Source organism: Streptomyces sp. NPDC101194, from assembly GCF_044767885.1.
Taxonomy (GTDB): domain Bacteria; phylum Actinomycetota; class Actinomycetes; order Streptomycetales; family Streptomycetaceae; genus Streptomyces.
This window is the reverse complement of the sequence record NZ_JBIWOS010000002.1, coordinates 542835-726883: the sequence shown is the minus strand read 5'-3', so window position 1 is coordinate 726883 and position 184049 is coordinate 542835. Positions and strand designations below refer to the sequence as shown.

The window sequence follows — 184049 nt, the reverse complement described above, 5'->3', positions numbered from 1 at the left end:
AAAACCCCCCGCGGGACCCACACACCCGCTTGTCGCCCCCATTGTGCCGGGGGGGGGGCGCGGCGCGCCCCCCCACCCATTGCGGGCGGGGGGGGGGGGGGGGGGCCCCCCCCCCCCCCCCGGGGCCGCTCGCGCATGCGCGGTACCGGCGCGGCGCCGCTTCTCGGCTCACCGGAAGGACTCCGGTGTCCGGTACCGGCGCGAACGGCTCGGGCAGGGTCAGCCGCGAGCAGGAGCGCCCGGCAGCAGGCTTCGCGGCGCCGCGGGGCCGCCTGCTCGGGCGCTTTGAGCCGCAGGTCAGGCGATACGCTCCCGCACCACGGGGGTGGCCGTGAACTCCGTGCCCTCCGGCGCGATGTCGTACGAGGAGGGCAGTGCCTTCAGCGCGTAGTCGAACTTCTCGGGGGTGTCGGTGTGCAGCGTCAGCAGCGGCTGTCCGGCCGTGACCGTGTCACCGGGCTTGGCGTGCAGCTCGACGCCCGCCCCCGCCTGCACCGGGTCCTCCTTGCGGGCCCGGCCCGCACCGAGGCGCCAGGCGGCGACGCCGATGTCGTACGCGTCCAGGCGGGTCAGCACGCCGGTGGACGGGGCCGTCACGACGTGCTGCTCACGGGCGACCGGGAGCGCGGCGTCCGGGTCGCCGCCCTGGGCGGAGATCATCCGGCGCCAGACGTCCATCGCGGAGCCGTCGGTGAGGGCCTTCTCCGGGTCGGCGTCCTTGAGCCCGGCCGCGTCCAGCATCTCGCGGGCGAGGGCCAGGGTGAGGTCGACGACGTCCCTGGGACCGCCGCCGGCCAGCACCTCCACGGACTCGCGCACCTCCAGGGCGTTGCCCGCGGTCAGGCCGAGCGGGGTGGCCATGTCGGTGAGCAGCGCGACCGTGCGCACTCCGCTGTCGGTGCCCAGCGCGACCATGGTGGAGGCCAGTTCGCGGGCGTCCTCGATGGTCTTCATGAAGGCGCCCGAGCCGACCTTGACGTCCAGGACGAGTGCGCCGGTGCCCTCGGCGATCTTCTTGGACATGATCGAGCTGGCGATCAGCGGAATGGCCTCGACGGTGCCGGTGACATCGCGGAGCGCGTACAGCTTCTTGTCGGCGGGGGCGAGCCCGTCGCCGGCGGCGCAGATCACGGCGCCGGTGGTGTCCAGGACGCTCAGCATCTCCTCGTTGGTGAGGTGGGCGCGCCAGCCGGGGATGGACTCCAGCTTGTCGAGCGTGCCGCCGGTGTGGCCCAGGCCCCGTCCGCTGAGCTGCGGCACGGCGGCGCCGCACGCGGCGACCAGCGGGGCGAGCGGCAGGGTGATCTTGTCGCCGACGCCGCCGGTGGAGTGCTTGTCGGTGGTGGGCCGGGAGAGCGACGCGAAGTCCATGCGCTCACCGGAGGCGATCATCGCGGCGGTCCAGCGGGCGATCTCGGTGCGGTTCATGCCGTTCAGCAGGATCGCCATGGCCAGCGCGGACATCTGCTCATCGGCGACCTCACCGCGGGTGTACGCGTCGATGACCCAGTCGATCTGCTCGGGGGTCAGCTCGCCTCGGTCCCGCTTGGTGCGGATGACGGAGATGGCGTCCATGTCCTGGGAGTCCTTCCGGCCGGTACGTACGCAAGAGTCCTGGATGACTCTACGCGCATAGAGGGTGGAGAGAGGGGTGGCCCTCCCGACGGGCGGGAGGGCCACGGTGGTTCGGCTGCGGATGTCCGCCGGTCCGGTCGGCCCGGACGCTCGGGACGGGCCGTCCGGACCGGTCGGCACGGCTACTTCAGATGGCCCGGCCCGAACGCCTGCGGCAGCATCTCGTCGAGCGTGCGCAGTCCGTCCGGCGTCTCCAGGATCAGCTCCGGCCCGCCGAACTCGTACAGCAACTGCCTGCACCTGCCGCACGGCACGAGGATCTCGCCCGCCCCGTCCACGCAGGTGAAGTGGGTCAGCCGCCCGCCGCCCGTGGCGTGCAGCTGGGAGACCAGGCCGCACTCGGCGCACAGCCCGATGCCGTACGAGGCGTTCTCGACGTTGCAGCCGGACACCGTACGTCCGTCGTCGACGCGTGCCGCCGCACCGACCGGATAGTGCGAGTAGGGGACGTACGCACGCGTCATGACCGACCGCGCGGCGCTCCGCAGCGCCGCCCAGTCGACCTCCGCGCCGGCCGTCACTTGCCCTGGCCCTTCCGGTAGCGCATGCCGTCCGCCTTCGGCATCCGCAGACGTTGCGCGGAGAGCGAGAGGACGAGCAGCGTCACGATGTACGGGGTCGCGCTCACGAACTCGGTGGGCACCGTGTCCGTGGCGAGGTACCAGACCAGGACCGCGGCGGCGACGACCGCGCTGACAACGCCCTGGACGAAGCTCTTGCGGTGGAGCTTCCAGGCCGCGAGCACGGCCAGCATGACCACGAGCAGCAGGAGCAGCGCGTGGACGGACTCGCCGCCGTTGCGCAGCTGGAGCGCGTCGGCGAAGCCGAACAGGCCGGCGCCCATGGCCAGTCCGCCGGGCCGCCAGTTGCCGAAGATCATCGCGGCGAGACCGATGTATCCGCGCCCGCCGGTCTGTCCCTCGTTGTAGATGTGCGAGGTCACGAGCGAGAGGAAGGCACCGCCGAGACCGGCCATGCCGCCGGAGACGATCACCGCGATGTACTTGTAGCGGTAGACGTTGACGCCGAGCGATTCGGCGGCGACCGGGTTCTCGCCGCAGGAACGCAGCCGCAGACCGAACGAGGTCTTCCAGAGCACGAAGAACGTGAGGGCGAAGAGGACCACGGCCAGGATCGTCAGCAGCGACACATTGGTGACCAGGCCGCCGATGACGCCGGCCAGGTCGGAGACGAAGAACCAGTGATGCTTCTCGATGGAGTGCAGCCAGTCGGAGAGGCCCGGGATCGTCACCGAGGTGATGTCGTCGGCCGGCGGGGACTGCTTCGGACTGCCGCCCTTGGCCGCCGCCTCGCCCGAGTTGAACCAGAGCTTGGCGAGGTAGGTGGTGAAGCCGAGCGCCAGGATGTTGATGGCGATACCGGAGATGATGTGGTCGACGCCGAAGGTGACGGTCGCGACGGCGTGCAGCAGCCCGCCGAGCATGCCGCCGATGACGCCGGCCAGCACACCGAGCCACGGGTTGGTCTGCCAGCCGGCCCAGGCGCCGAAGAACGTGCCCAGGATCATCATGCCTTCGAGCCCGATGTTGACCACACCGGCCCGCTCGGCCCAGAGGCCGCCGAGACCGGCGAGCCCGATCGGCACGGCCATCGCGAGTGCCGCGCTGATCTGTCCGGCCGAGGTGACGTCCGCGGCGCCGGTGACGGCGCGTACGGCGGACAGCGCGAGCAGCACGCCCGCGACGATCAGCAGTACGACGGGGAAGGAGAGGCGGGTGCGGCCGCCCTTGCCGCCGGAGACCTTGGGGGCCGCGGGGGGCGGAGTGGAAGTCGCCGTGACGGTCACGCCGACACCTCCTGCTGGTCGGAGTTACGGGCGGCCTGTGCGGCTAGTTCCGCGCCGACCTTGCTCTGCTGGCGCTTGAGTCCGTAGCGGCGGACGACTTCGTAGGCGATGACGACGCACAGGACGATGACGCCCTGGATCACGCCGACGATCTCCTTGTCGTACCCCTCGAATTCGAGCTTGCCGGTACCGCGCTCCAGGAATCCCCAGAGCAGCGCGCCGAGCGCGATGCCGACGGGGTGGTTGCGGCCGAGGAGGGCGATGGCGATACCGGTGAAGCCGATGCCGACCGGGAAGTCGCCGCTGTACTCGTAGCTGTCGTTGAGCAGGGTCGGCATACCGATCAGACCGGCCACGGCGCCGGAGATCAGCATCGAGGTGACGACCATCTTCTTCACGTCGACACCGCTGGCCTCCGCCGCGGAGCCGGACTGGCCGACGGTGCGCAGGTCGAAGCCGAACCGCGTGCGCGAGAGCGCGAACCAGTAGGCGATGCCCGCGACGACCGCGACCACGATGAAGCCCCAGACGGGCGACGGGGTGGTCGGGAACTCGAAGAAGTGCGCCGACTCCGGAAGCGGCTTGGTGGAGATCTTCGTGCCGGCCTTGTCCAGGTGACCGAGGCGGCCCTGCTGGAGCAGATAGCCGATGACCGCCGTCGCGATGGCGTTCAGCATGATCGTCGAAACGACCTCGCTGACGCCCCGGGTGACCTTGAGGACACCGGCGATACCGGCCCACATGGCACCGACGATCATCGCGGTGAGGATGATCAGCGGGATCTGCAGGGCGCCGGGCAGGGTCAGCGCGCCGCCCACCGCCGCGGCGAAGAACGCCGCGAGGCGGTACTGGCCGTCCACGCCGATGTTGAAGAGGTTCATCCGGAAGCCGACGGCCACCGCGAGACCCGCGAGGTAGTACGTCGTCGCCTTGTTCAGGATGTAGACCTGGCTGTCCGACTTCAGTCCGTAGTCGAACATGATACCGAAGGCGCTGAACGGCTCCTTGCCGGTGGCGGCCAGCACAAGTGCGGTCACCAGGAAGGCGACCACGATCGCGAGTACGGGGGCCGCGATCCCCAGGAGCAGCCGCTCCTTGTCGATCTTCTTCATCGGTCCTCTCCCCCGTCCCGGGGGTCGGTGTCGGTGCTGTCGGCACCCGGGGCGTCCGGTGCTTCGGCCCCCTCCGGTGCTTCTGTTGCGTCCGGTGCTTCGAGGTGTCCGGTGGCCGCGCCGGTCATCGCCGAGCCGAGCTCCTCCGGGGTGATGGTCGCCGGGTCGGCGTCCGCGACCAGCCGGCCGCGGTACATCACGCGCAGGGTGTCGGAGAGTCCGATCAGCTCGTCCAGGTCGGCGGAGATCAGCAGGACCGCCAGCCCCTCGCGGCGCGCCTCGCGGATCTGGTCCCAGATCTGCGCCTGGGCGCCGACGTCCACGCCCCGGGTGGGGTGCGCGGCGATCAGGAGCTTCGGGGCGTGGCTCATCTCACGGCCGACGATCAGCTTCTGCTGGTTGCCGCCGGAGAGGGAGGCCGCGGTGACCTCGATACCGGGGGTGCGGACGTCGTACTCGCGCACGATCCGCTCGGTGTCGGCGCGGGCGCCCTTGAGGTCGAGGAACGCGCCCTTGCTGTTGGGGCGTTCGGTGACATGGCCCAGGATGCGGTTCTCCCAGAGCGGGGCCTCCAGCAGCAGTCCGTGCCGGTGGCGGTCCTCGGGGATGACACCCATGCCGTTCTCGCGGCGCTTGCGGGTCGGCGTGCGGGAGATGTCGGCGCCGTCCAGGGTGAGCACACCTTCGTCGAGCTGGCGCATGCCCATGATGGCGTCGACCAGCTCGGACTGGCCGTTGCCCTCGACACCGGCGATGCCGAGGACCTCGCCCTTGTGGATGGTGAAGCCGATGCCGTCGAGCACCGAACGCACCACACCGTCCGGGTCCGTGGCGCTCAGCCGCAGTCCCTCGACGGTCAGCATCGGAGTGTCGGTGACGGTCGACTCGCGGGTCTCCGGGGACGGGAGCTCGCTGCCGACCATCAGCTCGGCGAGCTGCTTGGTCGTGGTGCTCTTCGGGTCGGCGGTGCCCACCGTCGTGCCGCGCCGGATGACGGTGATCTCGTCGGCGACCGACAGCACCTCGCCCAGCTTGTGCGAGATGAAGATGACGGTCAGGCCCTCGGCCTTGAGCTCGCGCAGGTTGTCGAAGAGCGCGTCGACCTCCTGCGGTACGAGGACGGCGGTGGGCTCGTCGAGGATGAGGGTGCGGGCGCCGCGGTAGAGGACCTTGAGGATCTCCACGCGCTGCCGGTCGGCGACCCCGAGGTCCTCGACCATGGCGTCCGGGCGGACACCGAGACCGTAGGCGTCGGAGATCTCCTTGATCTTGGCGCGGGCCCGGTCGCCGATCCCGTACAGCTTCTCGGAGCCGAGGACGACGTTCTCCAGGACGGTGAGGTAGTCGGCGAGCATGAAGTGCTGGTGCACCATGCCGATACCGCGGTCGATGGCGTCGCCGGGGTTGTGGAACGAGACCTGCTCGCCGTCCACCGCGATGGTGCCCTCGTCCGGCTTCTGCATGCCGTACAGGATCTTCATCAGAGTGGACTTGCCTGCACCGTTCTCGCCGACGAGAGCGTGGACGGTGCCGCGGCGCACGGTGATGTCGATGTCGTGGTTGGCCACGACCCCGGGGAACCGCTTGGTGATGCCGCGGAGCTCCACGGCATGGGGACTGCTGGACGCGTTGATGGCGCACTCTCCTTGGCAGGAGCGGAGGGCGGAGGCGGTGGGACGGAGGCGGTGAAGCGGTGGGACGGAGGCGGCGGAACGGTGAAAGGTACCGCGCCCGGCGGATGCTACGCGCGTAGCGCCACCGAATCGTTGGCCACCCGATGACAGGTGGCGGACAGTGTGTGCACGGCTACGGCACGTCGGCCGGACCCGTACGTGAAATCGGGGCCCGAGTGAAGCCGAAGCGGCTCACCCGGGCCCCGATCGACAGAGGATCAGGTCGTGGTCTTGACCGTGATGGAACCGTCGACGATCTTCTTCTTCGCCTCGTCGAGCTTGGCCTGGATGTCCTTCAGGTGGTCACCCGTGGTGGTCAGGCTGACGCCGCCCTTGGCCAGGGAGTACGTCTGCGTGCCGGTCACCGGCTTGCCGTCCTTGACGGACTTGATCAGGTCGTAGACACCGCCGTCGACGTTCTTGACGACGGACGTCATGATCGTGTCCTTGTACTTCGCCAGCGACGGGTCGAGGGCCTGGTCGGAGTCGACGCCGATGGACCAGGCGCCCTTCTTGCCCGCGACGGCCTCGATCGAACCGGCACCCGAGCCGCCCGCGGCGGCGAATATGACGTCCGCGCCCTTGTCGAGCATGCCCTTGGCGGCGGCGGCACCCTTGTCGGGGCTGCCGAAGCCGGAGAGGTCCGAACCGGTGGACAGGTACTGGATCTGCACCTTGGCCTTCGGGTTGGTGTCCATGACACCCTGCTGGAAGCCCGCGGCGAACTTCTTGATCAGCGGGAGGTCGACGCCACCGATGAAGCCGACCTGGCCGTCCTTCGACTTCAGCGCGGCCGCGACACCGGCGAGGTAGGAACCCTGCTCCTCGGTGAAGACGATGCTGTCGACGTTCTTCACGTCGGAGACCGAGTCGACCAGACCGAAGTTGACCTTCGGGTACTTGGCCGCGATCTTGTCGACCGCGTCCTTGTACGCGAAACCGATCGCGATGACCGGGTTGTAGCCGCCCTCGGCGAGCGACTCCAGCCGCTGCTCACGGTCGGCCGGGGTCTCACCGGTCTTGGCGGTGAGCTCCTTCGTCGCGGCACCCAGCTCGGACTTGGCCTTGTCCAGACCACGCGCCGCGGAGTCGTTGAACGAGTTGTCGCCACGGCCGCCCACGTCGTAGGCCATGCCGATCTTCATCTTGCCCTTGTCGGAGCCGGAGCTCTCGGTGGACGACTCGCCGCACGCGGTGGCGGTGAGCGCGAGGGCCGCGGTGACAGCACACGCGGCAGTGATCTTGGATACCCGGCGCAAGGGAAGGCTCCTTCAAACCTGACCGAAGCGCCTCTTCCGGCGCTGGTTTCGCGGCGATCGTAACGCGCGTAGATGTCAGATAAAGCCCTGTACGGAAGCCGTTATCGGATCGTCGCGAACGAGAGGTGACGTGTCCGGTCACGGATGGTTGCCGTCGAGCAACGCGCAGGCAGTGAAGAGCTCCACCGCCACCGTGATCGCCTCCTCGTCCGCGTCGAAATCGCCACGATGCAGGTCGAGACGGGCGGTGTCGCCGGGCGTGCGGACCCCGAGCCGGGCCATGGCCCCAGGGACCTGTTCCAGGTACCAGGAGAAGTCCTCGCCGCCGAGGCTCTGCTCGGTGTCCTCGATCGCATACGAACCGCGCCGCGCGGTCATCGCCCCCGCGAGCAGATCGATCACGGCGGCGTCGTTCACCACGGGCGGGACGCCCCGGACGTAGTCGATCACCGTCTTGGCGCCGTGCATCCCGGCCACCTCGTCGATCGCCGCGTGCACCAGGTCGGGCGCCTCGCGCCAGGCCGCCAGGTCCAGGCAGCGCACCGTGCCGGAGAGTTCGGCGTGCTGCGGGATCACGTTGCAGGCGTGCCCGGACTCCAGCCGCCCCCAGGTGACGGCGAGACCGGCCCGCGCGTCGACCCGGCGGGCCAGCAGTGCGGGCACCTCGGTGGCGACCTTGGCGGCGGCGGTGACCAGGTCGGTGGTCAGATGCGGTCGGGCGGTGTGCCCGCCGGGGCCGTCGAGGCTGACCTCCAGCCGGTCGCAGGCCGAGGTGATGGCCCCGACCCGCAGCCCGATCCGCCCCACGTCCACCTTCGGATCGCAGTGCACCCCGATGATCCGCCCGACGCCCTCCAGCGCCCCGGACGCGATCGCGTCGGGCGCACCGCCGGGCAGCACCTCCTCGGCCGGCTGGAAGATCAGCCGCACGGGGTTCGGCAGCAGCCCCTGCCGGTCGAGCCCGGCGAGCACGAGCCCGGCGCCGAGGACCGCGGTGGTGTGGATGTCGTGCCCGCAGGCGTGCGCCCGGTCGGGGACGGTGGAGCGGTACGGGACACCCGCCTTGGTGTCGGGGATGGGCAGGGCGTCGATGTCCGCGCGCAGGGCGAGCACGGGCCGCGTGTCGCCTTCCCGGCCGCCCACGTCGCACAGGAGTCCGGTCCCGGTGTCGAGTACCCGCGGTTCCAGCCCCGCCTTCTCCAGCCGGGCCTTGATGGCCGCGGTGGTACGGAACTCCTGGTTGCCCAGCTCGGGGTGCATGTGCAGGTCGCGCCGGAAGGCGATCAGTTCGGCACGCAAGGACTCTGACAGGGCGCCGGGCAGCGCCTCGTCCCCGGGCAGTCGGGCATCGGAATCACGGGACATCAACTGGTTCACCTGGTGAAGGGTAAGCCCGTTCCCTCGTCAACTGACCATGAAACAAGAAAAGTTCAGCCACATAGACGAATAAATGACTGCGTCGTGGCGTGTGAGGTGACGGCAGGGTGGGTAAACTCGCCCATTTCGCTCCCCGACCAGTCACTCCGGCCACCCCTGCCGCCCCGGTCACCCCGGTCACCCCGGCGGCCCGCCGCCCGCACGACATCCCGGAGGGGCTCCGTCAGTCGGACAGTCCCCGGCGTACCGGGAACAGCGCCAGCCCGATGCACAGGGCTCCGGCCGGCAGCAGATCCAGGCTCACGGCCATCAGCACGGTCCCGGCCAGCACGGCCACGGGAGCCCACGCCCGGACCAGGTCCCGGCGGAAGAACGCGAGCAGGGTGACGAGGCCCAGCAGCCCGAACCAGAACAGCATCGGCACCACCGTGTAGACCAACGGCACCACCCCGGGGACGTCCTGCACCCGCCCGAACAGCTCGCCCATGGCCTGCTCGTCCGCCGCGACGAACCCGACCACCAGGTCGATCGCCGCCTGGACGGCCACCGCCGCCGCCCCGACCAGCCCGGCCCAGGCCGCCGTCCCGACGGCGACCCGCCTGCCGCCGCTCACCCCGGCGAGCGCCCGCAGCCCCCGGAACACCGGCACGAACGCGACCACCGCGGCCAGGAACAGCAGATGGGCCAGCGTCCACCACACCCCGGGCCCGTAATCGCCGACGGCCCGCCCGACCAGCCGCACCACCCCGTACCCCGCCATCAGGGCGGGTCCCGCGAGGAGGGCCGTCGTGACCGTCACCCCGGCCGTCCCGCCCTGTCGCTCCGTCGCCGTCCGCATCGTCGTCATGCGCTGATGCTCGCGCCCGGCCGACCCTGCCCGCCATCGGGGCTTTCCCCCAACAAACCCTGGGTGTAAGCCACTTACGGGTCAGGGTATCCATGACGCCCCGCCGAGGTTTGCGTACCGGCATCGGCATCGGCCGCCACTCCCCGACAGGCAGGAGCCGACCGCCATCGACGCACGCCCCGGGATCACGGAGTGAACTTAGTCCAGTGGTTGGTCCACCCGTTGATCCGTCCCTGCGAGGCAGCCGTGGAAGCAGCTCGTCAGTACAACGTCCATGAGGCCAAGACCCACCTCTCGCGCATCCTGGAGCAGGTGGCCACAGGCGAGGAAGTGGTGATCTCCAAAGCGGGAGAGCCGGTGGCCAAGGTCGTGCCGCTCCGCGCCCGGGTGAAACGGACCGGGCGCGGCTCGCTCCGGGGACAGATCCATATCGGGGAAGACTTCGACGACCTGCCGGCCGACCTGGCCGACGCCTTAGGGATGCGCTGGTGAAGATGCTGCTCGACACACACGTCGTCCTGTGGTGGCTCGACGACTCCGCCGAGCTCACCGACGAGATCAAGCACCTGCTGGACACGGAGCCCTCGGTCTTCGTCAGTGCGGTCACCCCGTGGGAGATCGCGATCAAGCAGTCCCCAGGAAAGCTCGAAGGCCCCGAGGACCTGGCCGAACGGGTACGGGACAGCCAGGTCACCCCGCTTCCGATCACCGCGGGACACAGCGTGCGGGCGGGCAGGCTGCCCGCCCATCACCAAGATCCCTTCGACCGGACACTGATCGCACAGGCCCAGACCGAGGGAATGACGATCCTGACCCGCGACAACTGGATCCCCTCCTACGACGTGCAGGTCATGCCCGTCTGACGACCGGTCCTCGGTCCGTATCACGCCTCCGTGATCGCCGTCGCCCGCCAGGGCGCCAGCCGTTGGACGTCGCGGGCCGTCTCCGTCACTCCGGACAGGAACCCCTGCGCGCGCGGCGACGCCGTGTCGCGGAGCCATTCCGGGGCGATGTCGCAGACCGCGACCTTGACGTCCGTGCCGACCAGAGCGAGGGGCAGGGTGTGGACGACCGTGGAGGGGAAGCTCAGGACCGTACGGCCGATGGGGCCGCGGCGTGCGATGAGTTCCAGGGGGAGGTCGGGGCGGACGATCTCCAGGCCGGTGGCGGCCTCCAGTGCGTGGAGCTTCTCGGTGGACTCGCGGCGGTGGGCGAAGTAACGGGTGGCCCCGTGGGTGCGGGCCAGGGCCGCGACGGCCTCCAGGTACTGGGCCTGGTCGACCACGCCCGTCTCGACCAGCGAGGTGCCGACCAGGTCGGCTCCCTTGGTGAGCAGCGGCGGGCCGAAGCGGGCCCGGGTCCAGGCGAAGGTGTTGGGGGTGACGGTGACGCCGGACGGAGCCTCGACCGGCATCGCCGTGAAGACCTCGACCGTACGGGTGGCGGACGGGGTGAAGCGGCTGCGGGCGCGGGCCGTGACCGGGGCCAGGACCAGTTCGCGCGGGCCCGAACTGCCCTTGCGGTGCCAGCGCACCAGGCGTTCGCCGCGCGTCAGTTGGGCGACGAACTCCATGGTGGCCGTGCCGTCGTCGACCACGGTGAGGTGCCGGGCACGCACCATGGTGAGCAGCAGCTGGACGTAGCGGGAGAACGGGTCGCCTATCACGATGCGCTCCGCCCTGCGCAGCAGTCCGGCCAGGGAACGCAGGGTCTTCAGGGGCGCGCCGGCCCCGCCGCGCGCCTCCTGCCAGCGGACGTTGACGCCCTCGTCGCGGGCCAGCTCCGCCATCCGGCGCAGCTGACCGCGCGACATCGGGTCGACCGGGGGGAGGACGACGACCGTGATGTCCGCAAGGACCTGGTCGTCGCCTCCCTCTGTGCAGGCCCACTCCAGGACGTTCAGGAGCTGGACCGGGCTCTCGACGAAGGCGAGGTTCACCGGTCGGCCCGTCAGACCGCGACCGGCTCGGCGACCGGGGCCGCCTCGGCGCTCTCGGCGACGACGCCCGCGACGCGGCGGAGCTTCTTCATCGGGCCGAGCTCGGACTCGTACACCTTCTTGACGCCGTCGCCGAGCGAGGCCTCGATGGTGCGGATGTCACGGACGAGGCGGGTGAGGCCCTGCGGCTCGACGGAGGCGGCCTGGTCGGAGCCCCACATGGCGCGGTCCAGGGTGATGTGGCGCTCGACGAACGCGGCGCCCAGGGCGACGGCCGCGAGGGTCGTCTGCAGGCCGGTCTCGTGGCCGCTGTAGCCGATCGGGACGTTGGGGTACTCCTGCTGCAGGGTGTTGATGACCCGCAGGTTCAGCTCCTCGGCCTTGGCCGGGTAGGTCGAAGTGGCGTGGCAGAGCAGGATGTTGTCGCTGCCGAGGACCTCGACCGCGTGGCGGATCTGGCGCGGGGTCGACATGCCGGTGGAGAGGATGATCGTGCGGCCGGTCGCCCGCAGGGCGCGCAGCAGCTCGTCGTCGGTGAGGGAGGCCGAGGCCACCTTGTGCGCGGGGACGTCGAACTTCTCCAGGAAGGCGACGGCCTCGGTGTCCCACGGGGAGGCGAACCAGTCGATGCCGCGCTCGGCGCAGTGCTCGGAGATGGCCCGGTACTCGGCCTCGCCGAACTCGACGCGGTGACGGTAGTCGATGTACGTCATCCGGCCCCAGGGGGTGTCGCGCTCGATGTCCCACTGGTCGCGCGGGGTGCAGATCTCCGGGGTGCGCTTCTGGAACTTGACGGCGTCGCAGCCGGCCTCGGCGGCCACGTCGATCAGCGCGAGGGCGTTGTCGAGGTCGCCGTTGTGGTTGATGCCGATCTCGCCGGTGACGTAGACGGGGTTGCCGGGGCCGGCGGTGCGGGTGCCGAGGGTGCGCAGACGGGAGGTGCTCATGAGGTGCGTTCCTTACTTGGGGGAGGTGCTGGGGGACTTGGGGGTGCTCGGGGGACTTGGGGGGGTTACTCGGGCGACTTCGTGAGGGTGGGGCCCAGCAGCCAGGCTGCGATCTCGCGGATGGCGCCGAAGCCGCCGGGGGTGGTCGTGACGGCGCGGGCGGCGGCCCGTACCGAGTCATGGGCGCTCGCGACCGCGACCGGCCAGCCGGCGAGTGCGAAGCACGGCAGGTCGTTGACGTCGTTGCCCACGTAGAGGACACGTTCCGGAGCGATGGACTGTTCGTCGCACCACTGCTTGAGTGCCAGGTCCTTGCGGTCGATGCCGTGCAGGACCGGGATGCGGAGCTTGTGGGCGCGGGCGGCGACGACCGGGTTCTGTTCCGTGGAGAGGATCAGCAGCGGCATTCCGGTCTTGCGCAGGGCCGCGATGCCCAGGCCGTCGCCGCGGTGGACCGCGACGGTCTCGCGTCCGTCGGCGTCGATGAGGACCCGGTCGTCGGTCTGTGTGCCGTCGAAGTCGAGGACGACCGCGTCGACGTCGTCGAGGGTGGGCAGCGGCGAGGGGTCCAGGAGCGGGGCGAGGGCGCGGGCACGGGCCAGGTCGTGCGGGTCGTCGATCTCCAGGACCCGTGCCGCGTCGGTGCGCACCAGGGCGGTGTGACCGAAGAAGCGGTGGCGGTGGGTACGGAAGCCCGCGGCGTTCATGGCGTACGCGGTGCCGGTCTCCAGCAGGTCCTCGGGGCGGTCCTGGCGCATCTGCCGGACGGACTTGTCGTGGTTGACGCCGTGATTGTCCTCTTCGAGCGCGCTGCCGTCGCGCCAGAGGAAGCCGTGGAAGGGGGCGACCGTGACCGCCGTGTCGGCGCCGTCGTGGGCGACCGCCGCGGCGACACCGTCGATGTCCTCCCGCACGACGAACGGGCTGGTGCACTGGACCAGCAGCACCACGTCGGCCGTCCGGTCGCTCATCGCCTCGTACGCGTCCAGGGCGTGCAGCACCGCGTCCTCGCTGCTCGACCTGTCCCCGGCGATGGCCGCGGGGCGCTGCACGATGTGCACCCGCTCCTGGGCGCCCGGCGCGTCGCCCGCGGCACGGGCCGCGTCGGCGATGGCCGCGTCGTCCGTCGTCACGACGACGTCCGTGACCTCGCGGGAGGCCAGACAGGCGCGGACGGCGCGGGCGACCAGCGGTACGCCGCCCACCTGGGCGAGGTTCTTGGCCGGTACGCCCTTGGATCCGCCACGGGCGGGGATCACGGCGAGCACGGTCGGGGTCGGGGTCATCTCTGCTCCTGAAGTGGTGTTCACAGCTCGCCCATCCGTCGGATCACCGGGGCGACCCGCTGGACGCCCTGCCGGTACGCGCCGCGCGCCGCTTCCCGTACCGCGTCGCGGACCGCGCCGCGCATCCCGCCGGTCTCGCGCGGCCGGTCGGTGCCGGGCAGCGGGTGGCCGTCGGGCGCCAGGTGGTGGCGGGCGAGGATGCCGGGCAGGTAGCCGGGCGCGGTGGCGGGCGTGTAGTACGGGGCGAGGTCGGGCAGCCGGCCTGCGGCGAGCAGGGCGTCGACGCGGACGCGGGCGCGGTCGTAGGCCGTGGCGTAGCTGCCGTCGGCGGCGACGCCCTGGCCGGCCAGCCATGCGGGGTCGGGCTCCGGGCTGTGGCCGCCGTCCAGGTGGTCCCAGGAGGCGAGCAGGCCGGAACCGATGAAGTGGTGGTTGCCGAGGGCCTCACGGACGCCGAGGTCGGTGAGGACCGCGGTGGGGATGCGCCGGTGCAGGGCCTCCAGCGCGGCGGTCGAGGAGACCGTGACCAGCAGATCGGTGCGGTCCAGGACCTCGCCCATGTGCCCGTACACCAGGCGGAGGTTGGGCGGCAGTCCACCGGGCAGCTTCTCCGCGAGCCGCTGGTACGGGAGTTCCTCGATGTGTGTGGTGTGCTCGCCGGGCTTGGAGCGCAGCTTCAGCAGCACCTCGCGGTCCGGGTGCAGCCTGGCGTGCTCGACGAGCCTGCGCAGCAGATACGTGCGGTCGGCGCGGGAGGCCGGCACGGAGGGCTGGGCGGCGAAGACGACCGTGTCGCGGCCCTCCCGCGGGCGGTACGGCTCGCCGCCGAGGAACGGCAGTGCGGCCTCCGTGACGGCCGAGGCGTCGGCGCCCACCCCCTCGTACACCGCGCGGAACCGCTCCGCGTCGTGGCGGGAGTTGGCGAGGACGACGTCCGCGCCGTGCCGCAGCAGCAGTCCGTCGGCGAGCTTCTCGTAGACGACGCCGACATAGCCGGTGACGACGACGGGCCTGGCCGGCAGCCGCAGCGCGGCGAGTCCGTGCAGCATCGCCTGGACGGCTCCGCCGACGAGGGCGAGGACGACGACGTCGTATCCCTCGTCCCGCACGGCGTGCAGGAACTCGACGGCCGTCACCTCACGCACCCGTTCGGCGCCGATCCCGACGTCGCCGACCTCGGCGAGCTGGCGCGGGGTCGGGGTGGCCCGGCCGCGCAGCAGGAGCCCGGTGATCTCGACGCGCTGCGCCGACCCCTCGGACCCGCCGGTGGTGAGACGGCGCGCGGTGAGCGCGCCCCATTTCCACCGGGTGTCGGAGTCGGCGAGCACGGCTACCCGGAGGGCGGTCGTCTTATCGGTACGTGGGGGCACGTCCCAGAACTTAGGAAGGCATTTCGATTCGCGGCCCAACGTGACGGCAACAGCTGGTTAACAGCCCGCCGACGCTTGGCGAATCACCTCCACAAAGGGGACGCAATCGCCCACGAATGAATCCGGTTCATCATTCCGACATTCGCCGTTCACCCGGTGTCCCTCCTGGGGCCAAGGCAAATGACGGGCTCCCGCCTAGCGTGAGACGGGTGGTTAAGCTCTCGGTCATCGTGCCGTTCTACAACGTGCAGACATACGCCCCCGACACCTTGAGAAGTCTGCGGGCCAACGCCCGCGAGGACTTCGAATTCATCCTCGTCGACGACTGTTCGACCGACGGGACCGCGGACATACTGCGCCGCGCCGAGGACGAGATTCCGGGGGTGGTCGTGCGCAGACATGAGCAGAACGGCGGACTGGCCACCGCCCGTAACACCGGCCTGGACGCGGCGCGCGGCGAGTACGTCACCTTCCTCGACGGCGACGACTGGCTGGCACCCGGGTACTACGCCGACATCCTGGCCCGGACTCAGGCGCTGGGCTGCGATTTCGTCCGCACCGACCATGTCCAGGTCGAGGGCAGGAACCGTACGGTGCACCGCGTCCCGCACGGCAGGCGCGGCGAGGTCCTGGACCCGCGGGACGCGATCCTGCCCGCCGAGCGGACCACCTCGGTCGACTATCCGTACGCCTGGGCGGGGCTGTACCACCGGCGTCTCCTGGACCGCGGACTGCTGCATTTCACGGACGGTCTGCGCACCGCGGAGGACCGTCCGTGGATCTGGCGGCTGCACCGTGAGGCAGATTCCTTCGCGGTGCTCGGACTTATCGGAATCTTTTACCGGCGCGGGGTCGCCTCTTCGCTCACCCAGATCGGTGACGTACGCCAGCTCGATTTCATTCGCTCGTTCGACCAGGTCATTCAGGAAACGGCCGAGGACCGCGACGCACAGGCGCTGCTGCCGAAAGCGGTCCGTACCTATTGCGCGATCATTTCTCACCACATGAGCTCGATCGAAAGGTTCGAACCCGCGGTGGCCCGCACACTGAAGTCGATGAGTGGAGCCGCACTGCGGCGCATGCCGCAGCAGGTGCTCGACGAGGCCCTCGACTCGATGGACGTGCAGCGCGCCACGCTGCTGCGCAGGCTGCGGCGCCGTCCGGCCGCCGCGGGTGCCAAGGAGGTGGCGGCCGCGTGAACGGCGCCCGGTCCCGCACCACGCAGATCTTCTTCGCGTCCACCCTCTACGGCACCGCCACGCTCGCCGCCGCCCTCGACGCCGGCTGCTTCCCGGACGCGGACCGCCGCATCCTGCTCGTCTCGAACAACGCGGCCGTTCCGGAGACGACGCCCGCCGTCGACGCGATGCCCGGGTTCGACGCGCTGCGCGGCCGTTTCGACGACGTCGTGTCGTGGAACACGACGATCGCGCCCTTCCACCCCGGCGGCTGGGCGCCGCGCCCCGACGACGTACCCCTGTGGGAGCGGCATCTGCGCCTGGCCTGGGGGCTGGGCGACGACGACATCGAGCTGGCGGTCGAGTCGATCCAGGTCAACCCGGCGATGGCCGTCACCCAGATCTTCACCGGCGCACCGGTCGACGTCTACGCGGACGGGCTGATGAGCTACGGCCCCACCCGCAACAAGATCGACCCCCTGGTCGGTACGCGGGTGCGCCGGCTGCTCCATCTCGACCTGGTGCCCGGCCTGAAGCCGCTGCTGCTCACGGAGTTCGGGGTGCCGCCGCAGATCGTGCCCACCGATGTGTTCCTCAAGGTGCTCGGTGAGCTCGCGGACGCGCCCGGGGTCCGCGACGGCCTGCCGTCCGTGGAGGCCCCCGCCCTGCTGCTCGGCCAGTACCTCTCCGCGCTCGGCCTGATCAGCGCCGCCGAGGAGGAGGACCTGCATCTGCGGATGATGCGCGGCGCGGTGGCGCTCGGTCACACCCGTCTGGTCTTCAAACCGCACCCCACGGCCCCGGCGCAGTGGTCGCGCGCGATGGGCGCGGAGGCCGAGAAGCTCGGCGCCGAGCTGACGGTGCTGGACGCGGGGGTGCTCACCGCCCCGGTCCTCGCCGAGGTGCTCTATCAGCGGATGCGGCCCGCGCTCGTCGTCGGCTGCTTCTCGACCGCGCTGCTCACCGCGTCGGCGTTCTACGGGCTGCCGGTGGCCCGGGTCGGCACCGGGATGCTGCTGGAGCGGCTCGCCCCGTACGAGAACAGCAACCGCGTCCCGGTCACGCTCGTCGACGCGCTGGTGCCGGAGGTGACGGACCGGGCGGCCGTCGAGCGGGCGGAGGCCGCGGCCGACCCGGCGGACCTGACCGGGCTGGTCACCGCCGTGGGTTTCGCGATGCAGCCGAAGATCCATCCGGGGCTGCGACCGGCCGCCGAACGGTATCTGTCCGCGCACCTGGACGCGACGACATGGCGGTACTTCAAGCGCAAGCGGCTCACGTCGCTGGCGCTGCCGGGGGCGGTACCGGCGCAGCTCGCGTTCCTGCCGCGCAACGCGGTGGTGCGCAGGGTGGCACGGTCGGTGCGGCGGCGCGTGGTGCGGCAGTAGGCCTCGGCCGTCCCGGGCGCCGGACGGGATCGGAGTGAACCCGTCCGGCGCCCTCGGGCATTTTGGCGTCCGGGCCTCAGTCGCGCACGCCGCCCCGGATCACCCTCAGATCGGCCGCGTTCGCCTCGGTGACCTTCCACAGTTCCCGCTGCCGGCCGTGCACATCGGCGACGGTCGCGGCGTGGTCGTCCAGCAGTCCGGCCGCGCGCTCGGCGAGCCGGGCCCCGAGGTGCCGGTCGTGGACCGAGATCCCCCACTCCGGGCGCTCGATGTCGGCGAGGAAGTAGGCCATCTTCGGGTGCGAGATCAGGCTGATGATCGGCGTACCGCAGCCGAACGGGATCATGCCCGCGTGCCCGCGCATCCCGATGACCAGCTTCGTACGGGCGTAGGTGTCCCGGATCGCGTCGTTGTCGAAGTCGTACATCGGGATCACCGGCAGGGCGATCCCGTGCTCGCGCCGCAGGTCGAAGGCGATCCGCTCGTCGTCGAGCGAGTGCGCGACGCACTTCACCTCGGCCCGCTCGCCGAGCGCCCGCACCGCGGTGGCCATCTCGCCCAGGAAGTGCCCGTAGTCGTGGCCGAAGCGGAGCCCGGACCGGTCGTACGCGGCGTTGATCAGCACGGTGTCCTCGCGCCGCTCCGGGTCCGTCCAGCCGTCCACCAGTTGTCTGGTCACCGTCGTCGGGCAGGGCTGGAAGCGCACCTTGTCGTGGAGCGAGGCGGGCAGCAGCTCCCGGACCTTCTCGATGGAGCCGTGGTTGCGCAGCCCGAAGAACGAGGCGCGCTCCACCAGCTTGCGCAGCGAGGAGAGGAACCGGTCCCGGCCGTGGCCGTAGGCCTGGCCGTCGAAGGCGTTGAAGCCGACCGCGTACACCATGACGGGTACGTCGATCCGGTCGAGCAGTTCGTCCGGGACGTTCCACTGCCAGCCGCTGTTGCCGTTGGGAGCGGTGTCCGGGATGAAGAGGCCACCGCCGCCGATGACCAGTCCGCGCCGCTCGTTGACCCGCTCCAGCGCGGCCTCGTCGAAGAGCCGGTGGGCGTGGATCGAGTGCCAGCGCTGCGGGCCGGTGTCGGGGCCGAAGGCGAGCCGTACGCTCTCGGGCAGCAGCTTGTCCCCGGCATTGCCCTGACGGTCCATGTAGAAGGCGACATGGGCGAGTTGGCCGGATGCGGGGCCCTCCACGGGTGCGGGCGCGTCCGTGGCGCGCTGGTGCATCAGCCGGTTCGCGCGGTGCGTCGGGTCGACGCCGAGGCCCTTCAGGGCGTACTCGGCCGCGGCGCTGTCGTCACCGTGGATCCAGGCGATCTGGGCGAGGCGCCCGAAGGCGGTCGCGGCCCGGTTGGGCGCCGCGGTGGCGAGCAGGAGCCGGACCCGGGCCTCCTCGTAACGGGAGACGCTCATCAGGGCGTGGCCGAGCACCTCGTGCGGCCAGGCCTCGTCGACGGGTATCCGCACCCCGCCCAGCAGGTCGGCCGCCTCCTGGTACTCGCCGGCCGCTATGTGGGCGGCGGCGACCTTGCGGGCGGCCTCCGGCGAGCCGGTGCGCCGCACGTGCGGGGTGCCGTAGTGGACCAGCAGATCGTGGTGCTTGGCGCCGGGCAGCGCCAGGTACGCGGAGTGGAACTCGGCGTCGGACAGCTCGAATTCGTGCCAGCGGTCCTCGGCCTCGCGATACCCGGACTCGCCGCCCTGCCAGGGCTTGTGCCGCCCGGTGAAGTGCAGGACGGCGGTCGATTCGGGAACCGGCAGGTCTCCGGAGAGCCGCCGCTTGACGAAGTTGTAGCGGGCGTCGAGCTGCACGAAGTCACCGTCGAGCACGGCGTTGAGGATGCCCTGGTCGTGCTTGTCCAGCTCGTACGTCCCGGCCCGCCCGACCTCGTCGATCCTCGCGCAGAACGTGTCGCTCAGATACTCGCGCTGGATGACCAGCAGTCCGCTGTTGAGCTTGTGCTGCCCGTAGAAGAACTGCGGCACCGCGGCCAGTCCGTCGCGCAGCTTCAGCAGTTCGCCGAGGTCGCCGAGGACCACCATGTCGGTGTCGAGGGTGATGACGGTGTCGTAGTCGCGCACCCGGAAGATGTCGAGGATGAAGTATGCCTTGCGCACCAGGTAGTTGTCCTGGTCGCCCTTGGCGTACGAGTCGTAGTGCGCGGCGTCGACCCGGCGGAAGTCCACGCGCGGGTGCAGCGCCCGGATCTGCGCGACGGAAGCGGGTCGCAGTCCGTCGTGCAGGACGAGGAAGTCCTCGCAGACGTTCGGGTTGGAGAGCGCGAGGCTGCGCAGCAGGGCGAGGAACCCGGGCAGGTAGTTCTCGTCGACGAAGCTCGCGAAGGCGACCCGGCGCTTGCCGGTGAGCGCGTTCGCAGGGGCGGGCGACACGGGGGGTGCCGTGTCGGGAAGGGTCGTGGCGGGCGTCGTCATCGCAGTCGGATCCTCATGTCGGTGACGCTCTGGGCGTGTTCCATGACCCAGGCCTTCTCGCTGGTGTACTCGTGCACGGACGTGATGGGCATCCGCATGGCACCGGGCAGCCGGTAGGCGCCGCTCTCGTAGAAGTCGAAGCCGATCAGGTCGATCCGGCTGCTGACGTCGAGGTGGTCGAGGAGCCACAGCATGTTGAAACCGGTGGTGGGGATGGCGGGCCAGACGTCGGCGCCGACGCGCCCGATGTCCCGCAGCGGCCAGCGCAGCGACTCGTCGCCCAGATACTGCTGGGCACCCGGGACGAGGCGGTTGCGCAGGGAGTACTTCCAGTCGCCGGAGACCCCGCCGAAGACCAGCCGGGTGTGCACCTTCTGGTCCCAGTTGAACCCGTGCTTGTGGATGGTGGCGTGGATGTCGGTGCGCCGTCCGGTCGCCGCCGGGTCGATCCGGTACGAGTTGAAGCGGACGACCAGGTCGTAGCCGTCGATCTCGGCCCCCATCGAACTGCTGCCGACACGCTGGGAGTTGGCGATGAGGCAGATCGACTTGCCGGCGATCCGGTTGCGGAACTCGCCGACCGTGGTCCACTGGACGCCGCCGAAGGTCGGGTCCTCGACCGGGCCCCGCATGCGGCTTCTGCGCTGCTCGGCGTAGAGCGCCACGAGTCGGGTGAGTCCGGCCACGGCGTCCGGGTCCGTCCCGGCCGCCTCCATGGCCAGGTCGAGGTACTGGGACGTGGCGTCCTGGAGCTCGGTCACCGGGGCGCCGCCCTGCTCCTGCGCGAGCAGGGCGCCGATCAGCCGGGGCCGCGCCCCGTCCCAGTCGCCGCTCGCCTGGAGCGCGAGACCCTCGGCCCAGGACTCGGTGACGGGCCGGACGGCGAACGCCGCGGCCTCGGGGCAGTCGCGCTCCAGCCCGCGCAGCAGCTCGTACCGGCGGTCCTCGCCCAGCCGCAGGCCGACGACCTTGGCCGCGACACCGAAGCCGTCGTCGTCGGTGAATTCCAGGTAGCGCTCGTACGCCTCGATGGCGGCGGCCTCCGCCCCCATCGCCTCCAGCGTCCGGGCCCGCAGCCGCCAGCCGGCCCGCGAACGCCTGCGCTGGGTCAGGACGGTGTCCCCGATGAGCACCGCGAGCTTCAGCTCGTCCTCGTAACCGCAGTCCAGCGCCTTGTTGCCGACCGCGAGCAGCGGGTCGAGCAGCTCGTCCACGAGGGCCGCGGCGGTGCCCGTCCCGCTCTTCCCGGGGCGCCGGATCAGTGCGATCGCGGACGAGGCGGGCGCGGGCGGCGCGGTCTGTGCCGCGGCGTGCACGGCCAGCAGGTGCCGCAGCGCCTCGGCGAGCGCCGTGCGCCGCCGGTCGAGTCCCGCCACCAGCTTGGCGCTGTGCGCGGCGCAGGCCCGCAGACACACGTCCAGGTCGGTCGGGGTGACGGTGGCGAACTGCGACGTGACGCCCTCGGGCGGGGCCGCGTCACGTTGCCGTGGCCAACGGGTGCGGGCTTCTCTCATGGCGCTCCAAGCGTCTGGTGCCCGTGGGGGGAGGGGGCGTATCCGGGTGTGCGGTCACCGCAGCACGCCCGGGACGCACCCCGCCCGGTCGGAACGGGGCGGATGCTCCGCGCGCGTGTTCGGTTCCACGACACGCTAGGAAAGCTGTACGGACACCGGATGAACTCGCCCTGTCGGAACGGGAAACTGCGCACCGACCCCGCTGGTACGAGCCCTTCTCAGCGCACCCCGTACCGCACCTCGACGCCCGCGACGATCAGCCACAGACCGTCCTCGAAGCGTTCGTCGTAGCGGGTGAAGATCTCGGCACCGGCCGCGGCGGCGAGCGGGTACCGGGCCATCCGTTCCGCGCGCTCGCCGATGTCGAAGCCCTCCCGCCGCTCGTCCGGCATCGGCTGGACGCCCTGCTCCTCGGTGACGAAGCCCATGGTGTACGCGTAGGCGGTGGTACTCGCCCGGACCGCCTGCCGGAGCTCGAAACCCGCGTCGACCATGGTGCGCAGATGGTTTTCGAGACCGTCGGCGTGATCGGTGCCGGTGAATTTCGCGCCGCTGTAGACCTTCGCCCCGTCGCGGTAGCGCAGCAGGGCGGTGCGCAGCGCGCCGTTGTACGCGACGAGCTGGTCCTGCCAGCGCTCCGGGACCGGCCCCGGCAGGTCCTCGTCGAGCATCCGCCGGTACATCACCGTGGCCATCTCGTCGAGGAGCGCCTGCTTGTCCTTGAAGTGCCAGTAGAGCGCGGGCGCCTTGACGTCGAGCTCCCTGGCTATGGCGCGCAGCGTGAGCCCGTCGAGGCCCACCTCGTTCAGCAGCCGCAGCCCGGTGTCGGCCACCCGCGCCCGGTCGATCTTCGTTGTTCCCACCTTGACAATTTAACAGCGTTAAGCACACACTCCGTGCCATGCAATTTAACAGCGTTAAGGAAACGGACGTCCTGATCGTCGGCGCCGGTCCCTGCGGGCTGACCCTCGGCTGCGATCTGGCCCGCCGGGGCGTGCGCGCCCTGATCGTCGAGCGGGCGCCCGCACTCTTTCCCGGCTCGCGCGGAAAGGGCATCCAGCCACGCACCAGGGAGGTGCTGGACGACCTCGGGGTCGGTGACGCGGTGCGGGCGCACGGCGGCCCGGCCCCGATGGGGCTGGTGTGGCAGGACGGGCAGCGGCAGCAGGAGCACGACATGTTCCGCCGTGCGGCCCCCACGGAGGCCGAGCCGTACGGGGAGCCGTGGATGCTGCCGCAGTGGCGCACCCAGGAGATCCTGCTGGCCCGGCTGCGCGAGCTGGGCGGGGACGTCGCCTTCGGCACCGCGCTGACCGGGCTCGATCAGGACGCGGACGGCGTCACGGCCCGCCTGACGACGGGACCGGTCCGGGCGTCCTACCTGGTCGCGGCGGACGGCGGACGCAGCACGGTCCGGCGCACGCTGGGGATCACGATGACGGGTGAGTCCGTGGACCCCGCTCCGATGCTGGTCGCCGACGTACGGGTGGCCGAGGACGCGCTGGACCGGCTCAACTGGCATGTGATGAGCGGCGAGGCGGGCTTCCTCACCCTCTGCCCGTTGCCCGGCACGGCGGACTTCCAGCTGGTCGCCCAGTTCAGGACGGGCGAGCCCGACACGTCCGCGGAGGGGGTGCGCGCGCTGGTCGCGGCGCGCACGCATCTGACGGCCCGGGACATCACCGAGGTCCTGTGGTCCTCCGACTTCCGGCCGCGCGCCGCGCTGGCGGAGCGGTTTCGCGACGGCCGGGTCCTGCTGGCGGGCGACGCGGCGCATGTGCACTCGCCCGCGGGCGGCCAAGGTCTGAACACCAGCGTCCAGGACGCGTACAACCTGGGATGGAAGCTCGGCCAGGTGCTGCGGCACGGGGCACCCGCCGCTCTCCTCGGCAGTTACGAGGAGGAGCGCCGCCCGATCGCCGCCGACATGCTCGGCCTGTCCACCCGCATCCACCGGGGCGAGCAGGAACGCGACTCGGCGGTCCACCAGTTGGGCCTCGGCTACCGCGGGGGCCCGCTGTCGGTGGGCCGGGCCGGTGCCCTGCACTCCGGCGACCGCGCCCCGGACGGGCCGACGACAGGGGGGCGGCGCCTCTTCGACGTCTTCCGCGGTCCCCACTTCACGCTGCTGGCCGTCGGCACGGACACCGGACTGCCGGCGTTCGACGACGACCTGGTCCGTGTGCACCGGACCGATGCCTGCGAGGCCTACGGAAAGGGCCTGTTCCTGGTCCGCCCCGACGGCTACATCGGCTGGGCGGGCGAGAACGCGTCCGGGATCGCGGGGTATCTGTCCCCGCTGGGGGCTTCCGTTCGAATCGGCCCGGCGTGATCCGGACGAAGGCCCCCCGGCCTCGCCCCGGTCACACGCTGCTGAGCGACAGCTTCGCCGCGAACCCCAGGAACAGCAGACCGGCCGCCGAAGTGGCCCCCGCCGACAACCGCTTGCGGCGGCGGAACGCGGCGGACAGCCGGGTGCCGCCGAATATCAGCATCGACAGATAGAGGAAGCTGGCGATCTGCAGCAACGTGCCCAGCACCAGGAAGGACAGCGCCGGGTAGGCGTAGCCGGGGTCGACGAACTGCACGAAGAACGAGATCAAGAACAGGATCGCCTTCGGGTTGAAGAGGCTCACCACCAGCGCCCGCCGGTACGGCCGCTCCATCGCCCCGGCGGTCTCGGCTCCGGCGCTCTCCTCGGTCAGCTCGGCCATCCGCCGGTGCCGATCGCGCCACATGGCCAGCGCGGTCCGCAGCATGCCGATCGCCAGCCAGGTCAGATAGCCCGCACCCGCGAACTTGACGACGGCGAACAGCACCGGTGTCGTCCGCAACAGCGACGAGGCCCCCAGCGCGGACAAGGTCATCAGCACGGTGTCCCCGGTCCACACCCCGGCCGCGGCCACATAGCCGGTCCGCACCCCGCGACGGGCGGCGACCGACAGCACGTACAGCGAATTGGGTCCTGGCAGAAGGACGATCAGCACCAGGCCGGCGAGATAGGTCGGAAGGTCGGTGACACCCAGCATGAGACGGAGTGTCGCACGTGGTTACGACACTCTGTTCGGGGGGTTCGGGAAGGCGTGGGATCCGTCCTCGTCGCCGTCGAGGAGGACGGCCCACGGAGAGCTTCGGTCGCCTCAGAACACGTCCGACGGCTCGTACGTCCCCCACACCCCTCGCAGCGCGTCACAGACCTCGCCCACCGTCGCCCGCGCCTTGAGCGCGGCCTTCATCGGATAAAGGACGTTGTCCGTGCCCTCGGCCGCCTTCCGCAGCTCCGCCAGCGCCGTGTCCACCGCGCCCTGGTCGCGTTCGGCGCGGAGCTTCGCCAGCCGGGCCGCCTGCTGGGCCTCGATCGCCGGGTCGACGCGCAGCGGCTCGTACGGCTCCTCCTCGTCGAGCTGGAAGCGGTTCACACCTACCACGACGCGCTCCGCGCTGTCGGTCTCCAGGGCGATGCGGTACGCGCTGCGCTCGATCTCGCTCTTCTGGAAGCCGCGCTCGATCGCGTGGACCGCGCCGCCCAGCTCCTCGACCTTGAGCATCAGTTCCAGGACCGCGGCTTCGACGTCGTCGGTCATCTTCTCGACCACGTACGAACCCGCGAACGGGTCGACGGTCGCGGTGACGTCCGTCTCGTACGCCAGGACCTGCTGGGTACGCAGGGCGAGCCGGGCGGACTTGTCGGTCGGGAGGGCGATCGCCTCGTCGAAGGAGTTGGTGTGCAGCGACTGCGTACCGCCGAGGACCGCGGCCAGCCCCTGGACGGCCACGCGCACCAGGTTGACCTCGGGCTGCTGGGCGGTGAGCTGGACGCCCGCGGTCTGGGTGTGGAAGCGCAGCATCAGGGACTTGGGGTTCTTCGCGCCGAACTCCTCCTTCATCACCCTCGCCCAGATCCGGCGTGCGGCACGGAACTTGGCGACCTCTTCGAGGATCGTCGTGCGGGCGACGAAGAAGAACGAGAGACGGGGAGCGAAGTCGTCGACGTCCATGCCGGCGGCGACGGCGGTACGGACGTACTCGATGCCGTCGGCGAGGGTGAACGCGATCTCCTGCGCGGGCGAGGCGCCGGCCTCCGCCATGTGGTAGCCGGAGATCGAGATGGTGTTCCACTTGGGGATCTCGGCCCGGCAGTACTTGAAGATGTCGGCGATCAGCCGGAGCGAGGGCCCCGGCGGAAAGATGTAGGTGCCGCGCGCGATGTACTCCTTGAGCACATCGTTCTGGATGGTTCCGGTGAGCTTCTCGGCCGGGACGCCCTGCTCCTCGCCGACCAGTTGGTAGAGCAGCAGGAGCAGCGCGGCCGGAGCGTTGATCGTCATGGACGTGGAGACCTTGTCCAGCGGAATCCCGCCGAACAGGACCCGCATGTCGTCGATCGAGTCGATCGCGACCCCGACCTTGCCGACCTCGCCGGACGCGATTGGCGCGTCGGAGTCGTAGCCCATCTGGGTGGGCAGGTCGAAGGCGACGGAGAGGCCCATCGTGCCGTTGGCGATCAGCTGCTTGTAGCGGGCGTTGGACTCCGTGGCCGTGCCGAACCCCGCGTACTGGCGCATCGTCCACGGCCGGCCGGTGTACATGGTCGGGTAGACGCCGCGCGTGAAGGGGTAGGCACCCGGCTCTCCCAGCTTGTCGTCGGGGTCCCACCCGTCGAGTGCGTCCGGCCCGTACACCGGCTCGATGGGCAGTCCCGACTCGGACTCGCGCGTCATCTGCTGTGCCTCCCGCTGAAGCTGCTCAGTAAAGCTACTTACTGGTAACCAAGGATTCCCGCGACGGACTGTAGCGGCGGGCGCGAGACCGGTGGAGGGCCATGGGCTGGGACCTTGCTCACAGCCCATGGCCCACGGTCCGTGCCGCCGCTCTCCCCATCATGCGCGGGCTTTGGCAACCGGGCAGAGCGGGAATCCGTCCCATGGGACACCGGAGAGACGCGAAGAATCAGGGGGCCGAGATGACAGGCAGCACCACCGCACGCGCGTCACGGAAGGGGACACCGGGCAGGAGCCGGGCCAGGAGCCGGAATCGGGCGGGGACCACGGCCATGGTGGGGCTCGCCCTTCTCGGCATGACGGCCGCGACCGCCGCGACCGCCGGCTGCGAGGTGCGGCCCGCCGACGGCGCGTCGGCGGCCCCGTCGTCCCCGCCCCGGGCGAAGGCGAGCGACGACGCCAAACCCGCCGCACGCCACTCGCCCTCACCCGACGCGTCGTCACCGTCCCCGCGGGCCGGGACGACACCGACGCCCACGCCTGACCCGCAGGGCACCACGCTGATGGCGAGCGGCTCCCAGGGCAAGCAGGTGCGGGAACTCCAGGCCCGGCTGAGGCAGATCGGCCACTTCGACCGCTCCCCCACCGGTTACTACGGCACGCTCACGGCCGCGGCCGTCCGCTCCTTCCAGGGCAAACGCGGCCTCTCCCGCACGGGCCGGACGGACACCGTCACCTGGCAGAAGCTGCTCGGCATGACGCACGAGCCGACGGCGGCCGAGCTGAATCCACCGACCACCGTGCCCGCCGCCGGGCCGGACAAGCGGTGCATGACGGGCCGGGTGCTCTGCATCAGCAAGAACACCCGGACGCTGTCGTGGATGATCGACGGACGCGTCGTCTCGTCGATGGACGTCCGCTTCGGCTCCCAGTACACGCCGACCCGTGAGGGCACCTTCTCCGTCTACTGGAAGTCACGGCACCACGTCTCGACGCTGTATCACACGGCCATGCCGTACGCGATGTTCTTCAGCGGCGGCCAGGCGGTCCACTACTCGGCGGACTTCGCGGCCCGCGGCTACAGCGGCGCCTCGCACGGCTGCGTCAACGTCCGGGACGAGGGCAGGATCGCCTCGCTCTTCGCGCAGGTGAAAACGGGCGACAAGGTCGTCGTCTTCGGATAGTCCGACCGGGCGGAGCCGTCCCGCGGAGCGGCGGACCGACAGGTGAGGAGGCGCGGGCGGGACCGGGGGAACGTGTCCCGCCCGCGCCGATGCGCTGAGCCGTAGGTACGGGGGGAACCCCGGCTCTGTGCGCTGCCGATGACCAGTCGGCTCAATCTGTACTGCGTCATGGCCTCGAAAAACGTCACACCCAGTGGTGGACGGCGGGACGAGGAACCCGCGCGGTGTCCTCAGCCGGGTGAACCGGTGCCGTCGTCGTCGGCCGTCGGCGCGGCGACCGGGTCCGGGACGGAGGGCGACGGCGACGGGGCGGTCGTGAACCGGATCGCCGGGAGCTTGGCGGCATTCCCGCCGTCCCCGTCCCCGTTCGCGTCCTCCTCCTCACCCTGCTCGTCACTGTCGCCGCCGCCGTTGCCGTTGTTGCTGCCGTTGCCGTTGTTGCTGCCGTTGCCGTTCCCGGCGCCGTTCTGGCCCTTCGTGTCCTTGGCGATCACGCGGTCGCAGAACCGGTCCAGGTTGTGGGCACCCTTCGCCAGCCCTTCGAGATACCGCTTGCGGTCCTCGTCCAGATTGCCGTTGCGGTAGTCGCGGCACGCCTTGAGCGCCGTGGCGTACCAGGTGCCCGAGGAGCCGTTGCCCCATCGCTCGGACTGCTTGCCGCTCTCGGCGCCGTTCGAGGATCCGCCGTCGGTGCCGTCGGACTTCCCGTTGTTGTCGCCCCTGCGGTCCTCGCCCTTGCCGGTCCTGCCGCCGTCCCGGTCACCGGCGGGGGCGGAGGGATCCCCCGGACGCGCGGAGTGCTCCGCCCCCGGGGAGGCGGGCGGCCCTGCGGACCGGCTGTCGTCGGTGGTGGGCCCCGCGCCGAGCTCGTTCGGCGTCGCCGCGGACGAGACGGAGGTCGCCGGTACGGGGGCGTGCCCGCCGAACGGGCCGGGGAGCATCCCGGTGCCCGCGGCCACGGCCACCCCGCCGAGCGCGAAGCCCGCGAAGGAGGCGGCCAGACCGAAGCGGACGGGGCGGCTCCAGCGCAGGGAGCGGCCGTGGTCGGGGCGCGCGGCCGAGGAGGTGCCCGGTGCGGTGCCGCCGGAGGCGGGCCGGATGCGCACCGGTCCGAGTACGCCGCTCCGGCCCGGCTCACCCGTCCGCTCGGCGTACTCCTTCACCTGCGGGTGCGCCGCCCCTGTCCGCGCGTGCGCGGGACGTGCCGCGGCGCGGAAGGCGGCCAGCGCCTCGGCCTCGCCCGGCAGTTCACCGGTGGCAGGACGGGCGGCCCGTGCTGCGGCGCCCAGTGCTGCCGCGAGCCTCTCCGCCTCCGTACACCCGTGACCGACGACCGGATCGACCGGTTCACCGCGGAGCAGTTTCTCCGCCGCGCCCTTGTCAAGCCATTCGTACCTCTCGTCGGCCATCACATGTCCTTCTGCGTCCACGGACGCGAATGCGTCACACCGGCCGGCGCCGCCGGACCGTTGGGTGCGGGGCGCGGGGCGGGCACGGCGCCGAGTTCAGCCGCCCGCGCCGCCGTGCTCCCGTCGGAGGCGGATCGATCCGCCGGATCGCCCGCGGGCGCACCGTCCCCGGCGACGCCCGCACCGCTGTCGGCACCTTCGTCGACCCCTCCGGGGCGGCCGTCGGCGTCGTCCGCTCCGTCCGTGCGCAACAGCTCGGCCAGCCGCTTGAGGCCCCGGTGCGCCGCGGTGCGTACCGCTCCGGGCCGCTTGCCCAGTGTCCGGGCCGCGCTCTTCGCGTCCAGGCCGACGACCACCCGCAGCACCACGGCCTCGGCCTGGTCCTGCGGCAGCTGGGCTATGAGCGACATCGTGCGGCCGGTGGCCAGGGCCTCCATCGCCTCGTCGGCGGTGTCGGAATCGGCCGGCCTCTCGGCCAGTTCGGACTCGTCGCCGCCGGTCGCGGGACGCCTGCCACGCATCCGCAGGTGGTCCAGGGCGCGGTTGCGGGCTATCCGCGCCGCCCAGCCGCGGAAGCGGTCGGCGTCGCCGCTGAACCGGTCGAGGTCGCGCGCTATCTGCAGCCACGACTCGGACGCCACGTCCTCGGCGTCCGGATCCCCCACCAGTGTCCGTATGTAGCCCAGCAGCCGTGGCTGCACAGCGCGGTACACAGTACGGAAGGCATCTTCGTCCCCGTCCTGCGCCGCGAGCACCGCGGCAGTGAGCTCCGCGTCGTCCCCCAGCACTCCCTCAACCCGCCCTGCTGTCCCGAATCGCAGCTGGTCATCACTGCCGCGCCACCCTGCGCGACTCAGCACGCTACGTCCTTCGCGGGGGCCACGTCCATGACTTGTACAACCCGCAACATCCCTCGGACGCGGCGCGGTGTGACAGAAAACGCAGCGACGGCGCTGAGAAGAGTACGGGGTCGTCCTACGGCCCCGGGGAAGACGACCGGGGCCTCTCCTGTGGGGGGTGGCGGCCCCGGTCGTCCTCGTTCTTCCCCGGCCCGACCCCTCGGCCTTCCGGGTTCGGCCGGTCCGGGATCTTGCCCGACACCGTTGCCCCGTCGGCCGGCCCAGCCGCGCCGGGGCCGGCGCCCGGGCTCCTGAGCGGCGTACGGCCGCCGGACGGCCCGGCCACCCGGGGTGATCCGAACGAGCGGCACTAACCCCGCCCGCGCGCCCGGCGCGAAACCGCCGCCCGCAGCACCCGCTGCCCCTCCGTCGATGTGTCGAACACCTGGCGCAGCCCGGCGCCCGCCCCCGTCGCGCCGGCGCTCTCCGCGAGCAGCTCCAGGATCCGGGTCTGCCGCCACACTTCCCCGGCCAGCAACGGACCGGCTCCTTCCACATCACCCTCGCGGCAGCCCCGTACCGCCCCGGCCCCGGCGGACGACGTCGTGTCCTGTCCGAGGTGGACCTCCAGGGCCAGCAGCGAACAGGCGCCCGCCCACTCCCGCAGACCCGGCTCCGCCCGGTCCGCGGGCGCCTCGCCCAACAGCTTCCGGATCTGCGGTGCCGCCCCTTCCGCGTCGGCCGCTGCGTCCAGCGCCGCGCGGGCCTCCGCCAGGCGTTCCGGCCAGAGCGCGCCGTTCGCACAGCCCGCCCGGAGCGGACGCAGCGGATCCGGGTCGGCTCCTTCGGCGGGCTGTGGCAGACAGCGGTCGAGGCAGGCGACCGCGCTCGTGGCGAGCCCCCGCTCATCGGCGGCGGCGATCAGTTCCAGCAGGCTCATCGGCGTCTCCCGTCGGCACTCCCCGTGCGTGCACGCACGGGGACGCGGCGCTTCCTGTTACCGCGTTCAGCGCCAACTGGCTCAAAATCGTCACCGTCAAGGCCGAATAGCATCGGTCGACCGGCACGCCCCCGGCCGGCTTCAGTGGGCCCGACCCGGCGCGGGCGGCACGCTGAGCGGATACACACCGAGGGCCGCCCGCTCCCCCTGCATCCGGGTCAGCTTGCGCACGAAGAGAACGGCGAGCACCGCGGCCACGAGGTCGAGGGCGTCGGTCGCCATCAGCAGGCCCGCCGCGTCCATGATTTCCTGCGGCTCCTCGGCCTTCCAGTACTGCTGGGACGTGTACCGGGAGACGACCAGCGAGCAGACCCACGCGCCCCACCACAGGTTCATCACGGTGGTCGGCACCGTGCGCCAACCGCCGTCGGGGTCGGTCTGCGCGCTCGCGGTCCAGATGCCGCCGGCGATCCGGCGCGGGAGCACCAGGTTGGCGATCGGTACGAACCAGGCGCCGACGGCCCAGCCGACCCCCATCGGCTGCGCGCTCGGGTCGAACACCTCGGCGTTGAGCCGCACCCGCCGGAACCAGATGATGAAGACGACCGCGGTGGCCACGGTCATGAGGACCTGCAGCACGCCCGCGCCCGCGTACAGGTCGTCCGCGAGAGTCGCCTCCGCCTCGTCGTACGTGGCGAAGCCGTCGTCCAGCCCCTCCCCGAGCACACGGCGGACGTTCAGCCCCGTCGCCACGGCGAACAGATCCGCCACGGCGACGGCGGCCAGCAGAACGACGACGGCCTTCGCGAGCCCGTCCGGCGAGCGCAGGTACTGCTGCGGGGCGACGAAGGCCGGGACCGGCGGCATCGGGGGCGGCCCGGCCGGACCGGCACAGAGCAGACAGCGCCCGTCCTCGGTGACCGGCGGTCTGAGACGGCAGGCGGAGCACAGCATGACGGTGGAACCCCCCAGGATTCTCGGTTCGGGTGCGGAGAATCGCGCGCCCCTCCCCCGGGGCGCGCGGCCTGCGAACGTATCCCCGGCCCATCACGCTGTCCACAGGTAATGCCGCCTGCCGCTCGCCCCGCCCCGCTCAGCCCGTCCTGTCGATCCGTGCGGCCAGCGCCCGGAACTGATCCCAGCTCAGCTTCGGCTTGCCCGGGTCCCACAGCTTCTGGGCCGTCGCCCGCAGCGGCAGCCGGATGCCCTGCGCCACCTGCGCCGCGGTCTGTGCCTGCGGGAGGTCGCCCCAGACCGCGAACCGGCCGCCGAGGATCTGACCGGAGTAACGCGCCGGGACCGGCTGGGTGCCGCGCAGGACGAGCGGGGTCCACTGCTCGTAGATCCGCTTGCCCGTGGGATAGACGAAGTTGTTGGGCTGGCCGAGTACGTAGTAGAGGAACTCGTCGTTGAGGTTGACCACCCGTCGGCCCTCGTTCAGATACTCCTCCGGCGGCCGGGCTCCGTACTCCTTGCCCGTCCAGTACTCGACCTCGATGTCCTTGTCGGCGTGGACGACGCCGTCGCGGAAGAAGCCGTCGTTCCATGCCTTGGGCTGCTTGCCGCGCGGGCGCACCACCGCCGCCCGGTCGTTGAGCCAGCCGGTGGCGAGGTCCTTGATACCGGCCTGCGGTCCGTACTTCTGCTGGGCGGCGCGTTGCAGCTGCGGGTACGAGGCGGCCGGGTCCCGCGCCATGAGAGCGAGGTACTCGTCGGCGCCGAGGTGCCAGTACCGGCCGCCGAACAGCTCGGTGAACTCGCCGAGGAGCTCGTCGACGAGCTTCGCCGCCCCCGGGTTCGAGATGTCGAGCGATCCGGGCGAGCGCACGCCCGAGACATTGCGCAGCTGGAGGTCGGGGTGCGCCCGCAGCACCGCGCCCAGATGGCCCGGCGAGTCGATCTCGGGGACGACCTGGATGTGCAGCCGGTCCGCGAGCCCGAGGATCTGCCGCACCTCCGCCTTGGTCAGGTGCTCCGGCGACACCACCTCGGGGTGGGTGTCGGACTGGATGCGGAACGCCTGGTCGTCGGAGAAGTGCAGGCCGAGCTGGTTGAGCTTGAGGTCGGCCATCTCGCGGAGCCGGTCCTCGATCCAGGCGACGCTGTAGTACTTGCGCGCGATGTCGAGGTTGAGGCCGCGCTGCGGCCGGTCGGGGCGGTCGCGCACCTCGCCCTCGGGCATGCTGCCGTCGGCGCGCACCGACTGTTTCAGGGTGCGGGTTCCGTAGAAGACACCGGCCTGGTCGGGTCCGCTGATCGTGACCCGTCCGTCATGGGTCCTCAGGGTGTACGACTCGGGGGTGCCCCGGCCCGGGGTGAGGGCCAGCTCCACGTCACCGGCGCGGGCGGGCACGCTGCCCCGGTAGTGGATCTTCAGCTCCTGGGCGAGCAGCTGCCCCTCGTCCGCGAGCGCTCCGCTGCCGCCGGCGATGACGACCCCGGCGGCGGGGCCGGGCCGCCAGCCGGGGCCGCGGGCGGCGATGTGCTCGCGCACGGCGGGGATGGTGCGGGGCGGCGTCGAGAGCGGGTAGCTCCGGGTCGGCGAGGGGGTGGCCGGGGAGCCGGAGGGGGTGCGGGCCCCCGACTGCCCCGCGAGGCCGCCGCCGGAGCCTTCCGGCCAGACGACGACGGCGATCGTCGCGGCGGCCGCCGCGGTGAGGGCCGCACCGGCCACGAGAGTGCCGCGTGAGGGCGACATCGGCAAGAAACCTCCGATATAGGTGAGAAACAGGACAGAAACAGCGAGACGGCCGGGCATTCTCCTCGGGAGACGATCCCTCAAGCGTTCCGGAACTCTCCCGTCCGGGTGAAGTTCGCGCATCCGTCGGACGACCGTTGCCCGGCTTCGCTAGCTTTGAGGCACATCCGTCTCTCCCTTCACCCTGTATCCGCCTGGTCTCACCCGTCCCGCCGCACCCAGGTTCACAGATGTCGTTGATTCGAGGAGCCCACGCTGTCCAGGTCCAGCGAGTCCCCCGCCGGCCTCCCGAAGCGACTGCGCCGACCGGCCACCCGGACGGCCGTACCCGTCCAGGATCCGGCGCCGCGCGACTCCGGTCCGGGCCGGGCCGGGGCCCGTGACCACGGCCTCGACCGCTTCAACACCGCACCGTCCGCCGAGGCCGAGGGCGCGCTGCTGGAGTGCTTCGCCAGCCGCCGCTGGGCGCGGCGGCTGGCCGCCCACCGCCCGTACCCCGACATCGACGCACTGCTCGCCGCCGCCGACGAGGCGGGTTACGACCTGCCCCCCGAGGACCTCGCCGAGGCGCTCGCCGCCGAGGTCTCCCCCGGGCTGCACGACACCGCGCCGCACTCCGCCCATCTCGCCCTGCGGGCCGCGCACGCCGCGTACGAGTGCCGCTTCGGCCATGTCTTCGTGATCTGCCTGGACGCGATCGAGCCCGCCGAACAGCCGGACCAGGTGCTCGCCGGAATCCGGGCCAGGCTGGGTCACGACCCCGACCAGGAGCGGGTCGTGACCGCGGAGGAGATGCGACGACTCGCCCGGGGCCGCATCATCGGCCTGATATCGGGTTCGTAACGGAATGGGCCGTTCGGCAGCGCCGGGCAGCCCGTTCCCGCCCGCTTCTAGCCCGTCCGTGCCTGTTTGATTGCCACTTTGATCACACCAGAGGCCCCCGCGCGAACGAACCGACAAAGCGTCGCTACGATGGCCGGGGCCGGTGGACCGTACCCGGCCGGGTCAGACCGACAGTCAAGCCGGCCGGCCCCAATCCCCGCTCCCGGAGGGTTCTTCCGTGCCGGCTGGAACGCTGTACCGCGGCCGGGAAGGCATGTGGTCCTGGGTGGCTCATCGAGTCACCGGTGTCCTCATTTTCTTCTTCCTGTTCGTACACGTCCTGGACACCGCTCTCGTCCGCGTCTCCCCCGAGGCCTATGACGACGTCGTGGCCACGTACAAGACGCCGATCGTCGCGCTCCTCGAATACGGCCTGGTGGCCGCCATTCTCTTCCACGCGCTGAACGGCCTCCGCATCGTCGCCGTGGACTTCTGGGCCAAGGGCCCGCGCTACCAGAAGCAGATGCTCTGGTCCGTCGTGGGGATCTGGGTCGTGCTCATGGTCGGGGCCCTGTACCCCGTCCTCGGCCACGCCGTACGCGAAGTCTTCGGGAGCTGAGGCCAATGTCCACCGAGTCCTCCGCCGCGATCGGGTCCGTCGAGGGCGTCAGCCTCTACGACGTCGACCACCCGGCCCCGGTCATCGAGCCGCCGCGCAAGCGGACCGGCAAGACCCCCAAGGCCTCGCGCACCAACTTCGAGATGTACGCCTGGCTCTTCATGCGCCTGTCGGGCATCGTCCTGGTCGTCCTGGTCATCGGTCACCTGCTGATCCAGCTGGTGCTGGACGGCGGCGTCTCCAAGATCGGCTTCGCCTTCGTGGCGGGCCGCTGGGCCTCGCCGTTCTGGCAGCTCTGGGACCTGGCGATGCTGTGGCTGGCCATGCTGCACGGCGCCAACGGCCTCCGTACGGTCATCAACGACTACGCCGAACGGGAGAACACCCGCTTCTGGCTGAAGATGCTGCTGTACACCGCCACGGTGTTCACCGTCCTGCTGGGCACGCTGGTGATCTTCACCTTCGACCCGAACATCCGCTAGGCGCCGGGCCAGAGGGACCAGAGGAAATCATGCAGATCCACAAGTACGACACCGTCATCGTCGGCGCCGGCGGCGCCGGTATGCGCGCGGCGATCGAGTCCACCAAGCGCAGCCGTACCGCCGTGCTCACGAAGCTGTACCCGACCCGCTCCCACACGGGCGCCGCGCAGGGCGGCATGGCCGCCGCGCTCGCCAACGTGGAGGAGGACAACTGGGAGTGGCACACCTTCGACACGATCAAGGGCGGCGACTACCTGGTCGACCAGGACGCCGCCGAGATCCTGGCGAAGGAGGCCATCGACTCCGTTCTCGACCTGGAGAAGATGGGCCTGCCGTTCAACCGCACGCCCGAGGGCCGTATCGACCAGCGTCGCTTCGGCGGCCACAGCCGTAACCACGGCGAGGCCCCGGTCCGCCGGTCCTGCTACGCCTCGGACCGCACCGGCCACATGATCCTCCAGACGCTGTACCAGAACTGCGTCAAGGAGGGTGTGGAGTTCTTCAACGAGTTCTACGTCCTGGACCTCCTGCTCCAGGAGGTCGACGGGGTCAAGAAGTCGGCCGGCGTCGTCGCGTACGAGCTGGCCACCGGCGAGATCCACGTCTTCCAGGCGAAGTCGATCATCTTCGCCTCCGGTGGCACCGGCAAGTTCTTCAAGGTGACGTCGAACGCGCACACCCTGACCGGTGACGGCCAGGCCGCCGCCTGGCGCCGCGGCCTGCCGCTGGAGGACATGGAGTTCTTCCAGTTCCACCCGACGGGCATCTGGCGCATGGGCATCCTGCTGACGGAGGGCGCCCGCGGTGAGGGCGGCATCCTCCGCAACAAGGACGGCGAGCGCTTCATGGAGAAGTACGCGCCGGTCATGAAGGACCTCGCGTCCCGTGACGTCGTGTCCCGCTCCATCTACACGGAGATCCGTGAGGGCCGCGGCTGCGGTCCCGAGGGCGACCACGTCTACCTCGACCTCACGCACCTGCCGCCGGAGCAGCTCGACGCCAAGCTCCCGGACATCACCGAGTTCGCGCGCACGTACCTCGGCATCGAGCCCTACACGGACCCGATCCCGATCCAGCCGACCGCGCACTACGCCATGGGCGGCATCCCGACCAACGTCGAGGGCGAGGTGCTGGCCGACAACACCACCGTCGTGCCCGGCCTGTACGCCGCCGGCGAGGTCGCGTGCGTCTCCGTGCACGGCGCCAACCGCCTGGGCACCAACTCGCTGCTCGACATCAACGTCTTCGGACGTCGCGCCGGCATCGGTGCCGCCGAGTACTCCGCGAAGCACGACTTCGTCGAGCTTCCGGAGAACCCGACGCAGCTGGTCGAGGACCAGATCGAGCGGCTGCGCAACTCGACGGGCAGCGAGCGGGTCGCCGCGATCCGCCTTGAGCTGCAGGAGTGCATGGACGCCAACGTGATGGTGTTCCGCACCGAGCAGACCATCAAGACGGCCGTCGAGAAGATCGCCGAGCTGCGCAAGCGCTACCTCAACGTGTCCATCCAGGACAAGGGCAAGCGGTTCAACACGGACCTTCTGGAGGCCATCGAGCTGGGCAACCTGCTCGACCTGGCCGAGGTCATGGCGACCTCCGCGCTGGCCCGCAAGGAGTCCCGCGGCGGTCACTACCGCGAGGACTACCCGAACCGCGACGACGTCAACTTCATGCGCCACACCATGGCGTACCGCGAGGTCTCGGCCGACGGCACCGAGTCGATCCGGCTCGACTACAAGCCGGTCGTCCAGACCCGCTACCAGCCGATGGAGCGTAAGTACTGATGGCAACCCCGACTCTGGACAAGGTCGAGGCGCAGTCCGCCGCCTCGCCGTACATCACGGCCACCTTCCGGATCCGCCGCTTCAACCCCGAGGTCTCCGACGAGGCCCAGTGGCAGGACTTCCAGATCGAGATCGACCCGAAGGAGCGTGTGCTCGACGCCCTTCACAAGATCAAGTGGGACATCGACGGCACGCTGACGTTCCGCCGCTCCTGCGCGCACGGCATCTGCGGCTCCGACGCGATGCGGATCAACGGCAAGAACAGGCTCGCCTGCAAGACGCTGATCAAGGACATCAACCCGGAGAAGCCGATCACGGTCGAGGCCATCAAGGGCCTCACGGTCCTCAAGGACCTCGTGGTCGACATGGAGCCGTTCTTCCAGGCGTACCGCGACGTCATGCCCTTCCTCATCACCAAGGGGAACGAGCCGACCCGCGAGCGTCTGCAGTCCGCCGAGGACCGCGAGCGCTTCGACGACACCACCAAGTGCATCCTGTGCGCCGCGTGCACGTCCTCGTGCCCGGTGTTCTGGAACGACGGCCAGTACTTCGGCCCGGCGGCCATCGTCAACGCGCACCGCTTCATCTTCGACTCGCGCGACGAGGGCGGCGAGCAGCGCCTGGAGATCCTCAACGACCGTGACGGTGTGTGGCGTTGCCGCACCACCTTCAACTGCACGGACGCCTGCCCGCGTGGCATCGAGGTCACCAAGGCGATCCAGGAGGTCAAGCGGGCGCTGATCACGCGTCGCTTCTGACCGCCACCGGCACACCGGTCGCATCCCGGGCCCCGTTTTCCGCACGAACACCGCGGGAAGCGGGGCCTCTTGCTGCGCCGCCCGGGTCCGGACGGTACCGTCGTGCGGGACCGGACACCGGTTCGCCGCCTCCGGCGCAGCAGGGCACGGGGCGCACAGGCTTGATCGAAAGCGGGGAACGTTGAGCGATCCGAATCCGTACGCGGACGACTCATACAAGTGGGGACCTCCCCAGCAGCCGGGCAATCCGCCCACCGTCGCGGACGGCCAGGGCCACGGGCAGTCCGCGCCGGCCTACGGCTACCCGCAACAGCTGCCCGACTCCGCGGCCCAGCCCGGTCCCGGCTACGGCTACCCTCCGGAGCAGGCGGGCGGGCCGACCATGCCCGGTTACGGCTATCCGCAGCAGCCGGGCATGCCTCCCGGCGGTGGCGGCGCTCCCATGCTGACGTTCGGTGACATCACCGTGATGAACGACCAGATCGTGACACCGGCCGGCACGATGCCGCTCAAGGGAGCGGTGTGGACGGCCACGGACCTGTCGCGCACCGAGGAGAAGATCCCGACGGTGGCGATCGTCCTCGCGATCGTCTTCGCGCTGCTGTGCCTGATCGGCCTGCTCTTCCTCCTGATGAAGGAGAAGAAGACGACCGGTTTCATCCAGGTCTCGGTCACCAGCGGTGGCAGGCACCACTCGACGATGATCCCGGCGATGGGCCCGGAGACCTTCCCGATGGTCATGGCACAGATCAACACCGCCCGCTCGATGAGCATCTGACGGGCAGGGTCCTCCGGCTCCCGACAGCCGGGAGCCGGAGGCCACGGTCGCAGGGGGGCGGCGGCCGGAAGGGGTCTGAGCACCGGTCGGCTCAGCGCCTGTCGGGTGGCCTCGGATCGGATGGCGGACGCGGTCCGGTGCGTGCGATTCCACGGCGGAGGAGGGAGTCGACGCGGAGCGTCGGCGACCGACGACAACGCGGGAAGCGTGCGTGCCGGGGCGTGGCCGCCCGGTCGGAGGTCACCCGACAGGCTCTCAGTCCCAGGCGGCGCCGCCCCGGTCCTCGGCGACCACCATGATGCGTCGCAGCATGTCGTTGAGCAGCGTGCGTTCGTCCTCGTCGAGGACGCCGAGCAGCCGGTACTCCTCGTGCCCGAGGACGTCCATCGCACCGAGCCAGGTCGAGCGGCCCTCGTCGGTGAGTTCCACGTCGACCCTTCGGCGGTCGGTGGTGGAGGGCGTGCGGCGGACGAAGCCGCGCCGTTCGAGCGCGTCCAGCCGGCCGGTGACGGAGGCGGGTGCGAGGTCGAGGTCGGCGGCGAGTTCGGAGGGCGCCGCCGTCCCGCCGCGTCCGGCCAGCTTGTGGAGCGTGTCGAACTCCTGACGGTCCAGATCGAAGTCGACCAGGGACTGTTCGCGCACCCGGCGCAGATGGACGGAGAGCTTCTTCATCCGGGTCACCGCGCCCTCGACATCGGGATCGAGGTCGGGAAGGACGGGCTTCCAGCGCTCCACATGTCCGTCGGTCCAGTCGCGTCGCTCCATGGGGAAAGCCTACGCCCGACCTCCAACTTCCCTTCGGAACAAGATATTTCGTTGACGAATATTTCGTCTCCGAAATACATTCTCGCGCATGCCGCATCCTCTGCGCACGCGCGCCTTCCGCCTGCTCTTCATCGGACGCACCCTCTCGCTCCTCGGCGACGCCGCCATCCCCACCGCCCTCTCCCTGGCCGTCTACCTGGCCACAGGCTCGACCGGGGCGCTCGCCCTGGTGCTGGGCTGCGCGATGGTCCCCAAGCTGCTCCTGCTGCCCCTGGGGGGTGTCGTCGGTGACCGCTTCAACGCCCGGACCGTCGCACTCACCACCGATCTCGTACGGTGCGCGACCCAGTTCTTCGTCGGCGCGGAGCTGCTCGGGGGCTCCCCCGCGCTCTGGCAGATCGCGGTCGCCGAGGCGATCGGCGGCGCCGCCGGGGCGTTCGCGATGCCGACCGTGTCCCCCCTGATCCGCGGCACCGTGCCGGAATCGGGACTGCTGCGCGCCAACTCGCTGATGGCGGTGGTCAACAGCGCGACCCGGCTCGGCGGTCCGGCCCTCGCCGGAGCCCTGATCCTGACCGCGGGGCCCGGCTGGGCCTTCGTCCTGGACGGCGCGAGCTTCGCGGTGAGCGCGGCGCTGCTGTCCGCCATGAGGGTCCGGCACGTACCCATTCCCCGACGCTCCCTGATCAGTGACCTCAAGGAGGGCTGGAGCGAGGTACGGGGCCGCGACTGGTACTGGACGAGCCTGATCGCCCACGCCGTCTGGAACGGCGCGGCGGCGGTCCTGATGACCGTGGGCCCGGCCCTCTTCGTCCACGAGCTGGGCGGCAAGGGCGTCTGGGTCGCCCTGCTCCAGACCGGCGCGGTCGGCCTGCTCATCGGCTCCCTGCTGGCCGGCCGCGCCCGCCCCCGCCGCCCGATCCTGGTCGCCAACCTGGGCCTCGCCACGTACGCCCTCCCGCTCGGCCTCCTCGCCGTCCACGCGCCCGCCGCCGCGACCATCGCCGCGTACGGCGTCGCCCTGGCGGGCCTCGGCTTCCTCAACCCGGTCTGGGAGACCACGGTCCAGTCCGCCGTGCCCGCGCAGGCCCTGGCCCGCGTGACCTCGTACGACTGGCTGCTCTCGCTCGGTGCGATGCCGCTCGGCTACACGCTCGCCCCGCTCGCCGCCTCGGCCTGGGGCGCCGAAGTACCGCTGGCCGTCGCCGCGGTGGCGGTCGGCGGGGCCTGTCTGGCGACGGCGGCGGTACCGGGCGTGCGACGCCTCGGGGCGCCCGGCAAAGCGGCGGAACCCGCCGCCGAGATGGCGACTTGAACATGTTCAAAGATGGGTCTACTGTCCATGACAACAGCTTTTGAACGCGTTCAAGGGAGGGTGGGGCATGGACCTCACTGTTGTCGCGTACGTCGTCTACCTGCTGATCAGCGTGGCGCTCACCGTCTGGGTCGCGCGCACACTCAGCCACAACGGCAAGGTGTTCCTCGCCGACGTACTGCATGGGAACGAGAAGCTCGCCGATGCCGTCAACCACCTGCTGGTGGTCGGCTTCTACCTGGTCAACCTGGGCTTCGTCACGCTCTATCTGAGGAACGACGACAAGGTCGCCGACGCCCGCGGGCTCTTCGAGGCACTCTCGGTGAAGCTCGGCGTCGTCCTGCTCGTCCTCGGTGTGCTGCACCTCGGCAATGTCTATGTGCTCAACAAGATCCGCCGTCGCGGTCTGATGGAGCGTGAGCAGGCCCCGCCCGTCGCGCCGCAGGGCTGGACGGGACCGGGCGACGGTCCGTGGGCCGCACCCGCCGCCAAGGCCTGAGCGCGCCATGACCGCCGAAGCGGTCGGGCAGCGGCTCCCCGTCCACGGCCTCACGGTGCTGTACGACGCGCGCTGCCCGCTCTGCCTCCATCTGCGCCAGTGGCTGATGAAGCAGCCCAGGCTCGTCCCGCTCGACCTCGTCCCGGTGGCCTCCGAGGAGGCGCGCCGCCGCTTTCCCGGGCTCGACCACGCCGGAACGCTCGACGAGATCACGGTGATCGGCGACGGGGGACAGATCTGGCGCGGGACGTCCGCCCTGATCGTCTGCCTCTGGGCACTGGCCGAACACCGGCCCAGGTCCCACTGGCTGGCCACCCCGGCGGGCCGCCCCTTCGCGCGGGCCACCGTGCTCGCCGCCGCGAAGTACCGTTCGCTGACCGCGCCACCGTGCGGCGACGGGGACGGCGTCTGCACCGCCGGCACCGTCCCCGGGCCCGAGGGCTGACCGGACGCCGATACCCTCAGGGTTGTGGTGAAGGAAGCGAAGGACGTGAAGGAAGTCAAGGCTCCCAAGAGCGAGCAGACCCGCACACTCATCCTCGAAACCGCGCTCCGGCTCTTCCAGGAACGCGGCTACGACAAGACGACGATGCGGGCCATCGCCCAGGAGGCCGGCGTCTCCGTCGGCAACGCCTACTACTACTTCACGAACAAGGAACACCTCGTCCAGGGCTTCTACGACCGGCTGGCCGCCGAGCACGAAGCGGCGGTGCGACCGGTCCTGGACGGTGACAAGGACCTCGCGGTGCGGATGCGCGGGGTCCTCGTCACGTGGCTGGACGTGGCGGAGCCGTACCACCGCTTCGCCGCCCAGTTCTTCAAGAACGCCGCCGACCCGGAGAGTCCGCTGAGCCCGTTCTCCGCGGATTCGGTCGCCGCCCGCGAGGCGGCGATCTCCATCCACCGGCGCTGCCTGGCCGGCTCCGACACCAAGGTCGACCCCGAACTGGCCGAACTGCTGCCGCAGTTGATGTGGCTGATACAGATGGGCCTGGTGCTGTACTGGGTGTACGACCGGACGGAGCACACCGAACGCAGCCGCCGTCTGGTCGAGCGCTCCGCGCCGATCGCCGCCCGCGCCATCGCGCTCTCCCGGTTCCGGGTGCTGCGCCCGCTGGTGCGACAGATTCACGAAGTGCTGGAGGAGTTCCTGCCCGGCGCCGCGAAGCGCCGGGCCTGAACGGACGGAGGGCGGCCGCCCGGCAGTGCCGGGACCGACCGCCCCCAAGTCCCTGTCGTCCGCGCCGGGACGGGCGCGACGGGCCTCAGATCCGCCGCAGCTCCCACAGCCGCCAGATGCCGGTGCCGTCCGAGAGGTACTGCGAACCGGAGACGTCGGTCTTGCTGATGACGTAGTCCTTCTTCTGCCACAGCGGCACGAGCGGCACGTCCTCGCCGACCAGTGCCTGGAGTTCCTTGAAGTCCGTCGAGGTACGGCCGCGGTCGCTGTACTGCAGCGTGGAGCTGATCAGCGAGTCCATCTTCTTGCTGGAGTAGCCGTTGTGGAGGCTGTTGTCGTGGCCGACCAGCGGCTGACTGAAGGTGTCGGGGTCCGGGTAGTCGGGGAGCCAGCCGACGGTGTACGCGTCGTACTTGCCGGCCGCGTACTCCTTCTGGAACTTCTGCCAGTCGACGGGCTTGACCGACACCTTGAACAGCCCGTCCGCCTCCAGCTGGCGGCGCAGCTCCTCGGTCTCCTTCTCGTAGGCCTCGTCGCCGCCGCGGTAGCCGAAGGTGATCGCCAGCGGCGTCTGCACACCGGCTTCCTGCATCAGCTTCTTGGCACGCGCGCGGTCGGGCGCGGGGTAGGCGTCGAAGAACGGCGTGCTGTGCCCGATGTAGCCCTGCGGGATCAGCGAGTAGAGCGGTTCGACCGTGCCCTTGTAGATGTCGGTCACCAGCGGCGCGCGGTCGACGATCGACGCGATGGCCTGCCGGACCTTCTTGTTCGCGAGCGGGGAGCCGTCGCGGACGTTGAAGACGAGATTGCGGATCTCGGCACTGTCCGCCTCCGTGACGCGCAGGTCGGGGTCGCCGGGGTTGAGTTCGGCGAGCGTGGCCGGCGGCAGCTGGCGGTGCGTCACATCGATCCGTCCGGCCTGCCAGGCAGCCAGCAGTGCGTCCGACTCCTTGAAGTAGCGCACGGTGACCGGGACACCGGTCCTCTTCAGCGCACCCTTGTACCGGGGGTTGGGAACCAGCTCGGCGCTGACGTCCGGCCGGTACGACTTCAGGAGGTACGGTCCCGAGCCGTCGACCGTGCTTCCGGTCCGGAGCTTGTTCGGCGGGTACGACTCACGGTCGACGATCGACCCGGCACCCGTGGCGAGCTTCTGCGGGAAGGTCGCGTCGCGCGAGGAGAGGTTGAAGGTGATGGTGCGGCCGTCGGCCACCACGTTCTTGAGGCTCGGGAACAGGACCCACGGACCGACATCCGTCTTGATCTTGATCATCCGCTCGATGGAGTACTTGACATCTGCAGCGGTGATCTTGCGGCCGTTGGAGAAGGACAGGTCGTCACGCAGCTTGCACTGGTACGTCTGGAGCTTCTGGCCGATGAACCCGCAGCTCTCGGCGGCGTCGGGCTCGGGGACGGTCGCCCCGGGCTTGAACGTCATCAGGGACTGGTAGATGTTGCTGTACATCGCCCAGGAACCGGCGTCGTACGCCCCCGCCGGGTCGAGCGAGGTCACCTCGTCCGTGGTACCGACCGCGATCGGGTCCTTGTTCACCTCGTCCGAGGGGAGCAGCTGCCAGGCTCCGACGCCTGCGATGACCAAAACCGCGAGAATCGCGAGAATCCGTACCCGGACCGACCGCATTGACGTGCTCTCCCTTACCAGCCCCACCTCGGCGTTGCGCTTCAGATCCGCACATCACCGCATGCTCGCGATCAGCCAATCACACGATTTTCACATCTGGAAGACCCAAACTGGGACTCATAGCCTTTTGTTCGGCACTTGAAACCTTCGCGTTCCCAGAGGGTCTGTAACCAGCCATCGACGGAGGGTCAGGCCTGACGGGAGGCGAGTTCCACGACGGTGATGTCGGAGGGCGCGCCGACCCGGACCGGCGGCCCCCAGGCTCCCGCGCCCCGCGAGACGTACAGCTGGGTGTCGCCGTAGCGGTCGAGGCCGGCGACCGTGGGATTGGCCAGTTCCGCGATGAGGTTGCCCGGCCAGAGCTGACCGCCGTGGGTGTGGCCGGAGAGCTGGAGATCCACGCCGTGGGCGACGGCCTCGTGGATGACGACGGGCTGGTGGGCGAGGAGGACGGCGGCCCGCGTCCGGTCCCGGTCGCCGAGCGCGGCCCCGAAATCGGGCCCCTGTCCCTCGCTCTCCCCGGCGACGTCGTTGACACCCGCGAGATCGAATCCGTCGATCTCGACCCGGGCGTTCTCCAGCGGGTGGAGTCCCAATTCCCTGACCTGATCGATCCATTGGGCGGCACCGGAGTAGTACTCGTGATTCCCGGTGACGAAGTAGCTTCCCCGCCGGGCGCTCAGCCGCGCGAGCGGCTCCGCGGCCGGACCGAGGTCCGCGACGGTTCCGTCGACGAGATCGCCCACGACGGCGACCAGATCCGGCTGGGTCCGGTTGATCGTGTCGACGATCCGCCGGGTGTGGGCGCGGCCGAGGATCGGGCCGAGATGGATGTCGCTGACGACGGCGATCCGGAAGCCGTGCGCGGAACGGGGCAGCTTGGCCAACGGCACGGTGATCCGCTCGACCCGCGGCCCGCGCAGCACGCCGTACGTGCCGTGGCCGACCGTGCCGAGCCCCGCGACGGCGGCGGCGCCCCCGACGGCCCGCGCGACGAACAGCCGCCGTGTGGGGTCGGCGGGGCGGGACGGGGCGGGGGTGGCGGGAGTGGCGGGAGTGGCAACGACGAGGGTGTCCGCGGTGACAGTGGCCCCGGCGGCCTCCGCGGTGGCGGCGGCGGCAGTTCCGGCGGACTCGGCGGTGCTGGTGGTCCCGGTGGTCCCGGATGCGGGCGCTTCCGTCGCCGTGGCCCGGTCCGGCCCGCTCGCACGGTGCGCGAGCAGTCGCCGCAGCACCGGCCGTACCACCTCGCCCACCAGCAGTGCGAGCGTCAGATAGAGCAGCGCGGCGAGCCACAGGTATCCCGGCCAGGCCAGCACCCGCTGGAGCCAGAAGGGCGCACCCGCGCGGCCGGAGACCAGGGCGCCGACGCTCAGCAGCGGCAGGACGTACGCGGCCACCGTGCCGACGGCGCGCAGGGCGCTGCCCTCGGTCGTCGTGTCACCGACGAAACGGCGCCAGAGGTAGCGGTGCACGCCGATGAGCAGCGCGAGCACCACGACCGCCGTCAGTGCGATTCCGGCCACTGCCACTCGCGTTCCCCCTGTCCGCCGTACGGCCTGTCACACATGTTCTCGACGCAGAGCCCTGACTCCACGGAACCCGATCACACCAACCGCCGTCCCCAGAAGAAAGGAAGCGATGGCGAGCAGCAGATGCACCCAGAAGTACGTGGTCGGGTCACCCGCGTCGTCGAAGGCGAGTCCGCTGCCGTCCTTCCACAGGTTCTTGACGAAAGTGATCCAGATGAACCAGCTCCACACCCCGAAGGCGAGCAGGAACCAGGAGACGGGGCGGCTGAGCTTCATGGATTCAGTATCTCCGCCGCGCTCCGGCAAAGTCGCCCGGGGTGGGCTGTCCCGGCGGTACGCACGGCGGGTCAGGCCGTCCGTGTCCCCATCCATATCTTCACCCTGTACGTTTCCGACCGTGCCTGCTCTGAAGAAGATCGCATTGACGGTCACCTCTGCCGCCTTGTTGTCCGCTTTGACCGTCGGTCCGGCATCGGCGGCCGGCAAGGACACCTCCGACAACCGGCCGAAGCCACCCGCCGGCATGTCCCGGGTCGGCGGCGAGCTGCTGGGCCGGACGGGCACGCAGGTCAAGCTGGGGGCAGGCGCCCCGGTACTGCCCAAGGAGCTCACGGGCAGGTCCTGGATCGTCGCGGACGCGGAGAGCGGCCAGGTGCTCGCCTCGCACAACGCGCACTGGCGGCTGCCCCCCGCCTCCACCCTGAAGATGCTCTTCGCGGACACCGTGATGCCCTCGCTCCAGCCGAAGACCCGGACGTACACGGTGCAGGACGAGGACCTCGCCGGTCTGGGCGAGGGCAGCAGTCTCGTCGGCGTCAAGGAGCACCTCAGCTACACGGTCCACGACCTGTGGCTCGGGGTGTTCCTGCGCTCGGGCAACGACGCGGTGCACGTGCTGTCCGCGATGTACGGCGGCGTCCCCAAAACCGTCGCCGCCATGCAGGCCCACGCCGAGGAGTTGCAGGCACTCGACACGAACGTGGTGTCGCCCGACGGATACGACGCGCCCGATCAGGTATCCAGTGCGTACGACCTGACGCTGTTCGCCCGCAGCGGCCTGCAGAAGGCGGACTTCCGGGAGTACTGCTCGACGGCCGAGGCCGAGTTCCCGGGCGCGAAGAAGAAGAACGGGAAGCGCGAGAGCTTCGGGATCCAGAACACCAACCGGCTGCTCACCGGTGCGGACGGCGTCGCCCCGTACAAGGGCATCGCCGGCGTCAAGAACGGCTACACCACGCACGCGGGCAACACCTTCACCGGTGTCGCCGAACGCGATGGACGGGTGCTGCTGGTCACCGTCATGAACCCGTCGTCCGAGAAGCCCCACGCCGTCTACAAGGAGGCCGCCAGCCTCCTCGACTGGGGGTTCGACGCGAGCGGCAAGGTGACCCCGGTCGGCGAACTGGTCCCGCCGAAGTCCGCCGACACCGGGGACGGGAGCGGAACCGGAACCGGCAAGGGCCCCACGTCGGACACCGGGGAGAACGAAGGCAGGAACGGCTCCTCGCACGCCCCCGCAGCCGCGGGCGGGGGCGGCGGGGGCATGGGGATCGCGCTGGGCATCGCAGGAGGTGTCGTGGTGCTGCTGGCCGGCGGCGCGTTCCTGATCAACCGGCGCTGGCCGCTGCCGGACCTGGTGCGCCGCCTCCCTCGCCGCTGACGGGCGCGGAGTCCTTCCCGGTGCCCCTGCCGCTCCGCGTCGCCGTCCAGGCGGCGCAGAACAGCAGCAGTCTCGCGGTGAAGTTGATCCACAGCAGCAGCGCGACCGGCACCCCGAAGGCGCCGTACATGCTCTTCGAGGCGACGCTCCTCATGTAGCTGCCGAGCAGCAGCTTGAGCAGTTCGAAGCCGACCGCGCCGATCACCGCGGCGACCAGCAGCCTGCGCCGCGGCGGCTCGACCCCCGGCAGCAGCGTCAGCAGATAGAGCAGCAGCAGGAAGTCGGCGAGGGCCGCCACGACCAGGGCGGCCACCTGCAGCACCACACCGCCCGCACCGCGGTCCGAGATGCCCAGCAGACCGGCGGTCCAGCCGACGGCGACGGAGCCGGCCGAGGAGACGGCGAGCGTCGCGAGCGCCGCCCCGCCGAGGCCGAGGAGCAGCCCGACGTCCTTGAGTTTGCGGATGACCGGATTGCCCAGGTCCACGTCGTCCATGTCCCACACCGCGCGCAGACAGCCCCGCATCGCACCGATCCAGCCGACGCCGGTGAAGAGCAGAAACGCACCGGCGACGAGCCCGACCGTGCCCGCGTGCGCCACCAGGTTGCCGATGCCGAGCTGGTCGGAGATGCCCGGCACCTGCTCGGAGATCTGGTGCTCGATCCGGTGGAGCTGCTCGGCGGAGAGCAGCGAGGCACCGACCGCCGCGCCGATCGCGATCAGCGGGAAGAGTGCCAGGAAGCTGATGAAGGTGATCGCGGCGGCGAGCCTGCTCCAGTGGACGCGTTCCAGCGTCTCGTACGAGCGCCAGGTGTGCGTCGTCATCAGCCGCGAGACGATCGGCCCGATGACAGGGAGTTTTTTCAGCCAGTCCATGACGTACGACTACCCTCCCGGCCACGGAAAACCGGCTTCCCTTCACTGCCGTACGAGCCGACATCTCCTCAATCACCCATACCGGTGAGTGTTGTAACAAATCCCTCGAAAGGGTTTTCTCGGGCGATACGGTCACCACCATGTCTGTCGACACCGTGTCCCTGACCGGCTGGGGCCGCACCGCCCCGACGACCGCGCTGCGCTTCCGCCCCCGGACGTACGAGGAGGCGGCGGCCACCGTGCGCGGCTGCGGACCCCGCGGGTCCATCGCCCGGGGCCTCGGCCGGGCCCACGGCGACGCCGCGCAGAACGCCGGCGGTTCCGTCCTCGACATGACCGCGCTGAACCGGATCCGCACCATCGACGCCGGGTCCGGCCTGGTGGTCTGCGACGCCGGGGTCAGCCTGCACCGACTGATGGAGGTGCTGCTGCCGCTCGGCTGGTTCGTCCCCGTCACACCGGCCACGCGCTATGTCACCGTGGGCGGCGCGATCGGCGCCGACATCCACGGCCACAACCACCACTTCTCCGGCTCCTTCTCCCGGCACGTCCAGGAGCTGGAGCTGCTGAGCGCCGACGGCGGGATCCGTACGGTCCGGCCCGGCACCGGTCTCTTCGACGCGACCACGGGCGGACTGGGGCTGACGGGGGTGATCCTCTCGGCCACGCTCCGGCTGCACCGCGTCACCAGCTCCTGGATGTCGGTCGACACCGAACGGACCGTCGACCTGGACGACCTGCTGGCCAGGCTCTCCGCCGGGGACCACCGCTACCGCTACTCGGCCGCCTGGATCGATCTCCTCGCCCGCGGCCGGGCGACGGGGCGCTCCGTACTCACCCGCGGGGAGCACCTGCCCCAGTACGCGCTCCCCGCGCGCGCCCGGCGCGCACCGCTCGCGTTCCGCCCGGGACAGCGGCCCGCCGTACCCGCGCTCGTACCCCAGGGCCTGCTCGGCCGCACCTCCGTCGCCCTCTTCAACGAGCTCCGGTACCGCACCGCCCCCACGTACCGCATCGGCGAACTCCAGAGACTCTCCGCCTTCTTCCACCCCCTGGACGGCCCGCCGCACTGGAACCGCGTCCATGGCCGCGGCGGGTTCGTGCGGTACCAGTTCGTCGTCGGGCACGGACAGGAGGAGGCGCTGAGCCGGATCGTGCGCCGGATCTCCCAGCGGCGCTGTCCTTCGCTCCTCGCCGTGCTCAAACGGTTCGGCGGGGGCGACCCGGGCTGGCTGTCGTTCCCGATGCCCGGCTGGACACTCGCCCTCGACCTGCCCGCCGCCCTGCCCGGCCTGGCCGGGTTCCTGGACTCGCTGGACGAGGAGGTGGCGGGGGCCGGCGGCCGGGTCTGTCTGGCGAAGGACTCCCGACTGCGTCCGGAGATGCTGGCCGCGATGTATCCGCGACTGACCGAATTCCGTTCCCTGCGCGCCGAGTTGGACCCGAGTGGGGCGTTCCGCTCGGACCTGTCGCGCCGCCTGTCGCTCTGACCGTCGGCCACCACCGCCGCACCGCGCCGCGCCGGCTTCCGCCTTCTCGCCCTCTCGTCCGCTCGCCCTCTCGTCCGCTCGTCCGCTCGTCCGCTCGTCCGCTCGTCCGCAAGGAGTGTTTCCGTGAAGGACGCCTTCGGTGCCCCGCAGTCCCTGCTCGTCCTCGGCGGCACGTCGAAGATCGCTCTCGCCACCGCGCGCCGGCTGATCGCCGGCCGTACCCGCACGGTCCGGCTGGCCGGCCGCCCCTCCCCCGCCCTCGACCGGGCCGCCGCCGAGCTGCGCGCACGCGGTGCGGACGTCCGTACGGTCGACTTCGACGCCCTCGATTCCGAGTCCCACGAGACCGTCCTCGGGAAGATCTTCGCCGAGGGCGACATCGACGTGGTGCTTCTCGCCTTCGGCATCGCGGGGGACCAGGAGCGCGACGAGGAGGAGCCGCTCTCCGCGGTCCGGGTCACCCGGACCAACTACACCGGGGCGGTCTCCGCCGGGCTGGTGTGCGCCGGCGCGCTGCAGGCGCAGGGGCACGGTTCACTGGTGGTGCTGTCCTCGGTGGCGGGCGAGCGCGTCCGACGCGCCGATTTCATCTACGGGTCCAGCAAGGCGGGCCTGGACGCGTTCGCGCAGGGGCTCGGGGACGCGCTGCACGGCACGGGGGTGCATGTGATGGTCGTACGCCCCGGCGCCGTACGTCCAGAAGCGGCGGCCGGGGCCGCGGCGCCGCCCCTCACCGCGGCACGGTTCGCCGAGGCGCCGCTGGAGGCCCCGCCCCTCACGACGACCCCGGACGCGGTCGCGGCGGCGATCGTGACGGGGCTGCGGCGGCGCTCGGAGACGGTGTGGGTGCCGGGGTCGCTCCGGGTGGTGATGTCGGCACTGCGGCACGTGCCGCGCCCGCTGTTCCGGCGCCTGCCGGTCTGAGCGGGGGAAACGGGCACCGGGGCCTCGGGGGTGAGGCCTCAGGGGTGCAGCGAGGGCTCGTCCACGGAGGAGCCGCCCTGCGCGGGCACGGCGGGCGCGCCGCCCCCGGCGCCGAACGGGAACTCGTTGATCTTTCGCCAGACGCTGTCCGGACCCTGCTCGTACAGCGCGAAGGAGTCGCAGGTCCAGGCGGCCTCGTAGTCGCCGAGTTCCTCGTACGCCCGGTCCATCGCCGACTCGGCGATGCCGTGCGCCACGGTCACATGCGGGTGGTACGGGAACTGGAGCTCGCGCACCAGGGGCCCGGAGGCGTCCCTGATCCGCTTCTGCAGCCACGAGCAGGCAGAGGCCCCCTCGACGACCTGGACGAAGACGACCGGCGAGAGGGGACGGAAGGTCCCCGTGCCGGACAGCCGCATCGGGAACGCGCGGCCGCCGGTGGCGACCTGGGCGAGATGCGCCTCGATCGCGGGCAGAACGGCCGCCTCGGCCTCGGTCGGCGGAAGGAGGGTGACGTGGGTGGGAATGCCGTACGCGGCAGGATCCCCGAAGCTCGCGCGCCGCTCCTGGAGCAGGCTGCCGTAGGGCTCCGGGACCGCGATCGAAACGCCGAGCGTTACGGTCCCCACATCGTTCTCCTCATCCTCGATGATGGATGGTCGATTTTCGGCCATCCACCGGGTCGACATCCCATCGCCAGTGTGACGCCTGCGGTCGCGAAACCGCCAGGGTCCTTGGACTCAGTGCTTCGCGGGCAGAAAGCCCATCCGGTCGTACGTCCGGGCCAGGGTCTCGGCCGCCACGGCACGGGCCTTCTCCGCGCCCTTGGCCAGAATCGAGTCCAGCGTCTCCGGGTCGTCCAGGTATTCCTGGGTGCGGGTGCGGAACGGTGTGACGAACTCGACCATGACCTCGGCGAGGTCGGTCTTGAGCGCACCGTAGCCCTTGCCCTCGTACTTCTGCTCCAGATCCGCGATCGCGGTGTCGGTCAGCGTCGAGTAGATGGACAGCAGGTTGCTGACACCGGGCTTCTCGGCCCGGTCGAAGCGGATGACCGTGTCGGTGTCGGTGACCGCGCTCTTGACCTTCTTGGCGGTGGCCTTCGGCTCGTCGAGGAGGTTGATCAGGCCCTTCGGAGTGGCCGCCGACTTGCTCATCTTCGCCGACGGGTCCTGAAGGTCGTAGATCTTCGCCGTCTCCTTGAGGATGTACGGGTCCGGCACGGTGAACGTGTCGCCGTAGCCGGCGTTGAACCGCTCGGCGAGGTTACGGGTCAGCTCCAGGTGCTGGCGCTGGTCCTCGCCGACCGGGACCTGGTCGGCCTGGTACAGCAGGATGTCGGCGACCATCAGCATCGGGTACGTGAAGAGACCGACCGTGGTGCGGTCGGCACCCTGCTTGGCGGACTTGTCCTTGAACTGCGTCATGCGGGACGCCTCGCCGAAGCCGGTGAGGCAGTTCATGATCCAGCCGAGCTGGGCGTGTTCCGGGACGTGGCTCTGAACGAAGAGCGTGCAGCGCTCCGGGTCGAGGCCGGCGGCGAGGAGCTGGGCGACGGCGAGCCGGGTGTTCGCGCGCAGCTCGGCGGGGTCCTGCGGAATGGTGATCGCGTGCAGGTCCACGACCATGTAGAAGGCGTCGTGGGATTCCTGCAGCGCCACCCACTGGCGGACCGCGCCGAGGTAGTTGCCGAGGTGGAACGAGCCTGCGGTGGGCTGGATTCCGGAGAGCACGCGGGGGCGTTCAGAGGCCATGGGGCCATTGTCTCAGGTACGGAACCGATCTCCGGCAGCCGGTACGGAAGGTGTGTGGCCCCGGGGCGCACACCGTCGCGAATGAGACGAGGAACACACCCCGGTCCGTCGGCGGACGGGCGCGCCGTGAATCGAAGGTTTCCTCACCGGGGTTCCGACCGACGATACAAAGTGGGCACCACCCCCCGCCCACGCCGCACGACGAACGGAGATCCCGTGTCGACCACGGAAAATGCCATCGCCTCCGCCGAGGCGCACAGCGCGCACAACTACCATCCGCTGCCCGTCGTCGTCGCCTCGGCGGACGGAGCCTGGATGACCGATGTCGAGGGCCGCCGCTACCTCGACATGCTCGCCGGATACTCGGCGCTCAACTTCGGTCACGGCAACCGACGGCTGCTCGACGCGGCCAGGGCTCAGCTGGAGCGGGTGACGCTCACCTCTCGGGCCTTCTACCACGACCGGTTCGCCGACTTCTGCACCCGGCTCGCCGATCTGTGCGGCATGGAGTCGGTGCTGCCGATGAACACCGGCGCCGAGGCCGTGGAGACCGCGGTCAAGACCGCCCGCAAGTGGGGCTACCGGGTGAAGGGTGTCCCGGACGGCATGGCGAAGATCATCGTCGCCGCGAACAACTTCCACGGCCGGACGACGACGATCATCAGCTTCTCCACGGACCATGAGGCGCGGGAGGACTTCGGTCCGTACACGCCGGGGTTCGAGATCGTGCCGTACGGGGATCTGAACGCGCTCGCGGAGGCGATGACCGAGAACACCGTGGCGGTGCTGCTGGAACCGATCCAGGGCGAGGCCGGGGTGCTGGTGCCGCCGCCCGGCTACCTCCCCCGGGTGCGTGAGCTCACCCGTGAGCGGAACGTGCTGTTCATCGCGGACGAGATCCAGTCGGGCCTGGGGCGGACGGGGAAGACCTTCGCCTGCGAGCACGAGGGCGTCGTACCGGACATGTACGTGCTCGGCAAGGCGCTGGGCGGCGGCGTGGTGCCGGTGTCGGCGGTGGTCTCCTCGCAGGACGTGCTCGGGGTGTACCGGCCCGGCGAGCACGGCTCGACGTTCGGCGGGAATCCCCTTGCCTGCGCGGTCGCGCTGGAGGTCATCGCGATGCTCCGGACCGGCGAATTCCAGCAGCGGGCGACCGAATTGGGCGAGCACCTCCATCAGGAGCTGGGGCTGCTGGTGGGCGGGGGCGCGGTGGAGGAGGTACGCGGCCGGGGGCTGTGGGCCGGCGTCGACATCGCCCCGAGCCACGGGACCGGCCGGGAGATCTCCGAGAAGCTGATGGACCGCCGGGTGCTGGTCAAGGACACCCATGGTTCGACGATCCGGATCGCCCCACCGCTGGTGATCAGCAAGGAGGACCTGGACTGGGGGCTGGAGCAGCTCCGCGGCGTCCTGCGCGGCTGAGCTCCCGTCGCCGGCGGCCGCCGGACCGGTGTCAGAGGATGACGTGGGGCAGGAAGCGGGCGTACTCGTCCGTGACCGGCCCCGCCGATTCGCGGATGCCGAGCCCGGCAGCCTCGTCCTCGACGACCCACGCCCCCAGCACCACCCGGTTGCCGTCGAAGTCCGGCAGCGGCGCCAGCTCCTGGTAGCAGCACGGCTCGTCCCGCAGCACCGCGGGGCTTCCCGGCTCGTGGATGGTGACCCCCGCCCCCTCCCGGCCGAGCAGCGGTTTGGCGACATAGCCGGGGCCGTCGCCACGGCCCGCGCCCGGACCCGCCGCCGCCAGTTCGCGGGGACCGTCCAGGTACGAGGCGAGCAGATTCGGATGGCCCGGGTAGAGCTCCCAGAGGATCGCCAGGAGCGCCTTGTTGGAGAGGAGCATCTTCCAGGCGGGCTCGATCCAGCAGGTGGTGCCGGTGCCGCCGCCGTTGTCGAGGGTGTCCAGCACGTGCGGACCGAACCGGTCGGTCGCCAGCCACTCCCACGGGTACAGCTTGAAGCAGCTGCGGATGAAGCGGAGCCGCTCGTCCACGAAACGCCCGGCCAGCCGGTCCCAGCCGATCCGTTCGACGGAGAGCGCCTCCGTGTCGAGGCCGGCCTGTTCCGCGGTCTCCCGCAGATAGGCGACCGTCATCAGGTCCTCGCCGATCTCGTCGCCCTCGGAGTGCGCGAAGTGCACCGGTCCGGCGGGCAGCAGCGCGGCCTGCCGGCGCCACGCCCCGACGAGGCGTTCATGCAGGGAGTTCCACTGGTCGGCGCCCGGGAAGCGGTCCTCCATCCAGAACCACTGCGCGCCGGCGGCCTCCACCAGAGAGGTGGGGGTGTCCGCGTTGTACTCCAGCATCTTCGCCGGGCCGGTTCCGTCGTAGCACAGGTCGAACCTGCCGTACAGGGACGGCAGTTCGTCGCGACGGTGCCAGGAATCGGCGACCAGCGAGGCCAACCGGTCGTCGGTGATGCCGAGTTCGGCGAGGCGGCCCCGCTCCACCATGTGTGCGGCGGCGGCCAGGCACATCGCGTGCAGTTCCTCGACGACCTCCTCCAGCGCCTCCACCTCGGGCAGTGAGAAGACGTAGTAGGCGCTCTCGTCCCAGTACGGGCGCAGGGAGCCGTCCGGGTGACGGGTGAGCGGGTAGACGACTCCCTGGCTCTCCACCGTCTGCTGCCAGCCGGGGCGCGGCTGCGCGGTACGTCGCTCCATGGCGGTTCAGCCGCCTCCGGTGCCCGAGCAGCCGAAGCCACCGCGTTGGACGGCCGCCTTGTCGAAGCTGCCGCCCTCCACCTTGCCGTTCCTGCTCTCGCCGCCGTAGTAGTACGAACCGCCGCCGCTACCGCTGCCACTACCGCTCTTGCACTTGTAGTTGGGCAGTTGCTTGTGGGTCAGCGGGTCGACGCACCGCTTGTCCGGTTCCGAGCCGCATGAGGTGATCACCGCCGCGAGCATCCCCATCCCGCCGAGCACCACCGTGCTCGACCTCAGCTTGCGCGTGACCTTCTTCCCATCGGCCATGTCTCCGCCTCCCCCGACGTGTGAATCAAGCCAATAAGGCCGTTCGTCTCAGACTAGAGCGCGGCCGATCGCGGCGAGAAGGGGGTTCCGTGTCACCGGTGACGGACCGTCCGCGTGCCGCGCACGAGCGGAAGGCGGGCATGTTCCGGTCAGTTCAGTAATGTGGCCGCCGGAACGGACTGGAGGGGGACTGGTGACGTTCGACAACGATTGGGCACAGCTCAAGTCGGAGGTGCAGGAGCGCCATTCGGCAGCCATGCGGCTCAACACCGCCGGGGCCACGTCCACCGGCGGCGGAGGCGAAGCCGATCTGGTGGTGCATCAGGACGACCTGGGCGCGGTGGGCAACGAGGCATTCCGGATCCACGGCGAGTTACGGAAGCGCTCCGACATCGCAGGTGCGGGAATGAACAAGAGCGGCGCAGGGACGACCGCCCAGGCCGCTGCGGAGCTGCAGGCACAGAACTTCAGTGCCGGTTCGGAGTTGTACACGACACTCGAAGTCTGGACTTCGCAGGTCAACACCGTCCTGCAGATGTGCGCACACATCTCCAACCACTTGGACTACTCGAAAAAGGCGCATGCCAAGGACGACGAGGAAATCGCAGCCAGCCTACGCCGGAGAGACGGGTCGGCGGTTCCGGTCTCGGAACTGATGAAGTACGCGAAGTGAGCGCGGGAGCGGGGAAACGATGAGCGCACTCACCTATACGGATCTGATGGAAGCGGACCTGAAGAAGCTGAGTACGGCCGCCGACGACTGGAAGCTGACCGCGGACCGTCTGGGGACATTGAAGACTGACGCCACCAGCACCCTTCTGCAGATGTCGGACAAGGCGCACTGGGCGGGCGTGAACGCTGCGGTCACCAAGGAGTTCGTTCGCAAAGCGGTCAAGGAGATCTCGGACCTGTACAGGGAGGCCGCGAGCATCGCCGCTGTCCTCGAAGATGCGCAGACTGAACTCACGCATATCCAGAAGCAGGCCAGGGAGCTGACTGCGGAGGCTCGTAAAGGAAATCCGGACCGGCAGGGGGAGCCCGATCCAGGTCTCTTGGTGGTGGACGGCCCCAACGGCACAGTGAAGGTCATGGAGCCGATCTGTGAGGCCGAAGGGACTTCGCAGCGGACGAAGGACCTGGTGCAATGGTACGCAGATACCCTCACGGGGCTCGTGGCCCATGCGTCGGAGGTCGACGCGGCCGTGACCCGCGCCCTGAAGAAGAGCCACGGCGGTGATCCGCACAACGCGGGGCACGCGACCTACACCTCGCTGGACGAGGACCAATTGCCACGTGCCACGAGGCTGGCCTCGCTCGGTGATGACGCCAACGACGTGCAACGTGCTGAACTACGCCGTCTTTGGACATCGTTGAGCCCGCAGGCCCGTGCGGAGTTGTGGAGCAACCACAAGGACGACCTTCTGGCCGCCGGACTACTCTCCCCGACGGTCAAGCAAATCGCCCCCGACCGCGGATCCGGCCCCTACGGGGTCGAGAAGCCAGGAGCGGAGGAACGGCGGACTCGCGAGAAGATGAACCTGATCGCCGAGGCGGCCGACTGGAAGGGCGACAGCGATGCTGCTCGGCACATGGCGCATTACCTGGGGAACAGCGGAACAGACATGGAACTGCCCGTGGACAAGATGATGTCCGACGTTCCCGACTTCCGCGACCACATCGAGGATTCCATCAGGGAACACCAGGACGATTGGCGTGAGCAAGCGCTCGAGGAGTTCAGGAAGAATGGCGGCCGGCCGGTCTCCATACCCGTGGAGACGGCCAACAGGGACTTCTCCTTCCAGAAGGACGTGAACAACAACTGGTTCTACGCGGTCGGCTCGACCAGGTCGAACGTGACCGGGGTGATTACGGTCGTGCCGGACGCGAACGGCGAGCCCAAGGTGGGTCTCGACTATCAGGCGAACGCCTGGGACCGCTACAACTGGGACGAGAGCAAGGGAGTAACCATCAACGCTCCGGTGATGGGCGACATGTCGATCCCCGACGGTCAGATGGCCCGTCTCCACACCACGGGCATCGCCCGCGAATTCGACATGGCGGGCAGCAGTTCCAGCAAGCACTACGACCTGGGCGGATCGTCCTCGAACCACGGCCCGTTGCCGGAACCGGACCAGCCCGGACGTGAGGGCGGCCGCACAGACCCCGGCCGCGAACAGCAGGAAGCGCGATAGGGATTCAACCGGTGAACGATTCCAACAAGAGTTCTACCGACGGGCGGTCCCGGCGTCGTCGACGGCTGCCGGTCGTCATCGCGCTGGTGTTCGCCGCCTGCGCCGCCGTCGTGATCGGCGTGTTCGCCCGGGCCGCCGACGACGTGGAGTCGGACCTGTCGGACCAGGAGATGAACTGCTGCTGGGAAAAGGGAGCCACCCCGGCCTGGATGAGCGAGCAGATGGGTGTGCGTGTCCCGGAGGCGGCATCGGACCGGCGTGCGGGTTACAAGGCGGGGCAGCGCTTCGACACCGGACTCCTGTCCTTCGTGCTGCCCAGCGAGGAGGCGGCGGCGTACACGGGCCGTCTTGTCCCGGAGGGCACCAGGATGATCAAGAACTTCCACCCGAAGGAGAAGGATTACCGTCCCGCCGCCGCCTTCTCCCGTCTCGGGCTGGCAGAGCCGGAGACACTCGTGCAGGGGCTGCGACACGTCAGCCTGTGCCCCGATGGCCTCGACTCCCCCGAAGGCAAGCACCTTCGGCGTTGCATCGACCTGTTCGCGCACGAATTCACGCCCGGCACCACTCGGATCTATGTCCGGTCGACCATCGAACCGGCCCTGACACCGCCTCCCGCGAGCCCCGGTACGTAGAAGTCCGGTCAGTGGACGTGCCGCAACACGCTGCCCTCACCGGAGTTCCCGAACCGCACGGGCTCGCCGCGCTCCTGCCCCTGTCCGGCGGACCGGAGGACCCCAGTGTGGGGCGTGGTCGTCACTCCGGCCGGTCCGGCCGTTCATCGGCTCGAAGGGCCGTCGCCGAGAGCGGACGCGGGTGCGTCGAGCGCCCCCAGTAGAGTCCCTTCGTGCTCTTCGGGATGATCTGCGCGCTCGGCGCCGCCGTCTGCTTCGGTACGGCCTCCGTCCTCCAGGCCGTCGCCTCGCGCGCCGCCGCCGCGCCGGGGTCGGACGCGGGGGTCGATCCGGCGCTGCTGCTGCGCGCCCTGCGGCAGTGGCGCTACCTCGCCGGACTCGCCCTCGACGGCTGCGGTTTCGTCCTCCAGATCATCGCCCTGCGGTCCCTGCCGATCTACGCGGTGGGCGCCGCCCTCGCCGCGAGCCTCGCCGTGACGGCGGTGGTCGCCGCGCGGCTGCTCAAGGTGCGGCTGAGCGCGGTCGAATGGACCGCGGTCGGTGTCGTCTGTGCGGGCCTGGCCATGCTGGCCCTCTCCTCCGGCGGTGAGGGGCACGGCACCGGCCCGGCGGCGCTGCCCTGGTGGATGCTGGGGATCTCCCTGGGCATCCTGCTGATCGGCGCGGCGGCCGGACGGCTCCCGGAACGGCCGCGGGCGCTGGTCCTGGGGCTGGGCGCGGGCTGCGGTTTCGGGGTGGTCGAGGTCACCGTCCGACTGATCGACGACGTGTCCCCGTCGGCGCTGCTCACCAACCCGGCCGTGTACGCGCTGCTGCTGGGCGGCGGTTCGGCTTTCCTGCTGCTCACCTCGGCGCTGACGCGCGGTTCGGTGACGACGGCGACGGCCGGCATGGTGCTGGGCGAGACGATCGGCCCGGCGCTGGTCGGCGTCTTCTGGCTCGGGGACCGTACCCGCGAGGGCCTCGTCTGGCTGGCGGTCGCCGGCTTCGTGGTGGCGGTGGCGGGCGCACTGGCCCTGGCCCGGTTCGGCGAGGCGCCGAAGGACACCCCCGAGGCGGTCTGAGCCCGCGCGCACCGTCCACGACCGGCGCGCACCGCTCCGGGAGGGCGGCTGCCGCGGCGGCGTCATCGTCACAGAGGACCCCGGCTGCGCCGACGCGCTCGACGCCGCCCACGCCATCGGGCCGGGTCGACTGCTCAACAGGGGTCGGGGTCGGTGCCGCCTCCATGGCGGCGGAGGTAGGCCAGGACGGCGCGGACCCGGCGGTGCCCGCTGTCGCCGACCGACAGACCGAGTTTGAGGAAGACGCTGCCGATGTGTTTGTGGACGGCGTTGTCGGTGATGAAAAGCCGCTGGGCGATGGTGGCGTTGTCGTGCCCTTCGGCCATCAGAGCCAGGACCTCGCGTTCGCGCGGGGTGAGGGCGTCGACGGGATCGCCGCGGACGACGAGGAGCTGGGCGACGACCTCGGGATCCATGGCGGTGCCGCCGGCTGCCACGCGGCGCAGTGCGTCGGTGAACTCCGCGATGCGGCTCACCCGGTCCTTGAGCAGATAGCCGATGCCGCCGCGGGTGTCGGAGAGGAGGCGGCCGGCGTATTCCTGCTCGACGTACTGGGACAGGACCAGGACGGGTAGTCCGGGGCGGTCGCGGCGGGCCCGGAGGGCGGCGCGGATACCCTCGTCGCGGAAGGTCGGGGGCAGTCGCACGTCGACGATGGTGACGTCCGGGCGGTGGGTCTCGACGGCGGCAAGGAAGCCGGGGGCGTCGTCCGTGATCGCGGCGACCTCGAAGCCCTGGGAGCCCAGCAGGAGTTCGAGTCCGGAGGACAGCAGGACATTGTCCTCGACGATGACTACACGCACGGCAGCTCCACGGTGATGCTGGTCGGCCCGCCCGGCGGGCTGCTGATCTTCATGGTGCCGTCCAGGGCGGCGGCGCGGCGGCCGATTCCGTCCAGGCCGGTGCCTCGGGATGCGTCCGCCCCGCCGGTCCCGTCGTCGGTGATCTCTGCGGACAGCGTCGCGCCGCTGCGAGTGACGTGGACGGCGGCCTCGGTGGCCCGGCTGTGCCGGGCGATGTTCGCCAGCGCCTCGGTGACGGAGAAGTAGGCGACCGCTTCGACCGCGGCAGGCACCTCACCGAGCTCGCCGATGTCGATGCGGGTCGGCACGCCGGCCCTGTCGGCCAGGGTGCTGAGCGCGCCGACGAGGCCCTGGTCGGCCAGGACCGGAGGGTAGATGGTGCGGATGACCGAACGCAGCTCGGTCATGGCCTCCTCGGTCTCGGCTCGGGCCTGCCGTACGAGCGCGGCGCCCGCGTCCGGGTCCTGGGGAAGGCTCTCCCCGGCCACGGCGAGCCGCATGGCGATGGCCACCAGCCGGGCCTGGGTGCCGTCGTGCAGGTCGCGTTCGATCCGGCGGAGTTCCGCGCCGTGCGCCTGCAGGACGTCCGTGCGCGTCCGCGTCAGTTCGGTGACGCGCGCCGCCAGTTGTTCCGCGGGAGACGGCGCCAGGACTGCCAGGCAGCACCGCGCGTGCGCCCGAGCGAGCGGCGGCAGAGCGACGGTCGCCAGCGCCGTGAGAAGCAGGAAGTCCGCGAGACCGATCGTCAGCGCGGGGACCCAGCCGTCGATACGGACACCGAGCAGCGGTAGCCGTGGCGGATCCGACGCGGGAAACGCCCACCACCCCACGGTGATGACAAGGATGAGGAGCTGGTTACCCAGGCACAGCAGGGCGAGTATGCCCACGGGCAGGCCGGTGGCCACCTGGGTCACGAGCCACACGAGGTCGCGGCGGAGGGCGCGCGGGCGCGGCCCCACCGGTCGGCCCAGCAGCGCCCCGGCGTGCCGGCGGTGGCGCTCCGCCCAGGGAGCTGCCAGCGACGGTACGCACAGCAGTGGTGCCGCCACGAGCGTCACCAGCGCGGTCAGCAGGGTGCCGAGCAGGTAGCGTCCGCTGCGCCCGGCCCGGACCGGCCATGCGCGAACCTCGCCGATCACACCGTGCACCGGCTCGCCTTCGTCCGTCGTACGAGACCGGGAGCGGCCCTCGGACGCGCCACGGTACGTGCCGGGCGGCCCTGCGGCACTACAGCCACCTGTAGGTTCCCATCGGCCGCCTGTGGTAGCGACACACGATTCGACGGCTACCTAGCGTGGCGTTCATGAGATTCACAGCCCCGGCCTCCGCGCCGCAGCACCACCCGTCCCAGCAGCGCCGCCGCCGGATCGGCCGAGGGTGGCTGGCCGCAGCCGCGGTCGCACTCGGCACAGCGGGTGCGGCCATGGCCGTCCAGTCCTCGGGCGGCGCGGCCGCGACGTCCGCGCCCGGCTACCGGCAGGACGACCTGCGCCTGGACACCGAGGGCATCCAGGCGCTGGGGATCACCGGCGTCCAGGCCCGGGTGACCACCGCCTCCGGCCGGGATCTGGTCGCCACCAGCGGCGTCGCCGTGGCGGGCACGAACCGCCCGGTGCCCCGCGACGGCTACTTCCGGATAGCCAGCACCGGCAAGGCACTCATGGCCACGGTGATCCTGCAGTTGGTCGACGAGGGCAAGCTGTCACTGGACGACACGGTGAACCGCTGGCTGCCCGGTGTGATCGACGGCAAGGGCAACGACGGACGGAAGATCACCGTGCGCCGGCTCCTGCAGAACACCAGCGGCCTCCACGACGACCTTCCCGGCTTCGACACCCCGCAGGTGTACTACCGGCACCGCTACGACACCTACACCGCCGAACGGATCGTCGCCCGGGCGATGAAGCACCACCCGGACTTCCGGCCCGGCACCGGCTGGAGCTACTCCAACACCGGCTACGTCGTCCTCGGCATGATCGCCGACAAGGCCACTGGCCGCCCGTGGCAGGAGGAGGTCGAGAGCCGGATCCTGAAACCGCTCGGCATGAACCACACCTATCTGTCGGGCACCGTGTCCACCCTTCGTCGCCCGCACGCCGATGGCTATCAGGTCTTCGCCTCCGGCGAACGGACCGACGTCACCGAACAGATCGTCCCCGACCTCGGCGGCTATGTCTCCACCACGGCGGACGTCAACCGTTTCTTCCAGGGGCTGCTGGGCGGCAAGCTGCTGTCCGAGGCGCGCATGGCCGAGATGCGGGACACCGTCCCGGTCGACAAGCGGATCGAGGCATTCTGGCCCGGCGGACGTTACGGCCTCGGCTTGGTCAACCGCCCCCTGACCTGCGGCGGCAGCTACTGGAGCCACGAAGGGGGAGAAGCCGGCTACATCACTCTCAACGGCGCCACCGACGACGGCGGCCGCACCGTCACCGTCGCCATGTCCACCAGCTTCAACGACCTCGATGAGACGCTCCGGCAGCACAAGGCCGCCAGCGACCTCGTCGACCGCGCGCTGTGCGACACCTCCGGCAGGAGACGGGGAAAGTAACCGTCCGGGGCGTTCGTGCCGGCTCCGTGCCCCCACGAGCCGCTCCCTGCGGGGACACCGGCCGGCACGGGCGGTCGTTCAAGAGCCCGTGCGGCTCTCGGCTTCCGCGGTGGGGGGTGCGGGCACGGGTTGCCGCAGCGAGGCCGAGGCGGGCATCCACGGGACCGGGAGGCACGAGCACCCCCGTGGAGCGGTACTCGTTACGCACCAGTGCACACGACGAAGCCTCAGGAAAGGACCCGGACCAGGGCTTCCAGCGCCCCCGCCCAGGCGCTGTCGGTCGGTGTTCCGTAACCGATGACCAGCGCGTCGCGCCCCGGCGGTGCCTCCGGGTGCCGGAAGCGTGAGAACCCCTCCAGCGCCAGCCCCTGCCATGCCGCCGACCGCATCACCGACGCCTCGCTGCCCTCCGGGAGTTCGAGCACGGCGTGCAGCCCGGCGGCGATACCGCTGACCCGCACGCCCGGCGCCCGCTCCGCCAGCACCTCGACGAGCTGGTCGCGACGGCGCCGGTAGCGCAGCCGCATCGCACGCACATGGCGGTCGTACGCACCCGACGCGATGAACTCCGCGAGCGTCAGCTGTTCCAGCGCGCTCGACGACCAGTCGCTCAGCCCCTTCGCCTCGGCCACCTCCTCCACCAGGCTCTCCGGCAGCACCATCCACCCCAGCCGCAGTCCCGGCGCCAGCGACTTGCTCGTCGTCCCCAGGTGCACGACGCGTTCGGGGTCCAGGCCCTGGAGCGCGCCGACCGGCTGCCGGTCGTAGCGGAACTCGCCGTCGTAGTCGTCCTCCAGGATCAGCCCGCCCGTACGGCGCGCCCAGTCGACCGCCGCGGCCCGCCGGTCGGGATGGAGCGGCACCCCCGTCGGGAACTGGTGCGCGGGCGTCATCAGGACCGCGCCCGCCCCGCGCAGCCCGGACAGCTCATCGGTCCTGGCACCGAGTCCGTCGACCGACAGGCAGGGCATGCGCAGCCCGGCGTCCGCGAGCAGCTTCCAGTGCACGTCCAATCCCCACGATTCGACGGCCACCTCTCGCACCCGTCTCTTGCGCAACACCGTCCCCATCAGTTTCAGCGCCTGCACGAAGCCGGCGCAGATCACGATCCGCTCCGGCTCCGCGTACACGCCGCGGGCGCGGGCCAGATACTCGGCGAGTACGGTGCGCAGTTCGATGCGCCCGCGCGGATCCCCGTATCCGAAGGCGTCGTTGGGCGCGGCGGTCAGGGCGCGGCGGGCCGCCTTGAGCCAGTCGGCACGCGGGAACGTCGAGAGGTCGGGCGACCCGGCGCGCAGGTTGTGGGTGGGCGGGGCAGGCACCGGCCGGGACCGCGTCGTCCGCCTGGCCGCCGGGCGCGGGCGCGGTTCGGCCCGCCGCGCCACTGTGGTGCCCGAACCCTGCCGAGCGCTGAGCCAGCCCTCGGCCACCAGTTCCGCGTAGGCGTCGGCGACGGTGTTCCGGGCGATGCCGAGGTCCACGGCGAGGCTGCGGGAGGAGGGCAGCCGGGTCCCGGGCGCCAGCCGCCCCGTCCGTACGGCCTCGCGCAGGGCGTCCATGAGCCCGGTCCGCAGTCCCGTCGAGCCGGTCGTCTCCAGATGCAGGTCGGCACCGAAAGTGGCCCATGAATCCGTCATGGAAATGGACCATACCGCTGCGCCACCCACGCCGTAACGTCATACCCATGACAACGAACGAGCACAGCCACCCGACCTCCGGACTCAACCCCGAGCACACCCCTCGTCTGCGGCAGTGGGCCGAGCTGGCCCCCGATGTCTACAAGGCCATGGTCCGGTTGGACGCCGCCTCCCGTAAGGGCCTCGACCCGGTCGTCGGGGAGCTGGTGAAGATCCGCGCCTCGCAGCTCAACCGCTGTGCGTTCTGCATGGACATGCACACCAAGGACGCACTCGCGGCGGGGGAGTCCGTCGAGCGGATCGTCCAGCTCAGCGCTTGGGAGGAGTCCAAGCACTTCTACACGCCCAAGGAGATCGCGGCCATCGAGCTGACCGAGGCGGTGACCGTGCTGACCGACGGTTTCGTGCCGGACGAGGTGTGGGAGAAGGCCGCCGAGCACTTCGACGAGACCGAGCTCGCCCACCTCGTCGCCGCGATCACCACGATCAACGCGTGGAACCGGTTCGCCGTGACCACCCGCATGGTCCCCGGTCACTACAAGCCGGGCGACATCAAGCACTGACCCGGCGACGCCCACCGCGTCCCGCACCCCGCCCGCCCCTGCGTCGGAACACCTCCGGGAGCCCCGTGATGACCGCATCCGTTCTCCGTGCCCTGCACCACGACCGCGCCCCCGGCGATCCGCTGGTCCTCCCCGGTCCGTGGGACGCGGCGAGCGCCCGCGTCTTCGCCGAGGCGGGCTTCCCGGCGCTCGCCACACCCAGCGCCGGGATCGCGGCCTCGCTCGGCTACGAGGACGGGGCGACGCCCGCCGCCGAGATGTTCGCGGCCGTGGCCGGGATCGTGCGGGCCGTCCCGGCCGACGTCCCCGTCTCGGCGGACATCGAGGCGGGCTACGGGCTGGCACCGAAGGAGCTCGTGGAGCGGCTCCTGGACACCGGAGCCGTCGGCTGCAATCTGGAGGATTCCGCCGACGGCATCCTCGTCGACGCCCAGCGGCAGGCGGACCGCCTGGCCGAGGTACGGGCGGTCGCGGGCGACCGGCTCTTCGTCAACGCCCGCGTCGACACGTATGTGCACGGCGTCCCCGAGGGCACGGACCAGGAGGCGGAGACGGTCCGCCGCGCCCTGCTGTACGTGGCGGCGGGCGCGGACTGCGTCTACCCGATCGCGGCCCCGCCCGAGGCCCTGCCCCGGCTGGCCGCCGCCGTCCCGGCCCCGCTGAACGCCCTGGCCCGGCCGGACGGGCCGTCCCCGCGCGAGCTCGGCGGGCTGGGCGCCACCCGCATCACCTTCGGCCCGGGGCTGCAGCGCCGGGCCATGGCGGCCGTCCGCAAGATCGCCGACGAGTTGCGGAAGGTGTGAGCGGCCCGCCGGGACCGCACGGTCACGCCTGTCTGCCGCCGAACGCCGCCAGGGTCCGTTCCAGCATCGGCATGGCCCGCACCACGTTGCGGGAGCGGATCAGGGCGTCCCACGCGGGCTCGAACTTCTTCCAGCCGCCCGCGTACGCGAGATGCCGCAGCCGCTCGTGCGTCCCCGGCTGGGCGGCCGCGCCGCGCCAGATGTTGGACCAGCGGTAGAAGTCGCGGTACGCCCGCCAGTAACCGTCCTCCAGCTGACGCGGCGTCATCCCCTTGGGCCGGTAGACGACATGGCGGGTGTCGTAGAGGTCCCAGTCCCGGTGGACGATCCGGTCCTCCGCCGCCATCTGCTCCCACAGGCCGGTGGACGGGTACGGCGTCATGATGTGGAAGGTCGCCGTCTCGATGCCCTGTCCGACCGCCCACTCCACCGTGCGGTCGAAGACGTCCGGGCCGTCGTGGTCGAGTCCGAAGACGAAGCTGGCATTGACCATGACACCGGCGTCATGGAGCCGGCGGACGGCCGCCTCGTAGTCCTTGCCGATGTTCTGGTCCTTGCGCCGCTCGGCGAGGTTGGCGCTGTTGACGGTCTCGAACCCGACGAACAGGCTGCGCAGGCCCGCTTCCACGGCGCGCTCCAGCAGATCGGGCTGGAGTACGGACTTCACGGTCCCGGCCGCCTGCCAGAGCCGTCCCGTTCCGGCCATCCCGTCGAAGAGCGCCTCGGCGAAACGCCGGTTGCCGAGCAGATGGTCGTCGAGGAAGTACAGATGTCTGCCGGGCAGCCGCTCGATCTCGGCGAGCGCGTCGTCCACGGCCTGGGTGTAGAAGGACTTGCCGCCCGCGAAGAAGGCGTCCTTGTAGCAGAAGTCGCAGTGGTGCGGACAGCCGCGCGAGACGACGATCGAGTTGGGCACCAGATACAGATGCCGTTTGATCAGGTCCCTCCGCACGGGCGGCAGCCCGGCCAGGGTGCGCAGCTTCGAGTCGTACCTGCGGCCCGGCACCCCGTCCCGGAACTCCTTGAGGAACAGCGGCCAGGTGTCCTCCCCCGGCCCGGTGAAGATCGTGTCGGCGTGCGCCGAGGCCTCGTCCGGGAGCGAGGTCACGTGGAGGCCGCCCATGGCGACGTGGACGCCGCGGGCACGGAAGTGGTCGGCTATCTCGTAGCCGCGTCGGGCGGAGGTGATGTACGGCTGGACGACCAGCAGATCGGGACTGTCGAGCGCCTCGATGTCGACCCGCTCGACATGCTCGTCGAGGAGCGTCACCTCGTCGTCCGGGTCGAGGTACCCGGCGAGCGTCGCCAGGCCGAGCGGCGGGAAGAGCGAGTACTTGATGGGCCGGAACAGCGGGCTGGTCGCCTCGGTCAGTGCCGGAAGGATCATCGTCACGCGCATGACAGCCCAGACTCGGGCGGGTGCGCGGTCGGTTCCCGGCGACGGCGAGCCACGCACCTGCACAGCCGCCCCCGGCAGCGGCTGCTGACGGGGGCGGTGAGGTACGCCTCGCAGGGCGTACGGATCAGATCAGGCCGAGCTCGCGAACCGCGTCGCGCTCCTCGATGAGCTCCTGCACCGACGCGTCGATGCGCGTACGGGAGAACTCGTTGATGTCCAGACCCTGGACGATCTCGTACTTGCCGTCCTTCGTGGTGACCGGGAAGGACGAGATGATGCCCTCGGGCACGCCGTAGGAGCCGTCCGACGGGATACCCATGGAGGTCCAGTCGCCGGCGGCGGTGCCGTTGACCCAGGTGTGGACGTGGTCGATGGCGGCGTTGGCGGCGGAGGCGGCCGAGGACGCGCCACGGGCCTCGATGATGGCGGCGCCGCGCTTGGCGACGGTCGGGATGAAGGTGTCGGCCAGCCACGCCTCGTCGTTGACGAGCTCGGCGGCGTTCTTGCCGGCGATCTCCGCGTGGAAGACGTCCGGGTACTGGGTCGCCGAGTGGTTGCCCCAGATCGTCAGCTTCTTGATGTCGGAGACGGCGGCACCGGTCTTCGCGGCCAGCTGCGAGATCGCACGGTTGTGGTCGAGGCGGGTCATCGCGGTGAAACGCTCGGCCGGCACGTCCGGGGCGGCGGCCTGCGCGATGAGCGCGTTGGTGTTGGCCGGGTTGCCGACGACGAGGACCTTGATGTCGTCCGCGGCGTTGTCGTTGATGGCCTTGCCCTGCGGCTTGAAGATGCCGCCGTTGGCGGAGAGCAGGTCGCCGCGCTCCATGCCCTTCGTACGCGGGCGGGCGCCGACCAGGAGGGCGACGTTGGCGCCGTCGAACGCCTTGTTGGCGTCGTCGGTGATCTCGATGCCGCGCAGCAGCGGGAAGGCGCAGTCGTCGAGCTCCATCGCGGTGCCCTCGGCGGCCTTCAGGCCCTGCGGGATTTCCAGGAGACGCAGGTTGACCGGCACGTCCGGGCCGAGCAGGTGGCCGGAGGCGATGCGGAAGAGCAGCGCGTAGCCGATCTGGCCGGCTGCGCCGGTCACGGTGACATTCACGGGAGTGCGGGTCATGGCGATCTCCGTTAGACAGCTGGCGGTGGGGGTCCCTGCCCCTGGTGTCGGACATCCCTGAATCTTGATGTGAAGAGATATCCGGCGTTCAGGCTATCCGACCCGGAACCTCCCGGCGGCCCGGCCCCCTGTGGCACCGCACACAACCCGTCACACAGCGCTCACCCGGCCGTACCCGCTCACCCGGGAGGCGGTCGCTCGGTGGAGTGGGCGTTCGGAACTCAAAGCGCCCTCGCACACGCCCCCGACGCCGCCGACGCCTGCCGAGCACTCCGTTGCAGGACGATCACACCGTGGCGGAATGGTCACTTCCGTGCCACAGGCCCCGGGGCTCCCTTGAACCGCCCTTCGCCGTGAACCAGGCTGAGGCCAGGACGGGGGCAAGGCCGCTCAAGTCACCACGTTCCGGGGCAACTTCGCCCCGGCGGCCCCCCGCCCTCGGGTGTCCGTCCCTTCTCGGGGGAGGGGACGGACACCGTCCGCGAGCGGCCCGGCCGGACAGCAGGCAGGCAGGCAATCGAGCGAGCAGGCGGCCGTACGGACTCAGCGGATCGTGAAGTGGACCGCGTCCTCCAGGAACGGCATGTCCAGCCACGGCTTGGGCTGCGCCACCAGCGCGAGCATCACGATGAGGAAGCCGAGCACCCCGTACGTCACCAGGTCGGTGAAGCGGGAACGGACCGCCAGCATGCCCACCGACGGGACCACGAGCCGCAGCACGGCGCCCCCGATGAGGGCCGCCCCGATCAGGATCGTGCCGATCCTGAAGGCCTCGGCGAAGGGGTCGACCGCCACGATCAACAACCCGATCCCGGCCGTGCAGAGCACGGCGAGCAGCGGCCACTGCCGGGCCGGTGCGGGGGCGTCGCCGGACGCGGCACGGCCACCGCCCTCGGGGCGCGCGGTGTCGCGGGTGAACGAGGGGAACCTCCGCGAGGGACGCGCCCCCTCGCGCGGGGCGGCCTGCGGGCGGACACCCTCGCTCCGGTCCGAGCCGGTGCCGGAACCCGTGCCGGAGGCGGTGCCCGTCTCCGGCTCCGGCTCCGATCCAGAGTTCGAATCCGCACCGACCGCCGTGCCGGCGGTCACGTTCGCGTCGGCAGCCGCGTTCACGTCGGCGCCGGAGTCCGCACCGGCGCCCGCGGGGCCCCGAGTGGCCGCCGCCTCAGGGGCAGCATCCTCCGAAGCGGCGTTCTCACGGTTCGCAGCCCGATCCGGCACGGTCGCACCCGCGGCGGGCGCCTCCGCGCTCGGCGGCACCGGAGACTCCCGGTCCGCCTCAGCGGCCGGGTCGGCCGGACTCGTACCAGCACCCATGGGCTTCCTTCCGGATCGGGTCGGTCGGCTCAGGCCGCGGCGGCCGCGTCGCGCTCGGCCGCCTCGACCACGTTGACGAGCAGCTGGGCGCGGGTCATCGGGCCGACGCCGCCGGGGTTCGGGGAGATCCAGGCGGCGACCTCGGCCACGCCCGGGTGGACGTCCCCGACGATCTTGCCGTTCTCGTCCCGGCTGACGCCGACGTCGAGCACGGCCGCGCCCGGCTTCACGTCCTCGGGCTTGATGATGTGCGGAACACCGGCGGCGGCGACGATGATGTCGGCCTGCCTGAGCTGGGCGGAGAGGTCACGCGTGCCGGTGTGGCACTGGGTGACGGTGGCGTTCTCGGACTTGCGGGTCAGCAGCAGCGGGATCGAGCGGCCGATGGTGACACCGCGGCCGACGACCACGACATGCGCCCCGTTGATCTCCACGTCGTGGTGGCGGAGCAGCTGGACGACACCCTGCGGGGTGCAGGGCAGCGGACCCGTCTCGTTCAGCACCAGGCGGCCGAGGTTCATCGGGTGGAGGCCGTCGGCGTCCTTGGCCGGATCCATCAGCTCCAGGACGCGGTTGGTGTCGATCCCCTTGGGAAGGGGAAGCTGCACGATGTAACCCGTGCACGCGGGGTTGGCGTTGAGCTCCCGTACGACGTCCTCGATCTCCTCCTGGGTGGCGGTGTCGGGGAGTTCGCGCTGGATCGAGCCGATGCCGACCTGGGCGCAGTCGCGGTGCTTGCCGTTCACGTACCACCGGCTGCCCGGGTCGTCCCCGACCAGGAGGGTTCCCAGGCCAGGGGTGATGCCCTGCGCCTTGAGGGCCGCCACGCGGACGGTGAGATCGGACTTGATCGCGGCTGCGGTGGCCTTGCCATCGAGAATCTGGGCAGTCATGTCCCCATACTCGCGGATGACCCCGCCCGCATACCAATTCCGGGCGCCGACGATGGCCACCAGGTTGCGCTTGGACAACACATTCGGCAATCGGCTGGACAAAAAGCCGACGTCAAGACCACGATGAGCCGCGCAGTACCGCGGACAGTGTCGGGGGGACAGACCGTACTCATTGCGCATGTTTCCTCCGCCCGGACCGCGTCGTCCCCATTTTTTTGCAACGGAGGAATCTCGCCATGAGCTTCGGCGACCCGAACAACCCCTACGGCCAGCAGCAGGGCGGGCAGCCGGGTTACGGCTACCCGCAGCAGTCCCCGCAGGGCGGACAGCCGGGTTACGGCTACCCGCAGGCTCCCGCGGGCTACGGCTACCCCGGCGGCCCCGTCGAGATGCCGGGCGGCGTCAAGGCGGCCCGCATCATGCTCTACATCCTCGGCGGCTTCCAGGCCCTCGGTGCCGTGCTCGCCGTCGTCGCGGGCGCGTGGATCAGCAAGCAGCTCTCCGACACCTCGACCTACGGCAGCGACTCCGACAAGGCGGCCGGCATCGGCATGGGCGTCATGGTCGTCGTGGGCATCTTCATCCTCGCCTTCGCCCTCTGGGCGATCCTGACGGCCGCCAAGTTCACCACCGGCGGCAACGGCATCCGCATCTCCGCCATCGTGTACGGCTCGGTGACCACGCTGTTCAGCCTCATCAGCCTGCTGGGCGCGAACGTCTTCTCGCTCATCAGCGTCGCACTGGGCATCATGATCATCGTCTTCTGCGCCAAGCAGGACGGCGCCGCCTGGTTCCAGCGTCCGCGTCCCTGAGCCACGCCGCTCACCGGCCCGGCCGCATCCGGCCGGCCCACCCGCTCGGACGTGAGCGGGCGAGAAGGCCGTGGATCCGCACGTACGTGCGGATCCACGGCCTTCGCCCGTTTCGCCGGTCCGGGGAACGTGCCCCGTCGGCGAGCGGGCCCGGCACACCTGGCATGCCGCACGCGAAGGGCCGGAACTCCTCGGGGAGTTCCGGCCCTTCGCGCTGGGGAACCGTCAGTGGAAGAAGTGCCGCGTACCCGTGAAGTACATCGTCACGCCCGCCTTCTTCGCGGCCTCGACGACGAGCTCGTCCCGGACCGAACCCCCCGGCTGGGCCACGGCCTTGATACCGGCGGCGGTGAGGATCTCCAGCCCGTCCGGGAACGGGAAGAACGCGTCGGAGGCGGCGTACGCGCCCCTCGCCCGCTCCTCGCCCGCCCGCTCGACGGCCAGCTTCGCGGAGTCGACCCGGTTGACCTGCCCCATGCCGACCCCGACGGACGCGCCGTCCTTGGCAAGCAGGATCGCGTTGGACTTGACCGCGCGGCAGGCCTTCCACGCGAAGGCGAGCTCCTTCAGCTCATCCTCGGAGAGGGCCTCACCGGTGGCGAGGGTCCAGTTGGCCGGGTCGTCCCCGTCGGCCTGGAGCCGGTCGGTGACCTGGAGCAGCGCGCCGCCGTCGATGGGCTTGACCTCGACCGGGGCGGTCGGGGCGTCGGGGCAGCGCAGCACCCGGATGTTCTTCTTCCGGGCCAGGACCTCGACCGCGCCGTCCTCGTACGCCGGGGCGACGATGACCTCGGTGAAGATCTCCGCGACCTGCTCGGCCATCGCGACGGTCACCGGGCGGTTGACCGCGATGACACCGCCGAAGGCCGACAGCGGGTCGCAGGCGTGCGCGTTGCGGTGCGCCTCGGCGACGTCGTCGGCGATCGCGATGCCGCACGGGTTGGCGTGCTTGATGATCGCGACGCACGGCTCGGCGTGGTCGTACGCGGCCCGGCGCGCGGCGTCGGTGTCCGTGTAGTTGTTGTACGACATCTCCTTGCCGTGCAGCTGCTCCGCCTCGGCCAGGCCGCCGGCGCCCGAGGTGTAGAGCGCGGCGGGCTGGTGCGGGTTCTCGCCGTACCGCAGGACGTTCTTGCGGTCGTACGTCGCACCGAAGAAATCGGGGAAGCCCGAGTCGTCGGCGGCGGCGTAACCGTCCGCGAACCAGGAGGCCACGGCCACGTCGTACGCGGCGGTGTGCTGGAACGCCTCGGCGGCCAGGCGCTTGCGGGCGGTCAGGTCGAAGCCGCCCGCCCTGACGGCGGCGAGGACGTCGCCGTACCGCGCGGGGCTGGTGACGACGGCCACGGACGGGTGGTTCTTCGCGGCGGCGCGGACCATGGACGGACCGCCGATGTCGATCTGCTCCACGCACTCGTCGTCGGAGGCACCGGAGGCGACGGTCTCCTTGAACGGGTACAGGTTGACGACGACGAGGTCGAAGGGCTCGACTCCCAGCTCGGCGAGCTGCTCGCGGTGGGCGTCCAGGCGCAGGTCGGCGAGGATGCCGGCGTGGACGCGCGGGTGCAGCGTCTTGACGCGGCCGTCGAGGCACTCGGGGAAGCCGGTGAGCTCCTCGACCTTGGTGACCGGCACCCCGGCGGCGGCGATCCTCCCGGCGGTGGAGCCGGTGGAGACGAGCTCGACACCCGCCTCGTGCAGACCGCGGGCGAGGTCTTCGAGCCCTGTCTTGTCGTAGACACTGACCAGGGCGCGGCGGATGGGCTTATTCACCGACATGACCGAGATGAACCTTTCGTCCCTCAATGCGATAGCCGTCACGGGCGAGCCGCCCCACGGCCTCGACGAGCAGCTTGCGCTCGACTTCCTTGATGCGTTCATGGAGGGCGGCCTCGCCCTCCGCCGTGTCCGCTTCGGTCACCTCGACCACGCCCTGCGCGATGATCGGACCGGTGTCGACACCGTCGTCGACGAAGTGGACGGTGCACCCGGTGACCTTCACGCCGTACGCGAGTGCGTCACGCACCCCGTGGGCACCGGGAAAGCTGGGGAGCAGGGCGGGGTGGGTGTTGATGAACCGGCCGCCGAACCGGGCGAGGAACTCCTTGCCCACGATCTTCATGAACCCCGCGGACACCACGAGGTCCGGGTGGTGCTCGGCCGTGGCTGCCGCCAGCGCCGCGTCCCACTCCTCGCGGGTGGCGTGGTCCTTGACCCTGCACACGAAGGTCGGCAGCCCGGCGCGCTCCGCCCGTTCCAGGCCGACGATTCCGGAGCGGTCGGCGCCGACCGCGACGACCTGCGCGCCGAAGCCCTCGGGATCGTCACCGATGGCGTCGAGCAGGGCTTGGAGGTTCGTTCCTGAGCCGGACACCAGCACGACCAGGCGGGCCGGGGCGGCGGAGGGGGGCGGGGAGGCCACGGCTGGGCCCTTTCTCGCGTGGTGAAGCAGAGTGACGCTGATTTGTATGGTCGTACGAATGAACCGAACCCCTCGATACGGGGAACTCTACGAACGAGCCGACCGTCAGCAACGATACCGGCACCTCCGGGGCCCTCCGCGGGACGGGGGTGAGGGGCCGCGAGCCGATCACGGGCAGGCCATGGGGAGCGGCGAGGAGCGGCGAGGAAGCTCCGGGGAACCCCGGTGGCAGGTACCGGCCGCCCGGCGCAGTCGCTCCCAGCTTTCGGCCCCTCCTGGCCGGGAGGTAGCGTCAGGGGACAGGGAACCGTCCGCAGGGCGGAAATGACGAGATGGGGAAGACGTTCACCATATGCCGGACCGACGCCGCCGCACCGCCTTCCGCCACCCGCTGCCCGAGCCGGCCTCGCTACTGCTGCGGGAGCGCCGGTCTTCCACGGGCCCTGCCTCTTCCTCTGATTCCTCCGGCTCGTCGGGGTCCACGGGCCCCGCGGACGACAACCCGTTCGCCGCACCGCCGGCGAACCGGCCCGACCAGCCCTGGCAGCCCCGCCACCCCTCGAACGCCGGGAACGGCAACGGGGACGGGAGCGGCGACGGGGCGCCCGAGGGCGGCTCCTCGGACGAACGGCCGGTCTGGGGCAGCCAGTGGAGCAGTCGGCAGCCCGGCCGCCAGAGCGGCGGCTTCGGCGGTCGCCCCGGAGGCCAGGGCGGGCCGAACGGCCCGGGTGGCCCCGAGGGCACCCCGGGCGGACCGCGCTGGGACCCGACCGACCCCGCCCAGCGCCGCGCGCGCTACTCACTGCTCTGCGGCATGTGGGCCTTCTTCTTCGCGCTCTTCGACTTCCCGGAGATCGCCCTGCTGCTCGGCGCGCTCGCCCTGTACTGGTCGATCAGCGCGCTCCGGGCCAAGCCGAAGGGCGCGTCCGCACCGGGCGGCACCGCCGGAGCGGCCGGGCCGGCCGCTCCGTCCGGCGCACCGGCCGCCGGTCCCCTTCAGGGCTCCGGCTCCGGGCATGTTCCGGCGCGCCCCGCGCCCGGATCCGCGCCCGGCACCCCCGCTCCGGGCTACGGCAGGCAGCAGACCACGGCCGCGGTCAGCGGCCTGGTGACGGCACTGCTCGCGCTCTCGATCGTGGCGACGACGTTCACGGTGCAGCTGGTCTACCGCGACTACTACACCTGCGTGAACGATGCCCTGACCAAGTCCGGCCAGCTGGCCTGCAACGACCTGCTGCCGAAGCCTCTGGAACCCTTCTTCGGCGTCAAGAACTGACACCTGCCGGTGTCCGTCGGCCCCGCACGACACCTCAGGGATGTCCGGACGGCCCCGCCTCCCCGGGCCGGGCCGTCCGTTCGTGCCAGGGATCGCTCGGCAGGAAGTCGTACGACTCCGAGTCCTCGTCCTTCCCCGTCACGGGGGAAGCCGCCGCGGGGGACGCCGTCGCGGTGGACACTCCCCCGGAGGTGCGTACGGCCACCGGCGCCGCTCCCGGTCCGGGCAGCTGCCCCGGCACCTCCGCAGCTGCCCGGCCGGCGACCGGCTGCCCCGCCCCCTTCTCCTCCGCGCGCCGTCGCGAGCGCCACCCCCCGCCGCTCCCCCGCAGCCGCCAGGCGCGCAGCAGCAGTGCCCCGGGGACACCGAGCACCGCCGTCCACGCCAGGGCCGCCGCACCCGTCAGCCACCACACCGGGCCGAACACCGCCAGCGCCCCGGTGCCGAGCGGCCCTCCCGCGGCCCCGGCCAGCACCGCCGTGCCGACCCCGCACCCCAGCGCCGCCAGCCCGGCCGACAGTGCGGTCTCTCCCGGACTCCACGCCTCCTCCGGCCCGGCATCGGCCGGTGCGGCCCTTCGTACCGTGAACCAGGCGACCGTCGCCCCGGCCGCGACCGGCACCGCCACGGCTGCCCAGTTCAGGAGTGTCGCCGGGCCCTGGTCCGGCACCGCGGCGAGCAGCGGGAAGACGGGCCGTGCCGGACGCCCCGTGAAGGCGAGCGGGGTGACCGTGGACGCCGTGCCGAGGGCGAAGCCCGGCCCGAGCCCGTAGGCGGCGCCCCAGACCGCGGCGTTCGGCACCAGGACCAGCGCGAGCAGCAGCACCGAGACCCGGCCGGGCAGGTCGCCGGAGAGCCGCAGGAACGACTGCTGCGCCGGCTGCGCGTGCCAGACCAGCGACACCGCGACGAGCAGCGCACCGCCGCCGAGCAACATCGCCACCCCGGCCGCGGCCGACCGGGCGACCGTGCCGGCGCACTCCCTGAACCGGGAGCGCGCCAGCCCCTCGTGCAATCGCACCGGCGCCCAGGACGGCGGCGGACCGATGGGGCGTCCGGAAGCCGTCCAGATCCCGGCCGCCGCCGCTCCGGCCACCACAATGGCTGAAGGGAAGAACAGCGACGCCGGGTGCACGGACAGCGAACCGCCCCGCGCATAGAGCGCGACAGCTGCCCCGATCAGCAGATATCCGCTGATGATCATCGCGAACGCGCCTGCCGCCGAGGGCGCCTGACGCCCCTCGTCGACCACCAGGGCGTCCCGGGCCGCACGGTGCACCAGCAACACCGGCACCACGGCGAGCAGCAGCGGGACGAGGCCGACCGGAGCGGGGACTCCGCTGAGCGTGTCGGCCCTGATCAGCTCCGCACCATGGGCGAGCAGCCAGAGTCCCGCCGACGCGTGAAGAGCCTCACCGGGGCCGTCGTCGGGGGCCGGGGAGCTGATCCACAGCACCATGACGAGCACGGTGATCCCGCCCAGCCCCAGCCCGGCGGCCAGCGCTCCACGCAGGAAGACGAAGGCCAGAACGGCGGACCTGCTCTGCTCGGTCGGCAACGAGGGGCTGCGTTCGGTCACTTGGGTCACACCGCAATGCTGCCAACGACACGCACTTATTTCGCGTAACAGGCGAACACCCGCTGTGTCGCTCAATATGCGTTTATGTACTTTTTCACTCGGCGTAGCCCCTCGGGGGGTCGTTCATGACGCAGAGCTCGACCGATGCGACCACCGCACATCCGCTTCCCGCCCCCGAGGAGCGCCGCAGGCTGCGTGAGGCGACGTCTTTGAGTGAAGAGCAGGTCGCGACGGCGGTGGGCGTCACCCGGGCCACGGTCCGGGACCGGGAACGGGGCCGCACCACGCCCCGGGGACGCAGGCGCGAGGCGTTCGCCAGGCTGATCGGCGGCGGCCGGAGAGACTCCCGGGCCACGCCCGCGAGTACCTGGAACAAGCCCACCACCACGAGCACCCGGCCGAAGGGCGCCAGCGCACGGGCGGCCCGGCCGGTGACACCGACGACGGTCGAAGGACCGTCCGAGCCGGTGACGTCTCCTCCGTCGTTCCGTCCGCCGACCCCCGCCACCGGGAGCATCGCCATGGCCCCGACCGAGCCCGGCACCACCCCCGATCCGCCCGGCACGCCCGGCACGCCCGGCGCGTCCGGAACATCGGGCACGCCCGGCACGCCCGGCGCGGGCGACGGATCCGGGAGGCCGGCCGCACCTGCCGCCCATGTCGCACCCGAAACACCCGGCGCCGACGAATCGCCCGAGGCGGTCGAGGCGTCGGGGGCGGCTGCCGAGGCCTTCGACGCCCTGTACGCGCAGTGCGCCGTCGTCCTCCTGCACCAGACGTTTCTGCTGACCGGGCGCAGCGGCCTCGCCCGGGAGTCCGTCGCGCGGGCCTTCGCACTGGCCTGGGAACGCTGGCCCGAGGTCGCGGTGGACCGCGATCCGGTCGGCTGGGTGCGCGCCGCCGCCCACGAGTACGCGACATCGCCCTGGCACCGGCTGCGCCGCACGCACCGCCGCTTCGACCCGCCGCCCGCCGAACCCGGTGGGCGCGCGCTGCTCGACGCGCTTCTCTCCCTGCCGCCGTCGTACCGTCGGACCCTGCTGCTGTACGACGACGTCGGCCTGGACCTGCCGGAGACCGCCGCGGAGACGGAGGCCAGCACCCCGGCGGCGGCGAGCAGGCTGATGAACGCGCGGGCCGCGGTCGCCGAGCGGCTGCCCGAGATGGCGGAACACTCGTCGCCCGGCGAGCAGTCGGCGCTCCTGCATCAGCGGCTCGGCGCGCTCACCCCGACCCGGGACGCCGCCCCGCTCCCCTCACCCGACGTGATCCGTACGAACAGCGAGCGCAGGGCCCAGCTGTGGACCAGGGCAGCCGTGTCCTTCACCGGGCTGATCATCGGCCTGACGCTGTTCACTCTGGCGACGGCCCCGACGCGGTACGAGACCCCGGAGTCACCCGCGCAGGAGGTCGGCGGGGTGCCGCCACGCAGCGGCCCTCAGCAGCTCACGCCGCAGGACCTGCGGCTGCAGAGGCAATTGCTCGGCGAACTCGTCCAGGGTCCGGGCCGACTGGTCCCCCGAGCCGGCTGAACGCGGCAACCGAGGGGCGTCGGACAGCGGGAAACGCCGCGGGCCCGTATCCCTGTGCAGGGGTACGGGCCCGCGACGTCTGTGCGGTGACGCGATACCGCGGTGCTGCTCCGACGCGGTGAGGCGATCAGGCGCCGAGGATCTCGCGCGCCAGCTTGGCGGTCTCGGTCGGCGTCTTGCCGACCTTGACGCCGGCGGCCTCGAGGGCCTCCTTCTTCGCCTGCGCGGTGCCGGAGGAGCCGGAGACGATGGCGCCGGCGTGGCCCATGGTCTTGCCCTCGGGGGCGGTGAAGCCCGCGACGTAACCGACGACCGGCTTGGTGACGTTGGCCTTGATGAAGTCGGCCGCACGCTCCTCGGCGTCGCCGCCGATCTCACCGATCATGACGATCAGGTCGGTCTCGGGGTCGGCCTCGAACGCCGCGAGGGCGTCGATGTGCGTCGTGCCGATGACCGGGTCGCCACCGATGCCGACGGCGGAGGAGAAGCCGATGTCACGGAGCTCGTACATCATCTGGTAGGTCAGCGTGCCGGACTTGGACACGAGACCGATGCGGCCGGGCTTGGTGATGTCGCCCGGGATGATGCCGGCGTTGGACTGGCCGGGGGTGATCAGGCCGGGGCAGTTCGGGCCGATGATCCGGGTCTTGTTGCCCTTCGAGCCCGCGTACGCCCAGAAGGCGGCGGAGTCGTGGACGGCGATGCCCTCGGTGATCACGACGGCGAGCGGGATCTCGGCGTCGATCGCCTCGACGACGGCGGCCTTGGCGAAGGCCGGCGGCACGAAGAGAACCGACACGTTCGCGCCGGTCTTCTCCATCGCCTCGGCGACGGTCCCGAACACGGGTACCTCGGTGCCGTCGAAGTCGACGGTCGTGCCGGCCTTGCGCGGGTTCACGCCGCCGACGATGTTGGTGCCGTCACCGAGCATGAGCTTGGTGTGCTTCATGCCGGTGGCACCGGTCATCCCCTGGACGATGACCTTGCTGTCCTTGGTGAGGAAGATAGCCATGGTGTTGGAGTCCCTCGTCCTTACTTCGCAGCCGCGGCGAGCTCGGCGGCCTTGTCGGCCGCGCCGTCCATGGTGTCCACGCGCTGCACCAGCGGGTGGTTGGCGTCGGAAAGGATCTTGCGACCCAGCTCCGCGTTGTTGCCGTCGAGGCGCACGACCAGCGGCTTGGTGACCTCTTCGCCCTTGCTCTTGAGCAGCGCGAGAGCCTGGACGATGCCGTTGGCGACCTCGTCGCACGCGGTGATGCCGCCGAAGACGTTGACGAAGACGGACTTGACGTCCGGGTCGCCGAGGATGATCTCCAGGCCGTTCGCCATGACCTCGGCGGAGGCGCCGCCACCGATGTCGAGGAAGTTGGCGGGCTTCACGTTGCCGTGGTTCTCACCGGCGTACGCGACGACGTCCAGGGTCGACATGACCAGACCGGCACCGTTTCCGATGATGCCGACCTCGCCGTCGAGCTTGACGTAGTTGAGGTTCTTGGCCTTGGCGGCAGCCTCCAGCGGGTTGGCTGCGGCCTTGTCCTCGAGGGCCTCGTGCTCGGGCTGACGGAAGTCGGCGTTCTCGTCGAGAGACACCTTGCCGTCCAGCGCCAGGACGTCGCCGGAGGCGACCTTGGCGAGCGGGTTGACCTCGACGAGGAGCGCGTCCTCGGCGACGAAGGTGTCCCACAGCGTCACCATGACCTCGGCGACCTTCTCGGCCACCTCGGCCGGGAACTTCGCCTGGGCGACGATCTCGCGGGCCTTCTCGATCGTGACACCGGTGTTGGAGTCGACCGGGACCTTCGCGAGGGCCTCGGGGGTCTTCGCCGCGACCTCCTCGATGTCCATGCCGCCCTGCACCGAGGCCATGGCCAGGAAGGTGCGGTTGGTGCGGTCGAGGAGGTACGAGACGTAGTACTCCTCAAGAATCTCCGGCGCGGTCTCGGCGATCATCACCTTGTGGACCGTGTGGCCCTTGATGTCCATGCCGAGAATGTCGGTCGCGCGGGCGACCGCCTCGTCGGGGGTGGCGGCCAGCTTGACGCCGCCGGCCTTGCCGCGGCCGCCGACCTTCACCTGCGCCTTGACGACGGACTTGCCGCCCAGCCGCTCGGTCGCCTCGCGGGCTGCCTCAGGCGTGTCAATGACTTCACCGGCCAGCACCGGTACACCGTGCTTGGCGAAGAGGTCCCTCGCCTGGTACTCGAACAGGTCCACGCGCGTCCGTCCCTTTTCAGTGGTCTCGCGGTTCGTTTTCAGCGTGGGCGTGCCGCGAGGGGCAACGTGACTGTTCTGTCACCAGGAAGGCGCACACGGTGACCCGGGGTACGCGGCATGTCCATCTCGCAGGTTATCCCCGCGCTCCGCAGGACCCTAAATCGCAGAACACACCTGAGCGGTGATTACGGTCACAGATCCGGCCCGTGGCCGGGTCGCAGTGGACAGAAGGGCCTGGGCGCGATGTCCGCGGGCAAGTGCCCCGGGACCAGCCGGTCGGGTGGTTCCGGGGCGGCCCGTCCAGGCCGCTTGCTGGGACGGGAACGGTCCTGCGGCTCCCGTACGCCGGACCGGCCGATGGCGTCATGGAGCGTGCCGGTGGCCGTGTCCGCCACGCCGCCCGCCGCTGCCGCCTCGTGCCTGTCCGCGTCGGCCGGGCCGGCCGCCGGTACCGCCTCTCGTCACCGGAGGATCTCCTTGTCCGGTACGGGCAGCGGCCTCTTCTCGATGGCCGCCGCCATCACCTCGGGGAAGAGATCAGGGGTGCAAGCGAACGCGGGCGCGCCCAGGGACCCGAGGGCCGCCGCGTGGTCCCGGTCGTAGGCGGGCGCCCCCTCGTCGGACAGTGCGAGCAGCGTCACGAACTGCACGCCGGACGCCTTCATCGCGGCGACCCGCTTCAGCATCTCGTTGCGTATGCCTCCCTCGTAGAGGTCGCTGATGAGCACGACGACGGTGTCGGCGGGGCGGGTGATCCTCGACTGGCAGTGGGCGAGCGCCCGGTTGATGTCCGTCCCGCCGCCGAGTTGGGTGCCGAAGAGTACGTCGACGGGGTCGTCGAGCCGGTCGGTGAGGTCGACCACGGCCGTGTCGAAGACGACGAGCCTGGTGCGCAGGGTGCGCATGGAGGCGAGCACCGCGCCGAAGACGGAGGCGTAGACGACCGAGGCCGCCATCGACCCGGACTGGTCGATGCAGAGGATGACGTCCTTCTTCACGGACCGTGCGGCCCGTCCGTAGCCGATGAGCCGCTCGGGGACGACGGTGCCGTACTCGGGGAGGTAGTTCCTGAGGTTGGCCCGGATGGTGCGGTCCCAGTCGATGTCGTGGTGGCGCGGGCGTTCGATCCTGGCCGAACGGTCCAGGGCGCCGGTGAGTGCGGCCCGGGTACGGGTGGCCAGCCGCTTCTCCAGATCGTCGACGACCTTGCGCACGACCGCTCTCGCGGTCTCCTTCGTCGTCTCGGGCATGGCCTTGTTGAGCGAGAGGAGCGTCCCGACGAGGTGGACGTCCGCTTCGACGGCCTCCAGCATCTCCGGTTCGAGCAGCAGGGCGGAGAGCCCGAGCCGGTCGATCGCGTCACGCTGCATGACCTGGACCACGGAGCCGGGGAAGTAGGTACGGATGTCTCCGAGCCAGCGGGCCACCGAGGGGGCGGAGGCCCCGAGCCCCGCCGAGCGGCTGTTCCCGCCCCGGCCACCGGGAGCGGCCCCGCCGCCGTACAGCGCGGTGAGTGCGCCGTCCATCGCGGCGTCGCGTCCGGTGAGGGTGCGGCCGGTGCTCTCGGCGCTGTCGCCGCCCAGGACCAGCCGCCACCGGCGCAGCCGTTCGTCGTTCGCCGGGCCGGACGGCGAGCCGTGGGCCGGCTGCGGTGCGGTGCCGGCCGTGTCCGTGGTCATCCTGTCGCCCCCAGCATTTCCTTGGCGTTCTCGGCTCTCTCGTGCTTCTCGTCCCCCTCGCCGGGGTCGACGCCGCCCGGGTCCGGATCGGTACCGGGCCCCAGGCCGAGCATCAGGCGCAGCACCGGCACCACCGCATCGGCGCGGTCCGTGTCGAGTCCGGGGCCGAACCCGGGTGCCGTCGTCCCGGTACCGATGGCCGTCGGTCCCCCGGCGGCCGGCCCGCGCCGCACCAGTTCCCCCAGCGTGCGCCGTACGCCCGCCTCGTACGCCGAGAAGGTGCGGCGCAGCAGGGGCAGTACATCGGCGAAGGTGTCGGCGGGAACCCCGGTGAGCCAGGCGTCGATCAGGCCGAGCAGCCGCTCGTCGTGGACGAGGAGCATGCCGCCTCCGGCGGCCCCGCCGACGAACCCCTCGATCCAGGCGGCGGCCTCGGCCGGGGGTGTGCCGGGCGAGAGGGCCAGGCCCATCAGCCGTGCCGCGTCGTCCTCCGCGAGCCGTCCTTCGTCGAGCAGCAGCCGGGCCGCACGGCCCCGGATGACGCCCGCGACCGTGTCCCGGGCAGCGAGCCCGTGCAGTACGGCGGTCCAGCGCGCACGCAGCCCGGCCTCGTCGGCCTCCGCCCCGACGGCCCCCGTGAGCAGCCCGATCGCGGAGTGGACGCCGTCCACCCGGCGGCGCAGTTCGGCGGCGGCGTCGGCATCGAGTCCGGTGCACGCGGGCGGCAGTCCGACGCAGATCCGTTCGGCGAGCCCGGCCGCGACCCCGCCGAGCGCCGCCGTGTCCGTGGACCGCACATCGCCGTAGCGCAGGGTGCGGGCCAGCGCGGGAAGGGCGTCGGCGAGGTGACCGACGTCGGCGTCGAGCGCGGCGCGGTCGGCGAGGACCCTCATCACCACGGGGAGTGCGTCGGGCAGTTCCGCGAGGAGGCAGTGCTCGGCCAGTGCGGTGACCTCGGCGAGCGTGGTCGCCGAAGCGGCCTGGGACTCGGCCCTGGCGGTCGCGGCGGAGAGCACGGTGGTGCCCCACGTCCCGGCCTCCGCGACGCGTACGTACAGCTCGGGTTCCCAGCGCAGCCGCCAGCTCTCCCGGAACGTGCCGGTGCTCGCCCGGCCCGCGGCGGGTTCACCCCAGCCGACGGCGAGGATCCGCAGCCGGTGGAGCAGCCGGCTGCGGGCCGCGTCGGTGTCCTTGCGCAGGTCGAGCTCCAACTCCCGCTCCAGCGAATCCGGTTTGAGCCGGAGCGTGCGCTGCTGCCGGGTGAGGTCGCGCTGCAGGGGCACGGCGGGGGCGGTGTCCGGCACTTCGCCGAGTGTCTCGCCGACGATCAACCGGTCCCGCACGAGCGCGAGCGGCACATCGGAGCCTTCGCACATCACGGCCCTGATCGCGTCGGTCGTCTCGCCCAGACCGGCGAGCGGGCGGCCCCGCATGGCGGCGAGGGCCCCGGCGAGCCGGACGGCCTCGATGACATGGGCGGACGAGACGAACCGGTCCTCGTCACGAAGGAGCCCGGCGACCTTGGTCATCCACCGTTCGACCGGGCGGTCGGCGGCGTCGAAGAGGTGCCCGTACCAGCCGGGTGAGTCGATGCCCGCCCCGTATCCGCTGTGCCGGGCGAGCCGACGGTGCGACCAGGGGACCCAGGTCAGCTCGGTCCTGATCTTGGGCAGTCCCTTGAGCAGGGCCCGGTCGGCGGCGAGCGTGGTCCTCGCACCGAGCGCGGGAACGTGCCAGGCGCCGCAGACGACCGCGACGTCCTCACCGAACTCCTTCACCGCCTTGCGCAGTTGGAGGCGCATGTACGCCTCCCGGACGGCGTCACGGGGATGGCCGCCGTCCCCGTGCACCTCGCGCAGGGCAGTCATCGCCTCGGCGAGCGCGGCGAACGGTGCCCGCGGATCGCCGGCCGCGCCGTCCCGGGCGCGGTGTTCGACGACGTCCTCCCACCAGCGCTCCGGGTCGTCGTAACCGGCCGTCCCGGCCAGCACGCCGATGGGGTCGATCGGTGCGGGTGGGGGCGGGCCGCCCGTGCCCGCCGCCGGGTCCGCGCCCGTGTCCGTCGCCCTCCTCCCTCCCCCGTTCCCGTCCTCGTCCCCCTCTCCGTCGTGGCCCGCTCGGCGCTCCTCCTCCGTCATGGCCAGGGAGTTGGCGGCGGGCAGGTCGATGAAGCGGACCGGCACCTCGTGCGCCAGCGCCCAGCGGATCGCGACCCACTCGGGCGAGAACGCCGCCAGTGGCCAGAACGCCGCCCGCCCGGGGTCGTCCACGGCGTGGGCGAGGAGCGCGACCGGCGGCCGCATCCGCTCGTCGGCGGCCAGCGGCAGCAGTGCGTCCCCCTCCGGGGGCCCCTCGACGAGCACGACCCCGGGGCGGGCGGCTTCCAGGGCCGCACGGACGGCTCGGGCCGAACCGGGCCCGTGGTGCCGCACCCCCAGCAGCAGCGGTCCGGCGGGACGCGCGGCCGGGGTCATACGGACACCTCGCGGCAGGCGCGGTAGAAGTCCTTCCACCCGTCCCGCTCACGGACCACGGTCTCCAGGTACTCCTGCCAGACCACCCGGTCGGCCGCGGGGTCGCGGACGACCGCGCCGAGGATGCCCGCCGCCACGTCGCCGGGGCGCAGCACCCCGTCGCCGAAGTGCGCCGCCAGCGCGAGGCCGTTGGTGACGACGGAGATCGCCTCGGCCGTCGACAGCGTTCCGGAGGGGGACTTGAGTTTGGTGCGCCCGTCGGTGGTGACGCCGTCGCGCAGTTCACGGAAGACCGTGACGACACGTCGGATCTCGGTCATCCCGTCGGGTGCGGCCGGGAGGTCGAGCGAGCGCCCGATCTGATCGACGCGCCGGGACACGATGTCGACCTCCGCATCGGGGGTGGCCGGCAACGGGAGCACGACGGTGTTGAACCGGCGGCGCAAGGCGCTGGACAGCTCGTTGACCCCGCGGTCGCGGTCGTTGGCGGTGGCGATGACGTTGAATCCGCGGACCGCCTGGACCTCCTGCCCCAGTTCCGGGACGGGGAGGGTCTTCTCCGACAGGATCGTGATGAGCGAGTCCTGCACATCGGCGGGGATCCGGGTGAGCTCCTCGATCCGCGCGGTCATGCCTCCGGACATGGCGCGCATGAGCGGGCTGGGCACCAGAGCGTCCCGACTGGGCCCGTGGGCGAGCAGCTGCGCGTAGTTCCAGCCGTAGCGGACGGCCTCCTCCGGGGTGCCCGCCGTGCCCTGGACGAGCAGCGTCGAATCACCGCTGACGGCGGCGGCGAGATGCTCGGACATGCAGGTCTTGGCGGTGCCGGGAACGCCGAGGAGCAACAGGGCCCGGTCGGTGGCGAGCGTGGTCACGGCGACCTCGACGAGGCGGCGCGGACCGACGTACTTGGGTGTGATCACCGTGCCGTCGGGCAGGGTGCCGCCGAGCAGGTAGGTGGCGACGGCCCATGGCGAAAGCTGCCAACGGGGCGGCCGCGGGCGGTCGTCGGCCGCGGCGAGGGCCTTCAGCTCATGGGCGAAGGCGTCCTCGGCATGCGGTCGCAGCGCCTGCGCGGACACGACTGCGGTGGTTTCGGACACGGTCATGGGTCCCCCTCCAGATCGGTCGACCTGATGTGGTTCCCACCGTGCACCACGGCACTGACAATCGGCCCCGACCGCAGGTCAGGACCGATTCAGCCGCTGTGGGGCGGAGTTCAGCCCGCCACCGGCGAGACCGCGACGCAACCGCCCGTGGTGAGGAGGCCCTCGCCCTCGGCCTTCTTGATGACCTTGCCCTTGTACGTGATCGAGCAGGCGACCTCGGCCCCGTCCTCGTCCAGGGCGACCGGCATGACGGCGGGCGGCATGATTCCGCGCAGTGTGACGGTCTTCCGCCACGGCAGGGTGGGGGACTCGACCGTCTCGATCTTCGGCTCCATGGCCTTGCCCCCTCCCCCGTGGAACTGGATCTCGTCGACGCTCGTGCCGGTGACCTCGTAGGTGACCTCGTAGGTCTCGTCCACGGCCTTGTCCACCTGGTCGACGGCCTCGGAGCAGGCGCCGAGGCCCGCGGCGAGGCCGAGGACGACAACTGCGCAGACGGCAGTACGCACGGTGCCTACGTGACGGATGTTGCGGACGGCGTGGCTCATCGGTCGATCCCCCCGGATCCGAGTGTCGGAACTCGCAGCGAATCGCAAAGGAAAGGTCAAGTCAAGTTGTGCGCATGACGACGAATCAGCACGTCGGAAGGATTGTCAGTGCCGCGCTCTACCGTCGTTCCCATGCTGCTATCTCACGGGGGAGAACCCTTGCGCACGGCCGGCCCGGCAGCGCGCTGGACGGTGGAGCAGGTCCTGGCCCTGGCTCCTGACGAGGCGTCACGCAGGACGGGGAGCAAGCTCGGTTCGGCCGGTCCGTGGTCGGCCGCCGGGTGTGACGGTTCGGGCGCGGTGTGGGGGCTGTGCGGAGGGAGCGGGAGCAAGCCGTATCAGACGGTGGTCGACACCACCGGCCCCGCGTACACGTGCAGTTGCCCCAGCCGGAAGTTCCCGTGCAAGCACGCGTTGGGACTGCTGCTGGTCTGGGCGTCCGGCGAATCGGCCCTGCCCGCGGGCGAGGTCCCGGACTGGGCCGGTGAGTGGCTGACGGGCCGTCGCACACGCGCGGCGGAGAAGAGAGGGGAGAAGGCCGGGGCTGCGGCGGGCGGCACCCCGGCCTCCGGACCGGCCGATCCGGAGGCCGTCCGGCGGCGCGCCGAGCGCCGGGCCGAACGGATCACCGGCGGTGCGCAGGAGCTGGAGCAGCGGCTGGGGGATCTGCTGCGCGGCGGTCTGGCGGCGGCCGATCAGCCGGGGCACGGGCTGTGGGAGGAGACGGCCGCCCGCATGGTCGACGCCCAGGCTCCCGGTCTGGCCTCACGGGTGAGGGAGTTGGGTGCCGTCCCGGCGTCCGGACCGGGCTGGCCGGTGCGGCTGCTGGAGGAGTGCGCGCTGCTCCATCTGCTGGACAGCGCGTGGCTGCGCATCGACCGGCTGCCGGAGTCACTGGCGGCCACGGTCCGCACACGGGTGGGGCTGACCGCTCCCGCCGAGGGCCCGTCGGTCCGCGACCACTGGCTGGTCCTCGCCCAGTACGACGCCCCGGACGGCAAGCTCGTCACGCGCCGGATCTGGCTGTACGGGAGGGACTCGGGCCGCATGGCGTTCCTGCTCTCCTTCGGGGCGGCAGGGCGCTCCCCCGCTCTGGCACTGCCGGTGGGCGTCACGATCGACGCCGAGGTCACGCCCTGTCCGGGCGCCGGCCGGCTGCGGGCGGAGCTGGGTCGGCAGTTCGGTGTCCCGTCATCGGCCGGCTCGCCGCCGACAGGCGGCACGGTGGCGGCCGCGATCGGTGCGTACGGGGACGCGCTGCGGAACGATCCCTGGCTGGACTCCTGGCCGGTGACACTGCGCGAGGTCATACCCGTGCCGTCCGGGGACGGCTGGCAACTGGTGGACGCGTCGGGGGACGCGGCCCTGCCCCTCACCCCGGCGGCGCTGTCCAGGCCCGGCCTGTGGAAGCTCGTCGCACTCTCCGGCGGCTCCCCGGTCACGGTCTTCGGCGCATGCGGTCACCGGGGCTTCGACCCGTTCACGGCCTGGTCCACGGACGCGGATGCCGACGGCGCCGGTCCCGCGGCGACGTCCGAAACCGTGCCGCTCATCTGACATCGGATTCGAAGGGGGAACCATGCCTCGCACCACCACAGCCGCGCCACCGACCGTCACGGCCATGCCATGGGAGGAGCTCGTCACCGCGGCGCTGCTCGGCACCGACCGCCGCCCCCCGGAGGGAGGCGGCGGGCCGGTCGGACTGCTGGACGCGGCGGCGCTCCACACCGTACGGCGCCGGGCGGGGCTGCGGCCCGCCGCCGCGGCCGCCCGTCCCCGCCCGGCGCCCGCCGATCCCCGCCCGCCGCTGCCCCCGGCCGCCCGGCGCAGGCTGGCCCAACTCCTCACCAACCGTTCGGCATCGGGCGGCTCGGGCGGGCGGCGCGGCACGGCACCCGATCTCATGGAGCTGATCCCGCAGTGGCTGGCCACCGCCAACCGGTACGGCTACGGGGCACCGCCCGCACTGCTCCCGTCCCTGCTGGACGCGGCCAGGTCCCGCACCGATCTGCGGCCCGGGGCGCTGGCCTTCGCGGGGCCGCGCGGATTGTGGCTGGCCGGGCTGAACCCCGAGTGGAGATTCGCGCTGCGCGGGTCGCCCAGCGGCTCGTCGCTGCCCGACGTCACCGATCGGGAAGCGGTCTCCCGGCTCTGGCAGGAGGGCCTCTTCGCCGAGCGGGTCGCCCTGCTCGGGGCCGTACGCTCGCACGATCCGGCCGAGGCGCTCGCGCTGCTCGGCACCACATGGACGACCGAGCGCGCCGAGGACCGGCTGATGTTCCTCGATTCTCTGCGCACCGGACTGTCCGCGGTGGACGAGCCCTTCCTGGAACAGGCCCTCTCCGACCGCAGCCGTAATGTCCGCTCGACGGCCGCCGAACTGCTGTCCGCGCTGCCGGAGTCGGCGTTCGCCGGACGGATGGCGGCCCGCGCGATGTCCTGTGTGAGTCCGGACCTCACGGATGACGCCGCCTCCGTCGCCGTGGAGGCCCCGCACGAGTGCGACGCGGCGATGGAGCGCGACGGCGTGGTGGCGGTGCCGCCGTCCGGTCGGGGCGAACGGTCCTGGTGGTTGGGCCAGTTGGTGGAGGCCGCACCGCTCGCCACCTGGCCCGCGCGATTCGGTGGCTGTACCGCGCAGGAAGTGGTCGCCCTGCCGGTGGCCGACGGCTGGGCGGAGGAACTCCACGCGGCATGGTGCCGGGCGGCAGTGCGGCAGCGGGATCCGGAGTGGGCCCGCGCACTGCTCGGCTCCCCCTCCGTGCCGCCGTCGAACGGCCCCGGTACGGCGTCGCTCGCCGAGCGGTCGAAGCTCCTCGCGGTCCTTCCCGCGTCCGAACGGGGCACATGGGTGGCCGGCTTCATCGCGGCGCACGGGTTGTCCGAGGCGTTCCAGCTGCTCGGGGTCTGTCCCACGCCGTGGGCCGAGCCGCTCGGCCGCTCGGTCGTCGATGCCCTGGACATCGCCCGGGACGCGGGCAGCTACCCCTGGAGCTTCAGCGGGGTGATGGGCCTCGCCGAGCGCTGCCTGAACCCGGCCGAGGCGGACCGTCTCGAGATCCTCACCACCACCCCGGACGAACCGGAAGACGCCTCACCGGGCGCCAACGGCTACTGGTCGGAGGCGTTCCAACGCCTGGTCTCCACATTGCGGCTGCGCGCGGCGATGGACGTGGAGCTGATACCGGGCTGAGGAGGTCGAGGGACCACAGGTTTCGCTCGACCGGCTCCGGGTTCCACCCGACGGACTCCGGTTCGGTGGTCGCGGCGCCGGACGGTCCGAGCGCGGGCCGGGGGGCAGGGGCCTGCGCACGGCTGGGGAGGGCGGATCCGTCGGCCGGCCCCCGGGGCCGGGCACCACCCGACCGGAGGCCGGGGCAGCCGAAGACACCACCCCGGGCAGGCGGGCTTGAGCGGCCCGCTGCCTCGTGGCGGGAAGGGTCAGGCCTCCGCGGGGTGCCGCACGTTCGCGTTGACCCAGTCGACGATCGACGCCGTCGTCGCACCCGGGGTGAAGATCTCCGCGACGCCCTGGTCCTTCAGCGGCGCGATGTCCGCCTCCGGGATGATGCCGCCGCCGAAGACCTTGATGTCCTCCGCCTCGCGCTCCTTCAGCAGTTCGATCACCTTGGCGAAGAGCGTGTTGTGCGCGCCGGAGAGGATCGACAGGCCGATCGCGTCGGCGTCCTCCTGGATCGCGGTGTCCACGATCTGCTCCGGCGTCTGGTGGAGCCCGGTGTAGATGACCTCCATACCGGCGTCGCGCAGCGCCCGCGCGATCACCTTGGCTCCGCGATCATGGCCGTCGAGGCCCGGCTTGGCCACCACCACACGGATAGGACCGGTCACACCCATCACTGCCTCCACATGCGTCTCCCGTGCCTGAAGGGCCGGGGATGTGAACGAACGTTATCGACAGCATCCCGCAACCCGCCGTTTCGCGGTGGGCGGGGAGGGGGAAATCACACGTGGGACATGTTCGCCGGGCGCCGTTCCCGTTCCAGGCGGCACACCTGCCGTGCGGGACCGGCCGTCAGGGGAGCCGCTACGAGGTCACCGTACCGCCGCGCCGCCAGCCGCGCGGCACGGCGGTACGGCCCGTCGCCCCATCCGCGTCGGGACCGTCGGTGTCGGGACCGTCGGCCGAGCATTCGCCGGTCACCGCCGGTGGGCATCGGCCCGCGAACCGGCCCCGGCCGGATGGCCGCGCGTGTCGCCCGCACCTCCGCGACGGCACCCCATGAGGGCACACGGGGACGGGAACCGCCTCCCCGCCTGCCGGAGCAGGAGGTCGGCCATGAGGGTCCCGCCTTTCCTTCCCCTACCGCTGCGCCGGCCGTCCCTGTGCCGCACCCGGCTGTCGTCCGCGCTGCTCAAGGCCACCGCACTCGAGCTGGTGGTCCTCGCCGGGCACGTACTCCTGTACCCCGCCGGCATCGCAGGGGAACGGCGCCCGCCATCACGCCCGGCCGGACCGCCCGCCGCCACCGCACCCGCCGGGACGGCGGCCCTCCCGGCCGAGGGCGGCGAGCAGCCGCCCGTCGTACTCCTGCACGGCTTCATCGACAACCGTTCGGTCTTCGTCCTGCTCCGCCGCTCCCTCGCCCGGCACGGCCGACGCCACCTGGAGTCGCTCAACTACTCGCCGCTGACCTGCGACATCCGTACGGCGGCCGAGCTGCTCGGGCGGCACGTCGAGGAGATCTGCGCCCGCACCGGTCACCAGGAGGTCGACATCGTCGGGCACAGCCTCGGTGGCCTCATCGCCCGCTACTACGTGCAGCGGCTGGGCGGTGACCAACGGGTCCGCACCCTGGTCACCCTCGGGACACCGCACGGGGGCACGGCCGTCGCCCCGCTGGCGAGTGCCCACCCGATCGTGCGCCAGATGCGCGCGGGCTCCGCACCGATCGAGGAACTGCGCAGGCCGGCACCCGGCTGCCGTACCCGGTTCGTGAGCTTCTGGAGCGAACTGGACCGGGTGATCGTCCCGGCCGAGGCGGCCTGCATCGACCATCCGGATCTCGACGCGGTGAACGTACGCGTCAGCGGGATCGGCCATCTCGCGCTCCCCGTCCACCCGACCGTCGCCGGAGCGGTCCGGCAGGCCCTGGAGTCCCGCGAGTCACCGACCGAAGCCACCGGAGCGGCAGGAGTCACCGGAGCGGCCGGGGACACCGGAGCCGTTTCGGTGGCGTGATCCGCGTCCGTGCAGGCGGACGGCGCGCGCGTGCCGCCGGAGTCCGGGCAACGGACCGGTGGTCACAGCAGCCGTACCTCCGCATCGGGGAGCTTCGCCCACCAGTGGTGGTAGCGGCTGTAGACCGCGGCCTCGCGGTCGCCGAGGAGCGCGGTCAAGGAACGGGCCTCGGTGGCGAGTGCGTCCCAGGTGGCGGGCGACAGAGGGTGGAAGGCCGTGGCCTCGATCCCGCCGTCCACCGGGCGCCACACCCCGGCGACATGGCCGTCCACCAACAGGGTGGGAAGCACGTCGCCGTTCCTCCGGATCACCAGGGGGCGGTAGGCCGGGGGTATCACCCGGCTGCGGTCGGCGTAGGCCAGCAGAATGCTGTCCCACATCGCCATGAGCCGGGGCGGCGCGGGGGTGTCGGCGGGCGGCCGGGAGGCACCGGGGAGGTCGAACAACGTGACGCCGTCCGGCCCCCGGAGCTGCTCGACGGCGCCGTCCAGCGCACTGAGGGCCTGACGGACAAAAGCCCTCCGTACCAGGGCGAACTGCGCCACGTCCGCCACCGACGCGGGCCCGAACCCCGCCAGATAGCGCAGGATCAGGGTCCGCAGCGCCTGTGGCTCCACCGCTCGCCCCGTGGGGGCGGGCCCCGCCCCGGCAGCGACGAAGGACGGTCGGGGGCCGAACGACCACGGAGCGTCCGTCGGCGCGTGGTGCAGCGGCGCGTACGCCTTCAGCCCCCACCACGCCCCGTCCTTCTTCTCGGCGCCGATCCGCTCCTCGACCCATGCCTGCATCTGCGCCGAGGTGCGTGGGCGACGGGTGAAGGCCAGTAGCTCCGGAACCAGTTCGTCGGCGTCCGCGGGGGTCAGCCCCGTGGCGGCGAAACGGAAGCCGAGCCTGGAGGCGTACAGCGTGGGCTGCATCGCCGCGCGGAAGGCCGGGTAGTCCTCGGCGTGCACGGCGTGCAGGGTGATCCGCATCAGGGTCGCCTTGACCACCGAACGTCCGGTGAAACCGGCGTCGAGTTCGGCCGGAGCGAAGCCGGTGAGCCGGTTCCACAGCGCGAGGTACGGCGAGGCCGGGTGCTGCGCCTGGAGCGCGACCACGCGCCGCACCCCGTCGGCGACGCTCAGCGGCTCACGCTCCAGCAGCAGTTGGCGACTGAGGGTCGCCCGGTTGAGCTCGCGAACGGTCATCGTCACATCGCAGGATTCTGCCCCACGCCCCACGCCCCACGCCCCACCCGCCATCGGCGGTACCGCGCCCGCCCCGGTGCGGTCCGGGGCATCGACGGGTCGCCCGACGCTCCACGACCTCGCGGCCGCCGGCAAAGAACGGTGCGTGATCGCCGGATTCACGATCGCTCGGTCCGAGAGGAACCGACGGCGAAGTCGCCGCCGGCACACGCCCGGTCCGACGGCACGCGCCCGGTCCCATCGGCGCGATCGTCGCCCGGCAACGGTTTCTTGGCAGAGGTTTCACCGGCACAGGACAAACCGGGTGCGACCGCCCCGCGCCAACAGCACCGCCGGCCTCACAAATGGAACGCGTTTCGAACACAGAGCCAAGGCTGTGTGGACAGTCCGCCGAAAGACGGTCGATTGCCCGTTTCCTGAGCCGCCCGAACCCGCCGAAGATTGTCGGCGTCGCATACCGCCGGGTACAGTCGCGGCCACTGCTCCCCCCTGGGATCCCCCGCCGGACCCCAGACAAGGTCCTGCTGCCGAGGCGAGAGAGAAGTTGGTGGACGACCAGCCCCCCCACGCCGGGTTCGCCGGATACGACAGCCAGGCCACCGGCGGTTTCGACAACGATCCGCTCTTCGGCTCCCTTCCCGGCAGCCACGACGGCACGTACGGCGGCGGTTACGACACCGGGCAGACCACGCAGGCCGCCCAGGCCGGTTACAGCGGCCAATACGACTCCACGCAGTGGGGCACGGGCGCTCACCCGACCTCCTCGTACGACGCCTACGCCCCGTACGCGACGCAGTCCCAGCCGCAGTACGCCGCGGGTCCGGCGTACGACACCACGACCGCCTGGACGTCCGACGCCGACTACGGCACGGCAGGGACCACGGCCACCGCCACCTTCACCGCCTTCACCGACATCCCGGCACAGGGCGGCACCCCTGACTCCACGGGTCAGTGGGACACCAACGGCTGGTACGGGACCGGCCAGTGGGCGACGACGGGCACGGCCGCCTACGACACCGGCGCGTACGACGCCACGGCCTGGAACACCGGCGCCACGCCCGAGCACGAACAGCAAACCGTGCAAACCACGCAAACCGCAAAGGTGTTGCACGAGTCGCCGATGGCGCACGAGACATACGAAGCACAAGAGGCGCACACGGCGCACGGGGTGCAAGAAACGCACCGGTCCTACGAGCCCTACACCGATCAGGACTCCTTCGACTTCGCCGCGTACGAACCCCACAGCACCGCCGAGTTCAGCCTCCCGGAACCGGAAGCGGGCTTCGAACCGGACGGACACGGCACCGACGGACGCGGCTTCGACAGCCATGCCACCGACGGCCACGAAGCCGCGGCGGACGACGGCGACGACGACGACACGGAAGCCGCTGCCGCAGACACCGCGCCCGCCCCCCGCAGCGCCCTCGGCCGCCCCACGACACGCAACGGTGGCGGCGGCAGCCGCAGTCGGCGGCGTTCCCCCGCGAAGCGTTCCGCACTCCTGACCGTCGCCGTTCCCTCCGCCTGCGTGATGAGCGTGGCCGGTATCGCCGCGGCCTCCGTCAGCGGTCTGGGCGGCGAGGACAAGAAGGACGACAACACCACGACGATGGCGGCGGCCGACCCCGGTTCCGTCAAGCCGGCCGCGGCCAACAGCAAGCTGGACACCCAGCTCGCCAACCTCCGCGCCGACGCCAAGAACTTCGCCGACCGCGCCAGCCGTACCCAGGAACGCATCGACCTGAGGGAGCGGCAGGCCGCCGAGAAGAAGAAGCGCGAAGAAGAGGCGGCGCGCAAGGAGGCGCTGCGTCCCAAGTACGTCGTGCCGGTCGCGCGGCACGGCCTCAGCGCGTACTTCGGCCAGGCGGGCGTCAACTGGATGTCCGTACACACGGGCATCGACTTCCCCGTCTTCGAGGGCACGCCCGTGATGGCCGCGACCGACGGCACCGTGCGCACCCAGTGGAACAGTGCCTACGGGAACATGGCCATCGTCACCATGGCCGACGGGACCGAGACCTGGTACTGCCACCTGAGCAGCACCAAGATCCGCTCGGGCCCGGTCAAGGCCGGTGACGTCATCGCGTACTCGGGCGACACGGGGAACTCGACCGGCCCGCACCTGCACTTCGAGGTGCGGCCCGGTGGGGGCGCTGCCATAGACCCGCTCCCCTGGTTCCGCAGCCACGGCGTCGACCCGACCTGAGCCGCCCGCCGACCGACCCGCCGTCGCGCGGGTCACGGTCGGCGGCCGACGCGACGGCTCCGGCCGCCGCCCCGCCTACAGCTTCTCGACCGGTGCGTATCGCAGCAACAGCTTCTTCGGCCGCTCGTCCCCGAAGTCGACCGTCGCCTTCGCCTGGTCGCCGATCCCCTCGACCGCCGTCACCGTGCCCAGCCCGAACTGGTCGTGCGTGACCCGGTCCCCGACCACCAGCGTGATCGTCGGCTTGTCCGAGGTCCGCCGGGTCGCGAAACCCGAGGGTCCGGACCGCGAACGCGACGAGGACAGCGACGAAGTGATCCCCGACGTGGGCCCGGCCGGGGCCGCCATCGGACCGGTCCGCTTCCACTCCAGGTGCTGGTCCGGGATCTCCTCCAGGAACCGGGACGGCGGGTTGTACGAGGGCTGCCCCCAGGCACTGCGCATCGCCGCCCGGGTCAGGTAGAGCCGCTCGCGGGCACGGGTGATGCCGACGTACGCGAGCCGCCGCTCCTCCTCCAACTCCTTGACCTGGCCGAGCGCGCGCATGTGCGGGAAGACGCCGTCCTCCATGCCCGTCAGGAAGACCACCGGGAATTCGAGGCCCTTGGCGGTGTGCAGCGTCATCAGCGTGATGACGCCGGAGCCGTCCTCGTCCTCGTCGGGGATCTGGTCGGAGTCCGCGACGAGCGCGACCCGCTCCAGGAACTCGGCGAGCGTGCCCGCGCCCTCCTCGCCGGCCTCGCCGCGCTCCTGCTCGAATTCGAGGGCTACGGCGGCGAGTTCCTGGAGGTTCTCGATGCGGGTCTCGTCCTGCGGGTCGGTGGACGCCTGGAGCTCGGCGAGGTAACCGGTCCGCTCCAGCACGGCCTCCAGGACCACTGCCGGGCCCGCGCCGGACTCGACGATCGTGCGCAGCTCCTCCATCAGCGTGTTGAACCGCTTGACGGCGTTGGCCGACCGGGCCGCCATGCCGTACGCCTCGTCGACCCGTCGCAGCGCCTGCGGGAAGGTGATCTTCTCGCGCAGGGAGAGCGCGTCGATCATCGCCTCGGCACGGTCACCGATGCCGCGCTTGGGCACATTGAGGATGCGGCGCAGCGGGACGGTGTCCTCGGGGTTGGCGAGAACCCGGAGGTAGGCCAGGACGTCCCGGACCTCCTTGCGCTCGTAGAAGCGCACGCCGCCGACGACCTTGTAGGGCAGGCCGACGCGGATGAAGATCTCTTCGAAGACGCGGGACTGCGCGTTCGTACGGTAGAAGATCGCGACGTCACCGGCCTTGGCGTCGCCCGCGTCGGTCAGCCGGTCGATCTCCTCGGCAACGAACTGGGCCTCGTCGTGCTCGGTGTCGGCGACGTAGCCGGTGATCCGGGCGCCCGTGCCGGCGTTCGTCCAGAGGTTCTTGGGACGGCGGCTCTCGTTGCGCTCGATGACCGCGTTGGCGGCGGACAGGATCGTCTGCGTGGAGCGGTAGTTCTGCTCCAGCAGGATCGTCGTCGCGTTCGGGTAGTCCTCCTCGAACTGGAGGATGTTGCGGATGGTCGCACCGCGGAACGCGTAGATCGACTGGTCCGCGTCACCGACGACGCACAGCTCGGCGGGGGCGTCGTGCTCCCCGGCCGGGCCGACCAGTTCGCGTACGAGGGTGTACTGGGCGTGGTTGGTGTCCTGGTACTCGTCGACCAGGACGTGCCGGAAGCGGCGGCGGTAGTGCTCGGCGACGTCGGGGAACGCCTGCAGCAGATGGACCGTCGTCATGATGATGTCGTCGAAGTCCAGCGCGTTGGCCTCGCGCAGCCGGGACTGGTACATCGCGTAGGCCTGGGCGAGGGTCTTCTCGAAGCCGTCCGCGGCCTGGCCTGCGAAGGTCTCCTCGTCGATCAGTTCGTTCTTCAGGTTGGAGACCTTGGCCGTGAACGACTTCGGCGGGAAGCGCTTCGGGTCGAGGTCGAGATCACGGCAGACCAGGGCCATCAGCCGCTTGGAGTCGGCGGCGTCGTAGATCGAGAACGACGAGGTGAAGCCGAGCTTCTTCGACTCGCGGCGCAGGATGCGTACGCACGCGCTGTGGAAGGTCATGACCCACATGGCGTTGGCACGCGGTCCGACGAGCTGTTCGACGCGCTCCTTCATCTCGCCCGCGGCCTTGTTGGTGAAGGTGATCGCCAGGATCTGGCCGGGGTGCACCCCGCGCTCGGCGAGGAGGTGGGCGATCCGGTGGGTCAGCACCCGGGTCTTGCCGGAGCCCGCCCCGGCGACGATGAGCAGCGGGGAGCCGGCGTGGACCACCGCGGCGCGCTGTTCGGTGTTCAACCCGTCGAGCAGCGCCGCGGAGTCGACCACGGGGCGGTGCGCGCCGTCGCGGTAGTACGCGTCCCTGGGCGGCGGGGGCCCGTCGAAGACGCCCGCGAAGAGGTCCTCCGGCACCGCTTCGGGTGCGGAGTCCTCGGGGGGCGGCGGGGGCTCTTCCTCCGAGTGCTGGAGGCCGGCCAGGAAGCTGTCGTCAAAGAGGCTGCTCATCGCTTGTCGAGTCTAAGGGCTGTCCCGCAATCCCTGGCGGGTGCGCGACGACTGCTACGGACCTCGCCGCATTGTCGGAACGTCCGCATACATCCAGTATGCGGACGTCCCTCCGCCTTGCGATGCACCGCATCCGACGCCGCGCACCGGTCCACCAGGGATCACGGGACAACCCTTCAACCGCCGCACCGACGCGTGACTGCCGCTCGGCGAACCACACCCGGCCGCCGGGCACGCACGGAGAGCGGACGCCCACGCCGCGTAAGGAATATCCGCCCTCGGCCACCCTCGTCACCTCCGCCCCGCGGAGGTCACGAAAACGTATCGGGCATATCGAACATCGACCTTCACAGCAGCACCACGGGTTGGCTACCGTGCTCGACCGGGTGGCCCGTACCCCCTGAGGCGAACCACGCCGAGCGGGCGCCCGCGCCGAATCCGGGCCGTCCTCACGGACGTCCGGAGCCGGGGACCCAATACGCGTCACCGGGGTGAATCGGTCCACATCCCCCACTCGGACCGTAGGGCAGCCTTCCGTTCCGCCCGAACCCGACAGCTAACCCGGTAGGCGGTCCACGGAAGGAGATGCCGTCTTGGCATCGCATCGCAAACCGCGCGCCCGGGTGCGCACCACCACACCGGCCGTCGGCCTCACGACGGCCGCGCTGGCATCCGTGACCCTGCTCTCCACGCAGAGCGCCACGGCGGCCCCCGCTCCGAAGCCCAGCATCGAGGACGTCCAGAAGAAGGTCGACGACCTCTACCGGGAGGCGGGCGCCGCGACCCAGCGGTACAACCAGGCGAAGGAGGCCTCCGCCGCCCAGCGCACCGAGGTGGACGCGCTCCTGGACGACGTGGCGAAGCGCGCCGACAAACTCAACGACGCCCGCAGGACGCTCGGCGCCTACGCGGCCGCGCAGTACCGCACCGGGTCCCTCACGCCGAGCGCCACCTTCTTCCTGGCCGACGACCCGCAGTCGTACTTCGACCAGACCCAGCTGATGAACCGGATGACCGGTCAGCAGCAGAAGGCGGTCACGGACTTCCGCGCCCAGCAGGCGAAGGCCTCCAAGAAGCGCGCCGAAGCGGTGCGCAGCCTGGAGACGCTGACCACGACCCAGGCCACACTGCGCACCAGCAAGCAGAACGTCCAGCAGAAGCTGGGCGAGGCGCGGACGATGCTGTCGAAGCTGACCGCCGAGGAGAGGGAGCGGCTCGCGGCGCTGGAGCGCAAGAAGGAGGCGGAGGCCAAGCGCAAGGCGGAGGAACTGGCGCGGCAGCAGGCCGCCGCCAAGGCGGAGGCGGACCGCAAGGCCGAGGAGGCCGCGAAGGCGGCGGGATCCGGCAGCGGTACGGGCACGGGAACCGGCAGCGGTACGGGGACGGGAACCGGGACCGGCTCGGACAGCAGCGCCACCACCAAGGCGGAGAAGGTCCTCGCCTTCGCCAGGGCCCAGCTGGGCAAGCCGTACGTCTGGGGTGCGACGGGCCCGTCCTCGTACGACTGCTCAGGACTCACCCAGGCCGCGTGGAAGGCCGCGGGGGTCGACATCCCGCGCACCACGTGGGACCAGGTGAAGATCGGCACCAAGGTCGCCACGGCGGATCTGCGTCCGGGCGACCTCGTCTTCTTCTACGACGACATCAGCCACGTCGGCATCTACAAGGGCGACGGGATGATGATCCACGCGCCGAAACCGGGCGCGAACGTGCGCGAGGAGTCGATCTACTACATGCCGATCTACGGCAGCGTGCGGCCGGCCTAGACCCGCTGTCCCCCGCGGTCGGCGCGTGGGACGACCCACACGCCGGGCCGGGCACCGCCCCGGCCCGGCGCCGCGCCGGTCGCGATCCGCGGCCCTCGGACCGCGGCACCCGGAGTTCGGGACCCGGACCGCGGAACCCGGCTCTCGGACGCCGGGCCGCGGCCCTCGGACCCTCAGGTCCAGAGCGTGGCGATGAAGATGTTGGCGAGCGTCAGCCCGCCCACCGCCGCGAAGGCGCCCTTGTCGACCTTCTCCTCGTCCCGCTTGACGTAGACGAGCGCGAGGACGACGACCAGGAACAGCAGCTTGACCCCGATCTTTATGTTGTTCACGTGGTGGTCGTCGGCCTCGTTGAGCCCGACCAGCGCGACCCCGGTGACCAGCATCGTCAGCGCGCCGTGCAGCATCGCCGGGACGAACCGGGCCGTGCCCGCGCCCATCGCCTTCATCTGGGTCAGGAAACCGCCCAGCAGCGAGGCGATGCCGATGATGTGCAGGGCGACGAAGACATGAATGAGTACGTCCATGAGGCCGCAGCCTAGCCCCGCCCATATCACCACTCCGCAGGCAGGTGCGGCTTCCTGGCGCTTCACTCGTGTCTGCACCAATTGCCTGACTCTGTTGTCATTTTTCCGATCAGACACAGACAGCGCCGCGCCAAATTCGGGCAATAAGCGTCATTACGACTCTTCCCCGTGCCCCGGGTTTAGCGTCCCTGACCAGGTGACCGTCTTCACCGCCGCTCCGCCCCCGGACGGCACGCCGGTCGCCCCGCCGGGGATCCGGTGGCGGGCCGCCCGGCTGTGGGTGGCCCGCCACCGGATCGTCGGCGGGCCCGCCGGTAGTCCCCGTCGGGCAGTCGCCAGGAAGGACGCACGCCCCCGTGGCAGCGCATCGGAAACCCAAGCAGCGCCCGTACACCGGCTCTGCTGCCCGCACCGCGGCCACCCTCGCCTTGGCCGGGGCCGCCACCGCTGCCGCTCTGCCGGGCTCCGCACACGCCGATCCCCAGCGCACCCCCGCCCAGATCAGGTCGGAGGTGGACCGGCTGTACCGCGACGCGGAAGTCGCCACCGAGCAGTACAACGGCGCGAAGGAGAAGGCCACCGCCGCCGCCGAGGCCGTCGACGTCCTGCGCGACGAGGCCGCCCGCCGGACCGAGCGTCTCAACGCCTCGCGCGACGCGCTGGGTTCGCTCGCCGCCGCGCAGTACCGCACGAGCGGCCTCGACCCCGCTCTGCAGCTGGCGCTCTCCTCCGACCCCGACCAGTATCTGGAGCGCGCGTCGTACGTGGACCGGATCAGCGACCGCCAGGCCGCCGAGGTCGACACGGTGGAGCGGCAGGTCGCCAGGATCGCCCAGCTGCGCTCCCAGGCCCGGGGAAAGCTGGCCGCGCTGGCCTCGCGCCAGGCCGAGCTGAAGAAGCACAAGGCGACGGTCAGGAGCAAGCTGGCCGACGCGCAGCGGCTCCTCGCCACCCTGTCCCCCGCCGAACGCAGCGCCTACGAGGCCTCGGACGGCGCGCGTTCCGCCGGCCGTGCCGACCGGGGCATCGCGCGCGGCTCCGTCCTCGCCCCCAATGCCCGCGCCGCCGCAGCCGTCGCGTTCGCGTTCGGAGCACTCGGCAAACCGTACGTCTGGGGCGCGACCGGCCCGTCCTCGTTCGACTGCTCCGGGCTCACCCAGGCCGCCTGGCGGTCCGCCGGCGTCTCGCTGCCCCGGACCACGTACACCCAGATCAACGCCGGACAGCACGTCTCGCGCTCCGAACTGGCCCCGGGCGACCTGGTGTTCTTCTACTCCGGTGTCAGCCACGTCGGGCTCTACATCGGCAACGGCCGGATGATCCACGCCCCGCGCCCGGGGGCGCCGGTACGGATCGCGCCGATCGACCAAATGCCCTTCGCCGGAGCGACCCGGGTGGCATAGGCTCCCGACTCCGATCCGGATCGACCCGCCGTCGGGGCAACTCCCGCTGCCAAAACGGCTCGTCGTCGGAGCGGCCCGCCATCGATCAGCCGACCGGAGGACACCCCGCATGCCCATGGACGTCGAGGTCCAGATCCATGCCCGTACGCTCGCCCTGCGCTCCCCCGACCACCTCCGGGTCGGCCCCTTCACCGTGCGGTACAACCCCGGCTGGTCGCTCAAGTACGCCAATTACGCGATACCCGACCGGGACGCCGTACCGACGGCCGAGGACCTCGACGCACTGATCGCGGCGTTCCGCGAGCGTGACCGGTTGCCGCGGCTGGAGTTTCTGCCGGACTGGGCGCCCGCCGTCGAACCCGCGCTGCTCGCCGCCGGGTTCGGCGTCGAGGACCGGGCACCGATCATGGCCTGCGCCCCCACCGGTCTGCTGCCGCCGAAGCCGGTGGACTCCCTCGTGATCGCCGAACCGGTCACCGACGCGGACTTCGACGCCGCGGCACTCGTCCAGCACCACGGCTACGGCGGCACCGGCGAGCCCGAGGGCGGCGAGGCGGCCTGGCTGCGCGAGGCGGTCGGGGGCGGCGGGGTCGCGGCCCTCGCCACCGTCGACGGCGTCCCGGCGGGCGCGGGCGGCTGCTCGGTCCCGGTCGACGGTCTCAGCGAGCTGACCGGCCTCGCCGTCGCGGCCTCGTTCCGCCGTCGCGGCATCGGCGCCGCGCTGAGTGCCCACCTGACCGCGACCGCCTTCGAGCGGGGCTGCCGGGTGGTGTGGCTGGAGCCCGGCGACGCCGATGTGGAGCGGATCTACGCGGGCATCGGCTACCGCCGGATCGGCGAGAAACTGAACATCTCGCTCGACCCCGACGGCGCGGCCGGCTGACTCGGGCGGACCGGCGGCGCCGCCCCCATGTGCCGGTCCGTCTCAGACCAGCCGCCGTGCCGTCGCCCATCGGGTCAGCTCGTGCCGGTTCGACAGCTGGAGTTTGCGCAGCACCGCCGAGACGTGCGACTCGACCGTCTTCACCGAGATGAACAGCTGCTTGGCGATCTCCTTGTACGCATAGCCGCGGGCGATCAGCCGCAGCACCTCGCGCTCGCGCTGCGTCAGCCGGTCCAGGTCCTCGTCGACCGGCGGCGCGTCCGTGGAGGCGAAGGCGTCGAGGACGAAGCCGGCCAGCCGGGGCGAGAACACCGCGTCGCCCTCCTGGACCCGGAAGACCGAGTCGACCAGGTCGGTGCCGGTGATCGTCTTGGTGACATAGCCGCGGGCGCCGCCGCGGATGACGCCGATGACGTCCTCGGCGGCATCCGAGACGGACAGCGCCAGGAAACGGACCGGGTTCTCCACGGCTCCCATCAGCGGCGCGCAGCGGCGCAGCACCTCGACGCCGCCGCCGCCCGGCAGATGGACGTCGAGGAGGACGACCTCGGGGCGGGTCGCCGTGATGACGGTGACCGCCTGGTCGACGTCGGCGGCCTCGCCGACCACCTCGACGCCCGTCTCCTCGGTGCGGCCGATCTCGGCCTGGACGCCGGTGCGGAACATCCGGTGGTCGTCGACGAGCACGACCCGTACCCGGCGCTCCGGGCCCCCGGTCGCCTCAGTGGTCTTGGTCATCGCTCGCCCTCTCCATCTCCAGCTCGACCTCCGTGCCCCCGCCGGGCACCGAACGCAGCCGCGCCGTACCGCCGTTGCGCTGCATCCGGCCGATGATTGATTCTCGTACGCCCATTCTGTCCCCCGGGACGGAATCCGGATCGAATCCCGGGCCCCGGTCGCGCACCGAGACGAAGACCGTGCGGCCCTCGACCTCCGCGTAGACCTGCACGGCGCCGCCCTCGCCACCGTACTTGGCGGCATTGACCATCGCCTCGCGTGCGGCCTGCATCTGCGCGGCCAGCTTCTCGTCCAGCGGGCAGTCGCCGACGACGACGACCTCCAGCGGGACGCCGTGCTTGTCCTCGACCTCGGCGGCGGCGCGCTTGACCGCCTCGGCGAGGGTCTCGGGCTCGTCGTCCTCGTCCTTGCCGGTGCCCTCGGGGTTGTAGAGCCAGTTGCGCAGTTCGCGTTCCTGGGCGCGGGCCAGTCTGCGGACCTCGCCCGCGTCCTCGGCGTTGCGCTGGATCAGGGTGAGGGTGTGCAGCACCGAGTCATGGACGTGGGCGGCGACCTCGGCGCGCTCCTGGGCCCGGATGCGCATCGTGCGTTCCTCGGAGAGGTCCTGGGTCATGCGCACGAGGTAGGGGCCGGCCAGCAGCGCGATGCCGGTGAGGACGGCGATCGCGGCGGTCAGGACGTTGCCGAGCTGGGCCGCGGAGCCGCGTACCACCATGAAGACGGCCAGGCCCAGGCCGACCAGGGCGACCCCGGCGAGACCCCGGGCCAGATGCAGGACCCGGCGGCGGCTGCCGACCTCCATCCAGCGGGCGCGCCGGGCGTTGTCGGCCTGCCGCCACACCAGTACCGAACCGGCGCCGATCAGCAGCGTGGGCCAGATGTAGCGGTCGGCCTTGCTGCCCATGTCGACATTGCCGACGAAGATCATCGCGCCGAAGAACAGCGCGATGAGGGCGAAGACCTGGCCCTTGTCGGGTTTGCGGAGGCGGCGTCTGCCGTCCGGAGCGATCTCGAAGACGGAGCGCGGTGCCTCCACGCCCCCGACGCCGAGCGGGACGACGATCCAGAAGACGGCGTAGAGCAGCGCGCCGAGGCCGTCCGCGAAGAACAGACCGAGGAAGACGAACCGTACCCAGGCGACGGGCAGCCCGAGGTGCCCGGCGAGGCCGCGCGCGACACCGCCGAGCAGCCGTCCGTCGGCGCTGCGGTACAGCTTGCGCAGCGGCGGCTCCTCCGGGTCGGCGTTGAGGGAGCTCGTGGCTCGGGACGTGGCGGCTGGCATGCACCGATCGTCACATGTCCGAACGGGTGACGGCATCAGGGTCCGCCCCCGACGCGACCCTGAGAGCCCGGCCCGGGGGGCGTGGACCATGCCCCCCAGGGGTCCGTGGGGGCAATATCAGGGACCGGCCAGGGTCGGCGCGGGTCCCGGACGGGCGCTCGGCCCGTCACCATGGAGCCATGACCGTTCCCCAGGACGCCTCCCCCGGCGTCGCACCGACCCCCGAACCGAGGCCGCAGCTGCGGCGCAGCCCGCGGCACAAGGTCGTGGCCGGGGTGTGCGGTGGGCTCGGCCGGTACTGCGACGTCGATCCGGTGATCTTCCGGATCGTGCTCGGTGTGCTGTCGGTGACCGGCGGCATCGGACTGATCTTCTACGGCTTCGCCTGGCTGCTGATCCCGCTGGAGGGCGAGGACGAGAACGAGGCGCGCAGACTGCTGTCCGGCCGCGTCGAGGGCGCGTCGCTCATCGCGGTGCTGCTCGCGCTGATCGGCTGCGGGCTGTTCCTCTCCATGCTGGGCAACGGCGGCACGCTGGCGTTCTCCGCGATGCTGTCGCTCGCGGTCGTCGGATTCGCCGTCTGGACGCAGAACCGCAGGGCGGCGGCGCCCGAGGGTCCGGTGCATCCGGCGACCGCGCAGGCGGTGGCGGACGCGCCGCCCGAGGTGAAGGCCCCGCCGTCGCCGGGCAGCCCGTCGTGGTGGCGGGACCCCATCGTCAAGGACGGCACGTCGGGGCCGGTGGGCCCCGGCTATCTGTGGGGTCCGGCCGACATGACGCTCGACGGACGGGCGACCCGCCCGCGGGGAGCGAGTGCGGACGACCCGTTCCGCGCTCCGCGGCGGGAGCCCGGCACCACGGGTCCGACCTCGATCGGCGGCCTGGTCTTCCTGTTCGCGCTGATCGCGGGCGGCCTGGGCACGGGCCTGAGCTGGGACTCCCACCCGCTGGGCACGAGTCTGCAGTTCGGTCTGGCCGGCGCGCTGGCGGTGTTCGGGCTGGGGATGCTGGTCAGCGCGTTCCTCGGCCGGACCGGGTTCGGCACGGTGATGCTGTCGATGATCACGGCGGCCCTGCTGGCGGGCGCGTCCGCGCTGCCGAAGGACATCACCACCCAGTGGGTGCGCGAGGGCTGGCGTCCCGCCTCGGTGGCCGCGGTCCGACCGCACTACGAACTGGGCTCCGGGGTGGCGCGGCTGGACCTCACCGAGATCCAGGTCCCCCGGGGCGACACCGTCGTGACGCGGGTACGGGTCGCGGCGGGCCGCGCGGTCGTCGTCGTACCGAGGGCGGTGACGGTGAAGGTGGACGCGCGGGCGGGCCTGGGCGACGTGACGCTGCCGGTCAGCCGGCCGAGCGGCGCGCAGACGGGCCCGCAGGTCGATGTGCACGTCAGCCCGTCGCGGCGGGAGCACAGGACGCTTCCGTCGCCCCCGGGCAGCAAGCCGGCCGGCACGGTCGCACTCACTCTCGAAGTCGGCATCGGACAGGTGGAGGTCACCCGTGCTGCGTCATGAGATCCGTCCCGGACGGGCGGTTGCGGGCCTGGCCATGCTCGTCCTGGCGGCGGGATACGCGGCGGACGCGGCGGGGGCCTGGGACGCCCCGTGGGTCTTCTTCTTCCCGTTGTTCTTCGGCGGCCTCTGGCTGGCCGCCACCACGACCTGGGTGAACTACCGGATCCGTCGCCGTCGTGACGCGCGCAGGGCGTCCACGGAGAACGCCGCGGCCCCGCCGAGCAGCAGCGGCAGCCAGGCCATGAGGTAGGCCAGGTCGTTGCCGTAGTAGTACGGCTTGACCTGCCAGCTCACCGTCAGCCAGAGGCTCAACGAGATCAGCGCCCCGCCGAGCGCCGCGAGCCGCGCCCACAGACCGAGGAGGGTGCCGATGCCGACGAGGAGTTCACCGATGGCGATGGCGTACCCGAAGCCGCCGGGGTTCTTCAGAGCCAGGTCGACGAGGGCCGGGATCGCGGACGAGTCGCGTACCGCGTGCATCGTCTCGCCGATGGATCCGGCGCCGCTCGCGCGGAAGAAGGAACTGTCCGTCAGTTTGTCGAGCCCGGCGTAGACGAAGGTGACGCCCAGGAAGATCCGCAGCGGCAGCAGGGCGTGCTCCTGCGCCAGTTCCTTGAGCCCCCTCGGCTCGCCCAGCCCGCGTACGTTGGTGCCGTATCCCTGCATGTGGCTGCTCCGCCTTCCGTAGACCCGTCACCAGACCATACGTACGCGGTGCGCGTGCCGCCCACCCGGTGGGGCGGCCGGTCGGCCGGTCTGCGCCACCCGGCCGGGCCTCCTCGGCCGTCAGTCCGTCACATCGATCTCGACGCGGTTCGTCTCCACTCCGGCGGCGGTCACGACCTGCACCTCCACCAGACCCGGTTCCACCTCCACCGGTACCGGCACGGTGAGCACTCCGTCGGTCGGGTTGGCGAAGCCGCCGGTGACCGGGATCAGCGGCACATGCACATGGACCCGGCCGATCCGGACGACCATGCGGGCCAGCCGGTCCGGCGTCCCGGCACCGGGCGGCACGAAGCCCGCGCCCCGGATCTCGATGTCGTCACCGGTACGGATCGGCGCGTCCAGGTCCCCGGCCTCCCGGGCCCGGACCACCGAGAGCACCACAGGGCGCCCGCCCTCCCCGTACTTCCCGGCGAAGTACGCGACCGCCGAGACGGTGACCAGCAGCGCGAGCCCCCACGGCAGGTCGGGCAGCTGCTCGGGCCTGCGGGCCAGGCGGACCGCGGCGAACAGTACGGCGACGGTGCTCACCAGCACGTACTGCACATCCGTGAAGCTGCCCCGCCCGGAGTCGTCGGTGAGCAGATCGGCGGCGCGCGGCCGGTCGGCCCGCAGCTTCTGCAGCCGCCCCGACAGGGCGCGTACGGTCACCACCCGGCGTACGACCACGGCGACGGCGCACACCAGGGCCAGCACGGTCACCACCCCGGCGCCCCTGGCCAGATCCAGTCCCTCGATCAGTTCGTCGCGCTCGGCGTGGCCGGAGGCGCCCGCCAGCTGAAGGGCCAGCACGAGTACGGAGAAGACCGCGAGCAGCACCCAGGACGCGGCGACCGCCCGGGAGGTGGAGAGCCGGTTGTCCTCGCCGATCACCGGGGCGAGCAGGCCGCCGCGGGCCCGGTGGACATGGGCGGCACCGGTCAGCAGGCCCGCGGTGACGAGTCCGGCGACCAGTCCCGCCGTACGGGCGTTGGTCCAGCCCGCACCGATGGCGGTGGCGGTTTCGGCGACGACCAGGACGACGAAGCTCCCCCACACGGCGATCAGGGTGCGCCGCCACACCCGGTACAGCCAGGCGTCGCCCGCTTCCCGGCCCCGTTCGGCGACGGTCCTGGCCGACTGGGTCAGCTCGTCGGAGACCCACTGGCGGGTCGCGGAGGCGGACTGGGCGACCCCGGGCGGCAGCCCCTGACCGGCGGCGAATTCGTCCCGCTTGACCAGGAAGGCGGCCACCGCGCGCCGGTGACCCTCGCGCGCCCCGTGCGGGCAGTCGCCGCACGTGCAGCCGCCGCCGTGCGTGCCGCTCGCCCTCGCCTCGTCCAACGCCACGGAGAACGCCGCCCTTTCCTTTCCCGGTACAGCCAACTCAGCTGTTAATGCTGCGAATTGTGCCGTACAGGAGGGCTCCGGGCCGCATCGGGGCGGCCCGTCGGCGTGGATCGTCAGAATGTGCGACTGATCCGGCGCCACAGAGGCTGGTAGTTGATCCAGGCCACCAGATCGCTGCCGAGCTGCTCACGGGTGGCGACCGCGTCCCGGTGCTCGATCAGCACCGGCTTTCCGGCCGCCCGCGCCGCCAGCTGCACCTGGCAGGAGCGCTCCATCGTGATGAACCACCAGGCGGCGGCGTCCACCGAGTCGCCGACGGTCAGCAGTCCGTGGTTGCGCAGCACGATCGCCTTGTGCCCGCCCAGCGCGGCGGCGATCCGGCGCCCCTCCTCCTCGTCGACGACGACCCCGGTGTACGCGTCGTACAGCACATGATCCTCGTAGAAGGCGCAGGATTCCTGGGTGATGGGCTCGACGAGCTCGCCGAGCGCGGACAGGGCCCGGCCGTGCACGGAGTGGGTGTGCGCGACCGCGACGACGTCCGGGCGCGCCCGGTGCACCTGCGCGTGGACGGCGAAGGCCGCCTGGTTCACATGGCGCCGCCCCTCGACGACCTGCCCCTCCCCGTTGACCAGGATCAGTTCGTCCGGCACGAGCCCGTCGAACGGCACCCCGAAGGGGTTGACCCAGAAGCAGCTGGTGAACTCCGGGTCCCGCGCGGTGATGTGACCGGAGACCCCGTCCTCGTACCCGTACTCCCCGAACAGCCTGAGTGCCCCGACCAGCCGTTCCTTGCGGTACGCACGCTCCTCCTCCACGGACTCGTGGACGGGCGGCATCGCGAAGTGGAGCTGGTCCAGGGGTATGGGCGTGGGCTCGGGCATGGCGACTCCTCGGGGCTCCCAGGGCGTACGGGATCGGAAGTTACCGCCGGTTGCCGCAAGTGGCCAGGGGTGTCGGCGAACGATCCGCCGCGGGGTCGGAGGCGGGCTCCTTCAGGGGCGGCGACGGTTGATCGCGGTGAGGTCGACATCGATGGGGAAGGGGACGTCCAGCTTCAGCCTGCTGTGGTGGATGCCGGTGGCCACATAAGCCCCGAGCGCGGGATCGAGCTCGTAGACGTACACCACCGGGAGGCCCTCGTTCTGCTCCACCCGCCAGAAGTACCGGACGCCTGCGGCGGCGTATTTGCGGGGCTTGACCTCGCGGTCCCTGTCTTCCGACTCCTCCGAGACCACCTCCACGGCCAGAATGACGTCCTCCGGCCGCAGCCACGTGTCGTTCGGTCCGGTATCCGCTCCGAGCGGAACCACAAGCACGTCCGGCTCCGGCCGGTTCCGCTTGTTCAGCCTGATGCTGAATTCCCGGAAAACATCGAGATCGTCCGGAGCCTGATCGAGAAGTGCGTTTTCCAGCAGACGCATGGTTCGCATATGAAACTTTGTCTGCGGACTCATGAAAACGAGACTCCCGTCGATCAACTCCGTGCGCCTCGGCAGATTCGGCAGCCGGTCGAGGTCGTCAGCCGTCCAGCCACCGGGCGGCGGAACCGGATAGTTGTACTTCTCGTCCAACTCGAACTCGGGTGCGGCACTCATCATTGCTCCCATGGGAGTGAGTCTCGTCCAATAAGTCAGCCTACCCAGCTGGTACGACAATGCCGCCGCCCAAACGAATGAGCGACGGCATCAGCGTTGACCCTGCAATAAAGGTCACTCCCACTCGATGGTGCCCGGCGGCTTGCTCGTCACGTCGAGCACGACGCGGTTGACGTCGGCGACCTCGTTGGTGATGCGGGTGGAGATCCTGGCGAGGGTCTCGTACGGCAGGCGCGACCAGTCGGCCGTCATGGCGTCCTCGGAGGAGACCGGACGCAGCACGATCGGGTGGCCGTAGGTGCGGCCGTCGCCCTGGACACCGACCGAGCGGACATCGGCGAGCAGGACCACCGGGCACTGCCAGATGTCGCGGTCCAGACCGGCCGCGGTCAGCTCCTCGCGGGCGATGGCGTCGGCCTCGCGGAGCAGGTCGAGCCGCTCCTTGGTGACCTCGCCGACGATACGGATGCCGAGGCCGGGGCCGGGGAACGGCTGGCGCTGGACGATCTCGCCGGGCAGGCCGAGCTCCTGGCCGACCATCCGGACCTCGTCCTTGAACAGCTGGCGCAGCGGCTCGACGAGCTGGAACTCGATGTCGTCGGGGAGACCGCCGACGTTGTGGTGGGACTTGATGTTGGCGGTGCCGGTGCCGCCGCCGGACTCGACGACGTCCGGGTAGAGCGTGCCCTGGACGAGGAAGGCGACCTCCTCGCCGTCGGCGGCGCCCTCGGCGACGAGCTCAACCTGGGCCTGCTCGAAGACGCGGATGAACTCCCGGCCGATGATCTTCCGCTTCTGCTCGGGGTCGCTGACCCCGGCCAGCGCGTTCAGGAAGCGCTCCTCGGCGTCGACCACCTTCAGCTGGACGCCGGTGGAGGCCACGAAGTCCTTCTCGACCTGCTCGCTCTCGCCCTTGCGCATCAGACCGTGGTCTACGTACACGCAGGTCAGCTGCGAGCCGATGGCCTTCTGCACGAGGGCGGCGGCGACCGCGGAGTCGACTCCGCCGGACAGGGCGCAGATGGCGCGCTTGGTGCCGACCTGCTCGCGGATCAGCGCGATCTGCTCCTCGACCACATTGGTCGTGGTCCAGGTCGGCTCGATGCCGGCGCCGCGGTAGAGGAAGTGCTCCAGAACCTGCTGTCCGTGCGTGGAGTGCAGGACCTCGGGGTGGTACTGGACGCCGTAGAGCTTCTTCTCGTCGTTCTCGAAGGCCGCGACCGGTACGACGTCCGTGGACGCGGTGACCGTGAAGCCCTCGGGGGCGGCGGAGCAGGCGTCGCCGTGCGACATCCAGACCGACTGCTCGGCGGGGGTGCCTTCGAAGAGCGTGGAGCCGGACTTGGAGACGGTGAGCGGGGTACGGCCGTACTCACGGGCACCGTTGTCGTCGACGGTGCCGCCGAGCGTGGTGGCCATCAGCTGGAAGCCGTAGCACATGCCGAAGACCGGGACACCGGCCTCGAAGATCGCCCGGTCCAGGGAGGGCGCGCCCTCCGCGTACACCGAGGAGGGGCCGCCGGACAGGATGATCGCCCGGGGGTTCTTGGCCAGCATCTCGGCCACCGGCATCGTGGACGGGACGATCTCGCTGTAGACCCGGGCCTCACGGACGCGTCGGGCGATGAGCTGGGCGTACTGCGCCCCGAAGTCGACAACGAGGACCACGTCGGTGGCGATGTCGGGGGCGGCGGTGGGTGCTGCTGGCACGGGGCGGCCTTCCGGCGGTGAAGGGGGGTCGGTTTTGTCGATTCTACCGGGGTTGCGAAGGCGGGCGTCGTCACGTCCGGACGGGAGTGCGGGAAGCGCGGGCAGCGGGCCCGGGGCCTGCGGGTGTCTCAGCATCCGGGCCCCGAGTTGGTCCGCATGCGCGGCGGGGCCATACTGAAGACATGCGTCAGCACACGACCTTCGTCTTTACCTATGGCATCCGGCCCGCCGGCTGCCATGGTCGTGCTGCTTGATCCACTGACAAGCAACGTTCCAGGCGCCCCGGGCCGAAAGGCCCGGGGCGTTCTGTCGTTCCGGACCGGTCGGTTTCGGGGGGCCGCATCCCACGAGGAGTCACCGTCATGGCCAGCACCGCCCCCGCGAAGTCCGCCGCCACCGAGAAGACCGGCGCCGAGAAGACCGGCGCGCACACCGAGGAGGCCGCCGAGCTGATCGACGGCGCGAGGTCCCGCATCGACGCCCTCGACGACCGGATCATCGGGCTCGTCCAGGAGCGGATGGCCGTCTCGGCGGTCATCCAGGAGGCGCGGATCACCTCCGGCGGCCGACGGATCAACCTCTCCCGCGAGATGGAGATCCTCGGCCAGTACCGGGACGCGCTCGGGAAGCCCGGCACCTCCCTCGCCATGACGCTGCTGGAGCTCTGCCGCGGGCGGGCCTGAACGCCCCGCGGCCCGGGTGCGCGGGCGTATCCCAGTTCGGGCCGACTCTCACCCGTACGGCGCGTGACCGGGTCAGCCGCGGCTTCGTTGGTCCCGGTGTCCGTGCCAGCCAGGGGCGGCTTTGGAAGGAACCACGCGTGGCTCCGCTGGAGCGTGTGGCGTGCTGCAGGGCACGCCGTGGGACCGCGCCCCAGCGTGCGTGACCGGTCGGCAGGGGACAGCAGCCCGGTCACCCCAAGAACGGTCGGCTCCGGGGACGCCCGGAGCCGACCGTATCCGGGTGGATCGGCCCGCGTGGGGACGGGCGTCCGGCTCGGCGCCGACGCCGCACCCCGGTACTGACTCGCGCAGGGCCCCGGTGGACCGGTTCCCGGCCCACCGGGGCCCTTGCTCATGCCGCCTCCCGCACCTCCCACGCACCTCTCGCACCATGGGCCTCCTCCGTCCGGCCGCCTCTTGCGCCGTGCACCACGTGTGCGTGACGCGCCATGGCCGACCGACACACGAGGAGAGACGTGAGCGGTGTCACATAAATGTTCTGTGAGTATCCGGACAACCATTGCGCCGGGCCGCGGGTCAACCATGCGGAACCACTGGCCCCGCCTGTGACCCTCACGGCTGGCCCGTCCCGATATCCGTACTGCTCACAGCGGTACGCCGGACTCCTGAGGTCATCATGAAGCTTCGCCGCACCATGGCGCTCGCCGCCGCCACGGCCGTCATCGCGCCGGCCGCGATCCTGGCCGCGCCGGCCGCGTTCGCCGACACGACGGACAAGGCCACCGTCACCGAGAGCGCCACGCCCTCGCCGAGCGGCTCCGAGTCACCGGAGACCGGCGCGGACCCGTCGGCCTCCGAGTCCGCCACCGCGCCCGCCGAGGAGTCCGGCGAGCCCGGCCCGAGCAAGGCGGCCGAGGCCACCGGAAGCTCCTCTCCGGCCCCGGGCCTTGTAGCCGATACGTCCCCGAGCGCGTCCGCGTCCCCGTCGCCGTCCCCGTCCGATTCCGAGTCCGAGGATCCCGAGCCGACGGAGTGCGCCAAGTCCGACCTGGACATCTCCATCAACGGTTTGCCCGGCAAGATCGCCCGGGGCAGCGGCTGGCACACGTTCAAGATGAACGTCTACAACGCGTCGAAGTCCACCGTGAAGGAGATCGACTACTTCGCGGGCGCCTCCTCCGACAAGAACGGCGACGACCTCTTCAAGTCCGGGCACGTCAGTCTCCAGGCCCTCGACACGGACACCGGCAAGTGGGAGGAGCTCAGCGAGGACGGCCGCGCGGTCGGCTACGTCGGCCGGTCCGACGAGATCCGCGCGGGCTACGAGGTCGACATCCCGCTGCGCATCGACGTGAAGGCGAGCGCCCCCGTCGGCGCCGGCTTCACCCTCGGTGCCGGCCTCTACGTGGGCGACAAGGACTGCGCGGGCGTCAGCGACGTCGCGTACAAGTTCAAGATCGTGAACTCCGGCGAAGGCGGTTCGAAGCCGCAGACCGGTGGCAGCGCTCCGGTGCCGTCCACCAAGCCGGCCGACAACCCGACGGGCAAGGTGTCCGGCAGCCTGGCAAAGACCGGTTCGTCCTCCGCGATGCCGGTGCTCGCCGCCGCGGGCGGTGCGGCCGTAGTGCTCGGCGCGGGCGCGATGTTCATCGTGCGGCGCCGCAGGAACGGTGACGCGGCCGCGTAAGAGCCCGTCGGGTGGCCTTCGACCGTCCGGTCGGAGGCCGTCCGACCGGACCTGAGCGGCTCGGTCACCGTCGGCGTGGGGGGCTGCACTCGGAGGGGGGTGCAGCCCCTTTCCGCTGTCCCGGTCCGCCGCCGTCGGCGCTACGGCTTCTTCTTCGGCGGGACGGCCGGCAGCCCGAGGAAAGGCAGCCTCAGTGCGCCGAAGGCCTCCTTCGGCACCGTCGGCGCCTGCGGCTCGACCGCGGCCAGTCGTTCGTAGGCCTCGCCCTGTGCCGGTCGCGGGTCCGGCTCGCCCTTGTTGGGCCAGAAGGACATGGCGCGCTCGGCCTGAGCGGTGATGGTGAGCGACGGGTTGACGCCGAGGTTCGCGGAGACCGCCGAACCGTCCACCACCGAGATGCCGGGGTGTCCGTAGAGCCGGTGGTACGGGTCGATGACCCCTTCCTCGGCGCTCGCGCCGATGGGGCAGCCGCCGAGGAAGTGCGCGGTGAGCGGAGTGCCCATCAGCTCACCGATGTTCGAACCGGCGAAGCCGTTGATCTCCTCGGCGAGCAGCGTGGCGCTGCGCGTCGCCTCCTCGATCTGTGTGGGGTTGGGCGCGCCGTGCCCCTGCCGGGCGGTGAGGAGGCCCTTTCCGATGCCTGCGGATCTGCGGTACGTCGTCAGGGAGTTGTCCAGCGACTGCATGACGAGCCCGATGATGGTCCGCTCCGACCAGCGGCGGTTGGAGAGCGAGCGCACGGCGAGCGTCGGGTGCTTGGCCACGTTGCCGAGCCAGCCCAGCACCCGGCGTCCGCCGTACGGCACCTGGAGGATGGACAGCGCGCCCATGGCGTTGGAGCCCTTGCCGTAGCGGACCGGCTCGATGTGGGTGTTCGCGTCGGGGTGGATCGAGGAGGTGATCGCGACGCCCCGGGTGAAGTCGGCCTTCGCGGTGCCGTGCTTCTTGCGGTAGCGCCGGTCGCTGGTCTGCGAGCCGACGAGCGCCTCGGAGTTGGTACGGGTCAGCTCGCCGAGCCGGGCCGAGAGCCGGGGCAGCAGACCGCGGTCCTTCATGGTGTGCAGCAGGGTCTGCGTTCCGTACGTGCCCGCCGCGACCACCACCTGGCGGGCGCGCAGCCGGGTGGGCTTCGCCTTCCTGCGGCGGTCGGTGGGGACGGTGGTGACGTGGTAGCCACCCTCCGGATGGTCCGTGATCGCGACGACGGAGGTCATCGGGTGGATGACGGCTCCGGCCTTCTCGGCGAGGTGGAGGTAGTTCTCGTTGAGGGTGTTCTTCGCGCCGTGGCGGCAGCCCGTCATGCATTCGCCGCACTCGGTACAGGCCTTGCGGGCGGGGCCCGCGCCGCCGAAGTACGGGTCGGCGACCGTGCCGCCGGGCTTCGCCCTCGCCGTGCCGTCGGCGTCCTCGCCGTCGCCGAAGAAGACGCCGACCGGGGCGAGATGGAAGGTGTCGCCGACGCCCATGGCCTGCGCGGCCGCCTTCAGATGGACGTCGGAGGGGGTCGTCGTCGGGTTGAGCCGGACCCCGAGCATCCGCGTGGCCTGGTCGTAGTACGGCTTCAGCTCGTCCTGCCAGTCGGTGATGGACGCCCACTGCCGGTCCTCGAAGAACGGCGCTGGGGGTACGTACAGCGTGTTGGCGTAGTTGAGCGAGCCACCGCCGACCCCCGCGCCGGCCAGCACCATCACCTTGCCCAGTAGATGCACGCGCTGGATGCCGTAGAGCCCGAGGGCCGGGGCCCACAGGTAGTTCTTGAGATCCCAGGAGTTCTTGGGGAGGGTCCCGGGGGTGAAGCGGCGGCCCGCCTCCAGCACCCCGACCCGGTAGCCCTTCTCGGTCAGCCGCAGGGCCGACACCGCACCGCCGAAGCCCGAGCCGACGACCAGCACGTCGAAGTCGTACGCGGCGTCGTCGTCGGCCGGTTCCGGGGATACGGACCGATTCCGGGCAGGGCTGTCCTGGGGCATGGCTCTCCTCGGTACGAAAAGGACAGAAAGTGCTGCGGTGCCAGGGCCTCTCGTTCGGATCACGCCGGCCTCGCGTGCCCCGGCACCGGGCCCCGCTCCCTCGTCCGACCTGATCCGAACGGAAGACCCTGCGTCAGCGCAGGCGGAACGCCTTCATCGCCTTCAGGCTGCGGGTCATGAACGCCGCGTACTTCTCGTCGTCCATGCCGAAGGCCGGGGCGAGCGGGATCAGCCGCTGCTGGGCGACGGTCTGCGCCTCGGTGTACTTGAGGATGCCCTCGGAGCCGTGCCGCCGGCCGAGACCGGAGTCCTTCATGCCACCCATCGGGGACTGCACGCTGCCGTACGCCGGGGCGTACCCCTCGTTGATGTTGACCGTCCCGGTCCGCAGCCGCGCGGCGACCTGGTGGCCCCGCCTGGAGTTCCTGGTCCAGACGCTCGAATTCAGGCCGTACGGGGTGGCGTTGGCGAGGGCGACGACCTCGTCGTCGTCGGTGAAGCGGTAGAGGGAGACGACCGGGCCGAAGGTCTCCTCGTTGCAGACGGCCATCGGCGCCTCGACGCCGTCGAGGATGGTCGGCTCGTAGAAGAGCGGACCGATGTCGGGGCGGGCGACGCCGCCCGCGACGAGTGTGGCGCCCTTCTCGACGGCCTCCGCGACGTGCCGGGTGACCGTCTCCAGCTGGCGCTCTCCGACCAGGGAGCCCATGTCGGCCCCGTAGGCGAGGGAGTTGCCGAGCCGCATGGCCTTCGTACGGGCGGCGAAGCGGGCCACGAAGTCGTCGGCGACCGACTCGTGGACGTACAGCCGCTCGATGGAGATGCAGAGCTGGCCCGCGGAGGAGAAGCAGGCGCGGACGGCGCCCGCGACGGCCTTCTCCACGTCGGCGTCCTCCAGGACCAGCATGGCGTTCTTGCCGCCGAGCTCCAGCGAGACCCCGACGAGCCGGGCCGCCGCACCCTGCGCGACCTCGCGACCGGTGCGGGTGGAACCCGTGAACGAGACGTAGTCGGCGTGCTTGACGACCTCGGGGCCGACGACCGGTCCGTCGCCGAGGACCACCTGGAACACCTCGGCGGGCAGCCCGGCCTCGATCAGCAGGTCCCGGGCCCACAGCGCGGTCAGCGCGGTCTCGGTGTCGGGCTTCATCACGACGGCGTTACCGGAGACGAACGCGGGCAGCGCGTCACCGACGGACAGCTCCAGGGGGTAGTTCCACGGCGCGATCTGGCCGACCACGCCGCGCGGCTGACGCAGCTCGGTGACCTTCGTGAGCGTCGGCACGACTCCGGTGTGCCGCCTGGGCTTCAGGTACGAGACGGCGGCGCGCCCGTAGTGCCGGGCCACGACGGCGACGGCCTGCACCTCCTCGTGGGCGTGCAGTCGGGCCTTGCCGGTCTCCAGCTGGATGAGATCGAGCACCTCGGCCTGGCGATCCAGCACGAGGTCGTGGAAGCGGAGCAGGACGGCCGCCCTGACACGGACGGGGGTCGCGGCCCAGGCGGCCTGGGCGGCACGGGCCCGCTCGAAGGCCGTCGCCACGTCCTCGGGGGTGGACTCGGGCAGATCGGCCAGCTTCTCCCCGGTGAAGGGGGTGTGGTTGGCCGTGCGGCCGGAGCCGACGACGCCACGGGTCAGCCGGGCGATCACGTCGGGCGTCACCACGTCGGCGGCGGTGCGCACACCCGCGGGGGCGGCGGCCACGGGGTTGGTGCCGACCGGGGCGGAGGAGGTGGACGTGGAGGCCTGCGAGTCCGTCATGAGGGTGACAGTACGTCCAGCCGCACACTTTGGGTACCCGTGGGTAACGGGTTTTCACACTCCCCACAAACAAGCCAGTGATCACTGGCAACAAAGCCCCTGATCAGGACCCCTGTGGTCGTCGGCGTGATCCGGCGGGGTTCAGTCGGCGCCGCCGGGCGCCCGCCAGCCACGCAGCATCGTGTCGAACTGTTCGCGCGTGGTGTCCCAGTCCGCCGTCGGACCCGTCATGTACATCGCATACTCCGGGCCGCCGTCCTCCCCGAAGTACATCTGGTCGATCGCGTGACGCGGGCCCGGATGGTTCTTGGTCTCGGTCCAGGTGAACTCCCAGAGCGAGCCGGGCCGGTCGCGGTACGTGTTGGAATGCAGCGTCTTGCGCTCGTACTCGGGCAGCCGCTTGGCCAGCTGCTTCTCCAGATTCAGCATGTGCATGTACGAGTTCTCGAAGTCGGGCGCCGGGTCGACGCTGATCCGGATGTAGTGCACGCCGTTGTCCGGGGTGTAGTCGATCTGGTTGCCGTCCGCCTGGCGCACCCAGCCGTCGGGCACGACCAGGCTGAAGCCCTCGGGGTCGTTCACCCGCTTCCAGCCGTCGGGGACGCCCTTCTGCGACGTACGGGGCTTCGGCGCACGCGAAGTGCCGGGCTCGGAGGGCGTGACGGCCGCATGGGTACGCGTGACGTCCCTTCCGGCGGCGCTCTCCGCACGGTCCCGGTACTTCATCACGGCGAGCCCCGCGCCGCCGCCGACCAGCGCGGCGGCGGCGATGACCAGGACGGCGGTACGCCACCGGCCCCGGCTGCGCCGGGTCACCGGGGGCGACGCCGGGCCCGCGGTGGAACCGGCCGCCGGATCGGGCAGCCGGGCCGTGCCCGCCGCACCCGCCTCGGCCACGGCGTCCGGGCCCAGCGCGCGCAGGACCTCGTCGGGGACGCGCTGTGTCGGTACGTACGCCTGTGCGGCCCGCGGTTCACGGCCCTCCATGGCGTCCAGCAGCATCCGTTCCGCCTCCGCCGCCGACGGCCGGTCGTCGGGCTCCTTGCGGAGCAGCGCGGTGATCACGGGGGCGAGCGGGCCCGCCTTCCGGGGCGGCGGCGGTTCCTCCGTGACGACGGCCTGCATGGTGGAGATCGGAGACGTACGGCGGAACGGCGAGCGTCCCTCGACCGCGGTGTAGAGCGTGGCCCCGAGGGACCACAGGTCGGACGCGGGGCCGGGGTCGCCGCCACGCACCCGTTCCGGCGCCAGATAGTCGATGGAGCCGACCAGTTCACCGGTCCTGGTGATGGTCGAGTCGCCCTCTATCGCCGCGATCCCGAAGTCGGTGAGCAGCACCTGCCCGTCCCTGGCCAGAAGGACGTTGCCGGGCTTCACGTCCCGGTGCAGGACCCCCGCGCCGTGTGCCGCGCGCAGGGCGCCCAGCACATGGAGGCCGATCCTGGCGGCCTCGCGCGGCTCGATCTCGCCGGATTCCTTGGCCTCGTCGGCGAGTGACGGACCGTCGACGTACTGCATGACGATCCAGGGCCGGTTGTCGTACTCGATCACGTCGTGGACCGTGACCACACCCGGATGCGTGATCCGGGCCGCCGCGCGGGCCTCCTTCTGCGTGCGTGCGTGCAGCACGATCCGGTCGGCCTCGGCGACGTACAGCCCGGCGGTCAGCTCCTTGACCGCGACCGTGCGGTGCAGCACCTCGTCGTGGGCCCGCCATACCTTGCCCATGCCGCCGCGCCCGAGTACTTCGCCGAGCCGGTACCTTCCGGCCAGCACCAGTCCCGCGTCCGTGCCCTGTGATCGATCCACGTATCCCCGCCCCGTTCCTTCGGAGGCCAGATTACGGAGGGGGCCAGGGCCACGGAACCTCGCCTCTCCCACGAGACCGCACTGTGATGCTTGTCGCTCCGCCGTCGTTCGGCCGAGGCACCGGGACGATTCAGTGCGTCACACGGTAGGAGGCGATGGCTTGTTCGTAGATGTCCGAAACCTTGTCGCGCCGGTTCTCCGGGCCGATGACCTGGAGAATGTGGTAGCGGCCGCCGACGATCATCGCGAGGTTACGGGCGTACACCTCGCGCCCGGAGGCGTCCTGCCAGGTGAACTGGCCCTCGGCCATGGCCTGTCGGCCGACGTCGATCCGGCGCAGCCCGCTCGATCCCGACCAGCTGGAGTCGCGGAAGGGCTGCAGCTCCAGTTCCTTGTCCGCCTGGTAGACGAGGGGATCGTCACCGTTGGCCTTGACGGTGTCACGTCCGGGGACGATCAGCAGGCTGAAGCCGTCGCTGCCGTAACGGATCTGACGGTCCGCGTTGGCGGGGCTGCGCCGCCAGCTCTTGGGCGTCGCGATCTCGAACCCCTCCGGGTCCTTGCGCAGGGCGTAGCCCGGAGCGAGCGCGACGGCGGATCGGCTGGTCTGCGGCTGCTGGGCGCCGGGGGGCTGCGTGGACGACTGCCCGCCGGTCCCGCCGTCGCCGGGCTCCGGCGAGCCGGACGCCGACGACCCGGGGCCCGTGGAGCGGGCGCCGGAGTCGCTGTCCGCCTTCGGCATGAACACCATGGCGTACGCGATGGCCGCGACCAGGGCCAGCAGGATCAGCACGAGCAGCAGCCGCCCCAGCCGTCGTGGCGCCCGCCCCTCGCCCTGCCGGGGGCCGGGCGGCGGGGTGCGCAGCGCCTTGGGGCCCTTGGGCTCGCGCGGCGCTCTGGGCGCTCTCTCCGGTCCGGGCGCCTCGCGCCGGTCGGCCTTCTCCTTGGTGTGACGATGGCGGCCGTGGGCCGAGCCCTGGCCGAAACGGCCGCGGCGCCTGCGGACCAGCTCGCCCCGGCGGCGCACGATGGGAAGCCTGGCGCTGTCGACGGACGGCAGCGGTACGACGTCCAGGCCGGCCTCGGGCTCGGGCGCCGACCGCACGAGGGAACGCAGCCAGCCGCTCAGCTCCTCGAAGTCCGGCCGCTCGGTGGGGTCCTGGCGAAGCAGCGACTCGACGACGGGGCGCAGCGGACCGCACTCCTCGGCGAAGGCGGGCGGCTCCCCGCACACCATCTGGACCAGCTCCGCCGCGTTCTCCTCGGGGTACGGGGCGTGGCCCTGGACGGCGCGGTAGAGGAGCGCGCCCAGTGCCCAGAGGTCGGTGGCGGGGCCGATCGGCGGCGCCAGCTGCCAGTTCTCGTGAACGGGGCCCGCCTGCTCGGGCGCCCAGCGCTCGGTGACCGCACCGACGACGGCGATCCGGGTCTGCCGGGCCCGCTCGGCGGCAAGGGGCGTGGCGGGGCCGCGATAGCCGGGGCCCGAACTCCCGCCCCCGACGACGTCGTCCCAGTGGGCCGGCTGCTGCTGCGGGGAAGGGTGCGCCGGCAGCGCCGGGGAGTCGCCGCGGCGCCGGGCATCGGCGCGCAGGGCGTCCTCGCCCGAGCCTCCGGCGGGGACGGGACGCCCGGAGCCGGGGCCGTCGCTCCAGGTGCCCGTGAGATGCAGCCGACGGCCGGGGGCCTGGCCGTCGTCCCCGTAGCCGTCGTCGTCCTCGTCGTCGTACGGGTCCTCCTCGTACGGGTCGTCCCCGTGCGGAGCCTTGGTGTACGGGTCCTCGGCGTACGAGTCCTCATCGGCCCGGTTCCGGGAGCCGGTCGGCCGCGCGGTGCGCTGCACCGGGAGGCTGCCGGTGTCCTCCGCCTCGCCGTCCCCGGCCCCGCGCCGGTCCTCGCCGACCCGGGCCGCGGCGCGGGCGCCCGCGCGGTAGGCGGCGATGGCTCCGGCGCGCTCGGCCCGCGACCGCGCGACGCCCTCCGTTCCGGGGTCAGGCGCGGGCAGGGCGGGATCCACCGGCCGCCGCACGGCCTCCAGTTCACCCGGCCCACCGCTGTCGAGGGCGTCGCCGAACCGGGCGCCGGGGTACGCGTCATCGGAGGGCGTCTCGTCGTCGCCGTACGGGTCGCCGGGGGTGCGGCCCGTCTCGATCGCCGCCGGGCCACGCGAGGCCGGCACCTCGGCCGGGGGGACGGGCGGGGGCGAGGGGGGCAGCGGAGGCGGTACGTACGGCCCGGCGGGGCCCGTCGCGACCGCCGGGCGTCCGAAGGCGATCTCGTCCCCGTCGTCGGGCTGCGGCGTCGGCACGTACCCGCAGAGCGCCTCCTCCGCCGCACCGGTCGCCAGGCCGGTCAGCACGACGCGGCCGTCGTCGCAGACCAGCACCGTACGGACGGTGATGTTCCGGTGGGTCCAGCCATGGGCGTGCAGCACCCGCAGCGCCGTCAGCACGTCGGAGCCGATCTCGGCGGCCCGGAAGGGGTCGAGGGGACGCTCCGCGAGCAGGGCGGCGAGCGGACGGGCCACGACGAATTCGCTCACGATCCAGAGCGAGCCGGCCTCGGCGAACACGTCGAAGACCTGGTCGAGCCGGGGATGGTCGGGGACCTGGGCCGCCGCCTGCGCGGCCTCGATGGCGCGCCGGACCGCCGGGTCCGTGGGCCGTCGCACCGCGTGCCCCGTGACCCGCCGGGCCGTCGGCACCGGGCCGTCGGCGTCGAGCACCTCGGCGTCCACCACCTCGGGCAACGGCACCTGCCGGATCAGGACTTCCTGTCCGCTGTAGGTGTCGAACGCCCGGGTCTCGACCAGTTCGTACTCGTCGGACGGGGGCAGCGGAAGGCGGTAGCGGTCGGCAAGCACCCGACCCGCGTAGTCGTCCACGACGCCTCCCCAGAGCGCGCTGTCCCCCGGTCACGGAACCCGTACGAATCCATCAATTGCGCTCACTCACCACACAATTGATTCACCGTCCAGGCTGTGTACGGTCTTCAGGCTCTCACGATACGTGGCAAGCGCGGGACGCGCGCCGGGGTCGGTACATCCCGGCCCTTTCACCCATCGATCAGTCGGTGGGTGCGAAGGTGTCGAACGCGGTCCTGCGCAGTGTCCGGCACTCCTTGCCGTCCCACTCGCTCGACCTGCAGCTGATCATGATCGCGTAGCCGTGGGTGGCGTCGACCTTGAAGCCCCTGTTCAGCACCCGGACCCGCTGCCCCTGCTGGGTGCGCTCGAACTGCCAGTCGGCGACCGTCGGGTAGCCGTTGTACTGGACCTCTTTCACGCCGAGGTGGCGGTATCCGTTGCTGCTGGCCGCCACACCGCCCTTCGCGGCGTTCCAGGCCGCGGCTGCGTCGCCGCCGGGCGAATCGGTGTAGTCGACCTGGACGCGCGGGAAGCCCCCGTCGGCATTGAAGATGCCGCCGGAGTTGCGCCCCGACGTGTGGTCGAGCCGGAAGTCCTCGGGCATCGCGATGGTGAAGTGGAACTGCTTGTTCGTGACGGTTCCGTATCCGGCGGGCAGCGCGTCGCCCTTGGTGCCCTGGGCGTCCTCGGAGCCGTCCGACCCCTTGCCCGAGCCGTCGTCCTTGCCCTGGCCCTTGCCCTGATCGCCGCCCTGGTCCTGGGCCTTGCCGCTGCCGCTGTCCGTCTCCGTGGAGCCGCCCTTCGGCGAGGCCCCGGCCGAGGCGGACTTGTCGTCCTTGCCACCGGCGCCGCTCGTCTTGTCCTTCTCGCCGCTGTCGAGCGTGAGCGCGAGGACCGTGCCGATCACGGCGAGCACGATCACGGCCGCGACGATCGCCAGGGTGCGGCGCGGCACCACGTCGGTGAGGGACGCTCGGGGCGTGGTGGCGGACTGCGTGGCCCGGCGGGGCGGCGGCACGGCGGCGGAGGCCGCGCCCCCGGTCGTCGTGGCCGACGGCCGGGCAGGCTTCGCTGCGGCCGGGGCGCCACTTGCCGAGGCGGGCTCCGCGGACGGGGGCGGCGTGGTGGCCGGGGTCGCGGCCGGTGCCGCCTTCGCGCTGCGCACGGAGCGCAGCGCACCGCGCAGCCGGTCGCGTGTGCCCTCGCCCTGCTCACCGGAGTTCGGGGCCGTCTTGGCGCCGGACCCGGAGGCCTGACCGGGCAGCGTCATGATCTGGGTGGCGTCGGCAGGCGCGGGCACCACCGGGTCCGGCTTCTCGGGAGCGTGGATCACACCGTCGAGCAGGGCACGCGCGCCCGCTTCGTCGAGCCGCTGATCGGGGTCCTTGGCGAGCAGGCCGTAGATGACCTCCTTCAGCGGACCGGCGTTCTTCGGCGGATCGAGCGGCTCGGTCATCACGGCGGTCAGGGTGGCGATGGCCGACCCCTTGTCGTAGGGCGGGGACCCTTCGACGCTGGCGTAGAGCAGCCCGCCGAGCGACCACAGGTCGGCGGGCGGTCCCGGCTTGTGCCCCCGTGCGCGCTCCGGCGAGATGTACGACGGTGCGCCGACGAGCATGCCCGTCGAGGTGACGGACGGGTCGCCCTCGACCTGGGCGATGCCGAAGTCGGTCAGTACGACCCGGCCGTCCTCGGCGATCAGTACGTTGGACGGCTTCACGTCGCGGTGCAGGATGCCCTCGCGGTGCGCAGAGCGCAGCACGTCGAGGATGGCGAGGCCGACCTCGGCGGCGCGCCTGGGCGTCAGCACCCCGTCCTCACGGATGGCCTCGGCGAGGGACTTGCCCTCGATGAGTTCCATCACGATCCACGGCCGGTCGTCCTCGTCGACCACGTCGAAGACCGTCACGGCGCCGTTGTTGCGGATCCGGGCGATCGCCTTCGCCTCGCGCAGCGTGCGTGTGATGAGGCGTCGCTTCTCGTCCTCGTCGATGGCCGAGGGGAACCGCAGCTCCTTGACCGCGACCGTGCGGCCCAGCGTCTCGTCGACGGCACGCCAGACCGTGCCCATACCGCCCCGGCCGAGCACCTCCCCGAGCCGGTAACGCCCCGCAAGGAGACGTCCGTCCTTGTCCCGTTGGGGCTCCCGTGCCTGCTCCGCCTCCGACATGCGTCCCCTCTGCGATCAACCCGCCCTGGCAGAGCGTTCATTGTCCCTCACCCCGGGACCGGCCATGGTGCCGGGTCCGCCGGGCCCGTCATGATATGGGCCGGAGAAAGGGATTCCCTGCCATGCCGACACCCAGGGCGCTGCTCGCCGCCCCCTTGCTGCTGGCGCTGTTCGGCCTCGGAACAGCGACCCTGCCCAGCGAACCACATCTCACGCCCGCGGCCTCCTACCTTCCCCGGCTCGTCGCCGTGGGCGGCGCCCCCACGGCGGCGCTGCTGGCCGACCGCGCCTCCACCGCACCGTACGGCACCTACCGCTCGACGGGCCCCGGCATCCGCAGGGCGGACCGGTTCCGGGCCGGCAGCATCACCAAGACCTTCGTCGCCACCGTCGTGCTCCAACTCGCCCGGGAGGGACGGCTCCGGCTGTCGGATCCCGTCGAGCGTCTGCTGCCGGGGCTGATCCACGGCAACGGCAACGACGGCCGCCGGATCAGCCTGCGCGCCCTGCTCAGCCACACCAGCGGTCTCTACGACTACACCGCCGACGCCTCCGCCCACCCCGTCTCCGCCGCCGCGACGGTCCGCCTCGCCCTGACCCACCGCCCGACGAGCGCGCCGGGCCGCTACGCCTACTCCAACACCAATTACGTCGTGCTCGGACTCGTCGTCCGGCGCGTCACCGGACACGACTACGCCACCGAGATCCGCCGCCGCATCATCACCCCTCTCCGCCTCACCGGCACTTCTCTCCCCGGCGCCCGTACCTCGCTGCCCGCCCCGCACGGCCGCGGCTTCACCCGGGACCGGGCCGACGGCAGCCTCCACGACGTCACCGACCTCGACCCGCGCACGGCGGGCGCGGCCGGCGAGCTGGTCTCCACGCTCACCGACCTGAACCGCTTCTACGCGGCCCTGCTGGGCGGACGCCTCCTCGCGCCCGCCCAGCTGGCGACGCTGCTGAACACCGGTGCCACGCACGGCGTCTACGGTCTGGGCATCTATCCTCAGAAGCTCTCCTGCGGCACCACCGTCTGGGGTCACAACGGCCACATAGCGGGCAGTTACGTCCGTACCGCCACCACGCGCGACGGTCGGCACACCCTCACATTCCGCGTCGACACGGGCACCCTGAACGATGCGGACACACTGGAACCGGCGCTACTCGAAGCGGAGTTCTGCAGTCGCGCTGCCCGCGCCTGAGCCCCGGCCCCACGAGGCCGGCAGGGCCGGAACGGGCCCTGCCGGACGGGCGGCCCTACAGCGGCACGATGTCCGGAGCCCCGAGCCGCGCCGCGTCCGCCGTGAGGTCGTCCGGCTGGCGCTGCGACTCCCGCTCCGCCTGCACCCGCTTCTCGTAGTGCTCGACCTCCCGGTCCATCTGCCCGTCGTCCCAGCCCAGCACCGGCGCCATCAGCTTCGCGCAGAGCCTGGCGCTGAGCGTGCCCCGGTCGAAGGTCTCGATGGAGATCCGGGTCCGGCGGGTCAGCACGTCGTCGAGGTGGCGGGCCCCCTCGTGCGAGGCCGCGTAGACGATCTCGGCCTTCAGATAGTCGTCCGCCGACGGCAGCGGCTCGCCCAGCGTCGGATCGCCGACGATCAGATCGAGGAGCTCCTCGGTCATGGAGCCGTAACGGTTGAGCAGGTGCTCCACCCGGGCGACATGGAGCCCCGTCCGGGCCGCGATCCTCGCGCGGGCGTTCCACAGCGCCCGGTACCCCTCCGCTCCCAGCAGTGGAATGTCCTCGGTGACGCACTCCGCCACGCGCTGGTCGAGACCGTGCACCGCCTCGTCCACGGCGTCCTTCGCCATCACCCGGTACGTCGTGTACTTGCCGCCCGCCACGACCACGAGGCCCGGCAGCGGATGCGCCACCGTGTGCTCGCGCGAGAGCTTGCTGGTCGCATCCGACTCGCCGGCCAGCAGCGGCCGCAGGCCGGCGTAGACGCCCTGGACGTCGTCCCTGGTCAACGGCGTGGCCAGGACCGAGTTGACGTGTTCGAGCAGATAGTCGATATCGGCACTGGACGCCGCCGGATGCGCCTTGTCCAGGTCCCAGTCGGTGTCCGTGGTCCCGACGATCCAGTGCCGTCCCCACGGGATGACGAAGAGGACGGACTTCTCCGTACGCAGGATCAGACCGGTCGAGGAGTGGATGCGATCCTTCGGGACGACGAGGTGGATGCCCTTGGACGCCCGGACGTGGAAGAGTCCGCGCTCCCCGATCAGCGCCTGGGTGTCGTCCGTCCAGACCCCGGTCGCGTTGACCACCTGTTTGGCCCTGACCTCGTACTCCCCGCCCGCCTCGACGTCCTCCACCCGGGCACCGACGACCCGCTCGCCCTCCCGGAGGAAGCCGATGACCCGCGCCCGGTTCGCCACGTGCGCGCCGTATCCGGCGGCGGTGCGCACCAGGGTCGCCACGTAGCGGGCGTCGTCCATCTGCGCGTCGTAGTACTGCAACGCCCCGACCAGGGCGTCCTTCCGAAGCGCCGGGGCGACCCGCAGGGCGCGGCGGCGGGAGAGATGCCGGTGGACGGGCAGACCGCGGCCGTGCCCCGACGACACCGACATCGCGTCGTAGAGCGCCACGCCGGAGCCGGCGTAGAACCGCTCCCAGCCCTTGTGCTGCAGCGGGTAGAGGAACGGCACGGGCTTCACCAGGTGCGGGGCCAGCCGCTCCAGGAGCAGTCCGCGCTCCTTCAGCGCCTCCCGGACGAGCGCGAAGTCGAGCATCTCCAGATACCGCAGCCCGCCGTGGATCAGCTTGCTCGATCTGCTCGACGTGCCCGAGGCCCAGTCGCGCGCCTCGACCAGGCCGGTCGAGAGCCCCCTCGTCGCCGCGTCCAGCGCCGTACCGGCGCCGACCACGCCCGCCCCCACGACCAGCACGTCCAGTTCGCGCTCGGCCATCGCGGCGAGCGCCTCGGCACGCTCCGCGGGTCCCAGTGTCGCTGTCCTCACCGCTGCCTCCCGGGTAGATCGGGGTGGTCCGGCACGGGACGCGACCCGACCGAGCGGTCGGACGCCCCGCGCCCACCCCTCGATTCTGTCCGCCGTCCACGACTTCGGCCACCGCCTGTGGACAACACCGGGACGACAGGAGCCCGACAATGCGACATATAGGTCATATTTACGCCTAGTCTGACATTGCGCTGTCCTTTGCGGTTGCGCTTTCCGCTCTCTCGGTCCAAGGGAAGGACGGCCCATCCACATGCCCGCAGACCTCGCTGTCATCGGACTCGGCCACCTCGGCCTGCCTCTCGCCCAAGCCGCTGTCGCCGCCGGTGTCCAGACCGTCGGCTACGACACCGACCCCCGTGCCTACGCGGAGCTCTCCGCGGGCCACACCCCCGTCGAGGGATCGCTCACCGCCTCGGACGTCCGCCGGATGCTCTCGGGGGGTTTCCGGCCCACCACCGACCCGGCCGAACTGGGCCGGGTCCGTACCGCGGTGATCTGCGCGCCAACCCCGCTCGGCGCCGACCGCACCCTCGACCTCACCGCCGTCGGCGAGGCGACCCGCGCGCTCGCCGCCCGGCTCCGCCCGCACACCACCGTCCTGCTGGAATCGGCCGTCCGGCCCGGCACCACCGAGAGCTACGTGCTGCCCCTGCTCGAAGAGGGCTCGGGGCTGCGTGCCGGTCGCGACTTCCACCTCGCCTACTCCCCCAGCCGCCTCGACCCCGGCAACAGGACCCACGTCTACACCAACACCCCCAAGGTCATCGGCGGCCTCACCCCCGCGTGCACCGAGTCCGCCGCCGCCTTCTACGGCCGCCTCACCGACAAGGTCGTCCGGGCCCGCGGGCCGCGCGAGGCGGAGATGACGAAGGTCCTGGAGACCAACTTCCGGCACGTCAACATCGCCCTGGTCAATGAGATGGCGGTGCTCTGCCACGACCTCGGCGTCGACCTGTGGGACGTCATCAGGTGCGCCGAGACCAAGCCCTTCGGCTTCCAGCCGTTCCGTCCGGGCCCCGGTGTCGGCGGTCACGGCGTCCCCGTCGACCCGGGCTGCCTCCCGTACAACGGCCGCACCCCCGGGCACCCCCTGCGGATGGTCTCGCTCGCCCAGGAGATCAACGACCGGATGCCGCAGTACGTGATCCAGCGCTGCGCCACCCTCCTGAACGAGCACGGCAAGTCCGTCCGCGGTGCCCGGGTGCTGCTCCTCGGTGTCACCTACAAGCCCGACCTCGCCGACCAGGAGGCCTCCCCCGCCCAGGAGGTCGCGACCCGGCTGATGGACATGGGCGCCCAGATCGGCTACCACGACCCGCACGTCCTGGACTGGCGGGTACGTGACCTCCCGGTTCCGCGCGCCGACTCGCTGTACGAGGCGGCGTCGAGCGCCGATCTCACAGTGCTGCTCCAGCACCACCGTACGTACGATCTCCAGGGCCTCGCGGTGAAGGCCCAACTCCTCCTGGACACCCGGGGAGCGACCCCGGCGGGGGCCGCACACCGGCTGTAGGAACGGCTTTCCCGGGGATTTCGGTGGGCGATGTCACAGACGGCTGCTAGCCTGCGGCGTCACTTCTCGCACAGTCGTGCGCTTCTGTCCCAGGGGGATACCACCATGAGCCAGCCCGTGCCGCCGCCGAACCAGCCGCAGCAGCCGTACAACGCCCAGCCCGGCGGCGGCAACCCGTTCGCCGGCCAGCAGCCCGGCCAGCCCGCTGCCCCCACCGGCAACCCCTTCGCAGGCCAGCAGCCCGGCCCGTACGGCCAGCCCGGTCAGCCCGGCGGCGCGTTCGGCGGAGCGCCGTTCTCCCCGCCGGCCCCCGCCCGCGACAACCTGGGGCTCGGCCTGCTGACGGCGGTGGTCACGGCGCTCGTCGCGGCCTTCCTGTACGGCGTCATCGCGGGTTCGATCGAGCGCGAGATCGGCTACATCGCCATCGGCGTCGGGTTCCTCGTCGGCTTCGCGGCGAGCAAGGTCGGCGGACAGAACCCGGTGCTGCCCGTGGTCAGCGCCGTTCTGTCGGTGGGCGCCGTCTACCTCGGCCAGCTCGTGGGCATCTCGATCATCTTCTCCGACCTGGCCCACCAGTCCGCCTCCAGCCTCTTCTTCGACCACTTCGACGTGCTGACGAAGGCGTGGAGCGAGGCGGCGGACTTCAAGAGCTACCTCTTCCTGCTGCTCGGTGCCGTCGCCGCGTTCGGTGGCGCCAAGAAGGCCGCGTGACGCCTGCCGGTACACGGCGAGGAGGCCCGGACCGCTTCTGCGGTCCGGGCCTCCTGCGTACTGCCGGGCGTACTCAGCGGCGGTGCTGCGAGTCCGCCACGGTCACCTCGACGCGCTGGAACTCCTTGAGGTCGCTGTACCCCGTCGTCGCCATCGCCCGGCGCAGCGCGCCGAAGATGTTCATCGAGCCGTCGGGAGTGTGCGAAGGACCGGTGAGGACCTCCTCGGTCGTACCGACGGAGCCCAGGTCCACCAGCTTGCCGCGCGGCACGTCCTCGTGGACGGCCTCCATGCCCCAGTGCCGACCGCGGCCCGGCGCGTCCGTCGCGCGGGCCAGCGGGGAGCCCATCATCACGGCGTCCGCGCCGCAGGCGATGGCCTTGGGCAGGTCGCCGGACCAGCCGACGCCGCCGTCCGCGATCACGTGCACGTACCGGCCGCCGGACTCGTCCATGTAGTCGCGGCGGGCTCCGGCCACATCGGCGACCGCGGTCGCCATCGGGACCTGGATGCCGAAGACGTTGCGCGTGGTGTGCGCGGCGCCGCCGCCGAAGCCGACGAGGACACCGGCCGCACCGGTCCGCATCAGGTGCAGGGCGGCGGTGTACGTGGCGCAGCCCCCGACGATCACCGGGACGTCCAGCTCGTAGATGAACTGCTTGAGGTTGAGCGGCTCGGCCGCACCGGAGACGTGCTCGGCGGAGACCGTCGTACCGCGGATGACGAAGATGTCCACGCCCGCGTCGACGACGGCCTTGGAGAACTGAGCGGTGCGCTGCGGGGAGAGCGCGGCGGCGGTGACGACGCCGGAGTCGCGCACCTCCTTGATGCGCCGGCCGATCAGCTCCTCCTGGATGGGGGCGGAGTAGATCTCCTGGAGGCGGCGGGTCGCCGACTCGGCAGGCATCTCGGCGATCTCGTCGAGCAGCGGCTGCGGGTCGGCGTGCCGGGTCCACAGGCCCTCGAGGTTGAGGACACCGAGGCCGCCCAGCTCACCGATGCGGATCGCGGTCTGCGGGGAGACCACGGAGTCCATGGGAGCCGCCAGGAACGGCAGCTCGAAACGGTAGGCGTCGATCTGCCAGGCGATCGAGACCTCCTTCGGGTCGCGGGTACGGCGGCTCGGAACGACGGCGATGTCGTCGAATGCGTACGCCCGGCGGCCGCGCTTGCCGCGCCCGATCTCGATCTCAGTCACGATGGTGTGGCCTTTCCCTCTATGTCTGCGCTGTCCAGTATCCCCGACACACGGCTGAGGGGCGGTCCGGGGAACCCCGGGCCGCCCCTCGGCTGCGCTGGCGCGTTACTTCCTGCTGTAGTTCGGCGCTTCGACCGTCATCTGGATGTCGTGCGGGTGGCTCTCCTTGAGCCCCGCCGAGGTGATCCGGACGAACCGGCCGTTGGCCTGGAGCTCCGGGACGGTGCGCCCGCCGACGTAGAACATCGACTGGCGCAGGCCGCCGGTGAGCTGGTGGACGACCGCCGAGAGCGGGCCGCGGTAGGGGACCTGGCCCTCGATGCCCTCGGGGACCAGCTTCTCGTCGGAGGCGACACCCTCCTGGAAGTAGCGGTCCTTGGAGAAGGACTTGCGGTCGCCACGGGTCTGCATCGCGGCGAGCGAACCCATGCCGCGGTACGACTTGAACTGCTTGCCGTTGATGAAGAGCAGCTCGCCCGGGGACTCCTCGCAGCCCGCCAGCAGCGAGCCGAGCATCACGGTGTCCGCGCCGGCCACCAGGGCCTTGGCGATGTCGCCGGAGTACTGCAGACCGCCGTCGCCGATGACCGGGACACCGGCCGCCTTGGCGGCGAGCGAGGCCTCGTAGATGGCGGTGACCTGCGGGACGCCGATGCCGGCGACGACACGGGTGGTGCAGATGGAGCCGGGGCCGACACCGACCTTGATGCCGTCGGCACCGGCGTCGATCAGCGACTGGGCACCGTCACGGGTGGCGATGTTGCCGCCGATGACGTCGACGCCGGAGGCGTTCGACTTGATCTTGGCGACCATGTCGCCGACCAGCCGGGAGTGACCGTGGGCGGTGTCGACGACGATGAAGTCGACGCCCGCCTCGATGAGTGCCTGGGCCCGCTCGAAGGCGTCGCCCGCGACACCGACGGCCGCGCCGACCAGCAGCCGGCCCTCCTTGTCCTTCGCGGCGTTCGGGTACTTCTCGGCCTTGACGAAGTCCTTGACGGTGATGAGGCCCTTGAGGACCCCCGCGTCGTCGACCAGCGGAAGCTTCTCGATCTTGTGGCGGCGCAGCAGTTCCATGGCGTCCACGCCGGAGATGCCGACCTTGCCGGTGACCAGCGGCATCGGCGTCATGACCTCGCGCACCTGGCGCGTGCGGTCCGACTCGAAGGCCATGTCACGGTTGGTGACGATGCCGAGCAGCTTGCCCGCGGCGTCGGTGACCGGGACGCCGCTGATGCGGAACTTGGCGCACAGCTCGTCGGCGTCGCGCAGCGTCGCGTCCGGGTGCACCGTGATCGGGTCGGTCACCATGCCGGACTCGGAGCGCTTGACCAGGTCGACCTGGTTGGCCTGGTCGGCGATGGAGAGGTTGCGGTGCAGCACACCGGCGCCACCCTGCCGCGCCATGGCGATCGCCATGCGGGCCTCGGTGACCTTGTCCATCGCGGCGGAGAGCAGCGGGATGTTCACCCGCACGTTCTTGGAGATGTACGAGGAGGTGTCGATCTGGTCGGGCGCCATGTCGGACGCGCCGGGCAGCAGCAGCACGTCGTCGTATGTCAGCCCGAGCGTCGCGAATTTCTCGGGCACTCCGTCGACGTTTGCAGTCATGACACCTTCCCCAAATGGCCTTGATCGGTGCGGATGTCCATGCTAACGGCCTTCGGGGGTGTCTCATTCCACGAGCAAGATCACCTAGAGGTTCTGTAGCTTCGTACGGACGACGGCGGGAGCCGGCTCACTGCTCCGCGAGGGCCCGCAGCCTGCTCAGCGCCCGGTGCTGGGCGACCCGGACCGCACCCGGTGACATGCCGAGCATCTGTCCGGTCTCCTCGGCGGTCAGGCCGACCGCGACCCGCAGAACGAGCAGCTCACGCTGGTTGTCCGGGAGGTTGGCGAGAAGCTTCTTGGCCCAGGCGGCATCGCTGCTGAGCAGGGCGCGCTCCTCGGGTCCGAGCGAATCGTCGGGGCGCTCGGGCATCTCGTCGGAGGGCACGGCCGTCGAGCCCGGGTGGCGCATGGCGGCCCGCTGGAGATCGGCGACCTTGTGGCCCGCGATGGCGAAGACGAAGGCTTCGAAGGGTCTGCCGGTGTCCTTGTAGCGCGGCAGCGCCATCAGCACCGCGACACAGACCTCCTGCGCCAGGTCCTCCACGAAGTGGCGGGCATCACCGGGCAGCCGGTTCAGCCGGGACCTGCAGTAACGCAGCGCGAGGGGGTGGACATGGGCCAGCAGGTCATGCGTGGCCTGCGCGTCCCCCTCGACAGCACGGTGCACCAGTGCACCGATCACCGTCGTCTCGTCGTCGCGCATCGGACCATGGTGCCTCGGAGCCTCGTCTTCCGCTCCGCCGCGTCCGTAGTTGTGCACCGAAGCGTTATGAGCGGGTGCGCCGGAAGTCATGTCCTGCGCCCTCCCCTTCCGCTCGACCGAATCGTTCCCGAGGAACTCCACGTCTCAAGGATGCGGCATCGGCCGGGAAGCGTCACATGCCGTCGGCCCGGAGCGCACCACCGGTGGGGCGGAGCCCGCCCCGCGCACGTCGGCCACCCCACCCCGTCCGCCGGTGGGCGGACGGGGAACCGCACGGCTGCCGGCCGTGGCCGGACCTCAGCGGACCAGGCCCCAGCGGAAGCCGAGCGCGACGGCGTGCGCCCGGTCCGAGGCGCCGAGTTTCTTGAACAGACGCCTGGCGTGCGTCTTCACCGTGTCCTCGGAGAGGAAGAGCTCACGGCCGATCTCGGCGTTCGAGCGGCCGTGGCTCATCCCTTCGAGCACCTGGATCTCACGCGCGGTGAGCGTCGGCGCCGCACCCATCTCGGCCGACCGCAGCCGACGCGGGGCGAGCCGCCACGTCGGGTCGGCCAGCGCCTGGGTGACGGTGGCCCTCAGCTCCGCCCGGGAGGCGTCCTTGTGCAGATATCCGCGGGCCCCGGCGGCGACGGCGAGCGCGACACCGTCCAGGTCCTCGGCGACGGTCAGCATGATGATCCTGGCGCCGGGATCGGCGGAGAGCAGCCGCCGGACCGTCTCCACACCCCCCAGACCGGGCATGCGTACGTCCATCAGAATCAGATCCGAACGGTCGGCGCCCCAGCGGCGGAGGACTTCCTCGCCGTTGGCCGCCGTCGTCACACGCTCGACGCCGGGCACGGTCGCGACCGCGCGACGAAGCGCTTCTCGGGCAAGCGGGGAGTCGTCGCAGACGAGGACGGATGTCATGACCGTCCTCCGCAGCTGATGCGCGTCACCTTGAGCCTCCAGGCTGTTACAAGTCGTCACCTGAGCGGTTGACGCTCTCGGACACCTGCCCGATCGCTTTTTCTGTCAACCGCCTCCGCCCTCTCAACGATGGTCACTCGAAAGAGTTACGGGTCGGACGGCCGGGTTCGGCACTCTACGTGAGGAAGCGTGCACACAGGAGAGCGGCGCGGATCATCCAACAGTCAACCGAAACTCCACACCAAGATATGCCCCATTTAGCGGGTTTTCTTCCCTTTTGCTGGTGTCTGTGGCTAGATTCGCAATCAGTCATATTTACATCTACTTACACCGTAGATGTAAATGTCATGGACACGGTCACCAATGGACGACAACGACGATTCCGACGCAGCATGGTTTCGAGGGGACAAGCAATGGCAGATTTCTCCCGCCTTCCCGGACCCAACGCCGATCTGTGGGACTGGCAACTGTTGGCGGCCTGCCGCGGGGTCGACAGCTCGCTGTTCTTCCACCCGGAGGGTGAACGCGGGGCGGCACGGAGCGCCCGCGAGAACTCGGCAAAAGAGGTCTGTATGCGATGCCCGGTACGTGCCGAGTGCGCGGCCCACGCACTCGCGGTACGAGAGCCCTACGGAGTATGGGGCGGACTGACCGAGGACGAACGCGAGGAGCTCATGGGACGGGCCCGCAATCGACTGATCACGGCGGCGCCGTCGAGCGTTCCGTCCCCGTCGGGGCACGGTTGATCCCGCCCGCCCCGCCCAACAACTAGAAAAACGTTTCCGCATCTCACCCGGCCGCCGAGGGGGGCCGGGACACAGGCAGGCCCCTCAGCGTGCGGCGGCCAGGGACAGCCGGTCCAGGGTGGCCGCCACCGCCGGCACCTGGGCCAGGTCGGGCAGGGTCAGGGCGACGATCTCGCGCTCGATGGCCGGTTCCACCGTCACCGTGCTGGCCCCCTTGGGGCGCACCGACTCGATCGCCAGTTCCGGCAGTACGGCCACCCCCAGTCCGGCGCCGACGAGACCGACGACCGCCGGGTAGTCGTCGGTGGCGAAGTCGATCCGGGGCGTGAAGCCGGACTCCTCGCAGACCTCCACCAGCTGGCGGCGACAGCGCGGGCAACCCGCGATCCACGACTCCTCGGCCAGTTCGGCGATGCCCACCGCGGCCGAACCGGACAGCCGGTGCCCCTCGGGTACCAGGCCGATCAGCCGGTCGGTGAGCAGCGGGCGCACGACCAGGTCGTCCCACTCGGCGCCGGGGACGCCGTAGCGGAACGCCAGCGCGATGTCGCAGTCGCCCTCGCGCAGCATCTCGACCGAGCGCGGCGGCTCGGCCTCGACCAGGGAGACCCGGGTACCGGGGTGGGCCGCGCGCAGCGCCGCGAGGGCGCCGGGGACCAGGGTGGAGCTGCCGCTGGGGAAGGAGACCAGCCGGACCCGGCCCGCCCGCAGTCCGGCGATCGCGGCGACCTCCTCCTCGGCGGCGGTGAGCCCGGCGAGGATGCCGGAGGCGTGCCGGACCAGGGCCTCGCCCGCCTGGGTGAGCCGCATCTCGCGTCCCGTGCGGATCAGCAGGGTGGTCCCCGCGGAGGCCTCCAGCGCCTTCATCTGCTGGCTGACCGCGGGCTGGGTGCACCCCAGTTCACGGGCGGCGGCGGAGAACGAGCCGGTGGCGGCCACGGCGCGCAGGACACGGAGATGACGGGCTTCGATCACCCTTCAACCATAAGACACTCTTGGGTCGGATGTGAATTACTGCCGTGCGTCTTTGGGGCTGGAATGGATGCGGCCTCCCCCGCGACAGGGAGTGGGTCGGCGAGCGGCGTCATACGGCCTCGGCGGCGGGGCCGGGGAAGGAACCGACGCGCGGCGCCGTCGGCCGGCGCCAACGCCGCACGCCCGGTCGCGGGGCGTGCGGAAGTCCGTTCCCTGCCGGGAAGGCAGGCCGTTACCGTTCCCGGTATGAAGCCGATGAAGTTGCTCACCGTGAACGTGGGACGGCCCAGGACCGTCGACTACACCGACGCCCCCGGCGGCGCGACCGGGATCGACAAGCGGCCGGTCGACGGCCCGGTACGTGTCACCGATCCCGGCCCCAAGGGAACCGGCGGCAGCGGACTGGCCGGGGACGCCGTGTGCGATCTGCGTCATCACGGCGGCTCCGACCAAGCCGTGTACGCCTTCGCCCGTGAGGAACTCGACGCCTGGGAGCGGGAGCTCGGCCGGCCTCTGTCCAACGGCGCGTTCGGCGAGAACCTGACGACCAGCGGGCTGGACGTGAGCGGCGCGGAGATCGGCGAGCGCTGGCGGATCGGCCCGGAACTGGTGCTGGAGGTCGCGTCGAGCCGGATTCCGTGCCGTACGTTCGCCGCTCATCTCGACGAGCGGGGCTGGGTCAAGCGGTTCACGCGGGCGGCCGCCCCCGGCGCGTACCTGCGGGTCGTCGAGCCGGGCTCGATCCGCGCCGGGGACCCGGTCGAGATCGTGCACCGTCCCGGCCACGGCGTCACCGTGGACCTGGAGTTCCGGGCCACGACGACGCACCGCGAACTGCTCCCGGAGCTGCTCGCGGCGCGCGACGCGCTCCATCCCGAGACGCTGAGTGCCGCGCTGAAGTACGTGGAGCGGGAGGCGAAGGGCGCCTGATCGCGGAGGGTGCGCGGGCATCGGTGCCCGTCCGGCCGTGATCCGCCGGACAGGCACTAACGTGCCGCTCATGACGACTGCACTGATTACGGGCGCGACCGCAGGGATCGGAGCCGCCTTCGCGCGGCGGCTGGCGGCCGACGGGCACAACCTGGTGCTGGTGGCACGCGACACCGAGCGGCTGCGCGAGCAGGCGACGGAACTCCACGACCGGCACGGCATCGAGGCCGAGGTGCTCCGGGCCGACCTGTCCGAGGACAAGGGGATCGCCGCGGTCGAGGACCGCTTGACGGACCGCCACCACCCGGTCGACCTGCTGGTCAACAACGCCGGGTTCGGCCACAAGGGCCGCTATCTGGACGTGCCCATGGCCGATGAGCTGACCATGCTGAAGGTGCACTGCGAGGCGGTGCTGCGACTGACCTCGGCGGCCGCGGCCGGGATGCGGGAACGCGGGCGGGGCGGGGTCGTCAACGTGGCCTCGGTGGCGGCGTTCGTGCCGCGCGGGACGTACGGCGCGTCCAAGGCGTGGGTCGTGCAGTTCACCCAGGGCGCGGCGAAGGACCTGACGGACTCGGGGGTGCGGCTGATGGCGCTGTGCCCCGGTTTCGTGCGGACGGAGTTCCACCAGCGGGCCGGGATGGGGACCGGCAACATCCCCGGCTGGATGTGGCTCGACGCGGACAAGCTCGTGGCGGCGGCCCTGGTGGACCTGGCGCGCGGCAAGTCGCTCTCGGTGCCGGACCCGCGGTACAAGGCGTTGATGGGTCTCGTGAAGCTGACGCCGCGCGGCCTGCTCGGAGGGGTCACCTCCAAGACAGGCCGCAAGTACGGACCGCAGTGAGCGGGTTACCGGGTCGGCGGCTGCCGAGTGGGCTGTTACCTCACTCCGCGGCCCGCGTAGGCGCCGATGTTGGGGGCGCCGGGCTTCAGTTCGTTGCCGAAGTAGTCCTTGCCGCCGTTGTTCTCGATGACGGCTCCGGCGGCGAGGGCGGGCGAGCCCGCGCCGAGCCGGAAGTCCGTGCGGAGCTTCGGGTCGGCCGTGATGCCGCCGGGGTCGGGACGCGTCATGTCGATGCCGTAGAAGGCGTTGTGGTCGAAGGAGAGCCCGGCCGTCGGGTTCTTGAAGGCGTAGCCACCGGTGCCCTCGCTCACGAAGACGTTGTTCCGGATGGACAGTTCGTGCTGGGTGGTCGCCGGGCTGCCGGCGTCGTCCTGGACGAGGTGGCCGGGGATCTGCTCCTTGTTGTGGAACGTGTTGTTGTAGATCTCCGTGCCGAGGATCGGGCCCCAGCAGTTCTGGATCAGGCGGGCGCCGTCGTCGCGGCTGACGTTGTAACGGGCGACCGTGCCGATGGTCTTCGCGCCGCTGTACGGGCAGATCAGCAGGAAGCCGCCCTTGTTGTCGTGGCTGTAGTTGTACTGGAAGACCGTGTTCTGCGAGGCGCCGTCGGCGTCGAAGGACATGCCGTCGTGGGTGTTGCCGCCGCCCGAGACCTCGTTGTGCTCGACGGTCGTGTCGTCGGTGTTGAAGGTCCAGATGCCCGCGTTGGCGGAGGGCGAGCGGAGCTGGAAGCCGTCGACCCTGTTGTGGTCGACGCGGGCGCCGCTGGTGGTGTCGAGCTTCATGCCGTCGCCGGCCAGCGACTTCAGTGTGTTGTGGTGGATGCGGACTCCGATGCTGGGCGTCCACTCCCCCGGGTAGACGTTCGGGTCCTGCTGCTGGCCGACCAGATCGCGCTTGGAGAAGGTCGACTTGAAGTAGATGCCCTCGCGGTCGACGTCCTCGATGCGGTTGTGCCCGATGTCCAGGCCGTCGTACCAGCTGGCCTTCGTCCTGCCCTCGACCGCGATGTGGATCGCGCTGGAGCCGGACACCGTCTTGTAGTCGCCGCCGCGCACATCGTGGATGTAGAGGCCGGAGATGTCGAAGCCGCGGGCGACGCCGTAGTCGGTGAGGCGGAGGCGGACGCCGTTGCGCTCGCTGCCGGGGTTGTCGGCGTTGGTGATCTCCAGGTCCTTGAGGTGCACGTACTGCGTGTTGGAGAGCAGGACGACGTCGTGGGCGCCCGCTCCGTCGAGCCTGGCGCGCGCCGGGCCGTTGCCGTAGTCGGCGATGGTGAACGGGGCACGGGCGGAGCCGGTGCCCTCGGGGGCGAGGGTGCCGGTGCAGGTGGCGCCGCGCTTGAAGAGCAGCCGGTCGCCGGGTCCGTAGGTGTGCGCGTTGGCCTCGGCGAGCGTGGTCCAGGGGTGCTGCTTGCTGCCGGTGGCACCGGCCGGCGCGGCGGCACAGTCGACATGGAAGGTGCGACCGGTGGGCGCGGCCTGTGCGGCGCTCTGACCGGCGACGGTCAGCCCGGCGGCGGCCGTCAGGGCCGCGAGCGCCGTGGCGGTGACGCGATGTCTCACAATTCCTCCGTACGAACAGTCAGGGACGGGACGAGTCGGCATCGCCGGAATCCTGGACTCGGATTGATCGAACGTCAATGGATTGCGTTTGAATGATCGAAACTCCCATCGTTCGATCATGTTGCTCTAGGGTCGGAGAACGGCCCGGGCAACGGCCGGACCGGGGACCGGGCCACACACTGCGAGGGGACTGCTGCCGTGCGCGAAAGTGCTGCTGAACGACATGACCGCCTGCTGGGACTGGTACGGGAACGGGGCTCGGCCCGGGTCTCGGACCTGGCCTCGCAGCTGGGGGTCTCGCCCGTCACCGTGCGCCGGGACGTGGAGGAGCTGGCCGGCCGGGGGCTGCTCGACCGGGTCCACGGCTCGGTCTCCTGGCCGCAGGACGCCGCCCCCGCGTCCGCCGCGGGGCCCGGCGGCAGCGGCATGGTCCTCGGCATGCTCGCACCCTCGTCGACGTACTACTTCGCCGAGGTCATCCGCGGGGCCCACGAGGCTGCCGCCCGCGCCGGGGCCCGGCTGATCCTGCGGATCTCCGACTACCGGCCGCAGGAGGACCAGGCCCGCACCGAGGGCCTGCTCTCCGCCGGAGCCGAGGGCCTGCTGGTCGCTCCGGGCTGGCAGCACCCCGGCGATCCCGCGGCGTTCGGCGACTGGATCGCCTCGCTGCCGGTGCCGACCGTCCTGCTGGAGCGCAGGCCCACCGCGGGCTCCCCGCTGGACGGCCTGGACCGGGTCTGCTCGGACCACGCGCACGGGGTGCTGCTCGCCGTGCGCCACCTGGTGGATCTCGGGCACGGGGCGCCGCTGCTGATGGCCCGCGCGGACTCCCCGACCGCCGTCGCGGTGCGGTCCGGGTACGCGGAGGCCCTGGCCCTGCTCGGGCTGGACGCACCGCAGGGCGTGATCGAGTCCGTACCGGCGGAACTCGCCCCCGACGCCTTCGAGCAGGCGGTACAGGCGTTGCGCGAGGCGGTCCGCTCGGGCGTGGCGACGGCGGCGCTGATCCACAACGACGTGGACGCGATCCAGGTCGTGCAGCGCCTGGCCGAACTGGGCGTACGGGTGCCGGACGATCTGGCTCTGATCGCCTACGACGACGAGGTGGCCGCGCTGGCGGACACCCCGCTCACGGCGGTGGCGCCGCCCAAGCGCGACGTGGGACGCCACGCCACGGAACTGCTGGTCGAGCGGCTCGGCCAGGGCGCGGGCGCACCGCGGCGCCATCTGACGCTGCTGCCGCAGCTGCGGGTCCGGGACTCGTGCGGGGCGCCCCGCCCCTGAGGGCCGTGGGCCGCGCCCCACGGGCGCGGAGGGCGGCGGCGATCCCGGAACGAGCCCCGGGGCCGGCGTTCCCGCGGCGCTCGCGGACCGGTCACGCAGGGCATTCCACCCACTTCCGTACGCAACTTATCTGATCTTTTTTCGATCAATCGCTCTTTCGCTCTTGACTTCGGTCACGGCTGGTCCAAGGATCACGGCCAACGCCAATGTCGTCGCCTGTTCAGGAGCCTCGCTGTGAGCCGCAGTTCGAGCAGAACGTCCCTCGCCGTAGTCGGCGCCGCCACCGCCCTCGCCGTTCTCACGGCCTGTGGCGGCAGCGGCGACGGCGATGCCGCCGCCGGAAGCGACGGCAAGCCCGTCAGCATCACCTTCTGGGGCTGGGCCAAGGGGTCCAAGGAGGTCGTCGACGCGTTCAACGCCTCGCACAAGAACATCAAGGTGGTGTACGAGGAGATCCCGTCCGGCAACGCGGGCGGCTACGCCAAGATCTCCAACGCGGTGAAGGCGGGCAACGCGCCGGACCTGGTCTCCATCGAGTACCCGCAGCTCCCGGAGTACGTCAGCCAGGGCGCGCTCCAGGACATCGGCCAGTACTTCACCGAAGACATCCGGAAGAAGCTGCTGCCGCAGGCGGTCGAACTGACCACACTGGGCGGCAAGAACTGGGCCGTCCCGTTCGACGCCTCCCCGCAGTCCTTCTACTACCGCAAGGACCTGTTCGAGAAGTACGGCGTCGAGGTCCCCAAGACCTGGGCCGACTTCCGCAAGGCCGCCGAGAAGGTGAAGAAGGCCGACAAGAACGCCCGCATCGGCACCTTCTTCCCCGACGACCCGACCACGTTCCAGGCGATGGCCTGGCAGGCGGGCGCCCAGTGGTACAAGCCCGAGGGCGACACCTGGAAGGTCAGCACCGCCGACGCGGCCACCAACAAGGTCGCCGACTACTGGCAGGGCCTGCTCGACGACGACCTGATCCGCGCCAACGCCTCGTTCAGCCCCGAGTGGACCAACTCGCTCAAGAACGGCGGCACCGTCGGCTACCTCGGCGCCGCCTGGGGCGCGGGCGTCCTCAAGGGCACGCTGCCCGAGCAGAGCGGCAAGTGGGCCGTCGCCCCGATGCCCAGCTGGGACGGCAAGCCCGCCAGCGGCATGCTCGGCGGCTCCACCTTCGCGGTGACCAAGACCAGCAAGAAGGCCGAGGCCGCGGTCGAGTTCGCCACCTGGATGTCGACCACCGAGGAAGGCATCAAGGCCCGCATCGAGTCCGGCACTTCGAGCGCCTTCCCGGCCGCGTCCGCCCTGCGCCCGGTGGCCAAGAAGTCCTTCGACGCCGGATTCTACGGCGGCGAGGACATCTACCAGGTGTTCGAGGGCGCCGCGACGTCGATCGGCCAGAACTGGAACTGGGGCCCGACGACCGGCACCACGAACACCACCATGAAGGACCAGTTCGGCAAGGTCGCGAGCGGCGGCACCACCATCAAGGACGCCGTGAAGGCCGGGCACGACGCCACGGTCGCCGAGCTGAAGAAGCGCGGTCTGAAGGTCGAGGACGCAGGCTGATGAAGCGCGCCCGGACGACCAGAGCCGCCGCCATCCTGCTGGGGCCCTTCTTCGTACTGTTCACCGTGGCCATGGTGCTGCCGATCGGATACGCGGTCTGGCTCAGCCTGTTCACCGAGAAACAGTCCGGCCTGGGCTTCGGTGGCACCGAGACCGTCTTCAGCGGACTCGACAACTACACGGCGGCCCTGGGCGACCGGGCGTTCCGCGAGGGCTTCGGGGTACTCCTCGGATACTGCCTGTTCTACATTCCGCTGCTGCTCATCGGAGCCCTCGCCCTCGCCCTGCTGCTGGACTCCGCGCTGGCCCGTGCCCGCCGGTTCTTCCAGCTGGCGCTCTTCCTGCCGCACGCCGTGCCCGGCATCATCGCCGCGCTGATCTGGGTGTACCTCTACACACCGCAGCTCAGCCCGGTGGTCAGCGCCATGGAGTCCGGCGGGATCGGCTTCGACTTCTTCTCCCCCGAAGGCGCCCTTCCCTCCATCGTCAACATCGCCCTGTGGGAGTGGCTCGGCTACAACATGGTGATCTTCTACGCCGCGTTGCAGGCGATCGACCGCTCCGTGCTCGAAGCGGCGACGGTCGACGGGGCCGGTGCCTGGCGCGTCGCGCTCAGCATCAAGGTTCCGCTGATCCGCGCCTCGGTCGTGATGGTCGCGCTGTTCACGGTCATCGGCTCGCTCCAGCTCTTCACCGAGCCGCTGATCCTCAACAAGGGAACCGGCTCCGCCGTCACCTCCACCTGGACGCCGAACATGTACGCGTACACCGCGGCCTTCGAACGCAACGACTACGGTCTCGCCGCGGCAGCCTCCATCCTGCTGGCGCTCACGGCCGCGCTGCTGTCCTTCGTCGTCACCCGCTTCACCGGCCGGAAGGGCAAGAAAGCATGAACTCCCCCGCCTCCCGCGGCCGCTGGATGTCGAAGACCGCGGTCAACGGCTTCCTTGTGCTCGCCGTCGTCTACATGCTCTTCCCCCTCGTCTGGCTGGTCACCGCCGCCACGAAGGACACCGGCGGTCTGCTCGCGGGCAACGCGTTCTCCTTCGAGGGCTTCAACCTCGGCGAGAACCTGTCGAACCTGGCCTCCTACGGCGACGGGATCTACTTCCGCTGGTACCTCAACAGCCTTCTCTACGCGGGCGGCGGGGCGATCGTCTGCTCGCTGATCTGCGTCGCCGCGGGGTACGCCTTCGACAAGTACGAATTCCGGGGCAAGGAGAAGCTGTTCGGCCTCGTGCTGATGGGCGTGCTCGTCCCCACCACGGCGCTCGCCCTGCCGATGTATCTCCTGGCCTCCAAGACCGGCCTGGTCAACACCTACTGGTCCGTGCTGATCCCGGTGCTGGTCAACCCGTTCGGCGTGTATCTCGCCCGGGTGTTCAGCACCGGCTACATACCGAACGAGGCCCTGGAGGCCGCCCGTATCGACGGGGCCGGCGAGCTGCGCGTCTTCTGGTCCATCGGGCTGCGCATGGTCATGCCGGGCTTCGTGACCGTCTTCCTCTTCCAGTTCACCGCGATCTGGAACAACTTCTTCCTCCCCCTCGTGATGCTCTCGGACCGCAAGCTCTTCCCACTGAGCCTCGGTCTGTACTCCTGGAACACCAACACTCATGGCGAGCCGAGCTTCTATCCGCTCGTCGTCACCGGCTCGCTCCTCGCCGTCATCCCCCTGATCGTCGCCTTCGTCTCGCTGCAGCGGCACTGGAAGGCCGGTCTGACCGCCGGCAGCGTCAAGTGACCGCGCGAGCCCTGAGGAGTACGAGTTCCACCATGTCCCACGCCACCGACAACCGGCCGACGGCCCTGCTCGCGATGGGCCCCGGCGTCGCCGACCGCCTGCTCGCCGACCGCCATCGCGCCCGGCTGGCCGCCCTCACCCGCACCGACCCGTACCTCGTCGCCCACGACCTGGCCGACCCGACGCCCGAGGTGGCCGCCGCGCTGGCCGAGGCCGAGGTGCTGTTCACCTGCTGGGGCGCGACCCCGCTCACCGCCGAGGTGCTGTCGGCCGCGCCCCGGCTGCGCGCCGTGGTGCACGCGGCGGGTTCCGTGAAGCACCACATCACCGACGCCTGCTGGGAGCGCGGGCTCGCCGTCACCACGGCGGCCGGGGCCAACGCGCTGCCCGTCGCCGAATTCACCCTTGCCGCGATCCTCTTCGCGGGCAAGCGGGTCCTGCACTCCGCGGACCGCTACCGCACCCTGCGCGCCGACCACGACTGGCTCGCGGAACTCGACGGCTGGGGCAACTACCGCCGCACGGTCGGCATCATCGGCGCCTCCCGCATCGGCCGGCGCGTGATCGAACTGCTGCGCCCCTTCGATCTGGACGTCCTGCTGTACGACCCGTACGTGGACGGTCCGGAGGCGGCGCGGCTCGGTGTACGGCTCACCTCGCTCGACGAGCTGTGCGCGAGCAGTTCGGTCGTTTCGGTGCACGCGCCGCAGCTTCCTCAGACGCGTCATCTGATCGGCGCGGCTCAGCTGTCGGCCATGGCGACCGGGACGACGCTGATCAACACGGCGCGGGGTTCGCTGGTCGACGAGGAGGCGCTGCTGCCCGAGCTGACGGCCGGTCGGCTGCACGCGGTGCTGGATGTGACGGAACCCGAACTCCCGCCCGCGCACTCGCCGTTGTACGACCTGCCGAATGTACTGCTCACGCCGCACGTCGCGGGTTCGCTGGGCGGCGAACTGCACCGGATGGCCGACCAGGCGCTGGACGAGACGGAACGGTACGTACAGGGTCTGCCCTTCGCGGACCCGGTGCTGCCGGAGGCGCTGCCGCACTCGGCCTGACGCGGGCTCCGTCCCTGCCCGCACCTCCCCTGCGGCGTCCCCGGCCCGGGGCGCCGCACACACCGAGGCCCGGTACCCCGCGACGGGGTACCGGGCCTCGGTGCCTGTGGTGCTGCACGCCGGTGCCGTGACCGGCGACGGTCGACGGGGCGACCGTCGCCGGAAGGGGCGCTAGTGCGAGTGGCCGTGACCGTGGCCGTGACCGGCCTCGGCCTCTTCCTCGGCCGGCTTCTCGACGACCAGCGTCTCGGTCGTCAGCAGCAGCGACGCGATGGACGCGGCGTTCTCCAGCGCGGAGCGGGTGACCTTGACCGGGTCGATGACGCCGGCCTTCACCAGGTCGCCGTACTCGCCGGTCGCGGCGTTGAAGCCCTGGCCCTTGTCGAGCTCGGCGACCTTCGAGGTGATGACGTAACCCTCGAGGCCCGCGTTCTCGGCGATCCAGCGCAGCGGCTCGACCGCGGCGCGGCGCACGACCGCGACACCGGTGGCCTCGTCGCCCGTCTTGCCGAGGTTGCCGTCGAGGACCTTGACGGCGTGGACGATGGCGGAGCCACCACCGGAGACGATGCCCTCCTCGACCGCGGCGCGGGTCGCGGAGATGGCGTCCTCCAGACGGTGCTTCTTCTCCTTCAGCTCCACCTCGGTGGCGGCACCGACACGGATCACGCACACGCCGCCGGCCAGCTTCGCGAGGCGCTCCTGGAGCTTCTCGCGGTCCCAGTCGGAGTCCGTGGCCTCGATCTCGGCCTTGATCTGGTTGACCCGGCCCTTGACGTCGCCGGGCTCGCCGCCGCCGTCCACGATCGTCGTGTCGTCCTTGGAGACGGTGACGCGGCGGGCGGTGCCCAGCACGTCCAGACCGGCCTGGTCGAGCTTGAGGCCGACCTCCTCGGCGATGACGGTCGCACCGGTGAGGGTGGCGATGTCGCCGAGCATGGCCTTGCGGCGGTCACCGAAGCCCGGGGCCTTCACCGCGACGGCGTTGAAGGTGCCGCGGATCTTGTTGACGACGAGGGTCGACAGCGCCTCGCCCTCGACGTCCTCGGCGATGATCAGCAGCGGCTTGGAGCCACCGGCCTGGATGACCTTCTCCAGCAGCGGGAGCAGCTCCTGGATCGAGCCGATCTTGCCCTGGTGGATCAGGATGTACGGGTCGTCGAGGACGGCCTCCATGCGCTCCTGGTCGGTCACCATGTACGGGGACAGGTAGCCCTTGTCGAAGGCCATGCCCTCGGTGAAGTCGAGGTCCAGACCGAAGGTGTTGGACTCCTCGACGGTGATGACACCGTCCTTGCCGACCTTGTCCATCGCGTCCGCGATGAGCTCGCCGACCTGCGGGTCCTGCGCGGAGAGCGCGGCGACGGCGGCGATGTCGGTCTTGTCGTCGATCGGACGGGCGGTCGCGAGGAGCTCCTCGGACACGGCCTTGACCGCGGCGTCGATGCCCTTCTTCAGGGCGGCCGGGGAAGCACCCGCGGCGACGTTGCGCAGACCCTCGCGGACGAGCGCCTGGGCCAGCACGGTGGCGGTGGTCGTACCGTCACCCGCGACGTCGTTGGTCTTGGTCGCCACTTCCTTCACCAGCTGGGCGCCGAGGTTCTCGTACGGGTCGTCGAGCTCGACCTCGCGCGCGATGGTGACACCGTCGTTGGTGATGGTGGGAGCGCCGAACTTCTTGTCGATGACGACGTTGCGGCCCTTGGGGCCGATCGTCACCTTGACCGTGTCGGCAAGCTTGTTGACGCCGCGCTCAAGGGCGCGACGGGCGTCCTCGTCGAACTTCAGAATCTTCGCCATGGGAGCTGAGCTTTCCTCTCAAATGAACTGCGCCCCCGACCGCCCGGCTGGTTAGTTCGCAGGGGGCCAGGGGCGCAGAACAGAAGCAAACGTGGGTGAATTACTTCTCGATGATCGCGAGAACGTCGCGAGCCGAGAGGACGAGGTACTCCTCGCCGTTGTACTTCACCTCGGTGCCGCCGTACTTGCTGTACAGAACGACGTCGCCGGTCTTGACGTCGAGCGGAAGGCGCTCGCCGTTCTCGAAGCGGCCCGGGCCCACGGCCAGGACGACGCCCTCCTGGGGCTTCTCCTTGGCGGTGTCCGGAATGACCAGGCCGGAGGCCGTGGTCTGCTCGGCGTCGAGCGGCTGGACCACAATGCGGTCCTCGAGCGGCTTGATCGCAACCTTGGTGCTGGCGGTCGACACGATCCGGTCTCCCCCTTCGGAGATCTCACGGGGTTAAGAGTCTTTGGGTGGCGACCAGGTGGATCCGTCGTCGCGGGTGCCGGACCTGCCAGTCGCGCAGTACTGCTGGCACTCTCCAGTGGTGAGTGCCAGCACCGAGACTATGACCGGGATTAGCACTCGGTCAAGCGGAGTGCCAATTCAGCCAGTCGTGGCGTGCCGAGACCCCTGCCCGCCCCCGCAGCTCGCCACCCCCGCGCGGCGGACCGCACACCAGTCCGGGCAACGGTCCGGACACCTTGAGGACAACGCGGGGACGGACCGATCCGTTCCGTACGACCGTGATGGCGTGCCCGGATCTCCGTACGGCCCGCCGGCCCCGCCCTCGCCCCGCCCCTCGACCGCGCGGCACCACTCGCGCACCGTCAACGGCTGTCTCGACGTGCTGCTCGGTCTGCTGCTGGTGGCCCTGGAAGGGCTGATCTGCGCGGTCGCCGCCTACTCCCTGACGGTCTCGCGACTGGACCTCGACGGCCGGGAGGCAACCGGTCCGCCGCCCATGGACTGGACGCCGGCCCTCGTCTTCGGCGGGTTCGCCGCGGTGGTCTCCCTGTTCGCCGTGGTCCTGATCCGCTCGAACTGGCCCTGGGCGGGTGGGATCCAGGTCCTGGCCGCACTGCTGCTGTGCCTGGTCACGGTGCAGACCGGGCACGAGGACTACCGCCGCTCGCACCCGGCACCGGCCCCCGCCCCCTCGTACGACCCCGGACGGCCCGGCCACCAGTGCCTCAGCGGCGGCGACGACCACGAGTGCCTGGACTCCGGCGGCTGAGGGCAGGCGACGACCAGCGACCGCGGCGCCCCGTGAGCGCCGCGCGGACGCGCTCGCGGGCCGGCCTGGGGCGTCGGCCGCGGCCGGGTCATCTTCTGCGCGGCCTTGCGGCCCAGCCGTTCGATCGGGTCCACCGACTGTGCGCACGCGGTGGTGGCGGTCAGCAGCGCACCCGCTGTCAGCAGTCCGGCGAGCAGCCGGTGCGCCCTTGTCATACGTAGTCCTCCAGCCGGGCCACGGCGTACCCCTTGTCCGTGATGGTCTTCATGACGGCGCGGACCAGGTCGGTCATGCCGGCTCCCCACTCCTTCCGGCCGCGGAAGTGCGTGAGGATGATGTCGCCGGGGTGCAGGTCCTGGTCCCCCTCGCGCCATTCCATGTGGTCCGGGAACGCTTCCGCGTTCCAGAGCGGCACGGCCTCGATGCCGCAGGACTTCGCGATGCGGAGCGTGTCCCCGTCGTAGTTGCCGTACGGCGGACGGAAGAGGGTCGGACGCTTGCCGAACTGCTTCTCGATGATGTCCTGCTGGTCGCAGATCTCACGCTTCTGCCCGCTGTAGGAGAGGCCGGGCAGATAGGGGTGGTTGAGCGTGTGGTTGTTGAGGGACACGCCCAGCCGCTGCGCCTCGCCGAAGTACCCGTAGTTGTCGCTCACCTCGTAGTCGCTGAGGAACGCGCTGTACGGGATGTCCAGCTCGTCCATCATCCGCAGCAGCTCGGGGTCCTTCTCGGAACCGTCGTCCATCGTCAGGAAGACGACCCGGTCCTTGGTCGGGACGGTGGTGAACACCGGCGGCAGCGAGTCGTCGCCGCCCTCGGCCTCGAACCCCTCCCGGGTGGTGAGGTGCGGCTTCACCGCGGGCGGCAAAGGCGCGACCAGCGGTGGCCCGCCCAGTCCCCATTTCTTCGCGAGGGCCGCCCGCACGGCCGGGGCGAGCCTCGCGTTCTCATGGGATCCGTCGGGTGCGCGGCCCAGTTCGGCCGGCTGCCCGGGACCCGCCTTCTGTCCGGGACCGCCCGGGTGCCCGGTGTCCGCGTCGCCCCGGCCGCCGGCCCCGGACGCGCAGCCCGAGCCGATCGCGGCGAGCAGGAGTACGGCCAGGACCACGCGGGTCGGCCGGTGCGTGCCGGTGTCGAACGTGCCTGATTCTCGCCTCTCCACGTCTAATTCTTCCTTTTGTCGTATAAGTCATACGGAGTCGCATACTGCCAGCCCGTTCCGGACCCAGGAGCCCGACACCGCCGCCGGGTCCGCCGGTCAACCCGGCTGGCTCACAATGGGACGGGTGAACGCTCTCGCCCCGAACGACCCGAACGGCCCGTCCGACGCCCCCGACCCGTCCGACGCCGCCGACCCGCTCGCCGCCTTCATGGCCCTGCGCACGCCGGAGGGCGCGGCGCTGCTGGACGGGCTGCGCTCGTACGACCCCGCCCAGGAGCTCGCCACCGCCACCCGGCTGCGCCGCACCCATCCGGCCGCCCTGGTGTCCGCCGCGCTGGGACAGGCGCGGCTGCGGCAGCGGGCGGTGGCGAAATTCGGCGCCGAGGACGCGTACCGGATGTTCTTCACGCCGAACGGCGTCGAGCAGGCGACCCGTACCTCGGTGGCCACCCATCGCGCGCGGCGGTTCGTGGAGGCGGGAGTGCGCAGCGTCGCCGACCTCTGCTGCGGGATCGGCGGCGACGCGATCGCGCTCGCGCGGGCGGGCATCTCGGTCCTGGCCGTGGACCGCGATCCGCTGACCGCCGAGGTGGCCCGTGCCAACGCCGCCGCGCTCGGCCTGGACGGTCTGATCGAGGTGCGCCGCGCCGATGTCACCGGGATCGACACCTCGCCGTACGACGCGGTCTTCGTCGATCCGGCGCGGCGCGGCGGCAGGGGCAGGATCTTCGACCCCGAGGCGTACTCGCCGCCGCTCTCCTGGGCGACCGGCGCGGCGCTCGGGGCCCCGCGCGCCGCGCTGAAGATCGCCCCCGGCATCCCGCACGAGGCGATCCCGGCACGTGCCGAGGCCGAGTGGATCTCGGACGGCGGCGACGTGAAGGAGGCGGTGCTCTGGTTCGGTGAGGGCTTCACGGCCGGTTCGTACCGCGCCACCGTGCTGCCGGCCGGCGCCGCGCTGTGGTCCCCGGCCCCGCTGCCCGCCCCGCCCGTCGGCCCGGTCGGCCGCTATCTGTACGAGCCGGACGGCGCCGTCATCCGCGCCCATCTGGTCGCCGACATCGTGGCGCGGTGCGACGGCCGCCTGATCGACGAGACCATCGCGTACGTCACGAGCGACGAGCCGTACGACTCCCCGTACACCACCGGGTACGAGATCACCGACCGGCTGCCGTTCCACATGAAGCGGCTGAAGGCGCTGCTGAGGGAGCGGAAGGTCGGCGTCCTGACGGTGAAGAAGCGTGGCTCGGCCGTCGAGCCGGAGGAGCTGCGCCGCAGGATGAAGCTCCAGGGGCCGAACGCGGCGACGGTCTTCCTGACCCGGGTGGCCGGAGCGCCGACGATGCTGATCGGCCACCCGCTGACCGGTCCCGCCTGACCGGCGGGGACGGCCGTCAGGCCAGGTCGGTCAGGTCCTCGGCGTACACCTGGGAGAGTGGCTGAGGACCCACGTACTGCTGGCAGTTGCACTGACCGGCCTCGAAACGGACCGGCTTCTTGGCCTCGTCCCAGGCCGTCGGCACCTCGACCCGCTCATGGCACCTGCCCTGCTTGTCGTGCTTGGCGAGATGGTGCGTGCAGCCGCAGACCGGCTCCGGCGGCTTGTGGGCCGCTTCGACGGCCAGCCGCTCCTGCCTGGCCGCCTCCAGCAGTTCCAGCTTGCGGCTGTGCCGGTTGCGCAGTGCGGTACGGACGTTGTCGACGGCCCATCCGAAGCCGCCCGTCCAGAAGATGATGAGCACCCACCAGTACCACTCCATGTGACACTCCTCCCCCTGCGTGACTCATGTGTCCGGCCAGGATAGGTCCGGCTCAGCGGTGTGCACCGCCCCCGGCGGAGAACAGCGGCTCCGGGGAGGACGCCCCGACCAGTACTCGCAGCACCCAACGGCGGTGGGCGAAGGCCTTGGTGACGCCGATCAGTCCGACGAGCCAGCAGATCGTCCCGAGTCCCATGACCAGGGCGGCGAGGCCGAAACCGCCCCGGACCGCCTCGTCGGTCGCCGGGACCGCGATGCAGGTGTACAGCCCGAGCACGCACAGCGCGAAGGACAACAGCAACCAGACGAGACTGACGCCCGGCATCCTCAAACGCGCGTCGCGCACCGGATCGCGGTCCAACCCGCCCCAGGCGTCGAGCAGTCGGCGGATGTCGAGGTCGTGGCGCAGTCCGATGACGACGAGGACGACCGCGGGCACCGCGCAACAGGCGCCCATTCCGGCGAGGATCACGGCGAGCACGGCGCTGAAGATGTCGTAGGTCTCCTCGAACGTGATGAGCGCCGCGCTCACCAGCGACCAGCCGACCGCGCAGAGCGCCCCCCACAGCCACAGCGTCACCAGCCGCCCCGGTGAGAGGTGCCTCTTCACCAACTCCCCCAGCACCACGGCCCGGTCGGTGAGCAGCGCCTCACGGTCGGGCCAGGAACGTATCTCCACGGGCGGTGGGGGCGGCGGCAGTTGTGCGCGGCTGAACATGGGCCAGACCCTATCGACCGTGGACACCTGCCGACGGCACGGTGCGTCGGGGCCGCCGGGGTGCCATGCTGGAAAGCGACACACGGAGGTTCACGATGGGGTTCTATGCCGAACGGATCGTGCCCCGGATCGCCGATGCCGCCGGCCGCTCCAAGGCGGTCGAGCCGCTGCGGCGCCGGGTCTGCGAAGGCCTGTACGGCGAGATCATCGAGATCGGGTTCGGCTCCGGGCACAACGTCCCGTTCTACCCGGAGGCCGTCACCGACGTGGCCGCGGTCGAGCCGTCCGATCTCGGCTGGAAGCTGGCCCGGGACCGCATCGACGCGGGGCACGCCCTGGTGCGGCGCGCCTGCCTGGACAGTCAGTACCTGCCGTTCGAGGACAACACCTTCGACGGTGCCCTCTCGACGTGGGCGCTGTGCACCATCCCCGACGCCGACGCGGCGCTGCGCGAGGTGCGGCGGGTCCTCAAGCCCGGCGCGACCCTGCACTTCCTGGAGCACGGGCTGGCGCCGGAGAAGGACGAGGACGTACGCCGCTGGCAGCGCCGCCTCGATCCACTGGAGCGACGGCTCTTCGGCGGGTGCCATCTGACCCGGTCCATCCCCGAGATGCTGACGGCCGCGGGGTTCACGATCGTCGATCTCGAGGTGTTCTACGCGAAGGGCGCCCCGAAGCCGATGGCGGCCGACGCGATGGGGGTCGCCGCCCCCTGACCGGGCCGGGAACGGGCTGCCGCCCCCGGTGCGCCCGGGGCACGCGCCGTCCACCCGTCCCGCGTCGCACAGTCTGCGTCGCACAGTCCGCCGACAGCCGGATCGCCCCGGTGCCCGGGGCCCTGCGGGGTGGAGTGGACCGGCGCGGCGCCCGGAACTCATCGCCCGGCGCGCTCCGGATGGGCGGCGCGGTCCAGGAGCAGTTCGCGTTCGCGTGCGTTGCGGGTCAGTCCGGCCGCCCGCACGAACTCCGCCCGTGCCTCGTCCGTGCGGCCCATCCTGGCCAGCAGGTCCCCTCGGACGCTGGGCAGCAGGTGGTAGCTCCTGAGCGCCGGGTCGGCGGCCAGGGCGTCGGCCAGGGCGAGGCCGGCCGCGGGGCCCTCGGCCATCGAGACCGCGACGGCCCGGTTGAGCTCGACGACCGGGGACGGCGCGATCGCGGCGAGGCGGTCGTAGAGGGCGGCGATGGTGCCCCAGTCCGTGTCCTCGTACGTCACCGCCCGTGCGTGGCAGGCGGCGATCGCCGCCTGCACGGTGTACGGACCGAGCCCGGCACCCTGCTCCGTCGCCGCCACGGCCCGTTCCAGGGCCGCGACGCCGCGCCGGATCAGCAGATGGTCCCAGCGGGCCCGGTTCTGGTCGGCCAGCAGCACCGGCGCGCCGTCCGGCCCGGTCCTGGCGGCGGTGCGCGAGGCCTGGAGCTCCAGCAGCGCCGCCAGGCCGTGGACCTCCGGCTCCCGTTCCATCAGGGCGGCCAGCACCCGGGCCAGCCGCAGCGCGTCCTCGCACAGCGCCGGCCGCAGCCAGTCGTCGCCCGCGGTCGCGGCGTACCCCTCGTTGAAGATCAGGTAGATGACGTCGAGCACGGAGGCGAGGCGGGCGGCACGCTCGGGTCCGTACGGCACCTCGAAGGGGACGCCCTCCCGGCCCAGGGTCCGTTTCGCCCGGACGATGCGCTGGGCGACGGTCGGCTCGGGGGCCAGGAACGCGCGGGCGATCTCTTCGGTGGTGAGGCCGCCGAGCAGCCGCAGGGTGAGGGCGATCCGGGCCTCGGTGGACAGCACCGGATGGCAGGCGGTGAAGATCAGCCGGAGCAGATCGTCGTCGATGTCGTCCGCTTCCGCGGGCTCGGGCGGTGGCACGTCCTCCAGGGTCCGCCCCACCTCGGCGAGCTTGCGCGCGTACGTCTCCTTGCGGCGTACGAGATCGATCGCGCGGTGTCTGGCGGTGGCCATGAGCCAGGCGCCCGGCCGGTCCGGGACACCTGACTCCGGCCACTGTTCCAGCGCGGCCACCAGGGCGTCCTGCGCGAGTTCCTCGGCGATGCCCACGTCCCGCACGATGCGGGCGACACCTGCGATGATCCGCGCGGACTCGATCCTGAAGACCGCCTCGACCGCCGTCCTCGCACTTGCTGCCGTCACGGTCACCCATCAGAGCAGCGGTACGGGGACGCGGCAAACCGGGCGGGTCAGACGCCGGGAGCCTCGTCGATCTGGCGGACCTCGGAGGTGACGGTCCAGCTCTCCGGGTGGATCTGCAGGAACCGCTTGGTCCATTCCAGGGCTTCGGCCTTGTCCTTGACCTGGAGGATGGCGTAGCCGCCGACGACCTCCTTGGTCTCGGTGAAGGGGCCGTCGGTGCAGCTGAGCCTGCCGCCGGACCAGGTGACCCTGGTGCCCTGGGAGGTCGGGGTGAGTCCGGCCGTGTCCAGCATGACCCCGGCCTTGGTGATCTCCTCGAACAGGGCGCCCATGCGCTTCTCGAACTCGGGGCCCGGGGTCTCGGAGTGGAGGCTCTGCTCGTCGATGCGGATCAGCGACATGAAACGGGGCATGGTGACTCCTCGGTCGGAAGGGACGGGGTCCTTCCCCGCCTCTCACCCTTGCGTCGAACGGGAGACACCCGGATCGACAGCTCCCACGGAATTCTTCTGAGAATCTTCCGGAGCGGCCACCGGGGCAGCCGCCGCGGCGGTCCGTTCCGGTGCCGGGAGCAGCACCAGGGCCACCAGCACCGCGAGCGCGAGCAGCCCGGCACAGACCCAGAACGCCGCCGCGTACCCCGCCGCCAGATCGGCCGGCCGGCCCCCGTCACCGGTGACCTGCGCGGCGACGGTGACCAGAACCGCGAGCCCCAGCGAGCCGCCCACCTGGCGGGAGCTGTTCAGCAGCCCGGAGGCCATCCCCGCCTCGTCGGGCGCGACATCGGTCGTGGCCGCGGTGCCGAGCGGCACGAAGCACATCCCGATGCCGACGCTGCAGACCAGGGACGGGCCGAGGATCGAGTACAGGAAGCCGCCGTCCGCCCGCGCCGTCGCGGCGAACCCGGCGAGGCCGAGCGCGGCGAGGCCACCGCCCGCCGCCAGCAGCCGCCGGGTACCGAGCGTCGCGACGGTACGGGTGGCGACGACCGAGCCCGCGACGACGCCCGCCGTGAACGGCAGGAAGGCGGCACCGGCGGCCGTCGGTTCCCGGCCGAGCACCTGCTGCAGGTAGAGCGAGACGAAGTAGAACGCGGCGAACTGCCCCGAGCTCAGCAGCAGGCAGAAGAGATTCGCGGCCAGGACCGGGCGTCCCCTCAGCAGACCGGGACGCAGCAGCGGGGTGGCGACCCGCAGCTCGACGGCGGCGAAGGCGGCCAGCAGGAGCACGGCCGCACCGAGCGTGCCGAGCGTGGGGAGCGACCCCCATGAGTGGGTCGAGGTGCGCACGAGGCCGAGGACCAGCAGTGTCGTACCGGTGGTGGCCAGCAGCGCTCCCACCACGTCGAGCCGGGCCCGGGTTCTCGCGGGGCGGTGCCCCGGGCCGACGCGTACGGCTCCCACCAGCGCGAACACCACGATCGGCACATTCACCAGCATCACCGCCCGCCAGCTCAGCACATCGGTGAGCACTCCGCCGGCGAGCACGCCGACCGCACCCCCCGCCGCGCCCGCCATGCCCCACAGCCCCAGGGCGCGGGAACGGGCGGGCCCGGCCGGGAAGGTCTGGGCGATCAGGGCGAAGGCGACCGGGGCGAGCGCGGCCGCCCCGATCCCCTGCGCCGCACGGGCGGCGATCAGCCCGCCGGGCGACCACGCCAGTCCTCCGGCCAGACTCGCCGCCCCGAACAGCGCCAGGCCGGCCGTCAGGACCCTGCTGCTGCCGATCAGGTCGGCGAGACGTCCGCCGAGCATCAACAGCCCGCCGAACGCCAGCGCGTAGGCGTTCACCACCCAGAGGAGCCCCTCCGGAGTGAAGCCGAGGTCGCGGCGCACGTCCGACAGCGCGACGTTCACCACGGACATGTCCAACGCCACCATGAACTGCACGGTGAGAGCCACCACCAACAGCCAACGCGCTTGCTGTAACCGGTCGTTCACGTCTTCCCCTTCCCTCGCGGCCGTTCGTCCGGCCCATTACTATACGCGTATAGAAATGGGTCACCGCAAGGGACGAGGGACAATGCCGGGGTGTCGGGGACAGAGAAGACGCCAGGAGCGAAGACGCCGGGCGCGGCCGAGCCGCCGAGTGCGGCCGAGGTGCCGGGCGCGACCGGGAAGCGGGCGGCGGCGAAACGCCCTGTCGGGCGGCCGCGCAGGCTCGACCCGGACGCGATGGTCGCCACCGCGCGCCGCATCATCCAGGAAGAGGGCCTGGACGCCCTGAGCATGCGGCGGGTGGCGAAGGAGCTCGGTTCCACACCGATGGCGCTCTACCACTACGTGCAGGACAAGGACGAGCTGCTGATGCTCACCCTGTCGGGCACCGCGGCCGCCTTCCCGCGCCCCGAACTGCCCGAGGACCCGCGCGAGCGACTGCTCGCGGTGGCGGTGCACATGCACGAGATCCTGGGGCGGATCCCCTGGGTGCTGGACATCCTGGCGCTCGGCGAGCTCGCCGACAAGGACGCGCTGTGGATGGTGGAGGAGATCATCGACTCCGCGCTCGCCTGCGGCCTCTCCCCCGCCCGGTCGGTACGCGCGTACCGGGTGATCCGGAGCTATGTCTACGGCGACCTGGTCTTCCGCAGGGCGACCGAACGCCGGGCGGAGAACCCGTCGCGCGGACGGTACTTCCCCGAGATGATCACCGAGGAGGACGCGGCCGCGCTGCCCCGGCTCGCGGCGGTCAAGGACCGGTGGCGCGAGTACACCGCCGACAGCGAGACGGCCGAGGAGCTCGACGCGATCATCGAGGGGCTGATCAGCCGAGAAACGTCCCAGGGCTGACGGACTTCCCACGACCGAGGAAATCCCCATGCCCGGGGGGCGCCCCGTGACCCAGGATCTTCCCCGCCGGCCGGACGAAGGACCCCAGGGGCGGCCCCGCCCCGGGTGCTCCCCCGTCCGCAGCCTCTACGACCCCAGGGACTCGAAGCGCCAGCGGTGCACCGGACGGGTGATCAACTCGGCAGCCGGTTCGGGGAGTTCGGGCAGCTCGTCACCGTAGTCCGCCGCCCACCAGGTGATGACCAGGACCCGGTCCTGCGGGGCGCGCAACAGCTCGCGCCGCAGCGGCTCGCGGGCCAGCTCGGCCGCGCGGGCGCGCGCCCACTCCAGGAGTTCGGGGCCCCTGCCGTCGACGGCGCGGGCCTCCCACATCAGCGCGACGGTCGTACCGCCCGTGCCGCTCATGAGTACAGGTTGTCCTTGCTGATCTCGTGCACGTGGTCGTGGTCGTGCGCGTGGGCACCGGGGACGTGGGTGTCGGTCACCGGCAGCGACGAGTCCGCGGACAGCTCCAGGTCCGAGGCCGGCCTGCCCCGGGCCACCATCTCCGCGCCCAGCGCCGCGACCATCGCCCCGTTGTCCGTGCACAGCCCCGGCCGCGGCACCCTCAGCCGGATGCCGGCCCGCTCGCACCGCTCCTCCGCCAGCGCCCGCAGCCGCGAGTTGGCCGCGACGCCGCCGCCGATCATCAGGTGGTCGACGCCCTCGTCCTTGCAGGCCCGGACCGCCTTGCGGGTGAGCACGTCCACGACGGCCTCCTGGAAGGACGCCGCCACGTCCCTCACCGGCACCTCCTCGCCCGCCGCCCGCTTGGCCTCGATCCAGCGGGCCACCGAGGTCTTCAGACCGGAGAAGGAGAAGTCGTACGCGGGATCGCGCGAGCCGCTCAGACCGCGCGGGAACGCGATCGCCTTCGGGTCGCCCTCCCTCGCCAGCCGGTCGATGACCGGACCGCCGGGGAAGCCGAGATCCAGCACCCGGGCGATCTTGTCGAAGGCCTCGCCCGCCGCGTCGTCGATGGTCGCGCCCAGCGGCCGTACGTCGTTGGTGATGTCCGGTGCGAGGAGCAGCGAGGAGTGGCCGCCACTGACCAGCAGCGCCATCGTCGGCTCGGGCAGCGGACCGTGCTCCAGCTGGTCGACGCAGATGTGCGAGGCGAGGTGGTTCACCCCGTAGAGCGGCTTGTTCAGCGCGTACGCGTACGCCTTGGCGGCCGAGACACCGACGAGCAGCGCGCCCGCGAGTCCGGGGCCCGCGGTGACGGAGATGCCGTCGAGGTCGCGGGCGCTGATCCCGGCCTGCTTCAGGGCGCGCTCGATGGTGGGGACCATCGCCTCCAGGTGGGCCCGGGAGGCGATCTCCGGGACGACACCGCCGAAGCGGGCGTGCGTGTCGACGCTGGACGCCACGGCGTCCGCCAGCAGCGTCGTACCGCGGACGATGCCGACGCCGGTCTCGTCGCAGGAGGTCTCGATGCCGAGTACGAGCGGTTCGTCAGCCATCAGTCAGTCTCTGTCTCTTGTACGGGCTCTTGCACCGTCAGGCGCATGACGAGTGCGTCGATGTTTCCCGGCTGGTAGTAGCCGCGGCGGAAGCCGATCGGTTCGAAGCCGAAGCGTTCGTACAGCTTCTGCGCCCGGGTGTTGTCGACGCGGACTTCGAGGAGCACCTCGGCGCACTCGAAGGCCGTGGCGTGCTTCAGCAGATCGCTGAGGAGTTCGGAGCCGAGGCCGCCGCCCCAGTGGTCACGGGTGACACCGATGGTCTGTACGTCGGCGAGGTCACCGGCCGCGGCGAGCCCGGCGTAGCCGACGATCCGGCCGGTCACGGGATCCTCGGCGACGACGTAGCGGCGGGTGGCCCGCGCGCCGCGGGAGTGCGCCAGCTCGGACCAGAACATGCCGGCCGACCAGGCGTCGTCCGGGAACAGCTCCTGTTCGAGCTCCAGCACCGGATCGATGTCCCACCAGCGCATCTCGCGCAGTACGGCAGTCGTGCTCGTCACTTGGGGGTGACCACCTTGTAGTTCTTCGGAACCTGGGCGTCGGGCCTGCGGAGGTAGAGCGGCTGCGGCGGCAGCAGTTCCGCGCCCGCGGCCAGGCGCTCGGCGGCGAGGGCTGCCAGCGCGCCGGCACTGACGTGCTCCGGGCCCCGGGCGTCCGGGAACGCCTCCGGGTACAGCACGGCGCCCGCGCCGACGACGGGAAGTCCGGCGAGCCGCTCGGCGATGTCGGCGGGCCGGTCGACGGCGGGCTCCGTGGCACGCGTACGGAAGTCCTCGTATCTCGCCCAGTACACCTCCTTGCGGCGGGCGTCCGTCGCGACGGCGAAGGGGCCTTCCAGGCCGTCCCGCCCGGCGGCGTACGCGAGACCGTCGAGGGTGCACAGCCCGTGCACGGGCACGGAGAGGGCGGAGCCGAAGGTCGCGGCCGTGACCAGGCCGACCCGCAGCCCGGTGTACGGGCCGGGGCCGACACCCACGACCACGTCCGTCACGGCGTCGAGTTTCACCCCGGCCTCGGCGAGGACCCGGTCGACGGCGGGCAGCAGCAGCTCCCCGTGCCTTCGGGCGTCGACCTGACCGGACTCGGCGACGACGGAGTTCCCGTCGTGAAGGGCGACGGTGACGGCGGGGGTGGCGGTATCCACGGCGAGCAAGAGCACGCAAACAGCCTACGGCTCCTGCGACGGGGGCACGGCGTCCCGTACGGCGTCCCGGTACGACCGGCACCGGCTGCTACCGTCACCGTGTACACGCGAGTACGACGTAAACGCTTGTACTACATACGGAAGCGAAAGGGGCGCGCACGGTGGCTAGGGGCAGCTCGGGAATCGTGGCCGGGCTCACCGCGGCGGCTCTCGCCGTGGTCGGTTTCCTGGCCTACCAGGCATCGGCGAACGCCCCCGATTCCGTCGCCGCGCCCAAGCCGAAGGTCTCCAGCAGCGCCCCTGCCGCCGGCCATGACAAGCCGAAGGACGAGAAGAAGGCTCCGCCCGCGCTCCCGGCCGGCTCCGGTACCGGCAAGCGCGTGGTGTACGCCCTGAAGGACCGCCGGGTGTGGCTCGTCGACGAGGCCGGGAAGGTGACCCGGACCTTCGCGGTCATGCCGAGCGCGCTGAACCCGAAGCCCGGGACGTACCAGGTGGGTACGCCGCGCCAGGGGCCGCCCACCAAGGGCTCGGACGGCGTGATGATCGAGCACGTGGTGCGGTTCGCGATGGTGGACGGCGTTTCCGTGGGATTCAGCGCGGCACTGGACGGCTCGATGGAGAGCCCGGACCCGTCGCTGAAGACGGGCGGCGTGCGGATGTCCCGGGCCGACGGGGACGCGCTGTGGGACTTCGCGGCCGTACGCACGACGGTGGTCGTCGTCCCGTAACCCGCGGGTTCAGCCGGCCCGGCGCCCCTGGGCGGATTCGACCGGTTCCGCGTCGGGGTCCGTTTCCTTTTCCGTTTCCGCGTCCGTTTCCGTTTCCGCGTCATCCGCGGGAAGGGCGGTGTCCTGGTCCGCGGACGGCGCGGGCGGGGTCGAGACCGCCGTGGCCGCGGCGCAGGCCGACAGCAGGTCTCTCATCGATGGCGGCGGCGGCACTTCACGGTCGGCGGGCGTCGTCATGGATGCCTCCTGGGGCTCCGGCGGAAGGCATGGTTAGGTAGACCTAACCCGCTCTCACCATCCATGTGACCACGCCCGCCCCGCCCGGCGCAACAATGTGCCGACACACTGTCGGAAAGCGCGTCCCGCGCTCAGACCTCGCCCAGCCCCGCCCAGCGGGCCCCGATCCCGACCAGCGTCACCTCGCGCCGTTCGTCGTCCGTGTCACCGACCGCGCGGTGGATCACCACCTGCAGCCGGTCGTCCGAGAGCTCCTCGACCTTGCCGTCGCCCCACTCCACGACGACCACCGACTCCGGCAGCGACACGTCGAGGTCCAGGTCCTCCATCTCGTCGAGCCCGCCGCTCAGGCGGTACGCGTCGACGTGGACCAGCGCGGGACCGCCGGTCAGCGACGGATGGACACGGGCGATCACGAAGGTGGGCGAGGTCACGGCGCCACGCACCCCGAGGCCCTCGCCGAGCCCCCGGGTCAGCGTCGTCTTCCCGGCGCCGAGCTCACCGCTGAGCATCACGAGGTCGCCGGGGCGCAGGACAGCCGCGATCCGGCGGCCGAGGGCCTGCATCTGTTCGGGGGATTCGACGGCCAGGCGCACGGTGACGGTGCCCGGCGCGGCGCCTTCGTCTGGCTCAGCCGTCAGGCTGTTGTGCGGTGCTTCCATGCCCGCCAACGTTAGCCGCTGCCGGCACCGCTCCGACGCGTACCAGCAGGTCCGCCAGCCGGTCCGTCACCGTCTCCGGGTGTTCCAGCATCACCAGATGACCGGCGTCCGGGACGATGACCAGCTCCGCCTCCGGGAGCTGGTCCGCGATGGCCTCGCTGTGCGAGCTGGGCGTCACCAGGTCCTTGTCGCCCGCCAGGATCAGCACCGGGAGGTCGCGGAAGGCGGGCAGGACGTGGCTCTTGTCGTGTTCGGTGAAGGCCGGGTAGAACTCGGCGACCACATCGATCGGGGTGGACTCGATGAGCCGCTCGGCGAACCGTTCGACCGCCGGGTCCACGTCCCGCGAGCCGAACGAGTACCGCTTGATCAGGCCGGCGAAGAGATCGGCGGTCGCCCGTCGGCCCCGCTCCACCAGTTCGGCCTGGGAGCCGAGCGCCCTGAGCACCCCGGGCAGCACCCTTCGCACCGCGTTCACACCCGCGATCGGCAGCCCGAAACTGACCTCGCCCAGCTTGCCGCTCGATGTGCCGACGAAGGCCACGGAGGCGACCCGGTCCCGGATGAGCTGGGGGTACTGCTCGGCGAGCGCCATCATCGTCATGCCGCCCATCGAGTGCCCGACCAGCACCAGCCGCCCTTCCGGGGCGGCCGCGTCGATGACCGCCTTCAGATCCCGGCCGAGCTGGTCGATGCCGACCGTCACCCCGTCCGCCTGGGCCCGGCCCCGCTCGGAGCGGCCGTGGCTGCGCTGGTCCCAGTGGACGGTACGGACCAGACCGCGCAGCGCCGCCCGCTGGAAGTGCCAGGAGTCCTGGTTGAGGCAGTAGCCGTGGCTGAAGACCACGGTGACGGGTGCGGGCGCCTTGCGGCCGAAGAGCCGACGGCGGCGCGTACCGACCCCGGTGGCGGTCGTGCTCTCGCCGCCCGGACCGGTCCCCGCACCGCCGTCCGGCTCGACCTCGTCGATCTCGTAGTACAGCTCGGTGCCGTCGTCGGCCGTGGCCCGGCCGGGCAGCCCGCGCAGCGAGCCGTACGGCCCCGAGGCGTCCAGCGCCAGCCTGGCCCTCCTGCGCATGCCCCGCCCCACGGTCAGCCGCTCGACCGCGACGCCCGCGGCTGCTCCGGCCGCGATCACACCTATGGCGGCCCCGGCGAACCCCGCCCGGCGCCAGCCGACCGCCGTGGCGGCGTCCGTCACCGCGTCCCCCGCGCTGATCTCGCTCACCGTGCCGCGCTCCTCGTCGGTCGTATCCGTCAGGTCAGGGCTGGTCTGTTCCAGTCGTGCTCAGATCGTGCCTGGTCAGGGGCGCTTGATCGGTCAGGACTCGGCCGGGGTGCCATGCAGATGGACGCGCGGCACACGGGTGCCGATCCGGGTCACGATCTCGTACGCGATCGTGTCGGCGGCCTGCGCCCAGTCCTCGGCGCTCGGCTCGCCCCGGTCCCCGGGGCCGAAGAGCACCGCCTCGCTGCCCACCTCGACCTCGTCCCCGTCGAGGTCGACGACGAACTGGTCCATGGCCACCCGCCCCGCGATCCGCCGCCACACTCCACCGACCAGGACGGGCGCGCGGCCGGAGGCATGGCGCGGGATGCCGTCCGCGTAGCCGACCGGCACCAGGCCCAGGGTCGTCTCGGCGGAGGTGGTGTAGTGATGTCCGTAGCTGATCCCGTGACCGGCCGGCACCTGCTTGACCAGGGCGATCGACGCGACGAGCGTCATCACGGGACGCAGTCCGAAGTCGGCCGGGGTGCCGAGCTCGGGGCTGGGCGAGATGCCGTACATCGCGATCCCGGTCCGTACCAGATCGAAGTGCGCCTCGGGGATCGTCAGCGTCGCCGGGGAATTGGCCATGTGGCGCACCTCGGGGTCGACGCCCTCCTTCTCCGCGTACGCGACCATGTCGCGGAACACGTTCAGCTGAGCGGCGATGGAGGGGTGGCCCGGCTCGTCGGCGCAGGCGAAGTGGGACCAGAGGCCGGTGATCCTGACCGTGCCCGCGTCCTCGGCGGCGCGGGCGGCGGCGACCAGCTCGGGCCAGTCGGCGGGCTGACAGCCGTTGCGTCCGAGGCCGGTGTCGGCCTTGAGCTGGACACGGGCCGGGATGCCCGCCTCCGTGGCCGCGGCGACGACCTCGCGCAGGGCCCACATCCCGCTCACCGACACGTCGATGTCGGCCTCGATCGCCTCGCGCCAGGGGCCGCCCGGCGTCCACAGCCAGCACATCACCCGGCCGCCGAGGCCGGCGGCCCGCAGCGCGAGCGCCTCCTGCGGCGTCGCGGTGCCCAGCCAGGTCGCCCCGGCCTCCAGCGCGGCGCGGGCGCAGGGCACCGCTCCGTGCCCGTACGCGTCGGATTTGACGACGGCCATGAGGTGCGCACCGGCCGCCCGCGCGCGCAGTTCACGCACATTGGCGCGCAATGCGGCGAGGTCGATCTCGGCACGGGCTCTCAAGGACGCTGTCTCGTTCATCGCGCCCAGTCTCTCAGAGGCGTACGGCAGGCCCTGCGGGCGGCGGGTCGGGCAGGGGCCGCCACCAGCGGCGTCCGCTGTACCGCGGGGGGCCATCTCAGTGCCGGCGCAGCTCGTGTTCCAGATGATCGACGAGAACCGGGACATGGCTGTGCGGTACGTCCTTGACCGCCGTGACGAGCGTCACCGGGCCGCCCTCGCGGACCAGTTCCACCAGCTCGTCGACGGCCGCCGTGTGGACGGGGTCGGCCAGTTCGGCGCGGTAGCGGTCGGCGAACTCGTCGTAGCGGGTGCCGGTGCGGTCCTCGTGGTACCAGGCACGGAGCTCGGTCGACGGGGTGACGTCCTTGAGCCACCTGTCGATCCCGGCCCGGTCCTTGGCCACGCCGCGCGGCCAGAGCCGGTCGATGAGGACCCGGGTGCCGTCGCCGTCCTCCTGCGGGTCGTACACCCGGCGTACGCGCACGTCGGTACCGCTGCCCTTGCTGGTGCCCACGATCGGCCTCCTGTCGGCGTCCGCCCGCCGTCGCCCGCTGCTGCCCGGCGCTCTCTGCGCCCAGGATCACTCAGGCCCGTACGTCCCGCCATGCCGCCGGGATCGCCTCCGCGACGTCCTGCGCGGCGACGGGGGCGCCGTCCGCGGCGTGGCGGGCGGCCAGGCCGTGCAGATACGCGCCGACCGACGCGGCGTCGCGCGGGGCGAGGCCCGCCGCCAGCAGGGAGCCCGTCAGGCCGGAGAGGACGTCGCCGCTGCCGGCCGTGGCCAGCCAGGAGGTGCCGGTCGCGTTGACCCGTACGGGGGTGTGCGCGGTGTCGGTGGCGACCAGGGTCGTCGATCCCTTGAGCAGGACCGTGGCGCGGTGGCGGGCGGCCAGTTCCCGTACGGCGGCGAGCCGCCCCGCCTCGACCTCCCCGCGCGGGACGCCCAGCAGGGCCGCCGCCTCACCGGCATGCGGGGTGAGGACGGTCGGCGCGGTGCGCGCGCGTACGGCGGCGGCGTCGAGCAGCCGCAGCCCGTCCGCGTCGACGAGCACCGGAACATCCGTCTCCAGCACGTCGCGGACCGCCTCGACGGCCTCCGCGCCGTCACCGAGCCCCGGCCCGACGACCCATGCCTGCACCCGCCCCGCCTTCGACGGCGGGCCCTCGTGGACCAGCGTCTCCGGATGGCGGGCGATCACCGCGTCCGCGCCCGGACCGACGTACCGCACGGCCCCCGCGCCGCCCCGCAGCGCCCCCGAGACGGCCAGCACCGCCGCCCCCGGATACCGCGCCGACCCGGCGACGACGCCCACGACGCCCCGCCGGTACTTGTCGCTCTCGCTCGCGGGCACCGGCAGGAGCGCGGCGACGTCCGCGTACTGCAGCGCCTCCAGGTCGGGTACGTCCGGCAGCTCCGGCCCGAGCCCGATGTCGACCAGGTGCAGCGCGCCCGCCAGGCCGGCGGCCGGGTCGACGAGCAGCCCCGGCTTGTACGTGCCGAAGGTGACGGTGGCGTCGGCCCGCACCGCCTCGCCGAGCACCTCGCCGGAGCCGGCCTCGACCCCGCTGGGCAGGTCGACGGCCACGAAGGCCGCGCCGGTCGCCTCGAAGGCCCGCACCAGCGCGGCGGCGTCCGGGCGCAGCCCGCCCCGCCCGCCGATGCCGGTGATCCCGTCCACGACGAGATCGATGTGCCCGCCCCAGGCGCTCGTCGCGCTCTCCGCCACGCGCCCGCCCGCCGCCAGCAGCGCCGCGAGCCCGCCCTCGTGGGCGCGGCCGGGCGAGGTGAGCACGGCGCGCACGCCCGCGCCGCGGCGGGCCAGTCGGGCACCCGCGTACAGCGCGTCGCCCCCGTTGTCACCACTGCCGACGAGCAGGACCACCCGGGCCCCGTACACCCGTCCGCGTCGGCGCAGCACATCGGCGCAGGCCGCCGCGAGGCCCGCCGCGGCACGCTGCATCAGGGCGCCCTCGGGGAGCCGGTCCATCAGGGCGCGCTCGGCGGCCCGTACGGTCTGAACGCTGTACGCGGTACGCATGTGCTCAACCCTCCGCGATCACCACGGCCGACGCCACCCCCGCGTCATGGCTGAGCGACACGTGCCAGTTCCGTACGCCCAGTTCGGCCGCGCGAGCGGCGACGGTGCCGCTGACCCGCAGCCGGGGCTGTCCGCTGTCCTCGACGTACACCTCGGCGTCCGTCCAGAGCAGACCGCCCGGCGCGCCGAGTGCCTTCGCGAGAGCCTCCTTGGCGGCGAACCGCACGGCGAGCGAGGCGATACCGCGCCGCTCGCCGCTGGGCAGCAGCAGCTCGCTCTCCACGAAGAGCCGGTCGGCCAGGTGCGGCGTACGCTCCATCGCCGCGTCGAACCGTTCGATCTCGGCCACATCGATCCCGACCCCGATGATCACGCGTGTTCCTTCACTGCTCGCTACTCCACGGTCACGGACTTCGCCAGATTGCGCGGCTGGTCCACGTCGTTGCCGCGGGCCGTCGCCAGCTCGCAGGCGAAGACCTGCAGCGGCACGGTCGACACCAGCGGCTGAAGCAGCGTAGGCGTAACGGGAATCCTGATGAGGTGGTCGGCGTACGGCACGACCGCCTCGTCGCCCTCCTCGGCGATGACGACGGTGCGGGCGCCGCGGGCCCGGATCTCCTGGATGTTCGACACGATCTTGTCGTGCAGCACCGACCGGCCGCGCGGCGAGGGCACGATCACGACCACGGGCAGATCGTCCTCGATGAGCGCGATCGGCCCGTGCTTGAGCTCGCCCGCGGCGAACCCCTCGGCGTGCATGTACGCGAGTTCCTTGAGCTTCAACGCGCCTTCCAGGGCCACGGGATAGCCGACGTGGCGGCCCAGGAAGAGCACGGTGTCGTGGTCGGCGAGGGAACGGGCCAGCGCGCGAACGGGCTCCATGGTCTCCAGGACCCGTTCGACCGCCCCGGAGATCTCGGAGAGCTGGCGGATGACGGTCCGGATCTCGTCGCCCCACTTCGTGCCGCGGAGCTGGCCGAGGTACAGGGCGACGAGGTAGCAGGCGACGAGCTGGGTGAGGAAGGCCTTGGTGGAGGCGACGGCGACCTCGGGCCCCGCGTGCGTGTAGAGCACGGCGTCGGACTCCCTCGGGATGGTGGAGCCGTTCGTGTTGCAGATGGCCAGGACCTTCGCGCCCTGTTCGCGGGCGTGCCGCAGGGCCATCAGGGTGTCCATGGTCTCGCCGGACTGGGAGATCGCGACGACGAGGGTGCGGTGGTCGAGGATCGGGTCGCGGTAGCGGAACTCGCTGGCCAGCTCGGTCTCGCAGGGAACGCGGGTCCAGTGCTCGATGGCGTACTTGGCGATCATCCCGGCGTGGAACGCGGTGCCGCAGGCGACGATCACGACCTTGTCGACCTCGCGGAGCTCGCGGGGGGTGATCCGCACCTCGTCGAGGTGGAGCCTGCCCGCGCCGTCGATCCGCCCGAGGAGGGTGTCGGCGACCGCCTTGGGCTGTTCGGCGATCTCCTTGAGCATGAAGTAGTCGTGGCCGCCCTTCTCGGCGGCGGAGACGTCCCAGTCCACGTGGTACTCGCGGACGTCGGCGGGCCGCCCGTCGAAGTCGGTGACGGTGACGCCCTCCCGCCGCAGCTCCACCACCTGGTCCTGTCCCAGCTCGATCGCGGAGCGGGTGTGTGCGATGAACGCGGCCACGTCGGAGGCCAGGAACGACTCGCCCTCCCCCACCCCGACCACGAGCGGCGAGTTGCGCCGGGCCCCGACCACCGCGTCGGGCGCGTCCGCGTGCACGGCCACCAGGGTGAAGGCGCCTTCGAGGCGCCGGCACACCTGGCGCATCGCCTCCGCCAGGTCCGCGCAGGACGAGAACGCCTCGGCGAGGAGGTGGGCGACGACCTCGGTGTCGGTCTCGGAGGCCAGATCGTGGCCGCGCTCGGCGAGTTCGGCGCGCAGCACGGCGAAGTTCTCGATGATCCCGTTGTGCACGACGGCGACGCGGCCGGCGTTGTCGAGGTGCGGGTGGGCGTTGGCATCGGTGGGGGCGCCGTGGGTGGCCCAGCGGGTGTGGCCGATGCCGGTGGTCCCGGCCGGGAGCGGCGCCTCGGCCAGCGTCTTCTCCAGATTGACGAGCTTGCCCGCCTTCTTCGCGGCGGCCAGACCGCCGTCCGCGAGGACGGAGATGCCGGCCGAGTCGTAGCCCCGGTATTCGAGGCGCTTCAGGCCCGCGACGACGACGTCCTGCGCCGACTGCCCACCGACGTATCCCACGATTCCGCACATACCGTTCCCTTCCTGTAGCCCGCCCCTCTTCTTCGCATCGTCGCAGAAGGTGAACGGAGCGGCAGAAATCGTGACGGACGACGAGAACGGAGGTCGTCCGGCGGCCTCGAACCGGCCCGATCCGGACGAAAGGGCCTGAGGACTGCCCGTAACGCCCGCCAGGGGTTTCGGGACAGCCCTCAGGCCAGCAGCAGCGGCATGTCCCAGTCCGAGGGCGCGCCCCCGGCGGAGTACGCGTCCAGGGCCAGGGCCAGGCCCGCCGCCCCGTCGAGGTATCCGGAGACGTCCGTCCCGAACGGCACCTTCGTCATGGTGAAGCGGTACCCGAAGGGCAGTTCCGGGTCGAAGGCGTCGACCAGCGGGGCCGCGATCCGGTCCCGGACCTCCTCGATCCGGTCGTCGGCGAAGTGCTCGTTGAGCCGCCCGAGCTGGTGCAGGGCGCCCGCCCAGCCGTGGCACAGCGCGTTGTCGTCGATGTCCCACCGGTCCGGGGTCAGCGTCAGCAGCCGCTCCACGGACGCCTTCGCCGTGCCGGCCCAGTCCGCGCGGTCCAGTGCCAGCCCGGCCAGTTGCAGCGCACGCGAGACCGCGGGGGCGCCGTAGCACCAGGCGGGCCGTCCGGCGGGGGTGGCGAAAGCGTCGGGTCCGGCCAGCCACTCGTCGAGGCTCAGGTACGGGGGCCAGTACGGCCCGTGCTCGTCGCGCACCGCCCACCGGGTGAGCAGTGCGACGCACGCCTCGATGGCCTCCCGCTGGTCCGGCACGCGGACCCCCTGCCGCCAGGCGAGCGAGAGCAGGGCGAGCGGCCCGGCCACCCCGTGCGAGAGCCCGAGGTTGAGGTGGCCGTCGGGCAGTCGGTCCTCCGAGCCGATCCGGGGCGCGTCCAGGGCCCACCACCGCGGCACCTTGTGGCCGCGGTGTTCCACCTCCCCCCGCGCGAGGCGGGTCAGATAGGTGAGGGTGGTCTCCAGTTCCTCGCCGCAGGTCTCGGCGCGGGCCAGCAGATAGCGGCCCACCCCCGTCATCCCGCGCACCACCTCGTAGTGCCCGATGGTGGGCAGCGGGGAGTTCTCCGGGACGGCGGGCAGCGCGGTGCGGACCAGGTCCCGCTGGTAGCCGTCGAGCCGCCGGAGCGCGGAGACGTAGCCGCCCGTGGCGCGATGGGCGATCAGAACCGCGAAGGCGAGGGCGCCGGGCCCCTTGAAGATGCCGCTCGGGGTGGTGTCGCCGAGGGCCGCGGCCGAGGTGGCGGCGGCGAGGTACCCGTGCGCGCGGGCGGTACGGTCGGTGCCCGGACGGGCGGCGCCGCTGAAGGCGATGGCCAGGCCGGGGCTGCCGCTGCCCAGGGTCATCTCGGCCCAGATGGCCTCGGTCTCGCCGGTGTCGTTGGCCTCGGCCGGGATCCGGGTCGCGGCCAGGGTGGCGGCGGGGTCGGCCAGCCGGTCGAGGATCCGCTCCGAGACCTGTCCGGCGCGCTCGCGCAGTTCGGTTCGGTCGAGGGTGGTCATCGGGCGCTCCTGACGGCTGCGGCGGTGGACCGGGCCGCGTGTTCGCGGCGGGCGATGCGGGTGCGGGCGGCTCCGCGCAGGACCGCGTAGGCACGGGCCTCCGCCGCCTGGTCGATGCCGAACAGCCGGTTGTGCCGCATGTGCAGCAGCGACAGCACGGCCTCGTCACGGTCGGCCTCCGCGGCGGCCAGCACCAGCTTTCCGTAGGCCGCCGGTTCGGGCGAGTGGGCCCACAGCTCGGCGAGCGCGGGGACACCGAGTTCGGCCGCGGCGCGGCGGGCGGTGTCGCCGGGGAGGTCTCCGGGCCGGATCAGCCGGTCGGCCAGGGCACGATGGCGCTGGTAGACCTCGTGGTCGGCGCCCTTGGTGAACATGTGGACCGCCCAGGCGCACCAGTCCCAGTCGCCGAGCGAATCCAGCAGCACCGCGTGCCCGGCGGCCGCGAGGACGTCGTCGGGCACGGCCGCCGCCCCGGCGCGGCGCGCCCGGAGCTGGACCAGAGCGGATTGACTGTCCGTCAGAAACAGTCCTTCGACGGCCTCCTGCGCCGAGGGGCCGAGGTAGCGGTCGGTCTCGGGACGGTACGCGTCCAGCGTCATCCCGCGCACCGCGCCGCTCTCGGTGAGCCGCCGCACGTGCCGGGCGACGGCGGGCAGGACCCGTCCGTTCAGCGCGGCCGGATCGCCGTGGAGGCGCAGCCGCAGATGCGGGTCGGGGTCGCGGTAGCGGAGGAAGAACCAGCGGTCGATGTCCGCGTCGATGTCGGCCAGCAGCACGGGGAGGTGTTCGGCGAGCAGGGTGTCGTGGGCGGCCTGCTCGGCGTACAGCTTGACGGTCAGCCAGTCCTCGCCGGGCAGGTGGAACGCCGTGGGCGCGTACCGGAGCACGGACTTGGCGAGCGCCGGTGCGTCCTCCTGCGGACGGTCGGCCGCCGGGGTGCGCGGGGCACGGACGAGCGGGACGACGATCTCGGTGCTGTACCCGGAGTTCCAGCCGAGCCCGGCACCGTCCGCGGTGAGGTCCTCGTAGAGCTGGAACCGGGGTTCCGCCGCGGTCAGTTCGGCACGCAGCAGCCCCTGGTCCCACGGTTCGCGCAGATCGATCGGGAACATCTGGTCGTTGCGGGCGATCTGGATCCGGTCGGGCACCCGGCCCCGGCGGCGCCAGTCGCGCAGCCCCTCCTCCCACACGGCCGTGCTGCCCGAGCGCGCCGCGTCCATCAGGCGGCGCCCCGCGAGCCAGCGGCGCGGCGCGGCCAGCACACGGCCGTAGCGGACGCGCGGGAGGTACGGGAGGACGTCGAGCCCCGCCCAGTCCCAGCCGGACCAGACCCGGGGCCGGGCCGCGGCGAGGTCGGAGAGGAAGCGGGCGACGGGCGGGGCCTGCGCGTCGAGGGCCAGCATGTGCGGGAAGACGGGCACGACCTGACGGCCAGTCGGACCGTGCAGCAGTCGCAGTCCGTCCTCGCCCGCGGCGACCAGGAGGGTCCGCCAGTCCAGGCAGTGCGGGTCGCCGCGGTCGTCCGCGACGCCGACCGGTATGCGGTACGGCAGCAGCGGCGGCACCTGCACGATGTTCAGCGAGCGCGGGTCGGTCGGCATGATGTCGACCTGGGCCACGAGCACGTCCTCGTCGCCGGGTCCGGGAGCCGGGCCCGCGGCCAGCTCGGCGAGTTCGTCGGTGAGCCCGGCGACGGTGGCGAAGCGGCCCGCGGTCGCACCGGCCGTCCACGAGCCGATGTGCGGACTGCCCAGGAGCAGGAACTCGCCCCGGTCGACGGCCTCCTGGCTGTCGGCGAGGATCTGGAAGCAGAGTTCCAGGGTGCGCGGCGCGCGGCCCCCCGGGGTGTGCCCGACGGCCTTGGCCAGACGTGCCACGTCCACGTCGGTGAGTTCGATGTCGCCGCCGTCGAGGACGGCCTGCTGGACGAGTTCGGCGATCGCGGCGCGGCGGGGACGGTCGGCGTCCTCGCCGGGGCCGGTACGGGGGTGGGCCGGCGCGGAGGAGCCGTACTCGGGCGGCAGGCCGAGGCCGCGGTGCGGGTCCACCAGGTCGGCGAGCGGGACGGCGGACGCGGTGCCGTACCGCTCGATGAACCGGTCGCGGTAGTCCCGCATGTACGCGAGCGTGGTCCACTCCGGGGTCATCGCCCAGATCGCGGCGGCGTAGCGGCGCACCTCCTCGCCGATCGTCTCCGGCAGCACGATGTCGGCGGGCATCCGCAGGTCCACATGGACGGGCGGCCGTCGGCCGCTGTCCACGTCGTCGCCGTCCAGGGCGCGGACGGCGGCGAGCAGCGCCCGCCAGGAGTCCTGTCCCCGGCCGGGCGGGTCCGCCTCGTGGGTGGCAGCGGCGGCGCGGACGGCCCGCAGTCCTTCGGCGGCGCCCGGCACGGCCCCGTCGACGGCGGCCTCGACACGGTCGAGGAGGGTGGCGTCGATGCGGTACGGGGTGAGGGAGGTGAGCAGGTGGCCGTGCTGGACGAGGCCGGCGAGGAGGCCGTCGATGCGGCCCGGCTCGACGGACGGGAAGCGGGCGCCCAGGTCGTCGACAAGTGCCGCGTACGGGACGGGCCGCGCGGCGGCCTCGCGGACCACGGCGACCAGCGCGTTGTCCCGGACCGAGATCTCGCGCTCGCCGGTGTGCAGGGTGAGCCGGCCGTCGCGTCGGACGCACAGGTCGTTGAGGACGACGTCGGTCCGGCGGCGGACCTCGGGGACGGCGAGCCAGTCGAGCACCCGGCGGTGCAGCCAGAGGCCGTCGAGCCGGACCGACACCTCTCCGGGGCCGGTGAGCGCGGCCTTGGCGGTGGGACCGAAGGCGGCCCGGCCGACACCCGCGAACAGGCCGAAGGGCGTGGGCCGGCCACCGGCGCGGCGTGCGTACCGGGTGAGCGTCCTGGCCGCACTGAGCGTCCGCTTCCGGCCGAGGGCGGCGGCGCCCTCGGCGGTGGCGAGGCGCTGGAGGCTGAGCGAGAGACTGCCGCTGGCGACCTCGACGGCCTGGCGGAGCAGCGGGTCACCGGCCAGGCGGCGGAGTCCCGGCACGGGGTCGTCGGCATCGATACGGGCCTCGGCGCGGTCGCGCGGCGCACTCGCCATCCGCACGAGCACCGGCTCGCGGACCTCGAAGAGATCCAGGTCCAGGTCCGGTTCCAGGTCTGGTCGCACGTCGGCAGCCCCCATGGTGCGGCGGTACGGGAAAGCGAGGTGGTGGTACGGCGAGGCGGAGCGGGCCGGGCCCACTCCGCCTCGCCTCACTTCGGTCGGTCCCGCGTCGGTCGACGCCGACGCATGTGCCGCGTCAGCAGCAGACCGGACAACGGGTGCCGATCGCGTAGCTGCTCGGCGAGGAGTACGTACCGGCGCCGAACTCCTGGGTCTCGTCGGAGACCTCCGAGATGCGGAGGTCGAGGTCCAGGTCGGCGGAGACGTCGTTGGCGAGAATCATTTCGGTGCGCATGTGTACCCCCAAAGGGTCAGTGAAGCGAACAAATGATTGAAATACCTGAGCGCCTGTTCGGCTCTCCTGTGCTCACCTTTCACTGCGGCACCGCTGCTCGGGGAGCCCGTTTTCGGCCAACCGGAAGAACGGCGAAACGGCCCGGTCCAGGCGACAAGAACGCGGCAGTACGGGCCCGCGTGCACCCGGAACGACGGAATCCACCCCTGTGGACAGAAGCTTCTCCTCTCCGGCCGCACCGCGCGATCAACGCCCCAGGCGGACTCCGGCGCCCGGGATCACGGCCTGGCAGGGTCCCACCCGTCACCATCCGGCCGCTCCGCACGGCTCGCCGCACATTCGGCGTGATGTCACCCTTGCCGCTGACACGCTTCACTGCATATCGACAGAACTCGAAAAGAGTGCCGATGGATTCGGCGAAGCCTGCCGCGTACCGGGAAAACCGGTGTTTCAGCGCTTGAGGAACTCCAGGAGGTCCTTGGTGAACTTCTCCTTGTCGCCGGGGACGAGGGCGATGCCGTGGGAGCCTCCCTCGTAGACCTTGAGGGTCGCGTGCGGGACGAGCCGGGCGGACTTGCGGCCCGTGGCGTCGATGGGAACGACCTGGTCGTCGTCGCCGTGCACGACGAGCGTGGGGATGTCGAACTTCTTCAGGTCCTCGTGGAAGTCCGTGGCCGCGAAGGCGTCGACACAGGCGACGCCACCCTCGATGGTCTCGGCCATGGCCATGTACCAGAAGGCGTCCTTGTTGCCCTGGGTGACCTTGCTGCCGCTGCGGCCGGCACTGAAGAAGCCCACCGCCGTGTCCTTCCAGAACTGCGAGCGCTCGGCGAGGATGCCCTTCTTGATGTCGTCGAAGACCGACTGCGGCACACCCTCGGGGTTGTCGGGGCCCTGGAGCATCAGCGGAGTGATCGCCGAGAGCAGCACCGCGGACCTGATCCGGCCGGTTCCGTGCCGGCCGATGTAGCGGGCGAGTTCGCCGCCGCCCATCGAGTGCGCGACCAGGGTGACGTCCCTCAGGTCCAGTTGGGTGATCAGGTCGTCGAGGTCGTCGGCGAAGGTGTCGAAGTCGTAGCCGTCCCAGACCGGGGTGGAGCGGCCGTGACCGCGCCGGTCGTGGGCGATGCCGCGGAACCCGTTGTCCGCGACCGCTTTCAGCTGGTCCTGCCAGGCGTCCCCGTTCAGGGGCCAGCCGTGGATGAAGACGACCGGGCGGCCTCGGCCCCAGTCCTTGTAGAAGATGTCGACACCGTCACGTGTGATCACCGTGGGCATGCTGCTGTCCTCTCGGGTCTGCTGCGGGCCCCCGTTCCAGACTGCGGCCGGGCTCCCGAGGCGCAAATCGGAGCGGGGGTACCCACCGGCCGCACCCGTCGTTCCGGGCGCGGCACCACGCCGCCTCGGGCAGGGCAGGGCCGGGCTCGCTCAGCGGCCACGGCATCCGCACCGCAGTGCACCTTCAGGGTCCTGGGACAGCCGGCTCAGGCGCAGGTCGACAGCGGAGGGGGCCCACCGCGCACCGGGATACCGAAGACGTGCTCGCGGAGCGGCAGTGACGGCGGCGGCCACTCGGCCTGCTCCCGGGCAGCAGCACACCCCGCTCCCGGGGCAACCGGGGCGGGGCGGGGCCGACGAGGTCCGACGGTCAGCCGGCGGACGTGTACGTGACGAACTCCGCCCACGCGTCCGGCGTGAAGCCGAGGCGCGGGCCGGGGATGTTCTTGGAGTCGCGTACGTGGATGACGCTCGCGGTCTCCGCGACCTCGACGCAGGAGGGCCCATCGGCGGTGCTGTAGCTGCTCTTGAACCAAGTCAGCCCGGGCAGGGCGTCGGCCGAGGGCTTCGCGCTCATGTCTCTCCCAGTAATTCCGTAATGAAGGTCCTTGAAAACCGAGGCGTGAGCGCCTGGGACCGGATCAGGCCGTACCGCATCTCAAGGATCTGGACCTCCCTGGGATCGGTGATCAGGCGGCTGGTGAGCTGGACCTCGTTGTGCCCCACAGCTTTGCCGTCCTTCAGCTTAAGCACTCGATGTGAACCGTCCAGCCCCGCATGCTCCACCGTCTCGGTCGGCATGACCTGAATCTCGACATGCCTCAACGACCCCAATTCCAGGAGGTGTTCAAGCTGACGACGCAACACCATTTTGCCTCCGGTCGGCCGCCTCAGCGTTGCCTCCTCCTGAACGAACGTCAGCAGCGGGGCAGGCTGTCGTTCAAAGATGGACTGACGGTCCAGACGTGCAACCACTCGGCGTTCCAACTCACCCTCGGAAAAGGCGGGGCGTCGCCCCTCATGCAAGGCTCGGGCGTACTCCTCCGTCTGGAGCAGACCATCCACGACATCGCTGGCATACGACCCGATCTCGACTGAATCCGCCTCCAGCTTCGCCAGATCGCGGACCTTCTTCGGGTACCGCGCCTCCACCAGATCCTTCTTCATCGCGGCGATTTTGCCGCCCGCGCTCAGGATCTGGTCCGCCTTGTCCAGGAACTCCGGCTTGGGGATGCGCTTCCCGGACTCCACCTTGTAAACCTGGTTCTCCCCATAGCCGATCGCATGGCCCAGGTCCGCCGCGCGGAGGCCGGCCGACTCCCGCCAGAGCCGAATCTGTCGGCCGACCGCTGCGATCACCGCTCCCGAGTCGTCCTCCGGGTCGAAGTCCCAATCGTCGTCATCCGCCCCGCCCGCCATGTACTTCCTGCTGTCCTCGCTCGCCATACGACACCCACCTCCACCCGTACCCGCACCAGTTCGCGCTCGACGCCGTACCAGTTGGACAGACCCGCACAACCACTGGACAGTCACTGTCCGTACGCACGTCATTGCTGTTCAGAGTAGGCAACTCCGACCACGCTGAGTGACGTGAACCGAGAAATCACCCCACCGCGTGCCCGCAGCGGGCAGTTCGCCGTGCAGCTCTCCGCCACCCGTCGGGGCGCCCGGCTCGCCCGGCTCCTCGCGACCGAGCAACTCCGTTCCTGGGGGCTGCCGCTGGAGGATGCCGGGCACGTCATCGCCGAGCTGGCGTCCAACGCCGCGCTGCACGGGTACGTGCCGGGGCGGGACTTCCGCATCGCGCTGACCGTCACAGGGGACACGCTCCGTATCGAGGTCTCCGATGCTCGCGGGGATGTGCTGCCCCGAGTGCCGGAGCGGAGCGACGACTCCGAGGCGGGGCGCGGGCTGTTGCTCATCGAGGCGATCGCCATCCGGTGGGGCGTGCAGGTGGGGCCCTTCCCGCGCAAAACCGTCTGGGCGGAGGTGGCCCTCACCGGATCGTGACATTCGCGACCCGGCGTGCCACGTCCCGGTGAACCGCGACCCGGCGCGCCCCGACGTAAAAGGCTTTCAAGGCTTTGGGGAGAAGAAACTCCCCGACCCAACCCCGACCCCTACCCCGGCCTCACGCAGGGGCACACACACGCCCTGTCACTCACACGGGTGAGGATCACCAACTCGACTGGCATTCCGCCTGGTTGGCGGGCATATGCTCGCCTCCACAACCACAGACATGCGTCGGCCCCCGGCCGGGACTCGCAATCCCGATCGAGGGCCTGACCACCGAGGAAGACGGAACCTTCCCGATGGATACCCAGCAGATTAGCGCGCCCCCACGCACCCCGTCCCGTGTACCCGTGGACACCACACCGACATCCGGTGTCATGCACATCAATTCCCGGCACACCACTCGCTTCACCGTGGTCGGCAATCACCTCGCCCAGCACCGCGAGCTCTCGCTCCTCGCGATCGGCCTCGCCACCCACATCCAGTCACTCCCCACCGGGGCGAAGGTCGGGATCAAAACCCTCACCCAACGCTTCCCGGAAAGCGAAGCCCGCATCGCCGCCGCCCTGCGCGAACTGGAAGCCCACGGCTACCTGAAACGCACCCGCGAACGTCTCCCCGACGGCCGCGTCATCACCCGCACCTGCTCGTACAACCAGCCGGGCAACTCCACCCCGCACAAGCGCCCGGCACCCAAACCGCGGCCCCGGCCGAGACCGCACCGCGCCGCTCGCCAGGCCCCTGCACCCGAGCAGTCGCCCCACGTCCCCGCCCCCACCTCACCCGAACCCCCGCCCCCACCGCTACCCCGACCCGACCATCCCCTCCTCCAACACCACCACGCCGCCATCGCCCTCCTCACCGGCCTCCACCGCGACACTCCCCAACTCGCCCTCACCGAAAGGGACATCCACGCCCTCGCCCCGCCGTCGCCACCTGGTACGAACGCGGCGCCACACCCACCGCCATCCGCCACGCCCTCACCGACGACCTCCCCCACCCCCTCAGACACCCCTCCAAACTCCTCCGCCACCGCCTCACCCACCTCCTCCCGCCACCACGCACCGTGCTCCGCCAACCCACCCCACTCCAGAACTGCAACCACTGCGACCGCGCCTTCCGCTCCCCCGCCCCCGGCAACTGCCGCGACTGCGAGAGCGGGCCGTCACTCACGGGGTAGCCATGGACAGTGGTCGGGAAGTGGCACCCTCGGGGAGCCGCGCGGGCCGGCTCCTCGACGAACCGTGCCTGAAGCGCTGCCTCCCGCGTTCGGGCCCATGGGCACGCACGCCCGAAGAGACTGCACGTTGACGCCCGCCCGGACCGACGACACCTTCGTCAGGGCCCGCGGAACCCTCCGGGCGTCCGTCCACCGGGACGTGCCCCTCGCACCACCTGGTGGATGCGTCAGCCGCGACGCTGCCGGTTTCTCGGATGGTTGCGGGCGGTGCGTTCGTTGCCGAACTTGTAGGCGCCGGTCCAACGGGCCATGACGGCCTGGGCGTCGCCGGAGGTCACCTCGGCGGCGAACCGTGCGGCGCGGTCACCGCGCAGAGTGGTGGCCTTGCGGCCGCGGTGTGTGATGACGACCGTACCGTCGGCGTGGGTCTCGTAACTGAATCCGGAAGGCGCGGGCATGTCCGGACTGTGCCTCATCCCTGTCGGCAGCGCCACGTAAAAAGCTCTGCCCACGGGCCAGTCGGCGTGGACGGCGACGCCGTGGGCCGCAGCGGGCCGCAGCGGCGGTGCGCCTTCCTGCCCCCGCCGTGCCGTACCGGGCACCGCGTCCCGTGCGAACCTTTCCGTGCCCTGCGGGGAACAAGGGGTGACATGCTCACCCACCGAGTCCACAGGAGCCGATGTGACCGGACCACCGGCCAGCCCCGACGACGACGCCGAGCTCGTCGCGCAGTCGCTGGAGCAGCCCGAGATCTTCGCCGGGCTCTACGACCGCCACGCACCCGACATCCACCGCTATGCCGTCCGCCGCCTCGGGGAGGGCGCGGCGGACGACATCACGGCGGAGACCTTCCTCATCGCGTTCCGCTCACGGCGCCGTTACGACCGCACGCGCCACAGCGCCCGCCCCTGGCTGTACGGCATCGCCGCCAATCTCATCGGCAAGCAACGGCGTGGCGAGGAGAGGGCTCTGCGAGCCCTGGCCCGTACCGGGCAGGACCCGGTGGCCGCCTCCTGGAGCGACCGCTGCGACGACCGGATCTCCGCGCAGGGGCCGCTGGCCGGGGCGCTCGCCTCGCTGTCGCCCGGCGACCGTCATGTGCTGCTGCTCGTCGCCTGGGCCGACCTCGGATACCAGGAGGTCGCCGAGGCGCTCGGCATCCCTCTCGGCACCGTGCGGTCCCGGCTCAATCGCGCCCGCCGCAAGGTACGTGAAGCGCTCAGCCTGGATCCCTCGTTCACACCCGACGCCATGGAGCTGACCCCGTCATGGACGAAATGACCACGCTGCGCGAACTGCGCGCCGACGCACCCGTCCCGGACCGCTCCGCACTCGCCGCGGGTCGGCAGCGACTCGTCGAGGCCGCCGGTGGCGCAGCCGCGCGACGCGGTGTCCGCCGGCTGCGGGCCGACTGGCGGGTCGCCGCGTTCGGTGCCGCAGCCGCCATCACCGTGGCGGCCGTGCTCGGCACCCAGCTCGTCGACTCCGCCGCCCCCGACCGCTCCGGCCCCGCCTCGACGACCGGCACCCTGCGGCTGGACAGCCCCGCCGAGGTGCTGAACCGGGCCGCCGACGCACTGGAGAAGCAGCAGGCGGCCCCGGAGCCGCGCGACGACCAGTGGATCTACACGAAGACGGTGATGGCCCAGCCGGAGGGCTCAGGATTCGGCCGCTTCTCCTACGCCCCCGACAACTGGGTCCCGTACGACAACTCCGCCGCGGCCAAGAACGGGAAGGACGACGACTACCGCACGGCCCGCCAGGTCTACCGGGCCGCCAATGAGCTGCCCGCCGATCCGGCGCGGCTGCTGGCGGAGGTCCGTTCGTTCTATCCGACGGGCCACACCCCCGAAAGCCCGCCCGAGCCCGAGGCCGTGCACAGCTTCCGCGCGATGGGGCTGATGGTCGAGGCCTATCCGATCGCGCCCCGCGCCCTGGCCGGCATCTACCGGGCGCTGGCCACCGTCCCCGGGGTGCACGTCACCGACCACCTGGTGAAGGACGCGGCCGGGCGCGAGGTCATCGCCATCACCCGGAAGGAGGACGGCACGCACCAGCAGCGCGAGATCCTCATCGACCCGACCACCTTCGGCTACGCCGGACAGCGGTTCGTGGTCACCGAGGACTACACGCTCCGGCTCTCCTCCGGCAAGACGAAACTGCCGCCGGAGAAGTTCAAGGCCGGTCAGATCACGCTGAGCGAAGCCCGCGTCGCGGCCGCCGTCGTCGACGCCGAGGGCGAGAAGCCCTGACACGACCGGGAGCTCGGACCCGGCAGCCGGGCACGGGCGCGGGGGAGCACGACCGGGAACCGGGTCCGGTGTCCGCCACAGGGGTGCGGACACCGGACCCCTGCCTGCCAACCGCCCGCCGGACCCCACGTGACCCACCCCACCCCCCGCTCCGTTCAAACTCCCGCAACAATGAACACGTGATCACTTCGCCGCCACGAAGCACCCCCCGCCGTGCCGAGCACGCGGCGACGCCGTACGTCGATCTGTCGCGCGCCGAGTGGAGCGCCCTGCGCGACAAGACGCCGTTGCCGCTGACCGCCGACGAGGTGGAGCAGCTGCGCGGGCTCGGGGACGTGATCGACCTCGACGAGGTCCGGGACGTCTATCTGCCGCTCTCCCGGCTGCTCAACCTCTACGTCCAGGCCACCTCGGGCCTGCGCGGCGCCCTGAACACCTTCCTCGGGGACGCGGGCAACGGCCACGGGGCGCAGCGCGGCACCCCGTTCGTCATAGGGGTCGCGGGCAGTGTCGCGGTGGGCAAGTCCACCAGCGCCCGCATCCTCCAGGCGCTGCTGGCCCGCTGGCCCGAACACCCGCGGGTGGAGCTCGTCACCACGGACGGGTTCCTGCTGCCGATGAAGGAGCTGAAGGCGCGCGGGCTGATGTCGCGCAAGGGGTTCCCCGAGTCGTACGACCGCCGGGCGCTGACCCGGTTCGTCGCCGACATCAAGGCCGGCAAGGACGAGGTGACGGCGCCCGTCTACTCGCATCTGATCTACGACATCGTGCCGGGCGAGCGGCTCACCGTGCGCCGCCCCGACATCCTGATCGTGGAGGGGCTGAACGTGCTCCAGCCCGCGCTGCCCGGAAAGGACGGGCGGACCAGGGTCGGGCTCGCCGACTACTTCGACTTCAGCGTGTACGTGGACGCGCGGACCGAGGACATCGAGGCCTGGTACCTCAACCGGTTCCGGAAGCTGCGCGAGACGGCGTTCCAGAACCCGTTCTCGTACTTCCGCAAGTACACCCAGGTCTCCGAGGAGGAGGCCATGGAGTACGCGGCGACGATGTGGCGGACCATCAACAAGCCCAACCTGGTGGAGAATGTCGCGCCCACTCGGGGCCGTGCCACCCTGGTGCTGCGCAAGGGGCCGGACCACAAGGTCCAGCGGCTGTCCCTGCGCAAGCTCTGAAACGTCCAGCCCTCCAGGAGTGTCCGCGTGCTGCACCTGCGCCTGATCGTTCCCGCCGACCGTACGGACGAGGTGGTGCACCTGGTGGAGAACACCGTCGGGACGACGCATCTCGTGGTGATGTCCGGGGTCGCCCGGAGCCCGGCGGGCGACGTGGTGCTGTGCGACGTGGCCCGTGAGGCGGGCGACGAGCTGATCTCCGCGCTGCGCGGGCTCGGTGTCGACAAGTCGGGTTCGATCACCGTCGAGAACATGGACCTGACACTCTCCGCGCACGCCGACGAGGCGGAGAAGGCGGCGCCGGGCGAGGGCGCGGACGCGGTGCTGTGGGAGGAGCTGACGGAGGCGACCCACGAGGAGTCGACCTTCAGCGTCACCTACGTGTCGTTCCTCGCGGTCGCGACGATGCTCGCCGCCTGCGGTGTGATGCTCGACAACGCGATCCTGATCGTGGGTGCCATGGCGGTCGGCCCGGAGTTCGGGCCGCTGGCCGGCATCTCCACGGCCCTGGTGCAGCGCGCCCCGCGGTTGGTGTGGCGGTCGCTGGTGGCGCTGATCTGCGGCTTCGCCGTCGCGATGGTGCTGACCGCCGGATTCGCCTGGCTGATGGACGCCTTCGGGCTGTTCACCCGCGCGATGATCGAGGCGGACCGGCCCAATACCTCGTTCATCTGGAAGCCGGACCCGCTGTCGTTCGTGGTGGCGTTCCTGGCCGGGATCGCCGGAACGCTCTCGCTCACCTCGGCGAAGTCCGGGGCCCTGATCGGGGTCGCGATCTCCGTGACGACGGTGCCGGCGGCAGCCAACGCGGCGGTGGCGTTCAGCTACACCGACTACGGCCAGATGTGGGGCTCGGCGGCCCAACTGCTGGCGAACCTCGGCGGAATCGTGGTCGCGGGGACGCTGACGCTGCTGCTCCAGAAGGCCCTGTGGGCCGCACACCGCCGCCGGGCGGGCCAGATGACACGCCCGTCGGCCGAGTAGCGCGAACAGGCTCTCTGTACCGGTGACCCACCTGCCCGTCGAGACCGCACAAGCGTCCATGAGGTGACGAAGCCCAGCGGTGAACGGCCGGGCGGACCCTGGTGCGAAGCTGTGCCGTCCCGCTGTCAGTGGCCTGTCCTAGTGTTCGTGCGGCTGACGGGAACTCCCCGGTACCGCCCGCGCACGACCGGGCAGGTCGACTACACCGTCCGGTACGCCGGCGACACCCAGCACACCGCCGCGGTCGGCGAGGCCACGGTCACCGTCGTCAAGTAGCGGCATCGTCGGATCGGGCGGTTCGCGGTGGTCCCCCTTCCCCCTCAAGGGGTCCGCCCGGACGCGCGAGGACGACCGCCCGCGGTGAGCGGGTGCCGGCCGTCGAAGCCGAGCGCGTACTTGAGGGAGCCGGATCACGGCGGCGTGATCCGGCTGCCGCGCTCCGGGGCGTGCTTCGAAGGTCCCGTCCGGCCGGGAACGGACGACGCCGCCTTCGAGACACTCCCTAACCGAGCGCGGACTTCACCACGTCGGCCAGCCGCTGGGCGACCGCGCGTGCCTGTTCGATGTCGGCCGCCTCGACCATGACCCGTACCAGCGGCTCCGTACCCGACTGGCGCAGCAGTACCCGTCCGGTGGAGCCCAGCTCGCGCTCGGCGTCGGCGACCGCCGCGGCCAGCTCCGGAGAGGTGTCCACCCGGGACTTGTCGACATCGCGGACGTTGATCAGCAACTGCGGCATGCGCTGCATGACGCCGGCCAGCTCAGCGAGCGTACGACCGGTCGCGGCGACGCGGGCCGCCAGCAGCAGACCGGTCAGCGTGCCGTCGCCGGTCGTGGCGTGGTCCAGGACGATGACATGGCCGGACTGCTCGCCGCCCAGCGCGTAGCCCTCGGCCTTCATCGACTCCAGTACGTAACGGTCGCCGACGGCGGTCTGGACGAGCCGGATGCCCTCCCGCTCCATCGCGATCTTGAAGCCGAGGTTGGACATGACCGTGCCGACCACGGTGTCCTTGCGCAGTTGCCCGGCCTCGCGCATGGCGAGGGCGAGCACGGCCAGGATCTGGTCTCCGTCGACCTCCTCGCCCGTGGCGTCCACGGCGAGGCAGCGGTCGGCGTCGCCGTCGTGTGCGATGCCGAGGTCGGCGCCGTGCTCGACGACAGCGGCCTTCAGGAGGTCCAGGTGGGTGGAGCCGCAGCCGTCGTTGATGTTCAGACCGTCCGGTTCGGCACCGATCGTGACAACCTCGGCACCCGCTCGCGTGAACGCCTCGGGCGAGACCCTGGCGGCGGCACCGTGCGCCTCGTCGAGGACGACCTTCAGACCGTCGAGCCGGTTCGGGAGGACGGCGACGAGGTGGGCGACGTAGCGGTCGAAGCCCTCGGTGTAGTCGGTGACCCGGCCCACCCCGGCGCCCGTCGGACGCGTCCAGGGCTCACCGGTGCGGTGCTGCTCGTAGACCGTCTCGATCCGGTCCTCCAGCTCGTCGGCGAGCTTGTGACCGCCGCGGGCGAAGAACTTGACACCGTTGTCCGGCATGGCGTTGTGGCTGGCCGAGAGCATCACTCCGAGGTCGGCGCCCAGCGCGCCGGTGAGGTACGCCACCGCGGGGGTGGGCAGCACACCGACCCGCAGGACGTCCACGCCCGCACTGGCGAGACCTGCCACGACGGCGGCCTCCAGGAACTCTCCGGACGCACGTGGGTCACGCCCCACCACGGCTGTCGGCCGATGCCCCTCAAAGGTGCCCGCCTCGGCGAGCACATGCGCCGCAGCGACCGACAGGCCGAGCGCGAGCTCAGCCGTCAGGTCCGCGTTGGCGACACCGCGCACACCGTCCGTGCCGAAGAGTCGTCCCACTGGTGTCCTCCGAAGATGCTCCGAAACCGCAAACCAAACCAAAGCAACACAACGCGACGCTGTGCATGCAGGCCTATGAACGTCTTATGCCGTTATACGCCCGAGCGCGCCGATAAACGAACGCCCCGGCAAGCACGAGGTGTGCAGCCGGGGCGAACGTGTAAAGCAGATGAGCAGGCTGTTTAGCGCTTGCTGTACTGCGGGGCCTTACGGGCCTTCTTGAGACCGGCCTTCTTGCGCTCGACCGCACGGTCGTCGCGGGAGAGGAAGCCGGCCTTCTTCAGCGTCGGGCGGTTGTTGTCGACGTCCGCCTCGTTCAGCGCACGGGCCACGCCGAGGCGCAGGGCACCGGCCTGACCCGAGACGCCGCCGCCCGAGATGCGGGCGATGACGTCGTAGCGGTTGTCGAGCTCGAGCACCTTGAAGGGCTCGTTGACTTCCTGCTGGTGCACCTTGTTGGGGAAGTAGTCCTCAAGGGTGCGACCGTTGATCTTCCACTTGCCGGTGCCCGGAACGATCCGGACGCGGGCGATGGCGTTCTTCCGACGGCCAAGGCCGGCGGCGGGCTGCGGGTCGCCGAAGCGGGACGCCAGCGACTCGCTGGTGTACTCGCCCTCGACGGGAACCTCGGACTCGAAGGTGGTCACCTCGGCGAAAACCTCTTCGCCCTCGACGGGGTTCTCAACAGTGGTCTCGGCCACGATTCTCCTCAGATCTTTCTTTTGGTCTTAGGGGGAGGCCGGAACTACTGCGCGACCTGGGTGATCTCGAACGGGACCGGCTGCTGAGCAGCGTGCGGGTGCTGGTCGCCCGCGTAGACCTTGAGCTTCGAGAGCATCTGACGGCCCAGGCTGTTCTTGGGGATCATGCCCTTGATGGCCTTCTCGACAGCCTTCTCGGGGTTCTTGTCGAGCAGCTCGTCGTAGCGGACGGAGCGGAGACCACCCGGGAACCCGGAGTGGCGGTACGCCATCTTCTGGGTCTTCTTGTTGCCGGAGAGGTGAACCTTCTCGGCGTTGATGATGATGACGAAGTCGCCCATGTCCATGTGGGGGGCGTAAATCGCCTTGTGCTTGCCGCGGAGGAGGTTCGCAGCCGTGGTGGCCAGACGGCCCAGGACGATGTCCTGCGCGTCGATGATGTGCCACTGGCGCGTCACATCGCCGGGCTTGGGGCTGTACGTACGCACGGTCGTAGCCTTCGCTTCTTCAGTGAGTGAGTCCTGACAAGGCCACCCGGACGATCACACCAGCCTTGGCGGCGCTGCGGGGACGCAACCCGAGTACCTGCCGCTGGTCATCGGCCCGGTGGACCGGCGTAAGGGCCCCTCGCGTGAGAACGACCAAGCCAATACGCATAACAAACCAGAAGAATACCGTCGCTCCCCCGCGCGGGTCAAAACAGCCCCCGGACCCCGGCCCTGCCGGGGTCCGGGGACCGGGAGCCTGGCGTTCAGGTGCCCCGGGATCAGGCCTCGGCTGCCGCGAACAGGTCCTCGGCGACCTCCGCCGTCAACGACCGGTCCAGCCACTCGCTCAGCACATCCAGATCGGAACACGAGACAACCCGCTCCCGCACCTGCTCCGACACCGCGATCCCCCGCTTGGAAAGAATCCGCAGAATGTCCTCGGCCCGCGCCATGGCACGCCCCTCAGCACGCCCCATGGCGCGCGCCTCGGAACGCAGGCGCTGGGACGTCTCCGAGCGGAAGAAAGAGAGGTCGACAGCCATCAGACGTCAGGCCTCGGTCGCCGCGAACAGGTCCTCGGCGACCTCCGCCGTCAACGACCGGTCCAGCCACTCGCTCAGCACATCCAGATCGGAACACGAGACAACCCGCTCCCGCAC

General features: G+C 71.3%; 163 protein-coding genes, 1 pseudogene and 1 riboswitch. Of the genes and pseudogenes, 63 read left to right on the top strand and 101 right to left on the bottom strand.

All coding sequences use genetic code 11. The features are described 5' to 3' along the window. Window positions 1-297 precede the first annotated feature (297 nt). The 8 genes from ACIRP2_RS10040 to ACIRP2_RS10005 form a co-directional block, all read right to left on the bottom strand. Window positions 298-1575 carry a thymidine phosphorylase gene (locus ACIRP2_RS10040; protein ID WP_404248329.1) on the bottom strand — a complete coding sequence of 426 codons (1278 nt, stop codon included), beginning with the start codon at window positions 1573-1575 and terminating at the stop codon, window positions 298-300. A gap of 182 nt (window positions 1576-1757) precedes the next feature. Further along, complete coding sequence (locus ACIRP2_RS10035; RefSeq protein WP_351074352.1) at window positions 1758-2156, bottom strand: cytidine deaminase; 399 nt, start codon at window positions 2154-2156, stop codon at window positions 1758-1760. After that, on the bottom strand, window positions 2153-3442 hold the full coding sequence (locus ACIRP2_RS10030) for an ABC transporter permease (RefSeq protein ID WP_404248327.1): 1290 nt from the start codon (window positions 3440-3442) through the stop codon (window positions 2153-2155). Before ACIRP2_RS10030 ends, ACIRP2_RS10035 begins: the two co-directional genes overlap by 4 nt. Next, the gene (locus tag ACIRP2_RS10025) at window positions 3439-4554 is read right to left on the bottom strand and encodes an ABC transporter permease (protein WP_402279233.1); all 1116 of its coding nucleotides are present in this window, start codon (window positions 4552-4554) and stop codon (window positions 3439-3441) included. The genes ACIRP2_RS10030 and ACIRP2_RS10025 overlap by 4 nt, the downstream gene beginning before the upstream one ends. Further along, window positions 4551-6161, bottom strand: coding sequence for an ABC transporter ATP-binding protein (locus ACIRP2_RS10020; RefSeq protein ID WP_404248325.1), 1611 nt, complete (start codon window positions 6159-6161; stop codon window positions 4551-4553). Before ACIRP2_RS10020 ends, ACIRP2_RS10025 begins: the two co-directional genes overlap by 4 nt. 284 nt (window positions 6162-6445) lie before the next feature. Next, window positions 6446-7486 (bottom strand): BMP family protein, encoded by a 1041-nt coding sequence (locus ACIRP2_RS10015; RefSeq protein ID WP_404248323.1) that lies wholly within the window; start codon window positions 7484-7486, stop codon window positions 6446-6448. A gap of 138 nt (window positions 7487-7624) precedes the next feature. Continuing rightward, complete coding sequence (locus tag ACIRP2_RS10010) at window positions 7625-8851, bottom strand: amidohydrolase (protein ID WP_404249436.1); 1227 nt, start codon at window positions 8849-8851, stop codon at window positions 7625-7627. Window positions 8852-9086: 235 nt separating this feature from the next. After that, the gene (locus ACIRP2_RS10005; protein ID WP_404248321.1) at window positions 9087-9710 is read right to left on the bottom strand and encodes a hypothetical protein; all 624 of its coding nucleotides are present in this window, start codon (window positions 9708-9710) and stop codon (window positions 9087-9089) included. Window positions 9711-9956: 246 nt separating this feature from the next. On the opposite strand from ACIRP2_RS10005, the gene ACIRP2_RS10000 reads away from it, so the two are divergent. Together ACIRP2_RS10000 and ACIRP2_RS09995 are read left to right on the top strand one after the other, a co-directional pair. Further along, window positions 9957-10202 carry a type II toxin-antitoxin system Phd/YefM family antitoxin gene (locus ACIRP2_RS10000; RefSeq protein WP_404249434.1) on the top strand — a complete coding sequence of 82 codons (246 nt, stop codon included), beginning with the start codon at window positions 9957-9959 and terminating at the stop codon, window positions 10200-10202. Continuing rightward, window positions 10199-10573, top strand: coding sequence for a type II toxin-antitoxin system VapC family toxin (locus ACIRP2_RS09995; RefSeq protein ID WP_404248319.1), 375 nt, complete (start codon window positions 10199-10201; stop codon window positions 10571-10573). The genes ACIRP2_RS10000 and ACIRP2_RS09995 overlap by 4 nt, the downstream gene beginning before the upstream one ends. Window positions 10574-10593: 20 nt before the next feature. On the opposite strand, the gene ACIRP2_RS09990 is transcribed toward ACIRP2_RS09995, so the two are convergent. From ACIRP2_RS09990 to ACIRP2_RS09975, 4 genes are all read right to left on the bottom strand, one after another. Beyond that, complete coding sequence (locus ACIRP2_RS09990; RefSeq protein ID WP_404248317.1) at window positions 10594-11649, bottom strand: hypothetical protein; 1056 nt, start codon at window positions 11647-11649, stop codon at window positions 10594-10596. Window positions 11650-11660: 11 nt separating this feature from the next. Continuing rightward, the gene (locus ACIRP2_RS09985) at window positions 11661-12596 is read right to left on the bottom strand and encodes an N-acetylneuraminate synthase family protein (protein ID WP_404248315.1); all 936 of its coding nucleotides are present in this window, start codon (window positions 12594-12596) and stop codon (window positions 11661-11663) included. A 65-nt stretch (window positions 12597-12661) separates the two neighbouring features. Next, the gene (locus ACIRP2_RS09980; protein ID WP_404248313.1) at window positions 12662-13882 is read right to left on the bottom strand and encodes a cytidylyltransferase domain-containing protein; all 1221 of its coding nucleotides are present in this window, start codon (window positions 13880-13882) and stop codon (window positions 12662-12664) included. 20 nt (window positions 13883-13902) lie between these two features. Then, on the bottom strand, window positions 13903-15252 hold the full coding sequence (locus ACIRP2_RS09975) for a DUF6716 putative glycosyltransferase (protein WP_404248311.1): 1350 nt from the start codon (window positions 15250-15252) through the stop codon (window positions 13903-13905). Window positions 15253-15461: 209 nt separating this feature from the next. On the opposite strand from ACIRP2_RS09975, the gene ACIRP2_RS09970 reads away from it, so the two are divergent. Both ACIRP2_RS09970 and ACIRP2_RS09965 read left to right on the top strand, forming a co-directional pair. Further along, window positions 15462-16451 carry a glycosyltransferase family 2 protein gene (locus ACIRP2_RS09970; protein WP_404248309.1) on the top strand — a complete coding sequence of 330 codons (990 nt, stop codon included), beginning with the start codon at window positions 15462-15464 and terminating at the stop codon, window positions 16449-16451. Continuing rightward, window positions 16448-17818 (top strand): polysialyltransferase family glycosyltransferase, encoded by a 1371-nt coding sequence (locus ACIRP2_RS09965; protein ID WP_404248307.1) that lies wholly within the window; start codon window positions 16448-16450, stop codon window positions 17816-17818. Before ACIRP2_RS09970 ends, ACIRP2_RS09965 begins: the two co-directional genes overlap by 4 nt. 76 nt (window positions 17819-17894) lie before the next feature. Here ACIRP2_RS09965 and ACIRP2_RS09960 read toward each other — a convergent pair whose 3' ends face one another. The 3 genes from ACIRP2_RS09960 to ACIRP2_RS09950 form a co-directional block, all read right to left on the bottom strand. After that, entirely contained in the window at window positions 17895-20246 is a 2352-nt protein-coding gene (locus ACIRP2_RS09960; protein WP_404248305.1) for a glycosyltransferase, read from the bottom strand. Beyond that, window positions 20243-21760: a hypothetical protein gene (locus ACIRP2_RS09955; protein WP_404248303.1), complete on the bottom strand. Its 1518-nt coding sequence runs from the start codon at window positions 21758-21760 to the stop codon at window positions 20243-20245. The genes ACIRP2_RS09960 and ACIRP2_RS09955 overlap by 4 nt, the downstream gene beginning before the upstream one ends. Before the next feature lie 218 nt (window positions 21761-21978). Next, window positions 21979-22623 carry a TetR/AcrR family transcriptional regulator C-terminal domain-containing protein gene (locus ACIRP2_RS09950; protein WP_404248301.1) on the bottom strand — a complete coding sequence of 215 codons (645 nt, stop codon included), beginning with the start codon at window positions 22621-22623 and terminating at the stop codon, window positions 21979-21981. Window positions 22624-22661: 38 nt separating this feature from the next. On the opposite strand from ACIRP2_RS09950, the gene ACIRP2_RS09945 reads away from it, so the two are divergent. Continuing rightward, a complete protein-coding gene (locus ACIRP2_RS09945) occupies window positions 22662-24092 on the top strand; it encodes an FAD-dependent monooxygenase (RefSeq protein WP_404248299.1) in 1431 nt (476 codons plus the stop codon). A 31-nt stretch (window positions 24093-24123) separates the two neighbouring features. On the opposite strand, the gene leuE is transcribed toward ACIRP2_RS09945, so the two are convergent. Next, complete coding sequence (gene leuE, locus ACIRP2_RS09940) at window positions 24124-24789, bottom strand: leucine efflux protein LeuE (protein WP_404248297.1); 666 nt, start codon at window positions 24787-24789, stop codon at window positions 24124-24126. Window positions 24790-24900: 111 nt separating this feature from the next. Further along, window positions 24901-26481 (bottom strand): methylmalonyl-CoA mutase, encoded by a 1581-nt coding sequence (locus tag ACIRP2_RS09935; protein ID WP_404248295.1) that lies wholly within the window; start codon window positions 26479-26481, stop codon window positions 24901-24903. Window positions 26482-26813: 332 nt separating this feature from the next. On the opposite strand from ACIRP2_RS09935, the gene ACIRP2_RS09930 reads away from it, so the two are divergent. Beyond that, window positions 26814-27665, top strand: a complete 852-nt coding sequence (locus tag ACIRP2_RS09930) for a L,D-transpeptidase family protein (protein WP_404248293.1) — start codon at window positions 26814-26816, stop codon at window positions 27663-27665. A 230-nt stretch (window positions 27666-27895) separates the two neighbouring features. Here ACIRP2_RS09930 and ACIRP2_RS09925 read toward each other — a convergent pair whose 3' ends face one another. The 5 genes from ACIRP2_RS09925 to ACIRP2_RS09905 all read right to left on the bottom strand — a co-directional run bounded on the left by ACIRP2_RS09925 (window position 27896) and on the right by ACIRP2_RS09905 (window position 33551). Then, window positions 27896-29074, bottom strand: a complete 1179-nt coding sequence (locus ACIRP2_RS09925; protein ID WP_404248291.1) for a hypothetical protein — start codon at window positions 29072-29074, stop codon at window positions 27896-27898. Then, window positions 29074-29862 (bottom strand): RNA polymerase sigma factor, encoded by a 789-nt coding sequence (locus ACIRP2_RS09920; protein WP_404249432.1) that lies wholly within the window; start codon window positions 29860-29862, stop codon window positions 29074-29076. The genes ACIRP2_RS09925 and ACIRP2_RS09920 overlap by 1 nt, the downstream gene beginning before the upstream one ends. A gap of 421 nt (window positions 29863-30283) precedes the next feature. Beyond that, the gene (locus ACIRP2_RS09915) at window positions 30284-30853 is read right to left on the bottom strand and encodes a hypothetical protein (protein WP_404248289.1); all 570 of its coding nucleotides are present in this window, start codon (window positions 30851-30853) and stop codon (window positions 30284-30286) included. A 141-nt stretch (window positions 30854-30994) separates the two neighbouring features. Continuing rightward, entirely contained in the window at window positions 30995-31807 is an 813-nt protein-coding gene (locus tag ACIRP2_RS09910; RefSeq protein WP_404248287.1) for a DUF4328 domain-containing protein, read from the bottom strand. A 139-nt stretch (window positions 31808-31946) separates the two neighbouring features. Continuing rightward, complete coding sequence (locus tag ACIRP2_RS09905; protein WP_404248285.1) at window positions 31947-33551, bottom strand: glycoside hydrolase family 20 protein; 1605 nt, start codon at window positions 33549-33551, stop codon at window positions 31947-31949. Window positions 33552-33848: 297 nt separating this feature from the next. On the opposite strand from ACIRP2_RS09905, the gene ACIRP2_RS09900 reads away from it, so the two are divergent. From ACIRP2_RS09900 to ACIRP2_RS09875, 6 genes are all read left to right on the top strand, one after another. Continuing rightward, on the top strand, window positions 33849-34394 hold the full coding sequence (locus ACIRP2_RS09900; protein ID WP_404249430.1) for a 2-oxo-4-hydroxy-4-carboxy-5-ureidoimidazoline decarboxylase: 546 nt from the start codon (window positions 33849-33851) through the stop codon (window positions 34392-34394). Between the two features lie 217 nt (window positions 34395-34611). Beyond that, entirely contained in the window at window positions 34612-34992 is a 381-nt protein-coding gene (sdhC, locus tag ACIRP2_RS09895) for a succinate dehydrogenase, cytochrome b556 subunit (protein WP_072486591.1), read from the top strand. Between the two features lie 5 nt (window positions 34993-34997). Next, window positions 34998-35474 (top strand): succinate dehydrogenase hydrophobic membrane anchor subunit, encoded by a 477-nt coding sequence (locus ACIRP2_RS09890; protein ID WP_351074396.1) that lies wholly within the window; start codon window positions 34998-35000, stop codon window positions 35472-35474. Between the two features lie 29 nt (window positions 35475-35503). Beyond that, window positions 35504-37258, top strand: coding sequence for a succinate dehydrogenase flavoprotein subunit (gene sdhA / locus ACIRP2_RS09885; protein ID WP_404248282.1), 1755 nt, complete (start codon window positions 35504-35506; stop codon window positions 37256-37258). Next, complete coding sequence (locus ACIRP2_RS09880) at window positions 37258-38016, top strand: succinate dehydrogenase iron-sulfur subunit (RefSeq protein ID WP_404248280.1); 759 nt, start codon at window positions 37258-37260, stop codon at window positions 38014-38016. The genes sdhA and ACIRP2_RS09880 overlap by 1 nt, the downstream gene beginning before the upstream one ends. Window positions 38017-38197: 181 nt before the next feature. Beyond that, window positions 38198-38794 (top strand): hypothetical protein, encoded by a 597-nt coding sequence (locus ACIRP2_RS09875; protein ID WP_404248278.1) that lies wholly within the window; start codon window positions 38198-38200, stop codon window positions 38792-38794. A 255-nt stretch (window positions 38795-39049) separates the two neighbouring features. Here the strand turns inward: ACIRP2_RS09875 and ACIRP2_RS09870 are convergent, their stop codons facing one another. Further along, a complete protein-coding gene (locus tag ACIRP2_RS09870; protein ID WP_404248276.1) occupies window positions 39050-39559 on the bottom strand; it encodes a MarR family winged helix-turn-helix transcriptional regulator in 510 nt (169 codons plus the stop codon). 88 nt (window positions 39560-39647) lie between these two features. On the opposite strand from ACIRP2_RS09870, the gene ACIRP2_RS09865 reads away from it, so the two are divergent. The 4 genes from ACIRP2_RS09865 (at window position 39648) to ACIRP2_RS09850 (ending at window position 42553) form a co-directional block, all read left to right on the top strand. After that, the gene (locus tag ACIRP2_RS09865; RefSeq protein WP_404248274.1) at window positions 39648-40874 is read left to right on the top strand and encodes an MFS transporter; all 1227 of its coding nucleotides are present in this window, start codon (window positions 39648-39650) and stop codon (window positions 40872-40874) included. A 67-nt stretch (window positions 40875-40941) separates the two neighbouring features. Beyond that, window positions 40942-41373 (top strand): hypothetical protein, encoded by a 432-nt coding sequence (locus tag ACIRP2_RS09860; RefSeq protein WP_404248272.1) that lies wholly within the window; start codon window positions 40942-40944, stop codon window positions 41371-41373. 7 nt (window positions 41374-41380) lie between these two features. Next, window positions 41381-41818, top strand: coding sequence for a thiol-disulfide oxidoreductase DCC family protein (locus ACIRP2_RS09855; protein ID WP_404248270.1), 438 nt, complete (start codon window positions 41381-41383; stop codon window positions 41816-41818). 24 nt (window positions 41819-41842) lie between these two features. Further along, window positions 41843-42553, top strand: coding sequence for a TetR family transcriptional regulator (locus ACIRP2_RS09850; RefSeq protein WP_404248268.1), 711 nt, complete (start codon window positions 41843-41845; stop codon window positions 42551-42553). An 85-nt stretch (window positions 42554-42638) separates the two neighbouring features. Here the strand turns inward: ACIRP2_RS09850 and ACIRP2_RS09845 are convergent, their stop codons facing one another. The 3 genes from ACIRP2_RS09845 to ACIRP2_RS09835 all read right to left on the bottom strand — a co-directional run bounded on the left by ACIRP2_RS09845 (window position 42639) and on the right by ACIRP2_RS09835 (window position 46003). Beyond that, window positions 42639-44195, bottom strand: a complete 1557-nt coding sequence (locus ACIRP2_RS09845; RefSeq protein ID WP_404248266.1) for an ABC transporter substrate-binding protein — start codon at window positions 44193-44195, stop codon at window positions 42639-42641. A 188-nt stretch (window positions 44196-44383) separates the two neighbouring features. Continuing rightward, window positions 44384-45727 (bottom strand): metallophosphoesterase, encoded by a 1344-nt coding sequence (locus ACIRP2_RS09840; RefSeq protein ID WP_404248264.1) that lies wholly within the window; start codon window positions 45725-45727, stop codon window positions 44384-44386. Between the two features lie 30 nt (window positions 45728-45757). Then, window positions 45758-46003 carry an SCO4848 family membrane protein gene (locus tag ACIRP2_RS09835; protein WP_404248262.1) on the bottom strand — a complete coding sequence of 82 codons (246 nt, stop codon included), beginning with the start codon at window positions 46001-46003 and terminating at the stop codon, window positions 45758-45760. Here ACIRP2_RS09835 and ACIRP2_RS09830 point away from each other — a divergent pair. Further along, window positions 45942-47387, top strand: a complete 1446-nt coding sequence (locus tag ACIRP2_RS09830) for a D-alanyl-D-alanine carboxypeptidase (protein ID WP_404248260.1) — start codon at window positions 45942-45944, stop codon at window positions 47385-47387. The two genes, ACIRP2_RS09835 and ACIRP2_RS09830, sit on opposite strands and share 62 nt — an antisense overlap. Here ACIRP2_RS09830 and ACIRP2_RS09825 read toward each other — a convergent pair. Next, the gene (locus ACIRP2_RS09825; protein WP_404248258.1) at window positions 47335-48264 is read right to left on the bottom strand and encodes a YihY/virulence factor BrkB family protein; all 930 of its coding nucleotides are present in this window, start codon (window positions 48262-48264) and stop codon (window positions 47335-47337) included. The genes ACIRP2_RS09830 and ACIRP2_RS09825 overlap by 53 nt on opposite strands. Before the next feature lie 140 nt (window positions 48265-48404). On the opposite strand from ACIRP2_RS09825, the gene ACIRP2_RS09820 reads away from it, so the two are divergent. Continuing rightward, a complete protein-coding gene (locus ACIRP2_RS09820) occupies window positions 48405-49754 on the top strand; it encodes an FAD-binding protein (protein WP_404248256.1) in 1350 nt (449 codons plus the stop codon). A gap of 123 nt (window positions 49755-49877) precedes the next feature. Next, window positions 49878-50678, top strand: coding sequence for a decaprenylphospho-beta-D-erythro-pentofuranosid-2-ulose 2-reductase (locus ACIRP2_RS09815; protein WP_404248254.1), 801 nt, complete (start codon window positions 49878-49880; stop codon window positions 50676-50678). A 38-nt stretch (window positions 50679-50716) separates the two neighbouring features. Here the strand turns inward: ACIRP2_RS09815 and ACIRP2_RS09810 are convergent, their stop codons facing one another. Further along, window positions 50717-51307: a 2'-5' RNA ligase family protein gene (locus ACIRP2_RS09810; RefSeq protein ID WP_404248252.1), complete on the bottom strand. Its 591-nt coding sequence runs from the start codon at window positions 51305-51307 to the stop codon at window positions 50717-50719. A gap of 111 nt (window positions 51308-51418) precedes the next feature. Further along, a complete protein-coding gene (trpS, locus tag ACIRP2_RS09805) occupies window positions 51419-52432 on the bottom strand; it encodes a tryptophan--tRNA ligase (protein ID WP_404248250.1) in 1014 nt (337 codons plus the stop codon). 216 nt (window positions 52433-52648) lie between these two features. Here trpS and rocD point away from each other — a divergent pair, with 216 nt between their 5' ends. Continuing rightward, window positions 52649-53854: an ornithine--oxo-acid transaminase gene (gene rocD, locus ACIRP2_RS09800; RefSeq protein WP_404248248.1), complete on the top strand. Its 1206-nt coding sequence runs from the start codon at window positions 52649-52651 to the stop codon at window positions 53852-53854. A gap of 31 nt (window positions 53855-53885) precedes the next feature. Here rocD and ACIRP2_RS09795 read toward each other — a convergent pair whose 3' ends face one another. Continuing rightward, window positions 53886-55094 carry a glutathionylspermidine synthase family protein gene (locus ACIRP2_RS09795; RefSeq protein ID WP_404248246.1) on the bottom strand — a complete coding sequence of 403 codons (1209 nt, stop codon included), beginning with the start codon at window positions 55092-55094 and terminating at the stop codon, window positions 53886-53888. A 6-nt stretch (window positions 55095-55100) separates the two neighbouring features. After that, on the bottom strand, window positions 55101-55403 hold the full coding sequence (locus ACIRP2_RS09790; RefSeq protein ID WP_404248244.1) for a hypothetical protein: 303 nt from the start codon (window positions 55401-55403) through the stop codon (window positions 55101-55103). A 193-nt stretch (window positions 55404-55596) separates the two neighbouring features. Between ACIRP2_RS09790 and ACIRP2_RS09785 the strand changes: the two genes are divergently transcribed. The 4 genes from ACIRP2_RS09785 (at window position 55597) to ACIRP2_RS09770 (ending at window position 59294) form a co-directional block, all read left to right on the top strand. Beyond that, window positions 55597-56076, top strand: a complete 480-nt coding sequence (locus tag ACIRP2_RS09785) for a hypothetical protein (protein ID WP_404248242.1) — start codon at window positions 55597-55599, stop codon at window positions 56074-56076. 19 nt (window positions 56077-56095) lie between these two features. Beyond that, entirely contained in the window at window positions 56096-57595 is a 1500-nt protein-coding gene (locus ACIRP2_RS09780) for a hypothetical protein (protein ID WP_404248240.1), read from the top strand. An 11-nt stretch (window positions 57596-57606) separates the two neighbouring features. Continuing rightward, a complete protein-coding gene (locus tag ACIRP2_RS09775) occupies window positions 57607-58230 on the top strand; it encodes a hypothetical protein (protein ID WP_404248238.1) in 624 nt (207 codons plus the stop codon). A gap of 224 nt (window positions 58231-58454) precedes the next feature. Then, window positions 58455-59294 carry a hypothetical protein gene (locus ACIRP2_RS09770; RefSeq protein ID WP_404249428.1) on the top strand — a complete coding sequence of 280 codons (840 nt, stop codon included), beginning with the start codon at window positions 58455-58457 and terminating at the stop codon, window positions 59292-59294. A 134-nt stretch (window positions 59295-59428) separates the two neighbouring features. Here ACIRP2_RS09770 and ACIRP2_RS09765 read toward each other — a convergent pair whose 3' ends face one another. Further along, complete coding sequence (locus ACIRP2_RS09765; RefSeq protein ID WP_404248236.1) at window positions 59429-60097, bottom strand: response regulator; 669 nt, start codon at window positions 60095-60097, stop codon at window positions 59429-59431. After that, window positions 60088-61245 (bottom strand): sensor histidine kinase, encoded by a 1158-nt coding sequence (locus ACIRP2_RS09760; protein ID WP_404248234.1) that lies wholly within the window; start codon window positions 61243-61245, stop codon window positions 60088-60090. Before ACIRP2_RS09760 ends, ACIRP2_RS09765 begins: the two co-directional genes overlap by 10 nt. Window positions 61246-61400: 155 nt before the next feature. Between ACIRP2_RS09760 and ACIRP2_RS09755 the strand changes: the two genes are divergently transcribed. Next, a complete protein-coding gene (locus tag ACIRP2_RS09755) occupies window positions 61401-62648 on the top strand; it encodes a serine hydrolase domain-containing protein (RefSeq protein ID WP_404248232.1) in 1248 nt (415 codons plus the stop codon). Window positions 62649-62875: 227 nt separating this feature from the next. Here the strand turns inward: ACIRP2_RS09755 and ACIRP2_RS09750 are convergent, their stop codons facing one another. Beyond that, a complete protein-coding gene (locus ACIRP2_RS09750) occupies window positions 62876-64285 on the bottom strand; it encodes a PLP-dependent aminotransferase family protein (RefSeq protein ID WP_404248230.1) in 1410 nt (469 codons plus the stop codon). A 47-nt stretch (window positions 64286-64332) separates the two neighbouring features. Here ACIRP2_RS09750 and ACIRP2_RS09745 point away from each other — a divergent pair, with 47 nt between their 5' ends. Next, complete coding sequence (locus ACIRP2_RS09745; RefSeq protein WP_404248228.1) at window positions 64333-64848, top strand: carboxymuconolactone decarboxylase family protein; 516 nt, start codon at window positions 64333-64335, stop codon at window positions 64846-64848. Between the two features lie 68 nt (window positions 64849-64916). Beyond that, complete coding sequence (locus tag ACIRP2_RS09740) at window positions 64917-65651, top strand: isocitrate lyase/phosphoenolpyruvate mutase family protein (protein ID WP_404248226.1); 735 nt, start codon at window positions 64917-64919, stop codon at window positions 65649-65651. Between the two features lie 22 nt (window positions 65652-65673). Here the strand turns inward: ACIRP2_RS09740 and ACIRP2_RS09735 are convergent, their stop codons facing one another. The 4 genes from ACIRP2_RS09735 to ACIRP2_RS09720 all read right to left on the bottom strand — a co-directional run bounded on the left by ACIRP2_RS09735 (window position 65674) and on the right by ACIRP2_RS09720 (window position 70374). Continuing rightward, window positions 65674-67050 (bottom strand): B12-binding domain-containing radical SAM protein, encoded by a 1377-nt coding sequence (locus ACIRP2_RS09735; RefSeq protein ID WP_404248224.1) that lies wholly within the window; start codon window positions 67048-67050, stop codon window positions 65674-65676. A gap of 124 nt (window positions 67051-67174) precedes the next feature. Further along, window positions 67175-68164, bottom strand: coding sequence for a malate dehydrogenase (locus tag ACIRP2_RS09730; RefSeq protein WP_365692024.1), 990 nt, complete (start codon window positions 68162-68164; stop codon window positions 67175-67177). A 543-nt stretch (window positions 68165-68707) separates the two neighbouring features. Next, the gene (locus tag ACIRP2_RS09725; RefSeq protein ID WP_404248222.1) at window positions 68708-69481 is read right to left on the bottom strand and encodes a DUF3017 domain-containing protein; all 774 of its coding nucleotides are present in this window, start codon (window positions 69479-69481) and stop codon (window positions 68708-68710) included. 29 nt (window positions 69482-69510) lie between these two features. Then, the gene (locus ACIRP2_RS09720; protein ID WP_404248220.1) at window positions 69511-70374 is read right to left on the bottom strand and encodes a bifunctional methylenetetrahydrofolate dehydrogenase/methenyltetrahydrofolate cyclohydrolase; all 864 of its coding nucleotides are present in this window, start codon (window positions 70372-70374) and stop codon (window positions 69511-69513) included. A gap of 236 nt (window positions 70375-70610) precedes the next feature. On the opposite strand from ACIRP2_RS09720, the gene ACIRP2_RS09715 reads away from it, so the two are divergent. Then, on the top strand, window positions 70611-71186 hold the full coding sequence (locus ACIRP2_RS09715) for a hypothetical protein (RefSeq protein WP_404248218.1): 576 nt from the start codon (window positions 70611-70613) through the stop codon (window positions 71184-71186). Between the two features lie 225 nt (window positions 71187-71411). Here the strand turns inward: ACIRP2_RS09715 and purH are convergent, their stop codons facing one another. Both purH and purN read right to left on the bottom strand, forming a co-directional pair. Then, window positions 71412-72965 (bottom strand): bifunctional phosphoribosylaminoimidazolecarboxamide formyltransferase/IMP cyclohydrolase, encoded by a 1554-nt coding sequence (gene purH, locus ACIRP2_RS09710; protein WP_404248216.1) that lies wholly within the window; start codon window positions 72963-72965, stop codon window positions 71412-71414. Beyond that, window positions 72952-73608, bottom strand: a complete 657-nt coding sequence (purN, locus tag ACIRP2_RS09705; RefSeq protein WP_365692020.1) for a phosphoribosylglycinamide formyltransferase — start codon at window positions 73606-73608, stop codon at window positions 72952-72954. Before purN ends, purH begins: the two co-directional genes overlap by 14 nt. Before the next feature lie 352 nt (window positions 73609-73960). Here purN and ACIRP2_RS09700 point away from each other — a divergent pair, with 352 nt between their 5' ends. Continuing rightward, the gene (locus ACIRP2_RS09700; RefSeq protein WP_404248214.1) at window positions 73961-74884 is read left to right on the top strand and encodes a hypothetical protein; all 924 of its coding nucleotides are present in this window, start codon (window positions 73961-73963) and stop codon (window positions 74882-74884) included. Between the two features lie 34 nt (window positions 74885-74918). On the opposite strand, the gene ACIRP2_RS09695 is transcribed toward ACIRP2_RS09700, so the two are convergent. Next, window positions 74919-76463, bottom strand: a complete 1545-nt coding sequence (locus tag ACIRP2_RS09695) for a DUF6350 family protein (protein WP_404249426.1) — start codon at window positions 76461-76463, stop codon at window positions 74919-74921. Between the two features lie 125 nt (window positions 76464-76588). Here ACIRP2_RS09695 and ACIRP2_RS09690 point away from each other — a divergent pair, with 125 nt between their 5' ends. Further along, window positions 76589-77995: a sigma factor-like helix-turn-helix DNA-binding protein gene (locus ACIRP2_RS09690; protein ID WP_404248212.1), complete on the top strand. Its 1407-nt coding sequence runs from the start codon at window positions 76589-76591 to the stop codon at window positions 77993-77995. Between the two features lie 127 nt (window positions 77996-78122). On the opposite strand, the gene sucD is transcribed toward ACIRP2_RS09690, so the two are convergent. From sucD to ACIRP2_RS09660, 6 genes are all read right to left on the bottom strand, one after another. Further along, window positions 78123-79007 carry a succinate--CoA ligase subunit alpha gene (gene sucD, locus ACIRP2_RS09685; protein ID WP_351074456.1) on the bottom strand — a complete coding sequence of 295 codons (885 nt, stop codon included), beginning with the start codon at window positions 79005-79007 and terminating at the stop codon, window positions 78123-78125. A gap of 20 nt (window positions 79008-79027) precedes the next feature. Then, the gene (gene sucC / locus ACIRP2_RS09680; protein WP_351074458.1) at window positions 79028-80209 is read right to left on the bottom strand and encodes an ADP-forming succinate--CoA ligase subunit beta; all 1182 of its coding nucleotides are present in this window, start codon (window positions 80207-80209) and stop codon (window positions 79028-79030) included. A 461-nt stretch (window positions 80210-80670) separates the two neighbouring features. After that, window positions 80671-81888, bottom strand: a complete 1218-nt coding sequence (locus ACIRP2_RS09675) for a vWA domain-containing protein (protein WP_404248210.1) — start codon at window positions 81886-81888, stop codon at window positions 80671-80673. Then, window positions 81885-84362 (bottom strand): DUF5682 family protein, encoded by a 2478-nt coding sequence (locus ACIRP2_RS09670; protein WP_404248208.1) that lies wholly within the window; start codon window positions 84360-84362, stop codon window positions 81885-81887. The genes ACIRP2_RS09675 and ACIRP2_RS09670 overlap by 4 nt, the downstream gene beginning before the upstream one ends. Next, on the bottom strand, window positions 84359-85471 hold the full coding sequence (locus ACIRP2_RS09665; protein WP_404248206.1) for an AAA family ATPase: 1113 nt from the start codon (window positions 85469-85471) through the stop codon (window positions 84359-84361). Before ACIRP2_RS09665 ends, ACIRP2_RS09670 begins: the two co-directional genes overlap by 4 nt. 110 nt (window positions 85472-85581) lie before the next feature. After that, window positions 85582-86019: a hypothetical protein gene (locus tag ACIRP2_RS09660; RefSeq protein ID WP_404248204.1), complete on the bottom strand. Its 438-nt coding sequence runs from the start codon at window positions 86017-86019 to the stop codon at window positions 85582-85584. 132 nt (window positions 86020-86151) lie between these two features. Between ACIRP2_RS09660 and ACIRP2_RS09655 the strand changes: the two genes are divergently transcribed. Then, window positions 86152-87576, top strand: coding sequence for an SWIM zinc finger family protein (locus tag ACIRP2_RS09655; RefSeq protein WP_404248202.1), 1425 nt, complete (start codon window positions 86152-86154; stop codon window positions 87574-87576). 22 nt (window positions 87577-87598) lie between these two features. Further along, complete coding sequence (locus ACIRP2_RS09650; protein ID WP_404248200.1) at window positions 87599-89212, top strand: DUF5691 domain-containing protein; 1614 nt, start codon at window positions 87599-87601, stop codon at window positions 89210-89212. A 248-nt stretch (window positions 89213-89460) separates the two neighbouring features. Here the strand turns inward: ACIRP2_RS09650 and ACIRP2_RS09645 are convergent, their stop codons facing one another. Continuing rightward, on the bottom strand, window positions 89461-89874 hold the full coding sequence (locus tag ACIRP2_RS09645; protein WP_266415302.1) for a cobalamin B12-binding domain-containing protein: 414 nt from the start codon (window positions 89872-89874) through the stop codon (window positions 89461-89463). A 442-nt stretch (window positions 89875-90316) separates the two neighbouring features. On the opposite strand from ACIRP2_RS09645, the gene ACIRP2_RS09640 reads away from it, so the two are divergent. Then, window positions 90317-91219, top strand: coding sequence for an esterase/lipase family protein (locus ACIRP2_RS09640; RefSeq protein ID WP_404248198.1), 903 nt, complete (start codon window positions 90317-90319; stop codon window positions 91217-91219). Window positions 91220-91281: 62 nt separating this feature from the next. Here ACIRP2_RS09640 and ACIRP2_RS09635 read toward each other — a convergent pair whose 3' ends face one another. Then, entirely contained in the window at window positions 91282-92415 is a 1134-nt protein-coding gene (locus ACIRP2_RS09635; protein ID WP_404248196.1) for a winged helix DNA-binding domain-containing protein, read from the bottom strand. 541 nt (window positions 92416-92956) lie between these two features. Between ACIRP2_RS09635 and ACIRP2_RS09630 the strand changes: the two genes are divergently transcribed. Then, window positions 92957-94615 (top strand): M23 family metallopeptidase, encoded by a 1659-nt coding sequence (locus tag ACIRP2_RS09630; RefSeq protein WP_404248194.1) that lies wholly within the window; start codon window positions 92957-92959, stop codon window positions 94613-94615. 75 nt (window positions 94616-94690) lie between these two features. Here ACIRP2_RS09630 and pcrA read toward each other — a convergent pair whose 3' ends face one another. Beyond that, window positions 94691-97135 carry a DNA helicase PcrA gene (gene pcrA, locus ACIRP2_RS09625; RefSeq protein WP_404248192.1) on the bottom strand — a complete coding sequence of 815 codons (2445 nt, stop codon included), beginning with the start codon at window positions 97133-97135 and terminating at the stop codon, window positions 94691-94693. Between the two features lie 420 nt (window positions 97136-97555). After that, a riboswitch (cyclic di-AMP (ydaO/yuaA leader) is annotated at window positions 97556-97722 on the top strand. Window positions 97723-97728: 6 nt separating this feature from the next. Between pcrA and ACIRP2_RS09620 the strand changes: the two genes are divergently transcribed. Continuing rightward, entirely contained in the window at window positions 97729-98901 is a 1173-nt protein-coding gene (locus ACIRP2_RS09620) for an NlpC/P60 family protein (protein ID WP_404248190.1), read from the top strand. 173 nt (window positions 98902-99074) lie between these two features. Here the strand turns inward: ACIRP2_RS09620 and ACIRP2_RS09615 are convergent, their stop codons facing one another. Then, entirely contained in the window at window positions 99075-99428 is a 354-nt protein-coding gene (locus tag ACIRP2_RS09615) for a hypothetical protein (RefSeq protein ID WP_404248188.1), read from the bottom strand. A 356-nt stretch (window positions 99429-99784) separates the two neighbouring features. Between ACIRP2_RS09615 and ACIRP2_RS09610 the strand changes: the two genes are divergently transcribed. Both ACIRP2_RS09610 and ACIRP2_RS09605 read left to right on the top strand, forming a co-directional pair. After that, the gene (locus ACIRP2_RS09610) at window positions 99785-100831 is read left to right on the top strand and encodes an NlpC/P60 family protein (RefSeq protein WP_404248186.1); all 1047 of its coding nucleotides are present in this window, start codon (window positions 99785-99787) and stop codon (window positions 100829-100831) included. 109 nt (window positions 100832-100940) lie between these two features. Continuing rightward, window positions 100941-101714, top strand: coding sequence for a GNAT family N-acetyltransferase (locus ACIRP2_RS09605; RefSeq protein ID WP_404248184.1), 774 nt, complete (start codon window positions 100941-100943; stop codon window positions 101712-101714). A 42-nt stretch (window positions 101715-101756) separates the two neighbouring features. Here ACIRP2_RS09605 and ACIRP2_RS09600 read toward each other — a convergent pair whose 3' ends face one another. Next, window positions 101757-102452: a LuxR C-terminal-related transcriptional regulator gene (locus ACIRP2_RS09600; protein ID WP_391738910.1), complete on the bottom strand. Its 696-nt coding sequence runs from the start codon at window positions 102450-102452 to the stop codon at window positions 101757-101759. Continuing rightward, entirely contained in the window at window positions 102436-103734 is a 1299-nt protein-coding gene (locus ACIRP2_RS09595) for a PspC domain-containing protein (protein WP_404248182.1), read from the bottom strand. The genes ACIRP2_RS09600 and ACIRP2_RS09595 overlap by 17 nt, the downstream gene beginning before the upstream one ends. A 179-nt stretch (window positions 103735-103913) precedes the next feature. Between ACIRP2_RS09595 and ACIRP2_RS09590 the strand changes: the two genes are divergently transcribed. Further along, the gene (locus ACIRP2_RS09590; RefSeq protein ID WP_404248180.1) at window positions 103914-105251 is read left to right on the top strand and encodes a PspC domain-containing protein; all 1338 of its coding nucleotides are present in this window, start codon (window positions 103914-103916) and stop codon (window positions 105249-105251) included. A 156-nt stretch (window positions 105252-105407) separates the two neighbouring features. Here ACIRP2_RS09590 and ACIRP2_RS09585 read toward each other — a convergent pair whose 3' ends face one another. The 5 genes from ACIRP2_RS09585 to guaA all read right to left on the bottom strand — a co-directional run bounded on the left by ACIRP2_RS09585 (window position 105408) and on the right by guaA (window position 110614). Beyond that, window positions 105408-105917: a DoxX family protein gene (locus tag ACIRP2_RS09585; RefSeq protein ID WP_404248178.1), complete on the bottom strand. Its 510-nt coding sequence runs from the start codon at window positions 105915-105917 to the stop codon at window positions 105408-105410. A 120-nt stretch (window positions 105918-106037) separates the two neighbouring features. After that, window positions 106038-107306 carry a hypothetical protein gene (locus ACIRP2_RS09580; RefSeq protein ID WP_404249424.1) on the bottom strand — a complete coding sequence of 423 codons (1269 nt, stop codon included), beginning with the start codon at window positions 107304-107306 and terminating at the stop codon, window positions 106038-106040. Window positions 107307-107419: 113 nt separating this feature from the next. Then, the gene (locus tag ACIRP2_RS09575) at window positions 107420-108190 is read right to left on the bottom strand and encodes a class II aldolase/adducin family protein (protein WP_404248176.1); all 771 of its coding nucleotides are present in this window, start codon (window positions 108188-108190) and stop codon (window positions 107420-107422) included. 111 nt (window positions 108191-108301) lie between these two features. Next, on the bottom strand, window positions 108302-108904 hold the full coding sequence (locus tag ACIRP2_RS09570; RefSeq protein ID WP_404249422.1) for a Uma2 family endonuclease: 603 nt from the start codon (window positions 108902-108904) through the stop codon (window positions 108302-108304). A 114-nt stretch (window positions 108905-109018) separates the two neighbouring features. Next, window positions 109019-110614: a glutamine-hydrolyzing GMP synthase gene (gene guaA, locus ACIRP2_RS09565; protein WP_404248174.1), complete on the bottom strand. Its 1596-nt coding sequence runs from the start codon at window positions 110612-110614 to the stop codon at window positions 109019-109021. 362 nt (window positions 110615-110976) lie between these two features. Between guaA and ACIRP2_RS09560 the strand changes: the two genes are divergently transcribed. Together ACIRP2_RS09560 and ACIRP2_RS09555 are read left to right on the top strand one after the other, a co-directional pair. After that, complete coding sequence (locus ACIRP2_RS09560; RefSeq protein WP_404248172.1) at window positions 110977-111297, top strand: chorismate mutase; 321 nt, start codon at window positions 110977-110979, stop codon at window positions 111295-111297. Between the two features lie 676 nt (window positions 111298-111973). Continuing rightward, a complete protein-coding gene (locus ACIRP2_RS09555; protein WP_404248170.1) occupies window positions 111974-112984 on the top strand; it encodes an LAETG motif-containing sortase-dependent surface protein in 1011 nt (336 codons plus the stop codon). Between the two features lie 140 nt (window positions 112985-113124). Here ACIRP2_RS09555 and ACIRP2_RS09550 read toward each other — a convergent pair whose 3' ends face one another. From ACIRP2_RS09550 to ACIRP2_RS09530, 5 genes are all read right to left on the bottom strand, one after another. Next, window positions 113125-114954, bottom strand: a complete 1830-nt coding sequence (locus ACIRP2_RS09550; RefSeq protein ID WP_404248168.1) for a GMC oxidoreductase — start codon at window positions 114952-114954, stop codon at window positions 113125-113127. Window positions 114955-115087: 133 nt separating this feature from the next. After that, a complete protein-coding gene (locus ACIRP2_RS09545) occupies window positions 115088-116716 on the bottom strand; it encodes a succinic semialdehyde dehydrogenase (protein ID WP_404248166.1) in 1629 nt (542 codons plus the stop codon). A 141-nt stretch (window positions 116717-116857) separates the two neighbouring features. Next, window positions 116858-118525, bottom strand: coding sequence for a protein kinase (locus ACIRP2_RS09540; RefSeq protein WP_404248164.1), 1668 nt, complete (start codon window positions 118523-118525; stop codon window positions 116858-116860). Between the two features lie 130 nt (window positions 118526-118655). Further along, a complete protein-coding gene (locus ACIRP2_RS09535) occupies window positions 118656-121406 on the bottom strand; it encodes a protein kinase (protein WP_404248162.1) in 2751 nt (916 codons plus the stop codon). Between the two features lie 181 nt (window positions 121407-121587). After that, on the bottom strand, window positions 121588-123558 hold the full coding sequence (locus ACIRP2_RS09530) for a serine/threonine-protein kinase (RefSeq protein WP_404248160.1): 1971 nt from the start codon (window positions 123556-123558) through the stop codon (window positions 121588-121590). Window positions 123559-123680: 122 nt separating this feature from the next. On the opposite strand from ACIRP2_RS09530, the gene ACIRP2_RS09525 reads away from it, so the two are divergent. Beyond that, window positions 123681-124760, top strand: a complete 1080-nt coding sequence (locus ACIRP2_RS09525) for a serine hydrolase domain-containing protein (protein ID WP_404248158.1) — start codon at window positions 123681-123683, stop codon at window positions 124758-124760. A 55-nt stretch (window positions 124761-124815) separates the two neighbouring features. Here ACIRP2_RS09525 and ACIRP2_RS09520 read toward each other — a convergent pair whose 3' ends face one another. Next, on the bottom strand, window positions 124816-126522 hold the full coding sequence (locus ACIRP2_RS09520; RefSeq protein ID WP_404248156.1) for a glycerol-3-phosphate dehydrogenase/oxidase: 1707 nt from the start codon (window positions 126520-126522) through the stop codon (window positions 124816-124818). Between the two features lie 250 nt (window positions 126523-126772). Between ACIRP2_RS09520 and ACIRP2_RS09515 the strand changes: the two genes are divergently transcribed. Continuing rightward, a complete protein-coding gene (locus ACIRP2_RS09515) occupies window positions 126773-128035 on the top strand; it encodes a nucleotide sugar dehydrogenase (protein WP_404248154.1) in 1263 nt (420 codons plus the stop codon). 105 nt (window positions 128036-128140) lie between these two features. Further along, window positions 128141-128749, top strand: coding sequence for a hypothetical protein (locus tag ACIRP2_RS09510; RefSeq protein ID WP_404248152.1), 609 nt, complete (start codon window positions 128141-128143; stop codon window positions 128747-128749). 73 nt (window positions 128750-128822) lie between these two features. On the opposite strand, the gene ACIRP2_RS09505 is transcribed toward ACIRP2_RS09510, so the two are convergent. The 4 genes from ACIRP2_RS09505 to ACIRP2_RS09490 form a co-directional block, all read right to left on the bottom strand. Then, window positions 128823-129947: a GuaB3 family IMP dehydrogenase-related protein gene (locus ACIRP2_RS09505; RefSeq protein ID WP_404248150.1), complete on the bottom strand. Its 1125-nt coding sequence runs from the start codon at window positions 129945-129947 to the stop codon at window positions 128823-128825. Window positions 129948-130052: 105 nt separating this feature from the next. Then, window positions 130053-131558 carry an IMP dehydrogenase gene (gene guaB / locus ACIRP2_RS09500; protein ID WP_404248148.1) on the bottom strand — a complete coding sequence of 502 codons (1506 nt, stop codon included), beginning with the start codon at window positions 131556-131558 and terminating at the stop codon, window positions 130053-130055. 127 nt (window positions 131559-131685) lie between these two features. After that, window positions 131686-132261 (bottom strand): sigma-70 family RNA polymerase sigma factor, encoded by a 576-nt coding sequence (locus tag ACIRP2_RS09495; protein WP_093893485.1) that lies wholly within the window; start codon window positions 132259-132261, stop codon window positions 131686-131688. A gap of 297 nt (window positions 132262-132558) precedes the next feature. Further along, window positions 132559-133170 (bottom strand): response regulator transcription factor, encoded by a 612-nt coding sequence (locus ACIRP2_RS09490; RefSeq protein WP_003948568.1) that lies wholly within the window; start codon window positions 133168-133170, stop codon window positions 132559-132561. A 413-nt stretch (window positions 133171-133583) separates the two neighbouring features. Between ACIRP2_RS09490 and ACIRP2_RS09485 the strand changes: the two genes are divergently transcribed. After that, complete coding sequence (locus ACIRP2_RS09485; protein WP_404248145.1) at window positions 133584-133916, top strand: WhiB family transcriptional regulator; 333 nt, start codon at window positions 133584-133586, stop codon at window positions 133914-133916. Between the two features lie 84 nt (window positions 133917-134000). Here the strand turns inward: ACIRP2_RS09485 and ACIRP2_RS09480 are convergent, their stop codons facing one another. Beyond that, complete coding sequence (locus ACIRP2_RS09480) at window positions 134001-134891, bottom strand: LysR family transcriptional regulator (protein ID WP_404248143.1); 891 nt, start codon at window positions 134889-134891, stop codon at window positions 134001-134003. Window positions 134892-135146: 255 nt separating this feature from the next. Between ACIRP2_RS09480 and ACIRP2_RS09475 the strand changes: the two genes are divergently transcribed. Continuing rightward, window positions 135147-135821 carry an MOSC domain-containing protein gene (locus ACIRP2_RS09475; protein WP_404249420.1) on the top strand — a complete coding sequence of 225 codons (675 nt, stop codon included), beginning with the start codon at window positions 135147-135149 and terminating at the stop codon, window positions 135819-135821. A 70-nt stretch (window positions 135822-135891) separates the two neighbouring features. Beyond that, window positions 135892-136665, top strand: coding sequence for an SDR family NAD(P)-dependent oxidoreductase (locus tag ACIRP2_RS09470; protein WP_404248141.1), 774 nt, complete (start codon window positions 135892-135894; stop codon window positions 136663-136665). A 35-nt stretch (window positions 136666-136700) separates the two neighbouring features. On the opposite strand, the gene ACIRP2_RS09465 is transcribed toward ACIRP2_RS09470, so the two are convergent. Beyond that, window positions 136701-138230 carry a right-handed parallel beta-helix repeat-containing protein gene (locus tag ACIRP2_RS09465; protein WP_404248139.1) on the bottom strand — a complete coding sequence of 510 codons (1530 nt, stop codon included), beginning with the start codon at window positions 138228-138230 and terminating at the stop codon, window positions 136701-136703. Between the two features lie 198 nt (window positions 138231-138428). Between ACIRP2_RS09465 and ACIRP2_RS09460 the strand changes: the two genes are divergently transcribed. From ACIRP2_RS09460 to ACIRP2_RS09440, 5 genes are all read left to right on the top strand, one after another. Next, window positions 138429-139514 carry a substrate-binding domain-containing protein gene (locus ACIRP2_RS09460; RefSeq protein ID WP_404248137.1) on the top strand — a complete coding sequence of 362 codons (1086 nt, stop codon included), beginning with the start codon at window positions 138429-138431 and terminating at the stop codon, window positions 139512-139514. 234 nt (window positions 139515-139748) lie between these two features. Then, the gene (locus tag ACIRP2_RS09455; RefSeq protein ID WP_404248134.1) at window positions 139749-141077 is read left to right on the top strand and encodes an ABC transporter substrate-binding protein; all 1329 of its coding nucleotides are present in this window, start codon (window positions 139749-139751) and stop codon (window positions 141075-141077) included. After that, on the top strand, window positions 141077-141970 hold the full coding sequence (locus tag ACIRP2_RS09450; protein WP_404248132.1) for a carbohydrate ABC transporter permease: 894 nt from the start codon (window positions 141077-141079) through the stop codon (window positions 141968-141970). The genes ACIRP2_RS09455 and ACIRP2_RS09450 overlap by 1 nt, the downstream gene beginning before the upstream one ends. Next, window positions 141967-142821, top strand: coding sequence for a carbohydrate ABC transporter permease (locus ACIRP2_RS09445; RefSeq protein ID WP_404248130.1), 855 nt, complete (start codon window positions 141967-141969; stop codon window positions 142819-142821). Before ACIRP2_RS09450 ends, ACIRP2_RS09445 begins: the two co-directional genes overlap by 4 nt. Before the next feature lie 32 nt (window positions 142822-142853). Beyond that, window positions 142854-143882, top strand: a complete 1029-nt coding sequence (locus ACIRP2_RS09440; protein ID WP_404248128.1) for a hydroxyacid dehydrogenase — start codon at window positions 142854-142856, stop codon at window positions 143880-143882. Window positions 143883-144053: 171 nt separating this feature from the next. Here the strand turns inward: ACIRP2_RS09440 and groL are convergent, their stop codons facing one another. Next, complete coding sequence (gene groL, locus ACIRP2_RS09435) at window positions 144054-145682, bottom strand: chaperonin GroEL (RefSeq protein WP_351077925.1); 1629 nt, start codon at window positions 145680-145682, stop codon at window positions 144054-144056. A 100-nt stretch (window positions 145683-145782) separates the two neighbouring features. Beyond that, the gene (gene groES, locus ACIRP2_RS09430) at window positions 145783-146091 is read right to left on the bottom strand and encodes a co-chaperone GroES (protein WP_093540722.1); all 309 of its coding nucleotides are present in this window, start codon (window positions 146089-146091) and stop codon (window positions 145783-145785) included. A gap of 328 nt (window positions 146092-146419) precedes the next feature. Here groES and ACIRP2_RS09425 point away from each other — a divergent pair, with 328 nt between their 5' ends. Further along, window positions 146420-146902, top strand: a complete 483-nt coding sequence (locus ACIRP2_RS09425; protein ID WP_404248125.1) for a DUF6234 family protein — start codon at window positions 146420-146422, stop codon at window positions 146900-146902. Window positions 146903-147113: 211 nt separating this feature from the next. Here the strand turns inward: ACIRP2_RS09425 and ACIRP2_RS09420 are convergent, their stop codons facing one another. Beyond that, on the bottom strand, window positions 147114-148064 hold the full coding sequence (locus ACIRP2_RS09420) for a polysaccharide deacetylase family protein (RefSeq protein ID WP_404248123.1): 951 nt from the start codon (window positions 148062-148064) through the stop codon (window positions 147114-147116). Window positions 148065-148179: 115 nt separating this feature from the next. Between ACIRP2_RS09420 and ACIRP2_RS09415 the strand changes: the two genes are divergently transcribed. Beyond that, window positions 148180-149442, top strand: coding sequence for a methyltransferase domain-containing protein (locus ACIRP2_RS09415; RefSeq protein WP_404248121.1), 1263 nt, complete (start codon window positions 148180-148182; stop codon window positions 149440-149442). A gap of 16 nt (window positions 149443-149458) precedes the next feature. On the opposite strand, the gene ACIRP2_RS09410 is transcribed toward ACIRP2_RS09415, so the two are convergent. Together ACIRP2_RS09410 and ACIRP2_RS09405 are read right to left on the bottom strand one after the other, a co-directional pair. Beyond that, window positions 149459-149824 (bottom strand): hypothetical protein, encoded by a 366-nt coding sequence (locus ACIRP2_RS09410; protein WP_404248119.1) that lies wholly within the window; start codon window positions 149822-149824, stop codon window positions 149459-149461. Between the two features lie 52 nt (window positions 149825-149876). Next, window positions 149877-150542, bottom strand: a complete 666-nt coding sequence (locus tag ACIRP2_RS09405) for a hypothetical protein (RefSeq protein ID WP_404248117.1) — start codon at window positions 150540-150542, stop codon at window positions 149877-149879. Window positions 150543-150637: 95 nt separating this feature from the next. On the opposite strand from ACIRP2_RS09405, the gene ACIRP2_RS09400 reads away from it, so the two are divergent. Then, window positions 150638-151258 carry a class I SAM-dependent methyltransferase gene (locus ACIRP2_RS09400; protein ID WP_404248115.1) on the top strand — a complete coding sequence of 207 codons (621 nt, stop codon included), beginning with the start codon at window positions 150638-150640 and terminating at the stop codon, window positions 151256-151258. Window positions 151259-151416: 158 nt separating this feature from the next. Here ACIRP2_RS09400 and ACIRP2_RS09395 read toward each other — a convergent pair whose 3' ends face one another. Genes ACIRP2_RS09395 through ACIRP2_RS09385 form a run of 3 tightly spaced genes read right to left on the bottom strand, consistent with a single transcriptional unit; the run spans window position 151417 to window position 154562 of the window. After that, window positions 151417-152688, bottom strand: coding sequence for an RNA polymerase sigma factor (locus ACIRP2_RS09395; RefSeq protein ID WP_404248113.1), 1272 nt, complete (start codon window positions 152686-152688; stop codon window positions 151417-151419). Window positions 152689-152729: 41 nt separating this feature from the next. Further along, entirely contained in the window at window positions 152730-153095 is a 366-nt protein-coding gene (locus ACIRP2_RS09390; protein WP_404248111.1) for a YciI family protein, read from the bottom strand. A 42-nt stretch (window positions 153096-153137) separates the two neighbouring features. Continuing rightward, a complete protein-coding gene (locus tag ACIRP2_RS09385; protein ID WP_404249418.1) occupies window positions 153138-154562 on the bottom strand; it encodes an MFS transporter in 1425 nt (474 codons plus the stop codon). 219 nt (window positions 154563-154781) lie between these two features. Between ACIRP2_RS09385 and ACIRP2_RS09380 the strand changes: the two genes are divergently transcribed. Beyond that, a complete protein-coding gene (locus tag ACIRP2_RS09380) occupies window positions 154782-155471 on the top strand; it encodes a TetR/AcrR family transcriptional regulator (RefSeq protein WP_404249416.1) in 690 nt (229 codons plus the stop codon). A 126-nt stretch (window positions 155472-155597) separates the two neighbouring features. On the opposite strand, the gene ACIRP2_RS09375 is transcribed toward ACIRP2_RS09380, so the two are convergent. The 4 genes from ACIRP2_RS09375 to tsaB are packed head-to-tail and all read right to left on the bottom strand — an operon-like array spanning window position 155598 to window position 158135. After that, the gene (locus tag ACIRP2_RS09375) at window positions 155598-155876 is read right to left on the bottom strand and encodes a hypothetical protein (RefSeq protein WP_404248109.1); all 279 of its coding nucleotides are present in this window, start codon (window positions 155874-155876) and stop codon (window positions 155598-155600) included. Beyond that, complete coding sequence (gene tsaD / locus ACIRP2_RS09370; protein WP_404248107.1) at window positions 155873-156973, bottom strand: tRNA (adenosine(37)-N6)-threonylcarbamoyltransferase complex transferase subunit TsaD; 1101 nt, start codon at window positions 156971-156973, stop codon at window positions 155873-155875. Before tsaD ends, ACIRP2_RS09375 begins: the two co-directional genes overlap by 4 nt. Then, on the bottom strand, window positions 156973-157476 hold the full coding sequence (gene rimI / locus ACIRP2_RS09365; RefSeq protein ID WP_404248105.1) for a ribosomal protein S18-alanine N-acetyltransferase: 504 nt from the start codon (window positions 157474-157476) through the stop codon (window positions 156973-156975). The genes tsaD and rimI overlap by 1 nt, the downstream gene beginning before the upstream one ends. After that, entirely contained in the window at window positions 157473-158135 is a 663-nt protein-coding gene (gene tsaB / locus ACIRP2_RS09360) for a tRNA (adenosine(37)-N6)-threonylcarbamoyltransferase complex dimerization subunit type 1 TsaB (RefSeq protein ID WP_404248103.1), read from the bottom strand. The genes rimI and tsaB overlap by 4 nt, the downstream gene beginning before the upstream one ends. Before the next feature lie 146 nt (window positions 158136-158281). Between tsaB and ACIRP2_RS09355 the strand changes: the two genes are divergently transcribed. Further along, a complete protein-coding gene (locus ACIRP2_RS09355; RefSeq protein ID WP_404248101.1) occupies window positions 158282-158851 on the top strand; it encodes a hypothetical protein in 570 nt (189 codons plus the stop codon). A 9-nt stretch (window positions 158852-158860) separates the two neighbouring features. On the opposite strand, the gene ACIRP2_RS09350 is transcribed toward ACIRP2_RS09355, so the two are convergent. From ACIRP2_RS09350 to ACIRP2_RS09285, 14 genes are all read right to left on the bottom strand, one after another. Next, window positions 158861-159088: a hypothetical protein gene (locus tag ACIRP2_RS09350; protein ID WP_404248099.1), complete on the bottom strand. Its 228-nt coding sequence runs from the start codon at window positions 159086-159088 to the stop codon at window positions 158861-158863. A 131-nt stretch (window positions 159089-159219) separates the two neighbouring features. Then, entirely contained in the window at window positions 159220-159750 is a 531-nt protein-coding gene (gene tsaE / locus ACIRP2_RS09345) for a tRNA (adenosine(37)-N6)-threonylcarbamoyltransferase complex ATPase subunit type 1 TsaE (RefSeq protein ID WP_404248097.1), read from the bottom strand. Continuing rightward, window positions 159719-160978, bottom strand: a complete 1260-nt coding sequence (locus ACIRP2_RS09340) for an alpha/beta fold hydrolase (protein ID WP_404248095.1) — start codon at window positions 160976-160978, stop codon at window positions 159719-159721. Before ACIRP2_RS09340 ends, tsaE begins: the two co-directional genes overlap by 32 nt. Window positions 160979-161071: 93 nt before the next feature. Next, the gene (gene alr / locus ACIRP2_RS09335) at window positions 161072-162226 is read right to left on the bottom strand and encodes an alanine racemase (protein ID WP_404248093.1); all 1155 of its coding nucleotides are present in this window, start codon (window positions 162224-162226) and stop codon (window positions 161072-161074) included. A gap of 97 nt (window positions 162227-162323) precedes the next feature. Further along, a complete protein-coding gene (locus ACIRP2_RS09330; protein WP_404248091.1) occupies window positions 162324-162722 on the bottom strand; it encodes a DUF488 domain-containing protein in 399 nt (132 codons plus the stop codon). A 70-nt stretch (window positions 162723-162792) separates the two neighbouring features. Continuing rightward, entirely contained in the window at window positions 162793-164247 is a 1455-nt protein-coding gene (locus ACIRP2_RS09325) for an NAD(P)H-hydrate dehydratase (protein ID WP_404248089.1), read from the bottom strand. 4 nt (window positions 164248-164251) lie between these two features. Continuing rightward, complete coding sequence (locus ACIRP2_RS09320) at window positions 164252-164620, bottom strand: holo-ACP synthase (protein ID WP_351077969.1); 369 nt, start codon at window positions 164618-164620, stop codon at window positions 164252-164254. A gap of 20 nt (window positions 164621-164640) precedes the next feature. Continuing rightward, window positions 164641-166488 (bottom strand): glutamine--fructose-6-phosphate transaminase (isomerizing), encoded by a 1848-nt coding sequence (glmS, locus tag ACIRP2_RS09315; protein WP_404248087.1) that lies wholly within the window; start codon window positions 166486-166488, stop codon window positions 164641-164643. Between the two features lie 179 nt (window positions 166489-166667). Next, a complete protein-coding gene (locus ACIRP2_RS09310) occupies window positions 166668-167996 on the bottom strand; it encodes a lanthionine synthetase C family protein (protein ID WP_404248085.1) in 1329 nt (442 codons plus the stop codon). Then, complete coding sequence (locus ACIRP2_RS09305) at window positions 167993-171181, bottom strand: lantibiotic dehydratase (protein ID WP_404248083.1); 3189 nt, start codon at window positions 171179-171181, stop codon at window positions 167993-167995. The genes ACIRP2_RS09310 and ACIRP2_RS09305 overlap by 4 nt, the downstream gene beginning before the upstream one ends. Before the next feature lie 118 nt (window positions 171182-171299). Then, window positions 171300-171458: an SCO0268 family class II lanthipeptide gene (gene lanA, locus ACIRP2_RS09300; protein ID WP_376272242.1), complete on the bottom strand. Its 159-nt coding sequence runs from the start codon at window positions 171456-171458 to the stop codon at window positions 171300-171302. Between the two features lie 450 nt (window positions 171459-171908). Further along, window positions 171909-172736, bottom strand: a complete 828-nt coding sequence (locus ACIRP2_RS09295) for an alpha/beta fold hydrolase (protein WP_404248081.1) — start codon at window positions 172734-172736, stop codon at window positions 171909-171911. Window positions 172737-173106: 370 nt separating this feature from the next. Continuing rightward, complete coding sequence (locus ACIRP2_RS09290; protein WP_404248079.1) at window positions 173107-173313, bottom strand: DUF397 domain-containing protein; 207 nt, start codon at window positions 173311-173313, stop codon at window positions 173107-173109. Further along, window positions 173310-174182 (bottom strand): helix-turn-helix domain-containing protein, encoded by an 873-nt coding sequence (locus ACIRP2_RS09285; RefSeq protein WP_404248077.1) that lies wholly within the window; start codon window positions 174180-174182, stop codon window positions 173310-173312. The genes ACIRP2_RS09290 and ACIRP2_RS09285 overlap by 4 nt, the downstream gene beginning before the upstream one ends. Window positions 174183-174326: 144 nt before the next feature. Here ACIRP2_RS09285 and ACIRP2_RS09280 point away from each other — a divergent pair, with 144 nt between their 5' ends. Together ACIRP2_RS09280 and ACIRP2_RS09275 are read left to right on the top strand one after the other, a co-directional pair. Further along, window positions 174327-174746 (top strand): ATP-binding protein, encoded by a 420-nt coding sequence (locus tag ACIRP2_RS09280; RefSeq protein WP_404248075.1) that lies wholly within the window; start codon window positions 174327-174329, stop codon window positions 174744-174746. Between the two features lie 302 nt (window positions 174747-175048). Further along, window positions 175049-175929 (top strand): annotated as a pseudogene (locus tag ACIRP2_RS09275) (helix-turn-helix domain-containing protein). A 227-nt stretch (window positions 175930-176156) separates the two neighbouring features. Here ACIRP2_RS09275 and ACIRP2_RS09270 read toward each other — a convergent pair. Then, on the bottom strand, window positions 176157-176387 hold the full coding sequence (locus ACIRP2_RS09270) for a hypothetical protein (protein ID WP_404248073.1): 231 nt from the start codon (window positions 176385-176387) through the stop codon (window positions 176157-176159). A 223-nt stretch (window positions 176388-176610) separates the two neighbouring features. Here ACIRP2_RS09270 and ACIRP2_RS09265 point away from each other — a divergent pair, with 223 nt between their 5' ends. The 5 genes from ACIRP2_RS09265 to ACIRP2_RS09245 all read left to right on the top strand — a co-directional run bounded on the left by ACIRP2_RS09265 (window position 176611) and on the right by ACIRP2_RS09245 (window position 180616). Further along, entirely contained in the window at window positions 176611-177210 is a 600-nt protein-coding gene (locus ACIRP2_RS09265; protein WP_404248071.1) for an RNA polymerase sigma factor, read from the top strand. After that, a complete protein-coding gene (locus ACIRP2_RS09260) occupies window positions 177198-178181 on the top strand; it encodes a CU044_5270 family protein (RefSeq protein ID WP_404248069.1) in 984 nt (327 codons plus the stop codon). Before ACIRP2_RS09265 ends, ACIRP2_RS09260 begins: the two co-directional genes overlap by 13 nt. A gap of 179 nt (window positions 178182-178360) precedes the next feature. Continuing rightward, window positions 178361-179356 (top strand): type I pantothenate kinase, encoded by a 996-nt coding sequence (gene coaA, locus ACIRP2_RS09255; RefSeq protein ID WP_404248067.1) that lies wholly within the window; start codon window positions 178361-178363, stop codon window positions 179354-179356. A 27-nt stretch (window positions 179357-179383) separates the two neighbouring features. Next, window positions 179384-180340: a DUF389 domain-containing protein gene (locus ACIRP2_RS09250; protein ID WP_404248065.1), complete on the top strand. Its 957-nt coding sequence runs from the start codon at window positions 179384-179386 to the stop codon at window positions 180338-180340. Between the two features lie 147 nt (window positions 180341-180487). Continuing rightward, window positions 180488-180616: a hypothetical protein gene (locus tag ACIRP2_RS09245; protein ID WP_404248063.1), complete on the top strand. Its 129-nt coding sequence runs from the start codon at window positions 180488-180490 to the stop codon at window positions 180614-180616. Between the two features lie 226 nt (window positions 180617-180842). Here the strand turns inward: ACIRP2_RS09245 and glmM are convergent, their stop codons facing one another. From glmM to ACIRP2_RS09225, 4 genes are all read right to left on the bottom strand, one after another. Then, window positions 180843-182201, bottom strand: a complete 1359-nt coding sequence (gene glmM, locus ACIRP2_RS09240; RefSeq protein ID WP_404248061.1) for a phosphoglucosamine mutase — start codon at window positions 182199-182201, stop codon at window positions 180843-180845. Between the two features lie 182 nt (window positions 182202-182383). Then, a complete protein-coding gene (gene rpsI / locus ACIRP2_RS09235; protein WP_404248059.1) occupies window positions 182384-182902 on the bottom strand; it encodes a 30S ribosomal protein S9 in 519 nt (172 codons plus the stop codon). A 44-nt stretch (window positions 182903-182946) separates the two neighbouring features. Continuing rightward, window positions 182947-183390 carry a 50S ribosomal protein L13 gene (gene rplM, locus ACIRP2_RS09230; RefSeq protein ID WP_351078008.1) on the bottom strand — a complete coding sequence of 148 codons (444 nt, stop codon included), beginning with the start codon at window positions 183388-183390 and terminating at the stop codon, window positions 182947-182949. 278 nt (window positions 183391-183668) lie between these two features. Beyond that, window positions 183669-183932 carry a hypothetical protein gene (locus ACIRP2_RS09225; protein WP_404248057.1) on the bottom strand — a complete coding sequence of 88 codons (264 nt, stop codon included), beginning with the start codon at window positions 183930-183932 and terminating at the stop codon, window positions 183669-183671. Window positions 183933-184049: the final 117 nt, after the last annotated feature.

Bases quoted from the DNA above. Each gene is read 5' to 3' on its own strand.
- ACIRP2_RS10040 (WP_404248329.1), bottom strand. From the start codon at position 1,575: ATGGACGCCATCTCCGTCATCCGCACCAAGCGGGACCGAGGCGAGCTG.
- ACIRP2_RS10025 (WP_402279233.1), bottom strand. From the start codon at position 4,554: ATGAAGAAGATCGACAAGGAGCGGCTGCTCCTGGGGATCGCGGCCCCC.
- ACIRP2_RS10010 (WP_404249436.1), bottom strand. From the start codon at position 8,851: ATGTCCCGTGATTCCGATGCCCGACTGCCCGGGGACGAGGCGCTGCCC.
- ACIRP2_RS10005 (WP_404248321.1), bottom strand. From the start codon at position 9,710: ATGACGACGATGCGGACGGCGACGGAGCGACAGGGCGGGACGGCCGGG.
- ACIRP2_RS09985 (WP_404248315.1), bottom strand. From the start codon at position 12,596: ATGAGCACCTCCCGTCTGCGCACCCTCGGCACCCGCACCGCCGGCCCC.
- ACIRP2_RS09980 (WP_404248313.1), bottom strand. From the start codon at position 13,882: ATGACCCCGACCCCGACCGTGCTCGCCGTGATCCCCGCCCGTGGCGGA.
- ACIRP2_RS09960 (WP_404248305.1), bottom strand. From the start codon at position 20,246: ATGACGACGCCCGCCACGACCCTTCCCGACACGGCACCCCCCGTGTCG.
- ACIRP2_RS09955 (WP_404248303.1), bottom strand. From the start codon at position 21,760: ATGAGAGAAGCCCGCACCCGTTGGCCACGGCAACGTGACGCGGCCCCG.
- ACIRP2_RS09945 (WP_404248299.1), top strand. From the start codon at position 22,662: ATGCAATTTAACAGCGTTAAGGAAACGGACGTCCTGATCGTCGGCGCC.
- leuE (WP_404248297.1), bottom strand. From the start codon at position 24,789: ATGCTGGGTGTCACCGACCTTCCGACCTATCTCGCCGGCCTGGTGCTG.
- ACIRP2_RS09935 (WP_404248295.1), bottom strand. From the start codon at position 26,481: ATGACGCGCGAGTCCGAGTCGGGACTGCCCATCGAGCCGGTGTACGGG.
- ACIRP2_RS09930 (WP_404248293.1), top strand. From the start codon at position 26,814: ATGGTGGGGCTCGCCCTTCTCGGCATGACGGCCGCGACCGCCGCGACC.
- ACIRP2_RS09925 (WP_404248291.1), bottom strand. From the start codon at position 29,074: ATGGCCGACGAGAGGTACGAATGGCTTGACAAGGGCGCGGCGGAGAAA.
- ACIRP2_RS09915 (WP_404248289.1), bottom strand. From the start codon at position 30,853: ATGAGCCTGCTGGAACTGATCGCCGCCGCCGATGAGCGGGGGCTCGCC.
- ACIRP2_RS09910 (WP_404248287.1), bottom strand. From the start codon at position 31,807: ATGCTGTGCTCCGCCTGCCGTCTCAGACCGCCGGTCACCGAGGACGGG.
- ACIRP2_RS09905 (WP_404248285.1), bottom strand. From the start codon at position 33,551: ATGTCGCCCTCACGCGGCACTCTCGTGGCCGGTGCGGCCCTCACCGCG.
- ACIRP2_RS09890 (WP_351074396.1), top strand. From the start codon at position 34,998: ATGTCCACCGAGTCCTCCGCCGCGATCGGGTCCGTCGAGGGCGTCAGC.
- sdhA (WP_404248282.1), top strand. From the start codon at position 35,504: ATGCAGATCCACAAGTACGACACCGTCATCGTCGGCGCCGGCGGCGCC.
- ACIRP2_RS09880 (WP_404248280.1), top strand. From the start codon at position 37,258: ATGGCAACCCCGACTCTGGACAAGGTCGAGGCGCAGTCCGCCGCCTCG.
- ACIRP2_RS09870 (WP_404248276.1), bottom strand. From the start codon at position 39,559: ATGGAGCGACGCGACTGGACCGACGGACATGTGGAGCGCTGGAAGCCC.
- ACIRP2_RS09865 (WP_404248274.1), top strand. From the start codon at position 39,648: ATGCCGCATCCTCTGCGCACGCGCGCCTTCCGCCTGCTCTTCATCGGA.
- ACIRP2_RS09860 (WP_404248272.1), top strand. From the start codon at position 40,942: ATGGACCTCACTGTTGTCGCGTACGTCGTCTACCTGCTGATCAGCGTG.
- ACIRP2_RS09855 (WP_404248270.1), top strand. From the start codon at position 41,381: ATGACCGCCGAAGCGGTCGGGCAGCGGCTCCCCGTCCACGGCCTCACG.
- ACIRP2_RS09845 (WP_404248266.1), bottom strand. From the start codon at position 44,195: ATGCGGTCGGTCCGGGTACGGATTCTCGCGATTCTCGCGGTTTTGGTC.
- ACIRP2_RS09830 (WP_404248260.1), top strand. From the start codon at position 45,942: ATGAACCAGCTCCACACCCCGAAGGCGAGCAGGAACCAGGAGACGGGG.
- ACIRP2_RS09835 (WP_404248262.1), bottom strand. From the start codon at position 46,003: ATGAAGCTCAGCCGCCCCGTCTCCTGGTTCCTGCTCGCCTTCGGGGTG.
- ACIRP2_RS09825 (WP_404248258.1), bottom strand. From the start codon at position 48,264: ATGGACTGGCTGAAAAAACTCCCTGTCATCGGGCCGATCGTCTCGCGG.
- ACIRP2_RS09820 (WP_404248256.1), top strand. From the start codon at position 48,405: ATGTCTGTCGACACCGTGTCCCTGACCGGCTGGGGCCGCACCGCCCCG.
- trpS (WP_404248250.1), bottom strand. From the start codon at position 52,432: ATGGCCTCTGAACGCCCCCGCGTGCTCTCCGGAATCCAGCCCACCGCA.
- ACIRP2_RS09795 (WP_404248246.1), bottom strand. From the start codon at position 55,094: ATGGAGCGACGTACCGCGCAGCCGCGCCCCGGCTGGCAGCAGACGGTG.
- ACIRP2_RS09790 (WP_404248244.1), bottom strand. From the start codon at position 55,403: ATGGCCGATGGGAAGAAGGTCACGCGCAAGCTGAGGTCGAGCACGGTG.
- ACIRP2_RS09780 (WP_404248240.1), top strand. From the start codon at position 56,096: ATGAGCGCACTCACCTATACGGATCTGATGGAAGCGGACCTGAAGAAG.
- ACIRP2_RS09770 (WP_404249428.1), top strand. From the start codon at position 58,455: ATGATCTGCGCGCTCGGCGCCGCCGTCTGCTTCGGTACGGCCTCCGTC.
- ACIRP2_RS09755 (WP_404248232.1), top strand. From the start codon at position 61,401: ATGAGATTCACAGCCCCGGCCTCCGCGCCGCAGCACCACCCGTCCCAG.
- ACIRP2_RS09750 (WP_404248230.1), bottom strand. From the start codon at position 64,285: ATGACGGATTCATGGGCCACTTTCGGTGCCGACCTGCATCTGGAGACG.
- ACIRP2_RS09745 (WP_404248228.1), top strand. From the start codon at position 64,333: ATGACAACGAACGAGCACAGCCACCCGACCTCCGGACTCAACCCCGAG.
- ACIRP2_RS09740 (WP_404248226.1), top strand. From the start codon at position 64,917: ATGACCGCATCCGTTCTCCGTGCCCTGCACCACGACCGCGCCCCCGGC.
- ACIRP2_RS09735 (WP_404248224.1), bottom strand. From the start codon at position 67,050: ATGCGCGTGACGATGATCCTTCCGGCACTGACCGAGGCGACCAGCCCG.
- ACIRP2_RS09730 (WP_365692024.1), bottom strand. From the start codon at position 68,164: ATGACCCGCACTCCCGTGAATGTCACCGTGACCGGCGCAGCCGGCCAG.
- ACIRP2_RS09725 (WP_404248222.1), bottom strand. From the start codon at position 69,481: ATGGGTGCTGGTACGAGTCCGGCCGACCCGGCCGCTGAGGCGGACCGG.
- ACIRP2_RS09720 (WP_404248220.1), bottom strand. From the start codon at position 70,374: ATGACTGCCCAGATTCTCGATGGCAAGGCCACCGCAGCCGCGATCAAG.
- ACIRP2_RS09715 (WP_404248218.1), top strand. From the start codon at position 70,611: ATGAGCTTCGGCGACCCGAACAACCCCTACGGCCAGCAGCAGGGCGGG.
- purH (WP_404248216.1), bottom strand. From the start codon at position 72,965: ATGTCGGTGAATAAGCCCATCCGCCGCGCCCTGGTCAGTGTCTACGAC.
- ACIRP2_RS09700 (WP_404248214.1), top strand. From the start codon at position 73,961: ATGCCGGACCGACGCCGCCGCACCGCCTTCCGCCACCCGCTGCCCGAG.
- ACIRP2_RS09690 (WP_404248212.1), top strand. From the start codon at position 76,589: ATGACGCAGAGCTCGACCGATGCGACCACCGCACATCCGCTTCCCGCC.
- sucD (WP_351074456.1), bottom strand. From the start codon at position 79,007: ATGGCTATCTTCCTCACCAAGGACAGCAAGGTCATCGTCCAGGGGATG.
- ACIRP2_RS09675 (WP_404248210.1), bottom strand. From the start codon at position 81,888: ATGACCACGGACACGGCCGGCACCGCACCGCAGCCGGCCCACGGCTCG.
- ACIRP2_RS09670 (WP_404248208.1), bottom strand. From the start codon at position 84,362: ATGACCCCGGCCGCGCGTCCCGCCGGACCGCTGCTGCTGGGGGTGCGG.
- ACIRP2_RS09665 (WP_404248206.1), bottom strand. From the start codon at position 85,471: ATGACCGTGTCCGAAACCACCGCAGTCGTGTCCGCGCAGGCGCTGCGA.
- ACIRP2_RS09660 (WP_404248204.1), bottom strand. From the start codon at position 86,019: ATGAGCCACGCCGTCCGCAACATCCGTCACGTAGGCACCGTGCGTACT.
- ACIRP2_RS09655 (WP_404248202.1), top strand. From the start codon at position 86,152: ATGCTGCTATCTCACGGGGGAGAACCCTTGCGCACGGCCGGCCCGGCA.
- ACIRP2_RS09650 (WP_404248200.1), top strand. From the start codon at position 87,599: ATGCCTCGCACCACCACAGCCGCGCCACCGACCGTCACGGCCATGCCA.
- ACIRP2_RS09645 (WP_266415302.1), bottom strand. From the start codon at position 89,874: ATGGGTGTGACCGGTCCTATCCGTGTGGTGGTGGCCAAGCCGGGCCTC.
- ACIRP2_RS09640 (WP_404248198.1), top strand. From the start codon at position 90,317: ATGAGGGTCCCGCCTTTCCTTCCCCTACCGCTGCGCCGGCCGTCCCTG.
- pcrA (WP_404248192.1), bottom strand. From the start codon at position 97,135: ATGAGCAGCCTCTTTGACGACAGCTTCCTGGCCGGCCTCCAGCACTCG.
- ACIRP2_RS09615 (WP_404248188.1), bottom strand. From the start codon at position 99,428: ATGGACGTACTCATTCATGTCTTCGTCGCCCTGCACATCATCGGCATC.
- ACIRP2_RS09605 (WP_404248184.1), top strand. From the start codon at position 100,941: ATGCCCATGGACGTCGAGGTCCAGATCCATGCCCGTACGCTCGCCCTG.
- ACIRP2_RS09600 (WP_391738910.1), bottom strand. From the start codon at position 102,452: ATGACCAAGACCACTGAGGCGACCGGGGGCCCGGAGCGCCGGGTACGG.
- ACIRP2_RS09595 (WP_404248182.1), bottom strand. From the start codon at position 103,734: ATGCCAGCCGCCACGTCCCGAGCCACGAGCTCCCTCAACGCCGACCCG.
- ACIRP2_RS09590 (WP_404248180.1), top strand. From the start codon at position 103,914: ATGACCGTTCCCCAGGACGCCTCCCCCGGCGTCGCACCGACCCCCGAA.
- ACIRP2_RS09585 (WP_404248178.1), bottom strand. From the start codon at position 105,917: ATGCAGGGATACGGCACCAACGTACGCGGGCTGGGCGAGCCGAGGGGG.
- ACIRP2_RS09575 (WP_404248176.1), bottom strand. From the start codon at position 108,190: ATGCCCGAGCCCACGCCCATACCCCTGGACCAGCTCCACTTCGCGATG.
- ACIRP2_RS09570 (WP_404249422.1), bottom strand. From the start codon at position 108,904: ATGAGTGCCGCACCCGAGTTCGAGTTGGACGAGAAGTACAACTATCCG.
- ACIRP2_RS09560 (WP_404248172.1), top strand. From the start codon at position 110,977: ATGGCCAGCACCGCCCCCGCGAAGTCCGCCGCCACCGAGAAGACCGGC.
- ACIRP2_RS09555 (WP_404248170.1), top strand. From the start codon at position 111,974: ATGAAGCTTCGCCGCACCATGGCGCTCGCCGCCGCCACGGCCGTCATC.
- ACIRP2_RS09550 (WP_404248168.1), bottom strand. From the start codon at position 114,954: ATGCCCCAGGACAGCCCTGCCCGGAATCGGTCCGTATCCCCGGAACCG.
- ACIRP2_RS09545 (WP_404248166.1), bottom strand. From the start codon at position 116,716: ATGACGGACTCGCAGGCCTCCACGTCCACCTCCTCCGCCCCGGTCGGC.
- ACIRP2_RS09530 (WP_404248160.1), bottom strand. From the start codon at position 123,558: ATGTCGGAGGCGGAGCAGGCACGGGAGCCCCAACGGGACAAGGACGGA.
- ACIRP2_RS09525 (WP_404248158.1), top strand. From the start codon at position 123,681: ATGCCGACACCCAGGGCGCTGCTCGCCGCCCCCTTGCTGCTGGCGCTG.
- ACIRP2_RS09515 (WP_404248154.1), top strand. From the start codon at position 126,773: ATGCCCGCAGACCTCGCTGTCATCGGACTCGGCCACCTCGGCCTGCCT.
- ACIRP2_RS09510 (WP_404248152.1), top strand. From the start codon at position 128,141: ATGAGCCAGCCCGTGCCGCCGCCGAACCAGCCGCAGCAGCCGTACAAC.
- guaB (WP_404248148.1), bottom strand. From the start codon at position 131,558: ATGACTGCAAACGTCGACGGAGTGCCCGAGAAATTCGCGACGCTCGGG.
- ACIRP2_RS09495 (WP_093893485.1), bottom strand. From the start codon at position 132,261: ATGCGCGACGACGAGACGACGGTGATCGGTGCACTGGTGCACCGTGCT.
- ACIRP2_RS09490 (WP_003948568.1), bottom strand. From the start codon at position 133,170: ATGACATCCGTCCTCGTCTGCGACGACTCCCCGCTTGCCCGAGAAGCG.
- ACIRP2_RS09485 (WP_404248145.1), top strand. From the start codon at position 133,584: ATGGCAGATTTCTCCCGCCTTCCCGGACCCAACGCCGATCTGTGGGAC.
- ACIRP2_RS09475 (WP_404249420.1), top strand. From the start codon at position 135,147: ATGAAGTTGCTCACCGTGAACGTGGGACGGCCCAGGACCGTCGACTAC.
- ACIRP2_RS09470 (WP_404248141.1), top strand. From the start codon at position 135,892: ATGACGACTGCACTGATTACGGGCGCGACCGCAGGGATCGGAGCCGCC.
- ACIRP2_RS09450 (WP_404248132.1), top strand. From the start codon at position 141,077: ATGAAGCGCGCCCGGACGACCAGAGCCGCCGCCATCCTGCTGGGGCCC.
- ACIRP2_RS09445 (WP_404248130.1), top strand. From the start codon at position 141,967: ATGAACTCCCCCGCCTCCCGCGGCCGCTGGATGTCGAAGACCGCGGTC.
- ACIRP2_RS09440 (WP_404248128.1), top strand. From the start codon at position 142,854: ATGTCCCACGCCACCGACAACCGGCCGACGGCCCTGCTCGCGATGGGC.
- groL (WP_351077925.1), bottom strand. From the start codon at position 145,682: ATGGCGAAGATTCTGAAGTTCGACGAGGACGCCCGTCGCGCCCTTGAG.
- ACIRP2_RS09415 (WP_404248121.1), top strand. From the start codon at position 148,180: ATGGGACGGGTGAACGCTCTCGCCCCGAACGACCCGAACGGCCCGTCC.
- ACIRP2_RS09410 (WP_404248119.1), bottom strand. From the start codon at position 149,824: ATGGAGTGGTACTGGTGGGTGCTCATCATCTTCTGGACGGGCGGCTTC.
- ACIRP2_RS09405 (WP_404248117.1), bottom strand. From the start codon at position 150,542: ATGTTCAGCCGCGCACAACTGCCGCCGCCCCCACCGCCCGTGGAGATA.
- ACIRP2_RS09400 (WP_404248115.1), top strand. From the start codon at position 150,638: ATGGGGTTCTATGCCGAACGGATCGTGCCCCGGATCGCCGATGCCGCC.
- ACIRP2_RS09390 (WP_404248111.1), bottom strand. From the start codon at position 153,095: ATGCCCCGTTTCATGTCGCTGATCCGCATCGACGAGCAGAGCCTCCAC.
- ACIRP2_RS09385 (WP_404249418.1), bottom strand. From the start codon at position 154,562: ATGGTGGCGTTGGACATGTCCGTGGTGAACGTCGCGCTGTCGGACGTG.
- ACIRP2_RS09375 (WP_404248109.1), bottom strand. From the start codon at position 155,876: ATGAGCGGCACGGGCGGTACGACCGTCGCGCTGATGTGGGAGGCCCGC.
- tsaD (WP_404248107.1), bottom strand. From the start codon at position 156,973: ATGGCTGACGAACCGCTCGTACTCGGCATCGAGACCTCCTGCGACGAG.
- ACIRP2_RS09350 (WP_404248099.1), bottom strand. From the start codon at position 159,088: ATGACGACGCCCGCCGACCGTGAAGTGCCGCCGCCGCCATCGATGAGA.
- tsaE (WP_404248097.1), bottom strand. From the start codon at position 159,750: ATGGAAGCACCGCACAACAGCCTGACGGCTGAGCCAGACGAAGGCGCC.
- alr (WP_404248093.1), bottom strand. From the start codon at position 162,226: ATGAACGAGACAGCGTCCTTGAGAGCCCGTGCCGAGATCGACCTCGCC.
- ACIRP2_RS09325 (WP_404248089.1), bottom strand. From the start codon at position 164,247: ATGCGTACCGCGTACAGCGTTCAGACCGTACGGGCCGCCGAGCGCGCC.
- glmS (WP_404248087.1), bottom strand. From the start codon at position 166,488: ATGTGCGGAATCGTGGGATACGTCGGTGGGCAGTCGGCGCAGGACGTC.
- ACIRP2_RS09310 (WP_404248085.1), bottom strand. From the start codon at position 167,996: ATGACCACCCTCGACCGAACCGAACTGCGCGAGCGCGCCGGACAGGTC.
- ACIRP2_RS09305 (WP_404248083.1), bottom strand. From the start codon at position 171,181: ATGGGGGCTGCCGACGTGCGACCAGACCTGGAACCGGACCTGGACCTG.
- lanA (WP_376272242.1), bottom strand. From the start codon at position 171,458: ATGCGCACCGAAATGATTCTCGCCAACGACGTCTCCGCCGACCTGGAC.
- ACIRP2_RS09295 (WP_404248081.1), bottom strand. From the start codon at position 172,736: ATGCCCACGGTGATCACACGTGACGGTGTCGACATCTTCTACAAGGAC.
- ACIRP2_RS09290 (WP_404248079.1), bottom strand. From the start codon at position 173,313: ATGAGCGCGAAGCCCTCGGCCGACGCCCTGCCCGGGCTGACTTGGTTC.
- ACIRP2_RS09285 (WP_404248077.1), bottom strand. From the start codon at position 174,182: ATGGCGAGCGAGGACAGCAGGAAGTACATGGCGGGCGGGGCGGATGAC.
- ACIRP2_RS09270 (WP_404248073.1), bottom strand. From the start codon at position 176,387: ATGCCCGCGCCTTCCGGATTCAGTTACGAGACCCACGCCGACGGTACG.
- ACIRP2_RS09260 (WP_404248069.1), top strand. From the start codon at position 177,198: ATGGACGAAATGACCACGCTGCGCGAACTGCGCGCCGACGCACCCGTC.
- ACIRP2_RS09225 (WP_404248057.1), bottom strand. From the start codon at position 183,932: ATGGCTGTCGACCTCTCTTTCTTCCGCTCGGAGACGTCCCAGCGCCTG.